Source organism: Eubacterium ventriosum (genome assembly GCF_025150745.1).
GTDB lineage: Bacteria > Bacillota > Clostridia > Lachnospirales > Lachnospiraceae > Eubacterium_G > Eubacterium_G ventriosum.
In genome coordinates, this window is record NZ_CP102282.1 from 288,358 (window position 1) to 502,500 (window position 214,143).

The following is a 214,143-nucleotide window of genomic DNA, read 5'->3' on the forward strand; positions in this document are numbered from 1 at the left end:
ACCTGGTCTTTCCACTGGACTTTCCATATAAAACATATGTAATTGCGTCAAAAATAGTAGTCTTTCCTGCTCCGGTATCTCCCGTAATCAAATAAAGACCTTTATTTCCTAATTTTTCAAAATCTATAGTTTCGCATTCTGCATAAGGTCCGAATGCCGATATTATTAACTTAATTGGTCTCATTATGCATCCTCCCATATCTTCTCAATAAGGTCCATTGCCAACTTCTCCTGTTCCGGTGACATGTCCTGATTGTTTCTGATTACATAAAACTCCTTAAACAACTCTAGTGGTGATTTTAACTCAATATTCTCTATCTCTGTTACAGCATTATTAGTTCTGGTTCTTGTATTATCATAATCAAGTCGCATAATATTAGGATAAATAGTTCTAAGCTTGCCTATTGCCTCCGGGACATCTTCTTCATCAGTTAATGTTATATGATAATAATCCTGAGTATTCATATCCTTATAGAAATCTCTTGCCGAAATCTGGTCGTAAGTTCCCTTAATCTCCTTCATATCTCTAATAGGTTTAAAAGGAATCTTAGTTATTTCAATGTTGCCCTTCTCCTTAAGATCAAAAATAAGTGCTGATTTCTTATGATTAACCTCAGAAAAAGAATACTTAAGAGGGGTTCCTGCATATCGTACAGTTTCCCTGCCAATCGTCTGTGGACCGTGCAAATGTCCTAATCCAACATAATCAAAGTTCTCAAAATAATCCGCTGACACCTGATCAACGCCTCCTATTGACACTTCTTCTGACTCACAAATACTTCCACCTTTAACAAACTGATGTGCCAAAAGAACATTCCTCTCATCCTTATTAATTGAAATACTATTAATAACAATCTCCATAGCCCTATCATAGCTTGAAACATCCTCTTCCTGGAAAAAAGGGCGTACTACGGCCGGCTTAATAAAAGGAAGCATATAAATATTAATTGGTCCACATTCATCCTCCAAAGTAACCTTTTCAACATTACCATTAAAAGGATGACTCATATACACTCCACTGGTACTCATAATCTCAGCACCAAAGCCTATTCTCTCAGGACTGTCATGGTTTCCGCTAATTGCCACAACTTTAACATTCATCTCTGCAAGCCTGCTAATAAACTGATCTAACAGTAACACCGCTTCCGCTGACGGAACTGCCTTATCATAAATATCTCCTGCTATAAGAACACATTGAACTTCCTGTTCCTTAACAATATCAAGTATCTGATTCAATATATACCTTTGATCTTCAATCATAGAAAACTCATTAACTCTCTTTCCTATATGAAGGTCTGCTAAATGTAAAAATCTCAAAACTTAATCCCTCCCTTTCATTTATTCGAACGTTTGTTTGTATAAATATTAGCATATCACTTTTCACAAAGCAAGTATAATTTTCAAAAAATCCTGCAAAACATCCATAACTTATTTTTTGTTTTTTATTGCACTATTTTCTTTTTTTTATTAGTAATTTATGCCTAAAATACTTATTTAATTTATTTATGGAAAATAATACATAACCTATTAAAATTTCAGATTATTTTTATTATAATATAAATTACTAAATATCATAAATAATCAAATGCAAATTCAATAGAAAGGACGGCAAAAGCCTTATAAAAATATGAATATTAGATTTTTTAACGGAACAATTTTAACACTTGAAAATGGAACTGAACTTTCAAGTGGTGAGGTTTGGGTTTTTGACCATTTAATCGGATACGTTGGAAAGCCTCAGGACAATAATATTAAATGGGACAGGGAAATTAACCTTAACGGGAATCTAATTATGCCCGGTTTTAAAGATGCCCACACACATTCAGCAATGACTTTTTTACGTTCTTTTGCTGATGATCTGCCACTTGACAGATGGCTTAACGAGAAGGTTTTTCCAATGGAAGCCAAGCTAAATGACGATCTTATATATGCTTTTTCAAAAATCGCCATAATGGAATACCTTACTTCAGGAATCACCTCAAACTTTGATATGTACATTAGCCCTAATCCGGTTATTCAGGCATCTATTGATTGTGGATTTAGAACTGTAATGACAGGTGGGCTAAATAATTTTACCCAGACAGTTGAAGAAATTGATGAATGCTACAAGAAATACAATGGTTACAATCCACTTATAAGCTACGAACTTGGCTTTCACGCTGAATACACGTGCTCCCGGGAACTTTTAGAAGGTATGGCAAGCATTGCCAAGAAACATCAGGCACCTGTTTTTTGTCATAATTCAGAAACAAAAAAAGAAGTCAAAGAATGTTTGGACCGTTATGGAACAACTCCGACAGTTTTTCTTGACAGACTTGGAATGTTTAACTACGGTGGTGGTGGCTATCACTGCGTCCATATGACTAAGGATGATATTTCTGTTTTTGAAAAACACGGTTTGTCCGTTGTAACTAATCCCGGCTCTAATGCCAAGTTAGCAAGCGGCGTGGCTCCTATTTCAAAATTTATGAAAAAAGGAATTAACATTGCAATTGGCACCGACGGACCTGCCAGCAATAATTGCCTTGATATGTTTAAGGAAATGTTCCTTACAACTTCCCTTGCCAAGCTTAAAGAAAAAGACGCATCAGCAGTTGATGCCAATGAAGTGCTTAAAATGGCTACACTTGGCGGTGCCAGAGCTATGGGACTTAGAAATTGTGACACTTTATCCCGTGGAAAACTTGCCGATTTAATAGTCATTGACTTAAACCAGCCTAATATGCAGCCAATTAACAATATTACAAAAAACCTTGTTTACAGCGGTTCAAAGCAAAACGTTGTTCTCACAATGGTTAATGGAAATATTCTATACGAAAAAGGTGAATTTAATATAGGTGAAGAACCTGAGAAAATATATGAAACTGCAAATAAAATGTTAGCGAAAATAAAATAAAAATTACTATATTTTGATTTTAATACATAAAAAAGATGCTGTGCAAACTACACAACATCTTTTTTATTTTAAAATTTGGATATCAAAATACCCAACTTTTGATTAATTATCTCATTAAAACTTTGCACCAAGTGTTGCTGCCATAACTGCCTTAATTGTGTGCATTCTGTTTTCTGCTTCATCAAAAACTACTGAATTCTTTGATTCAAATACTTCGTCTGTAACTTCCATTTCTGTAAGTCCAAACTTCTCGTGAATCTGTTTTCCAATCTTAGTATTAAGGTCATGGAATGCAGGAAGACAATGCATAAATACAACATTTTCTGCTGAATTCTTAATTAAATCCATTGTTACTCTATATGGAAGAAGGTCATTAATACGCTCTTCCCAAACTTCATCAGGTTCGCCCATTGAAACCCAAACATCAGTGTAAATAGCATTTGCATTCTTTGTTGCAACCATAGGATCTTCTTCGAATTCGATTTTTGCTCCTGTTTCATTAGCTACTTCTCTACATTCTTCAATAAGTTTCTCGTCAGGCCAATACTTCTTTGGTGCACAGGCTACGAAATGCATACCCATTTTTGCACAACCAACCATAAGTGAATTTCCCATATTGTAACGGGCATCGCCCATATATACAAACTTAAGTCCCTTAAGACGTCCGAACTTCTCTCTTAAAGTTAAGAAATCTGCAAGAATCTGTGTTGGATGAAATTCATTTGTAAGTCCATTCCAAACAGGAACTCCTGCGTATTCTGCCAACTGTTCTACAATAGTCTGTTCAAATCCCCTATATTCAATACCGTCAAACATACGGCCCAAAACTCTTGCTGTGTCAGGAATACTTTCCTTCTTTCCAATCTGTGAACCTGTTGGATCCAAATAAGTAACTCCCATTCCAAGATCGTGAGCTGCTACTTCAAAAGAACATCTTGTACGAGTACTTGTCTTTTCAAAAATAATAGCAATATTCTTTCCTTTAAGAACATCTACAAGTTCTCCTGCTTTCTTCTTTGCCTTAAGATTGGCTGCCAAATCAATAAGGGCACTAATCTCTTCCGGTGTAAAATCCAATAATTTCAAAAATGATTTTCCTTCAAAATTCATAACTGTACCTACCTTCTTATTCGTCCTTTTTATTTTTAAGCATTTCAATGTACTCTTTTATATTAATACTCTTTCCGGATTTATTCAACTTTGGAAGAGAATTAAGTGAATGCTTGTTGTAAATATTTATCTTAGCAATGTAAGAATCCATCTTGGCTTCCAATTCAGCTCTCTGGATAGCCCATTTCTCTTTCATTGCAGAATTCTGATTTTTACTCTTTGAAGCTGCACCGGCAGTAAGCTTATCCTTAGCTGCATTACCGGCACTGGAAATCATATCTTTTGTGGCACTTCCGGCATTTGTGATAATTTCTTTTGTAGCTCCACCTGCGTTGGAAATTAACTCTTTAGTTGCATTACCTGCACCTGCAAGTTTCTCCCTAGTAGCTTCTCCCGCACCTGCAAGTTTTTCTTTAGCCGGCTCAACTGCCTCTGCAAATTTTTCTCTTGCCGGTTCAACTGCTTCTGCAATTTTTTCTTTTGCAGCTTCGCTGACATTGGCCCACTTTTCTCTGCTTTCTTCAGTTCTCTCGTCAAGCTTTTCAAGACTTTCCTCAGCTCTGTCTGCCACATTAATTGCAGAATTTCCAACAACATCCTTAATCTGATTTCCAAGATTATTAAGGTCCTCAGCCACCTTGTCAAGCTGTCCCAAACTCTTACGGATACCAATAAGATTCTTAAGAGTAACAACCATATCTATTGCAAAAATAGTAACAAGAATACTTATTATAATAATTCCTGCAATCTTTGGAAGCCTTCTAACCAAAGCAAAAATCGGTGGATGAACAAGCTTCATCACTGCCACAACACCAAGACCCCACATAATACTGAACCTTAAGCAAACATAGCCGCCAATATTAAACTTGTTCTTTGTGTAATCCCACCATCTCATATGGAAAATTTTGTCCAAAACCCAGCCGCCAAAAAGTTCAACAGCTGTACAAATAATAAACCCACCAATGAAAAGCAAAATGAAATTGTCCCTGTATGGAGTAATCGCTGCAATAACTCCCAACATTCCACATCCATAAATAGGACAAACCGGCCCATTCAAGAATCCTCTGTTCTCAACTCTTCTTGCTGTAATGGCAACGAACGCCACCTCAACGCACCAGCCCAGGAAACTATAAATAAAAAATAAAAGTGCTACATAATAAAAATCAAAACTCATAACAACCCTCACATTTAATTTGTCTGTTAGCAAAGTATTATAGCATAAAAACAAAAATGTGTCACTTAAGTAGAAGGGTTGATGGCAGAACTCAACATAACTTATCGTAATTTTTGCAAGCGTACCACAAAAAACGCATTTTCCCAAATTTTGTGGTACGTTTTCAAGTTATGTAAACTAATCACATCACATATTCTTGCTTCAGTCTTCAATTCATCACATATTGACTTTCATTTTAATTATTATGTAAACCACTATGTTACTTATACTTGCTTAATGGCAATAAACGTACCTCAAAAATTCACTATTTTTAAAAATTTGGGGTACGCTATCCGATAATAATATTGTTTTCTTGTTTTATGTAAACCAGTTTGCCCATTATTGTCAAATTTCACTCCCGCAATCCTTTCTCAAGTCTTTTCCCACTACATTTTTTGCTTACCGGATTGCTACGTGCTTCGCACTCCCGCAATCCTTTCTCAAGTCTTTTCCCACTACATTTTTTGCTTACCGGATTGCTACGTGCTTCGCACTCCCGCAATCCTTCCCAAGCATTCGCATATCGTGAAGCTTTCGCTTCACTTTTATGCTCATTCTTGGGGCGTGTCCTAAGTCCAGTCATCCACCTTTGTGCAAGCACAGGTGGATGACTGGACTTGTACACTGTAAGCGAAAAAAAGAGAAGCCACCACTTTATGTTTTCTCTCATAAAGTGACGGCTTCCAATATACAGTTTTAAGATAGACGTACTATTTATAATAAATTTCTTCATTACCAATACGTAGCAATCAATTTCGTTTTAATCTAGAATAAGATTCCACCATACTGTGCAATTACTGTTGCAAAAACAAGTGAAACAATTGTCATTAACTTAATAAGAATGTTGATTGATGGTCCTGATGTATCCTTGAATGGATCACCTACTGTATCACCAACTACGGCTGCCTTGTGTGCTTCGCTTCCTTTACCTCCGGCAAAACCACCTTCGATAAACTTCTTAGCATTATCCCAAGCACCACCGGCATTTGCCATAAATACTGCCATCATAACACCACTTACAAGTGAACCTGCAAGCATACCACCTAAAGCTTCTGCTCCAAGTAAAAATCCAATAACAAGTGGCACAAGAACTGCCATGATACCAGGAACAATCATTTCATGTAATGCTGCTTGTGTTGAAATACCTACACATGATGTATAGTCAGGCTTTTCTGTTCCCTTAAGTATACCTGGTTTTTCTTTGAACTGGCGACGAACTTCTTCAATCATCTTGTTTGCAGCCTTACCAACTGAAGACATTGTCAAAGCTGAGAACATAAATGGAAGCATACCACCAATGAAAAGACCAACTACAACGCTTGCATCTAAAATATTGATACCGTTCTTTGTGATTCCTGCTGTTTCCGCAAAAGAAACAAAAAGTGATAAAGCTGTAAGAGCTGCTGAACCAATAGCAAATCCCTTACCAATAGCTGCTGTAGTATTTCCTACTGCATCTAATTTGTCTGTAATATCTCTAACACTTTCGTCAAGTTCTGACATTTCAGCAATACCGCCGGCATTATCAGCGATTGGGCCGTAAGCATCAACTGCTACTGTCATACCTGTTGTTGAAAGCATACCAACTGCTGCAAGAGCAATACCATACATTCCGCAGAAGTGGAATGCAACTAAGATTCCGATTGCAATAACAACAATAGGGATACATGTTGATTTCATACCAACTGAAAGACCACTAATAATGTTAGTTGCTGAACCTGTCTGTGAGCTTTCAGCGATTTCCTGAACGCTCTTATATTTTTCTGATGTATACATTTCTGTAACTTTACCAATAATAGTACCAACTACAAGACCAGCAATAATTGCGATAAATGCATTAAAGTTACCAAAGAATGTATTACTCAAAATAGCTGAAGCAATAATAACTAATGCTGTTGCTGTATATTCACCTGCATTAAGTGCTTTCTGTGGATCAGAACCGTCTTTTCCTCTAACAAAGAAAGTAGCGATAACTGATGCAACAATACCAACACCTGCAATTACAAGTGGGAATAAAGCTGCCATAAAATGAGATGCACTACCAATATTTGTTGCTACAAGACCAAGTGTAATAGCTGAAACTAAAGCTCCAACATAACTTTCAAATAAGTCAGCACCCATGCCTGCAACATCACCTACATTGTCACCTACATTATCTGCGATAACAGCAGGATTTCTTGGATCATCTTCAGGAATACCTGCTTCTACTTTACCTACAAGGTCAGCTCCAACGTCTGCTGCCTTAGTATAGATACCACCTCCAACTCTTGCAAAAAGAGCGATTGATGAAGCACCAAGGCTAAATCCTGTAAGAATACTTACTGCGTCTGTTGTAACTTCGCCTGTGGCATTAAGAATAATGAAGATAACACTTATTCCAATAATACCAAGACCTACAACGCTAAGACCCATAACAGCACCGCCTGAAAAAGCGATTGATAAAGCTTTGTTCATTCCGCTTTCTTTAGCTGCATTAGCTGTGCGAACGTTAGCCTTTGTAGCTACTGTCATGCCAAAATAACCTGCCAAAGTTGAGAATAATGCTCCAACTAAGAAGCAAACTGCTGTAAGCCAGCTAATTCCAAATCCTAAAACTACAAATAATACTGCTACAAAAATAACCAAAACTTTATATTCTGCAAATAAGAAAGCTCTGGCACCTTCAGCGATAGCTGAAGCGATTTCTTTCATTCTGTCATTTCCGGCTTCGCTCTTGTTAATAGTCATTGCCTTATAAAAAGCAAAAATCAATGCTATAACACCTGCAACCGGAGCTAAATAAATAAAACTGTTCATATTTATTCATTCCCTTTCTTTCTCGATTCTCAATTGTTGATTATTATCAAACTTGAGTACTTCCAAACAATTAAGATAGTATCAATACTTGAATACATTCTAAACAACCAAATCTTTTCATTTAATTGACTTCCCCTTAAGCGTTCAAATTATTTTATAGCAAATGCTTTCAATAATTAATCATCTTCTTAATTGTTAAATAAATAACAAGCAGTTACGTATTCAATACCTTACCACGTTTGAGAAAACTTTTCAACAAATTTTATTTCTATTCCTACAACATTTTTTCACTCAATATAGTGAAATGTTCAAAAACATGCGATAAATAAAGGTTGTGTAGATCATTTACCAGGATTGTACCCGGTAGACAATCACATATTCTTGCTTCTATATACTTATAATCGCTTCGTAATGGCACACTAAAAAAGAGCTGTTGTTCTAACGATTGCTAAAATCATTAGCACACAGCTCCTTTTTTACAACTTCTATTATAAAAACAAATTAATTTATAAAAATATACTAAATTCTATTCTTCTTCTGTAGAAAGTGGAATTCCTCTATGTTCTACAGATGTTGAGAATACTATCTGAGTCTTCGTACTTCCGAATGTCTGAAGCTCTCCAATGAAGTGATCAAGCTCCTCAGTACTCTTAAACATTACCTCAACAAGCATTGCATAGTCTCCTGTAACACAGTTACATTCAATAACATTGTTACAACTTTTAATATAAGGATAGAAATCCTTCTTCTGTCCCGGATTAACCTCAAGGTTTATAAATGCCTTAATATGATAACCCAATTCTGCCGGGTTAACCTTTGCAGTATAACCTGTAATAATTCCTGCCTGTTCTAATCTTTCAATTCTGGCAGATACTGCCGGTGATGATAAAAAGACCTGGCTCGCAATAGTTTTAAGGGGAATACGAGCGTTCTCATGAAGCAACTTAATAATCTGTTCATCTATATGGTCTAATTCATGTCTCATAAGTAGTACTCCTTTCAATATAATATTTTTCAGCATATTTTAATTTTATAAAGTTTTCACCTTATAAACATAAAGATATTATAGCACAGAGTTAAAAAAATTTACAATAATAAATTATTTATACATTATTTTTGTTTTTTCCAACAAAAAACATCTTCAAACCCACAACGTCAGTTCAAAGATGCTTTAATTCAAAGATATTTTCATTCCAAAATATTGTAATTCAAAAAATATTACAATTCAAAAAATTTTAACCTCTTTAGGAATTTCCTAAACTAATTCCTTCTCACTCATTTCAAGTGCGGACGCAATAACTGCATCCATATCATAATACTTATATTCACCAAGTCGGCCACCAAAAATAATATTATCTTCCTTCTGTGCTAACTCTTTATACTGCTCATACAGAGCGCCATTCTTTTCGTCGTTCACAGGATAGTAAGGTTCATCTCCCGGCTTCCATTCAGCACTGTACTCTCTTGAAATAACAGTCTTAGGCAAGTCATTACCTTCTTCATCCTTTCCGAACTCGAACCACTTATGTTCAATAATACGAGTCCAAGGTGTTTCAGAATCAGTATAATTAACTGCTGCATTTCCCTGAAAATTAGGAATATCAAGGATTTCATTTTCAAATCTTACTGAACGGTACTCTAAAGTTCCAAGCTTGTAGTCAAAATATGCATCAATAGCCCCTGTGTAAACTACCTTGGAAGCCATTGCATCATATTCACTCTTGTTATCAAAATAATCAACTCCAAGTTTTACATCAATGCCCTCAAGCATATTTTCAACCATCTTGGTATATCCACCTACCGGAATCCCCTGATAAAGTGCATTAAAATAATTATTATCAAAAGTAAGTCGAACCGGCAATCTCTTAATAATGAAAGAAGGAAGTTTATCGCAAGGTCTTCCCCACTGCTTCATTGTGTAACCCTTAATCAACTTTTCATAAATATCGGTTCCTACCAAAGAAATAGCCTGTTCTTCCAAATTCTTAGGTTCAGTAATTCCAGCCTGTTTCTTCTGCTCCTCAATCTTTGCCTGCGCTTCACTTGGTGTAACAACTCCCCACATCTTGTTGAAAGTATACATATTAAAAGGCAAGCTAAAAAGTTCCCCCTTATAATTTGCTACCGGTGAATTAGTAAATCTGTTAAATTCAGCAAACCGATTAACAAAATTCCAAACTTTCTTATTATTAGTATGGAAAATATGTGCCCCATACTTATGTACATTGATGCCTTCAATCTTCTCCGTGAAAACATTTCCTGCAATATTAGGTCTTTTATCAATAACCAAAACAGACTTTCCCTGAGCCTTGGCCTGATTAGCAAAAACTGCTCCATACAAACCTGCTCCAACTACTAAATAATCGTACATACTACTATTTTGCAATATCCATAATGCCACTCCCAATAATACCTATGAATACCGCCTGCTCCTTTCCCTGCCTAGCCCCAAATGAATCGCATCGTAAGCCAGTCCTTTTCATATTTACTGTAGTTTACTATATAATTCATTTGAAATAGTGTCAAGCCTACTTTCTCAATACAGCCTTAAGTTCTGCCATGGCTCTTTTCCAACCTGTGAAAGGAAGCTTAATAATTCTAAATAAATATCCAAAAGGAACAAGAACCTTATACCTACATATCAATGGATGATACTTCTTAAAACTTTTATAGTCTGGGAAAACTCGTCTAAAAACATATTTAAACTTAGATTTTTTTACATCATCGTCATCTCCAAGCTTATTTGCTACCAAATTATCCACATTTCCATATGTGCCTGCTCCCATAATATAATCAAGCATATTCTTTTCATCTGTTGGAAGACCTTCATACCAATCCGCTTTAGCATCAGATTCATTAACACTAAATACATCAAAACATAGCTTTCTAAACTGCTTTTCAAAATCTGCTATATTTAATTTTCCCAATTCTTTTTCAACATAAGAAAAATCTAACTCTTTATTCTTTCTCAAATACAAATACACATCAAGAATTGTTCTAAGTCCCATTCCGCCGCCTGCATAATGCTTATATGTATGTACCATAAAATAAATATAAAAATCTTCCTCTTTGAATACATATTCCAGGCTATTCTCAGACTTCTTTGTTAACTTATCAAATACATTGTCAAAATAATTATTCCAACTTTCGTAATCATCTTTGTCAAAAAGAGCTCTGTGCATTTCAAAATTATATGCCGGTTTCTTTAAATACTCATCATGATTGCTGGTTCCATATCCTTTAATACTGTACCCTCTATCAACCATGAAGTCATAAATGTCCTTCATATATTTTCTGTCAACCAAAATATCATTATCTGACATCTCTCTTAAGGCAGGATTTGGATAGTATTCCCTAATAATCAAACCTTTCAGTAACAAATACCAAATATTCTTTTCTTCAAAGAATGCAATAATCTCCTCGCGCTCAACATCCATCAAAACATTCTTGTAAACAGCCTGATTCTTTTCCATCTGCCATCTTTGATATATCGGGCTCCTCTTGTCAACATCCGTTCTATCCAAAACTTCTGCCATAAGCGCAGTTAAATTATGTTTCTTGCAAATCTGATATGCTCCCGCCAAATTAGAACAAAATGCCTGGTCCATTTCCTCTCCATTAACATAACTTCTAATAGCATTTATAACATTTATATACTCTTCCAATAGCATTTTCTTCTCCTAATAAAATATTTTTTCAAGCATACATTCTTCCTAAATATCTATTCCGCCAATGCTTTCTGCTCACTCATCACCTTGTCATAATAAGCCTTATATCTATAGATAGTTCTTTCGCTCAATTTTTTTTCTTTTGCAATTTCAGCAATTGACATTCCCGATTCATATAAAACAACAAAATCATTATAAATAGACTGCCACTTATCGTTATGTTTCTGACGTCCGCTTACTTTTCTGGTTCTGTAATATTCCAATTCTTCATTCAGCTTCTGGTTCTCCGCCTCTAATTCCTTAATTCTTTCCAATGCCATTTCTAATGTTTCAATCTTTCTCATAGTAATTTTTCCTTTATCCTTAATACTATGATTTTATTATTTATCATCTTTTTTGTCAATATGATTCTGTCATTTAGGCTATTTTATTCAACAAATTCTCCTAAGAATTTTCAATCGAAAAAACTACAGCCCACGTTTCCGCAAGCTGTAGCCTTTTTAGTTAGATATTATTTTATTGTTTATAATTTTCTATTCAGCTTCCGGTTCAAGTAAGGCCTTCTCGTAAGCTTCAAGAACTATCTTCTGGATATTGTTACGGGTACCTGAGTTGATTGGATGAGCAATGTCTCTGTATTCACCATCTGCTGCTTTTCTGCTAGGCATTGCAATGAATAATCCCTTATCTCCTTCAACTACTTTAATGTCATGTACTACAAATTCATCATCAATAGTAATTGACACAACTGCTTTCATCTTTCCTTCTTTTGTCATTTTTCTAACTCTTACATCTGTAATATTCATAATTATGTCCTTCCTCAATTTCCTGCTTTGAGGTACAGGTGTACCTGTAATACACCTGCGCTTCCTTTCTATTATATTTGCCTAAGTATTTTTATGTACAACCCTTAGATTACTTCTACAAACTATATCTGAAGTTTCTCTCATTAATAATCTGTACTTCGCTATCTTCGCTTCCTAATTTCTCGTTAGGATTAATAGTGCTGTGGCTTTCAACTATACAATTCTCTATTACTGTGTTGTCTCCAATATAAACATCATTAAGAATAATTGAGTTCTTGATTACACAATTGTTTCCAATGTATGCCTGATGGAATACCACGGATCCGTCCACTTCACCGTTAATGATACAACCACTTGAAATTAAGCTGTTTCTTACTTTTGAACCAGGATTATATTTTGCCGGTGGCAAATCAGCCACTTTTGAATATACGTCCGGATACTGTTTAAAGAAGAAATCCCTTACATCCGGTTTAAGAAAATCCATATTACAACTATAATAGTTGTCTATGTTAGAAATATTCTGCCAATAAGAATCAAGATTATAAGCATATATTCTCTTTGTATCTTTGTTTCTGATAATTATGTCGTTTACAAAATCATAATTATCTTCTGCCATACACTGCTCAATTAACTGGATAAGTAATCTTCTTCTGATTACATAAATTCCTGTTGAAATCTTTGAGCTTGTTGTTTCGCCCGGCTTCTCTACAAAATCAACGATTCTGCCGTTAGAATCTGTTGTTACAACACCGTATGCTAAAGCCTTCTCTGTTGAACCGATATCCTTGCAGACAATTGTAATGTCTGCGCCTGTTTCAACATGTCTTTCTAATACTTTGTTGTAATCAAGCTTGTATACTGCATCTGCTGATGCAATAATTGCATATGGTTCATGGCTCTTCTTTAAAAATGCCATATTCTGTGCAATGGCATCTGCAGTTCCCCTATACCAGAATCCATTGTCTGATGTGATAGATGGTGTAAATACAAACAATCCTCCCTGTTTTCTACCAAAATCCCACCATTTAGATGAACTTAAATGTTCATTTAATGACCACGCATTGTACTGTGTTAAAACTGCTACCTTCTGAATATGTGAATTAGACATATTACTTAATGAAAAATCTATAGCTCTATAGCTTCCTGCTATAGGCATTGCTCCAATTGCTCTCTTCTTTGAGAGTTCGCGCATCTTACTGTTATTTCCACCTGCTAAAATTATTCCTATTGCTCTCATTAAATCTCACCTGCCTTAATAATATAGCCACCTGATGGGAGCTTTCCGTCCGGATAATCTGTAATTTCCGTCTTTCCTGATATTGCTACATTCTTTCCAATCTTTACACCATCCGGTATACTTGAACCTTCTCCAATAACAGCAAGTTCACAATTATAAATCTTCTGACTTAACAAGCTGTCTGCATATTCTCCAATGCCGATTTCGCAATCCTGTCCAACTTCAACATTCTCTGCAATAATGGCATTGTAAACCTTAGTTCCTTTTCTAATTATGGTGCCATGCATAATAATGGAATCGTGAACCTCCGCTCCTTCTTCTATCACTACATCCGCACTTATTACCGAGTTATAAACACCGCCGTATATATCACAGCCCTCGCCTACAATACTCTTCTCCACCTCTGCACTGTCTGACAGATACTGTGGTGGTAAAGCATCATTCTTAGTATAAATCTTCCAAAATTCTTCATATAAATTAAATTCAGGCACAATATCAATTAATTCCATATTGGCTTCCCAATATGACTTTAATGTTCCTACATCTTTCCAATATCCTGTATATTCATATGCAAAAATTCTTTTTCCTTCTCTGTGAACATATGGAATAATATGCATGCCAAAGTCACAATTAGGCTGGTCTTTAAGCTTAATCAATGCTTCTCTAAGAACCGGCCAGCTAAATATGTAGATACCCATTGATGCAAGATTACTCTTTGGATGTTCCGGCTTCTCCTGGAACTCTGTAATCTTGTGATCCTCATCTGTAACTACTACACCAAATCTGCTTGCCTCCTCAATTGGAACAGGCATTGCTGCAATTGTAACATCTGCCTTATTAGCCTTATGATAATCAAGCATAACCTCGTAGTCCATCTTATAAATATGGTCACCTGACAAAATAAGTATATAATCAGGATTATATGAATCCATATAGTCTAAGTTCTGGAAAATGGCATTGGCTGTACCTGTATACCATTCAGTGTTCTTACTTTTTTCGTATGGCGGAAGAACCGTAACGCCTCCAATATTACGATCTAAGTCCCATGAAATACCAATTCCAATATGGGAGTTAAGTCTAAGTGGCTGATACTGTGTTAAAACACCTACTGTATCAATGCCTGAGTTAATGCAGTTACTAAGTGGAAAATCAATAATCTTATACTTTCCTCCAAATGCCACTGCAGGTTTTGCAACTTTTGCTGTTAAAACACCGAGACGGCTTCCCTGTCCTCCTGCTAACAGCATTGCAATCATTTCTTTTTTAATCATGTCCCTCACCTCGCTGCGAATAATTGATAAGTTAATTATAGCACTAACCCCCTTTCAATAAAAGAGTTTCAATGAATTTTATTGTGTATTTTTTCTCTAAATTTCTTGTTTTTTCTACATGTGTTATGCAAAATTACCAATTTCTTTATTACTTTTTCGTGTTTTTTATTATTTCATTAATTTTTTTATTATTTTTTCAAAAGAGTTTTTATTTTCCTGTTTTTTTTCTTTTTTCAGTCTTTAAAAATAAATCATTTAAGAGTATACTTAATTAATAAGTAGAAAGGCGTTTTCGTCTTTTAATTTTTTTCTTAAGAAAGGATGAAATAAACAACTATGTACGAACTAGATTTTAATACTCCGGCAAAGATCCATTTTACAGGAATTGGCGGAATTAGTATGAGCGGACTTGCAGAGATTATGCTTTCTAAAGGCTTCACTGTTACAGGCTCTGATTCAAGAGAATCTGAAATAACTAAACACCTTGAATCTCTTGGAGCAACTATTTACTATGGCCAGAAGGCTTCTAATGTGGCTGCCGATACAGAAGTTTTGATATATACTGCTGCAGTTAAGGCTGACAACCCTGAACTTGTAGCTGCTACAGAGATGAATATTCCTCTTTTGACAAGAGCTGAGTTTTTAGGTCAGATTATGAAGAATTACCATACTGCCATCGGTGTTTCAGGAACTCATGGCAAGACTACAACAACTTCAATGCTTTCACAGATTATGCTTGAAGCAAATACCGACCCTACTATTTTGGTTGGTGGAATTATGCCGGCAATTAACGGCAACACACGTATTGGTCATTCAGACAATATGATTACTGAAGCTTGTGAATATACTAACAGCTTCTTATCTTTTGCACCTACTATTGGAATTATTCTTAATGTGGCTGCAGACCACCTTGATTTCTTCAAGGACCTTGATGACATTAGACATAGTTTTAGAAGATATGCAGAACTTATTCCTGAAGGCGGTGCACTTGTTATTAATAGCGATATTGATAACCTTGACTATTTTACTGAAGGGCTTAAGTGCAACGTTATTACTGTAGGCTCTGATCCTGAAAAGAGTATGTATAGCGCCGCTAACATTACTTATGATGAGTTTGCAAGAGGTTCTTATGACCTTGTTGTAAACGGCGAAACTAAGACTCATATCGTTTTGAAGGTTACAGGGGAACACAATATTTACAATTCACTTGCATCTATTGCTGCTGCTCATTTTATGGGTATTGACGATAACAGCATTATTGCTGGTTTACAGCAGTACGGTGGAACTGACAGACGTTTCCAGTACAAAGGCAAATTAGGTGATATTACTGTTATTGATGACTACGCTCATCACCCTGATGAAATTAGAGCAACAATTAAGACGGCTAAACATTATCCACACAAGAAGATGTGGGTTGTTTTCCAGCCACATACATATACAAGAACTAAGGCTTTATTACCAGAGTTCTGCAAAGCTTTATCAGAAGCAGACGCTGTTGTTCTTGCAGATATTTACGCAGCAAGAGAGAAAGATACTCTCGGAATCAGCTCAAAAGATGTTATGAAAGGTATCAAAAAACTTGGTACTGAAGCATATTATTTCCCATCTTTTAGCGAAATCGAAAATTTTTTATTAGAAAATTGTTCAACAGGTGATTTGTTGATAACAATGGGTGCCGGAGATGTAGTAAAAATCGGGGAACATTTGCTAGGTAATTAACTTATTAACATGTCCACAAAATTTCGTTGATAACTCTCAATGATTTTTTGTGGATTTTTTGTTTACATAACTTTGTTATTTTGCAACCTGCCAATTCTCTTATTTTATAAGGGTTTCACTAGTTTTCGACTTTTTATGCCGACTTTTTATTCACATTATCAACATTATTAACATTGCCCGCAAACCCTTTAAAAATGGGCATTTCACCCAATTTGTGATGTTGATTTTTTAATTCTTTATGCTATACTTCTCCTTGCACCACTTCTTTGGGAGTCTTCAAGTCTCACAGAAGTTTTCGGGGATTTGTGTGCATTTTTGTGAGATAATAATTTTACGAAAAGGATTATGAGACAAAATGTGTAAATTGGTTTTAGATAGAGGGAGCATTGCAGAATTTACTTCTGTATCAAATATTTTTATGGATGAATATATGCCTAGGGCCAACGGAGAGTTTATTAAGATTTATCTTCATTTGTTGCGCCTTGTTAACAGCAATAACGACATTGCTGATGAGCTTACAACTGAAAGAATCGCGGACAAGTTTAATATGTTAGAGTCTGACGTTATTCGTGCTCTTAACTATTGGGCTGAACAGAATCTCATTACTTTGTCTTATAACAGCCAGAATGAGATTTCAGGCATTACTTTAGAGTCTATCCTTCGCAACCGTTATATTGTAAAGGGTATTACAAGCACTGAAACTAACCTTTTGGCATCAGCTTCCGGTCAGAGTGAGTCTATTCCTGTTCCGGAAAGCACAGGACATGTTATTCCTGCCAAGCGCAAATATACACCAAGAGAGATTCTTGATTTTGCAGATAATGATACTTTTAATGACGTTCAGCTTTTGGCACAGACTTATCTTGGAAGACCACTTAGCTCTAATGACATTAACAGTATTTTGTATATGATTGACGGACTTTGTTTTGATGCAGATTTTATTGAATATATTATGGATGCCTGCATCAAGGACGGTTTTAACTCTTTATCTTCTATCGAGAAGAGAGCCGTTGAATACGCAAAAAAAGATATAAATTCAATAGAAGAAGCTAAGGCTGACAAAAAGTTCAGGGAAGGCATTTCTAAAAGCATTTATAAGATTTTCGGACAGGCTCCTACCGTTCCTGTAAGAAAAGAGATTGCTTACATTGCAAAATGGACTGATACATACGGTTTTACCGACGAAATTATTATTGAAGCATGCAACCGCACTATGGCTCACATGCACAGCGGAAATCTTTTCAATTATACTGATGGTATTCTTACAAGGTGGTATACTAACAATGTTAAGGATATGAGTGATATTGAAAAGTTAGACAAACTTCATTCTGAGGAAATGTCAAAAACTTTCCAGAAGAATATTCCTTTTGCAAACGCTAAGTTTTCTAAGACTCCTAAGTCTGCACCTAAGAAGCAGACTTTTGACCAGCGTACATATGACTATAAGGATCTTGAAAGAAAGCTTATTGCCAACAGAGACAGCAAGCTTAAGTCTAACAAGTAATAGATATTGTATATTATTGCAGAAATATTTATTAGGGGTTTTTATTAATGCGAACATTTAATTACAAAAAAGGATTGTTTACCTTTAAAATATAAGGTATCTTTATAGTAAGATTGTTGAAAGCAATTCCTATAATTAAATTTGGGGTTTTGAACACTCTAATTATTGTAGATATTTATTTTAAAAATTTTTAAGGATTTAATATGGCTTTAACCAGAGATCAATTTGACGTTATTGCAAACAGTTACAATGACCGTCAATTAAATAATAAAATTAAATTAAACAGACGTATTGAAGAAGTCTACGAAAAAATTCCTCTTATTAAGGATTTAGACGGGCAGATTGGTGTTCTTGCAGGACGTGCCCTTAGACTTTCTCTTTCAGGCAATTCTTCTGCTAAGGACACACTTCGTGAGGACATTGCCCTTATAAGTGAACAAAAGAAAGCAGCTCTTTTAGCCGGAGGTTATTCCGCCGATTACCTGGATGAGATTTTTACATGCCCTAAATGTAAAGATACAGGTTTTATTGACGGAAAACCTTGTGAATGCCTTAAGGCAGAGGTTGTCAGACTGCTTTATTCCCGTTCTGAGCTTAAGGAGATTCTTGAACGCGAAAACTTTGATACTTTTGAATATGATTTGTATTCTGATGACTACATTGATCCCGATACAGGGATTTCCGCAGCAGAAAATATTGACGCTGTTGTGGACCATTGTCATTATTTTATAAATAACTTTGACAAAACCTTTGATAATCTGTTATTCTATGGCAGGGCAGGTACAGGGAAAACTTTTCTCATTAACTGCATTGCAAAGGAATTAATCGAAAAATCCTACTCTGTTATTTATCTTTCAGCAGTACAACTTTTCGATTTGTTGGCAGATTATTCCTTTAAACGTAGCAACACCACTATTTACCGTCAGATTAGTTTTGACGAGTTGCTTCGTTGTGATTTACTTATTATTGATGATTTGGGCACGGAGATGTCTAACTCCTTTACTGAATCATCCCTATTTGATTGTCTTAATGAGAGACTTATACATCAGAAATCTACTATTATTTCTACTAATTTTTCTTTACAGGAATTACAGCAGAAATATGAAGAGCGTATTTTTTCCCGTACAGCGGGTAATTACACTCCTTTAAAGATTTTTGGTGATGATATAAGAATAAAAAAGAAATTTACTATTTAACACACGGAGGAAATTTTGAAATGTCTATCAAAAAATATGTTGAATCTATTCCTGTAGGACCACTTGCAATTGTTGCATTATCAGGAAGTAAGCAGTTAGGCGAAGCAGTTGACGCTTATATTGCTGATTGGAGAAGCCAGAGAATTGAAGCTAAAGAATCACCTATTACTTTCAAGGGTTATACTAAAGATTCTTACCTTCTTGATGTAAAAACACCAAGATTTGGTACAGGTGAAGCTAAATGTACTTTAGGCGAATCTGTTCGTGGTACAGACCTTTACATTATCGATGATGTTACTAACTACAGCATTGAATATACTGTTTGCGGTTGCAAGAATCATATGTCTCCTGATGATCACTTTGCTGACATTAAGAGAGTTATCGCTGCTGCTGCAGGTAAAGCTAGAAAAATTACAGTTATTATGCCTTTCCTTTATGAAGGAAGACAGCACAGACGTACATCCAGAGAATCTATGGACTGTGCAGTAATGCTTCAGGAATTAGTAAACATGGGCGTAGACAATATTCTTACTTTTGACGCTCACGATCCTCGTGTAAACAATGCTATTCCTATTAGTGGTTTTGAATCAATTATGCCAACATACCAGTTTATAAAAAATCTTCTTAGAAATGTTGATGACATTAAGCTTGATGCTGATCATCTTATGGTTATCAGCCCTGACGAAGGTGCTATGGGTAGAGTTGTCTACTACGCTAACGTTCTTGGAATTAATGTAGGTATGTTCTACAAACGTCGTGATTTTACTACTATCGTAGACGGACGTAATCCTATTGTGGCTCATGAATACCTTGGTGATTCAGTTGAAGGTAAGGACGTTCTTATTATTGATGATATGATTTCTTCAGGTGATAGCATGCTTGATGTTGCTAAGCAGCTTAAGAAGAGAAAAGCTAACAGAGTATTTGTTGCTTCTACATTTGGTCTCTTTACTAACGGTCTTGAAAGATTTGATGAAGCTTACGAACAGGGACTTATCTACAGAATCATGACAACTAACTCAATTTACCAGTCTCCAGAGCTTCTCAAGAGAGAATGGTACATCAATGTAGACATTACAAAGTTCACTGCAACATTCATTGACAGACTAAATCATGACGCTTCTATAAGCGATTTATTAAATCCTATAGAAAAAATTAATAAAAAGGTTGCAGAATACAACAAAAGGTAATATAATGTGACATAGAGGGCTTCGACTTATCCCCCCATTTTTTTGTAGAAGCCCCATATACCAAAGGTGCTCGCTAGGTTTCCTAGCGAGCGTTTTTCTTTTGTGGCAAATTTCTACTTATTAGTGGAATTTGGAATCACGCATAGTTTGTGTTGGCAAGAATTTTTTCTGCAATTTCTAGATTTTTGAATTTATTTTGGCGATGTACCCCGCTATAGAATTTTTGTTATTTTTCGGGGTACGAAATCAATAATTCCCCCTCTCATGGTGCAACGTATTGTATATGATTATGGTCTAAATACCCCGGCATATGAATTTTTTTGATTTTCGGGGTACGAAATCAATAATTTCCCTTCTCGCGGTGCAACGTATTGTATATGATTATGGTTTAAATACCCCAATATATGAATTTCTTTGATTTTCGGGGTACGTTTTCTCGATTTTCTCTTTTTATCGCGTAACATACTGTATATGAAAAGTATGAATGTACCCTGATATTTTAAATATTGCTTATTTTGGGGTACACACGTCCAAATCATCGCCCTTTTTATACAACATATAGTTTGTGTTTATGAGAAACGTACCCCGACATTTCAATTCTTCCTCTTTTTGAGGTACGGACACCTTTTTGCTCTGTTTATTCATAAGCTTCTCTGGGAACTTGTAACAGACCTGACACTTTTTTCCTTCCACCACTACAAAAATCCCCGTAGGAATTGGCTCCTGCCAATTTCCTACGGGGGTGAATCAATCTATTTTTCTATATTAAGCTTTACTCCACGCCAAACTTCAACAATTTCTTTGCGTCTGTCCAACGCTGTTCATCTGTGCTGTCATTTAAGACTACGCTTATGCATTCCGTATCGCCATTCTTTGCCACTGACACAAGGCACTTGCCTGCAAGGCCTGTACTTCCTGTTTTCATGCCGACACAGTACTGGTAGTAGAACTGTCCTGACTTGTCCAATAGGGCATTTGTTGATACCCAAGTCTTGTTTAATGTGCCGGACTTTTCAGACTGTGTTCCGCAAATCTTACGAATTGTTTCGTTGTTGTATGCTTCAATTGCAATCTTAGACAAGTCGCTAGCTGATGTGTACTGGTCTGCCGCATCATAGCCATCCGGTGACATAAAATGTGTATTTTCAAGTTCCATGTCACGGACATTCTTATTCATCTCATAAACAAAACGCTCAACACACTGTGCTGCTGTAAAAGTTTTTCCTTCGTTAGCAATATTGTCTTTAAGAATTGCTTCGCCTGCTGCTTTTGCCAAAACATAGGCTGCGTCATTTCCTGATGAAATAAGCAAGCCTTCAAGCAACTCCTGAACTGTTACAACCTGTCCCTGACTAAAACCTGCCTTACTTGAATCTGCTGCAATCATATTAATTTCACTGCCGATTGTTACTATATCAGTAGTTTTCATATTCTGCAAAACAGTCAAAGCTGTCATAAGCTTAGTTGTGCTTGCCGGATACATCTTGGCATCGCTGTTTTTTTCATAATAAATCTCTTTTGAATTAACATTCACAAGAATAGCTGCCTTGGCACTTATAGCCTGGTCAAAACCGCTCTTTCCTGCTGATTCCGTGTATTCGATTGGATGAAGTCCATAATCAGTCCACGGATTTCTTTCGCTAATCTCATAGTTATCGTGGATAAAATCTTTAACAATAACTTCACTCTGGCTTGTCTTTAAATCGCCTACCGGCTTTGCCTTTCCTATTACAAATGCATAATCAATTGCTCCAATCATAAGAAGCACTGCAATAACTGCGCTTAATATGCATCTTCCTGTCTTTCTCATTTAACATCCTCCAATGTAAATATCGCTTCCTTGAAATTAATGTTATTCCATTGTGATTCTGCCGTAACATTATTTCCCTTTTTCCATTTTATATACATTTCCTTCGTGGAACTTCCATCTTTTTCCATCTTTTTCTCAGTTTTATTAGCAATTTCTGCCTTTTCAAAAACCTTAATCAAACGGCCTTCACTAATATTTATTTTCTTTGCAAGCTTAACATTGGTGTTCTTAAAATACTCTAAAGCCTTTGTTTTAACAGATGACTTTTCTTTCTTTGTAAGCTTAATATCATATTGTGATGAAATTTCATTAAGCCATTCCCTCTTGCAAATATCGTCAAGCACAAGGCTTTTGACACCCTGTTCCCAAGTCACATCGCCATCCATTTTTGAGTCCCAGTCTATTTCCTTGCCCTTTGTAAGATAATAAGTTTCGTAAGTCGCCTGGGCTGTATACACATAATACCTTACCTCGTCAAGCATAACCTGACTACCGCCTGCAGTAATAGTAAGAGTAGTGTCTGCCCCGTCAGAACCAGTTGAGTTTTTCGAAGCTGTTCCCTTTAAAACTGTTGAACTCTCGGAACCTGTTTCACTTGTAGCCACCGTGGTTTCCTCCACTGCTTTTTTCTGACCACAACCTACAAGTCCCACCGCAACTGTAAGTCCTGCCAAAATACATATTAACTTTTTTCTCAAAGACAATCACCTCCCCTGACTTGCCACTATATACAATGTATTCCCATTACCTTATCTTTTCAACTATTTTAATCACAGCATATGTGACTGACTCTACAGTTATATATTTTCACAATATATTTCAACTGCTTTAGTCGTAGCTCACATACCTTATTCTATTCTTCATCCTTCAATGTAGACAGTGATTCTACCAGTTTTCTTGCATTTTCTATTACTGTGCCTGTGCCCGGTTTTGGCTCAAAAATAAAATACGGTTCGTCTTTAGGCATAAACTTAAGTCTGCCTTTGTACTCGCGGACAAGAATTGGTATTCTTTCCACATCCACCTCAGCGTCTTTCCACATTGTAAGCTTGATTCTGTTTTTATGACCTGAAATTTCAGTAACATATGCCTGATGTGCTGCATTTTTAAGCAAAACAATCTGGAGAAGGTTTTCAACCTGATTCGGTATGTCTCCGAAACGGTCAAGAAGTTCATCCTGCATATCCTCGTATTCTTCCATTGTCTCTATTCCTGCAATTCGCTTGTAAATATCCATTTTAAGAGCTTCATTTTTAATATATGAAGGTGGAACAAAAGCATCCACTGTCAGGTCTACCTTTGTTTCAAAATCATCCATTGGCTTGTTGCCCTTTAAAGTATTAATGGCATCGTTAAGCATTTTGCAATAAAGGTCGTAACCAACATCCTCCATATGCCCGCTTTGTGCAGCCCCAAGAAGATTTCCGGTACCACGGATTTCAAGGTCTCGCATTGCAATTTTTACACCACTGCCAAGTTCCGTAAAATCCCTTATTGCCCCAAGTCGCTTTTCCGCAACTTCCGTAAGCATCTTGTTTCTGCTATACATCAAAAAAGCATACGATGTACGGTTTGAACGGCCTACACGGCCACGAAGCTGATAAAGCTGGGACAAGCCCATTTTTTCTGCATCGTGTATTATAATGGTATTGGCATTTGGTATGTCAAGACCTGTTTCTATTATTGTAGTTGTTACAAGAACATCAATGTCCCCGTTAACAAAATCATACATTATTTCTTCAAGCTGTCGCTCACTCATCTGTCCGTGTGCGAAGGCAACACTGGCATCAGGCACAAGTGCCTGAACTTTTCCTGCCATTTCAGCTATGTCCTGAACCCTGTTGTACACGTAATAAACCTGACCGCCTCTTGCAAGCTCCCTGTTTATGGCATCCCTTGCAATTTCCTCATTGTACTCCATAACAAAAGTCTGTATTGGCATACGTTCCTGAGGCGGTTCTTCCATTACGCACATATCTCTTATTCCAATAAGGCTCATATGAAGAGTTCTTGGAATCGGAGTTGCTGTAAGAGTCATTACGTCAACATTATTTTTCAATTCTTTAATCTGTTCCTTATGTTTTACGCCAAATCTCTGCTCTTCATCAATAATCAAAAGTCCCAAATCCTTAAATTTAACATCTTTTGAAAGCATACGATGAGTTCCGATAACAACGTCAACATAACCTTTATTCAAATCTTTTATTGTTTTATCAATATTTGATTTTGTTCTAAATCTTGAAAGCATTTCCACTCTGACAGGGAAATCCTTAAATCTCTGCTTAAAAGTTTTGTAGTGCTGCTGGGCCAAAACCGTTGTTGGAACAAGATAAGCCACCTGCTTGTCATCCTGCACTGCCTTAAAAGCCGCACGAATTGCCACTTCTGTCTTGCCAAAACCTACGTCTCCGCAAATCAGTCTGTCCATAATTTTCGTGCTTTCCATGTCTTTTTTTACTTCAGATATGGCATTAAGCTGATCATCTGTCTCCTCAAATGGAAACATTTCCTCGAATTCCTTCTGCCATTCCGTGTCAGGAGAAAACTGATATCCGTTGCTGTTCTCCCTTATTGCATAAAGCTGAACAAGCTCCTTCGCAATATCCGCAACAGCCTTCTTAACCCTGGTCTTTGTTTTTTTCCATTCCTGGCCACCTAATGTGTTAAGTTTAGGCGGTTTCGCCGTGCTGTCAGCATATTTTTGAATCATATCAAGCTGGGTTGCTAACACATAAAGGTTGCTGCCCTTGGCATATTCAATCTTAATGTAGTCCTTTACAATATGGTCTACTTCTATTTTTTCTATTCCACGATAAACACCAAGTCCGTGGTTTTCGTGGACAACATAATCACCAATGTTAAGGTCGGTAAAACTTGAAATATTAGTACCTGAATAGCCATGCTTTCTACGTTTTCTTTTCTTCTTTTCGCCAAAAATATCCGTGTCTGAAATAGCCACAAACTTAATCATAGGATACATAAAACCACTGCGAAGCTGACCTTTTATAATCATAACTTCACCAGGCATAACCTGACGTTCCCCGTCTTCTTCGAAAAATGCGCTAATCTCAAACTCTCTAAGATCCTCCGCCAAACGCTGGCCTCTTGTTTTTGAACCGGTTACAAGAAGAACCGCATATTTTTGCTCTTTATATTTTTTTAAATCCTGAACAAGAATCTCAAACTTGCCATTGTATGGACTTACGTTTCTTGATCCCACTTCCACAAAATCATCCACGCTAAATCCCTGAATCTTCTGGGCAATTGCTGTAAATAGGACTTTTTCGCCACTATCAATCTTGGCAATTATCTGATTTTTATCCCAAATTACATCTGTCTGCCCCGGAAGCACGTAGCCTTTCTGAAGGCGGTTAGCCATACTATCTCCAAACTCCGCATCAACCACGTTAAGTTGCTCCGTTACCCTCTTTGGCTCATCAATAAAAAATATTGGATTTTCAAAATAGTCAAGCAGACTTACCAAATTATCATAAAAATAGTTTACATAACTATCTACTGCTACCTGACTTGGGTTAATATCCATATTTGTAAGAAACTCTTCAACTGTAACTCTAAGTCTGTTAGCCTCTTCCGTCTTAAAATCTTTTCTGAATTTTTCAACATTTTGGTCTAAATCCTGTCGAATCTTCGCCATTCCCGCCTGAATTTCTTTCTTAGTCAGTGAATATTCGCTGGCAGGATAAATTTTTACCGATTCAAGATTCTCAATTGAACGCTGGCTTTCCACCTCAAAACTCTTTATTATGTCAACCTCATCGTCCCAAAAATCAATTCGATAAGGCACCTCATCTGTCAGCGTGTAAATATCAACAATACTTCCTCGCACCGCAAACTGTCCCGGTCCATCAATCTGAACAACCGGCTCGTATCCCATCTGCACAAGCTTGCTCTTTAAGGCATCCATCTGAATTATGCTGCCTTCTGCTATTTCAAGATAATTATTTTTAATTTTTTCAATTGGCATTATCTTGTCCATAAAGGCATCCGGCGTCAAAATTACCGTAAATGGCTTATCTTCAACTATTTTTTGAATAAATTCAAGTCGTTGTTGCAATATAAGATTTCCGTGTACATCCGCACTAAAGAAAATAAAATCCTTTGCAGGATACATTACAACATCGTCCGCAAAGCCCTTTAAATCCTGATACAACTGACTTGCTTTTGTTGCACTAAAAGTAACAATGACTTTCTGCTTGTAGCCATTGCTCAATCCATTAATAAAATGAGCAAGCTGGGATTCCCCACACCCTGTAACCTGACAGGATTTGTGTTCAGACAAGCAGACCTTAACCTGCTCAAACTCATTTAATTGTAATAGTGGATAATCAAAACTTTTCATTTACTACTCCCGGACTTCACTATTTTGATAGATTCTAGTTGAATTTATTCATTGCTATATTTATATCTTCTAATTAAATTTGTTCATTGCTGTGTTTATATCTTCCAAAATCATAACTTCAACTGCTGAGGCTGCATCTTTTATACCCTGCTCAGCCAAAACTCTTTCGCCCTTGCTAAACTTGCCAAGCACATGATTTACAAGATTTCCTTCATTTGCACCTACTCCCACGCGCACCCTCTTAAACTTCTGAGTTCCCGCGTGATTAATAATACTCTTCAAACCATTATGACCGCCTGCGCTGCCCTGGGCTCTAATTCTAATTCTTCCCGTAGCCAAATTAATATCGTCAGAAATAACAATAATGTCATTCTCCGGATCAAGCTTATAGAAATCCATAACTGCTCTCACTGACTCACCGCTAAGATTCATATAAGTCTGTGGCTTCACCAAAATCACTTTCTCGCCACCAATATTTCCAATACCGCATAAAGCCTTATGTCTCTTAGTCTTCACCTCAACACCCATCTGACTTGCCAACTCATCTATAACATCAAAACCAATATTGTGTCTTGTTTTATCATATTCCTTATCAGGATTCCCTAATCCAAAAACTGCATACATAATCGTACCTGCCTTCTATAATTTACAAAATAGTCTTACTCTTAATGATACTATTTTTAGGAGTTTATTTCAACTAACTAAGGGGATTATGTTTGTATTTAATCCTTCTAAAAAAATTACCCCTCCGAAAGCTGACACTTTCCGAGGGATTCTTCTTTTTTTAATATTTACTTTTCATCTCTTGTAACAACACTTATTCCAATACCAATTGCATTAGGTCCAACGTGGCATCCTATACTAAATGACAATGAATCATAATATATATCGTCGATTTCGTTTTCAAATGTATCTTTTACCATCTTGTACCACTGGTCTGCGTCTTCCTGTTTCTGGAATGTTCCTGCTGCTCCAAGTCTTAACTGTTTTCTATCTACATCAGCAAATCTTGTATTAAGGTCTTCTTCAATAGCTTCTAACATCTTAAGTTCAGCTTTCTTCATTCCTCTAACTTTAGTGAATGCATCAAGCTTTTCACCCTGAATTGTAAGTACAGGCTTAATGTTAAGAACTGCTCCTATGGCTGCTCCTGCTGCTGTAACACGTCCTCCTTTTTTAAGGTATTCTAAAGTATCAACAGCAATGTAAATACTTGAATTGTAAGCATTTTCTTCAAGTTTCTTTTTTATTTCTTCTGCTGTCATTCCCTGATTAGCCATCCATTTTGCTTCAAGAACTGACTCTCTCATTGTTACTGAGATTCTGTGATCATCAACAACCTGAACCTTTCCGTCATATTCTTCTGAAAGCTGAATTGCCGCGTGACATGAAGCACTTAATGCGCTTGACATTGGAATGTAAACAACCTGTTCATAGCCTTCCTTCAAAATGCCATCCCACATATCCATTACATCCCCGGGTGATGGCTGTGATGTTGTAACATTCTTTCCTGAAGTCATTGCACCATAATATTCTTCCTGTGTAATGTTCTTTCCTTCGTAAAAAACATCTCCCTCTATGATAACCGGCATTGGAAGAGAATATATTCCAATTTTCTTTCCTTCTTCCGGTGTAATTCCACTATTACTATCAGTCATTACTGCTGTTTTCATATTAGTCTACCCTTTCTCTAATAATTCATATTTAATGTTTTCTCGTTATTTCTTCTATATGATTGTATCTAAAACAGCCCAAATCAACAGGCATATTTTACCCAATATTAACTTTTACAGTATAACATCTGATTGCTAATTAATCAATAAAAGTAAGCATTTAGGGAATTTTTCTTTGATATTAAAAATAATTTTTGCAATTTAATAATTAGTACAAATTAGTTTATAAGAAGAAAAAGACACAGCCTACTAATTACCGTAAACTGTGCCTCTTTTCTTGTTTAAACACTTGGTTTTTTATTTTTTCAAAATATTACGTCAGACTTATTTAGTATAAACACTCATTTCCCACAATGAATATCCATATGGAAGTGCTCTTTCCACACCCTGCATTCTTACATATCTTGCCTTTGTAGCGTCAAATGTTATAGTTTCTTCTCCACCTTTTCCATCTGTTACATTCTTAACTGTTGTCCAGTTTTTGCCATCTGTTGATGTCTGAATCTTGTATGCCTTTCCGTAAGCACCTTCCCAGTTAAGTACTACCTTGTTGATTGTGTAAGCCTTGCCTAAGTCTACTAAAAGCCATGCATCATCCACAAAGTTTGATGACCAACGTGTTCCGTTGTCCCCATCTACTGCATATTTTGCTGCCATTGCATCAGCTTCATTTCCTGATGATGTAGCCTTAGCTGATTTTGCAACGTTTGTACCTGATGGAACTGATGAATCTTCATTATTTGAATCATCTGATACTGAACCTGAAACTTTACCGTAAACTTCCATTTCCCATAATGAATATCCATATGGTAATGCTCTTTCTACACCCTGCATTCTTACATATCTTGCATCTGTAGAATTAAATGCTACCGTTTCTTCTCCACCTTTTCCATTAGTCACGTTTTTAACTGTCTTCCATGTTTTTCCATCTGTTGATGTCTGTATCTTATATGCTTTTCCGTAAGCACCTTCCCAAGTTAAAACAACTTTATTAATTGAGTATGTTTTTCCAAGGTCTACATAAATCCATGCATCGTCTGCAAAATTAGATGACCAACGTGTTCCCTTATCTCCGTCTACTGCGTTTTTGCCACCAAATACATCATTTTCTGAACCTGATGTTACTGTTTTGCAACCTGTAGAAATAATCTTTGTTTCTGATGTGTCAGGTGTTGTTGGCTGCTCAGGTTCTGTTGATGAACCGTCAATCTTGTATTCTGCTGTTGCCACAGGTGAATCAATCATTCCTTTTCTGTAAGCAATCGCTTTTAATGTTGTATTCTTGCTTATCTTAATACTTGGAACGTATAAGTTTGACTTTTCGTTAGGTGTTGAACCGTCTGTTGTATATCTGATTTCCACACCCTTAGTATTACTGCTAATGTTTACATTCAAAGCCTTACTGTATGTTCCTGATGGAATGCTAAATATTGGTGTTTCAACTTTTGCAGCTTCATACACACCCATTTCCCACAATGAATATCCGTATGCTAATGCTCTCTTTACACCTTGCATCTTTACATATCTACATTCAGTTGCATCAAATACAATGCTTTCTTCTCCACCTTTGCCATTGTTGTTTTCATATACTGTTGTCCAGTTGTTTCCATCTTTTGAAACCTGAATCTTGTATTCCTTAGCATATGAAGCTTCCCAGTTAAATGTAACCTTATTAATTGTGTAATTCTTTCCTAAATCAATCTGACAATACTGATTATCTGTAAATTCTGAAGACCATCTTGTTGTTCCGTCGTTATCGACTATCTTACTTCCGTCTACACTTGGATTTTCTGATGATGAAACCTTAACGTTCTTGCCTAATGCAATATTGTCTTTAAGTGAAACATCTGTGCCATTCACAGTGATTGTGCTTGAAGCCATTGCAGATGTAATATATTCATCTTTTACTGCGATAGCTTTAACTGTTGCTGTACTTGATACTGCAAATACTCCATCATAAACCTTTGATGATGTTGTTGGCATTGTTCCGTCTGTTGTATAGTAAATAGTAACTCCAGGTGTTTCTGATGAAATTGTTACATACTGTGTATCATCATATTTTCCTGATGGAACAGATATTTCAGGAGTTGAAGCCTGTACTATGTTAAAGCTCTTATTCTTATATACTTCAAAGTTTACAAGTGCCTTTGCACCAATTGTTGCTGTGCCAATCTTGTTACCGTTAGTTTTAAATGTTACAACCTTTGTGTCGTTAGTAGGATTCCAAACTGTTGCTGTGTATTTACTTGTATCCTTGTTGTAATATACTGCTGCTGAGCAATCTCCTGTTGCAACAATGTCAGTTGTTTTTACGCCTAACTGTTTCATACTGTTAATAAACCAATATGTGTTAGCTGTATCTGTTTTCTGAACCTTTGTATCGTTTGCAAGGAATTTCTCCATTGCAAGACTTGGATTAGTCTGTGAAAGGAATGGCCATGTAATATGTTGCCAACCTGTATCTGCCTGTGGATACTCTTTAAGCATCTTGTCAATTTCTTCCTGACTCTTTCCTTCGTTCTTAGCTGCCTGTACTGCCTTAGCCATTGCTATTGTTGTATCATCTAACAATCCCTGATATATTTCAGCACATCTGCTCTGATTCATTCCGTAATATGTTAAATATTCTGAAATCGGAAGCCACTGAATACCATAAACATATAATGGCTGTCCACCAAAGAATGTTCCATAGAAGTTAATTCCACCGTAGACCTGACCTACTACATTGTATGGCCATTCTTTAATCCAGTTGTCTTTGTCGTAATCGAACCAATACTGTTCCACTGCTTCCATTTCATTTGTAAATCCAAATACTCCTGCATCTCTGTATTCATCATTTTCTGTAAGAACTCCCCAAAGATACATACTTACCCAGCTAAATAATGATTCACTGGCTGATTCCTGATTGTTACCTGAATCATTGTCTGCGTATCCGCCTGCCCATGAATGTCCTTCGTACATATCATAAGCTCTAAATCTACAGTATTCACTATCATTGTCAGAAGGTCCGGCATAATCTCTAATCATCATTTCAATCATACCTTTGTAATCATTATAAAATTCATTATCATATGTAGCTAAAACTGTTGCTGCAAACATGAAGTAACCATATGTAAAATGGTGATCACAAATTGCTGCATTTGCCCCAAACTCGCTCTGTTCATAGTAAAGAGTTCCCCAGTTATTATTATAAATAAAATAACTGATATCATCCTTTCCTTCATAAGTAAACCAGTTAACAAGAATCTTCTTCATTCTCTTTAAGAATGTATCTCTAAGTTCTGTTTCTCCAAGCTGGTCTGCCATAAGAACTCCCATTCCCAAAGGATGAAGGTTCTTGCCTTCCCAATATGCATCACCTGCAGGATTTAAATTCTTTGTTGCATCCTCCAATTCATTTAAGTAACCTAAAACTGCCTCTCCATCAAACTCTGCATTAGTTGGAAGAGCAAATGTTGGAAGAAGTCCTGCAAACTCTGAAACTGTTGTAAATGAAAGTCCTTCAATAGTCTTTAAATCACCTCTTACAGATGAATATGTTGCAAATGCCTTATTATCATCTGTTGAATTTTTCCACTGATGAGGAAGCATACATATAAATGTCTGATCTGTAAATCCATTCCTCTTAAGACTTGTTGTAGTCTTATATGTTGAAGTTACCTTTGCTTTACTGTCATCATAACTGTATGTAACTTTTGTATCTGTAACAAAAGCATATCCATGTCTATAGAATGTTTCAATCTGTGATTTATCTTTCATTGTTCCAATAGACATATAACCGTTAGTTTCAGGGAATGTTACTCTAATATAACTTCCGATTTTCTTAAATGTTGTATTTTCAGGAACAGTTAAACAATAATAACTTTTTGATGTTTTTGTTTTGCTCTTGTTATCACTGTCTGTAATTTCAAGACCGATATGATCTGCTTTCATTGAATCTAGATTTTTTGCCAATATTTCATTTCCGTTACCGTCAAAAATTGATGTAATGGCTAATGATGAAATATAAACTGACTTTGTATCGCCATATTCTGTATAGATGTAAGGTGAACCTTTTACAAATGTACTTGTCATTGCAACATGATTGTCGTCTGCAAGCTGTGCTGTTACTGAATAGTCACCATATCCACTTACCTTATCACAAGCTGTAGCTGTATCAAGGTTTTCAGGCAAAATATAAAAATCAGTTTCAGTTTCAGAATTAACCGATACGTTTACATCAGTACTGCCCATGTCAGGAAGCCAGCCACTTGTTGCTGTCAAAATGCCAAGTCCCTTAGTTGAATATTTCATTTTCATTGGAAGAGTTGACATTAAGTTTCCAAACTTATTAATAAGCATTGACTGCCACCAGTCATTACTTGCTATCGGTGATTTAACATCATCTGTTTTGTAAACAGGTAATTTTGCTTTTTCGTTGTACATTGAATTTGCAAGATATGTTCCCTTACCGTTTGAAACAACATACGAATCAGGAAGGTTTGGAATACTATGGGTTACCTTTCTGTCGCCTGCTTTGTACTTATAAACCTTCATTTCCTTTATGCTAAATCCGCTACCACTTTCAACCCTTGTATATCCATACATTCTTACATAACGTGCATTGGCATATAGTTCAATATTTGCAACTTCATTACCATAACCTTTAAGCTGTCTGTATAAAGTTGTCCAATTACCCCCATCTTTTGAAACCTGAATGTCATACATCTTTCCTGCATCAGATGACCAATCAATTTCAACACGTCCAATATCATAATTTGCTCCAAGGTCAACCATCAACCACTGATTGTCTTTTTCTCCTGATGTCCAATATGAATTGTCATTTCCATCAACTGCATTCTTAGCCAATACAGAAGTCTGGTCAATTACTCCATTATCGTCGTACATCCACCATACATCTCTTAATGATGATGCTGTAGCATTTTTATTTAAGGCAAGATTTTCACCATAATCTACGGGTCTTTTTGTTACCCCGTCTTTACCGTACACTTCAAACTCATACAAAGAATATCCGTAAGCTTCTAAAGCCTTCTTTGTCATATAAACTCGTACATATCTGGCATTTGCTGTTATGTTTAAGTCCTCATTTCCACCTTTGCAATCGGAATTAACATAAACATCACTCCAATTTTCTTCGTCATTTGAAACCTGAATCTTGTATTCCTTGGCATAGGCACCTTCCCAATATAACTTTACGCCTGTTACATCAGTAACTTTTCCCAAGTCAACATAAATCCACTCTGTGTTATCATTCCATGCACTTTCCCATCTTGTACCGGTGGATCCATCTACTGCATAAGCCGGGTCACTATTTCCCACTGAAGAACTTGCATACACCATTCTTCCTGTAGAAATTACATAAGGTGAATCGTCTGCTGCCATAACATTTTGAATCTGCCCTGCCGGCAACATTCCCGTAACCATTGCCGCTGTCAAAAAGGCCGCTGCGGTTTTCTTTGCCACTGCAATCTTCTTACCTTTTCTCATTATTTTCTTACCTCCTAAATAAAAAAAATACAATATATACTTTTACCCCTCTAAAACCTTCCGTACCTGGATTTCTTTAAAGAAATATTCTAGTCCTTTCCAATCTAAAACATTCTCAAAAAATCAAATTACTTTTCTAGAATATTTTAGGAAAACGTTTTTTGCAATATTTCAACAAAGAATAGTTGATTTTAGACGTATTTTTGTATATATTGTATAATTTTTACTTAATTTTACTATTATTTAGCTCGAAAATTCGGCATAATTAAAATTTTATTTCTTTCATATTTTTATAAAAACGATTCATTTTTCTAAAAATAGTTTTATGCTAATACTTTTCCTTCAGGGAATATTGTTCTAAATACTTTTCTTACTAATGGTCCTGCAATAATTAACTGGAATGGTAATGCCATTACAAAATTCTTTGGTATGTTAGTTAACCAGATGAATAATACGTTGCTGAAATCACCCATTCTAATACTTGCTTCAACCGCACCATAAAGTGACATTATAATTACCATTGGAACAACCATTGAACATGAAACTGAAATTACTTTTCTAAGTGTACTGCTATCCGGCTTAACCAAATATTTAAAGGCAAATCCCTTAGCCAATCCTGAAACTACAAACCAATCCATACATGCTGCAAATACATAGGCAATTGGAAATCCTAACCATGCATCCTTAATAACCTGGGCGTTAAATGTTCCTGTGTGTAATGTTACGTTGTAAATGCTCATCCATAAAACCATAGTGAAGCACATAATTACTGTGTAAATAAAACTTTCTCTCTTATTCTGTGGCATAATAAATCCTCCTTTTATTTTTGTGTTCTTTTTCAACAGTGAAATCCATCTGCATTGCTATTCTCAATGAGTTCAGTGTGGAAGACTTTTATTCAAACATAAGAAGTTTCCGTTTAGCTCATTTCACATAATAAAAAGTAGAGATGTAATAGTTGTTAAACTCGTTACCATCTCTACTTTCGTATCTGACTTTCACTGCGTTCTTTTAATTTCCTTAGGTATTCTACAGTAAAATTTTATTTTTCGTAAGTACTTTTTTAAATTTCGGCACTTTAAACAATAATATGTATAAAGCTACTTTAAGGCACACACTATTGCATAAAAAACCTCACGAAATAATGCTGATATTATCTTACATTTCCGCCTTTCATGGCTGCCTTTCTCTGATACATTTTCTTGTCAGCATTTTCAAGAAGAATTTTTAAGTTTAATTCTGATTTTCTCTCAGATTTTCAATTAATTTAAACACTTCCGGATGCTTTTCTTTTAAATGCTCATCAAGAACATGTCTTCTTTCCTTAAATCTTTCTGCCATTTCAGGATGTTCATCCCTGATTCTTCTATGTATTTCTTCTCTATGCTTTTCTAAACGTTCAGCAATAGTTTTTTCATCTTTTCCTGAAATATTAACAATCTCTTTTAGATGTTCTTCAAGATGCTCTAACCACTCGTCCTCGTCAAAAGCATCCATATGTGACCAGCTTCCGTGGAAAAGTTTCTCCATATCTCCTGTTTTCTTTAACTGCTGAATCTGCAAAACAATCTGCTTTTCAATTTGCTCTTCACTTTCAGCTCCGTATGCCCAAACGAACTCCTGAACCTTATTATCTACTCTTTTTCTTGAAGCACTTCTTTCTTCATTTTCTACGCCACCCTCTAAAGGATAAGGTCTTCCAATACCCATATCCTTCAAAGCAATGTGAATAGTTCTTCTAACTCTTCCTTCTTCAATCATATACCCTAGCCCCAGTGTTCGAAGTTGCTCATTAATCTTTGCAATATGTTCAGTAATATAAAATCTAATGCCTTTGTCTTCAAGTGACTTGTACAACATTGCCAGCCTATCTGCTGCAGTTATGTCAATACTTCCAACGCCACCTGCATCAAGAATTACAGCTTTGGTATCCGGTTTTATGCTGTCTTCAATATCGCGTTGCAACACCTGAATATTGCCAAAAAATAAATTACTGCTAAATCTATAAATTACAACTCCTTCAATGGCATGTATTTGTCTTCCCTCGTTCAAATCCCTAAAATGTCTATGCCCCGGCTGTATTCCAAGAAAACATCTTGAAGGTTTTGATGTTCTTATAATCATTTCTGTAAAAGAAAGAATAATACCAATTAAAACACCATTTATTGTTCCAAGTAAAAGTACACCGAGAAAAGCTCCCATAAAAATTAGAAATTCAGTTCTGCTTACCTTCCACAACCTTGCCGCCAAGTCAAACTCCGTTGCACCCATAAGTGCTGAAATAACTATTGCCGTCAAAATAGGAATAGGAAGATATCCGATAAATCCTGTTCCGCAAAGAAGTAACACTATCATAGAAAATCCTGCCACAATGCCTGTAAGCTGAGTTTTTGCCTGATATTGTTCACCCATTGCCGTACGGGAAACTGAACCGTTAATAGGGCAACATCCTGTAAAAGCAGCCATAAAATTACCTAGGGAAAATGCAAAAATCTCCTGATTATCATTTATTCTGTAATTATTTTTTTGAGCAAAACTATTCTCTGCCAACAAAGTTTCAGCCATAATTACTACTGCCACCGACAAACTGATAGTAATAGTCTGCTGAATTGGAATAGCCGAGAAATCAGGAATACTCCACTTTGGAAGTCCCGGCTCTACTGCATTTAAAGTCTTAATTCCCCAATCTCTTATTGGAAGACTTATTGTGAAAATCGTACCCACAAACATTAAAACTACTGCCATTGGAAATTTAGGCATTATCTTCTTCGAGGCAAAAAGTATTACCAGTGCTATCACTCCCATAATTACTGATGGCATATTTATATTAAGCGCAGTCTTATAGATATGTTCGGCTAATTCGAAAAACTCTCCTGTTCCCGATGTGCCTCCCATAACCTTTGGAATCTGCATTAATATGATTGTTGTACAAATACCTGTTATAAAACCACCCATTACCGGTGCTGAAATGTAATTAACCAGCTTTCCGGCTTTCATAAAATAAAAAGCCAACAACCATAAGGCAACAAAAAACGTCATAACAGGAACTGCTGCCATAGCCTTGTCTGAACCAGCCTCTATGTTAAGTGTCAAAAGCGCTGAACCTACAAGAGCTGCAGGAGCCGCGTCCACACCAAATATAAACTGAGGCGATGTAGAAAAAAGTCCAAAAACAAGAATTGGAAATACCGAACCATACAATCCGTAAACTGCAGGCAGACCGGCTATCTGTGCATATCCCATAGAGATAGGAATAGACACCGCCATAATAATAATTCCTGCAATAATGTCCTTTATAAAATTGTCTTTGTTATAATTTCTTAATGTTTGCAATAGTTTTATATTCATTTTTAAACCTTTCTGTGTGCCTATAATTGTCAGATTTTAAGCTTTTGTAATATTTGTTCTTCTGACAAAGCCAAATAAGGATTTTGTATATTATATTACTATTATGTCATTGCCAATTCAATGCTAAATTATTACTTTTATATTGTTAAACACAAAAATAGCCACAGTTTAAACCATGACTATTTTTACCAAAAATTATATAGCTATTTTTTGTTCACAAACATTCTTGTTATTAAAGCCACTATCGGGGAAAGTACTCCTGCTATCGGCCACACAACCCATGAAATATCCCACTTTCCTGTTGGAAATGACCATCCTAAATAGATTGCCACAAAGATTAACCAGTACACTAGCATAACGGCTCCAACAACAGGAGCTTCTTTCTTTTTCTTAACAGTGTAGTCGCCTTCCTGCAATAATACGTCAAAACTTGAATTAACTATGCCTACTCTCACAAAAAGATTGACTGCCACTGCCACGATCAGAAGCAAAATTGAAACTGATATCACTACAATATCATCTTTTGCGTTAATTCCTGCGCAAAGCATTAATGGCACACAGCTTAAAATACATAGAACTACTCCAATTCCAACTGATATTGTAAACTTCCCCGAGAAACCATTCTTCTTTTCTCTGACAATGCCATCAACACCATATTCAGTTTCTATTTCTTCTTTGCCTAGAAATTCATATTTAGAGGATTCCCTTCCGCTTAAAATAAATAGAAATACTGCTACAGCCACCATTACAAGAAGTATTGCCACGCCTATTCCGCTGGCAAAATCCTCTGTAATTCCAATTCTTCTGCTTTCACTTAAACCTATAAGGGCAATCAATGGTGCTGCAGATGCCACACATAAAGATACTCCAAATGCTATGATAGGTGACGTTTTAGTCTTAATTCGTAAAAATTCATCTGCCTCTTCCATAGTAACCTTTCGAAGCTTCTTAGAACTTTCCGTACTTTTAAAACCATCAACGTTTTCCGCTTCTTCAATTTCATCTTTTAATAAGTAATCAGTTGTAACGCCAAAAATTCTTGCCATTTCCAAAATTCTGTTTAAATCAGGCACTGACTGGCCCGTCTCCCTTAATTAAAGATATTGTTGGGTAAAAAAGAAAGGTCAGTCGATTTTGCCGATGAAGCGGTAGTAGATTTCTACTTCCTGCTCACGGCTTCCGTCCTCGCCCTTGACAGCTTCGTGGACGGTTATTTTTTCAATTAGAGTGTTCAGAAGTTCGGCGGTCAGCTCCACAGGGTTGACATACTGTTTCATCAGGGCAATCCACTTTTCAGCATCCGCTGCGGTCTGTACGGCGGCTTCCATCGTTTCGTGAAGCTGTCTTATTTTTGTTTCAAGCTCCTTTTGCTCGTTCTGGTACTTCTCGGACAGCATATTGAAGTTATACTCGGTTATGCGTCCGGCAGACCAGTCCTCATACATTTTAGCAAACAGCCCGTCAACCTCGGCTTTACGCTTCTCTGCCTTTTTCAGCTCCGCAGCCTGCTTTTTCTTCGCAGAGTTTCTTTCCCTGTCGCTGGCATTGAGCAGGCGTTTCAGCAGATTGTCCTCGTCTTTCTGTGCCAGCATAGACCAGTATTGCAGTCTTGCAAGCACATAGGCATACAGTACATCATAGCGGATATAGTGCATGGAACACTGGCGTAATCCCTGCCCGTTCTTGCTGCAATGGTAGTACCCGTATGGGTTCTTATTCTGCTTGTTTTCCCCATAGGCTAAAGACCATCCGCAGTCTGCACATTTTATCAATCCTGCGAAAATCTGTGTCGTACCGTTTCTGCGTTTCCTGCGTCTGCTTGCAATCAGCTCCTGAACTTTTTGGAACACTTCTTCAGAAATGATGGCTTCGTGGGTATTTTCCACACGATACCATTCTTCCTGCGGCTTCCGCACCTTTTTCTTGTTCTTGAATGAAATGTTGCTCTGCTTGTTGTGAATGCTGTGACCGATGTAGGTTTCCTCTTTCAAAATGCTCTTGACCTGTGCTATCGTCCACGCATAGGCTTTTTCTGCGGGCGCACCGGCGTAGATATTGGCGAAAGTCCCGTATCTTTCATAGTTCAGCCAGCCGGGGGTAGGTACTTTTTCCTCCACCAGAATCCGTGTAATGCTGGCGGCTCCACGCCCGTGTACAGCAAGGTCAAAAATCTTCTCTACAATCCAGCGTGTTTCCGGGTCGATCAGAAGATGACCTTTTTTGTCCGGGTCTTTTACATAGCCCAGCGGTGCATAGGCTCCATAGTGTGCGCCATTGGCAAATCTTGTGTGCATGGCAGCCTTGACCTTTTTGCTGGTCTGTCGGGCGTGCATTTCATTCAGGATGTTTAAGAACGGTGCAAGCTCGCTTTCTCCGTTGATGGTGTCCACATTGTCATTGATGGCAATGTAGCGTACTCCCTTGCTGGGGAAATAGATTTCCGTGTACTGACCGGTCAGGATATAGTTTCTTCCCAGACGGGATAAGTCCTTTGTGACAACGCAGTTGATTTTCCCGTCCTCGATGTCATCAATCATCCTTTGGAAACTTGGACGCTCGAAATTTGTCCCACTCCATCCGTCGTCAATGTACTCGTCTACAACGGTCAGCCCATGCTCTGCGGCATACTGTCTAAGCATCATGCGCTGGGTCTGGATACTGCCGCTTTCCCCCTGTAATTCATCGTCACGGCTCAATCTCAAATATAGTGCAGTGTTATAAATCGTTGTATTGTATGGTTGTTTCACGGTTAAAAATCCTCCTTCTAAAAGAAACAACCCACGCTTATACAATACTCGCTGGTACAAGTATATCATAAGCGTGGGCTGATTGACAGTCGTTATTCCGTATTTTTTCAGGAAGCGGCGGCAGCGTGCTGGATCACATCTTCCAGCAGGCTGTCAAGCGGCTTCCCATCCTGTGCGAAATGCTCCGATACCTTGATACGGACTTTCCCCATGACAAAATACTGGGTGCCGTCTTTTTCGGTAAGCAGGGTGCCGCTGCTTTTGTTATTGCTCTCGTTTTTGCTTTTTGCCATAGGCAGTTACCTCCATAAATGAAATATGCCCGACAAGGGAATGTCAGACAGGTGTACAGCCGCAGACTGTCTCCGTGTCAACCAAACCGTGTCAACCGGCAGAAAAGACTTTGAAAACAATCCATAGGCGCTCTATTATTACTTTTTACTTTTTCTTTGATTTCTTGGTTGACATGGTTGACAAAGGAGAGAAATGCCCCAAATATCAGGCTTTTCCCCGTCAACCGGCTGTCAACCAAAGCGTCAACCAAACTGTCAACCGGTGGCTTTTCAGAATGGAAGTTCCATTTGCCGGGCTTCTTCTTCCGTGATTTCCTGAAAACCGTCCCCCTCCGGCGGAGCTTGGTTGACACGCTCCCAGCCTTTTTGAGAACCGTATTTCTTATACCGCTTCGGGCTTTTGTAGGCTACCCAGCCCTGTATGATGCCGCCCGCAATGCCGGTATTCATAATCTCGCAGATTGCCCGTGTCTCCCAGTCTGCCGGGGAATTTAAGTTCCCCAGCGCTTCCTCATAAAGCTGCTTGGAACATACCCTGTCGCCGGTGTAGTCCTCCAAATAGGCGTAGATCATGCCGGCCTGTGTGTCTTCCTGCATAAAGTCCTGCTGGTGGGCGTTCAGGTATCGGTTCATTTCCATGCTGAATGACAGCTTATACTTCCCACTGCGATAAACCGTCATGGCTTCCGCCCACATCTGTTCGATATACGCCCTCGCCGCCGCTTCATCGTCCAGTATGTGAACCTCCGCCCGTTCCGGGTACACCGTCACGGGGAGAAAGCGCCGGTTGCCGGTGCGGTCACGGGGCAAAAAGTCCTGCCGGTTGGTCGTCCCTCCAAATACACATTGCCGCAGCCGGTCTGCCGGATGTGTCTCATACGGCACTTTGTAGGTTTCTTTCTGGCGGCTTAAGAATGACTTGATTTCCTCAATACTCTTGGCGTTGGCTGTGGCAATCATCTCCGACATCTCGATAATCCAATGCCCTTGCAGCTTGCGGTACACATTTTCATCGTCCAGCTTTTTCAAATCGTCTGAAAACCATTCGTCCCTGCCTGCCAGCAGCCGGAAAAAGGTAGATTTCCCGGCTCCCTGACCACCAACCAGACAGAGCATGACCTCAAACTTGCTCCCCGGTCTGAATACCCGCCGGATGGCTCCCATCAGGAACAGTTTCAAGGCTTCATAGGTGTATTCGTCCGTATCGGCTCCCAGAAAGTGATGCAGGGCGTAACGGATGCGCTCTGTGCCGTCCCATTGCAGGCTGTTCAGGTAATCCCTGACTGGATGGTAGCGGTTTTCATTGGCAACAATCTTGATGGCGCTCTGCACCTTTTTCTCGCTGGTAAGCCCGTAATTTTCTTCCAGATACAAAAGCAGGTAGTTCATGTCCATGTCGGTCAGCGTGGTACTGGTGCGCTCCCAGCCCAGCGGCTTCACAATGTCAATCTGCTCCGTCAAAAGGTTCAGGCGCAGCGCCCCGCGAAACAGAGGGTCACGCTGGAACACCGTCAGGCAGTTTCGGATGCTGTTCTTCACGCCGCCTTTCTGCGTCCCCTCTAATGTTTCCCGGATTTCTGCCGGTGTCTGCGCCGGTTCCATTGTGTCCATCGTCCTTTTGACCGCTTCCTGCGTTTCCGGCGGCAAGCTCTGAAATTCGCTGTTCAAGCCGCAACACCTCCTTTCCCTGTGCGGCGATCAATGCCGCTTTTTCTTCTATTTCTCCGTATAACAAAATATCCAAAAGGTATTCTGTGTAGCTTATCCTCTGCAACGCTTCCACAAAAAGAGGATGCCAGATGGCATCCTGCGGCTGTGGGGCGTGTGCTGTTTTCCAATGCTCCAGCAGGCGCAGATAATCGCATAGCACCCGGAAACAATACCGTTCCGTTTCCTGAAATCTCTGCTCCGCTGATTTTTGTCGGGGCTGTGACCTGTTGTGACGCTTCCTATCTGGCGGCGCATTGCCGGATTTCTCATAGGAAACGCCGAAGTCCTCCGCAAGCCTGACCGCAGCTTCCCGTTTCCCCAATCCATGCAGCAAAGCGGCAAAGTCGATCACATCCCCGGAAGCCCCGCAGCCGAAGCAGTAAAAGCGGCTGTCCACTTTCATGCTGGGCGTGCGGTCATTGTGGAATGGACAGCAGACCATGCCGTTTCTCCCCACCCGGATTCCATAGAATGAAGCAGCCTGCCGGGTGGTAACAGACTGTTTCACCGCTTCAAATACATTCAAATGCTCCCTCCATAAAAATACTGGTAGCGGTAAAGCTGCCGGTTATATCATAGCTCCATCTCATGTTTCTTTCTCTGTACTGCCTGTGGCTGCTCCCTCCGGCGCAGTGCGGTATCTACGGCGTTCTGCACCTGCCGTAGCCGTATGACTTCCTCCCGGAGTGGCTTGTGCTGCGGAGACAGTTCGGCATACTCTGTTTTTAACTGTGCGTATTCCTGTTTCCATGCTTTCAGGGCAATGGGTTTTCCGTCCAGTTTTTCTTTCAAAATACGGCGGGCGGCATAAAACAGCCGTAACTCCGCATCGTGGGATGTTTCAAATTTCTCCCTCTGTTTCTTAAACTTGATATTGTTCAATTCCGTATGAACAGGTTTTAGCCGCTGGTAATTCTCGCCCTCCCGTATCAATTCCTGCAATTCCTTTATCCGGGCAGATTTCTTTTTCATGGAGTCGCTTAACGCTTCAAATTCTTCGTTGACAGAGGAAAGACGCTCCTGCAAATCCTCTAATGTGAGCAGCTTGTTTTCCGTCAGATAATTGACGGCTTCGGCAAACTGCTTTAAGTTTCCGGTTCTGGCTTTATTGCTCCATGCCCCTGCGTTGCGCTGGTTGTAATAAGCGATCAACAGGTCGGCAAGGCTCGGTGTCTGCGGTTTGGAAAGTTCTTCTTTTACCTCTGCCATCCAGACAAACAGGGCTTTGATCTTCTTCCTCACATCCTGCATGAGCCGGTTGGTGGCTTTAATCCAGCGGTTCAGTTCCCCTTTCTCGGTGCGGATGCCCTTTGCTTCCATCTGCCGGACATTAGCTCCCTCGTGGACAGTAGGTATCAGGTCAAGCCCCTGCCGCACATAGGAACGGTGGTCGATACGCACATCCAGCCCTTTTTCCTCAAATTTTGTATTAACGGCAGCCGCCCACTGCTCCCGCCAGTGTTCCAGCGTTTCCGGCTCATGCCAGTCTGTTGTATGGACAGCGTTAAACATATAATCGCCGTTTTTATCCCGGATTCGGTTTCCATCTTCATCAAGAAGATATTCCCGACGCTGTTTTTGTCCCCATGTGCCATCCGGGTTCAAAGGGCGCATGGTTGTCATCACATGAAAATGCGGGTTAGGGATGCCGCCGTCCTCTTTCTCCGGGCTGTGAAAAGCAAGGTCGGCAATCATGCCTTTTGTCACAAACTGCTCCTGTACGAACTTCCTCGCCAGCTCCATGTTTTCTTCCAGCGTCAATTCATTCTGCATGGCAATATCAAAGGAATAGGCAAGCTGTGCTTTTGGATGTTTCTCGCAGTTCTCCACAGCATTCCAGAGGGTCGCCCGGTCAAGATATATTTCCGGCGCATGGGGCGGCAGCATGATTTCCGAAGCGATCACGCCGCCCTTTTTGGTGTAGTCGCTGACTTCTCCATAGTAGCTGCTGTAAAGACGCTCCCCGGCTCGATAGGCTGCGCTGGCAATGGCGCTCTGACCGGCGCTGCGCTTGATCTGTGCGATTGAAAAATGATAAAGTGCTATCCTTAGTCACCGCCTTTCTCCTGCCCGGAAATACGGGCGTGGTTCTCTGTGGCAGACCGGATGAAATGCTCCGCCTGCGGCAGATTCAAAATGCTTTCCATGAGGGAATAAAATTCCGCTTCGGATAGCTCCTTTGTCTGTGGTGCAATGCTCTCAATAGCTGCCCCACGGGTAATCAGCCGGTGCGTCCTCTGTTTCCGGGAACCGCTTTCCAGATACGCCTGCCGGTTTTTCAAACGCTGCATTTTCCGTTTTTCCTGTTCCAGCAGGACAGTGGTTTTTTCATATTCCTGCTTCAACTGTTCCAAAGATTTTTCCATGTTCTCACATCCTTTGCTGATAAGATAAAGAAAGACCATCCGCAGACAGTCCGTGTGTCAGTGCTTCTATAAAACCCGATGAAAAGGGAAAACCGCAGAGCGGATTTCTCTTTGCGGCGGGTACACAGGGGATAGCCGCTTTAGCGGCGCAAGGGGGTGTAGCCACCTTGTCGGAGCGAAGCGAACGCAGACCTCGGATTGCTGATTTTATCAGCGGCAGAGGTAAGCTCCGCAGGACGCACGATACATGGTCTTTAGACTATGTATAGAAGTGCGCCCTTAGTTCCTAAGGGATTTTGCCGTTTCCGGCAGTCTTGTCCTTTTTCTTGGAACGCTTGGAAAGATACTTCGGGCAGTCAACCACAACCGCCCGGAAGCTCTGTTTACATTCGTGCTGGCATTTCCGGCACAGTTCGTTGTAAGTGATACGGCTGCGGTCATTTAAGAAGAAAGACCATTCCAACCGCCGCTTGTTACTCATTCTTGCCATAACCGGCTCCTTTCTCCGTTTCTATCTGATGTACGCAGATAGGCTGTTTTGATGTAGCGTCTCGGTATCATTTTTAAGTTTTTTTCCCTCTGTATGCCCCTTTGGAAAGTGCGGCAGTATTGCAAGTCAGGGAATGATACCTCACGCTTATTTGTCGCTTCCCGGTACGGTTTCGGAGCCTTTTGCCATCCATTCAAAGAAAGCAATTTTGCTGACCTTGATAAGTCTGCCCCTGCGGAACGCTGGAAAGCCGGGTGTGTGTACCAGCTCATAGGCGCTCGCTCTTGAAATTCCCATAATCCGCTGAATGTCCGCCACATCCAGAACCAGCGGTAAATCCTCGTAGCTGTTCAATCTCTTTTTATCGTTCATTCTGTTCCTCCCATAAATCAAATAGGTTAAAATGCTTCCTGTTGCCGTTCTCCCCAAAAGCCGTTTTCCTGCCCCATTCCTGCGGTGTTTCCCTGCATTGGTGCGCCGAATGCGTCACTTCTCCTGCCGGTCATATCCCTTTTGGACGGTCATTCACTTGTCAAGGTACTGTGCGGTACGAAATTACCAACCGCAATCATCATAGCGTACTATCCTTGACAAAACAATGATTCTGCGATACCATGAGTGTAACGGATATAACTGAATTATATAATTACCATAAACAAAGGCAGGGGATAGGGATGGAGAATCAGTTTATACGGCATGAGCCATGTTTTGAGAGGATTTTGTTTGTCCTGACGCTGGACAGGAAGAAAATGAAAGAGCGGATTTTGATTGGGGAAGAACAGCAGATCCGCTTCCGTCTGAACGGGAGCCAAAACGCAGAGGTGCTTTGTGATATGACACGCCCACTGGGAACTTTTTTGATAAACTTTGAGCGTGACACGGACAGAGACTGGAACTTATACGGGCTTTCTCCGCTGCGGCAAGCTCTCCACTCCAACCGATGGAAACAGCCGGAGCTGGAGCAGGCGGCAAGCGAATTTCTTTGGGAGAAATATCTTAGCAACGACCCTCTGAAAATGTATGTGGCGTTCCGTATCTGGAACAGCTATCTGCTTGCCAGAGAACCCCGTGACCGTAACGCTGCCTGTGACCGCTTCATGGATAAAATGAGCAGACTGACCGGGGTATTCCAAAACGAAACCATGAGCTTTGACAGGGAGACAGGAAAACCGAAACAATTTCAAGCTGGCAGCCTTTATTTCAAAGGCGCACCGTCAGAAGATACCCGGCTTGACCTCTGGTTCCCGGACAACCGGCGCACAGAAGAATGTGTGTCTGCCTATGCGTCCCTCTACCCGTTGATTACCTATTATCTGAACAGGCTGAATGACTGGGGGCTTTGCTTCCGGCGGTGCAAGGTCTGTGGAAAATATTTTCTGGCAAAGAGCCAGCGGTATGAGCTGTGCAGCGACAAGTGCCGAAAAGCACAGGCGCTTCAAAACAAGCGGGAATTTGACGAGAGGTCAAGAGAAAATAACTATGACCTGCTTTATAAAAATGAATGCCAGAACTGGCGCAACAAAATAAACCGGGTAAAAAATACCGCAGGCTTTCCGGCTGACCGTCTGGAAAAAATACAGGCTTCCTTTTCCGACTTTAAGAAAGAAGCCTTACAGAGAAAAAAGGCTGTAAAAACAGGAACGGCCAGCCCGAAAGAATTTACGGACTGGCTGTATCAGCAGAGTAATGTAATTGTTGAGCTGACCGAGATATGAAAAACTTTCTATCGTCAATTTCGCATTATTGCAATAACAGATTGCTTCTTCCATGAATGGTAATATTATCATCAAACTTTTGGAAGAACTATAAATGTCCGAGGTGCCTTTGATTTCGACAAAAAAACAGGCCGAATTGTTACAAAGCTCGGACATTTCAAAAATTTTTTGAGAAATGGCGAAAAAAGCGGGGCAGCACATGCCGCCCCGCCGATCCCATACGGTTATTCCATCGCCCGCATTTGTTCAATCAGAGATTGTTTTTTCTGTCTGCGGATTGTCCATACAGACAAGATCAGTTCCATTCCGAATAATACCAGAATGAACAATCCCATTTCCAAAACCGGGAATTTGTAAGGTACTACATTTCCACCAAAAGTAGCTATACTTATTTCTCTACTTGCAACAATAGAAATAGGAAATCCGACAATCAGGATTGCCAATGTTGCAAAGAACGCATAACACAGACCCTCGCATATATTCATTTTGCATAACTGTTTTTGTGTCAGACCAATGGAACGCAAAACACTGTTTTCCTGTTTTCTGGACATCTGATTAGAAAGGGTCGTATTGATGAGGTTGATAACACCAAAGAGGAACACCAACCATGAAAGAACCTGCATACTACCAAACGCCGCAGAATTTTGTGATTTTTCAGCCGCAATCGCTGTATCTATTTCATCTAAAGCAAGGTTACTGTGTTCGGCTACAATATTTTTCAGTTCAGCTTTTACAGTTTCAGCTTTTTTCGGATTGCTTACAATGCTCCATGAGTAATCAAAGGTAGTAATTTCCGGGTACAGTTCGTAGAATAAATCTTTTGGAGCAAAGAAAACAGAGCCATCTGTATGAGCGCGTCCATGCCCGAAAATCACAGGCATTTTTGAAGTGGAAAACACTCCCGATATTGTAACAGGGATGGACTGCTTACCATCTATTGAAGAAAATTCAACGGTGGAACCGACGCCCATATCTTCAAAATACGCTACAATCTGGTCGTGAATTACGATACTATGAGAATCTGTCGGCATCGTTCCCTCTGTCAATGCAGCCTCAACCATAGCATAGTTCTGGTCAGTCAGCGTATCACATATTCCTGAATTTTGGTTAGCATCTGTTTTAATGCTGGTATGGAGCGATTGTCTGGCTACGATTATATCCGTAACACCATCAACAGATAAAACTTCCTGCTTTAGTTCCTCGTTTAGCGGATTACCTTTTACTAACATTTCTTCCGATAGATCTTGGAGATATATTTTGTAATCGCTGTCAGGAAAATATAATCTTGCAATTTGTTCTGGTGAGCGCACTAAAACAATGGAAGATACCACCATCAGCAAAATTCCGCCGATACTCAAAGATGCTACAATACTGATTGTCTTTTTTCGGTCACGCTTAAAATTCGCAATTCCCATTGAAACAGGATTGAGCTTGATATTCTTTTTCCGGCTGCGGATGTCCTTTTGCACTGGGGTAAAACGGACGGCTTCAATGGGGGAAATCCCTGCCGCGATTTTCACCGGCTTACGGATGGAAATAGACACCATGATCCAACCGCTTATGAGTGTCAGGGAAACCATAACGGCATAGGAAACAGCGTTAAATCCCTTGGAAAACAGAAGAAAACCGCAGCATACGCCCAGCACTGTACCAATCAAAATTCCGATACTGCCGAGTTTGCGTCCCTCCCGCTTTACAATCCGCTTGATTTGCTTTGGCGTTGCACCAATCGTCCGAAGCTGTCCGTAGCTCCTGATTTTGTCATTGATGGAGATACGGAAGATACTCTGAATCACAATATAGCCGCCGATCAGAACAATAACAATCACACCAAAAATCGGTAAAAAATCAAAGGATTTAGAAGCATAAGCAAAATACTTGTTGTTCATGCTGGGATTAGGAAGCTGATATTCCTCTGCAATCTCTCTGCAATAAGAGGTTATCAGTTCCTCGCCCAACTGATCGCTGTTTTTGAAATGGACATAAGCGCGATACCCAGCCGGATCAAACCCTTTCCATTCTGTCAGGGCAGCTTTGGAAAGAATGATAGCGCAGGTATTCGCTTCTTTTTCATTTACGCTGTCCATAATGCCGGTAACGACATAATCACCATGAAAACTCTCGGTATCTAAGGTCACAGTGTCCCCGATCTTGGCATTGTTTCCATAGGTGGAGAGAAAGTATTCGCTTACGACAACTTCATTTGCTTTTTGGGGTAGATTCCCCTCCAATAGCTTCATTTGGTCGCGCCCAATCTCCATCATTTCTGCGTCATTATATACATAAGAGGCATGATAGCCCTGTTCCGAAAGTTCCTCGCCGAGCATATAGTAGCCGCCTACGCGCTCAAACTCCGGCAGTCCTTTCAGGGTTTCAATGTCGTTTTCCTCTACGCCCAGCCAGACCGCCTCATAAGTATCGACAACCTGATTGCGCTGCATTTGTGTCAGGGAGGTAGACACAATTCCCGTAAAGCAGATCAGAAACGCCGCCAGCGCAACGGCAATCACCACCATCAGATTCCGGCGCTTCTCGCTTTGCAAACTTTTCTTTGCCAGCTTCTTTGTAATGGCGCTGGTATCATTTTCAAAAGGCCATGTCATAGCCTGCCACCTCCTTACTCCACGATCTTGCCGTCCTCAATGCGGACAATCCGATCTGCAAGACGGGCTATGTCGTCATTGTGGGTAATCATCACAACGGTTTGCCGGAACTCCGCACTGGTGCGCTTGATAAGCCCCAGCACCTCGGCGCTGGTCTTGCTGTCAAGGTTGCCGGTCGGCTCGTCGGCCAGTACAATAGCCGGTTTGGTAATCAGGGCGCGGGCAATCGCCACACGCTGCTGCTGGCCGCCGGAAAGATTGTTGGGCATATTTTTCAGTTTATCTTCCAGCCCCAGCAGGTGAACGATCTCGTCCAAAAACTTCTGATCCACCGTGTCCCCGTCCAGCTCCACCGGCAGGACAATGTTCTCATACACATTCAGGATGGGAACAAGGTTATAGTTCTGGAAGATAAAGCCGATGTTGCGGCGGCGGAAGATGGTGAGCTGTTCGTCGTTCATTTTCGACAGCTCTTTGTCCCGGACAATCACATTGCCGGAAGTAGGGGTGTCCAGCCCGCCCATCATGTGAAGCAGGGTGGACTTGCCGCTGCCGGAGGTTCCCACAACGGCCACAAACTCGCCGTCCTCCACAGAGAAGTTCACGCCGTCAAGGGCGCGGGTGATATTCGGCTCTGTACCGTAATACTTTTTCAGGTCGATCGTCTGTAAAATGCTCATAAAATTCAATCCTTTCTTTGTTTGTTGTAAATGTTGAACGCTGCTGCGCCGGTGGCCGCCAACTGTACCAGAATCAGCACAGCGAACAGGCCGAAGCTCTCATAGTAGAACAGTTCATCCCAAAACAGGAGAACATCACAGAGAGCAGTCAAGGCAACCGTCCAGCGGATGTGCCGGGCCAGCCATTGCCGGAACACCAGCACAAGGACAGCGGGCGGGACGATCAGCAGCACCAGATTCAAAATCAATGTCGGGGTCAGTTCCATTGCGTCGCCTCCTCACTTTTGTTGATAAGGGTATTGTAAAACCCAAATGTCCGCGAAATGTTACAGCGGCCAAAAAATTTCATTGAAAATCGGGGTGAAATGTTACAACGCTCGGACATTTCAAAATCAGTCTGCCATTTTGATCCGTTCCACCAACGAATTTCTGCATTGAATTTTTAGACAGATAGCAGAAATTATAATAGGTGTTATTATTAAGCAGACACCGTAAATCAGTAATGGAATAAAAGGAAAAGTATATTGAAAATAAGTTAATCCATTCGCAGACAATATCCGTACTAACAAATAACCCATCAAGGTTCCTGCCACAACCGTAATAATCAAGCATGGAATAATCAGTAAGACACTTTCATGCAGCAGCATTTTCTTTATCTGTTTTTTTGTCATACCGATAGATTCCAATATTCCAAATTCTTTTCTCCTTGTACTGATACGACTAATCAAGGTGTTTGTCAGATTAAAAATGCTAAACATAATGACAAAGGCAGATACCCCATAAACTTGTACGCTGGTATTATGAATCGTATTTGCCGAAGATGCTTTTACCTCTTGTAAGGTTTCCATTACCAAATCAGGGTGTCGGGACAGTATATTATTTAATTTGCTTTCTACTGATTTACCCACTTTTTCATATTCAGGTACGGACAAAGTTAAGGAAGCTGTTAAATCCATATCGCCCCACAACTTTTCTATGGTTTCTTTGGGGAGATAAAAGCCCTCATTCATACTTTTTTCGGAAGTACCGGCAATCAAAATATCTATGCTGTGTTCAGCCCCATCAAACCATCGTAATGTCACTTTTTCTCCTATTGACGGGCAAGCATGATAGACTTCTTTCTGTACGCTTGTTCCTAATATAACCATAGCGTCTTGTTTCACCAATGTTTCGTATGTCCAATCAACAGGAAGCGTTTTCAAAATTTCCTCCTGATTATCAGGCGTAATCGGAATAATGGGAATTTCTAATTGTTCATCGTGATACTCAATAATGGCTGCGGTTCTCTCCGTAGCATAAATCTCTTTAACTTCCGGGATTTGTTGCAATTCTTCCATGAGTTCTTGTGAAAAAGGCGTATTAACTTGATACTCCGAAATACCATACGGTTTCGGGTTGACTAATGTATTGTGGTTAATCGTAATATAATATTCTCCATCTTCCAAATTCCCCATTCTTGCAAAGGAATCTGGATTCCATGATGATATAAAAGTGGCTCCAACCATAAATAAAATCCCGCCGATTGCAAGCGAGGCAATCGTCAGATTGTGTTTTTTTCGATTCTGCTTTTTGCTCAATACGGCTAAAGAATACGGTGAGAGCCGAATATGATTTTTCCTATTCTGCACTCTACTTTCTTTTAGTTCTGGATCGTTTCCAACATATTTTGTTGCTTCAATAGGGGAAATATTTGAAGCTATTTGTGCGGGCTTGTATACGGAAATTTGTACGATGATAATGCCTAATATTATTGCTAAAATACTTGTGGCTATGGCATTGATAATCGTTATTCCATTCGGCTCTAACAAATATGCAAATATGATACCTACTGTAATACCGGCAGGTATTCCGAACAGGCAGAAACGATACCCTTCTTTACGAATCATCCGCTTAATTTGTTTTTCTGTCATGCCAATAGTTTTGAGCTGTCCAATCTGCGATACTTGATTTGATACCGAAAGGTAGAACACACTGTATATGACAATTCCGCTTGAAAATGCAATAAAAAGAGTAGCTAAAAGAACACCTCCCATTCCTGATCCACTAATAAGTGAGGAACAGAATTTGCTATTAAAATAAAGTTGGTTCCTGCTTATGTCTTGGGATAAAGCCAGACGATATACTGTATTCTCAAAATCAATAAGTCCCATTTCCGTGGCACCATTTACACGAATCAAGGCACTATATGGAATATCCGATAATAACACACCCTGTTCTGCATACGCTGGGGAGACATAAAAGTAAAATGTTCCTGTTTCCACATTATCAGTAAAACCAGTAATGATGAAATCCTCTGTTTTACTCCCCGCCGTTGGTAAAGTGATGGTATCTCCTATATTTAGCTGATACCCCAGCTCTAATTGAACATTTTTATCAATTACAATTTCATTGTACTGTTCTGGACAGGTTCCACTGACTAATTCATAGGATTTTATAATTCCAAAACCAGTCGGCATATAAACCGCTTCAAATTTGATCCCATCCATCAGAAAACTATCACTATGCTTATAGGGTACAATATCTTCAAGATCAGGTTCTTTTTTCAGAACTTCTATCTGTTCTGCTGTAAGCCCCCCGATGGTAGCTTGCTGCATTTGATTCAAAATCTTTTGTTCACTAATTTTGCTGCCTTGTTGGAATAAGGAGATTCCCACAATCAAACTAATTGCCAGCGCAATGGTCAAAACATTAAAAAAGCAAAAAATACGATTTGAAGATACATTGCGTTTTGCTAATTTCTTTACAATGGCGCTGGTGTCATTCTCAAAAGGCCATGTCATAGTTGTATCACCTCCATATTTGATAAGGGTATTGTAAAACCCAAATGTCCGTGAAATGTTACAGCGGCCAAAAAATTTCATTGAAAATCGGGGTGAAATGTTACAACGCTCGGACATTTCAAAAAAATTTACGGCGGGCAGCCGGAAATGGCCGTCCGCCGAAACATACTACACGATCTTTTAGATAGATTGATTGTGAAATAATTTCAATCCAATCACCACATCTATCATAAGTTCCACAATGAGAATTATACTAATGGCAAAATTAAAATTACATAGGTTATATAATCCGATATAGATTTCACAAGTAAGAAATACAACTTGCAGACACAAATTTAAGTATGTCACTAAATGCTCGTTAGTTCTATTCCACAATCTAAACAGGAACATTGTAAAAATAGGTTTTCCAGCAAAAGCAAAGAGTACTGACAATATCGGCACCAAAAATATATAGTAAGAATCTACTGCATTGCTGGGGGTTGTACCTACCCATTGAATTGCTATATTATCAGGAACAACGAAAAATAAAACAATAGATAAAATAACATTGATTATTAAGATGATTGTTGTTGCTTTGCAAAAATTGATTTTTTTCATGGTGTTTTCTCCTGTTATAAGTGTGCTTTATTTAGTCGGCAGCATAATGGAAAATTCCGAACCCTTGCCCGGCTCCGAAACCACTTTGATATAGCCGCCCTGTCGCGTTACGATCTCGCGGGCCAGATACAGGCCAATGCCCACGCCCTGCTGTTCGTGTACTTCTTCCTCACGATAGAAGCGCCGGAAGATAGCGGCCTGATTGCTTTCAGAAATTCCTTTGCCAGTGTCGGTCACTTTGATCTCCACATACATTTCCCACAGCACCACCGACACAGCGATTTTCCCGCCTGCCGGGGTGTACTTCACCGCATTGTCCAGCAGGTTAAAGAGGGCTTCGGATGTCCACTTGCTGTCATGGGAAACGGTCAAATCCTCCGGGCAGTCCACAGACACGGCGATTTCCTTTTTCTCCGCTGCATACACGATCCCACTCATGGCCTGCGCCACAGTATCAAAGAGGCGGCCCGATTTCTTATCCAACTGGATCACGCCCGTTTCCAGCCGTGAGGTTTTCACAAGGGCCTGAAAGAGAAAGTCCAGCTTATCCGTCTGGCTGCGGATTCCCCGGATAAAGTCGGTGCGCTCCGCCTCGGTCATGGGCTTTTCCAGCAGGGTGTCCGTCGCCATTTTCAGATTGCTTACCGGCGTTTTCACCTGATGGGAAATATCCGATACAAGGGTCTGTAACTCCTGCCGTTCCTCGTCCACCCGGCGGCGGTTCTCCTGCATGATCTGGTAAAGCCTTGCCAGCCGGTGTCCGATTCTGGCAAGCTGGGTTTCGCTGTCCTCTGGCCGCTGGGGCGCTTCATTCCCGGCGATCATGTGGTCTAAGGTCTGGCACAGGTCAGCGGTAAACTGCGACAGCCGCTTTCCAAACGCCTGCGTCAGTACAAAAATCCCCACAAGGGCGCACAGCAGCAGCGTCCCGCCTGTCAGCAGCACCGCAATCTGTTTTGTCACAAGAAACAGGGCTATGGTGATCCCGGACATGGAGAGGACAAGCTCCATTGCCACCCGGCCAAACAGCCGCTTTACCGAGAGGTTTTGAAACTTCATTTTACCTCGCCTCCCGTCCATTGATAGCCCATACCGTAAACGGTCTTGATGTATGGCACACCTCCGTCGGCTTCAATCTTGCTGCGAATCCGGCTGATGGAGGTTGTCAGGGTGTGTTCGTCCACAAACCTCTCGTCTATATCCCACAGCTTTTCCAAAAGCTGCCCACGGGTCAGCACTTGCCGGGGATTTTTGCGGAACAGGTTCAGCATTTTGTACTCCATCGGGGATAGGGTCAGGGGCTTGCCGTTTAAGGAAGCCGTCTGCTCCGAGAAGTCCAGAAACAGCCGCCCGTCGTCGTAAATGTCCTTGGCCGGTTTGTGGTGTTCCAGCATGGCGAACATGGCTTTGATTTTCCGCTGCAAGGCCCCGATCACAAAGGGCTTTGTGATGTAGTCCACCGCGCCCACCTCATAGCCCCGTATCTGGTCGCTCTCCTGATCGTTGGCGGTTAGGAAAATCACGATGGTGTCCGAGTGCTGGGGCTTTATCAGCTTGCACAGCTCAAAACCGTTCCCGTCCGGCAGGTTGATGTCCAGCAGCACTAAATCAAATTCCCGCTGGCGGATGGCGTCGGCGGCGGTTCTGGCATTTAGGGCAGAAGTCACGCCGTAGCCGTCTGCGGTCAGGTTGTAGGCCAACATCTTATTCAAAAAACTGTCGTCCTCGACAATTAAAATCTGCTCCATATTCTCACTTCCTTTGCTTTTTGCAGATAGTATAACAGGCAAATGTCCGAGAATTGTTACAAGGACAAATATATTTATCATTTTACAGCTTTTTTATGTGTACTGCAATTTTATAAAAGAAAGGACAGCAGTATCATCAAATTGCTGTCCTTGCGGTTTATTATAGCTGGTAGTGTATAAGCGTGGGTTCATCATATTTGGTGTGGTATCTTTAACTATGGGAAACTCCACTTTCCCATTTTGAAACCGACTGTCTTGAAACTGACAATTTCTCAGCCAACTCTTCCTGACTCCAACCGTTCTTTTTTCTTTCTTCTGATATTTTTTCTGCTAAAATCATATTCTACTTTCCTTTCTGTTCGAACATCCTGATTTTACCATAAATATCCGGTTACTGGCTATAAAGTCGCCTTGGAAATTTGTCAACTGATGGTTGCAACTGTGCAAAGAAGCCCTTTATATGGGCTTTTTGCTATAAATCATGTCTTTTTCGTGTATCTGCATTCTTACCACAATACGCTCTTTCAATATATTCTTTTTTGACTTTCCACTTTACATATATTATTATTTTATACAGAAAAAATATTCAAAAGAGGTACATATATGCAGAATGACAAAAATTTCTTAGGCACGGCTCCTATTGGAAAGCTACTTCTAAAGCTGTCTATTCCAACGGTAATCGCCCAGCTTATTAATATGCTTTATAATGTTGTAGACAGAATTTATATAGGACATATTCCGGGGGAAGGCAGTCTTGCTCTTACCGGAGTCGGCGTGTGCATGCCGATTATTATGATTGTTACTGCTTTTGCAGCACTTATCAGTTCCGGTGGTGCGCCAAGAGCTTCTATTTGTATGGGAAAACAAGATAATAAATCCGCAGAACAAATATTGGGAAACTGCTTTTCTTTACAGATTGTTGTTTCTATTGTTCTTACGGTGGTTTTGCTGATTTGGAATAAAGATTTGTTAATGGCTTTTGGTGCCAGTAAAAATACACTTGGATACGCAACGGACTATATGCGTATTTACGCTTTAGGTACATTGTTCGTTCAGTTAACTCTGGGCATGAATGCTTTTATTACTGCTCAGGGATTTACAACAACTTCAATGGTTTCCGTTCTTATCGGTGCCATTTGTAATATTACTTTAGACCCTGTATTCATTTTTGTTTTTAATATGGGCGTAAAAGGTGCAGCCCTTGCAACTGTGCTGTCACAGGCAATTTCAACCATATGGGTAGTTGTTTTTCTTAGTGGCAAAAAAACACAGCTTCATCTGCGAAAAAAATATATGGGCTTGAAACCTAAAATTTTTCTTCCATGTGTTGCACTGGGACTTGCAACTTTTATTATGCAGGCAAGCGAAAGCGTTGTAACCGTCTGCTTTAACTCATCTCTCCTTCATTACGGTGGAGATATTGCCGTTGGTGCCATGACTATTTTAACCAGCGTTATGCAGTTTGCCATGTTGCCACTTCAGGGAATCGCCCAAGGCTCACAGCCTATTGCCAGCTATAATTACGGTGCAAAAAATGCAGACAGAGTAAAGAAAACTTTCCGTCTGCTTGTAATTACATGCTTAACATATTCCACATTGCTTTGGGCTGCAGTACAGATTATTCCAAAAGTATTCGTAAGTATTTTTACTTCCGACGCAAAACTGGTTGCCTTTACTGCACCAATGTTAAAAATATATTTGGGTGGTTTATTCCTTTTCGGAATTCAAATTGCCTGTCAGATAACATTTACGTCCCTTGGCAAAGCAGTCAACTCTATTATTGTTGCTGTTGTGCGTAAGTTCGTACTGTTACTTCCGCTTATTTATATTATGCCTCACGTTGTGTCTAATCCAACTATTGGCGTATATATGGCAGAGCCGATTGCAGATATTATTGCTGTGCTGTTTACATCTGTTTTATTTACATTCCAGTTTAAAAAAGCACTTGCACAAATTAGAAATTCTAATGAAATGTAACGAAGAATGTGATATTCTTATTAAATTTACAAACCGAGATGATCCTTATTACTATTGCATTAAAGATGAAATCTTTAATGCAATATATCACAGCAAATATCAGCACTGCAATTAAATAGAATCTGACCGGTCGATATATACTTTTCCATGACTACACCTCAGCCTCTACAATCACAAGCTCACTCTTTATACCATTGAGCTCAATGTAATTGTCTGCTTCGGCATCTGAAAAGTCATCAACCTTTTTGCCCTGTCTCTCATAATAAATATGAGTTGCTATTCCCTTTTTTGTGCTTCTAAATCTATAATCTGCAGGAATTGTAAGTCTTGATGTTGCTGACAACTGATTAATCTCAAGGGCACCCTCATGTGATAAAACACTGATCTGCATATCAAGATTTGAATCTATCTCAATTTCACTTTTATTTCCCTGAAGGGTAACTTCGCTAATTCTGCCATTTACCTCAATATGTCCATTTTCTATATCAGTAATATTCAGTGTCCTTGCATTAACTGATAATTCGATTTTTCCAATATATTTTACTGGAATAAAAATAGTAATGACCAAACTCTCCTTTGCATCTGCTTCACTGGCTTCATTAAATCTGTTAAGCTCAATATCGATTCGGTTTTTTATATCATCAATCTTTACTTTATAATCTGCCGGAAGATTCTTATAGACATTTGAAAACATTGTGACTTCAATTTTTTCTCCATGATATGCCTTTAAATCTACAGCATATGCTCCACCAAGCTTGATATCAAAATTCTTCTTACCGTCAATATCGTATTCAGTACGACTTTCATAGATGTAATCAGACTGCTTTTTCTCTGATTTCTCATTCGAAAGTAATTCATCTACTGATATCTGGAAGAGATCTGCTATTGCCATCAGATTTGCAATATCCGGTGTTCCTGTTCCATTTTCCCACTTAGTAATGGCTTGTCTTGATACACCGATTTTCTCAGCCATCTTCTCCTGTGAAAGTCCAGCCTGTTTTCTGTAATGTTTAATTTGTTCTTCTAAAGTCATTTTTCTACCTCCGTTTTCGGTTTGCTTTACTTCCTTCACAGATTAGTAAATTAACCTTTACCAAACAAGAAACATTAGTTGTCATTTCACTATTTTTCTGCTACTTTCCGTAGCAACGCCCTAAAATAAAGGTTTTTACAACGAAAACTAAATTTATCCAATCGCCAAATTCCGATTTATCAAACCCTTTTTATTTCTGCTGAAACATCTTAAAATGCTTCAACGCCTCCACAATTGCACTTTCTTATAACTCCAATGAATCCATGTTTAGTAAGAAGTCATACACGTTCATCATCAAAATGCCATCGTCATTATAAAATGGTTTTGGTGTATCCAAAGTGATTACAATTTTCTTAAATGAATCATTGATTTTCAAAAATGGGCGAATCTCTTGTGCCATTTTTTCTTCCGTTCGTAACATATATGCGGACTGAATATAATACTTTTTAGAGCCTTTATTACAAATAAAGTCAACCTCCAACTGTTTCTTTACCGGTTTTCCTTCCTCGTCCTTTGTATAACCAAGGAAGTGATTGTGGTTGACCTGCACCTTTCCGTCTTGGTAACGAAATGCCGTCGTCAGTGTAAATGCATGCTTTCAGACTCGCCAAAAGCCTGAAATTTCACAGTCCCTTCCTATGCCTATTATTCCAAAAACAAGTGTCTAATTTCCAAGCAAATGAAACAATAGTCCAATCAAAAAACATACTACGATTGCAACAATTGCAGCTACAATCATTTTCAGTACATTTTGATATGGTCGTTTTCCGATTTCTCGCTGCTTCTGTATTTCGTCCAATCTTTTTCCTTCAGAAAAGGCTACAATCTCTTTGTAAGTCTGAATATCGTTGTCCTTTTTCACTTTTTCCACTTTCAAAGCCCAGTACATCGTAATTACAAAAAGAATTCCAAATGGAATAAATGCAAGCCGTTCCAACCAAAAGAATAACGGGACTGCCGATAAAAGGGTAATTACCAGATGCACAGTGAAAATGTTACCATAATAGTTAAACTTCTTAATTTCTTGTTCATTGATTTTTTCTTTCATATTTTCAATATCTCCTTTGATTAAATTATCAATGGAGGTCTTGAATACTTCACTCAAAAGAACCAAGCTATTTACATCCGGATAACTTTTCTCATTCTCCCAATTTGAAATCGTTTGTCGAGAAACATATATGTGCTCGGCTAATTGGTCTTGTGATAATTGGAGTTCCGAACGATATTTTTTAATTTGATTTCCGAGTTCCATTCAATTTACCTCCTTGCATTTGTATCTTAATCAAATACAGATATTGGCGCTATCAAAAGGCTTTGACAATCGGCTTTTGAGCTTTGTCAAAATCTTTTGACACACTAGAAATGCTATTGAAAGAGCTGTAAACTTCCGATTTATCAAACTCCTTTTATTTCTGCTGAATCATCTTAAAATGCTTCAACGCCTCCACAATTGCACTTTCTTTATCTTCTGGGCACTGTGGCTACCTGTCATATTCTCTTCCTCCATTCCTATTTTCTCTATCTTAGTCAGTCCGACAAGCAAGAAGTTTACAGTTCTATACCTACATCATATTCATTATCTATTTATCATTCAGATAAAACATTAAATAACCTTGGTACTCTATCTTCTAAATAATTGATTACCTTTGCATTACTTTTGTCCAAATCAACTTCAACAACAAATCCACCACACTCGTTTGTTTTCATCAATTCACATCGTCCCACAGAGTTATAAACATATGCTAAAGGTATTTCTTCTTCATAATGTGAACATCCCAAAATATACACTTCATTTTCAATGGCTCTAGCTTTTGCTAATGTTGTCCACTGTTCAAGTTGTAAATCATGATACATTCCTGTTCCAATAATATTTATAAGCATAATCGGATCTTCTAAAGACATTATCCTTGCTACTTCTGGAAAATGAATCTCATAACAAATCAGGACGCCTATTTTTCCAAATTTGGTATTAACACAAGTGATTTTTTCACCGTGTTGTTTCCCCTTTTCTTTTTCACCCTTAGTTAAAATGCATTTTGTATATTCATCAACAATCTTACCGTTATCAATAACAAGCACTTTATGTTGACCATTATTACGCAAATCTTTAAAACCTGTAATGATATATTTCTGTTCATTCTTTATAATTTTAAGAGCTTCAGTCAATGTATTACTATCCAAAAATCCTTCTGGGAAAACATATAAATCTACATCATTTTGAGAAAGAATTTTTCTTAGTTCATATATACTATTACCTTTGTAGGGAACAGCCAATAATACCTTCAACTTCATAATTACACCTCTTCACTAAATTCAAACTTAACACGTAATTTAATTAAATACTCTTTCTCCCCCTAGATACTACACTGACAAACTTTGTTAATTTAAGAAGTTTTTTTCAATTGAGTCTAACGATATCCTTGTTCTTTTTTTATTTGTTCTTCAAGTTCTTTAGCAATTTGCATTTTTTCTGCTTTCTCAATTGGAATTGCAATAATAACTGCATAAACAATTCCTATAATCAATGAAACTAGTAAAAAAATATTACATAAAACAAAGCTGTAACGAGGTTCCATATGAAATATGACGATAATGGTTGGTAATATCATCAGACTCAATAGCGCAGAAGTAAACACATGTGCTCTGTGCCAAACCTCAGGATAATCCTCCGTTTGTGGAATTCTAATACCAAAAATACTGTTGGGACTTGTAAATGGCATAACTATTGCGCTAATAATCATTATAACTAGATAAATAATACATCCATAAGATGGTTTGTGTAAAAAGACTTCTTTTATGATGGTTTCATTTGACCAAAATATAAAGCTACAAACGATTCTCCTTTTTCAACGTGACCACCGGGGAATGTCAAGCCTCCCCAATTTTCATCTATCTTATCTTGTACAAGTACATTTCCTTTGTCATCATATACCATGCACATATTATAGCATACAAAACAAGGCTGATGAAATACTTTTTACTTTGCCGGGAAGTTATAAATTGCGGCGTAAAACCCACACGCTTGCGTGTGGGATGAAAGCTGCTTTTTCTGTGCAAAACTATATTTCTACTACTTGACATTAACATAGAGTAAACATATTATCTATGTATAATAGTGCAAAGTTCAAAATGAAAGTGAGTATTTTAGAGATGCGTTAGAAGCACAGTATTTGGAGGGGGTAATCATGGCACGACCAAAAAGTAATAATGTACAGATTAACATTTCCATTCCTTCCGAGTGGAAAGAACAGCTTGAAAACCTTGCCCGTATCTATTCTGTCGAAGAAGGAACTACTATTACCTTCCTTGACCTGATGCGCAGGGGGATTCAGGAAAAATATCAGTTAGGAGAAACAGACGATGAGCGAGGAACAATATCATAAACTTTCTGACAGGCATATCCTAGTTGTAGAAACTGATATGCCTTATCCTGATGTTCTGAAAGTCGTGGCTCTTTCTGATAAAATCCGCAAAGCTGGCAACGAGCTTGTTAGTCTTATGAGAAAGAATTACGACCAGCTCATGCGTACCAAGAAATATCGTAAACTACTAAAACTGTACGGCAATACTGAGGATAAGGACAAACTTAAAGCTCTCGCTAATCAGCTCAATGATATGCAGAAATCTTATAATGTTACATGGGATTTTTGCAGGACATCTATGATTCCTATAGGCAAGAAATACAGTATAGATGCGGTGTTTGCTCTCACAAAAGCCGAAGACATATGGCGAGGTATGGAAAAATGTCTTTATGATAACGGTAAGATTACACATTTCTCAAAATACGGAGAATTACCATGTATCAGAGCAAAACAGATAAATCGTGGTATTCCGATGTTTGTTGAGGATGGTAAACTTCGATTCAAACTTAGAAAGATGCAATTCGGGATTCATGTCAACGACAGGTTTCAGTCTGATGAAGTTAACGCCGTTTTGTCTTATCTTGAGAATCCTGACAAGATGGATGCTGATGCTGTCAATACGCTTATAGAAGAAGCCTGTTGTATAGATACTTACAGACCTTGCTATGCTACTCTTGTTCCAAGATTGATAAGAGGTAAGTACAGAGTATATCTGCATCTGACAATAGAAAGCAAAGCTAAGCCTAAATATGATAGATTCGGCAATCCAAGACATAAATACGGTAAAGGCATGATAGGTGCTGATATAGGAACGCAGACAGTTGCCTATACTTCTGATACTGAAGTCGGACTGAAGAACCTTTCAGAGCGTGGCAACAGCATACAGACTTCTGAACGCAAGGAACGCTTATATTATCGTGCTATGGACAGGAGTAGACGGGCAACCAATCCACAGAATTACAATCCTGACGGCACGATCAAGAAAGGTAAAAAGACTTGGAAATATTCTAATCACTACAAGAAGCTGAAAGCCAAACACGCTGAATTATGCCGTATAAATGCAGTAAATAGACAGCTTGCAATAAACGAAGATGCTAACTATCTGCGAAGTCTTGGAGATACATTCGTCACAGAACCTAAAAATGCAAGCAAGCTGATGAAACGGGCTAAGAAGACTACTGTTAATAGCAAAGGCAAATTTAATAAGAAAAAGCGCTTTGGCAAATCTATAAAGAATCGTTGCCCGTCTGGATTTCAAACTACTGTTGAAAAGAAATTCAAAGTCACAGGCGGCGCATATATAGAAGTTTCGAATAATTATAGGGCAAGCCAGTACGACCACACGGCAGATGACTACATTAAGAAAAAGCTGTCTGATAGGCTCTACAGACTTCGAGACGGAACATTGGTACAAAGAGATTGGTATTCATCATTTTTGCTCTATTGTTACGACTACAGAACGCAGGATATAGACAAAGATAAATGTATTACAGATTTCGGCAGGTGCTATGACAAAGAAAAAGCCCTAATCGCATGGATTAAGGCTAATCATATCAAAATACTAAACAGTGGAATTAAAGTAGCTTAACAACTAAATGTTAGGGAGATTGATTGTACTTCCTTGTCGTAAGACAGAAATTTACCGCTAATGTGGTCGTAGGACTGCTTGGTAATGAAAGCTCTGATTCAAACAGGTTTACACTTGTAACTCCAAAGCCTGAAAATGGTGTACGATTACAAGCTACACTTGGCAATCAGAACCCCACGGGCTTGCCCGTGAGAGCAGTCAGGCTAGTATAATACATGTGGCGAAAACCATACGCCATTACAGTCATAATTTATTATTAGTATTAGGAGAAATTGCAATGAATACTCCCAAAAAGAAAAAGAACCGAATATATACCATGCTATCCGGCATAACCTTTCTGGTTTTTCTTGGCTGTGCTGCATATCTTATTTTTTATCTTGGAATACAGCCATACTACTTAAAGCAACAAAGCAAAAAGATAAATGCTGCTTACTATAATTCTTCGGAATTTGATTCCGGAAATAAAAATTCCGACGGTCTGCTATTGAAATTTTCCCAGCTTTTAAAGGCAAACAAAGATACAAAGGGCTGGCTCAGAATTCCGGGAACCAATATTGATTATCCTGTCGTTCAGGGAGAAAAAAACTCCGATTTTTATCTGCACCATAATTTAAAAGGAGACACGGATAAAAATGGCTGCCTATATATTGATGCCAATTGTAATGTAGAGACTCCTACAAAAAACATTGTAATCCATGGCCACAATATGGAATCTACTCGAATGATGTTTTTTCAACTTCCAAAATATAAAGATATAGAATTTTACAAAAAGCATCCTATCCTCATATTTGACTCCATCTATGATGAATCCAAATGGAAAATCATTTCGTTTATGAGAGTCTCAGGAACTTATTCCCATAACGACGGTTTTGATTATATGCAAGGTGAATTTAATGATAATGAGGAATTTCTAGACTTTCTTCATCAAGTAGAAATGCGTTCTCTCTATCAGTGTCCTGTGACCGTAAATGAAAAAGACTCATTACTTATGCTCTCAACCTGTACCTATGAAATTGACAACTGCCGTTCTGTTGTTGTTGCCAGAAAACTTCGAAAAGGGGAATCAGAAGATGTGAACACCTCAAAAGCTTATCTGAAAAATGATGTGTTATATCCTGATGATTGGTATTCTAAATATGGTGGAAAAATGCCTGTCGCTAACTCCTTCACAGAAGCCATATCTGAACACACTCTTGATTGGTATGATGGAAAACGGAAGCATTAAAAAAGAGTTCGCTTGCGAACTCTTTTTACCTTAAAGTTTTAACATTTTTTTAGTGCATTTTGACCGAGTTTGTAACGTTTTTTCACTTAAATTTTATTCCTTGTCGGTCAAAAAAAGAAAGGATACATATCAATGCCATCCTTTCTTCCATATTTTTTATTATTTTTCTGCTTTTCTTTTTTTGTTCATAACAATACTCAATACCAACATTGAAATACCTAATATGCCAACAACAATTGCAGAAATAATTCTCTCACCTGTTTTAGGTGCATTTTCCGGTGGGTTTGTAATCACTGTTACTGTTTCTTTTGGAGTTGTTGGTTTCTCTAAAATTACTGTCGGTGCTGCTGTCGTCGTCACTGCTGATGTTGTTACCGCTTCGTATGTATTCGAAAAGACTACGTCATCTGTTTTTTCCGTAGCTCCATTTTCCACTGCATATATTACAGACTTCAAACCACCATTTCCATCATTTTCAATGGAGACTGTTACCGTGTAAACAGCACTATCATAAGTAAAATGTTCTACATTACCCGCTTCCTGAGAAATGAAATAATTATATCTTCCCGGTTTTGTATAAGTCATGGGACCAATTTCTACTTTGCCATTATCCTTAATCGTAACCTCTTTTACATCTGGCATAGGGTTTGTTTCATTTTCAGATTTAATTACCACTTTATACTCAATACCTGAAGGTACCGAATCCCCTAGTGTCTTAATCTCTACCGGAATAGAAGCGGTACAATATACCTTTTCTTCTGCATATGCCTGTGTCTGGAACAGCAGAAGTGTAACGAAACATGGAAGTAGCAGCAATATACCAAACTGTTTCATCTTGTTTTTCATATTATAGTACCTCCATCTTTACTTGTTTTTTTATTTATCCAACCGTCCAAACAAGACAACTCGTTCATTCGTTCCTGCTTCAGCGCAGGTTGATATTCCGATAATCTTATCATCATGATTCAGAGGAATATCACGATACTGAACTGCTTCGTCCTTAATATATTTCAAAAGGGTATCTAAATTGTCTTTACCTTGTACGGTCGGATTATAAATTTTGTTATTAAATTCCTGAGTCTCTACACACGCAAACAATGTAATCTTATATGTATCATCTAACAAAAACAATGCTCCTGTCTTGTGCTCCTGAAAATAATCATCATTTTTAAATTCAACAACATCTCCAAACATAGCACCATATTCCATATGATGACCATAAATAATTGAATAACTGTCAGTAAAATCACAAGCATTTCGATAATCTAAAAAGATAGAACCTGAAAAGGAAAATTTACCAAATACATCTTTGTTCAAATATTCCTGATTATCTTTTCCCTGAACAACAGGATAACTAATATGGGTATCAAAAATTGTAATCCACCCAACCACATCCTTGTTCAACTTCATAAGTTCTCCTAGCGTAATGCTATTCGGCCCATCCCCAGTAGGCTGGTATTTAAGCAAATCATTGGATGAAAATGCCCCACGATATATCATTATGGTATTCCATAACGAATAACCACCATATAACAGCATAATCAGAACCAACACCATGGCTATAAAACTAAGTATTTTATTTCCAACCCTTGCACATTTTACTGCTATCCCCACCTTGATATCCTTTCCATATCACGCAATTACTTGTTTCACGTGTAAAAACTCTCACAAACTTATTCTAATTTTTAGTATTCTGCTCTTTTCTTACGGAATAATACAAATGCTACAGCACCTGCTAAAACAACCATAAGTGCATATGGTCCGTAACTTGAAGCAAAACCTGTTGCGGAACCGGTCCTGTCATTGGTAAATGCAACTTCCTGTGTCTGTAATGAAGTTCCAGCATCAATGGTACCTGTTGCTGTTTTAATATTTCCACTTCCACCGGCCTTATTAGTACCATTCAATTTTGTCTCAAATGTTGTTTTATAGTCGTCTGCTTCTAGCTCTTTAATTGTATAGGTATCATTTTCAGTTAAACCATAAATTTTCACTGTATCTCCATGTTTCAGTTCAATTCTTGCAGCGGTACCTTTTTTAATTGCCGGTTGTCCTTCTAAATTATACCATTCGCCTTCTGCACCGTTAATTGTAATTTCAAAGATAAACTTTTTATCTCTTTCACCATAGTTACCAGTTACTGTCTTACTAATAACTAAATCGTTTACTGTTCCGTCTGGCTTTGGAACTGGGTTCTCTGTATCCGGCTTATTAACACCATATGTATTTACAAAAGCTCCACTCTTTACAAGTTGCCCATCTTCTTGGTACAAGACTAAAGATGCACTTGCAATATAAAAATTGGTTCCATCTGTAGCAACAGTAACATCTAAATATCTCTCTCCGACATCATATTTAATGCCTTCATAGGTCCCCTCTTTCTGCTTTACTTTATAACGGTAAGTTCCGATACCTTCCGTTGTAAATTTATCTGCAACTAAGGTAAATGTAAGTTTTTTACTAATAGATGTCTCAGTTAAATCTTCTGCTGCCGGTGCTAATTCAATTGTTCCTGGTTTTACAGCACCTGCTGGCGCATTTTTAAACGGTGGCTTTAAATCCTTACCACCATTTGTTGCTTTTGCCTGTTCTGCTGTTAAATTAGTAACCTCAAATTCAAATGTTGTATTTGGAGCATATACATCTGCTCTCTTATACAAATTTACATCAAGTGAAGCGCTTGTTACAGGTTCTGCTGCATTCACTGTTTTCATAGTTCCCGGCAATAATGTAATTGCCATTGCCACCGTCATAACACCTGCTGCTATGCGGCTAAAGATTTTTTTTTTTTTCAAATTCATAGTAAACATCCTTTCTTTTATTATTTTTTTGTTTTTCGAATTCATAATAAACATCCTTTCTTTTATTATTTTTTTTACATATTCTATAGGAAGTACCAAAATACTACCTTTATCACAGAGATACATATGGATTATATTTCTCTGTCAGATTCATTGATATTGTTTCTCCAATCTGCCCTCCGTAATACACAATAAATTACAAATCAGCGCTTCAATTACAATTCATTTTTTCTTATAATTGTAATCACTTTTCCCTTAATCTCTTCCATTTCTACTGCGCCGAAATATCGACTGTCCTTTGCTCCCTCACGGTAATCACACAAGATAAAATATTGATTTTCTCTGAGCGTAACCGGATATGATACATTATTATCATACATAGGTGTCGAATAATATATATCATTTTCTGCAAGCAACGAACCATTAACTTTTACTTCTGCTTCATTGGTGATTTCTACCGTATCGCCATCTTTTGCAATGATTCTCCCAGTATACGAAACACCATCTTTTTCAAAAATCACCACATCTCTAATGCTAAAGTTATTCTCCAAGCGATAGAAAAGCATCAAATCTCCTGCATTGATTTTCGGTGACATATCTTTATTTTTCATTGGTGTAATCCCAAAAATCACACCAAATATAATATACACCAATGCCGCCAGAAAAACCAGTCTTTCAAAGAATATGATAATTTCTTCTTTTTGAAACAGTTTCTTTCTTTTGTTTTTAATTACCTCTTCGGGATCATCTATGTCCTCTGCCTCTTTGGCGGTTCCTTTGGCATCATAAACATTCTGATATTCTTCCTGCAATTCATCCAGCTTTCGCCAAACGTCTTTTTCATCTATCCCCCCGAACATTTTTTTTCGGAACTTAAGATTTTTTAACAAGTTCGAAATATCCTTCATGTTCTTTGATGCCATAAGATTCCCTTCCCGAAAATTATTTTTTACAGTTATTCTCTTCAGCCTAACTTTCTAAATTTTCCTTTTTTTCCTGCCACAAAACAAGCTACTGCCAATAATGCACAACCAAGTAAAATGATAAATGGCTTTGCTCTATTGTTCAAACCGGTAGGAGTCAGGTCACGTGTGTTGGTACATGTAGTCGATTTGTCCTCAGAAATTACTACTTTCTTAATTTCTGAATTCCACGTTGTAACATATCCTTCTGATGAATAATCATCTTCCGAAACGCTGGCAGTACAGCCATCCGGTACTACAAATTCAATGCTTTCATTATGTTTCAGACTGAAACTATATGTAGAACCATTTGACGTTACCTTTCTATCATTCGGGAAGGTGTCATCATTATAACTTACCGCCGCTTCACTCAATGTCAACGTGAATTTAAATGACTTATCCCGTTCACCAAATTTGCCTTCTACTTTCTTTGTAACTTTAATCGTACGTGTCGGCTTATAAATATTGGTGATTGTCGCTGAATTTGACTGACTTCCTTTATAATTAATTCCGCTTGCACCAATTGAATACTCAAATTGTTGTTTTGCATTTACTGGCAAATTATTAATTGTTTCATTAATGCTGTCAGTAATCTGAACCAATGCATATCTATTGTTATCTTTACCATTGAATGTTCTGTCAACCTTTTCAACAACTGTATATCGGTCACCATCCTGTAAGCCTAACTCTGAAGCTTGAATCGTTCCACTTGCGAAAAGCCCTCCGGCATCATTCGCATTCACTTTTTCGATTTCTTTAAAATCACTCAGTGTTACTAATTTCTTCTGATTTCCATTTACTTTCGCTAATTCAACGGTCACCTTGTAATCCTTCGGAAGATTTTTTGCTTCCACACCCTGCACAATCTTTGTGACCGTTATAATATTTTTTACATACACAAGAACTAATGTATCATGATTAAATTCTACAGTCATCTGCCCTTTATTATTATAATAGAAGTCCTTATCGTTCATTTTTGCATTTGTTAAAGTATAGTCGGACAGATTGTAAGTTGTACCGTCTTTCTCAAAACTACTAGGAACAACTACCTTTCCACCAGGAACCGTTTTCCCCTCTATTGTATGCTCTGTTACTGTGTTTAGATTGCCATTTACACCATATTCCTGAAGTTTATATGTTATGGAATAACTTTTCCTCATTTCAAAGGAAACATTATCCAAAAGGTTTCCTACGGTAAGGTTTCCACCATTGTTGATTTCACTATGTGTTTTTCCGCCACCCTCTGCAGAAACAAAGAAGAAACGTGTTAAATGATCCTTATCTGTATTCGGTACTTTATACTGTCCTCTATGGCGTTCCCAATGCCCTGCTGCAACAGACTCACTACGAACTTTCCATACTCTTGCCACAATTCCACTCCCGAGATTGATTTCTGTTCCCTCATCATATTCTGATTTGGAATTCTTCAACTGATTATCATTATCCATTGTTTTCAGTTTTTTGATAAAGGTATCTGATATACCATTGTTTGGATTCAACTGCTCTGAAGTCATATATTGCCTTGCATCTTTTGCCGCCATTGCCACGACATACATCGTATTTTGATTCCAACGTCCTGCATGATCCAAATCCCAATAACACTCTGATGAAGGTGTTGTCAGAATATCTTGATACAACGCCCCGATATTCTCACAATTCAATTCAGCAAACTGATCACCATGGGTCCCATCTTTATACATTTCCTCATAAGTTACGGAAAACTGACCTTCCTGGTACTCTTTATTTACTTTCAGATTTCTACCATTAACAATTTCAATATCATGACCAACCTTGGTACCGCCATTAATACTTTGCCAGCCTGGTCCTGTTGTTTTCCAATACAGCCCCGGATATCCATTCGGATATTGCTGTTCATCCCCATTCGCGTTAAATGGGAACGACGCTCCTGATTTTCCCGGTGTGCACATAATCGGATTTTCAAAGTCACCATTCTGTACATTATTATAGTAGTTTACTCTATATACCAATGACCAATCGTCTTTTCCATCTTCACTGACACGGTAATACATACCACCACCTGCATCACGAGAAACATCAAGTTTCTTTCCACCATTATACAATACCTGCATGTCATCTCTCTTCTCTGGTATATCCTGCCAGTCGTTTACGCCATCACTGCTTCTCTGCCATTTATATTTAATATTTTGGGGATCCTTCACACCCAGACAACCATCCTCTTCAATAGTGTCTACAATGGAAAGGCTATGTGCTTTTGTAATGTTAATTTTAATTTTAATTTCAAATTTAGGATCTTTCTTACCAAGATCACTTACATTGTTTGTTGTACCATAAATCTGACATCCAATCCATGTGCTAACAGAATCTTTATTTCCCAAATCCTTAATTTTATACTGAACAGTGGCTGCTTTCTGCCCACAGAATTCTAAAACATCACTATTATAATCATTTGCCCCCCACTTGTTATTATTTTTAACAAGGTTTGCATCTTTCGAATTTCCAGACCAACGTACTTTATCTTTCTCGTTATTTTCATCTTCTCCAAAATCAATATGTATATCTCTTGGATTAACGTAGAAATAGATGTAATTATTTTTGCCTGGTTCATAAACGACTTCATAAGTGTCATTTGTGGCTAATACATCTCCCTGCACCAAATCTGCATTTAATATTGTATAATCTTTTTCCGATCCATCCGCATACTTCATATGAGCCGCTTTTTCCGTTTCGGTTTTATCATATAGTTTATCGACCAGATAAATTCCGTACTTTTTCCCTTGAACATCTTTCCAATATTCCTGTAAATTCGTTTCCTTACCCCATGCTTCAAACTCCCAGATAGATAGTCCCCATGAGCTATTAGCAGCTTTCGATGACTCTATCCGAATGTAAGATGCATTTTTTTCACTGTCCAGTTTAAAGCTATATCCAACTCTGGCACTGGAACTAAGATTGCCTGCTGACCCTGGATTTTTCCATCCGGTTACAGTCTTTATTGTCTCCCATGACTTTCCATCCTTCGATGTTTTAATTGTAAAGTCCTCCGGATACGCACGTTCAAATTTTAAGTCTACACTGTGTAACGCATATTCTTTTCCAAGGTTAATCTGATACCACTGCGCATCTCCACTGATAGATCCCCATCTGGAGTCATCTTTTCCGTCAATCGCCCATGCAACTTCATTCTCGTTACTTGAACTTGCTGTTGCTGTTTTATTTACTGCCACATCTTTCACATCTGCCGGCAGTTTATCGCCTTTTACAACAAACTCCCAAATAGACAATCCCCAACCTTTATTTTTAAGACTTGTCGCATTAATTCTGATATATCTTGCCTTTCCATGATAAGAAATATTAGAATTCCATTGGTATTTTGCATTCGGATCTGCATTCTCGGAAGGTGTCCAGCCCTTTACAGTTTCTGTAGTCGTCCATGATTTTCTGTCTCTGGAAACCTGAATTTCAAAATCCTTTGGATAGGCACGTTCAAACTTCAACATAACCTGATTGATTTCATAAATCCCCTCAAGATCTATCTCAAACCAGTTTTCATTCTGATTTGCACGACCTCCCCATCTGGAATCATCATAACCATCTACCGCTTCTTCCGGAAAGTACCTTTTATAATTATCCTTATCATTGACATCATCACTACGGTTACCACTGGTTCTGACCGGCTTATCCAATGCGATATTGGACTTATCTACCTGTCGTGTTAATTCGAAACAATCAATATTGATATACTCGTTATATTTATTGCCCGTTGTTTGGCGTCCGGCAATATATATTGTATTCTCACCTTTTGGCAATGTAATGTCCATCTCTACGGTCTTTACTACATTCCACTCTCCTGTAGACGGAGCGGAAAGTTGTTTCCATTCTCCCTTTCCTATCTTTACAAATATATCTCCATCATATTTGGTTCCATATTTAACAGCAAGCTTATATTTACCTGCATGCTGTGCATAAACATTATACCCCAGGTACTCATGTTCCTCACCTGTCAGAGTATTCCAAATAGTTGCATATTTATTTTCAGAATAAATGCCACCACCATCATCTTTTATTTTATACTGCTTATCGTCACTTTTGTTTCCGGATACATGATACTCTTCTGCTTCATGTATTCCTTCTGCTAAAGGAGAAGAAATATCAAAATAGTCTAAATTAATCTGCTGCCAGTAATCTCCTGTTCCTGCATACCATATATTACTTGCACCTGTTATATCTATGGTATTTTCTCCACGTTTTAATTCAATAACAGTGCTAACCTCTCTTACATCATTCCAATCTGCCGTTTGGTTTGCTGTAACAGATTTCCATGATCCTCCATTCAATCTGACATCAATATTCGTAGGTTTGCTGCCATCACCTGCATTATTTCTATACGCATATCCTATGGTCAACAAATATTTTCCCGGTCTTTCAGCGTATAATTTCTGTGTCAGATAGGAACGAATATCCTTTCCTTCATCATCCAGAGGATAGGAATTTAAGTTGCCAACATATCCACTTCCCGAAAACTTTTTATTCCAATCATTATCTGCATTGATATCAACTTTAGCCGGATTCTTTGCACCGCCTTGTGTATATGAATCAGCATGTTCTGCTTCATGTCTGCCTTCTGCCGGCACTTCTATTGCCACAAGGTCAAAATAATCCAGATTGACCCACTGCCAATTATTGGTATCACCATACCACACATTGCGCGCACCTGTAACATCAATCTTATTATTACCCTTCTTTAAATTAATTTCTTTACTAACGACACTAACAGTATTCCAAGAATCTGTTAAAGGAACACCATCTATATGAATCCACTCTCCATCGTTAACTCTGACGTCAATTTCTGTCGGCTTACTTTTATCATCGCCCATACCATTAATCCCAGCAGTATATCCGATTTTGATTTCATATCTTCCAGCAGACGGACAATTTACATTTGTCGTAATGTAGGAAGGTTCATCATTCGGCCATGTATTCATGTCGGAAACCCAACCACTATTCGAAAAATTTTCATTGCCACTGTTTTTCTTTGGTTCACTTCCTGAGCCGTGCACAGTATCGCAATTTTCTGCCTCAAATCTTCCCAGACCGCTTGGTTCCGGAAGAACTGCTCTAACAGCTTTTTTCAAAGGCGTATCCACAATTTTTTTCACAGGATTTTCAGCACGTCCCAATTCTGCTGTTACATCTTTGGTGCTTTCTTCCCACACTGTTGCATCTTCCTCTGCAAGGGTTGCATCTTCTTTTGCAGGCGTTGCATCTTCTTTTGCAGGCGTTACATCTTCTTTTGCAGGCGTTGCATCTTCTTTTGCAGGCGTTGCATCTTCTTTTGTATCAGTTGTCTCTTCAGAAATCGCAGTTGTTTCTTGAATTGTATCATCTGCCAATGTAGATAATGACATATTGCTCATCCCCGACACGAAAACAACGAGTGCTAGCATAACTGCAAAACATTTCTTTATGCTCCTGCTCATATCTTATTCCCCTTTCTTTTTATATCGTTAACCAAAAGCACCATTTATCATTTTATCTGTGTTATAGTTTCTGTATTATACTATTTTATAATTCCGTCCAATGGTATAATTGCATGTTTGTATTATACTACGTTTTCTCTTGAAGTTCAATTATCTATTGCTTTATCCATCTTTTTCTAGACACATAAAATATCCTGCCCATACAACACCTTCTTCGCAAAGTTTACTAATGTGCTTTTCAATAAATTCGATGACTGGATATACGTTATATTTTGGATTGTGAAGAAATCCTAAAGGGATGATTTTTAAAAGGTTTCAATTGTGTCAGATTAACATTCTTAATTTCTTCCATTTTCAAATGCTCCTTTCAAAAAAATAAGGATTGCTCATTTTCATTGCTGAAAACGAGTAATCCTTTGTCTTAATTACTACGAAGTAAATATTTGTTTTTTCTTTAATTGTGAACGTTACTACCGTGTGTTCCCAATCACCACATCTAATACTACAGAAACGTCAACTCCATTGGAAAGTGTCTTTTTTCTCCTATTTGAGCCATTTTTATCAAACCTAAAAAAGCTCTCAAAGTGCCTAAAATCAAGGATTCTTACATATCGACCCGATGTAGTGCAACCACGCACTCTACATGTGTGGTCCCCAAGTAAAGAACACATATTAGTAGGGGCGTCACAGGATAAAGAACAAACATTTTTTACTTCTAGTTCTTCCAGATTACTCATATCCAGTCCTCCTAGTTAAATGTTTATTTTATTTACATGTTACCTCAACATCGCTCATTCCTTTCAGAACAAATGTTAGTTTATATGGTTCTATTGTACCATCATCGAGCACCGTGCCTACTATAACTTTTTTTACAATGCTCTCAAAAACAACTCTGTCAAATTCATCAAATACTTTTGCATCTTTTATATTATTACGAATTTCACACATTCGGTTTTTAATAGTTTTTTGATTCAAATTATTATCTGTTAGCATTCTCTTTTCATTTTTTAACTTTGAAATATTGTATGACAACTCTTCATATTTTTTATTGTAGGCTTCTTCATTAATTTTATCATCCAACATCATATCGGTCAATTTATTACGTTTATCCTCTTGCTTTGCCAACGATTTATCTATGCGTTTTAACTTATTTACACAGTCATCACTGTTTAAAGATTCTTCAATAGTTGCCAACAAATTGTCTAATACATCATCAAAATTATCTGCCATTAAACTCATCATCTCTAAAAAAGAATTTTCTATTATTGACTCATCAATTGCCCTACTATGCTCACACGCTGCTATTCCATTTCTTATTTGATTTGAACATTTCCATACTGGTTTTAATGTACTTCTTGATTGATGATGTATTCTTCTTGTATAAATTTCTCCACAAAAACCACATTCGCACATACTACTGAGAGCATACATTTTATTATTTCTTATACGTATTACAGGGTCATTATTTACCGCACTTCTGTATCTACCTTTTCTTATTTCCTGTGCTCTATCCCAAACCTCTCTTGATACTATAGGCTCATGATGATTCTCAATATAAAATTTGTCTTCTTCACCTCTGTTTTCCAGACGTCTTTTTGAGATTGGATCAACAGTATATGTCTTTCCTAATAACAAATCTCCTTTATACTTTTCATTTTTTATTATTCCTATTACACCACTATCAGTCCATTTACAAACTCCTTTTTTATTCAATCTACATTGTCTTTTTAGTTCTTTGGCAATTGATATTCCTCCCATACCTGACAAATATAAATCAAATATAAGCCGCACTGTTTCAGCTTCCTCTTCATTAACTGTAATAGACTTGTCTTCTTTATGATAATCATATCCAAGGCAACCATTAAATCCCATTAATTCTCCACGCCTCATCTTCATCTTGACTCCCATTTTTACATTAGCCGATAAGGATTCCACCTCATTCTGAGCAAGCGTTGATAATAAAGCTAATTGCATCTCGCTTTCCATCGTTGAAGTATTTATATTTTCTTTTTCAAAAATAACTGTGACGCCTTTACTTTTAAGCATTCTAACATATTGTATGGTATCAACTAAATTTCTTGAAAATCTTGATATTGATTTTGTAAGTATAATATCTATTTTTCCATTCATACAATCGTTAATCATTCTCAAAAAATCATCTCGCTTTTTTGTTTTAGTTCCTGTAATTCCCTCATCAGCATAAATGCCAACTAAAATCCATTCTTTACTTTGAGATATTTTTTCTTGATAATATTGCTTTTGTGACGTAAAACTATTTAGCTGTTCTTCATCATCTGTGCTTACCCTAACATAAGCCGCCACTCTTTTCCTATTAAATTCAAGTGCGTTTCCTTCAAATTTTCTATCTCTAATAACAGGTTCATCACTCGCTTTAATAACCTTGACATCCATTTTTGTGACCTCCTTTTTGTAATTTTCTTAAGTATATATATAAACTTAAATATGAACAAACCTACAGAAAAGCCAACATAAAATGTCGGCTCTTCTTTAAAAACTTACTATGTCATACTCATTCATCAGTTTTCTCTTAATTCTTGAATATTCATCCATTGAAATGTATTCTTTTCTCATTATCCATCCTAAAACAGCCAGTTTTTTTGTTAACTCTAGTTCTTTTGATTTTTCATTATGTTGAATCTCCATTACATATCAACTCCAAGCTGTTTTATTATCGCGTCATTCACTTTTTTCATGACTTCTGATGTTTCTGGAATATGCCCAACTTTACTTATTATTTTCTTTTTTGCCACAACTGTAATTTGTTCTACTAACAATAATGATTCTTCTTCAAAGTATCCTTTCACATCCTTTGGTGTAACCAATATGTGTGTTATAATTTTTTTCTTTGGTACTCTGCTTGTGCAAGGACAAACTGATAATGTATTTGAATATTTATTATTTTTATTATTGCTTACTACTACACACGGACGAACACCTGACTGTATCGAAGTTTTCGGATGTTGACCTAAATCCACATATATAACATCTCCTCTAATAATTTGCTTCATGCCTTTTCTCCTATCTTGAGCTGTAAATTTAATTTTCCTTCGTCAACTGTTATTATCTGCCCTCCTGCCTGAATAACTTTTCCTATTTTCTGATAGGCATCTTCTATATTTTGTGAAATTGCTGCCATATTGCATACTAAAATTCCGTCTGCTTTTTCGTTTTGTATTTCTCTTACCATTTTATTAAAGTGCGTATTTACAACACTGCATCCCATAATGTTTTTGTGCATAATTTTAATAATTCTCAAGTTATGTGCTTTAGCATATTCACTAATGTAATTAAGCTGTTTTTCTTCTTTCCAATCCACATTTTTATCTGTTGCATTCGCCACAGATAAGTATGCAATCACATTTATACTTTTCTTTCTTTTACTCATTGTTTCCTCCTATTAATTTGGTATTTCCTTTATCATTTGTACAAACTGCTGACTGAAATAAGTCCTCATTTCCGGTGAGAGTTTTCTTAATTCTTCATCAACAGATATGTTTCCCTGTTTATTTTGTATAGCAAGAATTGTATTTGCATCCGTATCTAATTCCGTTACCAATGCATATAACAAATCTATGCTAATTCTTCTGGTTCCCTCTTCCACTTGCGTAATGTGAGAAACACTTTTTCCAACAGCTTCGCTAAGCTCATCTATTGTCATATTCTTATCTCTTCTTAACTGTCGGATAATAGAGCCGACGTTCCAACCTTCATATTTCACTTTACCTTCTCCTCTATGTACTAATCCGCTTCCTGCTCTGTCGGACAGGCAACTACTCGCCTGCCCGATGAGTCATAAACAATAACCTCTGAGGGATAGATTACTTTCTGATATTCCTTAACATTCATAATCGTAATTGACTGCTGCAAAACATCCCTCATCAAAAAGATAAACTCCTACTTCGTTTTCTTTCATTACTGAAAGAAATGCTTCTTTTTCAATAGGATCATCACTTATGTCATTTAATGTTCTTAACACAATAAGGTTAATATTCTTATTTGCCATTTCATCTAAAAACTGATTAATAGTTTTTCTTTGAACTCCTGTTTCACCACTTGCATCTAAAAACCAGTAATTCACATTTAGGAGTCTTTTCTTACATTCATATCCGATGCGTTTTGTAACATCAATTACTGTATTAAAATCCTTCTGTGATTTGATAAATATCACTCCATTTGCAACTTCTTTTCCATCAAAAATTTTCCACATAAATCTATATACCTACTTTCATATTATTTGACTAATCAATGTGCACGTTTCTTAATCACAATTAAACTTTACAACTTTTAAATTCTTATTTTTATGAGGTTTCATACGTAGTAACTACGTATCATATGCGTAGTTTATATATTTTCCAGAATTCCTTTTAATATTTTCATTGCTAATTCTTTCTTTTCTTCTGGAACGTCAGTTAATAATTCACTACTCTTCCTTCCTATTATTAGATAATCTAATGTTGTATCCAAAATAGATGCCATTTCTACAAAGGTCTCTATGGTTGTGCTATGATTTCCCAATTCTATTCCACTGTAGGTTCTATGGGATATATTTAGCTCTTCGGCAAAGCTCTCCTGTGTATAACCTTTTGCCTTTCTTAATTCTTTGATTCTTTTTCCGCTTTCTTTTACGTTATAGTTCATTATTTCTTTCTCCTTTCCTGGCAGATACCAGTTCAGGTAGAAAAAAACTAATTACTAATCATTTATCTGAAGTTCAGTTACGTACAAAAAAAGACGCAAAGAGAAAGTCAGTTAATAAACTGATATCTTTCCCCTGCGTCTCTGGTGCTCCTACGGTCACATATATATGTTTAACCGCATGCCCTTATCAGGTGGGCCTTATTATTCAATTTTATATATATATTTGTCCATGTAAAGAACATTTTTTTAAATATTTTTCAGTACATTTTTTAAATCTTAGAACTCTTCCACAACGATTACATTTAATTGCAATAGATAATTCGCCAGATGAATAATCAAATAATCTCTTTTTGCATTTCACACAACGTATCTGAATCATATTCTTCAATCACTAACACCTCCATTTTAGAGGTTATAATCATACAACAACTTATCATACCACAACCTCTCATTAGAATGTCAGTCAAAAGGGAACGTCAAACTGAACATTTATACTGTTTAGCTGATTACTAGTAGCGATACAATACATTATACAAACATTTGTTCGATTAGTCAATGTGATCTTTACTATTAATATAATCAAATTAAATCCGTTAAGCGTTACGTTAAATAAAAATCGTTAAACAAATCAAATTAAATGCGTTTTTAAGCAAACTTATTCCAAAACATAAAGTTTTGTAATATCAGCAACTAGATTATCGTCTAAATCCGTTTTATCCACACATATATACTCTATCCAACTTATATCATTCTCAAGACTGATATAATATGTTCTTTCCATTTCCTTCACTTCCCATTTTTCTGGACCAATGAGAGTTTTCCATTGCTCTCGTTTGAGATATTTTCTTACTTTAGTTACTTAATTCATAAGCACCTCCGACTAACATAACTATACACAACTATAATTAGCATTACTATGTAGTTGGTCGAGGTTATTATCTCATGGATGTTAAAGTGATGTAAGACACTCTTTTATTGAGCGCTTACATTTTATGGTCGATTTTTGTAAAAATAAGACCCCACAACAATATTTTAATATTGCTATAAGGTCTTATCGTTCACTAATATTAAACTATACATTGCAAAATCATTCTCAATTATCAACACATACTATTTTCCAGAATAAGTACTGATTTAAAAACATTATCGCTCCATGTGCTACTGAGCCATCCATTATATTTTTCTGCTATTTGCTGAACGCTTTTAATCCCCAAACCATGAAATTCTTTATTCTGTTTTGTTGTTTTCAATACACTGTCTTCCTCCACTATCATTGAAGTATATGAGTTTTCTATTTTTATTACGCTGAAGCTGCCATCATTTTGCATAAACATCTGTATTCGTATCTTTTTCATATCACTTTTAGCAGCAGCTTCATACGAATTTGACAAAAGATTACTAAGCATTGCAACTAAATCAATTTCATCAACATACTCTATATTAAAACCTCGTTCAACAAAAATGTCACATTCTATATTTTCCTTTGATGATTTTTCCTTATAGTCACTCAATATGGTATTAAGAATTGTATTGCCGCTATATTCTATCATTTCAGCTTTTTCATATTTATCAAACAACTTACTTAACATATTCATTGCATCGTCTTTTTTGTCTTTTTTCAGAAGACTATAAACTGTTTTTATATGATGATTAGTATCATGTAATAATGTAATATATCTGTCATTAGCCACATTTACTTTTTTGTAACTTTCCAGTTCCATTTTCTGTTCCATAACAGTTCTACGATTTTTCTCTTTTTCAACTAAAATTTTGGCATACCTATTATAGCCATAAAATATTGCTGCATTTCCGATTAACATACAAAAGAAAAAGATTATTAACACACTTTTTGCTAAACTATTCTCCGTAAAATCAATACGACAGAATACTACAGAAAACATTATACCTAAACACGATAACGGCGTAAGTATATACAGACAAAAAGTTTTTCCGTCCATCATCTCTGATTCTTTTGAGGAAAATTGCTTAATAATTTCAAAAACAATAAAAGTCACCATTTTTACAATAATGGTTAACACAAATGCTGATGGTTCATTTACCATACTACTCTCAATAAGTTCTTTAGATGTGATATTTAAAACCGCTACGATGATTAATTCTGTTCCAAGTATAACAATTGTTCCAATCAATGTTCCAAACAATTTCTTAAAGACGTTACCGTTAAAAGCTACAATTGCTAATACAAAATAAACTACCGGTACACATATCAGATTCAATATTGTATTATCAATACTGTTTATTGCAAAAATGATTAATGCAAACACTAAAATTATAAATATATTATTTCTGCTTTTTCTTGGCTTGTTTTTCAAAAAATTATTGTAAAAACCAAATAGCATCCAAATTTCAAATATACACACCATTAAACGAAACATTAATATAATAATATCTTTCATACACCGTCCTATCTATATTTTCTTTCAAAATATAATGTCATCTTTTCTTTTAATTCTTTGCTTCTTGATCTTGATACAGAAAGTATTTCATCTGTAACCATCTGTATTTCGTCTTTGTTTTGTTTTTTTATATGTTTTAGATTAACAATATAGCTATTATGTGCATATGCAAAATGATAGTCTTTAAGAACTTCATAAATTTTGTCTATGCTATATTTACAGGAATATATTTTTTCTTCAGTATCCTTTTCACTATATGTATGTATTTTTGTTCCTCTTCTAGCAATACAAACGTATACAATTTCATGCGGTTGTACTTGCAAATAGTGTTTGCCATCATAACATACTAATGCAGGTTCATCATTATTCGCCTTGATGTGCTCAAATATTTCTTTAAACTCCATAAGCATTTTACTTTTTGAATATTCCTTTAATAAAAACCTAAATGGCGCTACCTTGATATTCTCTGGAGATGGTTTATATATTCCCGAACAAAATACTAGCGTAGTATTTTTATACCTTTTCCTCAATTCTATAGAAACTTTATTCCCATCCATTTCTTTCATTTGAATGTCTAAGATGACTAAATCTAAATCATACCTATTATCCATATCAAAAAGAAATTCTTCACCTGATAAATATTCAAATATGTTTACTTCATTCAATAAATTTAATTCTCTGATAATTTCTTTTACAAATTCTATAAATCCTTTGTCATCATCACATATGGCCATATTATACATCGTTCCGCCCCCCCCCCTCAATCAATTTGTTGCCTTTTTCATTTTTTCTTCAATCTTTCCTACTAAAACTGCTATTATTACTATACTGTGTGCAAATAATATAATTAAAGAATAAGTATATTGTCTATATATCACAAATACTGACATCAAGCAACATTCAATTATCCATATACAGATAGTTTTTCTCGTATATACTTTCTTTTCTTTTAGGGTAAGAGGCTTGTTTATATTCTGTACTGGAGCCATAAGCAATATAACACTCAAAACAATCATTTCAATTCCAATATACACAAGTTTACTATATATGGATATATTGCTAATTACCAGTAACATTAAAATCACAATTAAATTTGATATTATTGCACAGTGCCAAAACTTATCTGCATGCCATCCTCCGGCATAACTTCTTAATGGAATTGTCATTATTAGAAACCCCCATATTTCTAGCCATCTGCTTGTAATCAAACAAAGTATTATTACAATAGCTATATTTATGCCTCTTTCTAAAATTAGCGTGTACCCATACTGGTACACGCCAATTTCATCTTGTTTTATTCTTCCAGAATCTATTTGGCAATCAATAATATGACCTACTATTTTTTCAACCATATTTATTTTACCTTTTTGTATTTATTTGCAGTTTCTGGAAATTTCGGTTCATGAACAATCCATCCGCAAGCTGTATTTGCACTTTGAATTACCATTAATAGCGCCATACAATTTGCAATTATTCCTAACTTTGAATAAATTTTCTTAAACATTTTTTCCTCCTTTGTTTTTCATAAATTTAACGTTTTTGCTAACATTCGTCAACATAAGTGACAATTTTTGCATATTTTTGGTCTTTTTTTGTATTAAAAATATTCTTTTCTTTTTAAATTGTCATGGCATTCCCATTTTTCTCTGTTAGATAAACCGTAAAATGTAACTAAGATAATATGTTTTTTAGTCATCTATGTTCAAGGCCAAGGAAACAGGACTTAACCATTCATCTCATTTACCATCTAAACACTCTACCATATATTGTGTTATTCTACCTATAAAGGTAAATCTATTGTTATTCATTCCTTGAATAGCAAAATTCCTTCTGATATTACACAAAATAGCACAATCCCTAACTCAATAATATTAAACTCATTCAACTTATATATATTTGTAAAGTTTCCCAATAATTGATTTAAGGCAAAAGAAACAATTATAATACATTCTATAATAAAGTGATTGCATTGACCCAATTTGCCCTGCTTTCTTTTTTTTAAAAAATTAGCTACCACATAGCAAATAAGGCACGTTAATAAAATCTTAAAAATTGTCATTTTGATAGTGGAGATAAAACTAGATCCAATACCAACAGAGAAACAAAGTATTATATAATTTATTTTTTTATTTTGCATACACTGTAAATCCATAATAAAATCCCCACCTACTCTTTTTTAGTTCAACCTGTATACCTTTTTTGCCTTGCATTACGCAATCCCATAATGCTGACACGAACGGTCCAAGAAAATACCATGCACCAATAAAGCCCACTGCCCATCCTACTAATCTTCCAGCTGGACCACATATTGAACCTATTTTTGCCGTAAGTCTTGCAACTTTTGCGCTAAGTTTCGCCTTTAATATCTTATATCCTAAATATAATAATACTGTCGCTGTAGGATTAAATCCTATTGCATAAACTACTATTTTAGCCAATGTTTTTAGAGAAATATACAAGTATCCACTAGGATCTATATTATTTATTGGATCACTATTGCAATATATATATAAGTTATCTTTAAAAATACTTTCCATCTCTATTCCAAGCATATTTATATCATCTGCATTGATAAATCTACCCACTTCTGGGTCATAATATCTGCTCTGCAGGTAATAAAGATTTGTATCACTTTGACTGTCATTACAACTTCCATCATAATAGTAGCTTCTATACAATACATGATTCAATTCAAACGGTACTTCATATCCTTCATAACAGAAACTTGCCCCACTATCAGTAATGACATTTCCCCATGCATCATAAGTATATACAGCTATTTCTGCTCCTCTGGCATCAAGCAGACCTATTACATCTCCCTGAAGATTTTTTTCATAATAAATTCTAGTAGTCTTAAGGATTGAATCTGTTTCACTTATCTGGCTGTACTCAAATCCTACTACGCTGTCATTTGCATCATACATATACCAGAGGTCATACTTCTTACCAGTCTGCTTATATGTAACAGTTTCCCTAAGCAGTTTAGAATCATCCCATTCGTATACGGATGTTGTTTTTGCCGTATCCTTGTAAGTTCTAAAGCCATCTTCATTATATTTATAGGATATTTTATTTCTATTTTCAAGTGTTGCTTCTTTAAGTTGTCTTCCTCTGTACCAACTAAATGATATTCCATTATAATACTCTTTCGGATTGCCACTGCTGTCATATGTAATTGTATTTCCACAATACTTGGTAAGCTGATCTGGCCAATCTCCGTTCTTGTATGTATAAGTCTTAATCTCATCATCAAGTTCTACCGGATGATCTGCATCACTGATATCATATGTATGCTTTGCTTCCACATTTCCCGTAGTAGTATATCCATACTCATACGCCCTTGAAGTATCATAATCATATTCCCACGTAAGCCTTCCGTGTGCATCATATTCATATGCATATGTTAATGTCCCGTCAATTTTTATTTTGGTAATGTTTCCTGCTTTATCATATGTATAATCAATGTTTTTATCTTCGCCATATTTTTCTATATCAAAAGTTCTGTGCGTCGGGCTGTCTTCCACGGAAGAATATTTTACAATATTCTTTTTATATGTGTTTGAATATAAACTCGTTATATCTGATTTTCCGTCATTAGACAACACTCCATTTATAACGTCATCATTATACAAGGTTACCTTGCTCTCAATCTTTTCATTGTCTGAAGCATCCGTCTCTACTTTGGATACCCTTGTTTTCTCTTCATCTGTTAATGATTTATATGTATACCTGCTTTCAAGGGTACTTTTATTATTATCTTCGTCGATATCCTGCGTAACCTCTTTTATAAATCCGTCACTTCTTGTAATCTTTGTGGAATTATCCGTATACTCATAACTGTATGCTGACTGCTTATCCTCTGTATTATCTGTTAGGGTAATTATCTTCCCCTCAGCATTAATTGAGGTCACATATGACGGTTTTGTTTCATCATCATAAAACACTTCTACCTGTTCTGCGACAGCGTTTTTGTTATCCTCCGCAACCTTATATTCCGTAGTTACGGTTTTTACTTTCTGTCTGTCAGCACCACTTCCGTAGTATGTTATCTGTTCATCCTGTGACTTTATCTTAGCCCCTGAATCTGTTTCTGATACAGATTCGTCTGACTTTTCTTCTTCTAAGTTATTGACAGTGCTGTTATACTCATATGATACTAAAGTTTTATCGCCAACCTGCAGATTTGTAATTTTATTATCTGAATTATATTCCATTGTATATTTTGTCTGCTGGTCGCAAATGAATTCTACATTTCCATGTTCATCATATGTGTATGTGATACAAATCGTCTGTGTATCATTATCATCATACTGTTCAATAATCGCTGTATTGTTCCCGTCAGCATCATAAAAATATTTCAGCCGTTTATTTAACTTGGTATTACCATAGTCATTATATATGCTTTTTATATCACCTCTGTAAATGTTCACAATATATGTAACTGTAACGTCATTTTCTGTTTCTGAATATTCCCTGTCGTATAGTCCTTTATGGACCTGTGCTGCCGATGCTGCTGATTTATCGGTTCCTTTAATACGAGGGTTGTCCGTTTTTCTCGGATTATTATCTCCTGCATCATCCTTGTCTCTTAATCCGTCAAAGTCGGAATCATACAGCCACGGATCCGTACCTTTCTGATACTCTTTCACATCCGTCCATCCGTCACTGTCACTGTCCTCTCCTGATTCATTCGCCACAGCCGGATCTGTTCCCAGCGTAAACACTTCATATCCATCTGGCAGTCCATCGCCATCACTATCCTGCTCATACTTTGGATTTTCTTTCGTACTGTCCTTTGTTTCTGTATTCCAAAAAGTTTTAAAATCCCAGATTTCATATCCGTCTTCCAACCCATCACCATCTGTATCAACCGTGGTCTGCTCATATGTTGTAGTTGTCACTTCCTCCCCAGTATCATTTTTTTGTGTTTCCGATTTCTTCTCGAAAGTCACAATATTACTCAATACGTTCACATCATCCGTGGTATCTAGCTGCGTTCCTTTCTGGTCTACTGCCATTACACGTATGTCAGCAACAGATTCAATATCATCTGTTCCTACCTCATATGTCTTTTCTGTGGTCTTTCCTACATATTCAAATTTATTTTCTGTTCTCTTATATACTCTGTATAATGTTGCAGCCTGTTTAGAATCCTCCCATGAAACATCTATCTTCTTTGATTCTTCATTATACTCTGCGCCTATTTCAAAACTTCCGTCATACGTTGCATCGATTTCTTCAGGACTATTATAGGACACAATAAACACAGGAGCTCCACTCTGGCTCTTTACTCCCCAGAACTCCATGTATTTTGATTTTTCTTCAGTTCTCAACTCCACACCCTCCATGGCATCCGCCTCTTCTTCTGCCACCATGGTACAGTACTTTGTAAAATCGATCTGATATGGAAGCTTCTCCGTACCGATTACTGCCTGTGAGAGCACTTCGCTGTCTGATGCCGGTTCATTGCTCCACTTTAACGTACCCAGGTTCCAGTTCTCAGTTACTTCATGCATATCCACAGTCATATCTCCGCCGACCTGTTGTGCCACATTAAAATACGCATAGGCATAATTTACCTGTTTTCCCTGTAAAAGTTTATTTAACTTGTTAAACTTTATGTATGTCTTGTAGTAGTCACCTGCACCACTTCTTCCCACAACAAATCTGTTTACGGCATTTGGATACTGGCATGTATCCCCCGATCCTGGTGAAAGTTCTATAACAAACGAAATACCAAGAGGATTTTCGTTATTGGCATATGTTACCCACTCTACAGTAGGATCTAATGTTACCGGATATGCAGTATCCATATCATTCATATAACTTTCAGGTAATTCATATGTTACTGTCCATAAGTTTCCACTATTTTTTATTTTTGTTTTAATATCATAATTTGTATTTGTTCCTGTGCTATCATTTAAATATGCTGCCGGAATAACTGCAACTTCTTTCTTTGTTTTGTTGTCATACAAGCCTATGATGTTTGTTTTCTTATCCAGTTTCATATGCATACCGTCTAATGTATATGAAAAACTATATAATAGTTCATCAGTCTTATTATTTATAATTACATTTTCTTTTACACCATTATCCAAGGACACATACTGATATGTTACATCGTCTTCTACATACTCAACCTTATCTTTTGATGCTTTTACAACATTATCTGATGTTGTCTCTTTCTTATTTTCTGTGTCATCCTTTTCTGATTTTTCTTTGCTTACTTTTTTGTCATCTATCTCTGGCACAAATGCTAATGAATGCGCCCCATTTTCCATCAGTATTGGAGACTCTTCCGCTAATTTTTCTGGAAAATACTGCTTGCTGTTTCCTTTCGCGTTTACATAAGCATAATCCTCTGTATGAAAGCTTTCAGACATAGCCTCGCCAGTATAATAAGATGCTTTTTTATTATCTGTTTCTATTAAATTAGAATCATACTCCTGCAATTCACCATTTTCATCTTCATAACGGATAGGACTACTATAATATGCTGCAACGACTGAGCCATCTGCTGCTTCATAAGTATCATAATACTTTGTTTCCTTTAGTTTTCTCCCTTTATATGTCCCATCTGCAATCTGCTGTGCAACCTCGTCTGGCGACAACGCCTGCTCTTTCTGTGTCTTTTCTGTTGTCTTTCCCTTTTCATTTTTAGCCTTTGTACTCTCTGCCATAGTGGATATTCCACTTCCGGTTCCGACTGTAGCAATAACCAAAAGCATTGCTATAACCCTTTTCATCCCTTTTTTAACTTTCAATTTTTCTTTCCTCCTATAGTTTGTTTTGCAATTTATATTGCCTGAAAAATATTAGCATTTCTTTTGGATTTTGTACCACAAACGGAAATTTTTGCATTTTTTCGGTCGATTTTTGCATTTTTTAACAAAAAAAACTACTTTTATCTCTCAAAATCTATTTCAATTTTCAATTATCTAAAATGCAAAACTTCATCTCTCCTTGTGTTCTCATAATCTTTCTTACTTTGAAATTTATCTGTAGCTTTTACCTTTTCTTCCTTGTATGTTTCAACAATCTCTCCATATAATCTTTCTCTAAACTCCTTTGTTATCGGAAAACATATGTCCTGATATACTGCTTTTCCTTCCTTATCCGTCTGTTTTGTTTTGTAAGAAGGCATTGCCACAAATACATCGTTTTTGCCATGAATAACTGATACATTATTGATTACGAAACTGTCATCAAGATATATTCTTGCCAATCCTTTTATATTGCTTCCTTCTCTCTCATACGGCGTCACCTTAACAGCAAATGATGGCATTTCCGGCTCTTTTGTTACCTCTCTGTTTTCATTTCCTGCGTTTTTATATCCATCAAGTATTGTATCGTATAATTCTGTTCTAAACTCTCTTGTTATTGGATTACATATATCTTTATAAATATAGTTATTTTTTTCATCCACTTCACTGCTTCTGTACCTTGGCATGGATACGAACAGATTGCCTTCACTGTTTTCAAGGATTGCAATGTTTGTCACTTTAAATGACTCTCCAAATACTACTGTCGCAAATCCTCTTAAATTTCCTTTATTTTTTCTTACCTTGTTTACTTTTACTGTATATTTCATCTTTTACTCCTTTTCCGCATAAATTTCGATTATGCTATGTTTAAAAATTTCTTGTTACTAAAACAGGGACAGCTATCTGCCATCCCTGTTACTTTCATTAGGATATTCACTCATATCCTGTGTTTTACTGTCTTTGTTTACGGTATACGTGTTCTTCGCATTCTCTGATACTTTCAAATTTGTCTGTTCTGACACACATATCTCTTCATCAATGTTCTTTTCCAAATCAAGCATTGCGTTTAATTCTGCCTGCCTCTTTTGCTTGTCACTTAATTCTTTCTCATAGGCAAAAGGCTTCTCATACTCGCTCTTTGAGGACTCCATGTCTCTCTTATACTGTTCAATCTTCTTTTTGAGAAATTCTTCTTTTTCATTTAAGTTATTAAACAGGTTGTCAAGCTTTATCATATTCCCCACAGGGCTTGTTGACATTTCAGCCTTATACTCTGTCTTTCCACGAAGTATCATATAATTAATACCCATATAGTTCTTTTCTACTAAAAGGGTGAAACCTCTAAAACTTCCAATCTCATAAGTATCTCCGCTTTTGCTCTTGCTTACTGCTTCAAGCAATGCAGTACCGCCTTCGCTTCGCTCATCATATGTAATCTTACCTATGGTTATGGCAAATCCGTCACCTTTTAAAAGTTCCTTATCTCTTGCTTCAATGTCATACTTTACACACTTAAGTTTTTCTTCTACCGCCTTAATCAGTTTCGGATACTTAATCATAAAATTATCCTGAAAAGTATATCTCTGGCTGTCGTAATTAGACTTTAACAGCTTTAATCTCTGCAATTCATTATCAAGTTCCATCTTTTCCTTTATCAGCGGATTACCTGTTGCAACTGCCTTTATCTCTGCATAAGACAATGTTGCCTCATCTATGTCTTCACATGTTCTTGATACTGCCTTGCTTGTCATTACCTGACTTATGAATCTCTGTTTGTTTTCCACAAGTGACCAGGAGTATGCATCAAAAGTTTCCTTTGTAACATATCTGTATACTGCAACTTCTTCATTCAAATTGCCCTGTCTTATTCCTCGTCCCTCTCTCTGTTCAATACTTGACGGTTTCCATGGGCAGTCTATATGATGCATTGCTACAAGATGTGTCTGAACATTTACTCCCGTACCACATTTGTCTGTTGAGCCTATAAGTACCTTCTTTTTACCTGTTCTCATTTCCTTAAATAAGATATCTCTTTGTGCATCTGTTTTTGCATCATGGATAAATGCTATTTCATTTTCAGGTATTCCTTTTTTTACAAGTTCAGACTTTACGTAATTGTATACATCAAACTCTTTTCCTCCGGGTGTTCCAATATCTGAAAAAACAAGCTGACAGCCTATTTTTCCTTCACTGTTCGCCCTGTCATATTCGTAGAACACATTTTGTACTACCTTATTAAGTTTTCCGTCAGGATTGTTGGGAGCATCCTTATCAAGAAGTCTTGCATCCGTTCCAAGCAATCTTGCTTCGTGAGTTATCTTTAAAAAGTTATCAACACTTGAATCTACGCCACCATTTCTAATACGCTCTGCCCTTACCACAAAATCTTCCATTACCTGTTTGACATACCAATCAGGCTCTGATTCCACAATGATGTACTTTCCATCTCTTAATTTAGGAACATCAAGCTCTAACATATCCTGTGTCTGTACATCAGCAACCTGTTTAAATATGTTCATAAGCTCCGGCAGATTGGTAAACTTATTAAATCTGCTTTTCATACGAAAACCGCTTCCTTCAACCGTAAGTTCAAGTGTTGTTGTAATCTCACCGAAGTTTGCTGCCCATGAATCAAAATGATATATTCCCTTTTCTTCCAATGTATCCTTCTGCAGATAGCTTTGCATTACATACATTTCACACATTGTATTGCTTATAGGTGTTCCCGTGGCAAATACAATTCCTCTTCCCGGATTTATCTCATTTATATACTGACATTTAAGCTGCATGTCTGTTGCTTTCTTTGCTCCCGAACTGCTTATGCCTGATACATTATTTATCTTTGAAAATATGGCAAGGTTTTTGTAATTATGTGCTTCATCCACCATAAGGCAATCAATGCCTAATTCTTCAAATGTTATCAGGTCATCTTTTCTCTGCTCATCTGTAAGAGTCTTTAACTGCTCTTTTAGTCTTTTTTTCTGGGCTTCCATTTGTTTTACAGTCCATCTTTCGCCGTTCTTTTCTTTTGTCTCATCTATGGCATAAGAAATCTGTTCTATTTGCTCATTTAACATTCTTTCCTTTCTCTCTTTTGAGATTGGAATTTTTTCAAACTGGGAATGGGACATAATAATGCAGTCATAGTCTCCTGTGGCTATCCTTGATATAAACTGCTGTCTCCTGCTTTTTTCAAAATCACGTTCTGTTGCAACCAGTATGTTTGCAGACGGATACAAACGTAGAAATTCAGATGCTGTCTGATTTATTAATGCTTTAGGAACAATCATTGCTGTTTTGTTTGCAAGACCTAATCTTTTCTGTTCCATACACGCTGCCATCATTTCAAATGATTTTCCTGCTCCAACACAATGGGCAAGCAATGTATTTCCTCCAAACAATATTCTTGCTACTGCATTTTTCTGATGAGTTCTTAATTCAATCTCAGGATTCATTCCCGGAAAAGTCAGGCTTGAACCGTCATATTCGCGAAGTCTTGTATTATTAAATGTCTGATTATAATAATCCACATATTTCTTTCTTCTTTCCGGTTCTGCAAATATCCATTCCTTAAATTTCTCCTTAATCAGATTTTGTTTCTCCCTTGCAAGCATTGTTTCATTTTTATTTACAACATAATGATATTTACCGTCACCGTCATCCACCCTGTCTTTTACAGTTACGGTCTTCAAATTAAGACTTGCTTCGAAAATAGAATAAGCATCCATGCGGCTTGTTCCATATGTTTTGGAAGCTGCCACAGAATGCTTATCCATTGATTTATTTTCTATAAACCATTCCATACTGTATTTATTCAGATGAACCATTATTCCTGATGAATAATAAGCACTTCTTATTGCTTTTGCACGTCTCGGTGTTCCTAGAAGTTCATAAACAAATTTCTCATAATCCTGTTCTTCAATCCATGTTGTACCTATCCTTACATCTATTTCAGATGCATCCAAATCTTTAGGCTGAACCTTTTTAAGTTCTTCTGCATTTATTCTAAATATTTCAGGAGTTTCTTCAGCATACTTTTCTGCCAATGTAAGCTTACTTCTTACGTTTCCTGACAAATATTCGTCTGCCGTCTCCCACCCCTCATCCATATTGTTTTCATTATATCTTGAGGGATTTAAAAAGATTAGTCCTCTTAGTTCTTCTATTAGTTTTTGTCTCTCTGCATCATCTGACCTATTCTCATCTGAAAAATTGTTATTTTTATCTTCGTCATATCCATTTATGTCAGGTGTATATATACTAAGCATAAACGGAATGTTTACCTCTCCAAATTCACTGATTGAAATATTAAGGGCTTCCACTGCAGTTTCAACTCTGTCTATCGTCACCTCCGGTTTAATTGTCTGTTTATAAAACATGTCAGCCTTTGTAACCTCACCGTCTTCATCCACGTTTTCAAGAGAACACAGAAGAGGATAGTCAGCATCATCACGAAATGCCCTGTTATTTGCCTTTGATGTAATCGCACCGTATTTATTTATGAACTCATCATACTTATCATTTAATATCTCCTGACAGTTTTTTAATTCTTCCTCACTGCATCCTTTAGTCTGTATGTCAATAAGATTTCTTGTAAGTTTTCTTATCTCATCAAGTACTTTTATTCTTTCCTCAGCTGTCCTTGGATACTCCTTTAAATACATCTGGGAGTTTTGTCTGAAATACAACTTACCGTCTAAAAAAGTATATGTAAAATTTCTGACATCCGGATTTGCCTCAATTATCTCCTCATTTTCTTCCGGTTCTTCAATTTCAAAGTCTGTTACAGTTGCATCAAGTTTTCCTATTGCACTGCTTAAGCTTTCATAGATATTGAAATTTTCTTTATGATTTACACATATGGTATATCTGCTCTTATCTCCAAATCTTCCTGTATCATACTCCATTGTCCCAAGCATCATATCAGGGTGCTCCACAAAATATGAATTAACCGGTATGCCATCTTTCGTATATCCAAGATGTACCCAGTCTGGTTCAATGTCTATCTGTCGTTCCCTTTTTTTAAAAAACAAAATGTCTGATGTTACTTCCGTTCCTGCATTTTCTTTAAATGCCGTATTGGGAAGTCTTATTGCACCGATTAATTCTGCCCTCTGTGCAAGGTATCTTCTTACATTGGGGTTTGCTTTGTCCATTGTACCCTTCGTTGTAATAAATGCCGCTATTCCTCCCGGTCTTATCTGGTCTAACGCCTTTGCCAAAAAATAATCATGTACACGAAAGTTTAACTTATTGTACTTTGGATCATATACTTTATAATCTCCAAAGGGTACATTACCGACTGCAGCATCAAAAAAGTTATCCGGAAACTTTGTATCTTCAAATCCTGCAATTGTGATGCTTGCGTTCTGATATAACTGTTTTGCTATTCTTCCTGTAACATCGTCCATTTCCACACCGTAAAGTTTACAGTTTTGCATTGCATCAGGCATACTGCCGAAAAAGTTTCCAATGCCCATAGACGGTTCAAGAATGTTTCCCTTTGTTACTCCAAAGTTTGCAAGTGCCTGATTAATGCACATGGCAATGTCAGGAGAAGTGTAAAAAGCATTATTAACACTTGCTCTTGCATTTTCATATTCTGCCGGGGTAAGAAGTTCTTTTAATTCTTTATACTCCCTTCTCCATAAATCATTCTTTTCGTCAAACACTTCCGGGATTCCACCCCATCCTGCATACTGTGAAAGTATTTTCTGCTCATCATCTGTTGCATTTCTTTCTTCTTTTTCAATCTGCTTTAATGTTTTTATTGCTTCAACATTCCACTGATACCTTGTTTTAGAACCTCCTGTTTCAATTCTCCACAGATTGTAATGAAAGTCTTTCTTTTCAATGTCTCGTTCCATGTCAGATATAGGCTTTTTACCCATTTCAAACACTTCATCCGGAATGTCATACTCACCGATTATTTCTTCCTCAACAGTATTCCAGCTTACATATCCTTCTTTTTCTCCTTCAGCATCTCTCCACTGGAATCTCATTCCCTGAGGCTTAAAAGTATCATATCCGTGTAAACCATAGCCATCAATTGGCCAGCCTGCACCTCCAAGACCAAATTCCTTTTTTATAAGTTTTGCCCTTTCTGATGGGCTGTCCACTGTCTGATAAATTTTATATACTCTTTCCTTTCCTCCCACAAATCCGGTTCCTCTTAAGAGAACTGAAACAATGTAATCATGAGGAACTACACGTTCTTTTTTCGGTTCCATATAGGTATATTTTTTTCTTTGATTTGGCAAAGGCTTTTTACTGTCTGCAACTGTTATTTCTTTAGTATTATCATCAAATAAAAAGGAAGCCTGCTCAAAGCCTGCTTCCCTTGATACTCCAAATGAATTAATTTCATCCAGCTCTTTATTTAATTCTTCATTTATCTGTCCGTCAGAATTTTCAGATTCATTTTCTAGTGAAATCTGTACACTATCTGATTTAGAACCACTTCCTCTGCCATCATCTTTGCCTGATTCCTTAGTTTCCACATTTCCATTGTTGAAGTAGGATTCTGAGGTTTGTGTTTCTTTAAGTAATCCGTCATCAGTGTGTCCATCAGGCTGTTTGCCTCCGTGTCCACTTCCTTCATCTTCTCTGCCAGTCTTCCCAGACGATACAGTGTGTTGTATCTGTTCCTCTCGTTTTCCTTCAGATACTCTGCTGCCATCATTCCGTACTTTCCTATCTGTGTCATGCTTATTTCCTGCTCCTGTGGCAATTCCAGATTCGGATACAGCATTCCGTCTGCTCCCTCGTGATAAGTTATTCTCTTTTCTTTCATTTGTGACGCTCCTTTCTTTTTCTATTCGTCTTACTCTGTAATTAAACTCTTTAAGAACACTACAGGATACGTCACATACAAGGGAACCAAAGCGGTAAATATCATCTTCATCAGATATATTTATTATAAAACTCATGTCCTGTTCTTCAGCGGACATGTCAAATCCACATCTTGTACCTACTGCATATAAAACGCTTTCATATAACATTTCTTCAACAGTAAGCCCTTGCGTTTCATTATCTCCACCATTAATCACACCACCTGTAATCCGGTTAAGTTCAGAAATCCCTGCTTCGGATTTCTCTTTCATTATAGATCGTATGTTCTCCTTTGTATAGTTCTTTAAGAGATTCTCTAAATTTTTTCTGTCATCATTTAAATAAGGCTCAATCTTTCCCTCTTCTGTCAGTTCGTCCACCAGACTTTTTAGATTATCACCATTCAAATCCCATGTTAGTTTTACGTTCTTTCCTCCTGTATCAGATACATCAAAAATATATCGCATATGTGGTTTTAAAATCTTTGATGGAAATATTGCAATTCCCCTGCTTCCTCTTTTTACATATCTGCCTACCTTTTTCCATGAATCATAATCTCCTACCAGAGTTGCATTTGGTCGCTGTGCATACACCATAAGTATGTTGTCAAACTCATATCTGTAAATTCTTCCTGTTATTCTTAAAAAGTTTTTCCAGTTGTCTGCACTGGATACAATGTCATGAATATACTCGTCATACAGTCTTTGTACTTTATAATCAGCACTCATTTTCAATCACCCCTTTCAAGGCATCTCTTATATCCTTTCCGTCAATTTCATCACCAAGATAGTCCCATCCGTCAGCTGTCTCTCTGGCAAACAGTTCAATGCGTGGCACATCCCCGCAAAGCTCTACTATACGTTTTCTTATTTCATCAGGCTTTTTGCTATGTGTCATTACTCTTGCATCACATATCTGACTTACAGCTTTTGAAACACGTTTAGGATGTCCTTTGGTTCCGATTAGACACACTTCTGAATTAGACCTTGTCCAAAATCCTAGCCCCATAAAATAAGTATCTTTTTTCTTATTTCTCTTTACCCAGTTAAAGCCACAGGTTTTATATGTAAATCCCCAGCTCTCCATTACGGAAATTCCCTCTTTAAGACATGGAAACGTAATCCATAAAAATAAAACACAGTCATCATCTGCAATATTAGCCACCGGAAGTGAACGTATGTCATCAATATTCATTGTATGATAATGATTTTCTGCACTTCTTCCCTGACCTTTTTTTGAATACACACGATACTGCCAAGGAGGATCAGCATAAATCACTTTATATTTTTTACCCATGCTACGCACCTTCTTTCGATTCTAAAAGTTTCAAATATACATTGTATTCTTCTGTATCAAGATTTACACAAAATTCTTCTTCACCTTTTTTCATATTTCTGTTTATCTTTTTTATCAGTCTTAACATTACAAAATTTTCTTTTGACATTTTCATACTTTCCTCAAAGTCAATGTTTGAATCTTCATTAATAATTTTCTGCTGTTTTACTATATGTTCGGAAATCTTACTTCGTAATTTATGAGCCTTATTTAAAGATACTTTAATTTGATTGCTGTCTCCTTTGCTTTTATTCCATTCCTTATGAAGTTCGCTTATCAAAAACTCCATGTTTTTAATATATGTTTCTCTCATTTGTCCTCCTGTTCCAAAAGAAGCAAAACAATTTATGCTCTGCTTCCTTAATAATTTTAATTTTTCTTCTTTTTATCCGGTCTTCCTATCATAACCAGACCACCATTATGGTAATCCTGCATAACAACTCCCGTTGCCTCATCCACAGCTTCCACCATTTTTCCGTCTCCTACATAAATTCCTACATGACTTATATTTTTATATCTTCCGTTATTGGAATAACTGTAGAATATAAGGTCTCCCGGCTTTAGGTTTTCTTCTTTCACAGTACAGTCATTATCACTGCACCACTTAGCCTCTGATGCTGCCGTATTTGAACCGTCTGTCATTACAGATATGCCGGCACTGTTCCATGCATAATATGCCAAAGATGAACAGTCAAAATGTGTCCCTGAATTTCTAAGTGGCTGACTGTACGGATAACCTACTTTTGACAATGCAAAACTCACTGATGTTTTTGCTTTTTCATCAGTTATCTTGTTTAAAATCTCATTAATCTCATTCTGCGTAAGCAATGACTTTTTATTCCCTCCGGTTTGTGTTCCCGTACTGCCACTGGTAATACCCAGTGAAGACAGATTTTCAGGACTCATCAGGGAATTAAGCATACTTATTTCATCATCACTCATTCCATACTCTGTTTCCATTTGATGATATGTTTTTAAAGTAACATTTACATAAAGAACTTTTTTCTTTTCTTTCTTACCACTTTCATTTTTAATCTTTTCTTCTCCCGTTGATGTGGTGTATGAACACATATCATCAAACACTGTTTTAAGATTTGCCTTCGCTGTATCATTCATAACCGTTGCAGTATTTCCTACACCGTATTTAACCATATATACACTCATGACATCATAGTAATTGGATGGCGCGGATGATGTTCCCTCATAATCCACGTATACGATTTTTCCAATATCACAGTCCTTATGTTCGGTAACCATAGTATTGATGTCTCTGTTAAACTCAGCAACATACTGGCTTGTGACTGTCATAACGGTATCTCCATTCTCTAATGGTGGAAAGAATATAGAAAATGGAGAGTTATATATAACCGCTATAACTACGGCTACCAACGCTGTGGCAATGGCAACTATGGAAAACAGAAGTAAAACAATTGGAAGTAAAACAGCACCAATCTTTATCATAACTGTCTTCATTATGTCAGATACACCAGACTTCTGATTTTCACTGTTTAACGATGTTGTCATTCCTGTACTTCTTAATTTTTCCACAAAAAAAGCAACCTTTCTGCTTTTGGAAGCTGAATGACTGCCTCTATCACTACTGCTGTTTGATTTACCGGATTTTACTTTATTTCCTCCTGTTGTATCTTTCTTTACACTATTTTCCCTCTTGCGTATTTGCTTTTCCTTTGCATAACTGTCTTCTTTGTGTGTCTGACTGTGTATTTTTCTATTTTCACTTTTCTGCTTTTCTCTTACATTTTTTTCAGACTGCTCTTTTACACGTTTTCGCTTTGCTTTCTCTCTTATAATTTTAGTTGTCTTACTTGCAGTTTTTCTAATGGGAGTTGTAACAACTGCCGCAGTAACCAGTGCATTTTCTACTTCCTCACTGCCTTCCATTTGGTCTAGCGTGGTTTTTACTCCCGTTCTTACTGCCATATCTGTTCCTTGTCTTAGGACTTTCTTTTTATCTTTAATGACTTTTCTTTTATCTGTATCATTTCTACGGAAATTTGGCATATCACGGCTATGGATATGCCTTTCCTTTTTCTCTTTCCTCTTTTCCATTTTTCCTCCTGCATAAAGAAAGCCACTACAAAGTTTTTAGCTTTGTAATGGCTTAACAATTTTTAAGTGATGTTATATATTTTTTTAATTCATAGGTTTTCTTATAAAATACAACAATTGCGATTTTCTATCTTTTGATGATTTTCTGTTATTTCATGAAACTTAAATATTGACAAGATTACCATATTTCTGTTCTGCGTTCAAACAAAATATCATACATTAAACCTGGGTTCCCCTTATATTAACTGCAATGACTAACAAGTATCAATTATTGTACTTATAGGCCAAATTATTAAGTTCATCAATCAATTTTTGATTATTAATTTTTCTTGCTAAAGGCATATAAATTTCAATAGTTTCTTTCGCTTTTGCTACTTTTTTATTTTCATCAATGTAATCTATTGTTCGCATATTGTGAAGTCTTTCAGCAAGTTTAATCAAAATCACTTCATTTGATTCTTGATTATCAATTCGTTTAACTATATTCCATATGTCGTATGGCAATTCATTTTCTAAATTGGCATCATTCCCTTTGGTCGACACATCACAAAACATGCCTGCTAAAATAATATCTTGTTCCGCCCCTAATTCAGCTAACAAGATTGAAACATTTATAGGATGCGTAACATACTCCTCACCCGAATATCTTTTTTTGTCTTTATAAGCATTGCATGCTACTTTAAAAACCTCTGATAATTTTTTGGGGGCAAAAGCAATACTATTTTTATCCATTGTTTCTTCCAGTAGTTCAAGCAATTCCTCTTTGCTCATACCAATTTTTGTAGTTTGCAAAAAAATATGATTCATATAACTACCTCCTATACAATCAATTTCTAATTTCATTGTTTTAAGGAGTGATGGTGGAAATCCAAATTCTCTATTGAACGACTTAGAAAAAGCACTATGTGACTGCCATCCATATTTTATTGCAACGTCAATTATACGCATCCCCAACAAAATATCTTCACATGCCCTAATAAGTCTACGTCGGCAAACATACTCCATAACGGTTTCATTCGTATATCGCTTAAACATACGAATAAAATGATACTCAGAATACCCAGCTATCTCTGCCAATCTTTTTATATTTAATGATTCTTCTAAATGTTCTTCAATATATTTTAGTACGTGATTCATAACCATCACCTCTCAACTCCACGTGGTAGTTATATATTAAATCATTTCTTTCGCTTTAACTGTTCCCAAATTGCTGATTCTTCTAACAAAATTACATATAATCTCACCATCAACTGCAAATTTTTACATCACTTTATATTCTCGATAATTTTGAATTTGTCTCTTCGGCAAATTGAAAACTTCGAGTGATTATATATAGCCTCTTTTCTTTGCCTCAGCTATCAATTTAGGCTGAATTAATGGATATGTCCAATTATCAACCAAATCATCTACAATAATAATTTTTTCTATTTCACTATTTATATTTCCAAAAGAAGTAATATCAGCAATAAAAAGCATTCCAAACGTTTCATCATCTATATTTTCATTCACTCTTGTCTTGCCTTTCACTGAATACACGCATATTGGCTTTATTTCAAAATTAACAGCTCCCGTTTCTTCTTGCAATTCTCTCTTTGCTGTTTCTAAAATAGGTTCATCTGCTTCTCTGTGTCCACCTGGAACTTCATAGGTATCTCTCTCCCAATGTTTACAAAAAACCCACTTCCCGTCAAATTTTGAAATAATGACCGCAAATTTTAATAAATTATCATTAATACTATCATAAAACTGTACTTCAACCAAACTACATATACCTCCGTAGAATTCAAAAAATCTATCAACACATAAAAAATCTATTGCGATTTATATCACTCAATTCAGGCTCTTTTTTTAGTATATCGTTTGCCAAATCAAATTTTTCTTCTTTACAGAAAACATATCTATAACTTTGTTGCACTTGTAAAGCGTTATAAAAAATAACATTTTCTTCGTCTATTTTACAAAAATGCTTATGAAGAACTCCATCCGTTGAGAAGTAGTCCCTATCACGTAAAACAAGTATCAATCGTGAATTTATTGGAAATGCAATTTCTATTCCCCGGCTTCCATATCCCATTTGTCCACAATGTCCATATCGTACCACCGGATTATCCGAAGTATAAAATGGCATCCCGGTTTCATTAATTAACACCATCCAATATTTATCCCTAAATACTAATGCTAACTTTGTAATATTTTCTTCATCCAATATCATCTGTGCATGAAGCAATTTCTTCTGATTTTCGTCATTCCATTCTAGTCTAATATTATTTAATAATTCTCTTTCTTCTTCCGATTTAGCCATTTTTTTCATTAGTAGTAATGGCATTCTTTCATACGTTTCAATGATTACTTGCCTAAATTCCTTTGTTCTCACTTGTTGCAATGCAAGATATAACGAAATTTTATCCATTTGTTCATCGTTAAGAATTTCCATTTCTAACAATCGTACAGGATTTGCCATCATATAAGTTGATGTAATTTGTGCAACAGAATCAAACAAAAAAGTTTCTACATTTTCTGCAAAAAATGCTCAATATGTTGAGTGTCAATCTCTTGCATCAACTTTTCCATCTCAGGATCTATCTTAAAATTGGGATCTTTTTCTTCTGCTTTTTTTCTCAACTGCTCAAAATCTACATCGTAAAAATATCTTTCCGATGCATAATCTTCAACATTTCCCGGTCTAATTTGAATTTTTTCTTTATCAAAAATATTAAAACGATATGTTTTTCCCTTTTGTTTTGCAAATGTATGCAAATATCTCTGTGGAACATAATGTTCATTTTTTACTTTTTGTTGTACCATATCACCAACTCCTCCACCGTTTATACTGTAATAGTACCTAAACAATAAAGTATCTTTAGCTTATTACTCTTCATTTTTTTGTATTGTTATTCCTTTACCTCAAAGGTCTTTTATACAATTATTTTTTATATCAATACATCTCATATTCATCACTGAATCCATATACGTTGTCATTCCACCGGATGTTCTGTTTTGAAGAAAATTGTAAATCAACGGACTACTTGTAATTTGTAATTCTTTTTCATATAACTCGTCAATCGCTTCGCTATCTACAGGTATCAAAAAAATCCTTGTTGTATCTAAACACCCAAACGAATCAATTGATATAATTGAACTATTAACGCTTCCCCATATTAATCTATCAAACTGTTTTACCGTGCTCCAATGTTTTAATATTCTTCGGCGTAATGTTTGCTTTCTGGTAATTCCTATATAGATTCTTTTATATTCACCTAATACAAGCATATATATTCCTGGTTTTTTCATATCTTCGTGATTTAGAGAATAGTATTCTTTAAACTCACTTCCATCTGTCAACAAAAATTCATTTAGTTTTTCTTCAAAATTTTTGCCCACATACTTATAATACTCCATATTCATATCAAAATTTTTTAAAGCCTGTTCTCTATGTTTTTCGCACCATTCATCTGTATATGTTAATCCTTTTTTGTCTAATGCTAAATCATATCTTGGCACTTTTCCTTCATCAATATCCGACTTATTTATTTCGTATGCTTTTGGATTATTTTTAAAATAAAATGACGTTCGCTTATCTATAACCGCATAATTTTCCCTCGTTAGTTTATTATATTTACTGTTATTTACCAAATAATCGAAATGGATTACAGGTTCTGAATTTTCATAAATTATTTTTCCCATTACTCCTCCTTTACCCAATACAATTTATTGGTTTGTTAAAATAGAATCACATATTTATCTGATACAATTTTAACATAGGTTATTCCTTTTATCTACTCACTTAACTATTGATACTTTCCTTATTTGCTATTCTTTCATGGATATTTGTATTATACAATTTATAAAGCTCTGTGTCTTTGCTGATAGTATTATCAAACGGAATAATCACGTTTCCACACTTAATAAGTCCCATGCCTGACGGTGCATTGCTTACAAATTCAAGCTGTGACTCTGATACACCTACCACTTCCGCTATTTTTTCTGCATCTGTGTTTGCCTGTTTTAATATTGCCACAAACTCACTGTTTGCAAGCATAGTCGTTGCAGTATAGTTCTGCAAAAGGTCAATAACATTCTGTGTTATGCCTGTGCATAGTCCACCCTGCTTTCTTACCTTTTTCCATAGCTGCTGTAAATACTTTGCACTGTACTCTGAATTTAAGAGAACATGAAATTCGTCTATGTAAAGCCATGTTGCCCTGCCTTTTTGTCCGTTCTCAACAATTCTCTGCTGAATTGCTTCCATCATAATAAGCATAGATACCGGGGCAAGGTCCTGTCCTAAGTCTCTTATTCCATAAACAGTAAATCTGTTATTCATATCCACGTTTGTCTGATTATTAAAAATGTTTAAGGAACCTTTTACAAAGATTTCAAGAGAAAGGGCAATATCCTTAGCTATCTTTCTTTCATCTGCATCTGTCTGGTTTAATAGTCTTTCATAAAAATCAGACATTACCGGAATATACTTTTCTCTGCTTCTTGCGATATCCAAATACATCTCTGTTAAGCACCTGTCAATAATAGAACGCTGCTGCGGTGTAAGCGGTTTATTAAGACACTGTTCACACAAGCCAAACATAAATGAACATTTTTCCCTAATCCATCCTTTTGAGTCTCTGGCATCCAGATTCCACACGTCCATATCAAGAGGATTTACATAGTTATCCGTATACGTTGATAAATTAACAACTGTTCCTCCGTACGTCTTTGCAATGTCAAAGTATTCATGCATCGGATCAATTACGATTACATCATCTTCTCCTTTTAAAAAAACACTTCCCATTTCCATTTTGCTGAAAAAGGATTTTCCTGAACCGGGAACACCAAATACAAACCCGTTTCCATTTATAAGCTTCTTTCTGTTTCCAACATTGATATTCTTTGACACCTGATTGATACCGTAATAATTGCCGCCTTCGTCATTTAATTCCTGCACGTTAAATGGAACTAAACCTGCAAGTGAATTGGTAAGCATTGTTCTCATTGTTTCAATCTGTCTTACACCAATTGGAAGTATGGTATTTAATGCTTCCCTCTGCATAAACTGATTTGTGTCGATTGTAACTCCATTACCTTTTCCAATTGTCACAATTGTTTCACAGGCACTTTCCAGTTCTTCCTTACTGTCTGCCATAACGATTATATTAACGGAAGTATAAAACATGCTCTCATCATTTTCCCTTACGTTGTTCATCATGTCTTCAATGTCTTTTTTCTCCATCCTCTTTGCATAAGAAATCTCTGTTGAAAAATCATTGTTTCTGTTTCTTACCTGTTGCTGTTTTATAATATCTGATTCTACTCCCAGATACTTTTTCTGTAAAACCCTAATGGTCATATCTTTTGGAACCGGAACAACATCTATGCTTGTTATCATATGTACCGGAAGCATTGTGATTGTATTAAGAAGTTCTTCTGACAAACTCTTTGGATATTTTTTGAAAAATAATGCCCGGCAAAACTTGTTTTCTGTCTCAAAATAATCCTGATGAAACTTAATCATTCCATTGCACAAATCATTTCTGAAATCTCTTCCCACACGTTTTGCTTCCCTTATGTCAAAATCAAACTCATCTTCTTTTCCAATGTTGTAAAAATCATGCAGCACATGGAGTCTTTCATTTCCTGTTAACGCTTTAATACCTGTTCCAAGTTCATTAAATGCTTTTCTTATATTTACCTCAATGGTTGCAAACTGTGCCCCTGCTTCTTCAAATTTTTTTCTCTCAACAGTTACGGTCAGATATCTTTCCTGCTCTATTCCCTGTCTTCCTTCCTTTATCTTCTCCTCTATGATTTTGTTATATATTTTTCTGAAATCATCAAAACCGTCATTTAAGTATGGAAGAAGTATGTACTTTCTCAAATCCTGCATGTCTTTATTTTTATTATTGATTGTAATCTTAAAAGAACAGTCAAAAGAATTTAAGAATTTACAGTATCTCTGCAGTATTTCTTCCTGCTCGTCATAAGTTGCAGTTGTATAATTAATATCCATAAACTTGTATGTTTTTGAATATTTATTCTGCTGTACCTTAAAGATTCCGCTTTCAGATACTTCCATTATTTCTATTGTTTCCTGTATGGATTTAGGACTTTTGTAAAGCGGTTCAGATGCTTTCTTTAATTTCTTAAACCCATCCGTAAATAATCCCATGTTATTTCCTCCTTATAAAAATTTACAGCCATAGGCAATGCCTATGGCTGCAATTACTGACACGATGCTTACTGCAAGCACCACAATCATTTTCTTTTTTGTTTTGTTAAACTCTGATTTATTATCCGTTTCCGTCTTTCTTTTTTCTTCCTCAATCTGTGCTGCGATTTTCTTTAACTCCTCTGCATTTTCCGTAGACTTATAAAGTAACGGTTTTGCTTTAAACATAAACTGTATTCTTTTTTTCATTACCTGCATAAAGCTCATTCCGTTGTATGTATAAAATCCGCTTAAAGCTATTGGAGCCACCACCGGAATGGCTATATATGCTGACAACGTAAGACCTACTTTTTTATATGTAAGGAATACTATTATTCCACCCACCAGCACACTTAGAATTGAAGCTATAAGCTGTTTTGCTGTAAGTCCTAACACAACCGATTCCTGAAATTTATCTATATCTTTATTTATTTCCACTGACATTTATTTCACCTGCCCTTTTTCATGTTCTTTATCTCTGTTACGCTCAAAGTTTTTTTCATATTCAGCCATCTGTTTGGGGCATAACTCTCGTAGTTTATCCACATTGAAAACATAAAGCGGATACTCGCAAAAACCGCTTTTTAATGTAATTCCCGTGAAATCTCCTAAATCATTTTCTTCCAAAAACTTTTCCATCTCCGGCATGTTATTTGTATCAACATATCCGCAGTATTTAGGTACTTCCACTAAATTAACAGTTATGTTTCCATAAGGTTCCGGATATTCACCCTCTGTATTTACCAGTTCAAGATAAATATTGCCATTGTCTGTATACTGGCTCATTGAAAGTTCTACATTTACATCTCCCCATTTAGATTCATAATTCATCTTTTTGTTCATCTTCTCTCCTCCTAACTTTTATAATCCTAATGCCCTGCTTGTAAGATTTTGTGCACCCTTTACCGTTCCTACTGTAAGTGCGATTGTAAATGTCATTTCACACAGATATATAAGTGTCTGAGTCCAGTCAGCATATTCTCCCGTAAATGACGGAAGTCCTGCACTTATTAGTGCATTGCACACTACTATAGCCAGTGCCATTGTCACAGCCTCAAACACAATTGATAAAAAGTACTTTGCATATGAAACCGCCGTATGGCTTACCATTCTGTTTCCACTGACTGTTGAAAATGCAATTGCTCCAAAAGGTACTAAAATCAGTATCTTTAGGAATCTGAAATACACTGTATATATCAGGAAAAATCCACACACTATGATGACAATGGAAAGTATTGATGCAAGTATCAGCATTACCAGACTTGAACCAAAGCCAAGATTTTTTATAATCTCAGCCTGTCCGCTGTCTATGGTAAGCTCTGCCATTTCTCCTGCTCCGACAAGTTTTACCAGATTGCCTGCGGAGGTAAAAAATGCTTTCATTATTGTTACATTGTTTGCTACAAGCCATTCTGCTATTCCTATTCTCATAAGCATACGAAGAATAACTTCAAACCTCATGTCCTCTTTTACATCCACACTCTCCGAGCAAAAACCAATAACAAAGAACAGTACAACCAGCGAAGAACCGACACCTACAAAAATTGGTTCCAGATTCTGTATTACTCCCCACGGACCCCCGCTTTTGAAACTGACCGGTGACTGTCCTAAGAGAGCAAATACAAGTGATATCTGATTGTTCCAGAATCCAAAGACCATCTCAAGCAAATCAAGTATCTGCTGTCCCAGATTAAAAATATCCAACTTTCATCACCTCTTTTCTTCCGTTTTTAGATTCTAAAATCCAAGAATTCCAAGAACTGATGATATTCCTGCCATCATTATTCCTGCTACAATTCCTTTAAGGGCAGAATTCATTGTGGACGAATCCTGTTGCTGATATGCCTGTGCAAACTCCATTACGTTTTTAGCAAGAATTATTACACCGATTGCTCCGATAATTGCCAGTATCAATGTTTTAAGATTATCAAGCGGTTTTGTTACAGAGCTTGTATCCGTTGCTAATACATTTGTACATTCAATCGTTGTCATCATTAATGCTCCAGATAATGCCGGAATCACATTGTTTTTAATTTTTGCACCAACTGTCTCTTTCTTATCTTTCATTTTCTTAACTAAATCTCTTATCATAATCTCTTACTCCTTTTCTAACTTCTAAATTTGTTTCTCATTTCTTCCACCGATGTCTCAGGATAAAAATATTCAAGAATCCTTTTAACCGGAATTCCTTCTTTCATTGCTGCCTTTGCTTCTTCCTTTTGTTCCTTTGAAAAGTTCCAGTTAAGTATTCGGTTTGTAACTGTGTCATCTTTTAATGCTTTTCTTTTTACCGTGTTTTTTTCACCACCTGAAGCATCATCATCCTGATACTCAAGTTCATATGCCATTTCCTTTTCTGCAGGACTTTTTTTCTCGTTACTTTGAGCTTTACTTAATCTCTTTTCAATTCCGTCATTACCAAGCAGCATGAATTGTTCCAGTGTCATTTCATCTATGTACACGTTTTCACCTTTTTCCTTTAGCTTTTCAAAATATGCCAATGACTGTTTATTAAGGATTTCAAAAGGAGGACCGACAAAAGTCGAATCCTCCTTAGGTGTGTGTATATAAGGTTTTCCTTTACCGTCAGCAGTCTGTTCAAACGCAGGATGCTTAAACGGTATAAATTTATTATCCACAATGGGATCAAATCCTCTGATAAATATAAGACACTTTTTATTGTCAAATTTTCTTGCCTCATCAGGTGTCATAAGTTCTCTTCCAAGCACATCATAGTTTCTTGAGCTGCTTCCCTGACGTCCTCTTGTTTCTCCGCTTGACCTCTTATCAATGGTTCCCTTTCCAAGAAGCTCTGATATATACTTATGGGTACTCTGCTCATTACCTCCAAGATAAATAAGCGTGTCGCAGTTTCCTGGAATTGTTTCCCACGTTTCCTTAAACAATGCTTTAATCTGTGCAAGGTTCTGTATGATGATTACAGAACTTATTTCCCTGCTTCGCATTGTTGACAGTAATGAACAATAGTCATCCGGCAGAGCAACGTTTGCAAATTCATCCAACATAAAAGTAACATGTATAGGTAATCTTCCACCGAAATTGAAATCCGCCTGATAGTATAGTTCCTGAAATATCTGTGTATACAGCATTCCTATAATAAAGTTGTAGGATTTATCCGAATCAGGAATAACACAAAACAGTGCAGTCTTGGTTTCACAATCTCCATTTACTCCGATGCCAATATCAGCAAGATTCATTTCATCTCTTGAAAGAATCCTTAGTACCTTCTTATTTTCAAGAAAAGCAAGTCTTGAATTCGCACTGATAATAATGGAGCGGACAGTATCTCCTGCCCCTCTCATACATTTGTTGTACTGCTTTACGGCAGGATGATTTGAACCAAGCGGGCTTGTCTCTTCCAAAGCTTTCATTATGGCATCAAGCTGTGATGGCTTACCCTTTTCCTTTACCTCAGCTTTTCCCATAAGTTTAAGTACTGTTTCAAAGTTTCTTCTTTTAGGTGGAACCTCAAGCCACACATAATAAAACAACGCCTGAAGGAACATTCCCTCGGCTTTTTCCCAGAACGGATCAGCTGATGTTGCCCCTTTAGGCGTTGTATTTGCAATTAGGTTTGTTATAAGTTTTATTACATCTGTTTCTTCTCTTATATAGGAAAAAGGATTATAACAGTCAGACTGATCCATATCTATAAGATTAATGACCTTTATGTTATATCCGTTATTTTTCAGCATCTCTCCCGTGCTTCTTAATATCTATAGCAATAGGTAAGGATTTGATATTATCTCCACCTTTTCCCCTGCTCTACACCGTACGTGAGACTTTCGCCTCATACGGCGTGCCATCATACATTTGCAAATTATTTATTGTCTAAACCTTTTGGTAATCATAATTTTGCCTTATATAATTAACTTTTTTCCATTGTTCTTCATTCAACTTAAATTTTCTTAATAAACCTTGGGCTTCAACCATCTTTCTCGTAAATATTGCCTTGTACACATCTGAATTTATAAAGATTATATTTCCGTGATTATTAGTTCCCCTCTTTTTTAAAGGTTTCTTTCTAATGCACTTCATATGGCTAACATCTAACTTCTTACCCGTTATGTAACAATTTCCTTGCTGAATGACATATGCTGATAAACTATTGTCATTAAATTCTATTGTTTCTGTTGGGTCTCTCATTTTAGCTATGGCTTCAAATTCTCTTTGTGTAATAAGCATTAAATTCTTGTGTATTTTCTCTCGACCTTTTGAAGTATAATTACTTATTTCCTGAGAGAAATTCATAGGACTCCTATGGTGAACTCCCGTTAATGGGAGTAAACACATATCTCCTATGGTTACAATTTTTGTTTCTTTCTGAATACCCATTGTTTGTTTTTGAAAATTAATGTCTGTTTCCTTAAATGGAATTGTTTTGCTAATGTCTCTAAGACGTATTCTTATGGTTGGTAAGAGAGCGTAATTCACATCCGTTAAATTGTTGTAAATATTTGTTGCTATGCAATAATAATTTTGTATTCCTCTAATGGCTGAATTATAGTTTTTAATTGCCACTGTTGGGTTGTCTTTTCGAATGTTAATTATTTTGGCTTTTAGATTGCTTTTTGCATTCTTAATTGCCTTGTCACTCATATCAGTCTTTGCTATATAACCATATCTGGTCTTCCCCTTTGGAACGACTTTTATTTTAAAACCTAAATATGTTGATGAGTTTTTCTTAAGATTTATGACTTTTGGTTTTTCTTCACTTATGTCCAATTTCAATCTTGTTTTTAAGAAATCCACTGTTGCGTGATACCATCTCTGTGCTTCGTTATAACTTCCACACATTATTTTGAAATCATCTGCATATCTTATTAGAAATCCATCTTTCAGATTGGTGTATTTCTTCGCATATGTTCGAAATGCTTCAACATTAGACATTCTGTTTGGTTTGAATGTTTCCCATTGATTACTTATCCACCAATCTAATTCATTTAAGACTATTAGGGATAGTAGTGGACTTATTATTCCACCTTGTGGTGTACCTTTTGTCGGTATTCCTTCTCCCTTTATTTCTGACTTAAGTATCTTACTTATGATACTTATTAAACGCTTGTCTCTTATTCCAAGTGTCCATATCTGTTTCAAAAGTTTTCCGTGGTCGACATTGTCGAAAAACCCTTTTATGTCAACATCAACACAGTAGTAATGCTTGTACATATTTATCATACTAACTGTTCTACTAATTGCGTGATGTGTGTCTCTGTTTGGTCTAAAACCATATGAATGGTTGTGAAACTTAGGTTCACAGATTGGTTCAAGGACCTGCAATATGCACTGCTGAACCAATCTGTCCCATATACACGGAATACCCAATGGTCTTTTCTTGTCACTTCCTGGTTTTGGAATGTACACTCTTCTGACAGACTTAGGTTTGTAGTCAGCTAACATCTCTCTCACTGTATTAATCACAGTTTCATCTGTTAGTTCTTTAATATCGTCTATTGTCTTTCCATCAGTTCCCTTGGTATTACTACCTTTATTACTCTTTAGGTTTCTATATGCTAACCTGATATTTTCTTCTGAACCAATAATCTCCAGTAACTTATAAAAGTTGTTACCGTTTTTACTTGCTGAATACAATGAATCATATACTCTTTGCATATCATAATATTCGTTGTATCTCAATTTGGTTTTCTTTAGCATGGTCTGTAACCTCCTATCTGGGAGTGATTACATCTCTTAGTCTTACTCGAACCCATACCATTCGACTTTAATTTGCTTAACTGTATGACTAGAGGTCTTCCCTCCACCGCTTATTATCACGGTTTCTTCGGTACTATACCTCCGCTTTCACTGACATAATCTCACTTATATCACTATTGTGATTTTCCCGTTTGATACGTTTCGTAGAAAGTAGATTCTCCACGCTGTCAGCTTCCAACGTTCCAAACACACTATCTTTACATCTATCCTTAGGTTCCTTCTATGAGCCTGTTACCTTGACACTGCCTGTAACAATGTATGGACTTTCATAAAGGCGGAGTCTTACTCGCCCACAGTAACGACACTATTTGTGTCACTATGCATTTCTACATAGTCCCGATATAGACCCGTACATTCGAAGTTTCGTCAGAAGAGCTTAACTCTCTTCATTCTCACCATAGATAGTTTATAGACCCCCGGCATATAGGATACACATCTCACCTCTGAAATGCTTTCGACATCTAATCTGTTTCGGTATCTCTCTGCCGACTTCACCGAGCTTCTTACACTTTAGTTTCTACTAACTTAGGTGCAAGTCGGAGGATTAGGGTTGCCTTTCAGGACGTTACTCCATCATTCGACATATCGTGTGTTTAGTTCTCCGATTTACTACTATTTTTTTTATTCAATTATTAGTTACAATCGTGCCATAGCTTTTCACTATGGAACGTTTCGCACCGCCTTTCGGATCAGTAACAATGAATGAACACTTATCAGGCATCTGCATAAGGTTTGGTTTTACTTCATAAAAAGTTTTTCCTGCACCGGAGCCACCGATAATAAGAACATTGTTATTAAGTTTTGTTTTTCTCGTATCAAGACTCATTCTTACATTCTGACTTAATATTCTGTTACAATGTTCATCCTTATCCTTAATTATTTTGTTTACCTGATTTATATCGGCAAACTTTGCAGTTCCGTATTCCTTGCCGGGCATCAGATTTCTTCTGCTTGTATAGTACATAAGTATTGCCATGCCATATGTAAGTACTGCGACGGTAACTGCCTTAACTGTTGCTTTCCCTTCATAATAGTTTTGAAAAGGCTCTGCAAACACATGATTTAATGATTCCATAAATTCATTAAAGTCCATACCCTGACTCCAGGCACCGTTTATCAGATATCCTAAATATGCTGCCAAAACTGCACCAATAAAAAGAAGAACAAAGGAAGTCTTTTTCTTCTTTTCTGTCATTATCTTCTGCTCCTTCCATGCTCTTCTGTTTTTAATGTAACTTCTTTATCAGGTTTCTTCTTTTCATATTTCTTTCTTACAGCAGCTTCCACACTGTCATAATGTTTAGAATATAATTCACTTCCCCTTATTGTCTGTACTACTCTGTTACTTCCGTCATAAAGTTTATATTCCTTTTCCATATCTAAAAATGTAAGCATTGTTTTTCCGTTATGTATTTCCATTATGTTTTCTTTTCTTATCCACACATAACGAACTTTTTCTCCCCATGTTCCTGGAACTCTTGTTTTAACAGCTGCCTGACTTTCCTCATCTATCAGTGTTTTTGATATTGTAATGTCTGAAAGATTATTGTTTTTTGACATGGACACTGCCTGTATTCTCTCTGCAATACTACGATAACTGTTAATTCTTTTTGTAAAGGCATCTTTATCCATTGCTGCCTTATAACTATTATCCGTATCTGACTTTTCCAGTGCCCCCATAGTAACAAGTTTTCCAATTATTTCTTTTGCATCATCACTTCCTATATCAAACTTATCTTTTATGGTATCATCCGATACATCATTTTTTTCAACGGCATAAAGACCTATTTTTTCAATCAGCTCCTGTATTGCCTCTCCTGCTTTTTCTTCCTCCTGTGTATGAAACTTACCGTTTTCTTCTTTCTGCTTTTGAAAGTAGTCAATAAGTTTATTCTTTCCCTCACTGTCACTCTTTTTTACATAGTCATCAAATGTGCTTATATGTCCTGATTTCATTTTCTGCAGCATAACATTAATTCTTGGTGTTGCTTCCGAATGAAAAATTATTTCAGTCTGTCCCTTATTGATATTGGGCATTGTGGAATACAGTATTCCATACTTTTTTGCAAGTTTTTTAACTTTTTTCATTTCACTGTTGTCAAACTGTAAAACCTGCAGGTCCCCTCCTCTCATCAAAAGCTTTCTCATTGAAGTTCTTCCAAGATTTTTTTCATAATCAAGCATTCCTTTTATTACATTTAGAACTTTTTTCATTGCTTCTATGCCGTCACTTCCAACTTTCATTGCTATCTCAATACCGTCATAAGCTACTCTTATAATCTGTACTGCTTCTGCTATTTCATCTGCCATATTTTTCACCTGCCTTCGTATTCTTTTACTTTATCCAAATTTCCGTTTTCAATTTCATATCTGTTAATGTCTACTCCGCATGCATTTAAAACGCTGCAAAGACTGTGAAGCATTTCTTCTTTTTCAATTCTCAACATTTCAAGAGATGCTATAAGACTTTCTGCCATCTCCACCCATAAAGGCTTTTTTTCTGCAATGGCAAGATATCTTTTCTTTATGGTTTCAAAATCCCTATCCTTGCTTTTTATCTCCTCAATCAGATTGCCGGTAATTTCTCTGTCTCCTGTGCTCATTCCATATTCCAGCACAAACACCATTTCTTCTTCCGACATTCCTTCCAGTCTTTTCTTAATCCATTCCGCCATTTCTCTCATTGATAACATATCTGCCTCCTATCCCTGCAGACCGTTTTCCAGCTCTGCAATCTCAATTATTTCTTTCATTCTTTCAGCAGGCACTCTGCTGTTTATGATGTCCTCCAATTGATTTTCAGTAAGACCTTTTTCAATGGCAATTTTTATCTGGACAAGCTGGTTTCTGTCTAATTCTCCATCAATTACAAGTTTTACAAGATTTCTCCTGCTTTTTGTTTTGATACCAAGTCTTGAAAAAATGCCTACCAGACCATGATTGTTTACTGATGTTTTTCTTTCAATGTCATTACTGTTAATTCTTACAACTGCACTTTTATTGCCTGCATATGGCATATTTGCTGACTTAAAAGAGAAATAATTATCGGCATCATTTCTTACATTATTAAAGGTTTCTTTATCCTGCTCATATTTCTTCTGCAATTTCTTTACCTTTTCTTTTAAAGCTTCATTCTCTGTTTTTAATTCCCCTGCTTCTTTTCTTTTTTCTGCAGCCTGCGAATAAGCTCTGTTTATCTCATCCTGTTTCTGTGACAGCAGTTCATCTTTTTCCTGATTTTCTTTAAGTATTCTTTCAAGCTCTTTCTGTTCTTTTTTATCCTGTGTAAGATTATTTAATACATCAGTAATTTCATCAAACTTTTTATCCGTGTTCCCAATGGATAACACCACCTCTTCAATATAATCCGTAAGTTTCTTTACATACTCAGGCTCCATTTCTGCCTCGTCTGCCAGGCTGTCAGTTTTCTGTAAAATATCATCATACTGTTTCTTCATTGCTATTGCCTTTTCGCCACTTGACAGTATTCTTTCCACATCTTCAATGGGAACTCCCTGTCTGTAAAAATCAAGTCCCATTTTTAGTTTAGCAACATCAACTCCTTCTGCCGTAAGTACTTTAATTGCTCTGTCATCATAATCAAAACGTAAACACTCCGAATAGATTCGCATTCTGTCTATGTCCATCTTCTTATCTGCATATTTTGCTATCTGTTCTCTTGTAAGACCATAATCTGCATCATAATTTATCAGTTCCATTACTTCTTTGCTTAATCCTTTTTTCTTAAATCCCTGCACAATCATATTTTTATCTCTTGTAATATCACTGCTCATTTATTACCTCCTGTTAAAAATAATAAAACAGCCTACTTTTGTGGCTGCTTGTCTTTTTCTTTTATTTGTTTTTCTTCTCTAACTTCTTCGATGCTTCTTCCAGATTTTTCATTTTCTTCTCTGATAATTTCATCCGAAATTTTTAATTGCTTTTTTACATCTTTAAGTATGCTTCGTAATTCTGCATACTTATTTTTATAATGTTCTTTTAAACTTCTTATCTCTTCTACGGTATATCCCTGATTTTTTATTTCATCAGAAAGCAGAATGTACTGTTCATGTTCTTCCTTAAAAAAGTCATCTCCTCTTATGTAACAGTTTTCACTCTCACTTAATTCATCAATCTTTTCTAAGGCTTTAAAAAGTTTTTCAGATGCTTTTTCACCACGGCGTACTCTGCTTATTTCCCTGTTAATACTTTTTCTTTTATCATCAAGTACCTGCCATCTGTCGTTTAATTCTCCTATATCTTTAATTCCATACTTTGATAAAAATGTATATTGTGCATGCAACTTATGCATCTTTTTTATGTCATCACGATATTTCCATGCCTGTGAATAAGATCTCTTTTTCAGTTTTCCTGTCCTGTACAGCTTTGCAAAGTATTTTTTCTGAAGTCCTGTAAGCTTAGCTCTCTTATATCTTGTAAATTTACAATACACTATCTTTGGCTGGCTTCTTTCTTTCTGTGGCTTATAATCTGCAATACTTTCTTCTCTTATTCTCTCTGTAATTCTTTCTTTTGTGTATTCACTGCCCCAGGCATCAATTCTCATATATCGTTTCATTCCCGGCATCATCACTGCCATATGTTTTCCCTGTTTTATGGTATATCCTTTTTCTTCCATCAAGCCTAAAAAACTGTCATAAGTTGAAGCCTGAACAATACATGAATCCACGTCTCTCATAACCATGTCTTTCCATATAAACTTACCGTCCCGATACGGGTTCCAGTCTTTATATCTTTCATTTATACCTTTTCCGTCAGCACTTATGTCTATGGTTGAAAGACCATATTCCTCACACAACCTGTTAGTAAGTGGCTGTATATACTTTGCCCAGTCACCTTTTTCGTATCTGTACTTTTTACCATTTACCATGTTCACGCTGTTAAATATAATATGCCCGTGCTTATGGTCTGTGTTATTATGTACGGAAAATACAACTTCATATTCATTTCCTATATATTCCTTTGCAAACCTTTGTGTTATTTCAAAGGCAGTATCATCATCCACTTCTCCTTCCTCAAAAGATATAATGAAATGATATGCCTGTCTTTTATCTGTTTTTCCAAATTTCACTTTTGTGCTTTTCATCCTGTCATATGCAAAGTCAGGCTGACAGTTAATACCACCCACCAATCTTCCGCCATCTGTCTTTTCAGATGCCTTAATATAATCAATTGCAGCTTTTAAATGCTTTCCGTGATAACCTGTGCCACAGTCACCTATATTAAGAACCTTTGTTACTGCCAATCTTTTTTTCCACTTCTCTAACTGAAAGAATCAGCTTTCTCATATATGACCTTAAACTTTCCATGTCATCACGTTTATAAAATCCTGCATTATTTTTTCTTGCTATCTGGTTTATGTTATTTCCTATGTGATTTACTTCATTAATCAGTTCTGAAAGCATCTGCCTTATCTCAGGATAATCTTCCGGTTTCTGGCTTAAAAGGAAACGCATATAATCTGAATCAGTCATACCATACATTTTTGCAAATTTTCTCAACGTCTTTGCTTCGGTTTCAGTAAATCGAAAATGCTTTACTACCTTATGTCTGTTATCTGCCATTTACATTACCTTCTTTCCTAGCGAGCAATAGCCACCCAATTAATTCTTCTTGTTTTGAAAATAATACACATCCATCTGCCACCTGTAGTCTCACCTCCTCTTATCCGTATTTTGTTAAACATCAATAAACCCTCGTCCCCATAAACGACCTGTCAGTCGCAAGATACGCATTTGGTGATACAAATGCCATTCTTGTTAGGGGAACAGCCCCTAAAACCCCTGATATATCTAATATTCTTCTTTCCCCCTGAAAAAGTGAGGGGGATTTTTAAAAGTTACTAAACTTTTTGACAGGGGTCCCCCGAATTTTTACCACGGAAATTTTTTATCTTATTTTTCTACTTTTTATTTTTGCCATGGAAATCCCCCCGAAATTTTGAAAGTCACTAAACTTTTCCGAGGTACTACCTGCACTTTTTCGGGGGGATTATATTTTTGCTTTTTACTGCTTTTATCCAATCGTTGTAATCTTTAAAATCCTTTGGTGGTGGAAGTTCACTGACTTCATATCCCTGCTTCTCATACTTATCTTTCAAAGCTTTAGACGCTTTTCTGCCCGGCTCATCATTATCAAGACATAATCTGATAAACTTTATTCCCGGATGTTCTTTAAGAAATGTCTCAAGCGGAGCATCCGCAACCATTCCCAGTGCGATTTTATTTGTTTCATAATCATCGTAAATATCACAATAACTTAACAAGTCTATTGCTCCCTCAAACACTTCCAGTTCATCTGAATTATCATTTGCTACATTAAAACCATATGTCTTGTCATTACCCTTTACGTCGCACTTAAATGCATGACCATTTTTATCAAAAACACCTCTCATACTTGCGAATCTTGTGGCTCCATTTTTATCATTTCCTTTAAAAACTATATTGTGGTAATCTCTTGATTCATAAATCAGTTTATGACTTACAAAGTAGTCAATGCATTTCCTGCTAATCATTCTTTTATTTTGCAGATACGAATAAAGATAATTAAAACTGTCTGATTCTTTAGGAAGAACAAATTCTTTTTCTTCTGTGTCTATACTTGATTTATCTACACAATGTTTCAGACTGTTATTTCTTTCACTGTCATCTGTTTTCTTATATCCTGCAAAATCAAGTAACCAAAAGACCGCTTCTTTAACATCCATTCCTGCAAACACTCGTAAGAAGTCTATCTGGGAGCCACCATTACTTCCCTTTTCACTTTGTCTCGACCAACGATACCAGTTAGTCCGATTGTAAATCCTTATGGAATCCATTTCCTTTAAGGTATAGTACTTTCCAATCTTTTTTACCGTGTAACCAAGAAATGAAGCCACGGAACATAAATCAACAGATTTTGCTATGTCTAATTCTTCCTCTGTAAATCTGTTATTCATTTGCATCACCTGCTCTTTTCTTTTTCAGCTACCATTGCACTGTCATTAAATTTAAGATTATTGTAATCCTGCTCAAAGACTGTTCTTCTATGCAACATAATCCCCTTTTCTCTCATGCTGAAATATTGTGCTTCATCACCACCAACAATTATGTGATCAAGTAATGGTATCTCCATTAAATCAGTAAGTTTTATAAGTCTGTCCGTAATTTCAATATCTTCCTTGGACGGTTTTAACGATCCTGAAGGATGATTATGAATCAATAACATATGCGCTGCATTTGAAAGAATGCTGGCTTTAAATATTTCTCTTGGACTTACAATAGACTGATTAAGGGAACCCATACTTGCCATAGTACAGTTAATGGGTGTATTATCACTTTTTAAGTTAACTACACACAAAACTTCCCTGTCCATTTCACACAGATATTTTCCAAGCACCTGAACTGCTGCTTCCGGATTTGAAATCTTTATGTCAGATAGAATTGGAGCTTCTTTTACAAGCCTTACAGACACCACGTTTAATTTAAAATCATCGTTTATCTTCATGTTCTTTATCCTCCCACTCCATCTGAATGACAAACTCTCCATCAATTGAATCTACAATTTCAGTCAATTCATCGAGCTTTTCAATCTTAATTTCAATCTCCATAATCTCACCTACAATGATTTATCCTGAATATCATAGCTAATTGATTCAGCTACTGATTTTCCGTCTAATCTCTTATTTGGTGCGTTTGTTGCAATGGTAAGCTCTCTTTTATTTCTGTCATAGTGATATACTTCATTGGATAATCTGTCTTCCAAATCCACCTGATTCATATTGATGTCAATTACCATCTCCTGTAATTCATCGGCACTATGTCCGTTTGATGATATTGCAATTACTTCATGAGTTGATGAAGGGATGATATAAATATCTGAATGTAAAATGGATGCTAATTTATCAAGATTTTCCGGAAAGAGAATTTCTGCTGCTCCATTAATTTTTCTCCTGTTTGTCATAACATACATTTTCGTTTGACTGTTATCCTCAACAACTTCACTAATTGTGTCGTCAATTTCTTTTCTTTCCTCTTCATATTCATCCCCTGCAATTTCTTCAAACAGCATCTCACTTATTACATCCTGCATATCCTGGATGCTTACCGGTAGAAGTTCAGGAGTATTCTTCATTGCCACTTCATATAGTTGTTCTTCATTCATTCCCATCTGACTGGCTACATCATTTGTTATTACCACTGAACTCATGCCACTTTTATCATTGCTTATAACTGCTTTATAAATAATTGACAAATCTAAGTAATCTCTGTGCGGAATGTTCTTAAGATATTCCTCATTCTGAGCTGTATTAACCAAAGTTACAACAACGCGATCTTTAAATGTTTCAACAGCAATATCTTTGTTTTTAATAGCCTCCGGAAGATTCTTATAACCATCTAACATAAGTTCTGCAGCACAATTCATTACATAATCCAAGTTATCTCTATGCTTGTACATCTCATAAAATTCACCTACATAAATAGTTGGTGAACCTTTATACTTACTCTTGCCATCCCCTGGTAATAAATTAATTGCATCCTTCTCGCAATTAACTTTAAATACCTTGTGTTCCACGACTCTATGCTCTTTAAATTCATCCGGCATATAATCTAAAAGTTTCTCTTTAAATACTTCTTTAAAAATTTCGTAATTCATCATTCACTATTTCCTCCTTAAACTAAAAAAGAAGATGCAGTCATACAGCTTACATCTTCCTTGTTTTTTTTCTTTATCTAATTTTTATTTTTTCTTCATAATCCCCGTTAATATCTGGATTCATAACTACACCACCATTAGGCTCTTTAGTTTTTTCTATATTTCTTTCTGAAAATGCCCTTACAGTTTCTTTGCCTATCCAGCTATTCTCATCTGACTTTATTTTATCCATAATTATTAACATTTCATCAGTGGGGATTTCACTAATATTCATATCAAATATCTTTTTCATTTTTTCAGTACTTCTTTTGCTTCCCGTTTCATAAATAAAACGTTTGACATTAAACTCTTTTGCAATATAATCACATATTTCATCACTGTTAATACAGCTTTCTTTTTTATTTACTTCATCTTCAGAAAATGTTTTGTGCAAAAGCGATAAAACTTAATATCGAATCGGTAATACAAATTATTATAGCAGTTACCAAAAGACCAATCCCAATAAAGATAATACCCCAACCTGATATTTTGCAAAAAACCTTGTCATCACTTGGAGTCACCTTGTCATAATGGTAACTATGAAGCAAAGTGATTTTTTCCTTTTTCCACAACAGATAACCTAAATATATAAAAAATGGGTGTCTCGCCTATATGTAATCTTTATTTGCCTTGTTTGTATTTATATCCGACTAAGAAAAAGCTGTCATTAGTTGCTACAAATATAATCAATGAGGTGGCAAATTACCACCTCAACCAATTCTTCACTATTTCGTTTTCTTACTCTTTTTCTTTGACCAAATAGAATACTTTCTCTTGCCATTTACAGTTATATAAGTTCTTATCCTTACATAATACTTTTTCTTTGCCTTAAGTTTCTTAATTGTCTTAGAAGTTATCTTTGCTTTCTTTATGGTTATCTTCTTTGCTTTCTTGAATTTACTCGAAGTTGAGTATTGAATTTGATAACCATTTACACCACTAACTTTCTTCCACATAATCTTAAGAGATTTTTTCTTGGATACAACTTTCTTTATAGAAGTTTTCTTTTTATTTACTGCTTTTGTTGTACTCCCTTTTGCTATATCTGTAGATGCTCCTCTTGGTTTCGTTACTTTTTCTGTTGTTTTATCTGTCAGTATTTCATTCAGTGTCGTTGTCGCATCAACTAATGCAGTGGTTGTTTCTTCAATTGTATCGACCGTAACATAACATAATGCTGATGCATAATCTGCTGTTGCCGTAATTATTGCAGTTCCTGCTGAACATGCAACTAGATTTCCTTCACTATCCACACTTACCACACTTGAATCTGATGAATTCCACGAAACCGTTCTATCTGAAGAACCTTCTGTTGTTATATTAGCTTGAATGCTCTTTTGTTCTCCTTCTTTCATTATTATGTTATTTTCTGACAACTCAATATCGTATGCATAAACAATCATTTTGGCATCATCAATTATTTGTTTTTCATTAGTGCTTTCATCTACCACATACATTCCTACATCTGAGCCTCTCAGTGTAAATTCAACAGATTTACTGCTCAAGTCAAAATCTTCTTTATAAACACAGTCTTCTATTGTTGATTCATCGTCAGAAAAATTGTATACAGCAACTGAAACTGTATCATCGCCTAAAATCTTTACAGATGCAACATTATCAAATACATATAGAAGCAGATTATTCCTTTCCTCTTGTTTATATATATACCCATACTCACTATTTTCAGAGATTTTGTCAGTTAAATCTGGTTTCCAAATCACATCTCCATCCGAATCATAGAATACTGCTTCGGCTTTTCCCTTTACTTCTATGACTTTTATACTATCATCTTCTGATTTACTCATTGACAATTTATTTGCCACAATTCTAGAATATGCTGATATGTTTGTTCCTAAACCGGTAATACTCGTATATTTTTTAATTTTTCCGTTATCACTAACATAAATATCAAATGTTGACTTTTTACTTCGATTCTTGTTTATGTAAATATTCTTTCCCGTTGTTTTTATTGCTACCTGTATATATTGATTTCCATCAATGACAGACAGTTCAGATTCAGGATTGTTCGATACTCCATAATTACTTATTATCAATTCGTCACTACCTGATGGATCATTAATAAATATTGGATTAGAAGATGTTTTCTTTGTTAATGAAATGGTATATATATCATTTCCACTTCCACCTTCCATAACACTTCCTGTATCATTGTCAAACAGTCTATCATCTCCCATATATCCATACAGGCTATCTGTTCCATCTCCTCCATAAATATAATTGGACACATTTCGGTCAAGCAGCCAATTTGATGGTGCTTTTAATACATCCAAGCCAGTCGTTCCAAGAAGGACCCTGCTTGTTTTAAATATACTTGTAATCCCAGATACACTTTCTATTGCTGATACATCTTTACTCCACTTTGACGTAGTTGATGTCTTTTCAACAATATCATTTAATTTAAAAGTGTCTGTATCTTTGTCATATGTTATAAATGACATTGCATGGTGTGAACCTGCCAGAGCAAGAAACATATCATTCTGTTCTGTTGTGCAGAATATATTTGATGTTTTATATTGAACCATTGGATAATATCCTTTATTGCTTGCCTGAATCCAATCTGCAACAAATGTCGATGTCCCTGTCCTTTGAATTTTACTAACTAACCCGGAAAATGCCTTTTCAAATTTTTTACTTTCACCTTCTTTCGCATATTGAACTAAAAAGTCAAATATAAATGACGAACTGCTCATTCCTTCTTCATCCGTATAATTGACAAAATTGAACGTGTCTGTTCCTGCAAAGCTTCCTGCTGAAACATTTGCCCTATCCGTAAAAGCTATGTCAACGATATGTCCTACTGCACCATCTATACAATATGCTTTTGCACCTGTCTCAATTGATACGTATGCAGCAAGTGCTCCACCTAATGAATGCCCTGTAATAGTAACATCTGCTCCTTCTTCATCTGCAATCTTCTTTATTTGCTTATAAAAATTTAATGCATCATCAAACTGTTCGGATAATGAATCAAACAGTGCAAATTCAAAATCTGTTGTTGTCCAATCATCAGATTTATTGCTAATTGCTGTTCCTTTTAATTTAGACCTAATATAATTTTCTATTATGTCTGTATGTAGCCCTTCACTTCCTCTATATGAAATAATATAATTTCCATCAGGATTTTTTAAGCACATACCATAAAATCCTGTACTGTTATTATGATTCATGGAATTTACTATTGTATAGTTTCCAATGACATCCGCATAGAATTTCGTATAAGTAACATTCTCATTACTCCATATTAAATCCTTCCATGACTTATTTACTTCAGTAGTACTTTTAATTTCATTATGCTTTTCATTTTCAACAAATTCTTTTACTGTTTTACCTATGTATGAATCGACAGTACTATATCCTAATTTTGCTAAAGCTGTGTATGTTACTACTGATGAATTTGAATATTTTGATAAGATTTCATACTTTTTAACAGGTTTATTAAGTTCACTTACTGTACCATCGCTACATACCGTCCCTGCATAGGAATAGAGATTAGAAGATGAAAGATTCAAATGCAAAGCGGGACGAACGGCATAATTATTGCCGTAACCTACAACATAACCATACCCATAGACATAACCGTCGCAATCGACACTAGCTACATTATTCGCATCATGGCCCGGCGACCGCAGCCACCAACCGCAGTTGCCCCGATAGTCTAATGATTTACTTGAGTCTGTTCCCATCGCCTTGCAATAGGTACTGCTTTTGCTTCTTCTTGCTTTATCACTCTCCCTGTAATCGGAATCAAATCCATAAGATGTGGCACTGTCTGTATATACTTCTGATTCTGACAGCAGGAAAATCTTATCATTGGTGTTGTTTCCACCATTTGTTCCATATTTAATACTATCATCATTGATGACGGCGGTTGTTTTGATTGCCCTCTGCTCCGAAGAACCAAATGCTGTGTCAAGAAAATTTTTACCGGTGTAATCTGTTCCACAGTCATTGGAAGATGCACTATAACCGTTGAGCCAGCTTCGGATGGTAGCGGTCTCCCACGTTACACTTGTATAGGATGTATTATACCTCTGGTCATCCAGTCCTTTATCTGCCAGCAAAAAGGCGTCATTTCCATTAACACTCAGTACACGCCACTTGATTGGCTCATATTTGAAGTAATGGTATGTGGTGGAATCCGACCAGTTATAAAATCTGCTTAATCTATATGTGCATGTCGCATCGGACATCTGAATCCTGCGGTATTTGTTGCCGCTGATGGTGATATCTCCATTGGCACTCCATCCTGCTGCGCTTTCTAACTGATTGTACAGACTGTCGGATATGATGGTATCACCATCCTGCAACAGGTTACTATCCAGCGCCGTGTATTTTCCCGATGGTATCACCTCAGCCTGTGGATAACTACCAAACCACACGCAGTCCCATACGGTATCGCCATTGCTATTCTTTGATGGGTTCTGTAATGTGTGGGTGGCTGCCGATACGGTACTGCTTATACCATAGATCGGCAGCATGGTTACTGCCAGTGACAGTGCAAGCATCACTGATGTTAGTTTCTTAAAATGTTTCTTCATTGAATGGTTCTCCCTTAACGTTATTAATCATATGAGCTACATCTCTCGGATAGTGTAACAATATGTCGTAAAATAAAAAATAAGAATGCAGGTTTTCCAGCATTTGATATATGTCATTATTTCTACATTCTTATTTTACAATATATAACAAACAAGGCAAATAAAGGTTACATATGGGCAAAACTCCCATATGTTCCACATATAAATTTAATCCAACTATAAATTCTAATTTGTTTATATAATTATACCATACCTATTCTACCAATTCTACTGCAAACACTACAAATCTATAATCGTCGCCCCTGCTGTTATCACACGTTGAAAGTGTCAGTATTTTTTCTCCATACTTCGGTGTAATATCAATATCATAAATGCTATACTGCTTTGCTTTGTTAATGAATGTATCATAATCTGACTCATCCTGTGCCATTACAAACTTCCAATATGGAAAATCATTCTTATTTACACTAATAACAGAAAAAATCTTATATTTCTTTTTGTCTTTTGTTGTAAATAAGATATTTTTATGCTTCTTGTAAAAATTCTCATCTCTGAGCTGTATCAAAGCACCAAACATCTTCCCGCCATTTATGTTGTGACCATAGATAATCAGATTATCTGACTTTTCTAAATCACAATATGCTGACAAATAAGGAGTACCATAAAAGCTGTAGTTTTTATCTATATCATGATTAAGATAAAAATCCGGATTATCTTTTGACTGCATTACTGGATAACTTATCGTTGTATCAGGAATTTCCAAATATCCGATAACGTCTTGGTTTCTTTTTCTCAGCTTATCAACTATATTATTATCATTCATTGTCTGAGCTTCATTTTGAATATTGACAAACTGCTTTTCTTCTGCATAATCTTCCTTTAACTGATTTACAGCCATTCCGGTAAATATAACCAGAATGGCTGCAACAAATAAGAACAGAACTACATAAACACATGATCTCTTACTGTTCATTATCCTTCTTCTTTCCATGATTGATTCTCACACATGAGTAGGTTGTTAGAGTACCAATTCCAAACAGTAATGCTAAAGCATACAAAAGAATATTTCTTTTGTTTCCTGTCTGTGGTGTATCCGGCACTTCCGGAATACGTTCATCCACTACCTTTAATTTTTGTACCTTTCCGGTATCCTTAACTGTAATCTTTACATCTTCTGCCTTCTTATAATGCTCTGGTGCTTTCTGTTCCACAAACGTATATGTTTCACCGGCTTTTAAGATTCCATCAAGCAGTACAACTTTTTTTGTTGTGGTAAATTCATATACTTTCTTACCATTACTGTCTAATACTTTATACTTAGCACCCGGAAGTAGCATTTTAGTATCGGATGCTATCTTTGAAAACTCTATCTTCGTTGTATCATCCTTCATTGATACTTTCTGGATTTCCCCTGTATCAGAAACAGTAAACTCCACATTGTCAGCAGTTACAAATCCGTCTGCAGGTCTTTTCTCAGTAAATACATATGTCTTTCCTACAGCATACTTACCTTCAACTATGTGTTTATACTTTGTTGAAGTCCACTGTTCCATCACTTCACCAGTTTCTTTATCTGTTACTTCAAGCTCACAACCCGGAACTTCTTTCTCCCCAGTGATGTTTGTTTTTGAAAATTCTACCTTTGTGGTGTCATCATACATTACAACCTTGTTTGGATTAGTTTCTATATACTCATCTCCATTTTTTACAAACACCTGTGTACTATACTGAGCTTCATCTACTCTTAACTTAAGCATAAATGAAATATCCGTTGCAGTAGTATATCCGTCAGCAGGCTTTGTTTCTGATAAAACATATTCTTTATCATGAAGAAGTCCCTTAACTTTTATGCTCATATCATCATCCATATTAGCATCAAAGTTAACATATCCCATTTCAGATAATTTCTCATTGATTCTGATTGAATCCTTATCTCCTGTAATCCAGCTTACAATTTTATTTCCATCTGTATCTGAAATTTTCAAATGACAGTCCGGGATTTCTACACTGCTTGCAATCATTAACTTATCCACTTCAACTTCTGTCTGCTCGTCACTGACTATTGCCTTTGCATAAACTGTTGCCGTTTCCTGATTTTCATATTCAAGATGTACAAATGTCGGTTCTTCTGATATGTAGTAACTGTCTGAAACACTTTCTTCCAAGAAGTAATAGTCTCCTGAATTGAGAGGTGCCTCCACTTCTCCGTAACCTTCACTCATTACCGGCACTGAAAATGGAATTTTCGCTGTTCCATCAGCTCCCGTTGTAACTGTTGTAATCTTTGAATCAGCTTCAAGTATTACATTTCCATCCATGTCATATATGTTGTCCTTTGTGTAAAAACCAAACCTTGTATTTGGGACAGGCTTACATGTCTTTGAATCCTGCTTTAGTACAGTAATGTCGGTTGATACTAAATCGTTCTTAACTTCTAATACTCCATCAGTTGTATTTTCCGTAATGTCTAATACATAATCATCATCCTGACTTTTCCATACAAAGTTCAAATCCCATGTGTTCATCTTTGGCAAAACATATCCATAGACAGTCTGTTTCTCTTTGATTTCATATGCTCCCAGTGGTACATTAAGTGTTACGTCTCCGTTTTCATCTACGTCTACTTTGCATATTCCATTACAGTCTGATGTAAACTCTGCACCCTGTCCGGTAGCAATTGTTGCTACCAAATCACCTGCAGCAAACCATGTTGTTCCCTGTCCGTCCTGTGTCACAATGTCCTCTTTGGCATAAAGCTCAAATACTACATTTCCAAGTCTTACATCTTCATACTGAAACGGATTTTTAATTACAGAAAGTGGCATAATGTCAGGTAATTTGCTTGCCACTTCAGGCACTTGTGCCACTGATTCACTTTTAAATCCTGATACACTAGGACCTGTCTTTTTAACCGTAAACTTTCCATAGGTTTCATCATTGTAATATTCATACTCTGCGTACAAATATTTATTTCCGTCTGCATCAACCATTGTTTTATATAATTTACTGTTAATCTCAACATTGATAAAGTTCTTGTCATTCTTAAAGCCTTCCGGTCCGTTTACTTCATAAACCCTGTATGTACCTGACTTTAATTTTTCATAAGTAATGATTTCTCCTGATTCGTCTGAAACAAATTTATCCATCGTTACAATTTTATTTCCATTATTATATGACTGCTTTACAAGAGTTTCCGTGCCATCTGCATTTACCTTATAAATCTGATAAGTTGTATTTGCTTTAAGCACAGTCTGCTTTGTCTGAGAGTCCTTCTTTACAATCTTTAGATACGCTGTAAACTCAGGGTTATTTAAAAGATACTTATATGTCTCTCCGTCTTTTTTCACATCTACTAAAAAGTCTGGAGCAAACTCTGTATCTTTGTCACCACTAATCTGATGAACAATATATGTTCCGTATGGTAATTCTTTTGTAATTGCAAAACCCTCTTTATCTGTTTTAATCAAATCTCTTTCTGTTGCTTTTGCCTTATCATATGAACCGCTCGAAGCAAGGAATACCTGAAACTGTGCATTTACTTCTTTTTCCACAATACCTGCACTTCCATCACCTTTACCTTTAATGATTGATATTTTTCCCTTTATAACATCTTCACCTAATTCAAGTTTAGACTTTGCACTGTTATACTCTGCAGTATATGCCTGTCCGTTTTCATTTACTGTATACACTTTTTCATTTTTAAGATAACCTGTCGGCGGTGTTATTTCTTTAATGAAATAATCTTTTCCACATCTTACATAATCTGTTTCAAACTGATTATCTGCATCTGTTGTATACTTTTTCATTAACTTTGTACACGCCTTGTCTTCATACATACCATAAACTGCACCTGCTAAAGTAGCATCTCCCTGAGTTGCTTTTCCCGTTTCATTATCAATCTTTACAGCAGTTAATTTTACTTTCTTATAATTGTTAACTATATCAAACTTATACGCTTTTTCATATTCACCATATTTCCCTGATGAAGTATCCGGCCAGGAACCATTTTCCTTTGTCCAGCTCTTATCAGACTTTATAGTAATTGTAACTCCTTCGGAAATGCTTCCCTGTGCAATAATGTTTGCATTTCCTGTATCCAATTCTTTAATAACATACTTGTTACTTATTGCCTTCATCTGCTTTTCTAAATCTGCTTTGATTAATTTCTCTGCTCCGTCTTTTGACAAATCACCGGCATATTTATATCCTTCATCATCCAGTTTATCTTTAATTTCCTTTTTTGCAGTATCTGACATATCTTTCAAATCATCAGCTTTACAATAATAGTAATTCTCAGACTGAATCTGATAATCAAACTTGTATGTAATTTTACCGTTTGAATCAGTCAATGTCTCAATTTCAAATCTGCTCTGGTCTTCATCCACTTCATCGCCTTCAGGATCTCCCCATCCGTTAAATCTGAACGAATACAGTTCCTTAATGTTCTTGGCAGTTAATAAGAATTTAACTTTTGGAAGTGCATTATTATCTTCATCCTTTTTTGTAAGTGTAATACGTTGTCTGTATCTCATTTTGTCATTCAATGGATAAAACTTATAATCTTCTTCTACCTCTGTGCTATTAATCTCCATCAACACCTGTCGGGAAGATGCAGATGATGTCCATTTTAAAATGGAGCACATTACAACATGGTCTACATTAAAAATCTGATTATAGATTTCATTTACTGTTTTGTCATTATAATATCCAGTGTTTTTCCTAACCTGTTTAATAACATCTTTAAACTGGCTTTCACTTGTTCTTCCTTCTTCTGCGCTCCAGATTAAACACTGAGCATAAACCCACGCCTTATTTGCTTTATTTTTTGTAAAAGCATACCAGTGTCCAATTTTTGCCTTAGCGGCAGTTTTTGCGTTAGTACTGTCGCTTGATATTTCGCTAGTTGATGACACATATACATCTCCGGTATGACATGCTTTTCCTAAATCCAGGCAAAACACAGGTTTTTTATTTACCAATGTTTTTAGCCACGTTCCGCTTTCACTTTTGTCACCAATATTGACAGTTCCTAACTGTCCTATATTAACTAATGAAGCAGTACCGGTTGCTGCCTTTATCTGTGTCTGTGGCAGTACCGTAACGGACATGATAACTGCAAGCATCATTGCCACGAATCTCTTTATTCTATTCATTGTTTAAATCTCCTTTCAAAAGAAAAAGACCGCCTAAAAAGACGATCTTTTATCAATTTATATTCTGTTTTTATTCTCTATCTAAAATTTTCAGCACAGGCTCCAGGCTTTCCGTGTTATTGTTTAACACTATTTCATCTACATCTACCATACTGAATACTGCCGCCCAACAACCTTTATATGAAGCTATTGCACCGTAACGATAATCAGGATGCACCATGTTGTGGTAATGTCCCTGACTGGTCTTCCATGATTTCATTGCCTGTTTTGGTGAACTGCTTCCGCTAAATATATTTTCACCACTGATGATGCATACTCCATATCCTTTGGTTCCTACATTTCCCCACAACATCCATTCTTCATAACCATACTTATTCTTTAAAATATTTTTGGCAGTTGAATCAAGTTTTTTGTGTGAAAATTCATCCACTATGTCTTTTGCCCTGACTTTACATATCTCATATAGTACATCAGACCATTCCAGCTTTACAACATTTGCTTTCTTTCTGTAGTCGTTTTGTAGCATAAAGGCTTGCTGGTCACAATACTTGTGATATCCGTTTACTCCTGAGGCATAACACCCCTTCTTAATTAACTTATCGTTTTTGGTATAATAAAGTTCACTCTTTTCTGTATATGTAAGAGATTTTGAAAATTTTCCATATATTTTCTTTCCTTTTTTCTTCTTATATGCTCTTACCTTAAGCTTTACTTTTTCTCCTTCACACATATCCGTAATCTTAAAAGAAGTATTCTTCGTAGTTAATATCTTATTCCATTTCTTGGCGTAATAGTCATATCTGTAAATTTGGTACCCCTTTACACCTTTAATCTTTTTCCAACTGATTTTTCTGTAGCATCCGTCATAGTACTTTTTCTTGGAATAAAAATAAGAGCCCTCCTTTACTTTACTCTTTTTTACACCTGAGACTTTCTTAACGGTTGCTGCCTGCACTGTAAATGTATTTACATTCATTTGTGGAATTGTTATTGATAACAATCCTATTACTATGATTAATTTTATCTTCTTCATTGTGCCTTCCCTTCCGTAAGAGGGACAGGCTATCCGTGTTATACCATATCCGCTCCTACTGATGCGAATTTATTAAGTTACAACACGGGATGAAGAACTGGTTCATCCCGTATTCTGTTCATTTCTACCTCCTTGATTATACAATAATATGCTTATTCTTTCATTTATTTTTTCCTGCCAATAAAGAACACGGCAAGAAACATTTTCAGAACTGTACCGCAAATGATAAACAGTATTTTAATAATTTCAAGTAATAACTGACATATAGTTATTAAAACTTTTGCAAGTATCTTTATTGCTCCTATACTATATTCTTTTATTCCGTATAAAATATTTCCTGCCATATTGCCTCCTATTCTCCCCACATCTCTGCAAGTCCTAACAATGTGTCATCTGCACTAAATTCGTCTTTATGTTCAGTTTCATTCTGATTTGAACTTCTTACAAGATTTCCGGTAAAACTGCCTAGTACTGATAACATTTGCTTATTTACCTCACTCAAAATTTCATTTTTGATGTCTTCTTTCATTTTCTGAATATCTGACTTGGTAATAAAATTTTCTTCTCTTTTCTCCCTATCGTCATTTGTTATAAAATCATTTTCTAATGCATTAATGTAATATTCTACTGCATCAGCTATAAACTGGTTTTGCGATTTGTAAACTGATTTGTCTAAATCTGCCAATATCTGATGTATCTTAATGTGAGTGGGATTTCTCCTGCTAAGTCTTAAAGTATGATAAAAACCGTCGTCATTTTTTGCCATTTATTTTTCTCCTCTCTGCTTTGCCTTAGAAAGAATAAATGCCTTTGCCAGATATTCAAATCCTTTTGCGTTAGCCTTAATATCTTCTATGTAACTAATATTTTTTCCAGTATTTTCTCCATATGTTTTCATTACTGTTGCTCCACCGCCAACAAATGTTATTGGAGTGATATTAATGTTGATATTAAATTCTCTTAATGTGTTAAATACCTTATTTGCAAATCTTCTCATTTCATCTTCAACAACTTTTGCATATTTTTCTTCCATGTTGCATACACCGGTTTTCATTATGTACTCAAGTTCAGATTCATCAATCTCACAATTAAATTTTGCAACACACTCCTTATTTATTGCGTGCATACAGGTTATTAATCCCATAGGTCTTGTGTCACACTCTGAAAGTTCAGGTTTCATGTCTTTAATAGTCATTAAATCCATTGTCCATGAACCAATATCTACCACAATATGCTTTCTGTCATACTCAAACATTCTGTCTGCTACTGCCGCATAACATTGTGGAAAAACTGATACTTTTACAATATTTACTCTGTATGTCTGTTTTTCAAATTTAAACGTTACTTCTCTTTTTCTTGACAGATACTTAATAAAGTCTTCCTTTTCAGCACCAAACCTTGTCAGTGGAAGTCCCACCGATAAAAAGATATCTGCATGATTCTTTCCCTTGATTTTCAACTCTTTAGCTATAGCAGCTAAGGTTAAAAGATAAAAGCTATCATCTGTGACCTTAGTATCTTTTACTTCAAGTCTTTTTCCGCCTACCGAATAATAATTTCCTTCATATTGAAGAACATTGTCAAAGATTCCCGGTTCATTGGCGATTCTGTTTACTGCCGTCGTAAAAACTGTATTTACTGTCTTTATATTTGACCAACCGTGGTCTATTGCAATGATTTCTATTTTATTCTCCATCTTTCTGTGCCTCCTTGATTTTTTAGTCATCTATGTATCCTTCTTTCTTTATTCTCCTAACAAATCTTTCATACAAGGAAAGCAATATAAACTGTCTTTTCCATAAGGACATCCTATACATTTGCTATCCTTTGGCTTGTATGCGTTACAATTTGTACTATTTTTTGAACCACATTTCTTATTATTGATACATCTGTTATCATTTCCCCAGAAATATTTACATTTCATACAGCTATGAAGTTCTTTTACTAACTGTTCCTTATTATCGGCTTCGCTTTTTATTTCATCTTTCTTAAAAGCTTTTGTGTTAATTCCCAACTGTTTAGGCTCCTTTCTCTTTAGATTCATAGTATTCTTATGGGTATTAACTATGTATGTGTACTTCGCTTATCTCTAAGCCCCCATCGCCCGTACACCTGGGAATTACAAACAAGCCGCTTTTGCGTTCACGACGCTTCTAAATAGAAACTATCTCCTCTGCTGCCATTTCGAGGATAAGGAGCTTCTTTCACTCCTTTGTGGTTTATTATCCTTCCGCTACATTTAATCTGTCCTGCCTGCTCCGCCTTCTTTTCTCAATCCCTCGGTTCTCGTCGCAATGCTGTGAATGATTATCCGGACAGGTGCACCGGAATTTTACTCCTTACATCAATTCTTTCATGTAAGATATGAAACTTGTTGTTTCATAAATTTGTAATTGTTATTCAGTTTTCAATTTACAACTGCGATGTTTTATCGCATGTCATAATGATAAGTTATTTTCTAAATTGTTTAAATTGACTGACATGGTAAATAATTTGCAATACTTACCATGACATGGTGATTTATCGCTTGGACAATTTGATATCAATCTCATTCTGTTCTATATACCATTCTTCAACTAATTTTTTTATTAACCCTATCTTTTGCTTTTCTGTAAAATTTTCAGGGAAAAATTCTTCCAACAAATCTGCTGGTATTTTTATTTTTTCTTTTTGATTTGGCTTTTCTTCCTCCAATATGCAATAAATATTATCCATATCCAAATTTCCGCTTTGACTTGACATTTTCATTCTATGAGCCTGTGTTAATGACGGAGTGCATTGCTCTAAATCCATTACCGCATATAATTCATATTGTTCAGTTTCTTTTAAATAAGATAACTCTACTGCAACTGTAAAGGCTATTCTTTCAGCATCTACCATTTCTAATATTTGTGGTATTAAATGTGTTAACCTAATATATCGTTGTATTTGTCTTTCACTTTCACCTATTTGCATCGCTAATTCTTTTCTTGATGAATATGAATTTGTTGTTTTTTCACTGTTTCGAAATACTAATTCTTCATTATCTTTTTTTTCAATTTCTATTCCATAAGTTTTTACATCCCTATTTTTTAACCTCTGGTCAACTTGACCAGAAGTTAAATCACTTCTTTGTCCCTGTCGGCTCATTGCTTCTAATTTCATTTTTAGTGCAAAGGCTTTTTCACTTAACTTAATCTTTTCTCTCTGCATCAGGTTTATATCTACCATTGCAATTATTGCCTGTTCATCATTCATTTCTCTGATGACAACCGGAATTTTCTCTATTCCTAACTCTTCACATACCATTTTTCTTCTATGCCCTGATATAAGTTCATACCCCTCTCCATTAGGATTAGGTCTTGCAAGTAATGGCACTATTACACCTTCCTTATCAATACTATTCATCAATTCAATAAAATCTTTATCAAAATTTACTGAAAAGGGATGATTTTTAAAAGGTTTCAATTGTGTCAGATTAACATTCTTAATTTCTTCCATTTTCAAATTCTCCTTTCAAAAAAATAAGGATTACTCATTTTCATTACTGAAAACGAGTAATCCTTTGTCTTAATTACTACGAAGTAAATATTTGTTTTTTCTTTAATTGTGAACGTTACTACCGTGTGTTCCCAGTCACCACATCTAATACTACAGAAACGTCAACTCCATTGGAAAGTGTCTTTTTTCTCCTATTTGAGCCATCTTTATCAAACCTAAAAAAGCTCTCAAAGTGCCTAAAATCAAGGATTTTTAGATATCTTTCCTGTGTAGTTTTACCACGCTCTCCACATGTGTTGTCTGACCAAACATATCACAAGGTGTGACCTCTTTTAACTTATAACCATTTTCACTAAGCCACTTCACATCTCTTGCAAGCGTTGCGCTGTCACAGCTTACGTAAACCACTCTTTCAGGATTCATTTCCACTATTGTTTCCAGAAGCTTATGATCACAACCCTTTCTCGGTGGGTCAACAACAATAACATCCGGCTTACATTCCTCGTCATCTTTGTGATTTTCAAAATATTCCGTTACTACATCCTCTGCTGCTCCAACAAAGAATTCCGCATTATTTATTCCATTAATTTTTGCATTTATTTTTGCATCAGCAATTGCTTCCGGTACTATTTCAACACCCAAAACCTGCTTTGCCTTCTTTGCAAGAAATAGTGATATGCTGCCGATTCCACAATACAAATCCCATACCATTTCATTGCCTGTTAAATCTGCATATTCTAAAGCTTTATTGTACAATTTCTCTGTCTGAACAGGATTGACCTGGAAAAATGACAACGGAGAAATTCTAAATTTCACATCTCCAATATAATCCTCAATATATCCGGGGCCATATAAGTTAATCACCTTGTCCCCAAGAATCACATTGCTTTTCTTAGTATTAATGTTAAGAGAAATGCTATACATTCCTTCAAGTTTACATAACTCTTCAACCAGTTTTTCTTTGTTTGGAAGATTCTTGCCATTTATAATTACGCAAACCATTATCTGCTTTGTTTTTGCACCAATTCTAATAAGTACGTGTCGAACCAGGCCCTTGTGAGTTACTTCATTATAAGGTGCAATTCTATATTTAGTCATAAATGCCTTTACGGTATCCATGACTTCTTTGTTTACATCACGGCCATCAATTTTTAAGCCAAGGTCGCAACTGTCTATATTTATAATAGAATGAGTTCTTCCTGCATAAAAACCTGAAATAATATTTCCTTCCTTATCCATTCCAACTGGAAATTGAGACTTATTTCTATAGTTAAAAGGCTCATCCATTCCCATTACATCATTCATTACGAAGTCGCTCTGACCACCGATTCGCACAAGGTTGTTGTACACTTTATTCTTCTTAAATCTAAGCTGCTCCTTGTAATTAATGCACTGAATTTGGCATCCGCCACACTGTCTTGCCACACTGCATCTTGGCGAAACCCTATCTTTAGAAGGCTCTTTTATTTCCATTAATCTGGCAAACCCGAAATTCTTGTTAGCCTTCATAACCTTTACTGTAACTTTGTCGCCGATTACTCCGTCTTTAACAAAAAGAGTATAGCCATCAACTTTGCCTATACCCTCTCCGTTTACGCCTAAATCTTCAATTGTTAAATCTAAAATATCATTTTTCTTAATCATGAAAATTCCTTTAAATAATTATCTGTATATTTTTTCGCATATTTATGCTAATTATTGCGTATTTGTATTATTATCTATTTATTTATTACTTTAATTCGCTTGTCTTTCTAACATTAGTTTCAAGCAATCTGTTGTATCCTAACCACTGGTCTGATGACGCAGAACTGTTACTGTTTAAAAGTTCTGTCATTGTCTCAATCTTTGCATCTGCATTGTCTGCAAGATTAAGTGCCATTGCCTCAATAAGAGCCGGTTTTTTAGGTGAACCATATTCAAGCTCTCCGTGATGTGCAAGAATACAATGCTTCAATTCATTCTTTAACTTAGTTGGAAAATCAGGAATTGAATCCATAATCTTTCCAAGCATTTCTGAACCCATAACAATGTGTCCAAGTAACTGGCCTGCATCTGTGTAATCATTCATTGGAAAGTCTGAAAGTTCATAAACCTTTCCAATATCGTGACAAATAGCTGATGTCATAAGTAAATCTCTATTTAAAATAGGATACTGCTTTGCAAAAAAGTCACACATTTTTGCAACAGATAATGTATGTTCAAGCAAGCCGCCAATAAAACCGTGATGCACGCTTTTGGCTGCTGAATGCTTCTTAAATGCTTCCGCAAATTCTGTATTGTCAATAAATAGTTTTGTTAAAACCTGTTTATAATAAGGGTTATTAACACCGGCGATGAATTTTGTTAATTCCATCATCATTTCGTCAATGTTTTTGTTAGTACATGGTAAATAATTAGTCGGGTCAACGTCTGTTTCGCTAATCTTTCTTGCACGCTTAATACTAAGCTGTGTCTGACCGTTAAATACTGTTACATCACCATTTACTTCAACATAATCAAGTGCATCAAACTCATCTATCCCCATTGAGTGCGGATCCCATATCTTGGCGTCCAAGGAACCTGTTTTGTCCTGAAGAATAACATTCTCGTATTCTTTTCCTGTTTTAGTCATTGCAGTAGTTCTCTGTCTGCACAAATATATTTCCTGAATTCTTTCGCCCTCTCTTAATGTTTCTATATATCTCATCTTTTCCTCCAAATGTTAAGATTTTCTTTACCTGACAGTCAATCTTTATTATAATTGATTATGTACCTAAATACAAGAATTGGAGGCTTTATCATGAACGAAAAAGTTCTTAAAACCCTTGAATACTATAAAATAATAAAAATGTTAGAAAATCAGGCAGGTTCTGAGCTTGGCAAGAAGCTTTGCCACGCACTTGTTCCATCTGCCGATATTCATGAAATAAAAGAAAATCAGAAACAGACAGGTGATGCCTTATCACGAATCTGGCAGAAAGGAAGCCTTTCTTTCTCAGGTATTCACAATATTGGCGAATCCATTAAAAGATTAGAGATTGGAAGTACTCTTGGCACCGGAGAATTACTTAGAATTGACTCCCTTTTAAAAGTTGCCTTAAGAGTTAAAACTTTCTCCCGCCGTGATGATGAGGCTGAAAGAGATAGTCTTGATGATATGTTTGAGGCTATTGAACCTTTAACTAATTTGAAGAATGACATTGAAAGATGTATTATTTCAGAGGATGAAATAGCTGACGATGCATCTGCTAATCTAAAAAATATAAGAAGACAGATGAAGATTACCAACGACCGTGTTCACAGCCAGTTGTCATCTCTCATTAATTCCCAGTCAGGTCACACTTATCTTCAGGATGCCCTTATTACAATGAGGGATGGACGTTATTGTGTACCTGTTAAGCAGGAATACCGTGGCAATGTTAACGGTATTATTCACGACCAGTCTTCAACAGGTTCTACTTTGTTTATTGAACCTGCTGCTGTTGTTGAACTTAACAATAAACTCCGCGAGTTAGAAGGCAAGGAAGCTGATGAAATCCAGATTATTCTTGCAAACCTTAGTATGGCTTGTGCTGAACATATTTACGAATTAAAAACAGACATGAAAATATTACCTAAGCTTGACTTTATTTTCGCTAAGGCTTCTCTTGCAAAAGAAATGAAAGCTTCAATGCCTGAGTTTAATGATCAAAGACAGATTAATATTAAGAAGGGACGCCACCCTCTTTTGGATCCTAAAAAGGTTGTGCCTATAGACATTCATCTTGGAAAAGACTTTAACCTTTTGATTGTTACAGGTCCTAACACCGGTGGTAAAACAGTTTCACTTAAAACTGTAGGACTTTTAACGCTTATGGGCCAGGCGGGACTTCATATTCCGGCTTTTGAGGGCAGCAAACTTGCAGTTTTCAAAGAAGTTTTTGCTGACATTGGCGACGAACAGAGTATTGAACAAAGTTTAAGTACTTTTTCAGCCCATATGGTTAATACTGTTAATATACTTAATCAGGCAGATCAGGATTCACTGGTACTTTTCGATGAACTTGGTGCAGGAACGGATCCTGTGGAAGGTGCAGCCCTTGGCATTTCAATTCTTACTTTCCTTAAAAACATCGGTTCAAGAATTATGGCAACAACACATTACAGTGAATTAAAATTATTTGCCTTATCAACTGAGGGAGTTCAAAACGCAAGTTGCGAGTTTGACGTAGAAACACTCAGACCAACTTACAGACTTCTTATTGGTGTTCCCGGAAAGAGTAATGCTTTTGCTATTTCAAGCAAGTTAGGTCTTCCTGACTACATTATTGAAGATGCTAAGTCTCACATCGATTCAGATAATGAGCAGTTTGAGGATGTTTTGTCCGAAATAGAAAGACAGCGAATCCAGATTGAAAAAGATCAGGAAACTATTGCAGTTTACAAGTCTCAGATTAAATCACTTAAACGTGATTATGAACTTAAGACAGAAAAGCTTAATGAACAGCGTGACAAAATCCTTAACAAGGCACGCGAAGAAGCTGTTGATATTCTTAAGGAAGCTAAGGAAACAGCCGACGAAGCTATCAAAACTATTAATAAATATGGAAAATCCGGCAATACCCGCGAAATGGAAAAATCCAGAAGTAATGTTGGAGCAAAGCTTAAAAAGAACCAGGTAGGCTCATCAATTAAAGCTGCCAAACCAAAAAAGGCTTACAAGCCTTCCGACTTTAAGCTTGGCACAGGTGTAAAAGTTTTGAGCATGAATCTTAACGGTACTGTTGCTTCATTGCCTAATGCAGCCGGTAATCTTACAGTAAAAATGGGTATACTAAACTCTAAGGTTAATATTCGTGACCTTGAAATTATTGACGAACCTGATATTAAGGCACCAGGCTTAACCCGTGGTTCAACAGGCAAGATTAAAATGAACAAGTCTATGAATATTAAAACTGAAATTAATTTAATTGGAAAAACAGTTGACGAAGCTATTTCTCAACTTGATAAATACTTAGATGATGCTTACATTGCACATTTGCCACAGGTATATGTTATTCACGGCAAAGGCACCGGAGCTCTTAGAAATGCAGTTCAAAACCATCTTAAGAAATGTAGTTATGTAAAATCCTACAGAACAGGTGAACATGGCGAAGGTGGTGCAGGTGCAACAGTTGTAGAATTTAAATAGATTTTTTTAACAGGAGGATTTAAAATGGCAAACAAACAGAAAATCTTAATAGTTGACGATGATGAAAACATTGCAAACCTTATATCTTTATATTTAACTAAGGAATGCTACGAAACACGTATTGAACATGATGGCCAGTCGGCTCTTGATGCGTTTAAAGAATATGCTCCAAATCTTATTTTGTTGGATATTATGCTTCCGGGACTTGATGGTTACGAAGTATGTCGTGAAATAAGAAGAGAATCAAAGGTTCCTATTATTATGCTTTCTGCCAAAACAGAAGTTTTTGACAAGGTTTTAGGTCTTGAACTTGGTGCAGATGACTATATTATTAAACCTTTTGACTCAAAGGAACTTGTTGCCCGTGTTAAGGCAGTTCTCAGACGTTACACTGAAGCTCCGGCTCCTGTCGAAAAGAAGCCTGATGAAAAACGTGTTGAATACAAGGACCTTATTATTAATCTTTCAAACTACGAAGTTATTTACAAGGGCAAACCTGTTGAAATGACTCCAAGAGAGATTGAATTATTGTACTTCCTTGCTTCATCACCTAATCAAGTATTTACAAGAGAGCAACTTCTTGACCATATCTGGGGTTATGAATATGCCGGAGATACAAGAACTGTAGACGTTCACATTAAACGTATTCGTGAAAAAATTGCTGACACGGATCAGTGGTCAATTGGTACAGTTTGGAGTGTAGGATATAGATTCGAGGTACATAACTAAATATGAAAGAGTGTAGGATATAGATTCGAGGTACATAACTAAATATGAAAAATTCTATTTTAACTAAATTTTTTACAGGGTATTTTTCTTTTGCAATATTAGGTTTTTTGTTAATTTCTTATTGGTCAAATAACTTGATTTATAATCATCTTCTGACCAATAACATTAACACCCTTTACAAATATGCCTCTGTAATAGGAAGTAATGCTGTGGACTGCGTGGACAACTCACTTGATGATTTAGACAATCCTAAGCAGTTTTTAAATGATTTTAACAACGTACTAGACTGTGACATACTTATTCTTGATAGTAACCGCAAACCATTTTATTACACAGGCACAACAAGTAATCTTTCAAAAGATTCTTCTAATATTTTGATTGAAAAATTCAAGCCTGATGATTACAAGAATACGCATTACAAGATTGGCAAATTTTATAATATTTTTAAAACCGACACTTTAAGTGTTGTCTACGAAGTTAAAAATAATAATAAGACTTATGGATATATTGTGGCGCATATGCCTACTTCCATTATAAAAAAAAGTTGCTATGATGTAACACTTATTTTCTACGTTACTTACGCAATTATACTGGCTCTTTCACTTATTATATTCTTTAACTTTATGTGGTTTATTTATTTGCCACTTAAGCAGATTAGACTGGCAGCAATGGAATATGCCAAAGGTAATTTTGAATACGAAGGACTTAAGGTTAACAATGACGATGAAATCGGTGACGTGGCGCACTCACTTCAATATATGTCTAAGCAGTTAAACAACTCACGAGCTTATCAAAAGGAATTTATTTCTAATATTTCCCATGATTTCCGCTCTCCTTTAACTTCTATAAAGGGCTATATTGAAGCTATAATGGATGGAACAATTCCACCGGAAGATTACAACAAATATCTTTCAATTGTTTTATCTGAGGCTAACCGTCTTGAAAAGCTTACTTCAGGATTGCGTGACCTTAACCGTTGGAACAGCACCGGTCCTGAACTTATTTTTGAAGACTTTAATATGGAATCAGTTATCGCTTCAACAGTTGATACTTTCCAGGGCAGTTGCGAGAAGAAGAATATTGAATTGGTTATTCAGTTTCCACCAAAGCATTGCAATGTATACGCTGACAAAGGCAAAATCGAACAGGTTCTTTACAACCTACTTGATAACGCCATTAAGTTCAGTAATCCGGGTTCAAAGATTATAATCAAGCTTTATAACAAAGGTGAAAAACAATATTGTTCCGTTAAGGATTTTGGTATGGGAATCCCACAGGACAGCATCGACAAAATCTGGCAGCGATTCTACAAGACCGACCTTTCCCGTGGTCGTGACAAAACAGGCTCCGGAATCGGACTTGCCATCGTAAAAGAAATTATTATGGGACACAACGAAACAATCGATGTAATCAGCACCGAAGGCGTTGGAACAGAGTTTGTATTCTCGTTAAAGAAATCGAAAAGATAAAGGAGGTTATCTTAGTTTGATTTCTCATTAAAAGAATATGACTTTATAATAATTGTTAATCAATATAAATACTTCATTAGTTATAAGATGGATTGATTTTTATCACTATTGAATTTGTATGGGTTCAGCACTAATTAGTTTGATATGACATACTAATTAGTGTTTGAGCCCTTTTTTTATGTCCTGTACCCCAATATAGCAGTTTTGTCGTTTTTCGGGGTACGTTTTCTATTTTTCCGCATGTAATTGTGCAACACACTGTATCTGTAAGTTGTAAATGTACCCCGACATAGCAGTTTTGTCATTTTTCGGGGTACGTTTTCTATTTTTCCGCATGTAATTGTGCAACACACTGTATCTGTAAGTTGTAAATGTACCCCAACATAGCAGTTTTGTCATTTTTCGGGGTACGTTTTCTAATTTTCCGCGTGTAATTGTGCCACACACTGTATCTGTAAATTGTAAATGTACCCCAACATATAATTTTTCTTAATTTTTGGGGTACAGCGCCCTAAATTTCCAGTTCGTTTATGCAACATACTGTATAAGTAAGTCTAAAATGTACCCCAACATATTAATTTTCTTGTTTTTCGGGGTACACCTATAATATTTTCCTTAAATGCTCATTGTTTATATACACTATGGAACATATTTCTTATTAGACAATTCGTTTTTCTCTTATAATCCCTACCATTTCTACAAAAAAGCCCCATCTTCTCTAAAAAATTCTCCCACAATTTCAGCCTATAAAAACCCCGGCTACGTTTCCGTAGCCGGGGCTAATTCTCACTCTTCCACACTCATATAATATTCAATTCTCCGCCGCATCCTTAGATCTATCGTTTAAATCTTATCGTTCTCAATTATAACCTTGCAACTCTAACTTATAACTTCATAACCTTGCAACTCTATCTTATAACTTTATAACCTCGCAACTCTAACTTATAACTTCATAGCCTTGCAACTCTCCACTACAACCTTATAAAGTTATACTTAAGTCCTAACTTATCCGCCATTAGCTTCTCTCTTGTATGGCATGAGAAGATGATTACCTGTTCCATATTTTCTGCCATAAATCTCATAGTATTACCCATTCGCTTGTTATCATACATTGCAAAGGCATCATCAAGAAGTATAGGTTTCTTGTCCTTTTCAAATATAATATCTGCTGCCGCAAGTCTAAGTGCCATATATATCTGCTCTATTGTGCCCTTGCTAAGTCGTGTAGCAGCTATGAGAGCGTGCTTACTGTTTACAGATATGTTAAGTTTGTCATCTATTGAAAGATTGTCATATTTGCCGTTTGTAATTTGTGAAATATAATAAGATGCTCTCTCATTTAATCTCTTACCGAAACTATTTCTGATTTCATCTGCTATATCTTCAATATTACTCTTGGCATCCTCAATAGCCTGTATTTCAACTTTTGCTTTCTTAATCTTGTTAAATCGCTCCTCAAGTTCATCAATCTTCTTCTGAAGCTCAATGTCCTTTTCCTGCTTCTGTTCAAGAATCCACTGAGACTTTGAAATTGCCTCGTTGATTTCACGTTCCTTCGCTTCCAAGTCCTTTAACTCGTCACTATAATCCTGCATATCAACGCTTTTTTCTTCCTCGGCTTTAATAAACTCCTGAGTATCCTTTAAAGCTTCTTTCTTATTGTTAAGCTGACGTTCAACATAAACCCTTTCGTGCTTTGCCGCGTCCAGCTTATCCATTACAAGCTTAATCTCCTTTAAGGCATCCAACTTCTTCTGACGCTTCTTCTTATTAAATCCATACTTAAAGATTGCAAGTATAAGAAAAACAAAAGCCGCACCAAGGCATATGCCCGGCTTAACCCAAAACTGCTTTAAATCCATCATCTGGTAATTTCCCATAATAAAACCTGCAGCGCCACCAATACATCCCATCATAAGGATAATAAACAAAACAGGCATATTACTTCTGTTAGTAACTTTTTCAAGAAGATATTCCATAGTCTCTCTTCCGTCAATGCCCTTGTCAGCAAGCTCCTGTTCAAGCTGCTTCTGGTGATTTTCAATCTGTTCAAGAGAAGCTGAAAACTTCTCACTGTCAGCAGTCAAAGTAATTGCCTCCTGATAAAGATTCTCCTTACGCTCATTAAGTTTATTTAAGGCTTCAAGTCGTTTTGCATCAAGAGCTGACAATTCCTTCTTCTTATTAGAAAGATTAAATAATGACTGCTTTTTCTGCTCTATTGAAGCAATTATTGTATGCTGTTCGCCCTGAGAAATCTCCAAATCCTCTTTGGCATTCTTAATAGCCTTCTCAACAACATCCTCTTCGGCAATTCGGCTTTCAATCATTATATTTTTCTTCTGCTTATCTAAATCTGCAAATGCTGATTTAATATCAATCTCCATAGACTTTGTTGTGCCAAGATTTGCCGCATAATTCTTAAGAATAACTTCAAGTTCCTTATCTGTAACGCTGCCAAGCTGGCTTATACTTATAGTGTTATAATAACAACTTTCATCAAGCCCTGCGAAAAGATTTTCAATCTCCTCTGTTTTAAGCTCAATACCCTCATCTTCATTAATAACCTTAAAAGACTTATTAAGCTTATTAAAATTTCTCTCAATACGATAAGTTACACCATCGCTTTCGATTCGCATCATACCGTGATAATTAGCCGGATTCTCCCATGGCTCATACTTAGTGTAAAGGTCCTTACCACTTGCCTTTCCACGCTGTTTTTCTATTCCAAAGAGCATTCCTCTTATAAAAGTATGAAGAGTAGTCTTTCCCGCTTCATTCTCACCGTATACAATATTAAGTCCCGGTTCAAGAGTTACCATTTTATGATTAAATTTTCCAAAATTAGTTAATCGTATGTCCTTTATAATCATGCCCTGTCCTCCATGGCATCCATCAATGCCTTTGTTCCATAGTAAAGGGTTTTACGCTGCAAAGGTGTAAGACTCTCCCTGTCAAGAAATTTCTTTATGTACATTCCAAGAATATTGTCCTTATTTTCAGCGTACAATTCTTCAAAATCATAATCAGGAACCGTATTGTCGATAACACTTACAACATTTCCAACACCTTCAATATCTGAAACATCAATGTCAAAATCAGGATCTCTGTAACCGCTAAAAGTAATCTTGTACATATCATCCTGTCCCTGCTCCTTAATCATGTCAATCAGTCTATGTCTTATTTCCAAATTAGTAGCTGTTGGAGTTACCGTGAAATCAAGTTCCCTGTAAATTCTCTTTGCAAAAGGCACAAATTCAAGTTCAAGACCTCTCTTTGAAATCTCACCATAAATATAGCCTCTAGGTCCAATATCATTCATATCAATAGGTTCAAGAGAACCACTGTATGCCATCTTCATCTTTTCATCTATTTCAGGCTTATGAATATGTCCCATTGCCACGTAGTCAAAACCTGACATTGCAAGCTTCTTTCTATTAATAGGAATATGCTTTTCGTCACCGCCATGAGCCACCAGAATATTAATCATATCCGGTCTGTCCACAATAACATGGTCATACATTGCGTCCTTAATTTCAGTCTGGTGATAACTTAGTCCATACACACATGTATTAAGCTCAGGAATCTCCACACTTTCAATATTCTTGTCACCTAAGAAAATAACATTCTCACTCCATTTGAAACCGTCATAAAAAGAGCCTTTTTTAATGGCATCATGATTTCCCGCGCACAAAACAACCTTTGTGTCAGGAATAGTCGAAAACAAATAATCAACTTCCTTAAGTTCACGAAGCAATGGCTGTCTGTGAAACATATCCCCTGCAATAATAAGCAAATCTACCGGGTCTATTTTTATTTTTTTAATTAAACGTTCTAAAGTATTCCAAATTTCATCTCCACGGTTAGCCGCCCAAGGTCTTTTGCTCTCCGGAGTGGCTCCAAGATGAATGTCACCAGTATGTATAAATCGCATAGTTCCTCCCGAATTTTTTACTATCTTTAAGTATAACATTAAAAATTTTTCGCGTAAAGATAAAGAAAAAAGTCAAAACACCCTTTTCTAATAAGCATTTTGACCTTTTCTGATATTTTTAATTATAATTCTCTTCAAAAACCCATATCTTATGTCCACGGTTATCCGTTACAAGTCCATATGTAGCTTTTGCCGCATTAGTTGCAGCGTTCTTGTCGCTGTAAATCCCCTGAAGCTTTCCATATCCGTAAACATAATAATTATTTTCTTTCTTGCTCTCAAAAGTAGCATTAACCTTAGAACTACTGTCAAAAGTTACCTTGCCAATCTTTTCAACTGAAAGCTGCTTAGTTCCATCAAGTGCATTAGTAAATGCCAAAGCTAATTCCTTTTGCTTTACATCATCCACATAATAACTTGTTTTTGCAACAGGTTTCTTAGTCTCAGTATTATCCAAAAGCTGGTCATCTGAAATCTGGCTCTTGCCATTGTACCGCTTAATATTAATAATATTGTCTGTTATTTCAACACCTGTAATATAAATCTTATTCTGTGAATATGACTTAACTTCTTTATAATTCTTATCAACAATTACCAACTTGCTAACAGGTACAAAACTCTTCTTTGGCACATCACTCTGAGAACCTATTCCATAAATCAGGTTCGTTCCCGTGTAACCATATACGGTAATAATATTGTCAGCTCCCGCCTCAATAGTCTTCTTTTCACCATTCTTTAAGTTAACAATTGTAATGCTTTCCGTATCATAAGCCTTACCACTTGTATTGTAAGCCAACATACTTCCGTCGCTGTTAATTGCAAAACTTCCGTCTTCCACATTTTCTACCAACGCTCCCCACTCCTTAGTTTTAAGGTTTGCATAGTAAATAGTGTTGTTCATCATAATATAAAGAGTTCCGTCGCCTACGTAACAAAGCTGTGACAACTGCTTCTCCAAGTTGTAAGCAGGCACTTTGCAAGGTACAAAAGCCGCCTCTTTGGAACTGTTAGACTCATAATTATATCTTAAAATAGAAATTCCGTTTTCGCCTACATGCTCCTTAGCCTTGCTATAGCCATAAATCATATAGTCAACATTGCCCTTGTCATCCACGGTAATTACCCTTGCCTTAGTATTGTTAAGCTGTTCAGCATTCTTGGCATTAAGATTGTAAACCTGTTTGATTTTTCTTTCATTCAAATCCATTACGTAAACATCGCCGTTAACCTGAAACGCCATAAACTGCTGATTTGAACTTTCAACAAAATCAGCCTTTGTTTCTTTCTGAATGCCTAAGTCAATAAAACTTCCGCCTACGTTATTCTTGTCTGCTGTCCAAATCTGATTTACTTCCCTGTCATATGCCAAAACATAAATTCTTCCTGCACAACTCCATATTGTAATTGTTTCAGAAACATTATATTTCTCTTTAACCTTCTCAGCATTAGTTGTTCTAATCTGATAATTCATTGTATAAGTTCCGGCTTCCCCGGTGTCCTTTATGCAAAACTCTTTTGCTGTTATTGTTATATCAGATATAAGCTCAGGCTTAAGTGAAGTCCAAATAAGGCTATTGTAACTTGACTTAATAGTAGTCTGACCAAGGTTATCATTAGGAAGACTACTATCAGGCTCAATATACTGAGCAAGCTTTGAAGCTCCCTCGCCCTTTAAAGCGGTCTGTGCAAAATTCTTCGCAAACTTAATCTGTTCAGTAACAAACTCCTTATCCGTAACCATTACTCTTGCGTAATAATTAATCTGCTCATACTTATCTGTTTTGATAATTATTTCCCAGAAATACTCTGTTCCCTGTTCCATAATGGCACTGGCCTGATAATTCAAAGTAATCTTGCCGTCCTTCTGTTTCCAGCCAGCAAGGGTTCCATTATCTATCAAACGGTTGTCCTCAGTACTCTTCATTTCGTAAGAAATCTCTGAAACCTTATTGCCATTAGTTGATATTGTAATTGGAACCGTTCTGTCTGTATTAACAGGGACAATAACATCACGCATATGTTCTTCTTCCATATCCATTGTGTAGCCGTTAAGACTTCCAACCTTCTGACTTCCATAATATAAATCAATCCCCGGCAACTTACCATTATATGTAGACGTTGCCTGACCGCTATTGCTCTGCTTGTTATTCTTAGACTGCTTCTTGTTAAAATTTATTCCTATAACCACTGCAATTGCAAAAATCAGCACAATTGCAACAACTGCTATAACTTTCTTTTTCATTTCATCACCCATTCAATCCTTGTATAAAACTTTTTGACCTTTAATTTATTGATTACCGGATTGCTACGTGCTTCGCACTCCCGCAATCCTCCCCCAGCATTCGCATATCGTGTAGCTTGCGCTACACTTTTATGCTCATGTTGGGGGCGTGTCTCAAGGTCATCACCCCACTCTTGTGCAAGCACAAGTGGGCTGCTGACTTTGATCCACTGTAATCAACATCATAGCACAAAAAAATGTCTGTGGCACTATTTTTTTGTACCACAGACAATTTTATTTTTTATTTTGTTTTCTTCTTTGGTGTAGCTTTCTTTTTTCTTGTTTTTGGAAATTCGAAAACTACTGATTCGTATGGTCTAAGTGGAATTTCCAATCTGTATGGTCTTCCATCGCACTCGCCTTTCTTGGCTCTGTAGCTTACAACCTGTTTCTCACCTGTTTCTGTTGTAACCAATCTCTTGTAAGTTCCGGCTTTTGGAACTCCTACAATATAATCAGGTCTTTCCATTGGTGTAAAGTTACACACGAAACCGATAGAGTTCTTATAATCAGCTTCTGTTGTCTTTCTTATGAAACTGAAAATACTTCTTTCGCTGTCATTGGCATTAATCCACTCAAAAGCTCCATAGCCCTTTGTTTCAGTGTAAAGTGCCGGATATTCCTTATATAAGTGAAGTAATTTCTTTACATATTCCTGCATGTCCTTATGTTCAGGTTCATCAAGCAGATACCAGTCAAGGCTTCTAGCCTCTGACCATTCCTGTAACTGAGCAAATTCCTGTCCCATAAATAACAGCTTTCTGCCCGGATGTCCCAACATAAAAGTATATGCTGTCTTTAAGTTTTTAAATTTATCCTGTGGATAACCCGGCATCTTATTAATCATTGAACATTTCAAATGAACAACTTCATCGTGAGATAATACTAAAATAAAATTCTCGCTAAATGCATAAGTTAATCCGAAAGTCATCTTATTATGATTACCCTTCTTAAACAAAGGATCAAGCTTAGTATACTCTAAGAAATCATGCATCCAGCCCATATTCCACTTGTAAGAAAATCCAAGGCCACCTTCCTTAGGTGACATAGTAACCTTAGGCCATGCTGTGGATTCTTCAGCAATAATATATGCTCTTGGATTTCTGTAATTCATAACACTACTTAAATGTTTAAAGAACTCAATAGCTTCCAAGTTCTCATTACCGCCATACTTATTAGGAACCCACTGTCCGTCTTCTCTTCCGTAATCCAAATATAACATAGAAGCAACTGCGTCAACTCGAAGTCCGTCTATGTGATATTTTTCAACCCAGAATAATGCGTTTGCAATAAGAAAATTAACAACTTCTGTCTTAGAATAATCGAAAACCTTAGTGCCCCAGTCAGGATGTTCTCCCAATCTTGGATCTGCATATTCATAAAGTGGTGTTCCGTCAAACATTGCAAGTCCGTGAGCATCTTTTGGGAAGTGGGCAGGTACCCAGTCCAAAATAACCCCGATTCCTGCTTTATGGAAAGCATCTACCAAATACATAAAATCCTGAGGTGTTCCATATCTTGATGTAGGTGCATAATATCCCACAACCTGATATCCCCATGAACCATCAAAAGGATGTTCCAATATACCCATAAGTTCTACATGAGTATATCCCATATCCTTAACATATGCTACAAGTTCTTTAGCCATACGCTTGTAATCATAGAATCCGTCTTCATCATCAGGACCTTTAAAATCCTTTTTCCATGAACCCGGATGAACCTCATAGATTGACATTGGAAGTTCATAGTGATTCTCCTTTGCCTTCTCTGATATCCATTTAGCATCTTTCCATTTGTAATTATCAATATTTGCTACCCTTGAAGCATTTCCGGGTCTTTTCTCAGCCCAAAAACCATAAGGATCAGCCTTGTACAATGTATCCCCACTTTGTGTAGAAATAACATACTTGTACATTGCGCCTTCTTCAACCTCCGGTATGAAAAGTTCCCAGATGCCTGAATCATTTTCCATCTTCATGTTATGGTTAAATCCCAACCAGTCATTAAAATCACCTATAACGGCTACGTTAACTGCATGGGGTGCCCAAACTGCGAAATATGTTCCTTTTACACCATCAATTGTTGTAACATGTGCACCCAGTTTCTCATATATTTCATAATGAGTACCTTTTCCAAACAAATAACAGTCATCTTTTGTTATGACATTCTTGTTTCCCATATGGTCTCCTCCCTGTTTTAATTATTTATTTTCTGTTGTAATTAATCAGGCAGCCTTTTAATATAATGTCACGTTCGTCGTCAGTCATTTCGCCAAGCTTTAATGTAAATGGTTTAACATTCTTGTCATCATCTACAACGTAAGCCTGTACGTCTGTAGCTTTGTTCTTAACAGCTTCAACTATTTCCGGTACAAAAATATAGTCACCGTTCTTAAATGGTAATTCTTCTGATTCATAAATGAATGGAAGCATACCCCAGTTAATAAGGTTTGAACGATATCTCTTTGTTGCATATTCACAGGCAATATTAGCCCATCCGCCTAATACCTTCTGACATGAAGCAGCCTGTTCTCTTGCTGAACCGTCACCCGGTTTTACTGCAAAAATAGTGCTTCCGATACCTACTGTATCATTGTCAATCTTGTACTGAGGAAGATTGCTCTTTAACGCTTCAAATACTCCTCCAACTTCCGGAAGTGCATCTACAGGATTCTGTCCTGCTTCTCTTGCTTTTTCCGCTTTCTGTACTTCTTTAGCCTTTCCTACATATTCAGGGTCCTTTCTTGAAAGTGCAAACTCTGCAAGTCCAAGTGGGTTAGAACGATAAGATGATGTTTCACCTGATGGTATTAATTCATCTGTTGTTGTAACCGGATCATGAATCTCTGAAACAACTTTAAGAAGAAGATTGTCTGTAAGTGCAACCATTTCCGGCCAGTCTTTGATGTTTGGTCCAAACTGGATTTCTGTATCAGGATCTGCTATTCCGTGTGAGTCAAATACTCTGTTTTCATAAATACTCTTGTCAAAATGATACTTACGTCCCTTAAACTCAACATCAACATCTGTAGCTGCTGTAAGATAACCCTTGTTAGCTGCTGTTGCTGCAATAGATCTGGCATCCATAAGTGCAACTGAAGAAATCTGTCCATTCTGTAACTTACTTCCTTCTCTGTTAGGGAAGTTACGTGTTGAATGTCTGATACTGAAGGCATTGTTAGCCGGTGTATCACCTGCACCGAAACAAGGTCCACAGAATGCTGTCTTCATAACACCGCCGGTAGCCATAATATCTGCTGCGCATCCGTTTTTGATTAATTCCATATATACTGGCATAGAAGCAGGATATACACTAAGTGTAAATTCGTCAGCTCCAATGCTATGTCCCTTTAATATATCTGCTGCTGCACAAATGTTTTCAAATCCACCACCTGCACAACCTGCAATGATTCCCTGGTCAACATAAAGTTTTCCATCACGAATCTTGTTTGTAAGTTTATAATCAACCTGTCCATCTAATGAAACTAAAGCTTTCTTTTCAACATCGTGGAGAATATCTTCCAAGTTAGCATTTAATTCTTCAATAGTATATGTGTTACTTGGATGGAATGGCATTGCAATCATAGGTTTAATCTTAGATAAATCAACATAAACAATTCCATCATAGTATGTAACTTCGCCAGGATTTAATTCTTTATACTCATCTACTCTTCCATGGATGTCATAGAATTCCTTAATCTTCTCATCTGTACGCCAAATAGATGAAAGACAAGTTGTTTCTGTTGTCATAACGTCAACACCGATTCTGAAATCTGCGCTTAAGTTAGAAACACCAGGTCCTACAAATTCCATAACTTTATTCTTAACATAACCCTTGTCAAATACTTCTCCGATAATTGCAAGTGCAACGTCCTGAGGTCCTACACCCTTAGCAGGTTCTCCTGTCATGTAGATACCGATTACTTCAGGCATATTAATGTCATATGTCTGTGAAAGTAACTGCTTAACCAATTCAGGTCCGCCTTCACCCATAGCCATAGTACCAAGAGCACCATAACGTGTATGTGAATCAGAACCAAGAATCATCTTTCCGCCACCTGCTAACATCTCTCTGGCAAACTGATGAATAACTGCCTGGTGAGGTGGTACATAAATTCCGCCATATTTCTTGGCACATGTAAGTCCAAACATATGGTCATCTTCGTTAATTGTTCCACCAACAGCACATAAACTGTTATGGCAGTTTGTAAGCACATAAGGAATTGGGAATTTCTCTAATCCTGAAGCTCTTGCTGTCTGAATGATTCCAACAAATGTAATATCATGGGATGTAAGCTTATCAAACTTAATCTGAAGCTTGTCCATGTTGCCTGATGTGTTGTGTTCGTTCAAAATACCATATGCCATAGTATTCTTTGCAGCATCTTCTTTTGTAAGGTATTTATCCCCTAACTTGTTCTTTAGTAATTCTTCTGAGCCTGCACCTGTTTCTACAACTTCTGTGCCACCAATAAGGTATGCTCCGCCTTTACTTAATGTTATCATTTTTGCCTCCTATGTTTTCGTAACTTATCAGGTTAAATGCGTACCCTTCGGGGTTATATTCCATTTCTTACTGATAACTACTAGTATACATTTTTTTGCCCTTCAAATCAAGTAATACACCCATACAATAAGTCGACAATCCGGCTGGTTTGTCTGATTTTTAACCTTTCGCATTTATTGAACATTGTTATAGACCTTTAGGGGAAGATGATAGTAATGAGGACAAAAAATAAGCTGTGCTTTAATATTAAAGCACAGCTTGTTTTATTATTAAGTTGTTTATTTTTTATTCAAAAAAATCTGACCAATCTTTTATTCCGTTTACATCAATTACATCTGTTAATCCAGGCTTTTCACCACCGAGATCACTACTTGTAGTTATTACATCATTTGTGTCAAATTCTATTATATCCATCTCTGGGCTTATATATCTTCTTTCCATTATTTTGATATCTCCTCTCCCTTAATGTACTTGTTAATGATGGCCTGCTGTTCAGGACTATAACCACTAAACTTATCGCTAGCCTGTACCTTCTCAGCAACGTACTTAATTGACTTAGCATTGTTTTCAGTAACTTCTGCATAAACAGTCTTTGAATCACCATTTGAATAATTAATAGTTGCATATCCTACAGCAATAAATTTTCTACCATAGTTTTCTTTCTGGATTTTGATAATTGAACCACAGAACTTTCCTGTCTCTGTCTTTGTTCCATCATTAAACCATCCAACATTTGCAATATCGAGAACAGTATAAGTACTATCCTTTGTAAGTGTGTTTCCATTAGTTCTGTACAAATCTAATGTTGTAATAAGTGTACCTGTTGTTACTGTTTTTGAATTTAAGATTTCATCTGCAGCAATTCCATTTCCTGATTTAACAGTTGTCTGGAATCTTAAACCTGTTGGAGCTGCTAATCTAATACTTGCTCCCGGTGTCATTGTTACATTTAATTCAATGCTCTTTAAAGTCATATTTTCATTTACTGTGAGTTCTGTTCCTGGAGCATAAGCTTCTTTCTTAGTAACATTGTAGTAACCCTGACCTTCTGTTGGTACAGAAATTACTTCGCCTTCTTTGCACTGTCTTTCTTCTCCATCAATTGAAACTGTGTATTTTGTTGATCCAGGTGCTTCAAGAACTTCAACTCCTGTTTGAACACCTTCAGGAACTTCATTGTATGTTGTAAGTTTCTTAGATTCAAAGACCATAGTTGTTGCATCTGCTGCTGAACCTAAATAAATATCAAAGTTACCATTGTTTGTACTCTGAGTAGCTTCAAATACATATGTAATCTTTACCTTATTTCCAGCTGCAATACTTGCCTCATATCCTGAATTTGCATCTACGAAATCCCAAATATTAACTCTCTGGAAAACCATTTTAATTTTCTTTGCTGCTGTTGATGATACAACAACTTCTGCAACGTACTTCTTTCCCTTAACATATTTTACAGGTGCACTGTTATATTCATTCTGCCAATAATCTCCACCCGCATAGGCTGGAACTTCTTTAGTTTGGTTTGATTCATTAACTAAAACTTCTCCATCTTTGTATGCTTCCTCTTTTGCTACTTTAAAATAAATTGTAATCGATTCTGTACCATTGTAATCTGTTACCACTAATGTATGATAACCACTGGTCAAATCACTTGCCTTTACTCTGCAAAAAGCTCCCTCTTCAACATCTTTAGACACTCCGTCAAATGTTACAGATTTAAACTTAGCTGCTAATGAAAATGCGATATAATAATTATCACCTTCCAATTGTGGCTTTACTGGCACTTTGTCGGCCTTTCCATCAGCTATATAATATGATACTGTTTCTGAGTTTAAAGCCAATGTCCATTTTGAATCTTCAATAGTTGATGGGTCAAAAGGCTTTGTAGATGAACCTGTTGTTGTTTCTTCCTCTTGTCCTGGAACCGTAACGTCAATCGTTGTAATATCTGATTCTCCTGCTGCATTAACTGCACTTACACCAAATTTATATGTCTTTCCTGCTTCAAGCCCTAACTCTTCAATAGTAACTATACCACCGTTGGTAATATCTTTTTTATATGTTCCATCTAAATAAAATTTGTAGCTTGTTGCTGTTGCCACATTAGCAAATGCTATTGTATAATCTGTTTTTAAATTATTAATATTAGCAACTAAACCAGTTGGTGCTGAAGGTTTCTGCAATTCTGTTGTTCCCTCAACTTTTTCTATCTTTAACGTTGCTGTTGCAGATACTTCCTTTGCTTCTGCTGTTTTCGTAGCTACTGTTGTTGCTGTAACTACAATATCGTAACTTCCTACTTCTAAGTTAGTCACTTCTGTCAATGGAATATTCATACCATTAGCATTTTGTCCTGCTACTTTTAACTGATTTCCGTTAAGTGATGCTGTAATAGTAGCTGCATCTACAGCAATTCCCCATGCAAAATGAATCCTAGCACTATCAAAAATTCCCTGACAAGCAAACCCTGTCCATTCTCCACTATCTTTTACTGTTGCTGAATATTGTTTTCCATCAACTGTTGCTGATGGATCTGCCTTTACCTCCCTAGGATTGTACACCGTAATTGATGTTACAATCATCGCAATAGTACATATTATTGCGAGTATTCCTTGTTTCCTTTTTGAAATATTCATGTTTTTTCTCCTTTCATCCAAGATCTTGTCGAATCCCTTCGATTATTTATCCCTTATCAGACAATTCTACCAAATTAAAATGTTTTTTTCAACTACCCATGGGTTATGTTGTACACTTTTTATTCATTTCCCATAAATCAACCTGCTCTTTATGCATTTCTCTTATGCTTTTTGCACATTTTGTCTGCTTCTTTTTGTGCATTTTATACAATTATTTAGTGTTATAATGTTTTCACTATAAAACCGTTTTTATTCTTCTTGTAATTTTGCACAATTTCATCATTTTTTCTCTGTTATATGCCAAACATTAAGGTTCCCCTCTAAAGGAGTAAAGAAAAAGCCCACTGGAACAATATCTCCAGCAGACCTTTTTTCAATTGTTATATGCTATGCTTTGACTAACCAATCATAATAGACTGTTTGCTTTTTACATTTATTTGTTTTTTTTAGGAATCTTCTTAAACTGAATATATTTAACTTTGATTCCTGCTAGTACTTCTTCAAGTTTTAAGTTGTATACACCCTTGTCAAGTTTAACCTTGCAAAGCTTCTGTGTAATCCAGTTGCCGTCTGTTCCATTAGTCTGGATTACTACCATTGTTGTGCCGTTGGCATTAACGTTTACTGTTGACTGTGATAAGTTGGACTTGTCAAATGAGATGTTAACAATAATTGTATATTCCCCTTCGTCTTCAACTTCCAATGTTGCTTCTGCTCCGCTATTGAACATTACCTTATTGTCTTTTTCAATGTTAAATACTTCATACTTGGCCTGATCATTTGGAACTGAATCGTAATGTTTTGCAACGTCTGTATCAACTAACTCTCTTTCAATAACAGGCGCTGAAAGAATGAAGTTGCAGATGTTGATTGCAGCTCGCTGAAGTTCTCCGATTGTAAGTCTTCCCTCTTTAATTGATTCCTCTGTGTTGTCGTTGTTTGAGTTAACTTCTGAGCCGTTATTGTTTACAACCATATATACGTCGTTCTGTGAGCGAACCATATCTCTTGTATCCTGATTTGATTCTTCGCCACCTTCTACAACGTCGTTCATCTTGGCCCACCAGTCAGTCATTACGATACCATCGTATCCCCATTCATTTCTAAGGATTGTTGTACAAAGGTCGTAATTTGAAGCTGCCCAGTGTCCGTTAATAGGATTGTAAGCTGTCATTAATGTTTTAACTGTGCCGGCTTTTACTGCCATTTCAAACGATTTGAGATAAATCTGTCTGATTGCTCTTTCTGAGCAAACTGCGTCAATCTTAAATCTATGTGATTCCTGACCATTTAATGCGAAATGCTTAATTGTTCCCCAAGCACCACCGTCTTTAATACCGCCCGTTGATGCAACTGACATTGTTCCTGAAAGGTATGGATCTTCTGAATAGTATTCAAAGTTACGTCCGTTTAAAGGATGTCTGTGAATGTTTACTCCGGGTCCAAGTAATGTATCTACCTGATTTCCGTATAATTCCTGACCTTCCATTGTGTAAAGTTCTCTTACAAGTTTAGGATTCCATGATGCTGAAAGTGCTGTTCCAATAGGAAGCTGTGTAGCTTTTCCTTCCATTCTAAGTCCACTAGGGCCATCAGCACAACATGCTGCAGGGATTCCGTAAGCAAACAATGTATCACTTAATCCACCAAAAGCTGAAGCTGTTCCTTTTGTAACTCTAGGGTTACTCATTCCTTCACCTCTTACAATCTGTGCTAATTCTGCAACTGTAAGCTGTGCAACGAACTCTTCAATAGTGTTTTTACCTGCTTTTACATCCTGTAATGTAATTCCTACATCGCCTGTAATTTTCATGTCTTTTGGAAGATTGTCTTCAATTCTCTTAGCCATATCAACTGTAGGCTTTTGTGATGGTACATATGTAATTTCGTATGTTCCATCTTCTTTTCTCTTGCCCGGCTTCATTAATGTAAGATTTTCATCGTTAGGGCAGGCAGCTTCTGAAAGCTGTTCTGTTACTTTAAGTTCTTCAACTTTATATGTATAAGCTAGTTTATTATTTTTTACGCTGTTACCTACGTAGAAGTTGTAATCTCCTGCTTCTAATACGTAGCATGACTTGTTGCCTGTAACGCCTGAGTCATCATATGATGCAATTCCGTTAATATCGAAAGCAATCTTTAATGTCTGGCTCTGACCCTGTGCAAGATTTTCTGTTTTCTCGTATGCACAAAGCTGTCTTGCAGGCTGTCCCAAAGCTCCCTGTGGTGCTTCGTAATATACCTGAACAACTTCTTTTCCTGAGAACTTATCACCTGTGTTAGTTACCTTAACTTCTAATGTGATTTTTTCATCATCTGCATCTGCTGATACTGTTTCAATATCAAATGTTGTGTATGAAAGTCCGAAACCAAATTCAAATTGAACTTTTTCAGGTGCAAATGTTTCAAAATAACGATATCCTACATAAATGTCTTCTTTGTAAAGATTTGTAAGTTCGTTGCCAAAGTTGTCATTAGCAGGATAGTCTTCAATATCATAAGCTACTGTGTCAGGTAATTTACCGCTTGGTGTAGCCTTGCCTGAAAGTGCGTCAGCTACTGCGTTTCCACCTTCCATACCGCCCTGCCATACAATAATTACTGATTTGATGTGTCCCTTAAACTGTTCTTCATCAATCCACTTAAGGTCGATAATATTTGAAACGTTAAGAACTACACAAACATCTTCGAAAGCTTCTGTTATGTTCTTAAGGTTTTCTTTTTCTTCATCTGTAAGAAGATAGCTTCCTACCCAGTTGGCGTTGTCCTTATCTTCTCCTGCTGTACGTCCGATAATGTATACAGCCTTGTTAGTTGATTCTGCTTGTTTCTTTGCATAATCTGCTGTGATTTCCATATCTTTCTGGAACCATGGCTCGCATGCCCAGCCACCGCCACCGTTATCAAATGGATGGTCTTTTAACCATTCCTTATAGTCTTCAACTATAGTCTTGTTAAAGTTAAGGTTGCTGTTTTCAAATCCGTCCAAAATATTTGTTGTGTATTCAACGTTTACAGCTCCTCCTGAACCTGTTCCGCTTCTGTAGTACTCAATCATTGGTCTTCCAAAAACTGAAACCTTATCCTGTTCTGTTAATGGGAGTGTGTTGTTTTCATTCTTTAATAATACTATTCCCTCGACTGCCGCTTCGCGACTTTTGTCAGCAAACCCCTCAACAGGTACCCCCCTTAAATTGTTGTCCATTGGTTTCTCCTCCTCTTATTCTCATATAGCCTATTTTTTTCATTTTTCATATTTTATACTAAAAATCACTATATCATATAATTTTTGCAATTGCTAGATTTTATGGGAGGAAAAACGTTTTTATTAAGGGCGCTTTTGTCCCCCCTTTTGTGCAATTTTTTTAGGCTTTTTGCCCCATAAAAAAGCACATCTTTGCTTGTAAAAATTTTTTTGGTTGGTTTTTTTTATGTATTTTTACTATTTATTTATGGCTATTTTTGTTAATTTTGTTTTTTGTACTTTATTGCTTTAAAGCGTTATATGTTGTAAAATTATATTACTATACTTGAATGACAGAAAGGAATGAAACAATGGGAAAATATTTTCAGGAAGAAATTGAAACTGCCTCTCGTGAAAAGATTGAACAGATTCAAACAGACGGACTTTTAGACGTGGTAAAAAGAGTATACGAGAATGTACCTTTTTACAGAAAAAAAATGGTAGAAAAAGGTGTAACACCTGACGATATAAAATCTTTAAAAGATATTTCTAAGTTGCCTTTTTTAACGAAAGACGATTTAAGAGATGCTTATCCATACGGCTTATTAGCAGTACCTCTTAAAAATTGTGTACGTATTCACTCAACTTCAGGTACAACAGGTAAGCGTGTAGTAGATTTTTATACTAAGAAAGATATTGATATGTGGGAAGATGGATGTGCCAGAGCCCTTGTGGCTGCCGGTGGAACAGATGAAGATGTAGTTCACGTAGCTTATGGATATGGTCTTTTCACAGGTGGCTTCGGACTAAACGGTGGTTCACAGAAGGTTGGTTCTTTAACACTTCCTATGTCATCAGGTAACACTGACAGACAGCTTCAGTTTATGACTGATTTGGGTTCAACTATTCTTTGTTGTACACCTAGTTACGCTTCTTATTTGGCCGAATCTATTGAAGAACGGGGAATTAAGGATCAGATCAAATTAAAAGCCGGTATTTTTGGTGCAGAGGCTTGGTCAGAAGATATGAGAGCTGATATTGAAAACAGGCTTGGCATTAAGGCTTATGATATTTATGGACTTACTGAAATTGAAGGTCCGGGTGTTGCTTTTGAATGTGAGGAACAGAATGGTATGCATATTTGCGAAGACTATTTTATTCCGGAAATTGTTGATCCTGACACACTTGAACCTGTTCCTGACGGACAGATTGGTGAATTAGTATTTACAAGTTTTGCTAAAGAAGCATTTCCACTTATCAGATACCGTACAAAAGACATTACTTATATTACAAGAGAGAAGTGTAAATGCGGACGTACTCACGCACGTATTCACAGACTTATGGGACGTTCAGACGACATGCTTATTATTAAAGGTGTTAATGTTTATCCTTCACAGATTGAGGAAGTTCTTATTAAACAGGGCATGCCTGCCAACTACCAGCTTATTGTTGACCGTGTAAACAATAGCGATACTATGGAAGTTCTGGTTGAGATGACACCTGAAATGTTCTCTGATACAGTTAGCTCAATTGAGTCTAAGGAGAAAGATATTGTTACCGCTCTTAAGAGTATGCTTGGCATTTATGCTAAGGTTAAATTAGTTGAACCAAAATCAATTACACGTTCAGAAGGAAAAGCAGTTCGTGTTATAGATAAACGTAAAATTTAGGAGGTTTTTATATGTATATTCATCAGATTTCAGTGTTCATTGAAAACAAACCGGGTAATATTGCAAACTTTACCAATTTTCTTGCCGAACACAAAATAGATATGCGTGCATTCCAGATTGCCGATTCAAGCGATTTCGGAATCATTCGTATTATTGTAGACGATCCTTTTAATACTCTTACTCTGTTAAGAGACAACGATTGGATTTGTAACCTTACACACGTTATTGGCGTTAAGCTTCCGGATGAGCCGGGCTCAATGGCTAAGGCAATGAACGTTATTGCTTCTAACGGCTACAGCGTTGATTACGTTTACGCCTTTCTTGCAAGAGGCACAGATGATGCCCTTATGGTATTCCGTGTCAAGGACGAGGATACAGACAAAGTTGCCGCATTGCTAGTAAGGAGTGGAATGAAAACAGTGGACCAGGAAGACTTGGCTAAGATGTAGGAATGGAAACACTTCTTATAGACATTCTCTTTATCATCTATCATATACTTTTTGGGTATGGGGGAATGATGAAGAGAATGTCTATAAGCACGCGGCTGTCGCAGCATGCGTCAGCCGCTACAAATAAAAAAGAAGAGCCATCTTTTCATGCAAGCATGAAGATGGGCTCTTCTTTTTTATTTGTAGTGCAGGCACACGTTGCTTGTGTGCTTCGCGATTATTCTACTGTGTATGGCATTAATGCGATATTTCTAGCTCTCTTGATAGCTGTTGTAAGAGCTCTCTGATGTCTAGCACAGTTTCCTGTGATTCTTCTAGGAAGAATTTTTCCTCTTTCAGATACGTATCTCTTTAATGTAGCTACATCTTTATAATCGATTGCCTTGTTTTCGTTAGCACAAAATGCACAAACTTTTTTTCTTCTACGACCGCCTCTTCTTCTCATTGGAGAATCTGGTCTTTCACTCTTATTATATGGCATAACTTGACCTCCTATTTTCGTTAATGAGATTCTATTCGAATCTGTTAAAAGTTAAATGGTAACCCTGAATCATCTACACTGTCAGGAATGTTCATAAAACCGTCTCCTGCAGGTGCTGTTGGCTGTGATGCAACCGGCTGCTGTGGCTGATAGTTGTTACTATCTGCTGTAGCTTTGCTTTCTGCAAATTCCTGGTTTTCAACAACTACTTCTGTTGTGTAAACTGTCTTACCATCTTTGTCCTGATAACTGCCTGTCTGAATACGACCTTCGGCAACTATCTTAGTTCCCTGATGGAAATATTTTTCAGCAAATTCACCGCTTCTACCAAATGCTACACATCTGATAAAGTCAGCGCTCTGATCTCCATCTCTCTTAAATCTACGATCTACTGCTAATGTGTATCTCGCAATAGCCAACTGATTATCTCCTGATGTTGAATATCTAACTTCAGGATCACGAGTCAAACGACCCATAAGAATAACTTTATTCATATTATACCTCTCTAATGTATCAAACTATGCTTCTACTGCAACAGTCATAAATCTGATAACATTTTCCATAATACGAAGCTGGCTTTCTAACTCGCTAGGAAAATCTGTGTTTTCAGTGTCAATATCGATGAAGTAATAGAATGCTTCTGACATCTTCTGGATTTCGTAAGCTAATTTCTTCTTACCAGCTTCTTCGATCTTTGTAATTGTACCACCGAACTTTTCGATAAGTGCTTTTACCTTTTCTACTTCAGCTGTTCTTCCTTCATCATCAAGTTTTGCACTAACAACAACTGTTAATTCATATTTGTTCATGCTTCTACCTCCTTTTGGTCTCTGGCCTTTTCATTTGAAAAAGCAAGGATCATAACGATTACTCGTTATGCGTAATTAATATATATCACGAATTACTATAATATCAAAAAAAGCCCCTGTGTTCAAGGACTTTTTTTCATTTTGTGAATTTTTTTCCGAAATCTTTTGGTTTTAAACAAAGCTTTCGTTTTTTTATTTACTGCAAAATCTTCTTTACGCTTTTTTCGAAAGTTTTTCTTGGAACCATTACTATACGACCGCAGCCTTTACATTTCAACTTAAAATCTGCACCCGTTCTTATAATTTCCCATTCATTAGTTCCACAAGGATGCCCTTTTTTTAATGTTACTACTGTTCCAATATTATATTCCATTAGTCTACCACTCTTCCTATTCCAACTATATGCGAAATATTATTGTAGTTAATAGTCTGTCCACCTTTTTCTACCACTTTGCCTGCACCTGCATACATAGATACATGATAGATATTTAAAGTTCTTCCCGGTGTGCTGTATTTTACTGCCGCATTGTAATCTCCGTAAAAAATTAAATCACCCGGTTTCATATCATCTATGTCAATAAAACCATAATATACTATTTGATTTTTTTCTTTTAAATAATCAAACAGGCTTGCTGCTGTCTTTGCATAAGAACCACTTCCAAGTTTCTTGTTGTAGTGCTTGTATGATTTATAGCCTTTCCAAACCAAAGCTGAACAATCATAGTATCCTTTTCTCATTCTTTTTGGCTGACTATATTTCCAATGATTAACTATGTACATAGCCCTATTTACAATCTTGTACATACCTTTTGCATATACTTCGATTCTATAAGACTTGTGAATATTTCCGATTTTTACATCAACATATGTAACTCCTGAATTTACACCTTTAACGATACCATCGCCTGAAACTGTGGCAACGCTTTCATTTCTGCTTGTAAATTCAGGAACTGTACCTGTGTCGCCCAAAATAGGAAACTGTACTTTTTCACCTTTTTTTATAACTGCCTTTAAATTATTAACTGTTGGATTAACAACTGTATACTTTATGTTGAATACTTTTCCATCTACATTTGCTGTAATTGTACCCGTTCCCGGTTTTGTGCCTAAAACTGCCGCTTTCTTTTCATAAGTTGTTAAAGTGGCACATTTTTTGTTTGAATTAGTCCAAGTAATAGTACTATGTTCTCCTAAACCTTTAAAAGAAATATACTGCTGTCTTTCATTGCCTAATGCTGTTCCATAAACAATTAACTTCTGAACTTCCGTTTCAGGGTTTGAAACATAAATTGTATTTGTATATGTAACAACATTTTTGTTTTTGTATGTAACCTTTGCTGTAATGTTAACTTTGCCTTCATTTACTGCTTTCAAAGTAGCTTTAAGCTTGCTTCCACTTACTGCTGAAAGTTTTGAAACAACATCGCTATTCCCAACACTCCACTTGCATGACTTAACATTACTTTCGTCTATTCCATCTACCATAACAGTAAAATTCTGACCTTTTGCCTGGCTTACAAAACCGTTAACCTTTGTTCCGTCAGCGTTAACTTTTTTAATACTGATTCCGTTAGAATCATACAATCTGTTATTTATATCACTTGACAAAACATTTATTGTACATTTGCTATATCCCTGTGAGGATTTCGCTGTTATTTCCGCTTTACCCGGATTTAACGCCTCAACAGTACCTTCTTTATTGACTTTTGCTATTGAGTCATTTGAAGACATATATGAAATTTTATTAACTGACTTTGCTACAACCATACCTGTCTGGCCTTCTGTTAATGTTGTAGGATATTTCGTTATGACAACATTCTTAGAAGTATCAGGAACTGTAACCTTGCAAGTCATTGTTCTTGATTTACAAGTTGCAGTAATTGTTGCAGCTCCATAATTTACAGCTCTAATTCTACCTTTTTTTGAAACAGTAACTGCAAATTTATTAGATGTTCTCCATTTAACTTTCGTTCTCGCTGAAACATTTTTAACTTTTATTTTTTTTCTTTTGCCCTTTTCTAATGTTACTGTACTTTTAGAAATCGTAGGTGTTGCTCCATAAGCCAATTCACTTTTTAATTGAAGTCCTGAAATAATAGCTGCCATCACGATTATTATTCCAATTGTTCTCTTTAAAAATTTCATCTTTTCCTTCTTTCATTCTTTATCTGTCACATTATTTTGCTGTTTTAAAGTTCTTCTTTCTCCATTTTCCGTAAGTTGTACCGTTTGAAGTCTTTACATAACCTCTAACTCTTACGTAATATTTTTTATTTGCCTTTAACTTTTTAAATTTATAGCTAATTTTCTTAGTTGTCTTTGTTACTGCCTTCTTGAATTTTGAAGATCTAGACAACTGAAGCTGATATCCTGATACTTTTGCAATCTTTTTATAAATTACCTTGGCACTCTTCTTAGTTTTTACGATCTTTGTTATCCTTGTATTTCCAACGCTAACTTTCTGTGCTGTAGGTTTCTGAGTTTTTGTTACCTTTGCAGTTGTAGTTGGTGTTGGTGCAACTGTAGTTGTCTTTGCTGTTGTTGTAGTTGTTTCTACTGCTGCTGATGTTGTTGTCTCTGCTGTTGCAGGTGTAGTTGTTTCTACTGCCACTGGTGTTGTTGTCTCTGCTGTTGCAACTGTAGTTGTTTCTACTGCCACTGGTGTTGTTGTCTCTGCTGTTGCAGGTGTAGTTGTTTCTGCCGCTGCAGGTGTAGTTGTTTCTACTGTTGCAGGTGTAGTTGTTTCTGCCACTGCCGATGTAGTTGTCTCAGTTTCTTTAACAATTTTAATCTGTCCGTCTGCTATTTCAATATTTAACTGATCCTTTACAACATCCTGACCTTCTGTATTCACCAATCCATAAGAAATTGTATATCTACCTTCCTTATCAAAAACGACTCTAATAGTTCTGTCTAAATCATTACCTGCAATAGTCATTTCCTTATTAAATCCGCTAATGTCGTACCACTCTCCGCCATCTTTGTATTCAATAGATGATACCTGATTATCGCCTGTTACTGAAACAGTTCTTACAACCTGCTTTCCAACAATGCCTGATGCCCAGAACTCTAGCTTAAATTCCTTAGCTGTTCCTAATGTGTATGCACCTTCTACGCCATCTTTCTTCACATAAATAGCTGCGCCAAAATTGTCATCGCCTGTGTTATCACCACCGTCTGCCCATGCAGGTATAATCATAACCACAAGCATTGCCATAATTGTCACAATACTTATTAACTTCTTGTTCATTAAATATCTCCTTCCGAACTTCTCTGTTTTTTCGCACGTTACTTTGATTATAACATATTCCTGAAGATATATTACATATTTATTACAAATTTTTCGATATTTTTTTGTTTTTACATTTTATCCCCATGCAGCCGAAAAATTTTCATGCAAACACGTTGAGAGTTCTTATTTTGCTCCGCCGCCTATTGTAAAACAAAAATCAAAACTCGCCTACGGCTCAAACAGTTGATTTTTGCTTTACGCTATGCTCGCAAAATTGCGAATCTCTGCCTATTGTTTGCTTTGAGAATTTTTCGGCTACATAGGAAAAATGTGCGAAAAAAATCTCAGGAACATTCCTGAGATTTTTGAGAGGCGAGTACCAGATTTGAACTGGTGATAGCGGTGTTGCAGACCGATGCCTTACCACTTGGCTAACTCGCCATATATATAGAACTCTTACATTATAGCAAGGGTTCTTTTTATCGTCAAGACTCATCTTTTCAGATAAGCTGACGGAAGTGACTCCAAGGGGATTTGAACCCCTGTTACCGCCGTGAAAGGGCGGTGTCTTAACCGCTTGACCATGGAGCCATAAGTGGATTGTTTAATCCACTTGCTAAACAGCTTTTATAATGTATCAAATACCTTTTGTTTTGTCAATAACTTTTTTAAACTTTTTTCAAAAAATTTTAAGCACCTTATTTTAGCCATAAAACTCTTTAATTATTATTGTTATCTAAAACAAGCTATTTACTATATTTTGTATTAAGTTGTTATCATAAATCATGCTTAACACTCCGTTGTCTGCTATTGCCTTGCAAACTGTCTGTCCCCAGGATGTTGAGCTGAAGATCGTAACTACCATACACAATAACCATATGATTAATATTGCCTGTGCAAAACCGATTAATGCTCCACCTGCCATATTAAATGTATGAATAACCGGAAGTTTTGTTACTATGTTTAACACTTCCACTAATGTTTTCATTAATATAGATATAACCATAAATAGCAAAATATATACCACTGCGTTTAAAACAACATCTGTTAAATATGCCACAACATATTCCTTAAATGTATTTACTGCCAATGAATCATAACTGCTTTGATTATTATTTTTCGTTAATGATTCTTTTAGTCCATTAGGTAATGGAAGTTCATTAATGATTTTCTCTTGATTATTGATTCCTGTTTCCGTCATGTTTTCTGTAGATGTTGCTATATGTTCACTTACATAGCTTTGTATATTTTGGTTTATTGAGTCATAAACCGGTGTATTTTTTATTACCTCTTTTGCAACAGGTGTTAAAATATTCACCAGTATAAGTGCTATAAAAATCGAGCCGAAAGAAAATGCCGTCTTTACAAGTCCTCTCTTCATTCCTATAGCAATCATTACCACAACAAAAACCGTTACCCCTGTCAGTATTATATTGCCCATTTCATTCCTCCGTTATTTCAATCGAATCTTCTGTATTTTTGAGTTAGTCATTAACAAATAAGTTTTGGAATCGTCATATGGCATTAACCCATAAATCTGTCCCTTAAAATTAGTCTGAAATTTTTTCACACCTTTTATTGATAATATTTCGCATCGCATATCACTATACATTAAAATATTATCTCCGGCAAATGTAACATTTTCAAAATCCATATCCACTGTAGAATTTAATATTTGGGATCCACTTGAATTGTATACTTCAATTCTGTAAGGTCTGTCCGTGCTGGCATTTTTAAATACCAATCCTACATATTTGTCATTATAAAATACTTTCTGTATTTCTTCTTTTATTTTTATATCCTTTTTGGTAATATCCTTGTTACCAACCTTATATATAGAAACTATATCTTCGCCTATTGCCACTACCTGACTGTTTGAAACATAACTGATTGTAGGAACAATCGTTTCACCATATTCGCTAAACTCTTTCACCATTCGGTTTTCTATGTTTTTCCCTGAATTAGAAAAATCATAAAACTGTATCTTGTTTTCAAAAGAGCCATTTTTCACGGTAAGGTACGAAACTGCCATTCTTTCCCCATCATCTGACATTGAGAAATTAATCGGATATCCATTTTCATCAATAATAGACTTGTGAGATACCAACTGTTTTCCCTCTTTATCGTACACCTCAATATAGTTAGATGTTTTGTCCTCAAGCAACGCAGCAACAACTCCCTGCTTTGCCACCTCTAATTTCACAATAGGATAGCTTACGGAAACCTGTCCCTGACGACCTTTATCGTTGTATATGAAAATATCATTGGTGTTCTTATCCGCTATCGCCACATAGTCGTCACATACATCAATAATAGGTTGCTTCATTTCATATGCTTCTTCCCAAACAGTTTCTTTGTCCTTAATATAGGCTATTCCATCATAGCTGTACTTAATAACATAGTCACCAAAAGGAATATATTTACTGCTCGCTCCGCCTTTAATATTAGTGGATTCAATTACCTTGTAGGTGGTGTATTTGTGATATTTTTTGTAAAAGAACAACGCTCCAACAATAATCAAAATCACAGCTACTATTATTCCAAGCTTTGCAGCCCTTTTCTCAAGCACCTTTTTGGTATTTTTCATATATGTAGAATTTTGACCTTCTTTTTTCAGTCTTCTGAATTTTCTAATGTATTTATTTGCCACGATTTCACTTCCTTTGTTAAATCTATTAAAGATTATACAATATCTGCTGAATAATGACACCATTTTTTTGTTAAGGCAATAATATTTTTTGTCCTTCCTTGATTGTGTAATCATCGTCAATGTTATTTCTGTCTTTTATTTCATCTACCATTTCACTTGTTCCATAATAACTCATACTAATATCATACAATGTCTGTCCCGGTTTAACTGTATGGTATTGTCCTGAATAAGCACTAGAAATGCTTTTTGTTTTATTATTTACCGTTTCACTACCTGAAGGCTTATTACTGTTAGTATTATTACTATCATTTGTAGTATTGGTAATACTATTGTTGCTGCTGTTATTATCCTGATTAGTTCCCGCTGTCTGTTTTGAAACAACCTCTCCGTTATCATTTTTTTTCTGAGTAACATTGCTACCATTGGTAGCTATTGCTTTCTTGCTTTCCAATCCTGCTACGGTTGTGGCACTCTGTTTTGTTGTTTCGGTGTATGCACTTAAAATTTTATTAACAGCCTGAGCCTCTCTTTCTCTACTAATTCCTGCCAAAGTACTTTTAATATTTTTTAATTCTCCATAATTATTAAGCATTACAACTGTTGATAATAATAAAGCTACAATTAAAAGACCACTTACACCATATGCAATCCTTCCCTGTCGTATCGGCTCTCCAGTTTCTTCCACTGTATTATTACTACTTTTGCTATTTTTAAACCATTGACTCTTTTCTTTATTTTTTAAATCTTTTTTGTTTAAATTATTATCCTGTTTACTTTCTTCTTTTGAAATTTTTATAGTTTTACCGTTTGCCTCCTCCGCTTTTAATTCTATGTTCTCCAATTTATTCTTAGATGATTTCTTATCTTTTTTATCCTCGCCTCCTATCTTGTCATCCACGCTAATATTTTTTATTTCATTGTTAGCTATCCCACTGTTTGTTGCACTGTTTTTTAAGTTTTTAACATATTTTTTCATTTTCTCATTTTTCTCATAATAGATATAGTAGCCCTGCTGCTTTCCAAGACCTGACTGTTCATAGCTATAAAAGCCTTCTTCATTTTCTGCCCTGTCTTTCACAAAACATACTTTGTCATTTCCGGCAAAGTTATCAAGATGAATCTTTCTTATTCCATTCATATCCTCAGTTACCCTGTAAGGAACCGAAACATACCAGCCAACAATATTTAACTGTTCAAAAAACTGCTTTATATCTTTGTAAATTCCGGACCAGATATCATCATTAAAAATAATACTGTTTTCTATTACATCACGAACTTCCACCATTCCTTTTACAAAAATATAAACATTTCCTTTTGCCCTTTTTACATCTCCCAGTAATACCCCATATTTAACATTATCCTCACCTGAAGGACTCTTCTTTAAATATGTCATTACATAATCTTCTATGTATATTTTCTTGTTTGAACTGTTATTTCCTATTTGATGAATATTTTTCGGAATTCTGACCTCATCCTGCTCTTCATGCTCCTCTCCACTATATACCACTTCTATCATGATACCTCTCCTTTCTTTGTTTTACGAAAGAGATAATACCATAGTGGTGCTGTATTAATTTGTCAAAAACTCTACCCTGTATGCATAAACTTTGTGACAATAAAAGTGCCGATTAAACACCGACACTTCTATTTATACAAAAAAAAAATTATTATTCTACAATCTGACCTAAAACCTTACCAATCGCATCATTTATAATCAGGTCTGCCCTTGAATCCTTTGGCGTGGAACTCTTGTTTATAAGAACAAGCTTGTTTCCTCTATAATAATCTATAAGCCCTGCTGCCGGATAAACCGCAAGAGAAGTTCCTCCTATTATAAGTACATCTGCATTGGAAATGGCTTCGATAGACTTTCTTATTGTATTCTGATCAAGTCCTTCTTCATACAAAACCACATCAGGCTTAATAATTCCTCCACAGCTACACTTAGGTACTCCTTTCTGCGCCATTATCTCTTTAAGTCCGTAAAACTTGCCACAGGATTCACAATAGTTTCTATGAACAGAGCCATGAAGTTCATAAACAGTTTCACTTCCTGCTGCCTGATGCAAGCCATCAATATTCTGCGTAACTACAGCCTTTAGTTTTCCTTTCTTTTCTAATTTTGCCAAAGCTTTGTGGGCTGCATTCGGTTTTGCATCAGGAAATAACATTTTATTATGATAAAATCTATAAAACTCTTCCGGATTTCTTCTATAAAAAGTATGGCTTAAAATTGTTTCCGGTGGATAATCATATTCCTGATTGTATAATCCGTCCACACTTCTAAAATCCGGAACACCACTTTCTGTGGAAACTCCTGCTCCTCCAAAAAATACAATATTGTCACTTCCATCAATAATCTCTTTTAACTTTTGAATTTTTTCGTCCATAACAGCCTCCTTAAGCACTTGATTACACGGACTATTCCGTAATTTACACTAAGACTATTATACCACTACGAACTTTATCACTCCACTATAAAGTCTATATCTGCTACAGTTATTTGATCTCCCACATTAATTTCTTTAGGTTTATGAGGTTCAAGTTTTTGCCCGTTAACGTAAGTTCCGTTAGTAGAATTAAGATCCTCAACATAATAGTTAGACATTTCTTCCGATAGTCTTAAATGAACCCTGCTTACTACAGGACTGTCCACTATATAATCGCTGCTTAACTTACTCTTTCCTAATATACACGGATAACCCTTTGGTTCGATTTTCATACTTCCCTGATTACTAATTTCTTTTAGGGTTATTCTATTTATTACTCCTGATGATGTTAATAACATTGTAGCTTCTTCATAATCTCCGTCATAATTATCATCATAACCTTTCTCATAGTTGTCTCTGTAATTATCTGTCTCCTCGCCTATTGTTGCCATTTGATAATCTGAGTAATTGTACAGTGGTCCTTCTGTAGCCTGTCCTGAAATTTCTTTTAAACCACTCTCTTTTTTATTAATTTCCGAAGGATTTTCCAGTTCTGCTTCCAGTTCATCTTCATCCTCATATTTATTTTTCCCTTTTAATCTTTCCATTATTTTTTTAAAAAGACTTTTCTTTTTTTCTTCATATGGTTTTGTTACTACATTCTTTTCCGTATTAATAACAATATTCTCAACTCCTTTAACAAGCTCTTCCTGGTCTTTCTTTTTATATGTACTTTCCTTTGCTTCTTTGTAGTTTTCAACAGCACAATTATACAAATCCTGCACAGTATAACTGTCGCTAATTGTAATCTGCTGTATTCCATAAGCCATAAGAACTGCAGGCTTATTGTTATGGTCAATACATTCTAATATGCTGTCAAAAATATTTCTCATATTCTGCTGCACATCTTCATACTCATTTGGGCAATAACAAAAACCATATTCTCCCGATTTCTTATTTATGTACACATAATTAATGTCAAACAAAAAATCATTTAAATCCATCAGGTATTCTTTTGTGCTTTTAGATAACTTTTTAATGTCCTTTATTAAATTATATAAGTCTTTTCCTGACATCTTTTTCCGCGAAAACATCGCTTTTACAGTAATGTACTCTGTTACGTTATAGTACAATTGTTTTTCTCCATCTATAACTCTAAGACCTATTGGGATTACATTTTCTATATTATTATTTTTAAGCATTTTAAATTTATAATCATTTTCATCAATTTCAATCCCTTTTATTATCATAAAATTTTTGTTTCCATCTTTTTTGTTAACAACTTCCATTAATTATCACTGCCCCCCTTTTGTATGTTATCTCTAATTGCAGAAGTAATTCCGAAAATTTTTCGACTCATTCTTTTTTCCACATTTATTTCATAACTGTTATTTCCCTTATTAATGAATTCTTCCATCCACTTAATGTTGCTTATGGATGTATATTGTAGTGTTATCTTATACTGATTTGTGCTTTCACCGCACTTTGCACTTACTTTTGTAATAAACAATGGTATTGACTGAAACTTCTTTTCAACATTACTTTCAAAATCTTTAAATTCCATTTCTGCATATGTGCATCCGGCTCCATAAGCATAGCTTTTCATTTTTACAATATCGTGTAAAAACATAGAAAAATAAATTAACAGTAACACCATTAGCATTACAATAGGAAACACAATTGCTGTTTCAATAGTTATTTCTCCCTTTAGTTTATTGCCTTTCATTTTTCCCCCTTTATTGTGTAGATATAAATGTTACTAATGCTCCTGCCAACACAAAGGGCATAAAGGCAACGGTACTTTTAAATGTTGTTTTCTTTAGAATTATTGTCACTAGTGAGAAGATACTACATAGCAGAAAACTCCAAAAAATTATAACAAAGCATTTTTCTCCGCCTATAATCAAACCTATTGCAAGAAAAACAAGACTGTCACCGTATCCTATTTTCTCCCTTGTAACCACGCTGATTATTAGAAATATCCCCCCAATAATTGCTCCCTCAATAAGGGATTTTCCACTTATATCCCTAAATATTGTATGCAACATAATTGCGGCCACTATATTTAAAATGCATAACCAACCACAAACATTTCTTTTCTTTATATCTGTAAATGTGCATATGCACAAAAAAATCATTATCCAAATCCAATACATTTTATCCCCCATTACAACTGCTGCATGGTTTTCTGTTATCCACTTCCTTAATATCAATTTCTATAATATTTCTTGTTATTCCACTACATTGGAGATTTGTGTGATATCTGTTTCCATCTGCTGTAATAAATACTGTTGTGGTATCACTTATTTTCTTATTTCCACAAAACTCACAAGGTGTGTATTTTTCTCCCTGTTCATTTCTTGCTTCACCAACCTTACCATACTCTGTTCCCGTAATATAAAGTATTAAATGACTACATTCTTTTGTGCTGTGATATACATTCCCATACTTAGTTATGTAAACCAGTTCATAATCTTTAGTCATATCCGTGCCTGTCCAGTCTTTAACCTTTGCTCTTTGAGTTATGGTTATGGTTTTACTTAAAACAGGTAACTTATAATCATATGTATAAACCATGTCAATATAATCATCTTTTATTAAATTACTTTCAGGCAAAGTGTCTTTCATTTCACTTATATTCTCTTTAAATTTGTCCTTATATTCTTTTAATTTCTCGCTATAATCGGTAATTTCATCTACTTGTTTTATGTAAAACATTTGCTTTGCCATATTTTCTGCCAAACGGTTCATTTTAATCTGTGTTGAAAGTTGCTTGTCAACAGCAGTTATGAAACCGGCTAGAAATACCACAACAAACATAAATAAAGTTAATGAAATTGTTGCCTCTATAGTAATTGCAGCCTTTGCTGTACATTTAATTATAATTTTTATCTTTGTATCTTTTGTCTCCACATTTTTCCGTTCTCCTTCTTTTATTTTTATGAAAGGATGTTTTCTTTTCGTCTTATTGGGTGCTTTTTATAAAAAGGGGTTATTAAAAAATAGCTTTTGTACTTGGAGAGAAACATCATCTTATTTTTTATTTGACCATAACATATTAGCTACGAAAACATCCTTTCCGTTATTGAAACATATCTTTAACCACATCTATGTTTCATTCCTACTTCACTGAATACTTTACAACACATACGTACTCTCCATAGGCTTAAATTCCTGACTAACGAATCAGTACATCCTTTTATTTTCTATCCTTTTAAATTTGATAATCTTTTTTCTATTCTTGTAATCATAGTTTCATTCTTTATAATATTTGCAGTTTTTCTACACGCTACTCCTGTTCTTGCATTAAATTTTAAGCTGTTCTGACTTTTTAATCTTTGATTTTCTAATTTGGAATTAGCTAATTTTTGTTCCTTATATTTACGAATTAATGCCTTTTCCAATCTTCTTTTTCTTTTCTTTAGTATTTCTATTTTTCTAATTTGTTTTAAATTATTTTCATCAGTTAGTTGTTTTGTCATAATACTTATCTCCTAATAAGAATCATAATAAGCCATACTATATTTATAGGCATTATTTTCCTCTGTCAGATTATTTACTACTATTGGAATAGCAGTAAACAATGGTGCAGTTTCATAAGTAGCTTTCAGCTTAAAACCCGTCAGACTTTTACTCATTAAGAATTCACTGTTATACCTTTTCTGTATATTTATCTGTATCAAATCCATTATTCTATATAGACTGTCCCCTGTATTCTGTACTGCTATTAGTATTTGGCAATACTCTTTGTAACTTAGTCCTTTTGAATCTTCTTTTTTGCCACCATTTGTTATGTTGCCTATGGAAGTTCTCCAGCCTCCCTTTGATTTTGTCAAAGCAACCTTACCTTCCGATAACAATATTTTCATGTCATTAACTGCCTCCGCCATCGACCATGCACTAATTAGCACTCCCTTTGCCACCGGCTCTAAGAAAGGCAAGCCTGTTACAATTGCCACAGATGCTGCTATTGCTGACACCTGTTCCATTTTTTCTTTATCTGTAATGAGATAAGCCATATTTATCCCTGTTTTTGCCGAAACAATTTTCTCCACTACAGATGCAAGATTCTCCTTATCACTGTCTTTTCCTGAAATAATATATTCCAGCTCATACTTTAATACTGTATTTTTTTCCGGATTATTGTAGTTACCAAACTTTAATCCTGCATATAGTGCATTAACACATTTATTTTTTATTTCTTTTGACAAACTATTATTTTTTTTGCCTTTCAAAGTTGATGGCAGATTAGAACCGGATAAAGTATTTTTTGATACATTTTCCGGGTTTTCTAAAACCTGTGACAATACTCCACTATCAATAAAATCTTTTAAATTTTCAAATATTGAATAATTATCTCTATCTTCTTCTGTACTTTCCAGTGTAATTAAAGACTCCATTTTGCTTATAACTTTCCCCATGTTGCTTATGGACTTTTTAACTTTGCTTATATTGCCTGAATCTAATTTTTTAATTTTCAAAACGTTAAGCTCTTTGTCCCTCTTTATCTCATCCCTTACTTTTGCTAAAATTTCCAAATTAGTATCCATGTAATCTTTTGCATCAGATGTATAGCTATTCTTTTTCAAAAACTGTTCTTTTTTTCTTTCGTACACTTCTATCTTGGAAATAGCACTGTCCACATCCTTCGATTTTATTTCGATTGATGCCATCAGCTCTCTATACTCTTTCAAAACTTTCTTTCCCTCTTTTTTATTAAAATCAGATTGAAGTTTTTCTATTTTCTGACTAACCGAATCATACTTATTACTTAAATCTTTTGTTTCTTTTAAACCTGTAACTATGCTATTAATATTTTCTACAAGTTCCTGCAATTCCCCCTTATTGACATCGACTACAATATTCATGTCACACTTATTTTTATTTTGGTCATTACAGTTTTCGTATGTTTCACATTCTTTCACAAGTCTTTCAACAGTTTCCATTACACCTGCATATTTTATATACGATTTAATTTGATTTGAGAAATATTGTCCTCCTTTTTTCGTTAAATACTCCTTTCCGGTTACTTCTAAATTAACCAGATTTGTTCCTAAAAAATTTAGGCCCGGCTCATTTAAATCTGCCATATTTATATTATCCTGTATGTTCTTTTTTATTACCGACTCAACAGTCTGCTTTTCCCATACAAGTAATATTCCATAATCTTCATAAACCTGTCTTCCATATCCTGCCAGTGCTGACTCTGCACTCATATATGTATAGCTTTTTATCTGCGCCTGTACTGCACTGATTCTTGCACTTTCACCAATTACATTAACAAGCAACATCACACTTATAAGTATCATGCTTAAATAGATGGTTATACTTCCTTTTACTTTCATTTTTTACTTTCCATAAAACTTTTCGTAAAATTTATTACCTTAAAAAGTTTGTTTTTCCCCCACTTTAAAACTTTTTAATCTGAGTTTTTATTGTTGTATAAACTCCGTCAGCTATTCCACTTATCTGTGATTTAAATACTAAGGCAAGTCCTACAAGTACCAGAATTATCAGCACTATCTCTATAACGCCCATTGCCTTCTGTTTTCCTAAAATAATTCTTGCTTTTGTCTTCAAAATTTCCAACATTTCTATACCCCCTGTTTTAACTTGTTATAATTGTTTATTTTCACATTTCTATTTTATTTTTATATTTAATTTTCATATTGTTTTTATACTGTGTTTTCACTTCTTCACATATTTATTGACATTAATGCCGGTACCATTAGAATAACCAGTGCCACTATTAACATAACCGTCATTGGTCCTAACAGTTTAGTTGATATTTCGCTGCCTCTTTTTAAAGCAGTATTCTTTCTCTCAACCAGTGCCCTATTTAACTCATTTTCAAGGGCAAAAGATAACTCTCCTGTTCCTCTGCGTATGTTTTGTTCAATAATATTTGCCAACTTTATATAATTGTGCAACCCACATCTTTCTCCATATTGATTTATTGCATTAATTTCTGACACTCCGCTTTTCATTTTTACCGTTGCCATTTTCAACTCTTCATAAGCATAATGATACTCTTTTGGATTTTTCTTTTTCTCATCCTCATATTGCCTTACAATTCTTTCAATTGAGCTCTTTATTGAAAGTCCTGCATTGCTATATAATAGAATTTTGCTTAGGATTTCAGGGTAATCAAATTGAAGTTGTATATTTCGTTTTTTCACTTCACTCTTTAAATCCCTATCCTTTAAGAAAAATACTGCCACACACATAATAAATGCTACTATTGGAATATATTTTCCTATTTTTGATGCACTTTTATAATAACTAATCTTTTCACCTGATATATTTTCCGGCAAAAAAATCTTCTTTTGCTCACTATCCTGACTGTTTATGTATTCCTGAACTGCTTCCTGAATATCTCCCTTGTAATTTCTTGGAAATACATTTACGGCAAATGTGTAGCTTAATGTTAGTTCATTTAATTCCATATTTGCCGTAAGGTTAACAATTGTACCTTCCTGTGAAACATCAGACATAATCTGTCCATCATAATTCAAAACCCTACTATCACTTATATCCCATGTTACCGAAATATCGGTGTCTGGTATTTCACGAATCAAATTCAATGGCTTATCAATATGGTTAGCACTTTTGTTCTTGTCCAAAACAAGCTTAACTAACTTATTTCTACTATTCTCCATTAGTTTTAAGGATTCATCTTTTGACAATTGTCTTTGGTCTACTTCAACATTAATTTTTTCAACATTATCTCCATTCTTTGCAAAAAAACTATAACTGGTAATACTTTGCCCGTCTCTATCCAATGTTTTTATTTGCCCTTTATTGTCCTTATTTTCAGAAAAACTTATTGCCATTCCAAATATCAGAAACAAAATAAACATTCCAAGGCACGAAGCTATTTTATTTACACGATACATATAAATCTCTTTTTTTATGTTTTCCTGTACATTTAACTTTTTTATTAAAGATTCCGTATATGTATTTTTATGTAAAAGTCCTTTAGGTATTCTGTCAGCAATAAACATCGACATTCCGTACAATGGGCTAAGTTTATCTTTCTTAAACTTTTTTCTTAAGGTTCGTCTATACCTGACTGTTAATATATAAAATATTAAAATCAAACCAAGTAGAACTGTATAAACCTTCAATGTCATCCCCCTCTCTTAATCACTGTGTTTACCGTGTCAAACGATCTTATCCTATACTTGCACAATTTCTGCAATCTTATATGCTTACCTTTACTATTTTTTCGCTCCATAAGTATGCAAGCAGATAAACTATTAGACATACCGTCATAACTATATTTCCCATTATGGATTTGTACATTATATCCAGAAAACCGGGGGAAGCCATACTTATATATCCGATTAAAAGCAACGGAATCACAGTCATAATACGCTGCTCCAGTTTCTTGTCGTTTATGGCAACATTAATTTCTTCCTTTACTGATTCCTTAAGAACAATATTTTCTATAACTCTTTTTATTACATTGTTCATGTTACCGCCTGATTTTTGTGCTATGGAAAAAGTATTATAAAACATATGAGCACTTTCTAAATCAGTTCTCTCCGCAAAATCTTTAAAAACTATCTCTATTGGTGTATTAAGTTTAAGTCTTGAAGTCATTAATCTTAACTCTGAACATATTAATCCATCATATCCATAAATATTAACCATCTCACGATAGCTTTCTTTTAATCCGTTCTCAACGGAATATCCTGTAACAATTCCATCCTTTAAGGCTACAAGCATTTCTTTATACTGATGTTCAAATTCTGCCTTTGCCCTGTCTTTGTATTTCGTTGAATATTGCCTGTATATTGGTATTACTAATGGCAGAATTATAATTCCCGCCTTAAAACTTCCATAAAACATTCTTCCCATTAAAATCACCAACAGACCTATTATTATCAGACTTACAGTCTTCTTTTTTCCTGACATACAATAATTCATATTCCCCCTTAACGGACAATTATCTTAAGCCAACCCTTTTCTTTCCAACTTTTGCTTATTAATTAGTGGATTTTCAGTTCTTTCCAATTGTCCCACAACTTTATTTTTGTCAGATTCAGGTTCTTCCTTAAAAACATACAACCTGTTTAGTTCTATCTGACCATTTCTTATCCCAACCACTTCATTAATTTCCAATACTTTTCTTGTTTTGTCTCTCATTCTTCCTAAATGAATAACTATATCTATTGCTGTTGCAATCTGTGCTCTTATGGCCGCCAATGGCATATCAATTCCCATAAGAACCATTGTTTCCAATCTTGTCATCATATCTGATGGAGAATTTCCATGTCCTGTTGACATAGAACCATCATGTCCTGTATTCATTGCCTGAAGCATGTCCAAAGTCTCCCCACCTCTTACCTCGCCAACGATTATTCTATCCGGACGGACTCGTAATGATGCTTTAATTAAATCCCTTATGGAAATAACATTCTCCCCCTGACTGTTTGCCTGTCTTGTTTCCATTCGGACAATATTATCAACAGAATCAAGTTTTAGTTCTGCTGAATCTTCAATTGTGACTATTCTTTCGTCTTTAGGAATAAAATTAGATAACACATTTAGAAATGTTGTTTTACCGGATCCTGTCCCCCCACTTACAAAAATATTATAGCCTGCCATAACTGCCATTTTTAAAAAATCAGCAGCCTCTTTTGAAATTGTCCCCCAACTAATCATATCGTCGATTGTAATTCCTCTTTTTGAAAATTTACGTATTGTAACTATAGGTCCTTCAAGAGCAATTGGTGGCAATATTACATTAACTCTGGAACCGTCTTCAAGTCGTGTATCCACAATGGGATTTGACTCATTTACCCTACGGTTAGTCTTTGCCACAATCTGTTGGATAATATCATTTAACCTGTTTTCAGATTCAAACCTTTCATCTATTTTGTTTATACGTCCCTTTTTTTCAACAAAAATATTGTTAGGTCCATTTATCATTATTTCTGTAATATCAGGTTCTTCCAGCAACTCCTCTATTATGCCTAACCCTCTAATTGAGGAATATATTTTTTTATGTATTATTTGTCTTTTCTTAATTGACATATATCTGTAATCCTGATTTTTTTCAATTACACTGTCTATGATTTCGTGCAATTCACTGTCATCAGGTTCTCTTGACATATCAACTCTTTCAATTACCAAACCTCTTAACTGTTCTATTTCTGACTTGTTCATTATAATCCCCCCAATACCTGTCTTATGTAATCTCCGGGTTCTCCCCACAAATAACATTCTTTATATTCATCCAGGCTGCTCCATTGCCTTATTTGTGGCACTTGCAGCATTTCCGTTCTGTCTAATATTTCCTCATAACCTGTTCTTAAAAGATACTCTTCCCATTCCTTCTTCTTGCACTGATTCATCCAGTCATTAGAAACCGGCACAAATATTCTATTGCAACTTTCAAGCAAAATCATTGGATTGTTAAGTACCTGACCGAACTCAATAATAATCTTGTCATATTCTGTTAATTCTGCAATGTTCTGTATAAATTGAAGCCACTGCCCTGTATCAATATTTCTTAAATCACAGGAATATACCAACGGCGGTATGTAATCAAATCCCTCCGCCGAATAGGTTACTGCCTTAAGTTTAACGGCCATTGATTCCGGGGATTGCTTGTAGAAATACATTAAATCTGACAGATTCGCTCCAAAATCCGTATCAAACATTCTATCCATTCCTGAATATTCCTGCATATTTATGTAAAGAACTGTATAATCTGCTCCTAAAGTCTGTGCCATAGCCCACGCAACTGCAGTCTTTCCCACATTGCCTACAGGCGAATATATACCGATTATTTCCGACTTGTTCTTTGTAACAGGTACAAAAATACTGTCCTTTGTTATATCAATGTAGTAATCTATAACCTGGTGGATAACATTTTCCATTGACTGATATTTATAGATGGTTCTGTATTCAGAAAAAGAAGACGAAACCTCCTCACCTGCCAATATTACAATCTTCTCCCTGTTAACCTTCTCAATCTCATGGCACATTACATCTGAAGCTACCAATAATAATTGTGGCTCCCGACTTTCCAAATATTGTAATAATGACTCCTGTTTCGTAAATACCTGAATCTCAAAAGGCATTCCTTTCTTCTCTTCTATATACTCCAAAAAAGATTCCGTATAATTCTCGTCATTATCAAAAACAGCTAAACTACCCTTCTTCAATAGTTTTTCCCCCCTTACTTATTACATCTTTAACATGTGCAACGCTCTCGCCTCTGTTTCTTCCTATTGGGTAAACCAGTTCTTTGCACATATGTCAAATTTTCTTTGTTTTTGTTGTTCTGTGTTTTGTTTTTGAATATACGCATATTATATATACTGATTTTGTCAAAGTCTATACGCTTTTTACACAAAAAGTTTTTATTCATTTCTTAATATAATTTAGACAAAAAACATATTTTGAATATGTTATATATTTATTAATATTGTCCTATGACATCACTTATTATTCCTATGGAAAATTTGCCATTTTCAATAGTCACTTATACAGCCTTCATTTTTTATGCATTTTTTTTATTGACATTTGCGTATAATATGTATATACTTTGACGTAGTATTGAATACTACATAACGTTGAGTAGTCATTTTTTAAGAAAGGAAGAACTTTTTATGAAGCAAAGAATTAAATTAGCTGACAGACAGCTTCCTAATTATTCTAAAGGTGAAGAAATTTTTAATATGGTTTCCCATATCGTTGGTGCGGCTTTAGGTATTGCAGCTCTTGTGCTTTGCATTATTGTTTCGGCCAAGCATCACAGTGGAATCGGCGTTGTTTCCAGTTGCATTTATGGGGTAACTTTAATTGTTTTATATACAATGTCCAGTGTTTATCATGGTTTAAGACCGGGAATGGGTAAGAAGGTTATGCAGGTTCTTGACCACTGCACCATTTATTTTCTTATTGCAGGAAGTTACACACCAATACTTCTTGTTCCAATGAGAGCCAAATATCCCGTTTTGGCATGGTCTTTATTTGGCTTAGTTTGGGGTTGTGCAATTATTGCCTGTACCCTTACTGCAATTGACTTAAAGAAATACAGCGTATTTTCTATGATTTGCTACCTTGCCATGGGATGGGTTATTATTATTTTCATAAAACCTACCATTGAAGTTATGGGCACAGGTGGCGTTATCTTACTTGTTGCCGGAGGCATTGCCTACACTGTAGGCTCTATTCTTTACGGACTTGGAAGCAGTCATAAATGGATGCATTCTATTTTCCATTTGTTTATTCTTGCAGGAAGTATATTACATTTTTTTGCAATAATACTTTATGCCCTTTAATGATGTTTTCACACATTGGAAATATCAATTAATAGATTTTCCAAAGGATTTTCTTGTTAATTGAAAAAGCACTAAGATTTAGGTTTCATTCAACCCTTTATTCTTAGTGCTTTTTTTGTTAAGACTAAATCACTTTTAATCTTAATAATATCTTTTTCTTTTTTGTCTTCTTCTATATATTTCATTAAGCAGCAATACCATTATTATATCCTTAAGCCACTGGTCATCAGGATACTTAATGCATTCCTTGCCATTACAGGATGCCTCTTCTTTTTTAATATTTTCAAAAATACGATTAACAATCCTTAGGATTCCCATTTTGTCAGGATATTCGTCAAACATCATACTTCCTGCAAACTCCTGATAATCACATTCCTTCTCTACCATCTCCTGAATGGTCATAAAAGTTAGAGGGTACATTTCTTTAACATATTCAATGTCTCTATCTTCCGCCATTCCCCATTGTCCGTAATACATTCCCGTAACTGCATTTCCCTGAACATAAAAAGGTATATATTTATAATCCATATACTATCCTAAACTAATCAAAAACCTTATCAGTCTAGTATATTCAGCAAAAATAGAATTGTTTACTAAAGCTTTATTTTAATCTCTTTGCCTGATTTCTCATATGGAATATATTCCACACCTGCTGCTGCCATCATTCTCTTTGACGCCTTTACAGAAGATGTATCTCCATATTTATCATCGCCATATATAACCTTCTTAATGCCACACTGAATAATGGCCTTGGCGCACTCATTACAAGGAAACAAAGTTACATAAATCTTTGCTCCTTCAAGACTGCCGCCTCTATAATTCAAAATGGCATTTAATTCGCTGTGAGTTGTGTAAAAATATTTATTGTCATATGGATCGTCGCTTTCTCTATTCCATGGAAATTCATCATCGCTACAACCTACCGGAAGCCCGTTATAGCCCATTGACAAAATTTTGTTATCGTCACTTACTATGCATGCTCCCACCTGAGTATTTGGATCCTTTGACCTTAGTGCCGCCAAAGATGCAACTCCCATAAAATACTCATCCCATGAAATGTAATCCTTTCTCTTACTACTAGCCATTTCTTTCTCCTTTTAATTTCTTGTCAAAAGTGAAATGCTACTATTTATTTGCCACGGAAAAATTTCTATTGCAAACACGTTAATTTTATTATTTTGTACCGAAGATTCTATCTCCTGCATCTCCAAGTCCCGGAACGATGTACTTGTGTTCATTTAATTTTTCATCTAATGCACCAATGTACATATTTACGTCAGGATGTGCTTCTTCCATTGCTTTTACGCCTTCAGGTGCTGCAATAATGCACATTAATGTAATGTTCTTTACACCTTTTTCTTTAAGCATCTGAATTGCTGCAATTGCAGAACCACCTGTTGCAAGCATTGGATCTACTACGAATACGTTTCTCTTGTCACAATCTTCAGGTAATTTACAGTAGTACTCGTGAGGCAATGCTGTAACAGGATCTCTGTAAAGTCCAATGTGTCCTACTTTTGCTGATGGAATCATTGCAAGCATTCCATCTACCATACCAAGACCTGCTCTAAGAATAGGTACGATTGCTAACTTCTTTCCGCCTAATTCTTTAACTGTTGTCTTGCATATCGGTGTTTCGATTTCCTGGTTAGCTAATTCTAAGTTTCTTGTTGCTTCATATGTGATAAGCATTGCAATTTCGCTGATTAACTGTCTAAAATCTTTTGTTCCTGTTTCTTTTCTTCTAATAATTCCAATCTTGTGCTGGATCAATGGATGATCCATTATAAATGTCTTTCCCATTTGTTTTCCTCCGTGCTTTTTTATGTATTTTTTTAGTTTTTGTATTTACTTTCCTTAAGCTTGTTAGCTAATTTCTGAATTATGTTGTCTAATGTTTCATACATCTTGGCATAATCCGCTAACTCACCACCATCTGGATTAACTATGCTTCCTGCCTCGTTAATATACTCTGTTAATGTATAAACATTAACTGCCTCTGCATAGTCATCATATACTGCCTGCTTCCTTGACTCATCTAATACCAGTACCAATACGTCTTGTCCAAAATCTTCCGGTTCAAGTTGTATTGAAGTACGGTTAATGTCCAATCCCTTTGAGGCTGCGATTGCTACAGTTTTAGGATTCATTGGCTCCGGGAAAAGAACTGCAAGTCCTCTTGAATCAATATTTACCTGTTCTAATGGCAAATAATGTTTTAGCAAAGTTGCTGCAAGTGGTCCCGGTGACGTATCCATATCCGTAACAAACAAAATTTTTGAAAATTCTAGCATTTTACCTCCGAACTGCTATACATCAATGATGTTATAACCTGCTGCCTTAGTAAGCCTGTTCATGATTGCCTGTCCCACATTCTTCTCTGAAAATGCTTCACCAAAAATAAATTCTGTATCCACTTTGTCAAAGTCTCTTAATGCCTTGAACAAATGATTGGCAACTGTTTCCGGCTTTTCTAAATCTCCCAGTGATACTACCTTAATGCTCTTGTTTAGTCTTCCCTGGTACATATGCAAATGCTGGTCTGCTGTTATAATTCCTGTAATCTTACCTTCATCTGCTTTTTCATTTGCAAGTTCGATGATTTTTTCTGCCACCTTTACTTCATCGCCCTTATAAATCGTATAATCTGCCGATGGTGCATAATGTCTGTATTTCATTCCCGGAGCTTTTGGTTTAAACTCCTTAGTTGGTTTTGTAAAAATAGTTCTGTCCTCTGTTGCATCGGGAACAATCTCTTTTACCATTTCGTATGTAATAAATCCTGGTCTTAAAATCATTGGTGGATTAACTGTTACGTCAATGATAGTTGATTCAAGTCCCATTCCTACCATTCCGCCATCAATAATCATATCAATACGACCGTCCATGTCATCTATTACATGTTCCCCTAAAGTCGGGCTTGGTTTTCCTGAAAGGTTAGCACTTGGTGCCGCAATACTAACACCAGCCGCCTTAATAAGTGCCTGTGCAATAGGGTGATTAGGATATCTGACTGCAACTGTGTCCAAGCCTCCTGTTGTACCCTTTGGTACCAGATTACTTTTATTAAATATAAGTGTCATAGGTCCCGGCCAAAAGGCATCCATTAATTTCTCAGCCACCGGTGGTATCTCTTCAACCAACGGTTTAAGCATTTCCAAATCTGCTATGTGGGCAATTAACGGATTGTCTGATGGGCGTCCCTTTGCAGCATAAATCTTTGCTGCCGCTTCTTCATTTAATGCATCTGCTCCCAGTCCGTAAACAGTTTCTGTAGGAAAAGCAACCAGACCACCCTGTCTTATAATCTCTCCTGCCTGGTTAATTGTATCCATATCTATATTGTCTACACTGGTTTTTTTTATTATAGTTTTCATCTTACGCCTCATCTAATTTTTATCTTGTCTATTTTATCATATATTACCCCATTTTACAAATTATATTAACTATTACCATTACCTATTTTTCTCCAAAATATTCTTTAATTCCGGTACATATTATTTCCGCCAGTTTCTTCTGATATTCCTCCTTTGAAAGACTTTCCTCCTCACTTGGGTTGCTTAAAAAACCACACTCTATTATTGTTCCCGGACATTTAGAATTTATAAGCATATAATAACTGTTGTTAGGCTTTGCCGCCTTTTCTTTTTCTGTATTAATTTTTTTGTTCAAATGATTTTGAAGTATTAATCCAAGCTTTTTACTTTTTTCTGATTTTTCATAGAAAAAGCTTTGGGCACCTTTTACATTTGGGTTTGTAAAGCTGTTTTGATGAATGCTTATCATAATGCTATTACTGTTTATTTGGTATGTATTATTTATTATGCTACATCTTTTGTTTAAATCTCCAACCTTGGAAAACTTTCCTCCCTCATTTAGAATCTCATCTTTATTTCTTGTCATTACCACATCAAATCCGTTATCTTCCAAAACTTTCTTAAGGCATTTAGAAATGGCAAGGTTTACGTCTTTTTCCTTTGTGCCATTAACGCCCACTTTTCCCGGATCATCTCCCCCATGTCCCGGGTCAATTACAACAACTTTGCCATTTTTAGTTTTAACATTTTTATTTTCTTTTTCCATTTCAACTGTAGCTACCTTATCCATGTTGCAGGCTATTATTGTCATTGACACGAGAAGAACCACGGACATTACCATATTGATTTTTATTTTATTTTTAAGCATAAACATTCCAATTTTTTTCTACAATATATGAATTTCTAAGCATAAAAAGAACGCAGAACTATTTAAACTTCCATCTAAATTATTCTGCGTTTCTAATATGATTTTTATTCTATTATGATTTAATTTAAAATCTTATTTTAATTCTGTAAAGGCATTTGCAAGTTCTGCAAACTCTTCTAAAGTCAATGCCTCACCTCTTATAGTTTCCGGTTTTCCTATTTTTTCTATGGCCTTAACTATCTGTTCCTTAGAAAAACTAAGCTCCGGTGAATTTTTCAATCCGTTAACTAATGTTTTTCTTCTCTGATTAAAAGAAGCTCTTATGATTTTAAACATTAATTTTTCATCTGCCACATTAACTGTAGGTTCTTTATGTCTTGTTAGCTTTATTACCGCTGAATCAACATTTGGTCTTGGCATAAAACATGTTGCTGACACATTAAGAATAACCTTTGCAGTGGCATAGTACTGAACTGCCAATGACAATGCCCCATAATCCTTTGAACCCGGTCCTGTCTGCATTCTGTCCGCCACTTCTTTTTGAACCATTATTGTAATGCTGTCAATTGGCACACCACTCTCAAACAATCCCATAATAATAGGTGTTGTTATGTAATATGGCAAATTGGCAACAACCTTAATTGGTTTACCATTATTCTTTTCCTCTGCTAAAGATTTTATGTCAACCTTTAGCACGTCCTGATTTATAACTTCCACATTATCATATTCTGACAATGTATCTTCCAAAATAGGAATTAACATCTTATCAATTTCCACAGCCACAACCTGTCTTGCAGCTTCACAAAGATACTGTGTCATCGTTCCTATTCCCGGGCCGATTTCCAAAACGAAATCATCTTTTGTTATTTCAGCTCCTCTGATAATACTTTCCAATACATTTGAGTCAATTAAAAAGTTCTGTCCGAATTTTTTTTGGAAAGCAAAGCTATATTTATTTATTATTTCCTTTGTTGCACTTGGTGTTCCAAGATATGCCATTAATCAAACCTCTTTCTGCCTATTCCATAAAGGTCTTTTGCATTATTTGAAGTAATATCAATAACTTCTGCAGGGCTAATGTTCTTAATCTCTGCTATTTTATTTACAACGTAAGGCAGATTAAAGGAATCATTTCTCTTTCCTCTGTTTGGTTCCGGTGTTAAATAAGGACAGTCTGTTTCTATTACCATTCTATCCATTGGCATATATTCTACAACTTCCCTTAATTTCTTAGCATTTTTAAATGTTACTACACCACCGATTCCCAGATAAAATCCCATATCAAGGAATTTTTCTGCCATTTCCTTTGTGTAAGAAAAACAATGAATTACTCCACCGATTTCATCAGCCTTGTTAGCCTTCATAACTTCATATGTGTCATTTGCCGCATCACGGCTGTGAATAATAATCGGTAATTCAGCCTCTCTTGCAATATCCATTTGCTTTTCAAACCATTCTATCTGCTGCTCTTTATTATCATTCCAATGATAATCCAAGCCTATTTCGCCTACTGCAACGATTTTAGGCTTGTAAATGCTTTTCTTAAGCCACTGATAATCTTCTTCCGTAAGTTCTGAAACTTCATCCGGATGAACGCCTAATGCTCCATAAACATATGGAAAACGTCTCACAAGACCTATTGTGCTTTTACATGATGACATACTTGCGCCTACGTTTACGATATATTCTACACCTCTGTTTTGCATTCTCTCTAATAACTTTTCTCTGTCATCATCGAATGCTTCATCGTCATAATGTGCATGTGTATCAAAAATCATATTTCCTCCGATTTAGCAGATTTCGCTTCCACTAACAATATCTTTATCAACTGTTACAACTGAAAGGTTTCCTTCGTCATCACCTGCTGCCAAAATCATTCCCTGTGATTCCACTCCGCAAAGCTTACATGGTTTTAAGTTAGTAATAACGGCAACTTTCTTTCCTACCATTTCTTCAGGTTTATAGTATTTTGCAATACCTGAAACAATCTGTCTTGTTTCTGCTCCAATCTTAATCTGCGAAACTAGAAGTTTCTTAGCCTTTGGAACAGGTTCACACTTAATTACTTCACCTACCTGAATCTGAACCTTATCAAAATCATCTATTGTAATTTCAGGTTTCTTTTCAACTTCAGGATATTTTTCCTCTGCTTTTTCAGCCTTCTGAGCTGCCTTAATTTCTTCTACCTTTTCCATAACATCCTTAATATCCATTCTTGCAAATAAGATTTCCGGTTTTTCTGTTACTTTGTTGTCTGATGGGTATTTGCCAAATTCTGTCATGTCTTCAAAAGCTCTTGGCTGTGCATTAATCTGAGCCAGAATCTTCTTTGATGTTTCAGGCATAAATGGCTCTAATAGGCTTGCGCCAATTGTAATACCTTCAATTAAGTTATAAAGTACTGTGGCAAGTCTGTCCTGCTTATCTTCTTCCTTAGCAAGTGCCCAAGGCATTGTTTCATCAATGTACTTATTACATCTCTTAAATAATGTGAAGATTTCTGTAATTGCATCTGCAACTCTTAACTTATCCATCTTTTCAGCTGCCTTAACAGGTGTATCCAAAATAACCTTCTTAAAGTCATCGTCAACTTCTTCGTCAACTCCCTTGTTGCTTACAACTCCGTCAAAATACTTATTTGACATTGAAATTGTTCTGTTAACAAGATTTCCTAATGTATTAGCAAGGTCTGAGTTCATTCTCTCAACCATTAATTCCCAAGTAATAGTTCCATCGTTTTCAAATGGCATTTCATGAAGCACGAAATATCTTACGGCATCAACACCAAAAAGATTTGCCAAGTCATCCGCATAAATAACGTTACCCTTTGACTTACTCATTTTTCCGTCACCCTGTAATAACCAAGGATGTCCGAAAATCTGCTTTGGAAGTGGAACATCTAAAGCCATAAGCATAATTGGCCAATAAATAGTATGGAATCTTAAAATATCCTTTCCAATAAGGTGAAGGTCGGCCGGCCAATACTTATCATATAAAGGATCATTGTTTCCATCAACATCATATCCCAAACCTGTAATGTAGTTGGATAATGCATCAATCCATACATAAACAACGTGCTTTGGATCAAAGTCTACAGGAATTCCCCATTTAAATGATGTTCTTGATACACATAAATCCTGCAATCCCGGAAGAAGGAAGTTGTTCATCATTTCATTCTTTCTTGATTCAGGCTGAATAAATTCAGGATGTGTGTTAATATGTTCAATTAATCTGTCTGCGTATTTACTCATTCTAAAGAAATATGCTTCTTCCTTTGCAGGTGTTACTTCTCTGCCACAGTCAGGACACTTTCCATCTACTAACTGTGATTCTGTAAAGAAAGATTCACAAGGTGTACAGTACATTCCTTCATAATGTCCCTTATAAATATCTCCCTGATCATATAGTTTCTTAAAAATCTTCTGAACCTGTTTTTCATGGTCTGGATCAGTTGTTCTAATGAATTTATCATATGATGTATTCATTAAATCCCAGATTTCCTTAATAACACCGGAAACATTATCTACAAATTCCTTTGGTGTAATTCCTGCTTCCGCAGCCTTTAATTCTATTTTCTGACCGTGTTCGTCAGTTCCTGTCTGGAATCTTACATCATATCCCTGCTGTCTTTTAAATCTTACAATACTGTCAGCCAAAATTGCTTCATAAGTATTACCAATATGAGGCTTTCCTGATGTGTAAGCAATGGCTGTTGTTAAATAATACGTTTTACTCATTTTCCTGCCAATTTCCTTTCCAAAATAAGAATTTCAAATACAATAAACGCCCTCATCATAAAGACGAGAGCGTAAACTTCGTGGTACCACTTTACTTTATCGGAATAGTATTCTTAATAATTACAAAACACATTCCAACCTTATTTACACTATAACGGGTGTTCCCGTCACCGGCTTATGTAGCACTCACCGATGCCATTCGGGGGCCATCTTCACCTTACTCTTCACTGCCTGTTCTCACCATTTCAGACTCTCTGTATGCTATCTTTAAGGATACTCTTCCCTTCACTATGTTTACCATCTGCTAACAATTCTATTATTTAATGGCAAATTTGTCAATTTTAATTTTAATTACACAGCTTATCTGTTAACAATATATATCAATATTATAGGACTTTAATTTTGACATTATGGTGCCTTCTACACTTTCTTCCATAATTAATCCGGTAAACTCGTCTATGCCGGCATATTTGTAATTGCCATCCTTAGAAAGTTTCTCTCTTTCCATAAGCATATAACACTCATTACTTACTTCCATTACAGACTTCTTTGTTAATGCATCTTCCGTATCATATGTATAGACTCTGTTTCTGTTGACATCTATTCCAACCACTCCCATAAATGCCTTATCAAACTGATAGTTAGAGATATTTCTGTTAGTTATTGTTCCAACGAAACCATCTCTGCCCCTGTTTAATTTTCCACCAAGGAAAATAAGTTTAGTCTTGGTATCCTTCTCATAAAGCATTATAAGTATGGCATCAATCATATTTGTAACAACTGTAACCGGTCTGTCTGCCTCAACTATAAGTTTTACCAGTTCAATATTTATGGTTGAAATATCAAGAAAAATAACATCGCCGTCCTGAATTATTTCATAAGCCCTTTTTGCTATTACACGCTTCTCTTCTACGTTCTTACCTATTCTCTGTGAAACATATCTGTCATGACTGTTTGTCCTGACTCTTACTGCCCCACCGTAAGTCTTCTTTAACATTCCGTCTTTTTCTAAATGAGCTAAGTCTTTTCTAATACTATCCTCTGTTACTCCAAATTTTTTACTTAAATTTTTTACTCTTACTGAACCTTCTCTGTTTACTATTTCAACAATTGTATTTTGTCGTTCTCTTGCAAGCATAACTTCCCCCTTCTTCGTACATTAATCTATACTTTATATTCTTAATATTTTCAGGGTTTTGTCAAGGGTTACATAACTTTTTGTATAAAACTACTTATTTTTCGAAAAAAATAGAAAGGAAAAGAGCAATTACACCAAAGATTTCTCCCTGTTATAATTGCTCTCCGTTAACAAACCAAAAATATGCATTTATTTATTGATTTATGACTATCCTAAAATTTCTAAAACTTCTTCCTCTGTTACACATGCCATAACTTTATCAGCTAATGCCTTACATTCATCCATTGTGCAATCGGAAATAGTCTTTCTTGTCTTTAATACACTTGTAGCACTTACACTAAATTCATCTAAACCAAATGCTAAAAGAAGTGGGATAAGTTTTGAATCTGCTGCTGCTTCTCCACACATACCTACCATAATTCCCTCTTTCTTACCACATTCGATAATACGCTTAATTGCTCTAAGTACTGCCGGATTATATGTTGAATAAAGATATGCAACCTTTGCATTTCCTCTATCTACTGCCATTGTGTATCCTGTAAGATCGTTTGTACCGATACTAAAGAAAGCTGCTTCTTTTGCAAGAACATCTGCCACCATGCAGGCTGCAGGTGTTTCCATCATTACACCAACTTCAATGTTCTTATTGTAAGCTACGCCTTCCTTATCTAATTCAGCCATAATTTCTTTAATCATAGCCTTAACCTGTCTTAATTCATCAACACCTGTTACAAGTGGAACCATAATCTTAATCTTTCCAAATGCACTGGCTCTAAGCAAAGCTTTTAACTGAATCTCATAAATATCTTTTCTCTGTAAGCAATAACGAATAGCTCTAAAACCAAGGAATGGGTTGTCTTCATGTTCCAATCCAAGATATGGAACATCCTTGTCACCACCGATATCAAGTGTTCTGATGATAACCGGTTTTCCTTTCATCTTTTCTGCTACTTCCTTATATGCTTCAAACTGTTCTTCTTCTGTAGGCATAGAATCTCTATCCATAAATAAAAATTCTGTTCTGAAAAGTCCAATACCTTCGCCATCACATTCAACAGCCTTGTTAGCATCTGCAGGTTTTCCAATATTACATACTAATTCAACTTTTACGCCATCCTTAGTCTGTGAAGGCTTGCCTGCATATTCTTTTAACAATGCCTTTTCATTCTGATAATCGCTGTACATCTTTTTGAACTTTTCAACTGTTTCATCATCAGGATTTAAAATAGCTTCTCCACTTGTTCCGTCAAGAACTACCTTATCTCCATTCTTAGCAATACTGCAAATATTTTCAATACTTAATACTGCAGGTACTTCCATTGCTCTTGCAAGAATAGCTGAATGAGATGTTCTTCCACCTACTTCCGTAAGAATACCTTCGATGTTCTCCGGATTAATTCCTGCTGTCATAGAAGGTGTTAAATCTCTTGCTACGATAACTGTTCCTGCGGGTACCTGTGAAATATCAACATCTTCTATTCCCAATAAAATCTTAAGCATTCTTGTCTTAATATCTCTAAAGTCTGTTGCTCTCTGCTGAAGTAATTCATCAGGAATCTGTGAAAACATTTCTGCTGTCTGTTCTAATACCTGCTCTACAGCCATTTCTGCTGTAATCTTTTCACTAATAACCAAAGCTGAAATCTGTTCTTCAATCATTGGATCCTGAAGCATCTGGATATGACCTCTTAAAATATCAGCATCCTTCTTTCCTACAGTAATATCCATTTTTTCAGCCATAACATTTGTATCTGCCACAAACTTTTCAATGGCATTCTGTAATCTTTCAATTTCAGCTCCGGTTTCTTCAACTCTCTTAGTTTCAATATTAATTTCATGTTCTTCAATTAAAACTACTGTTCCGATACCAATTCCTTCAGATCCTGCTATACCCTTGTACATATCTCTTACCTCTTATAAATTATTCACCAAAGTTCTGGCTTGCAAGTTCTTCAACCTTAGCCATTGCTGCTTCTTCATCTTCTCCGTCACATTCAAATGTAATTTCTGCACCTGTCTTAATACAAGCTGAAATAATGTTGATAAGACTCTTAGCGTTGATTCTCTTATCGCCGAATACGATTGTTACGTCACATACGAATTTTCCCATTTCCTTTGCTACAACACCTGCTGGTCTCATGTGTAATCCTTCTGAATTTTCGATTGTTAAAGTCTTTGATAACATTTTTTAATCCTCCTAAATAATAAAATTTTTAATATTTTCTATAATGCTTCAAGCAGTGAAACTATTTCTTCAGGTTTCTTAGCCTCAACAAGTTTCTCGCGAAAGTCATCATAAATAACTTTTCTAAACAGTGATGCCAAAATCTCCAAATGTCTGTTTCCTGCTGCAGGTGATGGAACGCCAATCATAAATATAATGCTGACTTCTTCCTTTCCATCCCAAACAATTGGTTTCTTAAGATGTGCAAAAGCCAAGGTTTCGTACTTTACGCCTTCTGACTTTGCATGAGGTGTTGCAACTGAAAATCCTACTGCTGTTCCTGACACTTTTTCTCTCTGTAGCACATCTGCCACATATGTTTCCTTATCAATCAGTCTGTCATTCTGTTCCATGACATCTGCCATCTTTCTAATAACTTCTTCTGAACTGTCTGCCTCTAAATCAAACATAACAAAATCGTTATCAATAAGTTTTTCAGCCAAAACCTTGCCTCCTTTTCTTAAATTACCACTTTCCTGTGTTTTCATTCTATATTGTTATAAATTTTTTTTCAATTTCTCCAAAAAAAGAAAATTGCACTAAACTTAGTGCAATTTCCATCAAGCCTTTTAATTATAAAGGTTGTATCGTTTTTATATTTTTACTCCCAAGACAATTCTTCTTTTAGAATTTTCTCCATTTCTCTAATATCCGATGATTTTCTTATTCTAGCAATCTTATCACCAGATCCCAAAAGTCTTGCAAAATCATGGAAGAATGCCTTAGTGCTTCCAATATTGTCGAAATTAATTGCCAATACAAATATTGTATCAACCATCTTTCCCCCCCAATTAATAGGATGTGCCAGTCGTACAACAAATACCTTAGGCTTTATAACATTATCAGGAGTTCCGTGTGGTATTGCCACGCCGTTACCTATTGCCGTAGGTTCAATCTTCTCTCTTTTCATTACGTCATCAAAGAAATCTTTGTTAACATAACCTCCGTTATAAAGCTTTTTGCATGCTTCCTTTAAGATTTTTTCTTTATCTAATTTTTCATTAACAAAGAGAATATTGTCAATATCTATTAACGAATAAAATCCCTGTTTCTGAAGCTCCGGATGTGAAATTATTTCAAAGCACTTACTCTTTATGTTTTTCTCATCCTCTGCACTTATAATCGGTGATATATGAACCACCTTGTCTTCATATTCAAAAGAAGAAATCGTAGATAAAACTATGTCACAATCATACTGGTCAATAGTGTCCATTAATTCTGATGACAAAATCGCCACAATCTTTATTTCTTCTATTCTGCTTTCAATCTTTCTGGCAACAATTGTTGATGCAGCAATTCCGCTTGTTCCAAGAATAACAGCCCTGATTGTTTTTACATTTCTGTGAAGTGCCCCACCTACAAACAAGGCAAGAAACGATATTTCATGATCTGTTGGTATTGCTCCACAATATTTTTCATAAAACCTTGTTAACGTAAAACATGTTGCAAATATTCCTGAATACATCTCTCTTATGTCGCCAAGGAATGGGTTTGTCGCCTCAATTCCGTACCTAGTTCTTATAAGTGATGACGGAACAAAATTCTCCATACTTATTTTTAACAATTCATTAGATGTTAGATCAATATTTAAAATCTCTGACAGATACTCAAGCATTTCACCTGATATTTTTTTAGCTTTTTCTTCTTTGTCACTGCTTATGGCCTTGTACAAATCAGTATTGCTCTGAACTGACGCTGACGCCAGAAGAATCTCTATATACTGCTTCTCATATTCGTTAAGATTACACTTGCTTAAACTGCAAAACTTCTCAACAACCTTGTCCACAATGTCAGAATATTTAATGTTCTCATCTTCCGGAATTATGTCTTCCGTAATAACATTTCCCATTCTTACCCTGAATAACTGTATGCAAAGATAGTCAGCCAACATTTTAAATGAATAATCCGTATACGCAATTCCATAGGTTTCTTCAATATAATGAATTACCTCAACAGATTTTTCAAAATTATCCTGACCGAAATTATTAATCCAAAGTTCCTGGTCTTCCACGCTTATTCTGTTATCAGACGCTTCCCGTATAACTTTATTTCCAATACTGTACTTGCAATAACTCTTCATTGCACGCCTGATTGAAAATTCATCACCGGTAATAAACACGCCGTGACCTGCAACTCTGTTAATTCGAATATTGTACTTACTGAATTCCTTAAAAATAGAATTAATATCGTCACTAATAACTTTCTTACTTACATTTAATTCTTCTGAAAAAAGTGACAATGTGTAAGTATCCCAACCACTTAAGAGAATGTACATAATATAGCTCATTCTCTGCTCTTTAGACATAACAATCTTCTTATCTCTCTTTAAGTCGGCTACCTGCTTAATCTGCTGGTCAGTAAAATCAGCTACAAAACCAATTCCCGGCTTTCTCTCCAAAATCATACTATGTTCATTACAAAAATCTGATACTTCCTTAATATACGTTTTTACACTTCGCTCAGAAACACCAAGATATATTGCAAGAGTTTTTGATGTTATTGGTGTTCGATTATTCTCTATTAACTTGTCTACAATCTGAAGTCCTCTTTCTGATAACATCCGGCGTACCTCTCTATCTTTTTAAGCAAAAGATACCATCACTGACATATTTCCCTCTAATGTACATTCTTCCATAAGTGATGGGATAATAAAATGATCTCCCTTGCTTATTTCTCTTCCATTAACTTTTCCGTTACCTTCAATAACACTTACATTCATAAAGTTCTTGTCCATTTTAAATGTGTACTTTCCGTCTACATCCCATTTCTCCAGTGTATAATATGGACATTTAACTAAACGTGTACTTGTCATTCCGTCAAAGTTTTTAACTACTCTTTCCTGTTTAAAATCTTCATGAGGAGCTACTATACAATCAATACTCTGCTGAACATGAAGCTCTCTTGGCTTGCCATTCTGAAGTCTGTCATAATCGTAAACTCTGTATGTTACATCACTACTCTGCTGTGTTTCAATTAAAAGTGTTCCACCTTTAATTGCATGAAGACATCCCGGATTAATCTGGAAAAAGTCACCTTTCTTAATTGGAACTTCTCTGATTAATTCATTCCATCTTGCATTATGAATCATATCTGCCAATTCTTCTTTATCCTTAGCATTATGACCAATAACAATAGTAGCATTCTCTTTACAGTCAAGAATGTACCAGCACTCTGTCTTTCCAAGAGCACCGTTTTCATGTTCTGCTGCATATTCATTGTTTGGATGAACCTGTATGCTAAGATCATCCTCAGCTCCTAAAATCTTTATTAATAAAGGGAAAACATCCCCTTCCATATTTCCAAATAATTCTCTATGATTTTCCCAGCACCATGAAAGAGTCTTTCCTGCAAACTCCCCATTCATTACTGTACAATCACCATTTTTGTGAGCACTAATTCCCCAGCATTCGCCTGCATTGTCACCTGCTTCTTTGTATCCAAAGTCAGAAAGTAATTTTCCGCCCCAAATAGCATCTTTAAATACCGGTTTTAACATTAATACATCCATTTCAATACCTTACCCTTTCAGTCTTTTTTTCTTTTGTATTTTTTAATTTGTTATTATTCTACTGTACTTATTTTTTCGTACATTCCTTTTAATTGTACCATATTTTTTTTAAATATCATACATTTACATCAAAAATAATATTCTAGTATAAAGTAATATTTTCCGGATTACAGCTTATGAACTTAAAAAATCAGTCAAACGCTTCTTTTTTCTTAAAGAAAAAGTATTTAAGATACACAGTTGCTCTTTTAACACTTACCTGTATTCTTTTATTTTCCTATTATTTAAAAAATAATAATTATTCTAATTTAGATCAAAAACACTCTGGCAACGCTAACAATGATTTTCAAACCTATGCCCAAAATCTTTTTGATGAACAACTTCTTTCTGATTCGTTAAGTATGCATTTTTATATAAAAACGCCGGATAAAAACATTCGGAATTCTCCTGTTACCTTAGGGGACTTTTCTTATGATTCCATGGTAAAAAGCCAGCAATACTACATTAATCAAATTAACCTCTTAAAGGATTTTAACTATAAAAAACTGTCCCAAAAAGAACAGCTTACCTATGATGTTTTATTGGATTATTTTAGGAATCAACTTGATTACGGAGATCTTTGCCTTTGCAATCCGGTTCTAAGTCCCACCACAGGCATTCAGGCACAGCTTCCAATTCTCTTTGCCGAGTACACCTTTGCTGACAAAAAAGATATTGATAATTATCTTACTCTTGTCTCACAAATAAATGATTTTTTTAACCAAATATGTGAATTTCAAATATTAAAAGCAAAGAACAACAGCTTTTTAGGTTCTGAAACCTGTAATCTTGTTATTAAACAATGTACTTCATTTCTAGCAGAAAACAAACCTAAGGACAATCTTTTCCATACTTCATTTGTCAGCAAAATTTCAAAATGTAAATTTCTTTCCGACAGTGAAAAAAATAATTATATAAATAAAAATTTAGACCTGATTAATTCAAGTGTTTTTCCGGGATATAACAAAATTATATCCTCTCTTAAAGACTTGCAGAAAAGTGGTTATTGCAAAAATAACAAGGGCATCTGTCATTTAAAAAACGGCAAAAGCTATTATGAATTTCTTGTAAAAAATTATACCGGAAGTAGCAAATCTGTTCTTGAATTAAAATCAGATATTCAGTCACGGTTAATGAAGGATATGCGAACTATGTATTCCATACTTACCGTTAATCCTGAACTTGAAAATATGTTTTACAGCGAAGAACATAATTCCAAAAGTCCCCAAGCTATTTTAAAAGAACTTAATTCCAAATACACTGATGATTTTCCTAATATTGGAAACATTAATTACACTGTTAAATACGTAGACGAAAATCTTCAGGATTATTTAAGCCCTGCTTTTTTTCTGACTCCTGCAATTGATGATACAAACAATAATGTTATTTATATTAATGAAAGTGATGCTTTCAGCAAACAGGATATTTACACCACCCTTGCCCATGAGGGGATTCCGGGACATATGTACCAATCGGCTTTTTTTCTCCAAACCAATCCCCTTCCCGTCAGACACATTTTAAGCTATGGTGGTTATACGGAAGGTTGGGCTACGTATGTTGAATTTCTGTCCTATTCCTACGAATATTCCGACCAAAGACTGGCCAAAGCCCTAAGTTGTAGTGCCTCCTATTCCCTGGCACTTTACTCTCTTTGCGATATTGGCATTAATTATGAAGGCTGGTCTTTTAAGGAAACAAAAGATTTTTTGAAAAATTATAATATTACCGGAGATGATATTTGCAAAAATATTTATCAGACTGTAATCAATGAACCTGCAAACTATTTGCAATATTACGTAGGCTACCTTGAAATAACAGCGTTAAAAGAAAAAGTTCAAAAACAACTTGGAACTGACTTTAATTTAAAAGATTTTCATAAAAGTTTTCTAACAATCGGACCTGCAGACTTTAAAACCGTTGAAAAATGGATATACACCTTTTACTGATAAGGATAACATTGTAAGAGTTGGAAACAGTTCACAATCCGCGTAATCCATTTTTTAATAATGTTTAATAAATTTTTTATTTTACAAAAATCCCGAAATCAAAGTTATGTCTGATTTCGGGGTTTTCTTTTACTACAACAATCCTGCTAATATTACACTTGCAACTGTACCTGTTAACGTTGAAATTAATGCTCCTGATAAAGTCCATCTTGTTTTCGTCACTTTTGCCGCCATAAAATATACTGACATAGTATAAAATACAGTTTCAGTACTACTCATCATTAAAGATACTACGTTTCCTATGTACGAATCAGGTCCATACTCCTTAAATATATCAAGAACCATTCCGGTTGCCGCTGAGGATGAGAATATTTTTACTATGGTTACCGGCATTAACTGCCCCGGAAATCCTATGGGATCAGTAAACTTTCCAAGCACATTGCCTAAATCCGTCATAAAACCTGATTCTCTCAAAACTCCCACTGCCACCATAAGTCCTATTAGCGTTGGCATAACTTTTATTACCGTTGTAAAACCGTCCTTTGCACCATTTACGAAATCATCATAAACATTTTTCTTTTTTATCATGCCATAACCCACAATAAACAGCATTATTGCAGGAATAATCATTGAAGATACTGTTACTATTATCGACATAGCAACCTCTTTAATATTTATTACTCTATTTTATGATATAAAAAAGATACCTATTACTTATCCTAAACCAAAAAGAATCCCCACATCATTTCGACATGGAGATTCCTATTATCTCATATTAATTATCTATTTGTTTTTCCGATTTTTTCTCTCTGCTCGTAATTTTCTACTAACTTACTTGTTGTAGGAACATCAGATGCTGTCTTATTTCCACTCATAAATACAGGTTTCAATACGATAGGCGTTACAATTGTTGTAACAATAACAACAATAATAACCGGTGCAACAACTGCTGAACTCATAAGTCCGGCTTCAATACCCTTGTTTGCAACGATTAAGGCAACTTCACCTCTTGAAATCATACCTACACCAATTCTTATACATTGATAATTCTTATAACCACAAACCTTTGCACCAAGTCCACAACCGATAATCTTTGTTACAACAGCAATAACAGTTAACAATACTGCAAATACTGCAACTGTCCATCCCATAGACATAACTGCATCACCGTCCACCTTAAGACCAATGCTTGCAAAGAAAATAGGGCTTAAGAACATATAACCAATTACATCAAACTTAGATGCAATAAATTGGTCTTCCTGTGTCATTGAAATAATTACACCTGCGAAGAATGCACCTGTAATATCTGCTACACCAAAGAAATACTCTGCTGCAAATGACATTAATAAACAAATAACAAATGCCATAATTGCGTGTCTGTGCATTCCTTTTCCGTCTCTCTGTCTCCACCATTTGAAGAACTTATAAACAATATATCCAAAAATAGCAACAAATACAAAGAACAATGCTATCTTTAATAATACTAACCATAATGGTGCTGAATCACCTGCTGTAGCCTTTCCACCACCAAGACTTGTTACAATTGTAAGAACGATAATACCTAAAATATCATCAATAATGGCTGCTCCAAGAATGGCATTTCCTGATGCTGTTTTCAGTTTTCCCATTTCCTGCAATGTCTCAACTGTGATACTAACTGATGTTGCAGTTAAAACTACACCTACAAACACTGCCTGAATAAATAATGAACTATCAGGGCTTGCCTCAATCCAACCTTCTTCTAAGAACCAATATGTAAATGCTCCACCACCTATAAGTGGTGCAATAACACCTAACACTGCAATAATAAATGATGCTTTTCCACATTTTTTAAGTTCGTTAATGTCTGTTTCAAGACCGGCACAAAACATAAGAACGATAACACCAATTTCAGACAAATGTTCAATAAAATCTGTCTGGTGTAAAGCCAAATTTTCTAAATGATGTCCTCCAATAACTACACCTGATAACAAATTTCCTAATACTGCAGGTCCAAGTAAAAGTCCTGCAAGTAAGGCACCTACTACCTGTGGCATTTTGTATCTTTTAGTAAGTAAGCCTAGAAATTTAGTACTCATTAGAATAAGTGCTAATTGCCACAAATATCCGTACTCTTCCATTGTTTTTTCCTCCTTAAACTATGTCGGTACAACACACACCGACAGTCTGACTTTTAACTGTCAGACTCTTTCTTTTATTATAAAAATATTTTTTCAAACCTGATTCATAATAGCACCATACCCGACCAAATTCAACTTATTTTTTTATTTTTAACACTTATTTAACTTTACTAATTTAAGTTGTCTTTTTTATTATACATACCATATTTCTCTTTCATTCTGCTAAGCTTATTAAAGAGTGGTTTTGCAAGAAGCAGAAGAAAAACAACTGTTGCAATTCCATGTACTATATTAAAAGGTATTCCCATGGCATAGGTTGACATAAAACTGCTAATTTTAGGCCTATCCGTGTACATAAAAACTGTTGCCGTATCAAGTATTAGCCCATACACAACAAAAGTCATTATAAATCCATATACGCAAAGTACCACTTTGTTGTAGGCTAAGTACTTTCTTTTTTGAAAAACTATTGCAGAAATGAATCCGATAATTCCGAAGGCGAACATTTGCCATGGCGTCCATGGTCCCTGACCGAAGAAAAAATCTGACACAAAAGCCGTTAAAGCACCACATAAAAAACCTGCTTGTTTTCCCAACATAATTCCCGTAATAATTATTATTGCCACGCATGGTTTAAACTGAGGCAACATAAAAAATATTACTCTGCCCAATGTTGCAATACTAGTCATTACCGCCAACACAACAACTTCTCTTGTTTTAGGTTTTCTTTTCTCAAAAGACCACATAAAAAGAAATATGGAAATTACAATAATAAGAATTGCCGCTAAATAATATTCTCTGCCTTTAAAAAGCATACTACATCCTCCTTGTTGACTGCATTTTCTATACTTCTTCCTGCCATTTTATTAACCGATGTGGTATAAAATTTGTTTTTTGTAAAAAATTTTCTAACGTTATTAACACCAATAAGGTTTCCCTGGGCAAACAATCCACATCTGTCAGCATATTGTCCACAAAAATCCAAATCATGACTTACCATAACAATTGTCTTGCCCCGATTTTTCAAATCCATCATTAACCTGCCAAGGCTTTCCTTATATATTCCGTCAATTGCCTTTGTAGGCTCATCCAGTAACAGAATATCAGGATTTTTTGCCAAAACCTTTGCCAAAGCAACTTTCTGCTGTTGCCCTCCACTTATATCATATGGATGCTGTTTAAGCACATTGATTAATTCCATTTTTTCGATTAAGTTGCTGCTAACCCCAATTAGTTCATCTTCCACAGTTTCTTCTTTAAACAAAGTCTGCACATTCTGTGGCAAAGCTGACACTGTTCCGTTAATTTTAATCTTTCCTCTATAAGCTTTTCTAATTCCGCTTATTATGCCCATAGTTGTAGTTTTTCCTGTTCCATTTCCGCCAAGAATAGCAAAAATTTCACCTTTTTTTATTTCAAAATTTAATCCCTTTATAATATCAGGACTGGCTTTTTCATATCTGAACCAAACATTTTTGCACTTAATTGCATAATCATTTTTAACTATTACTTTCTTATTTATATCTTCACTTATATTTCTTTTGATATTTTCATTTATTTCTTTATCTAAACCTTTTTCTATATCTTCAACATTTTTGCTTCCGTTTTTAACCAATCTTTCAAGCCATCTTCTTCCGTCTGAAATGGATATTGGCGTCTTTTCATCTGCTCCTTCCATTCCTGACTCATAATAAATTCTTGTTGCCATAGGCATAAGCTTTAGCACATCTTCATCTATATTATGTTCCAATATTCTATATGGCTCTCCGCAATATTGTATCTTTCCACTATCCATTACAATAACTTTATTTCCGTAAGCCAAAACATTGTCAAGCCTGTGTTCTGACAAAATTACAGTTATTCCAAGTTCATCATTTATCTTTTTTAATGTTCCTAAAAAGTTCTCTGCTGCAATAGGATCAAGCTGTGCCGTAGGTTCGTCCAAAATCAATATTTCCGGTCCCATTACCATAGTTGCTGCCAGATTAAGTAACTGTTTCTGACCTCCTGAAAGCTGATTTACCGAATTATAATACAAATCCGTTATTCCAAAATATTCAGCCATTTCCGTTACTCTTAACTGTATTTCGTCTGTGGAATACCCAAGGCTCTCCAAACCAAAAGCCAATTCATGCCAAACTTTGTCCGTTACTATCTGATGTTCGGGATTTTGCATAACGAAGCCTATTTTCTCAGCCTGTTGTCTTTCACTTAATTTTTCCAATTTCTCATTTTCAAAAATAATGTCACCTAAAGTTTTCCCATAAGGCTTAATTATAGGTTTTAAACATCTTAAAAGAGTACTTTTTCCGCAGCCTGATTTTCCGCACAGCACAACAAAATCTCCCTTTTCTATATTAAAAGAGAGATTTTCTATTGCCGGTTTTTCCTGCTTATTATAAAAAAAAGTTAAATCTTTGATTTTAATCTGTTCCATCTTAATGTCTCCCAAATATTTATCAAAACAGGTGTTAAACATAATAGTCCAAAAATTACATATGCCATTACATCATTCTTAATCCTTATTGTCGGATAATAATAAGTTATTATTATTTCATTATGCAATGCCACAATTGTTGCTATCGTCAGCACTATGCTCCACAATAAAATAATTCCATCTCTTACCGTAAACCTATAATTGTTGTAGCTTGTCCTTTTTCCTGTTCCGTATCCTCTTGCCCTCATTGAATCTGCCGTATCCACTGAGTTTTCCAAAGACCATGTTGTTATAATTGAAAAAATCTTTGCTTCTTCCTTAAACTTGTCTTTAAGATTTTTTATTTTTGCTTTTATTGTTTTGCCTTTATCCTGCCTTTTAACTCCATTTAATGCCTGATTGGCTTCCAAAGTATCTTTTCCATGCTCTGTCATCTTAGGAATAAACCTTAAAATCATAGTCAACAAAGTTGCTATTACAGGCATTGTCTTCCCAAGAACTGCCAATATTTTATCTGTTGTTATGATTATGTTAAAGCTCCCAAACCACATAATCATTGCACATATTATTCCTGCTGTTGCAAACCCATATACTATTGACTCTAATGTAACCGGATTTCCCGTAAATAAATAGAACAAAAGAGTGCTTCCTCTATGAGAAAATAGAGGGTTTATAACTGCAGAAGTCAAAAATACCACCATTACCCCACAAAAAAATTTTAGATTCCATTCTTTTTTTAAAAAAATGTAGTATATCAACGCTACAATAAAGGAAATAATTATTAATCCAATCTGCATTTGAAACATTGTTATACCCAGTACACAAATATAAAATACTATATTGACTAAAGGATGAAATCTTGAAAATTCATCATTCACCTTCCAAATCCTTTCCTAATTTGCATGTATAATTCCACTTAATTATATCGCCATCTTCAACATCATACTTGCTACAGCTTTTTCCCGGATAAACTCCGTTTACCTCATACATCCATCCTGACTGCTCACCACATGAAAATTCATAAATATTATTTATGCCTTCTACATACACGCTATCGCCCGCAAATGATGCCTCCATTAAAATATTGTCTTTTTTTAATTCTCTCTTTAAAACATCATAAACTGTTTCTCCGTCATAATAGGACACAGTTCTCTCTTTTAAAATTACACCATCCTTTGGCACATAATCCTTTATGGACTTATCAAGCATATCCTCATTGTCCCATATAGTCGAACAATCTACAGATATGGTACACTTTCCCGCACTTTTTTTGCCTGTTGTATCATCCTTACTGTTTCCACAACCACATAGCAAAATACATATGCTTATAATTAAAACTAATAATTTTCCGGTAATTTTATTTTTCATTTTCTGCTTTCCTTTTTCCTATTATATAAACAATAATTGCAATAACCATAACAACTGCTGCAATAACGCCTATTACTATCTTGGTTCTGTTAGATTGATTCTTCTTTCCATTTATATCATTAATCTTAGCTTCTTTTTCTCCGACTTTTGCATCATCACTTGTATTATTTTTTGAATTTTTAACTGTTGTTTCTGATTCTTCTTTTTTATTTGATTTTTTTACTTTTTTATTTGATTTTTTTACTTTTTTGTTTGTTTTTGATTTACTGTTTTTTGTTGATTTAGTTTTTGTGTTCTTGTTAGACTTTTTATTTGAACTGCTGCTTTTTTTATTATTTTTTACTGAAGTAGTTTCTTCTTTATCCTTATCACTTACAGTGCTTTTTGAGGTATTTTTTTTGGTACTCTTTTTTGTTGTTTTCTTTACGGTTTTAATTGTTTTAGTTTTGGAAGCGGCAGTCTTCTTTTTTTCAAGAACTTTTTTGGATACTTTTTGATATGAAATTCCGTCTGCCATATCATAAAATCCATTCATTATAGTCAAACTTCTATAATATGCTGTCAAAGCACAAAAACCCTGTTCAGTTGCCATATGATTGTAACCACCGTTTTTAGTATGTGAAAACTTTCCATTACTATAATAATCTAAAAGCCCGTTAAGTACTGTATTTCCATTCTTTACAAAACGCGAATCTTCTATATTAATGTTAAGAGCTGATATTGCCATCAAAACCTGGGCTGTGCTTTCGCAGTTGCTAATGCCTTCTGCTGAATATCCTCCATCATTGTTTTGTTGCCTGCTTAAAAACTTTAATGCCTTATCAACTGATTTTTTTACACTTTTATCACTGCCTGTATAATAAAAAGACAACGCCTGCACTGCCATGGCTGTAATGTCGCACTCAGACTTGTCTGCCATGCTCCAACCACCGTCACTGTTTTGATTTTTAATGATATACTCTATTAATTTCTTTACTGTAGTAACTTCCCCTGTATAATTTTTGTCAGGCTTTGGAATTTTGTAATTACTGCTGTGAATGGCAATTAAAGCATATATTGAGCCGTTAATTCCCTGCTTGTTTACATTGTCAAACTCAGCCAATGGCTTTAACAAATTATACCCACCAAAATTTGTTGGATTTTCGTCTATTGAAGCCAACGCAATAACAACTCTTGAATATTCCGTATATTTTCTTGTGGACAAAACACCATCTTTTGCCTTTACTTCTTTTAAAAGATTTTCTTTGTATTTAGAAATATAATCTTTTGTAACTGCTCCATATCTGGCAAGACCTATAATATTCCACTCTCCATCTATTGAGCCATATATCGGCTCCTTAACCTGTTCCTGCTGACTGTACGCAATTGTATACAGATATTCATCTATCTTAGCTTTGCTTATGCTTTCTCCTGCTGAAACATTTATGGTTATTACAATTGCCATTAACATTGCCAAAACCATACAAAGTACTTTTTCTGCCTTTTTAATTCCTACATTACTTTTTCCGTCCATTAATTTCTCCATATGTTCTATCAAAATTTATTCAACTTGATTTTTAGTATACCCTTTACATATGATAATTTCAAATATTATATTAATTATTCCTTATTCTTCCTTTACACTTAATCTTGCACCATATCACACCCACCAATGTGCTTATTGTTGTGGCAATAATTGCCGGTCCAACAATTGCTGCAGGATTGGCACTTCCATACTGGCTTCGATACGCAATAATATTAACCGGAATTAACTGTAGAGACGAAATATTTACAACCAAAAAAGTACACATTTCATCTGTTGCCACATAGGCCGGCAAATTACCACCCTTTTGTTCCACAGGCTTTGCTGACAATTCTTCCATTGCTTTCAAACCTGCCGGAGTTGCTGCCCAGCCCAGGCCTAATATATTTGCAATAATATTTGTTGTTATACTTGCCAGTGCGGGATGATTCTTTGGAATATTGGGAAAAAGCCAACTTACAACCGGATCTAATCCCTTTTCCGCTTTTCTAATTAAGCCGGATGTTCTTGCAACTTCCATAAAGCCCATCCACATACTCATTATACCCACCATAGTAATACATAATTTTACAGCTTCCGTTGCAGATCCAATTGCCCCGCTTCCTACTTTTTCTATATTTCCAGTTATAAAACCATAAATTACACCTATGACAATCATAAAAAACCATATATAATTTAACATTTTTCTACTCTTATTTATTATTTTTATATATTATTCTTTATTATTTTGTCCTATTACTTTTAGTCATTTTTATATGAAATATTTACAGTTTTGATATTTTTTATCAGTTATTTATAACGTTATTATTCATACATTTTAACTTTTTCGTCTATTATTCCCATATAATTAACTAGTTTTTTGTAAAAAAACCTCTTAAACTTTGTTAAATATTTAACGTATTTTTCTCTTGACTAATTTCCAAACAGGATATAATATGTAAGCCGAATGAAGGATTAAACAAATCCCATTCAAGTAATCACATTTCTGTTTTAGGAGGTATTTATTATGAAAACAGTAACAGTTAACTTGAATTCAATTGAAAAAGTAAAGTCCTTCGTAAAGGATTTAAACAAGTTTGAGAATGATTTTGACTTAGTTTCAGGCCGTTTCGCTATTGATGCAAAATCAATAATGGGTATTTTTGCACTTGACCTTTCTAAGCCTTTACAGCTTAACATTCATTCACAGTACCAGGGAGATGCAATCGCTGCAGCTCTTAGCGACTACACTTGCTAAAGAGCCTATAGGTTCAACCTGTATTACAAAAGGACAGTTATTCAATAGAAAATTTATATAAATAATAAAAACTTAAACAATTGGATTCAGAGGCTTTTTTACAAAAGCCAATAATGAAGAAGGAAGCGCATCATCTGGTGTGCTTTCTTTTTTATATTGTATACTAGGAAATAGTGGGACTGAAAACAATAGGCAGATTTTTGAAATTTTGCGAGCATAGTGTAAGCCAAAAATCAACTGTCTGAGCCGTAGGCGAGTTTTGATTTTTGGACTTACGATAAACGGCGGAGCAAAATAAGAAAATCAACGTGTTTTCAGACCACTATTTCCTGTTATACAACAAAGAAGCACATCAAGTGATGCGCTTCTTACTTCTACTTTATTAATTGGTTATATATGTCTCTTTTGGAAACTCCTCTGTCTTTTGCAACAAGTTTCATGGCTGACTTTTTGTCGTTCCCCTGACTTATATAGTATTCCATATGTTCTTCTATTGTCATTGATTCCCATTTTTGTTTGTTTTCTTCCTGTATTTCTTCCTGAGATTTTCCCTCTATCACAAGAACATACTCTCCTCTAGGTTCTTTTTCATTGTATTTCTCTATTGCCTGGTCTATTGTTGTTTTGTCAGCTTCCTCATATTTCTTGGTTAACTCTCTACATAATGTAAGTTGTCTGTTTCCAAGTGTTTCCCTTAATTCTTTTAAGGTTCTTGCCAGCCTGTGAGGTGCCTCATATATTATAATTGTTCTTGTTTCATTTTTTAATTCTTCAAGAACTGCTACTTTTTCTTTTTTATCTTTTGGTAAAAAAGCTTCAAAACAAAATCTTCTTGTTTTCTGACCTGACATTGTAAGCGCTGTAATACATGCCGCAGGGCCTGGCAATGATGTTACCTGTATGCCTGCTTCAAAGCACTGTCTCACAACTTCTTCCCCCGGATCAGATATTCCCGGCGTTCCCGCATCAGTTATAATGGCAATGTTTTTGCCTTCCTTCATCATTTCTACCAACTGTTTTGCCTTATCATATTTGTTAAACTCATGATAGCTTGTCATTGGTGTTTTTATATCAAAATGATTAAGCAATTTTATGCTGTTTCTTGTATCTTCTGCCCCAATCAAATCTACTTCATTTAAAGTTCTTACAACTCTATATGTAATATCTTCAAGATTTCCTATTGGTGTGGCGCATAAATATAATTTTCCTGCCATTTCTACCTCTATTCTGCAAAATGCTAAAATCCATATATTCTGTGTATTTCCTTAGTATAAACTCCCGGTTCATCGTACACAATAAGTGGCGGTTCCACTACCATCATTGACTTTCCGCCTCTTACCCCTTCTATTAGAAGCATGTTTGCATCTCTGTCCGCAAAAGGATGTATCATTCTAAGTCTTTTAGGCTCAATTCTATATTCCTTCATAAGACTAATAATTTCAGCCAACCTTCTAGGTCTGTGAACCATATAAAATCTTCCCTTAGGCTTTAGTAACTTAGCTGACTCTCTTATTACATCTTCAAGATTGCATTTAATTTCATGCCTTGCAATTGCCTTAGGCTCATCGGGATTTTTTACACCATGATTTTCAGTCATATATGGTGGATTAGTTGTTACAACATTAAAACTTGCTGCCCCAAAAATCTTAGAAGCTTCTTTTATATCTCCGTCAACTATTTTAATTCTGTCCTGAAGGTTGTTAAGCATAACGCTTCTTCTTGCCATTTCAGCACTTTCAGGCTGAATTTCCAATGCTTCAAAGTCCTGTCCTTCTGTTTTTGCTTCAAGTAATATTGGAATAATTCCAGTACCTGTTCCAAGATCTAAAGCTCTTTCACCTTTTCCTACCTTAGCAAAACCTGTTAACAGAACGGCATCCATTCCAAAACAGAATCTCTCTCTGTTCTGAATTATTTTATATCCATTTCTCTCCAAATCTACAATTTGTTCACCTGATTGCAACTTTACTTCCAATTATAATCTCTGCCTTTACAATTAATCTAATTTGGACTCTTCCTTATCTTCAAGTCCCTTTAATGCCTTTAATTCCTCTGAAGCAAGATTAAACTTCTTCTTCTTTGGCTTAAACTTTAACTCGTCAATGGCATATTCTTTAATTTCTCTTTCGTCATCAACTTCAACTACTATTTTAACCTTCTGTCTAAGAACATTTACGCTTACAACTTCACCCTTAAAGCCATCAAAAGTCTTAACTTTTTCTCCAATGTCAGGTAAATTAGAATTTAATTCCTCGTATGCTTCCTGCTCATTCTTAAGACAACACATTAATCTTCCACAAATACCTGAAATCTTTGTTGGATTAAGTGAAAGACTCTGTTCCTTTGCCATCTTAATTGACACAGGAATAAATTCTGACAAATAAGTATTACAGCAAAGTGGTCTGCCACAAATGCCTATTCCTCCAAGCATTTTTGTTTCATCTCTAACGCCAACCTGTCTAAGTTCAATTCTTGTCTTAAATACTGAAGCCAAATCCTTTACAAGTTCTCTAAAGTCAATTCGTCCATCTGCCGTAAAATAAAATAAAACTTTATTATTATCAAAAGTATATTCTGTTTCAATAAGTTTCATTTCCAAACCATGTTTTGCAATTTTTTCTTTGCAGATTTTAAATGCTTTCTTTTCTTTCTCATTATTTTCAATTGCTTTTTTATCATCCTCTTCAGTTGCAATACGTATAACGGACTTTAATGGCATAATAACCTTATCATCCGCTACTTCTCTTATTCCCTGAACAACTGAACCATATTCAATTCCCCTTGCAGTTTCAACTATAACATGGTCTCCTACCTTTACCTGAAAATCTGCGGGGCTAAAATTGTATATTTTTCCTGCCTGTCTAAATCTAACGCCTATAACTTTAATCATTTCTGTCTCCTTGTTCTAACTGTTATCCAATCTATGTTTATTTTCCTGAAGTTTTTTCCTTAATGGAAAGTAATAATATTTCTATAGTGGAATCAAAATTAACATTTGACTTAATTCTGCTTTCTGCCAGATCTATTGCCTTAAGAATGTCATTAATATCATCAAATGAATATGTCTGACTCATTTTTTCTATTGTCATATACTCATCCTGAAAAATAATCTGGTCTTCTTCCTTAGTTGCCTTATAGACAAGTATATCCCTAAACCAAATTCGCATTAAGCTAAAGTATTCATCAATCTGCTTTTTAAAAGTTCCTGTTTTCTTAATTGCCTCCCCAATAATATCCATTCCGCCTTTTTCCAAAGACATAAACATTCCAACAACATACTGTTTTAATTCTTTAAATTCTTCAGATGTTGCAAGTTTAATCGCCTTGCCCGGATTTCCATTAGAAAATGTTGCTGCAACTCTTGCTTCATAATCCCCTACACCATACTGTGATGTTAATTGATTCTTTATTATATCTTCCTTTACAGGTCTGATATTTAACATAACACAACGCGATAAAATAGTTTGAAGAAAAGTATCCGCATTTGTAGTTAACAAGATTATAATGGCATATTCAGGTGGTTCTTCAATTGTTTTTAACAATGCATTCTGTGCCTGCACTGTCATCTTTTCACTTTCCGGAACAATATATATCTTATATGGACTGCTATATGGCTTAATGTCAATATCATCATTTATCTGCTCTCTTATTTCATCAACACCAATACCTGATTTTTCGTAGGTAATATACTTAATATCCGGCTGGTTTTTTGAATCCGTCTGCTTACATGACTTGCACTGTCCGCATGCTGTTCCCGGAACGGTAATTCTTTCACCATCTTCATTAATGGCTTTATTAGAATTGTTTCTCTCACACTGCAAAGCCTTGGCAAAATGAATTGCAAGATTCATCTTACCCGATCCTTCTTCCCCATTTATAATGTAGGCGTGAGAAATTTTTCCCATTCTAATAGCATTTTCAAAATGTCTTAATATATGATTTTGTCCCAGAATTCTTTCTGATTCCATCTTCACTCCTAAAAATTAATCTATGGTCATACTAATTTATAATAACATAAATAAATAAAAAAGGCTATGCTTTAGCCATTTCCAGATAAAACATAACCTTAAAAATAATATAATACTTATTTATTTTATTCTTACTTTATTTTTTTTACTATTTCCTGCTCTATTTCTTTTATACACTGATTTAAGTTATTGTTCTCAAACCTTTTCTTTATACCGGCTTTCTCTATTTTTTCTTCTGAGAAATCTTCCTCATCAGCCAGAAATCTTCTGCATAACTCCTTGTACTTTGGCTCACTTTGATTTCTTTCCCTGTTAACAGCCCTTGCCAATCTTTCACCTGTTTCAACCTGTATATATAACGGCACCACAACATCTTCACCATAAAAATCAATCATCTGCTCATATGATTCCAAAGTACCAATATACAAATAATCTCCGTTATTTAAATCTATCTGGCCGTCATCAACTGTAAAATAACTCCATATTCCATACACAGTATTATAATCTCTGCACTCAATAACCTTTTTAGCCTTTTTCAATTCTTCAAGCTTATTTTGGTCAACAAAAAAATATTCCACCCCATTTTTTTCATTAACCCTCATAGGTCTTGTTGTATAACCTACAACAGTTTTTAAATTTAATTGTTTATTTTCTTTTAAGCTTTGGAAAATAGTATCTTTTCCGCTGCAGCTTTTTCCTAACACAAAAAATATCTTTGACATTATTCCTCCAATTTATTTTACAACTTCAATAGTTTTATTTGAATTATCTTTTAAACCGCTAATATTCATATTTGCTTCCAAATACACTTTAATCTGTTCCAATAATTCTTCTGTAATCACTTCACCAGGAACAACCAATGGGATTCCCGGCGGATAAAGAAAAACAAATTCACCTGAAATGCAATCCTTTGAATCAAACAGATTAACTGTATTTTTTTCTTTCAAATCTGTTTCGTATATTGAATACATTCTTTTATTTTTCAGTAACTCTACAGAAATATTTTCATTCTGCTTTTCTTCCAAGGACTTATCTATTTCCTTTAAAGCCTCTGCCAATCTTTCAAGTTCTTTATAATCATCGCATATAGTAGTTATCCCAAGCACATACTTTAGTGAATCCATTTCAACTTCAATATTATACTTGTATCTGAGAATATCCCCTAACTGCTTACCTGTTATTCCACTATTATTTACATTAATAATAAGCTTCGTTACATCTACATCAAAAACATTATTTTGATTTTTTAATTCTTCACATGGTATTGAAATATACTTACACTTATTAACATTTTTTCTGATTTTGTTAATAACATTCAACAATTCATCATATCTTTGTTGACCTTTTTTCTGAATTTCCCTAATACACTTGTCAATGCTACACATTAGCACATATGAAGGACTACTTGTTTCATATATAGACAACATTTCCTGCACTTTTCCTGCATCAATTCTATCGCCCTTTAAATGAAACAAAGCTGTCTGTGTCATTGCCGGCAAAGTCTTATGTGTGCTTTCGATAACTAAATCAGCTCCCAACTTATAAGCCGGAACCGGAAGTTTCTCACTTATTCCAAAATGGGCTCCGTGGGCTTCATCCACAATTAAGACTGTATTATATTTATGGACTACTCTTGCAATTTCCTCTATATCAGATACGATTCCATCATAAGTAGGGGATGTAAGAACAACCGCCTTTACATCTCTATTTTTTTTCAAAATATTTTCTATTTCGCCTTTATTATAACCACCATTTATTCCGTACTTAGCTATATAAGACGGATATACATATTCCACGTCTAAATTACGTAACTTGGCACAATTATAAACTGCCTTGTGACAATTTCTTCCTATGATAATTTTATCTCCTATATTAGTAACTGCACTAATAGCAGCTAAAATTCCACATGAACTTCCATTTACCAAAAACCAAGTTCTGTCCGTCTCAAAAAAATCGGATGCATTTTTCATTGCATCCAATATTATCCCTTTAGGATTGTGTAAATTATCAAATCCATCTATTTCCGTAATATCCACTTTATATGGATCAATTCCATCAAAAAGCCTTTCATTTCTTTTATGCCCCGGCATATGTAATGGATATCTTCCATTTTTACTATATTCAATTAATTCATTGTAAAAACTCTTCTTCTGACAATTGTAGTCTTCATTATTATCTTTATAATTATTTCTACTATTATCTTTATAATTATTTCTACTATTATTGTTATAATTTTTATAACTATTACTTTCCATTACATACTCCCACTAACTATTCGCCAAAGTTAAAAAATGAAATCTGCTTATTTGTATAGTCTCCTCTATTAAATCCTTCAAGAAATACCTCAAGTGAAACAAATTTTTTAATTCCCTTATCACTTATAAAAGGAATATCTATATTAAATATTACATTATTTTTTGTTTCATTATCTTCTCTATTCATAAGCTTCTCAACAACAGTAATTGGAACAGAAAACTCTGCGGTGCATTCCATAAAATTAAGTTCAAAATTAGCTTCAAACTGATTTTCACTTCTATATACACTGTCAATATAAGCTCTATTTATCTCAGATTTGGTAGCTTCCTCTATTACCGGTTTAGTCCACCCATTCTTTCCTAAAATCATTACAGGATAAACATTATTAATAATTCCTATTGCACCTTCAGGAATTATATTCTCCTCGTCTATCTCACGCTCGTAACCCTCCAACAATTCCTGCTTTGTTATGTTATTAATTATATTCTCGCTTAAACCTGACACAAAAGAATCTATCTTTTTCAAAATAGGCTGCATCACTCCTATTCTCTCCAAAGATACCATAAAAATATTGTGCGCCCAGGCATACTCCTGCGCCTCTCTTGAAAAAGCAGTAGCGCTGAAATAACAACCGGTGTAATTATATCTATCGCATATATTTCCCATCTCTCCCTGTATTGCGTAGTTAGTTTCAGAAATATCTGCAATAATTCCTCCAAAATCGCGTACATGCATTAACTCAACCTTATTTTTTGCATAATACTTATACTGAAATATTATTCTTAAAGGAAATATAAAAGCTGTTGGAAGATTTAACTTTCCATAAGAATTAATACCATGGGAACTACTTCTCCCCGGTATATTCTGCTCTACAATATTAATATAATTGCTGTCCTGTAATAATTTTTTAACCTTTTCTTCGAATATTATTTCTCTTGCCTGATGCTCTTTCATTTAATTTATCCTCTTGTAATCTTGTTTTAATTATTTTACTTTTAATTATTTCTATGTGTGCTAGTGCTATAAATTTGTTTTGTAGTTAATTCTATTTATTCCTCCACTCACTGGGTGATATACATATATTTATATTACTATTTTTTATATTAGTAAGCAATTATTTATGGCAAAAAAAAACTAATGGAAAATCCATTAGTAAATAAAAATAATGCCCAGTTCCGGAATCGAACCAGAGACACGAGGATTTTCAGTCCTCTGCTCTACCAACTGAGCTAACTGGGCATTGAGTTGCGGGAATAGGATTTGAACCTATGACCTCCGGGTTATGAGCCCGGCGAGCTTCCAGACTGCTCCACCCCGCGATATTTAATTAAAAAGTAATGGGCAGAGAAGGATTCGAACCTTCGAAGGCAGTGCCAGCAGATTTACAGTCTGTCCCCTTTGGCCACTCGGGAATCTGCCCATTAAAGCCGATGAACGGACTCGAACCGTTAACCTGCTGATTACAAATCAGCTGCTCTGCCAATTGAGCCACATCGGCGTATTCATTTTTATCATTTATACTGTAAGAAGTATAAATGGGACCTACAGGGCTCGAACCTGTGACCCCCTGCTTGTAAGGCAGATGCTCTCCCAGCTGAGCTAAGATCCCAAGAAAAAAATAAAGAGGTTGAGAAAGCTAGCTTGATATGCTTTCGACCTCCTCTGTATAAATTATATATTATACTGATAGCGACCCGGATGGGGTTCGAACCCACGACCTCCGCCGTGACAGGGCGGCGCTCTAACCAGCTGAGCCACCGGGCCATCAAGAGTATTATAACATACTCAGTACTAAATTACAAGTACTTTTTTGATTATACACTCAAAACCACACACTGAAATCCTTCATCCGGGGAGATAACTCCTCTTTCCTTCCTTCATGGATAAGCCCTCGACCTATTAGTATCAGTCAGCTCCATGTGTTACCACACTTCCACCTCTGACCTATCAACCTCGTCGTCTTCAAGGGGTCTTAATTCTTGCGAATGGGATATCTCATCTTGAGGGGGGCTTCACGCTTAGATGCCTTCAGCGTTTATCCCTTCCCGACTTGGCTACCCTGCCATGCACTTGGTAGTGCAACAGGTACACCAGAGGTCAGTCCATCCCGGTCCTCTCGTACTAAGGACAGCTCCTCTCAAATATCCTACGCCCACGCCGGATAGGGACCGAACTGTCTCACGACGTTCTGAACCCAGCTCGCGTACCGCTTTAATGGGCGAACAGCCCAACCCTTGGGACCTACTACAGCCCCAGGATGCGATGAGCCGACATCGAGGTGCCAAACCACTCCGTCGATGTGAACTCTTGGGAGTGATAAGCCTGTTATCCCCAGGGTAGCTTTTATCCGTTGAGCGATGGCAATCCCACTTTATACCACCGGATCACTAAGTCCTACTTTCGTACCTGCTCCACCCGTCGGTGTCACAGTCAAGCTCCCTTCTGCCTTTGCACTCTTCGAATGGTTTCCGACCATTCTGAGGGAACCTTTGAGCGCCTCCGATACCCTTTCGGAGGCGACCGCCCCAGTCAAACTCCCCACCTGACATTGTCCACCAGCCGGATCACGGCTGCATGTTAGAAACCCAATACTGCAAGGGTGGTATCCCAAGGGCGACTCCACACAAACTGGCGTTCATGTCTCCTAGTCTCCCACCTATCCTGTACATGCAATATCGAATCCCAGTATCAAGCTAGAGTAAAGCTCCATGGGGTCTTTCCGTCCTGGCGCAGGTAACCAGCATCTTCACTGGTACTTCAATTTCACCGGATGCATTGTCGAGACAGTGCCCAAATCATTACGCCTTTCGTGCGGGTCGGAACTTACCCGACAAGGAATTTCGCTACCTTAGGACCGTTATAGTTACGGCCGCCGTTTACTGGGGCTTAAGTTCAAGGCTTCGACTCATGTCTAACCTCTCCCCTTAACCTTCCAGCACCGGGCAGGCGTCAGCCCATATACATCACCTTACGGTTTCGCATAGACCTGTGTTTTTGCTAAACAGTTGCTTGGGCCAATTCTCTGCGGCCTACCTTCGTAGGCACCCCTTATCCCGAAGTTACGGGGCCATTTTGCCGAGTTCCTTAACAATGCTTCTTCCGTCGGCCTTAGGATTCTCTCCTCATCCACCTGTGTCGGTTTACGGTACGGGTACAATGTACACAATAGCGGCTTTTCCTGACAGCCAGCTCAC

The 214,143-nt window shown here is 36.0% G+C and carries 177 protein-coding genes, 8 tRNA genes, 1 rRNA gene, 1 pseudogene and 1 other annotated feature (2 of these 188 cut by a window edge); of the genes and pseudogenes, 19 read left to right on the forward strand and 168 right to left on the reverse strand.

Features of this window, described 5'->3' with window-relative positions; translation table 11 throughout:
- Positions 1–184 carry the beginning of an AAA family ATPase gene (locus tag NQ558_RS01245; protein WP_005362489.1) on the reverse strand. Its footprint begins 2,621 nt before the window's first position, so the window shows 184 of its 2,805 coding nt (coding positions 1–184); its start codon is at positions 182–184; its stop codon lies off the left edge, out of view.
- Positions 184–1,317 (reverse strand): exonuclease SbcCD subunit D, encoded by a 1,134-nt coding sequence (locus NQ558_RS01250; protein WP_040446953.1) that lies wholly within the window; start codon positions 1,315–1,317, stop codon positions 184–186. The genes NQ558_RS01245 and NQ558_RS01250 overlap by 1 nt, the downstream gene beginning before the upstream one ends.
- Before the next feature lie 310 nt (positions 1,318–1,627).
- On the opposite strand from NQ558_RS01250, the gene NQ558_RS01255 reads away from it, so the two are divergent.
- The gene (locus NQ558_RS01255) at positions 1,628–2,896 is read left to right on the forward strand and encodes an amidohydrolase (RefSeq protein ID WP_005362487.1); all 1,269 of its coding nucleotides are present in this window, start codon (positions 1,628–1,630) and stop codon (positions 2,894–2,896) included.
- 114 nt (positions 2,897–3,010) lie between these two features.
- Here the strand turns inward: NQ558_RS01255 and argF are convergent, their stop codons facing one another.
- From argF to NQ558_RS01310, 11 genes are all read right to left on the reverse strand, one after another.
- On the reverse strand, positions 3,011–4,006 hold the full coding sequence (gene argF, locus NQ558_RS01260) for an ornithine carbamoyltransferase (RefSeq protein WP_005362486.1): 996 nt from the start codon (positions 4,004–4,006) through the stop codon (positions 3,011–3,013).
- 16 nt (positions 4,007–4,022) lie between these two features.
- On the reverse strand, positions 4,023–5,180 hold the full coding sequence (locus tag NQ558_RS01265; RefSeq protein ID WP_005362484.1) for a putative ABC transporter permease: 1,158 nt from the start codon (positions 5,178–5,180) through the stop codon (positions 4,023–4,025).
- Between the two features lie 391 nt (positions 5,181–5,571).
- The gene (locus tag NQ558_RS01270; RefSeq protein ID WP_259907604.1) at positions 5,572–5,802 is read right to left on the reverse strand and encodes a hypothetical protein; all 231 of its coding nucleotides are present in this window, start codon (positions 5,800–5,802) and stop codon (positions 5,572–5,574) included.
- A 182-nt stretch (positions 5,803–5,984) separates the two neighbouring features.
- Positions 5,985–8,015 (reverse strand): sodium-translocating pyrophosphatase, encoded by a 2,031-nt coding sequence (locus NQ558_RS01275; RefSeq protein WP_005362479.1) that lies wholly within the window; start codon positions 8,013–8,015, stop codon positions 5,985–5,987.
- Positions 8,016–8,541: 526 nt separating this feature from the next.
- The gene (locus NQ558_RS01280) at positions 8,542–9,000 is read right to left on the reverse strand and encodes an Lrp/AsnC family transcriptional regulator (protein WP_040446949.1); all 459 of its coding nucleotides are present in this window, start codon (positions 8,998–9,000) and stop codon (positions 8,542–8,544) included.
- A gap of 270 nt (positions 9,001–9,270) precedes the next feature.
- Positions 9,271–10,386, reverse strand: a complete 1,116-nt coding sequence (glf, locus tag NQ558_RS01285) for a UDP-galactopyranose mutase (protein ID WP_005362476.1) — start codon at positions 10,384–10,386, stop codon at positions 9,271–9,273.
- Between the two features lie 157 nt (positions 10,387–10,543).
- Complete coding sequence (locus tag NQ558_RS01290; protein WP_005362469.1) at positions 10,544–11,686, reverse strand: nucleotidyltransferase domain-containing protein; 1,143 nt, start codon at positions 11,684–11,686, stop codon at positions 10,544–10,546.
- A 50-nt stretch (positions 11,687–11,736) separates the two neighbouring features.
- On the reverse strand, positions 11,737–12,027 hold the full coding sequence (locus NQ558_RS01295) for a helix-turn-helix domain-containing protein (RefSeq protein ID WP_005362467.1): 291 nt from the start codon (positions 12,025–12,027) through the stop codon (positions 11,737–11,739).
- A 189-nt stretch (positions 12,028–12,216) separates the two neighbouring features.
- Complete coding sequence (spoVG, locus tag NQ558_RS01300; RefSeq protein ID WP_005362466.1) at positions 12,217–12,489, reverse strand: septation regulator SpoVG; 273 nt, start codon at positions 12,487–12,489, stop codon at positions 12,217–12,219.
- Positions 12,490–12,604: 115 nt separating this feature from the next.
- Positions 12,605–13,726, reverse strand: a complete 1,122-nt coding sequence (gene glgD / locus NQ558_RS01305) for a glucose-1-phosphate adenylyltransferase subunit GlgD (RefSeq protein WP_005362464.1) — start codon at positions 13,724–13,726, stop codon at positions 12,605–12,607.
- Positions 13,726–14,997, reverse strand: a complete 1,272-nt coding sequence (locus NQ558_RS01310) for a glucose-1-phosphate adenylyltransferase (protein ID WP_005362462.1) — start codon at positions 14,995–14,997, stop codon at positions 13,726–13,728. Before NQ558_RS01310 ends, glgD begins: the two co-directional genes overlap by 1 nt.
- A 336-nt stretch (positions 14,998–15,333) precedes the next feature.
- Between NQ558_RS01310 and murC the strand changes: the two genes are divergently transcribed.
- The 4 genes from murC (at position 15,334) to NQ558_RS01330 (ending at position 20,606) form a co-directional block, all read left to right on the forward strand.
- A complete protein-coding gene (gene murC, locus NQ558_RS01315) occupies positions 15,334–16,716 on the forward strand; it encodes a UDP-N-acetylmuramate--L-alanine ligase (RefSeq protein ID WP_005362460.1) in 1,383 nt (460 codons plus the stop codon).
- A gap of 355 nt (positions 16,717–17,071) precedes the next feature.
- The gene (locus NQ558_RS01320; protein WP_005362459.1) at positions 17,072–18,220 is read left to right on the forward strand and encodes a DnaD domain protein; all 1,149 of its coding nucleotides are present in this window, start codon (positions 17,072–17,074) and stop codon (positions 18,218–18,220) included.
- A 203-nt stretch (positions 18,221–18,423) separates the two neighbouring features.
- Complete coding sequence (locus NQ558_RS01325) at positions 18,424–19,416, forward strand: ATP-binding protein (RefSeq protein WP_005362457.1); 993 nt, start codon at positions 18,424–18,426, stop codon at positions 19,414–19,416.
- Between the two features lie 20 nt (positions 19,417–19,436).
- Complete coding sequence (locus NQ558_RS01330; protein WP_005362455.1) at positions 19,437–20,606, forward strand: ribose-phosphate pyrophosphokinase; 1,170 nt, start codon at positions 19,437–19,439, stop codon at positions 20,604–20,606.
- A 772-nt stretch (positions 20,607–21,378) separates the two neighbouring features.
- Here NQ558_RS01330 and NQ558_RS01335 read toward each other — a convergent pair.
- From NQ558_RS01335 to NQ558_RS01415, 17 genes are all read right to left on the reverse strand, one after another.
- Positions 21,379–22,416, reverse strand: a complete 1,038-nt coding sequence (locus NQ558_RS01335; RefSeq protein ID WP_005362454.1) for a D-alanyl-D-alanine carboxypeptidase family protein — start codon at positions 22,414–22,416, stop codon at positions 21,379–21,381.
- On the reverse strand, positions 22,413–23,114 hold the full coding sequence (locus tag NQ558_RS01340; RefSeq protein WP_259907608.1) for an LptM family lipoprotein: 702 nt from the start codon (positions 23,112–23,114) through the stop codon (positions 22,413–22,415). The genes NQ558_RS01335 and NQ558_RS01340 overlap by 4 nt, the downstream gene beginning before the upstream one ends.
- Positions 23,115–23,269: 155 nt before the next feature.
- Complete coding sequence (mfd, locus tag NQ558_RS01345) at positions 23,270–26,776, reverse strand: transcription-repair coupling factor (protein ID WP_005362449.1); 3,507 nt, start codon at positions 26,774–26,776, stop codon at positions 23,270–23,272.
- Positions 26,777–26,845: 69 nt separating this feature from the next.
- A complete protein-coding gene (gene pth / locus NQ558_RS01350; RefSeq protein WP_005362447.1) occupies positions 26,846–27,400 on the reverse strand; it encodes an aminoacyl-tRNA hydrolase in 555 nt (184 codons plus the stop codon).
- A 167-nt stretch (positions 27,401–27,567) separates the two neighbouring features.
- The gene (locus tag NQ558_RS01355) at positions 27,568–28,449 is read right to left on the reverse strand and encodes a DegV family protein (protein WP_005362445.1); all 882 of its coding nucleotides are present in this window, start codon (positions 28,447–28,449) and stop codon (positions 27,568–27,570) included.
- Between the two features lie 324 nt (positions 28,450–28,773).
- Positions 28,774–33,936, reverse strand: coding sequence for a discoidin domain-containing protein (locus tag NQ558_RS01360; RefSeq protein WP_005362444.1), 5,163 nt, complete (start codon positions 33,934–33,936; stop codon positions 28,774–28,776).
- A 323-nt stretch (positions 33,937–34,259) separates the two neighbouring features.
- Positions 34,260–34,742 carry a DUF2798 domain-containing protein gene (locus tag NQ558_RS01365; RefSeq protein ID WP_005362443.1) on the reverse strand — a complete coding sequence of 161 codons (483 nt, stop codon included), beginning with the start codon at positions 34,740–34,742 and terminating at the stop codon, positions 34,260–34,262.
- 427 nt (positions 34,743–35,169) lie between these two features.
- Positions 35,170–37,284 carry a SulP family inorganic anion transporter gene (locus NQ558_RS01370; protein ID WP_005362441.1) on the reverse strand — a complete coding sequence of 705 codons (2,115 nt, stop codon included), beginning with the start codon at positions 37,282–37,284 and terminating at the stop codon, positions 35,170–35,172.
- A 203-nt stretch (positions 37,285–37,487) separates the two neighbouring features.
- Positions 37,488–38,357, reverse strand: coding sequence for a hypothetical protein (locus tag NQ558_RS01375; protein ID WP_050750976.1), 870 nt, complete (start codon positions 38,355–38,357; stop codon positions 37,488–37,490).
- 51 nt (positions 38,358–38,408) lie between these two features.
- On the reverse strand, positions 38,409–40,100 hold the full coding sequence (locus NQ558_RS01380) for a recombinase family protein (RefSeq protein WP_005362438.1): 1,692 nt from the start codon (positions 40,098–40,100) through the stop codon (positions 38,409–38,411).
- Between the two features lie 38 nt (positions 40,101–40,138).
- Positions 40,139–40,324: a hypothetical protein gene (locus NQ558_RS01385; protein ID WP_005362436.1), complete on the reverse strand. Its 186-nt coding sequence runs from the start codon at positions 40,322–40,324 to the stop codon at positions 40,139–40,141.
- Between the two features lie 270 nt (positions 40,325–40,594).
- Positions 40,595–41,935 carry a virulence-associated E family protein gene (locus NQ558_RS01390; RefSeq protein ID WP_009321442.1) on the reverse strand — a complete coding sequence of 447 codons (1,341 nt, stop codon included), beginning with the start codon at positions 41,933–41,935 and terminating at the stop codon, positions 40,595–40,597.
- On the reverse strand, positions 41,820–42,560 hold the full coding sequence (locus NQ558_RS01395) for a CHC2 zinc finger domain-containing protein (RefSeq protein WP_014079457.1): 741 nt from the start codon (positions 42,558–42,560) through the stop codon (positions 41,820–41,822). The genes NQ558_RS01390 and NQ558_RS01395 overlap by 116 nt, the downstream gene beginning before the upstream one ends.
- Positions 42,561–42,607: 47 nt before the next feature.
- A complete protein-coding gene (gene mobQ / locus NQ558_RS01400; RefSeq protein ID WP_074104019.1) occupies positions 42,608–44,080 on the reverse strand; it encodes a MobQ family relaxase in 1,473 nt (490 codons plus the stop codon).
- A 2-nt stretch (positions 44,081–44,082) separates the two neighbouring features.
- Entirely contained in the window at positions 44,083–44,400 is a 318-nt protein-coding gene (locus NQ558_RS01405) for a DUF3847 domain-containing protein (protein ID WP_008816380.1), read from the reverse strand.
- A 286-nt stretch (positions 44,401–44,686) separates the two neighbouring features.
- Positions 44,687–44,890 (reverse strand): hypothetical protein, encoded by a 204-nt coding sequence (locus NQ558_RS01410; protein ID WP_004614949.1) that lies wholly within the window; start codon positions 44,888–44,890, stop codon positions 44,687–44,689.
- A gap of 147 nt (positions 44,891–45,037) precedes the next feature.
- Complete coding sequence (locus NQ558_RS01415) at positions 45,038–45,262, reverse strand: helix-turn-helix domain-containing protein (protein WP_005362423.1); 225 nt, start codon at positions 45,260–45,262, stop codon at positions 45,038–45,040.
- Positions 45,263–45,564: 302 nt separating this feature from the next.
- Here NQ558_RS01415 and NQ558_RS01420 point away from each other — a divergent pair, with 302 nt between their 5' ends.
- A complete protein-coding gene (locus tag NQ558_RS01420) occupies positions 45,565–46,605 on the forward strand; it encodes a DUF6076 domain-containing protein (protein WP_008816376.1) in 1,041 nt (346 codons plus the stop codon).
- Positions 46,606–46,829: 224 nt separating this feature from the next.
- On the opposite strand, the gene NQ558_RS01425 is transcribed toward NQ558_RS01420, so the two are convergent.
- From NQ558_RS01425 to NQ558_RS01460, 8 genes are all read right to left on the reverse strand, one after another.
- Entirely contained in the window at positions 46,830–49,208 is a 2,379-nt protein-coding gene (locus NQ558_RS01425; protein WP_005362413.1) for an ABC transporter permease, read from the reverse strand.
- Positions 49,209–49,222: 14 nt separating this feature from the next.
- Positions 49,223–49,888 carry an ABC transporter ATP-binding protein gene (locus tag NQ558_RS01430; RefSeq protein ID WP_005362411.1) on the reverse strand — a complete coding sequence of 222 codons (666 nt, stop codon included), beginning with the start codon at positions 49,886–49,888 and terminating at the stop codon, positions 49,223–49,225.
- A 5-nt stretch (positions 49,889–49,893) separates the two neighbouring features.
- Complete coding sequence (locus NQ558_RS01435; RefSeq protein ID WP_005362410.1) at positions 49,894–50,154, reverse strand: hypothetical protein; 261 nt, start codon at positions 50,152–50,154, stop codon at positions 49,894–49,896.
- A 126-nt stretch (positions 50,155–50,280) separates the two neighbouring features.
- Entirely contained in the window at positions 50,281–52,668 is a 2,388-nt protein-coding gene (locus NQ558_RS01440) for an ABC transporter permease (RefSeq protein WP_040446938.1), read from the reverse strand.
- Between the two features lie 180 nt (positions 52,669–52,848).
- Positions 52,849–53,265 (reverse strand): hypothetical protein, encoded by a 417-nt coding sequence (locus tag NQ558_RS01445; RefSeq protein ID WP_005362406.1) that lies wholly within the window; start codon positions 53,263–53,265, stop codon positions 52,849–52,851.
- 27 nt (positions 53,266–53,292) lie between these two features.
- On the reverse strand, positions 53,293–54,324 hold the full coding sequence (locus NQ558_RS01450) for a sensor histidine kinase (RefSeq protein WP_005362401.1): 1,032 nt from the start codon (positions 54,322–54,324) through the stop codon (positions 53,293–53,295).
- The gene (locus tag NQ558_RS01455; protein ID WP_177676591.1) at positions 54,321–55,013 is read right to left on the reverse strand and encodes a response regulator transcription factor; all 693 of its coding nucleotides are present in this window, start codon (positions 55,011–55,013) and stop codon (positions 54,321–54,323) included. Before NQ558_RS01455 ends, NQ558_RS01450 begins: the two co-directional genes overlap by 4 nt.
- A 211-nt stretch (positions 55,014–55,224) precedes the next feature.
- Positions 55,225–55,353, reverse strand: a complete 129-nt coding sequence (locus NQ558_RS01460) for a helix-turn-helix transcriptional regulator (RefSeq protein WP_005361627.1) — start codon at positions 55,351–55,353, stop codon at positions 55,225–55,227.
- Between the two features lie 263 nt (positions 55,354–55,616).
- Between NQ558_RS01460 and NQ558_RS01465 the strand changes: the two genes are divergently transcribed.
- Entirely contained in the window at positions 55,617–56,990 is a 1,374-nt protein-coding gene (locus NQ558_RS01465; protein ID WP_005361628.1) for an MATE family efflux transporter, read from the forward strand.
- The gene (locus tag NQ558_RS01470) at positions 56,980–57,105 is read left to right on the forward strand and encodes a DUF3877 family protein (protein ID WP_156774973.1); all 126 of its coding nucleotides are present in this window, start codon (positions 56,980–56,982) and stop codon (positions 57,103–57,105) included. The genes NQ558_RS01465 and NQ558_RS01470 overlap by 11 nt, the downstream gene beginning before the upstream one ends.
- Before the next feature lie 36 nt (positions 57,106–57,141).
- Here NQ558_RS01470 and NQ558_RS01475 read toward each other — a convergent pair whose 3' ends face one another.
- The 6 genes from NQ558_RS01475 to NQ558_RS01500 all read right to left on the reverse strand — a co-directional run bounded on the left by NQ558_RS01475 (position 57,142) and on the right by NQ558_RS01500 (position 60,964).
- The gene (locus NQ558_RS01475) at positions 57,142–58,023 is read right to left on the reverse strand and encodes a helix-turn-helix domain-containing protein (RefSeq protein ID WP_005361630.1); all 882 of its coding nucleotides are present in this window, start codon (positions 58,021–58,023) and stop codon (positions 57,142–57,144) included.
- 244 nt (positions 58,024–58,267) lie between these two features.
- Complete coding sequence (locus NQ558_RS01480; protein WP_181991167.1) at positions 58,268–58,423, reverse strand: hypothetical protein; 156 nt, start codon at positions 58,421–58,423, stop codon at positions 58,268–58,270.
- A gap of 264 nt (positions 58,424–58,687) precedes the next feature.
- Positions 58,688–59,275, reverse strand: a complete 588-nt coding sequence (locus tag NQ558_RS01485) for a helix-turn-helix domain-containing protein (RefSeq protein WP_005361633.1) — start codon at positions 59,273–59,275, stop codon at positions 58,688–58,690.
- A 335-nt stretch (positions 59,276–59,610) separates the two neighbouring features.
- Entirely contained in the window at positions 59,611–60,315 is a 705-nt protein-coding gene (locus tag NQ558_RS01490; RefSeq protein WP_005361635.1) for a carbon-nitrogen hydrolase family protein, read from the reverse strand.
- Positions 60,316–60,431: 116 nt separating this feature from the next.
- On the reverse strand, positions 60,432–60,743 hold the full coding sequence (locus NQ558_RS01495; protein WP_195557890.1) for an SdpI family protein: 312 nt from the start codon (positions 60,741–60,743) through the stop codon (positions 60,432–60,434).
- A gap of 74 nt (positions 60,744–60,817) precedes the next feature.
- Entirely contained in the window at positions 60,818–60,964 is a 147-nt protein-coding gene (locus NQ558_RS01500; RefSeq protein WP_198006741.1) for an NUDIX domain-containing protein, read from the reverse strand.
- A 244-nt stretch (positions 60,965–61,208) separates the two neighbouring features.
- Between NQ558_RS01500 and NQ558_RS01505 the strand changes: the two genes are divergently transcribed.
- The 3 genes from NQ558_RS01505 (at position 61,209) to srtB (NQ558_RS01515) (ending at position 64,198) form a co-directional block, all read left to right on the forward strand.
- Entirely contained in the window at positions 61,209–61,406 is a 198-nt protein-coding gene (locus tag NQ558_RS01505) for a hypothetical protein (RefSeq protein WP_005361642.1), read from the forward strand.
- A complete protein-coding gene (locus NQ558_RS01510; protein WP_005361644.1) occupies positions 61,384–62,973 on the forward strand; it encodes a hypothetical protein in 1,590 nt (529 codons plus the stop codon). The genes NQ558_RS01505 and NQ558_RS01510 overlap by 23 nt, the downstream gene beginning before the upstream one ends.
- 277 nt (positions 62,974–63,250) lie before the next feature.
- Complete coding sequence (gene srtB / locus NQ558_RS01515) at positions 63,251–64,198, forward strand: class B sortase (protein ID WP_005361646.1); 948 nt, start codon at positions 63,251–63,253, stop codon at positions 64,196–64,198.
- Between the two features lie 159 nt (positions 64,199–64,357).
- Here srtB (NQ558_RS01515) and NQ558_RS01520 read toward each other — a convergent pair whose 3' ends face one another.
- The 56 genes and pseudogenes from NQ558_RS01520 to NQ558_RS01800 form a co-directional block, all read right to left on the reverse strand.
- The gene (locus tag NQ558_RS01520; protein ID WP_005361647.1) at positions 64,358–65,044 is read right to left on the reverse strand and encodes a Spy0128 family protein; all 687 of its coding nucleotides are present in this window, start codon (positions 65,042–65,044) and stop codon (positions 64,358–64,360) included.
- 30 nt (positions 65,045–65,074) lie between these two features.
- Positions 65,075–65,812, reverse strand: coding sequence for a class B sortase (srtB, locus tag NQ558_RS01525; RefSeq protein WP_040446781.1), 738 nt, complete (start codon positions 65,810–65,812; stop codon positions 65,075–65,077).
- A 71-nt stretch (positions 65,813–65,883) separates the two neighbouring features.
- Complete coding sequence (locus tag NQ558_RS01530) at positions 65,884–66,999, reverse strand: DUF7601 domain-containing protein (RefSeq protein ID WP_156774974.1); 1,116 nt, start codon at positions 66,997–66,999, stop codon at positions 65,884–65,886.
- 215 nt (positions 67,000–67,214) lie between these two features.
- Entirely contained in the window at positions 67,215–67,922 is a 708-nt protein-coding gene (gene lepB / locus NQ558_RS01535) for a signal peptidase I (RefSeq protein ID WP_005361653.1), read from the reverse strand.
- Positions 67,923–67,963: 41 nt separating this feature from the next.
- Complete coding sequence (locus tag NQ558_RS01540) at positions 67,964–73,348, reverse strand: discoidin domain-containing protein (protein ID WP_040446783.1); 5,385 nt, start codon at positions 73,346–73,348, stop codon at positions 67,964–67,966.
- A gap of 837 nt (positions 73,349–74,185) precedes the next feature.
- Positions 74,186–75,832, reverse strand: a complete 1,647-nt coding sequence (locus NQ558_RS01545; protein ID WP_005363033.1) for a recombinase family protein — start codon at positions 75,830–75,832, stop codon at positions 74,186–74,188.
- A 96-nt stretch (positions 75,833–75,928) separates the two neighbouring features.
- Positions 75,929–76,084, reverse strand: coding sequence for a hypothetical protein (locus NQ558_RS01550; protein WP_005363035.1), 156 nt, complete (start codon positions 76,082–76,084; stop codon positions 75,929–75,931).
- A complete protein-coding gene (locus tag NQ558_RS01555) occupies positions 76,084–76,449 on the reverse strand; it encodes a type II toxin-antitoxin system PemK/MazF family toxin (RefSeq protein ID WP_005363038.1) in 366 nt (121 codons plus the stop codon). Before NQ558_RS01555 ends, NQ558_RS01550 begins: the two co-directional genes overlap by 1 nt.
- The gene (locus tag NQ558_RS01560) at positions 76,446–76,826 is read right to left on the reverse strand and encodes a recombinase family protein (protein WP_005363040.1); all 381 of its coding nucleotides are present in this window, start codon (positions 76,824–76,826) and stop codon (positions 76,446–76,448) included. The genes NQ558_RS01555 and NQ558_RS01560 overlap by 4 nt, the downstream gene beginning before the upstream one ends.
- Positions 76,827–76,838: 12 nt before the next feature.
- The gene (locus NQ558_RS01565) at positions 76,839–77,159 is read right to left on the reverse strand and encodes a helix-turn-helix domain-containing protein (RefSeq protein ID WP_040447147.1); all 321 of its coding nucleotides are present in this window, start codon (positions 77,157–77,159) and stop codon (positions 76,839–76,841) included.
- A gap of 117 nt (positions 77,160–77,276) precedes the next feature.
- Positions 77,277–77,648, reverse strand: coding sequence for a hypothetical protein (locus NQ558_RS01570; protein ID WP_005363044.1), 372 nt, complete (start codon positions 77,646–77,648; stop codon positions 77,277–77,279).
- 134 nt (positions 77,649–77,782) lie between these two features.
- Positions 77,783–78,079, reverse strand: a complete 297-nt coding sequence (locus NQ558_RS01575) for a helix-turn-helix domain-containing protein (RefSeq protein ID WP_005363046.1) — start codon at positions 78,077–78,079, stop codon at positions 77,783–77,785.
- Between the two features lie 655 nt (positions 78,080–78,734).
- A complete protein-coding gene (locus tag NQ558_RS01580) occupies positions 78,735–78,860 on the reverse strand; it encodes a hypothetical protein (RefSeq protein ID WP_005363048.1) in 126 nt (41 codons plus the stop codon).
- Between the two features lie 319 nt (positions 78,861–79,179).
- On the reverse strand, positions 79,180–80,496 hold the full coding sequence (locus tag NQ558_RS01585) for a sensor histidine kinase (protein WP_005363051.1): 1,317 nt from the start codon (positions 80,494–80,496) through the stop codon (positions 79,180–79,182).
- An 8-nt stretch (positions 80,497–80,504) separates the two neighbouring features.
- Positions 80,505–81,239 (reverse strand): LytR/AlgR family response regulator transcription factor, encoded by a 735-nt coding sequence (locus tag NQ558_RS01590; RefSeq protein ID WP_005363053.1) that lies wholly within the window; start codon positions 81,237–81,239, stop codon positions 80,505–80,507.
- Positions 81,240–81,260: 21 nt separating this feature from the next.
- Positions 81,261–81,848 (reverse strand): accessory gene regulator B family protein, encoded by a 588-nt coding sequence (locus tag NQ558_RS01595; RefSeq protein ID WP_005363055.1) that lies wholly within the window; start codon positions 81,846–81,848, stop codon positions 81,261–81,263.
- Positions 81,849–81,850: 2 nt separating this feature from the next.
- The gene (locus NQ558_RS01600) at positions 81,851–82,000 is read right to left on the reverse strand and encodes a cyclic lactone autoinducer peptide (protein ID WP_005363057.1); all 150 of its coding nucleotides are present in this window, start codon (positions 81,998–82,000) and stop codon (positions 81,851–81,853) included.
- Between the two features lie 622 nt (positions 82,001–82,622).
- Positions 82,623–87,260, reverse strand: coding sequence for an RHS repeat-associated core domain-containing protein (locus tag NQ558_RS01605; protein WP_050750982.1), 4,638 nt, complete (start codon positions 87,258–87,260; stop codon positions 82,623–82,625).
- A gap of 170 nt (positions 87,261–87,430) precedes the next feature.
- Entirely contained in the window at positions 87,431–88,087 is a 657-nt protein-coding gene (locus NQ558_RS01610) for a SpoVG family protein (RefSeq protein WP_005363064.1), read from the reverse strand.
- 72 nt (positions 88,088–88,159) lie between these two features.
- Positions 88,160–94,819, reverse strand: coding sequence for a helicase-related protein (locus NQ558_RS13135; RefSeq protein WP_005363066.1), 6,660 nt, complete (start codon positions 94,817–94,819; stop codon positions 88,160–88,162).
- On the reverse strand, positions 94,809–95,387 hold the full coding sequence (locus NQ558_RS01625) for an MT-A70 family methyltransferase (RefSeq protein ID WP_005363068.1): 579 nt from the start codon (positions 95,385–95,387) through the stop codon (positions 94,809–94,811). The genes NQ558_RS13135 and NQ558_RS01625 overlap by 11 nt, the downstream gene beginning before the upstream one ends.
- A 1-nt stretch (position 95,388) precedes the next feature.
- Complete coding sequence (locus NQ558_RS01630; RefSeq protein ID WP_005363070.1) at positions 95,389–95,739, reverse strand: hypothetical protein; 351 nt, start codon at positions 95,737–95,739, stop codon at positions 95,389–95,391.
- Between the two features lie 56 nt (positions 95,740–95,795).
- Entirely contained in the window at positions 95,796–97,496 is a 1,701-nt protein-coding gene (locus NQ558_RS01635; protein WP_005363071.1) for a C40 family peptidase, read from the reverse strand.
- A 264-nt stretch (positions 97,497–97,760) separates the two neighbouring features.
- On the reverse strand, positions 97,761–98,633 hold the full coding sequence (locus NQ558_RS01640; RefSeq protein ID WP_158561116.1) for a helix-turn-helix transcriptional regulator: 873 nt from the start codon (positions 98,631–98,633) through the stop codon (positions 97,761–97,763).
- Between the two features lie 189 nt (positions 98,634–98,822).
- The gene (locus tag NQ558_RS01645; RefSeq protein ID WP_040447152.1) at positions 98,823–99,257 is read right to left on the reverse strand and encodes an NUDIX hydrolase; all 435 of its coding nucleotides are present in this window, start codon (positions 99,255–99,257) and stop codon (positions 98,823–98,825) included.
- Positions 99,258–99,291: 34 nt separating this feature from the next.
- Complete coding sequence (locus NQ558_RS01650; RefSeq protein ID WP_005363078.1) at positions 99,292–99,960, reverse strand: DUF4238 domain-containing protein; 669 nt, start codon at positions 99,958–99,960, stop codon at positions 99,292–99,294.
- Between the two features lie 44 nt (positions 99,961–100,004).
- A complete protein-coding gene (locus tag NQ558_RS01655; RefSeq protein WP_005363080.1) occupies positions 100,005–100,301 on the reverse strand; it encodes a DUF4238 domain-containing protein in 297 nt (98 codons plus the stop codon).
- Between the two features lie 99 nt (positions 100,302–100,400).
- Positions 100,401–101,180, reverse strand: a complete 780-nt coding sequence (locus tag NQ558_RS01660) for a hypothetical protein (protein ID WP_005363082.1) — start codon at positions 101,178–101,180, stop codon at positions 100,401–100,403.
- 100 nt (positions 101,181–101,280) lie between these two features.
- Entirely contained in the window at positions 101,281–103,659 is a 2,379-nt protein-coding gene (locus NQ558_RS01665) for a VirB4-like conjugal transfer ATPase, CD1110 family (RefSeq protein ID WP_005363084.1), read from the reverse strand.
- 12 nt (positions 103,660–103,671) lie between these two features.
- A complete protein-coding gene (locus tag NQ558_RS01670) occupies positions 103,672–104,142 on the reverse strand; it encodes a PrgI family protein (RefSeq protein ID WP_005363087.1) in 471 nt (156 codons plus the stop codon).
- Positions 104,143–104,541 carry a DUF4313 domain-containing protein gene (locus tag NQ558_RS01675; protein WP_005363089.1) on the reverse strand — a complete coding sequence of 133 codons (399 nt, stop codon included), beginning with the start codon at positions 104,539–104,541 and terminating at the stop codon, positions 104,143–104,145.
- A gap of 18 nt (positions 104,542–104,559) precedes the next feature.
- Positions 104,560–105,402, reverse strand: a complete 843-nt coding sequence (locus NQ558_RS01680; RefSeq protein WP_021952019.1) for a VirB6/TrbL-like conjugal transfer protein, CD1112 family — start codon at positions 105,400–105,402, stop codon at positions 104,560–104,562.
- Between the two features lie 33 nt (positions 105,403–105,435).
- The gene (locus NQ558_RS01685; protein ID WP_005362042.1) at positions 105,436–105,789 is read right to left on the reverse strand and encodes a hypothetical protein; all 354 of its coding nucleotides are present in this window, start codon (positions 105,787–105,789) and stop codon (positions 105,436–105,438) included.
- 17 nt (positions 105,790–105,806) lie between these two features.
- A pseudogene (locus NQ558_RS01690) lies at positions 105,807–107,435 on the reverse strand (VirD4-like conjugal transfer protein, CD1115 family); the annotation flags it as partial.
- Positions 107,436–107,550: 115 nt separating this feature from the next.
- A complete protein-coding gene (gene ltrA, locus NQ558_RS01695) occupies positions 107,551–109,374 on the reverse strand; it encodes a group II intron reverse transcriptase/maturase (RefSeq protein WP_005359293.1) in 1,824 nt (607 codons plus the stop codon).
- Positions 109,375–110,059: 685 nt separating this feature from the next.
- Positions 110,060–110,629, reverse strand: a complete 570-nt coding sequence (locus NQ558_RS01700) for a type IV secretory system conjugative DNA transfer family protein (protein WP_005362039.1) — start codon at positions 110,627–110,629, stop codon at positions 110,060–110,062.
- On the reverse strand, positions 110,629–111,744 hold the full coding sequence (locus tag NQ558_RS01705) for a PcfB family protein (protein ID WP_005362037.1): 1,116 nt from the start codon (positions 111,742–111,744) through the stop codon (positions 110,629–110,631). Before NQ558_RS01705 ends, NQ558_RS01700 begins: the two co-directional genes overlap by 1 nt.
- 5 nt (positions 111,745–111,749) lie before the next feature.
- On the reverse strand, positions 111,750–112,127 hold the full coding sequence (locus tag NQ558_RS01710) for a hypothetical protein (protein ID WP_040446893.1): 378 nt from the start codon (positions 112,125–112,127) through the stop codon (positions 111,750–111,752).
- A 9-nt stretch (positions 112,128–112,136) separates the two neighbouring features.
- Positions 112,137–113,228 carry a hypothetical protein gene (locus NQ558_RS01715; protein ID WP_005362031.1) on the reverse strand — a complete coding sequence of 364 codons (1,092 nt, stop codon included), beginning with the start codon at positions 113,226–113,228 and terminating at the stop codon, positions 112,137–112,139.
- A gap of 32 nt (positions 113,229–113,260) precedes the next feature.
- Positions 113,261–114,703 (reverse strand): relaxase/mobilization nuclease domain-containing protein, encoded by a 1,443-nt coding sequence (locus tag NQ558_RS01720; RefSeq protein ID WP_156774981.1) that lies wholly within the window; start codon positions 114,701–114,703, stop codon positions 113,261–113,263.
- Positions 114,681–115,022 carry a plasmid mobilization protein gene (locus tag NQ558_RS01725; RefSeq protein WP_005362027.1) on the reverse strand — a complete coding sequence of 114 codons (342 nt, stop codon included), beginning with the start codon at positions 115,020–115,022 and terminating at the stop codon, positions 114,681–114,683. Before NQ558_RS01725 ends, NQ558_RS01720 begins: the two co-directional genes overlap by 23 nt.
- 404 nt (positions 115,023–115,426) lie before the next feature.
- The gene (locus NQ558_RS01730) at positions 115,427–116,395 is read right to left on the reverse strand and encodes a DUF3991 and TOPRIM domain-containing protein (protein ID WP_040446892.1); all 969 of its coding nucleotides are present in this window, start codon (positions 116,393–116,395) and stop codon (positions 115,427–115,429) included.
- 5 nt (positions 116,396–116,400) lie between these two features.
- On the reverse strand, positions 116,401–116,943 hold the full coding sequence (locus NQ558_RS01735) for a JAB domain-containing protein (protein WP_005362023.1): 543 nt from the start codon (positions 116,941–116,943) through the stop codon (positions 116,401–116,403).
- Between the two features lie 111 nt (positions 116,944–117,054).
- Positions 117,055–118,095, reverse strand: a complete 1,041-nt coding sequence (locus NQ558_RS01740) for a DUF5688 family protein (protein ID WP_005362019.1) — start codon at positions 118,093–118,095, stop codon at positions 117,055–117,057.
- 70 nt (positions 118,096–118,165) lie between these two features.
- Positions 118,166–118,525: a hypothetical protein gene (locus tag NQ558_RS01745; RefSeq protein WP_040446891.1), complete on the reverse strand. Its 360-nt coding sequence runs from the start codon at positions 118,523–118,525 to the stop codon at positions 118,166–118,168.
- A 331-nt stretch (positions 118,526–118,856) separates the two neighbouring features.
- On the reverse strand, positions 118,857–122,690 hold the full coding sequence (locus tag NQ558_RS01750) for a DUF6273 domain-containing protein (protein ID WP_005362015.1): 3,834 nt from the start codon (positions 122,688–122,690) through the stop codon (positions 118,857–118,859).
- A gap of 253 nt (positions 122,691–122,943) precedes the next feature.
- Complete coding sequence (locus tag NQ558_RS01755) at positions 122,944–123,663, reverse strand: class B sortase (RefSeq protein ID WP_005362013.1); 720 nt, start codon at positions 123,661–123,663, stop codon at positions 122,944–122,946.
- Complete coding sequence (locus NQ558_RS01760; RefSeq protein ID WP_005362009.1) at positions 123,653–127,843, reverse strand: MSCRAMM family protein; 4,191 nt, start codon at positions 127,841–127,843, stop codon at positions 123,653–123,655. Before NQ558_RS01760 ends, NQ558_RS01755 begins: the two co-directional genes overlap by 11 nt.
- Before the next feature lie 70 nt (positions 127,844–127,913).
- Positions 127,914–128,876 carry a CAP domain-containing protein gene (locus tag NQ558_RS01765; RefSeq protein ID WP_005362008.1) on the reverse strand — a complete coding sequence of 321 codons (963 nt, stop codon included), beginning with the start codon at positions 128,874–128,876 and terminating at the stop codon, positions 127,914–127,916.
- Between the two features lie 164 nt (positions 128,877–129,040).
- Positions 129,041–129,220: a hypothetical protein gene (locus NQ558_RS01770; RefSeq protein ID WP_005362006.1), complete on the reverse strand. Its 180-nt coding sequence runs from the start codon at positions 129,218–129,220 to the stop codon at positions 129,041–129,043.
- A gap of 8 nt (positions 129,221–129,228) precedes the next feature.
- Entirely contained in the window at positions 129,229–129,642 is a 414-nt protein-coding gene (locus tag NQ558_RS01775) for a hypothetical protein (protein WP_005362003.1), read from the reverse strand.
- Positions 129,643–130,572, reverse strand: coding sequence for a ParM/StbA family protein (locus NQ558_RS01780; protein WP_005362001.1), 930 nt, complete (start codon positions 130,570–130,572; stop codon positions 129,643–129,645).
- Between the two features lie 48 nt (positions 130,573–130,620).
- Positions 130,621–130,920 (reverse strand): hypothetical protein, encoded by a 300-nt coding sequence (locus tag NQ558_RS01785; protein WP_005361999.1) that lies wholly within the window; start codon positions 130,918–130,920, stop codon positions 130,621–130,623.
- A gap of 476 nt (positions 130,921–131,396) precedes the next feature.
- Entirely contained in the window at positions 131,397–132,356 is a 960-nt protein-coding gene (locus NQ558_RS01790) for a ParB/RepB/Spo0J family partition protein (RefSeq protein WP_005361997.1), read from the reverse strand.
- A 252-nt stretch (positions 132,357–132,608) separates the two neighbouring features.
- Positions 132,609–134,000, reverse strand: coding sequence for a 23S rRNA (uracil(1939)-C(5))-methyltransferase RlmD (gene rlmD, locus NQ558_RS01795; RefSeq protein WP_005361995.1), 1,392 nt, complete (start codon positions 133,998–134,000; stop codon positions 132,609–132,611).
- Between the two features lie 85 nt (positions 134,001–134,085).
- On the reverse strand, positions 134,086–135,042 hold the full coding sequence (locus tag NQ558_RS01800; protein ID WP_005361993.1) for a 3'-5' exoribonuclease YhaM family protein: 957 nt from the start codon (positions 135,040–135,042) through the stop codon (positions 134,086–134,088).
- Between the two features lie 93 nt (positions 135,043–135,135).
- Here NQ558_RS01800 and NQ558_RS01805 point away from each other — a divergent pair, with 93 nt between their 5' ends.
- From NQ558_RS01805 to NQ558_RS01815, 3 genes are all read left to right on the forward strand, one after another.
- A complete protein-coding gene (locus NQ558_RS01805; protein ID WP_040446889.1) occupies positions 135,136–137,505 on the forward strand; it encodes an endonuclease MutS2 in 2,370 nt (789 codons plus the stop codon).
- Positions 137,506–137,529: 24 nt separating this feature from the next.
- Entirely contained in the window at positions 137,530–138,234 is a 705-nt protein-coding gene (locus tag NQ558_RS01810) for a response regulator transcription factor (protein WP_040446888.1), read from the forward strand.
- A 209-nt stretch (positions 138,235–138,443) separates the two neighbouring features.
- Entirely contained in the window at positions 138,444–139,703 is a 1,260-nt protein-coding gene (locus tag NQ558_RS01815) for a sensor histidine kinase (protein WP_050750971.1), read from the forward strand.
- A 971-nt stretch (positions 139,704–140,674) separates the two neighbouring features.
- Here NQ558_RS01815 and NQ558_RS01820 read toward each other — a convergent pair.
- The 8 genes from NQ558_RS01820 to NQ558_RS01855 all read right to left on the reverse strand — a co-directional run bounded on the left by NQ558_RS01820 (position 140,675) and on the right by NQ558_RS01855 (position 156,265).
- Positions 140,675–142,576 (reverse strand): ATP-binding protein, encoded by a 1,902-nt coding sequence (locus NQ558_RS01820; protein WP_005361984.1) that lies wholly within the window; start codon positions 142,574–142,576, stop codon positions 140,675–140,677.
- A complete protein-coding gene (locus NQ558_RS01825) occupies positions 142,573–143,637 on the reverse strand; it encodes a metallophosphoesterase family protein (RefSeq protein WP_040446887.1) in 1,065 nt (354 codons plus the stop codon). The genes NQ558_RS01820 and NQ558_RS01825 overlap by 4 nt, the downstream gene beginning before the upstream one ends.
- Before the next feature lie 118 nt (positions 143,638–143,755).
- On the reverse strand, positions 143,756–145,879 hold the full coding sequence (locus NQ558_RS01830) for a hypothetical protein (RefSeq protein ID WP_156774980.1): 2,124 nt from the start codon (positions 145,877–145,879) through the stop codon (positions 143,756–143,758).
- A 280-nt stretch (positions 145,880–146,159) separates the two neighbouring features.
- Positions 146,160–148,097 carry a 1,4-alpha-glucan branching protein GlgB gene (gene glgB, locus NQ558_RS01835; RefSeq protein ID WP_005361976.1) on the reverse strand — a complete coding sequence of 646 codons (1,938 nt, stop codon included), beginning with the start codon at positions 148,095–148,097 and terminating at the stop codon, positions 146,160–146,162.
- Between the two features lie 25 nt (positions 148,098–148,122).
- Positions 148,123–150,423 carry a hydratase gene (locus NQ558_RS01840; protein ID WP_005361974.1) on the reverse strand — a complete coding sequence of 767 codons (2,301 nt, stop codon included), beginning with the start codon at positions 150,421–150,423 and terminating at the stop codon, positions 148,123–148,125.
- Between the two features lie 286 nt (positions 150,424–150,709).
- Complete coding sequence (locus NQ558_RS01845; RefSeq protein WP_005361973.1) at positions 150,710–150,865, reverse strand: hypothetical protein; 156 nt, start codon at positions 150,863–150,865, stop codon at positions 150,710–150,712.
- A complete protein-coding gene (locus NQ558_RS01850; protein ID WP_005361970.1) occupies positions 150,865–153,060 on the reverse strand; it encodes a hypothetical protein in 2,196 nt (731 codons plus the stop codon). Before NQ558_RS01850 ends, NQ558_RS01845 begins: the two co-directional genes overlap by 1 nt.
- Before the next feature lie 433 nt (positions 153,061–153,493).
- Positions 153,494–156,265: a glycoside hydrolase family 3 protein gene (locus NQ558_RS01855; protein ID WP_005361966.1), complete on the reverse strand. Its 2,772-nt coding sequence runs from the start codon at positions 156,263–156,265 to the stop codon at positions 153,494–153,496.
- Between the two features lie 350 nt (positions 156,266–156,615).
- Here NQ558_RS01855 and NQ558_RS01860 point away from each other — a divergent pair, with 350 nt between their 5' ends.
- Both NQ558_RS01860 and NQ558_RS01865 read left to right on the forward strand, forming a co-directional pair.
- Positions 156,616–157,914, forward strand: coding sequence for a phenylacetate--CoA ligase family protein (locus NQ558_RS01860; protein WP_040446885.1), 1,299 nt, complete (start codon positions 156,616–156,618; stop codon positions 157,912–157,914).
- Positions 157,915–157,925: 11 nt separating this feature from the next.
- Positions 157,926–158,363, forward strand: a complete 438-nt coding sequence (locus NQ558_RS01865) for a hypothetical protein (RefSeq protein WP_005361962.1) — start codon at positions 157,926–157,928, stop codon at positions 158,361–158,363.
- Between the two features lie 217 nt (positions 158,364–158,580).
- Here the strand turns inward: NQ558_RS01865 and rpsR are convergent, their stop codons facing one another.
- The 23 genes from rpsR to NQ558_RS01980 all read right to left on the reverse strand — a co-directional run bounded on the left by rpsR (position 158,581) and on the right by NQ558_RS01980 (position 178,142).
- Positions 158,581–158,844 carry a 30S ribosomal protein S18 gene (rpsR, locus tag NQ558_RS01870; RefSeq protein WP_040446884.1) on the reverse strand — a complete coding sequence of 88 codons (264 nt, stop codon included), beginning with the start codon at positions 158,842–158,844 and terminating at the stop codon, positions 158,581–158,583.
- A gap of 44 nt (positions 158,845–158,888) precedes the next feature.
- The gene (locus tag NQ558_RS01875; RefSeq protein WP_005361959.1) at positions 158,889–159,338 is read right to left on the reverse strand and encodes a single-stranded DNA-binding protein; all 450 of its coding nucleotides are present in this window, start codon (positions 159,336–159,338) and stop codon (positions 158,889–158,891) included.
- 24 nt (positions 159,339–159,362) lie between these two features.
- Entirely contained in the window at positions 159,363–159,653 is a 291-nt protein-coding gene (rpsF, locus tag NQ558_RS01880; RefSeq protein ID WP_005361958.1) for a 30S ribosomal protein S6, read from the reverse strand.
- Positions 159,654–159,849: 196 nt separating this feature from the next.
- Positions 159,850–160,026 (reverse strand): DUF951 domain-containing protein, encoded by a 177-nt coding sequence (locus NQ558_RS01885; RefSeq protein ID WP_005361957.1) that lies wholly within the window; start codon positions 160,024–160,026, stop codon positions 159,850–159,852.
- Positions 160,026–161,798 (reverse strand): Ig-like domain-containing protein, encoded by a 1,773-nt coding sequence (locus tag NQ558_RS01890; protein WP_005361956.1) that lies wholly within the window; start codon positions 161,796–161,798, stop codon positions 160,026–160,028. The genes NQ558_RS01885 and NQ558_RS01890 overlap by 1 nt, the downstream gene beginning before the upstream one ends.
- Positions 161,799–161,829: 31 nt before the next feature.
- The gene (locus NQ558_RS01895; protein WP_005361955.1) at positions 161,830–162,903 is read right to left on the reverse strand and encodes a hypothetical protein; all 1,074 of its coding nucleotides are present in this window, start codon (positions 162,901–162,903) and stop codon (positions 161,830–161,832) included.
- Between the two features lie 352 nt (positions 162,904–163,255).
- Positions 163,256–163,326: transfer RNA gene (locus NQ558_RS01900), tRNA-Cys, on the reverse strand.
- 78 nt (positions 163,327–163,404) lie between these two features.
- Positions 163,405–163,476, reverse strand: a tRNA-Glu gene (locus tag NQ558_RS01905).
- A gap of 145 nt (positions 163,477–163,621) precedes the next feature.
- Complete coding sequence (locus NQ558_RS01910) at positions 163,622–164,326, reverse strand: CvpA family protein (RefSeq protein ID WP_005361953.1); 705 nt, start codon at positions 164,324–164,326, stop codon at positions 163,622–163,624.
- A 12-nt stretch (positions 164,327–164,338) separates the two neighbouring features.
- Entirely contained in the window at positions 164,339–165,535 is a 1,197-nt protein-coding gene (locus NQ558_RS01915; RefSeq protein WP_040446883.1) for a DUF5711 family protein, read from the reverse strand.
- A 70-nt stretch (positions 165,536–165,605) separates the two neighbouring features.
- The gene (locus tag NQ558_RS01920) at positions 165,606–167,051 is read right to left on the reverse strand and encodes a LysM peptidoglycan-binding domain-containing protein (protein WP_005361949.1); all 1,446 of its coding nucleotides are present in this window, start codon (positions 167,049–167,051) and stop codon (positions 165,606–165,608) included.
- Between the two features lie 151 nt (positions 167,052–167,202).
- Positions 167,203–167,925: an NAD-dependent protein deacylase gene (locus NQ558_RS01925; RefSeq protein WP_005361842.1), complete on the reverse strand. Its 723-nt coding sequence runs from the start codon at positions 167,923–167,925 to the stop codon at positions 167,203–167,205.
- A 77-nt stretch (positions 167,926–168,002) separates the two neighbouring features.
- Positions 168,003–169,253: a DUF6382 domain-containing protein gene (locus NQ558_RS01930; protein WP_005361844.1), complete on the reverse strand. Its 1,251-nt coding sequence runs from the start codon at positions 169,251–169,253 to the stop codon at positions 168,003–168,005.
- On the reverse strand, positions 169,253–169,690 hold the full coding sequence (locus tag NQ558_RS01935; protein ID WP_005361846.1) for a TadE family protein: 438 nt from the start codon (positions 169,688–169,690) through the stop codon (positions 169,253–169,255). Before NQ558_RS01935 ends, NQ558_RS01930 begins: the two co-directional genes overlap by 1 nt.
- A gap of 10 nt (positions 169,691–169,700) precedes the next feature.
- Complete coding sequence (locus tag NQ558_RS01940; protein ID WP_040446856.1) at positions 169,701–170,120, reverse strand: prepilin peptidase; 420 nt, start codon at positions 170,118–170,120, stop codon at positions 169,701–169,703.
- A gap of 1 nt (position 170,121) precedes the next feature.
- Positions 170,122–170,877, reverse strand: a complete 756-nt coding sequence (locus tag NQ558_RS01945) for a hypothetical protein (protein WP_050750968.1) — start codon at positions 170,875–170,877, stop codon at positions 170,122–170,124.
- A gap of 293 nt (positions 170,878–171,170) precedes the next feature.
- Positions 171,171–171,446 (reverse strand): hypothetical protein, encoded by a 276-nt coding sequence (locus NQ558_RS01950; protein ID WP_005361854.1) that lies wholly within the window; start codon positions 171,444–171,446, stop codon positions 171,171–171,173.
- Between the two features lie 12 nt (positions 171,447–171,458).
- Positions 171,459–173,309 (reverse strand): DUF5702 domain-containing protein, encoded by a 1,851-nt coding sequence (locus NQ558_RS01955; protein ID WP_005361859.1) that lies wholly within the window; start codon positions 173,307–173,309, stop codon positions 171,459–171,461.
- A gap of 64 nt (positions 173,310–173,373) precedes the next feature.
- Positions 173,374–173,556: a Flp1 family type IVb pilin gene (locus NQ558_RS01960; protein ID WP_005361860.1), complete on the reverse strand. Its 183-nt coding sequence runs from the start codon at positions 173,554–173,556 to the stop codon at positions 173,374–173,376.
- 104 nt (positions 173,557–173,660) lie between these two features.
- Positions 173,661–175,091: a hypothetical protein gene (locus tag NQ558_RS01965; protein WP_156774978.1), complete on the reverse strand. Its 1,431-nt coding sequence runs from the start codon at positions 175,089–175,091 to the stop codon at positions 173,661–173,663.
- A gap of 76 nt (positions 175,092–175,167) precedes the next feature.
- Positions 175,168–175,896, reverse strand: a complete 729-nt coding sequence (locus NQ558_RS01970) for a type II secretion system F family protein (RefSeq protein ID WP_040446858.1) — start codon at positions 175,894–175,896, stop codon at positions 175,168–175,170.
- A 24-nt stretch (positions 175,897–175,920) separates the two neighbouring features.
- Positions 175,921–177,138, reverse strand: a complete 1,218-nt coding sequence (locus tag NQ558_RS01975; protein WP_005361865.1) for a TadA family conjugal transfer-associated ATPase — start codon at positions 177,136–177,138, stop codon at positions 175,921–175,923.
- Positions 177,138–178,142 carry a P-loop NTPase family protein gene (locus NQ558_RS01980; protein WP_040446860.1) on the reverse strand — a complete coding sequence of 335 codons (1,005 nt, stop codon included), beginning with the start codon at positions 178,140–178,142 and terminating at the stop codon, positions 177,138–177,140. Before NQ558_RS01980 ends, NQ558_RS01975 begins: the two co-directional genes overlap by 1 nt.
- 447 nt (positions 178,143–178,589) lie before the next feature.
- Between NQ558_RS01980 and trhA the strand changes: the two genes are divergently transcribed.
- Complete coding sequence (trhA, locus tag NQ558_RS01985) at positions 178,590–179,264, forward strand: PAQR family membrane homeostasis protein TrhA (RefSeq protein WP_005361872.1); 675 nt, start codon at positions 178,590–178,592, stop codon at positions 179,262–179,264.
- Positions 179,265–179,405: 141 nt separating this feature from the next.
- Here the strand turns inward: trhA and NQ558_RS01990 are convergent, their stop codons facing one another.
- The 15 genes from NQ558_RS01990 to manA form a co-directional block, all read right to left on the reverse strand.
- On the reverse strand, positions 179,406–179,792 hold the full coding sequence (locus NQ558_RS01990) for a hypothetical protein (protein WP_005361873.1): 387 nt from the start codon (positions 179,790–179,792) through the stop codon (positions 179,406–179,408).
- Positions 179,793–179,857: 65 nt separating this feature from the next.
- Positions 179,858–180,349 (reverse strand): deoxycytidylate deaminase, encoded by a 492-nt coding sequence (locus tag NQ558_RS01995; protein ID WP_005361874.1) that lies wholly within the window; start codon positions 180,347–180,349, stop codon positions 179,858–179,860.
- Between the two features lie 88 nt (positions 180,350–180,437).
- Positions 180,438–181,067 carry a uracil phosphoribosyltransferase gene (gene upp, locus NQ558_RS02000; protein ID WP_005361875.1) on the reverse strand — a complete coding sequence of 210 codons (630 nt, stop codon included), beginning with the start codon at positions 181,065–181,067 and terminating at the stop codon, positions 180,438–180,440.
- 32 nt (positions 181,068–181,099) lie between these two features.
- Positions 181,100–181,558, reverse strand: a complete 459-nt coding sequence (locus NQ558_RS02005; protein WP_005361876.1) for an arsenate reductase/protein-tyrosine-phosphatase family protein — start codon at positions 181,556–181,558, stop codon at positions 181,100–181,102.
- Positions 181,559–181,573: 15 nt separating this feature from the next.
- A complete protein-coding gene (locus NQ558_RS02010) occupies positions 181,574–182,641 on the reverse strand; it encodes an L-threonylcarbamoyladenylate synthase (RefSeq protein WP_040446863.1) in 1,068 nt (355 codons plus the stop codon).
- An 82-nt stretch (positions 182,642–182,723) separates the two neighbouring features.
- Positions 182,724–183,449 carry an N-acetylmuramoyl-L-alanine amidase family protein gene (locus NQ558_RS02015; RefSeq protein WP_040446865.1) on the reverse strand — a complete coding sequence of 242 codons (726 nt, stop codon included), beginning with the start codon at positions 183,447–183,449 and terminating at the stop codon, positions 182,724–182,726.
- A 132-nt stretch (positions 183,450–183,581) separates the two neighbouring features.
- Positions 183,582–184,448: a 16S rRNA (adenine(1518)-N(6)/adenine(1519)-N(6))-dimethyltransferase RsmA gene (rsmA, locus tag NQ558_RS02020; RefSeq protein WP_005361883.1), complete on the reverse strand. Its 867-nt coding sequence runs from the start codon at positions 184,446–184,448 to the stop codon at positions 183,582–183,584.
- Complete coding sequence (locus NQ558_RS02025; RefSeq protein WP_005361885.1) at positions 184,448–185,227, reverse strand: TatD family hydrolase; 780 nt, start codon at positions 185,225–185,227, stop codon at positions 184,448–184,450. Before NQ558_RS02025 ends, rsmA begins: the two co-directional genes overlap by 1 nt.
- A 12-nt stretch (positions 185,228–185,239) precedes the next feature.
- On the reverse strand, positions 185,240–187,186 hold the full coding sequence (gene metG, locus NQ558_RS02030; RefSeq protein WP_005361887.1) for a methionine--tRNA ligase: 1,947 nt from the start codon (positions 187,184–187,186) through the stop codon (positions 185,240–185,242).
- A gap of 56 nt (positions 187,187–187,242) precedes the next feature.
- Positions 187,243–187,484, reverse strand: a binding site (T-box leader).
- A gap of 69 nt (positions 187,485–187,553) precedes the next feature.
- Positions 187,554–188,324: a DeoR/GlpR family DNA-binding transcription regulator gene (locus tag NQ558_RS02035; protein ID WP_005361893.1), complete on the reverse strand. Its 771-nt coding sequence runs from the start codon at positions 188,322–188,324 to the stop codon at positions 187,554–187,556.
- Between the two features lie 207 nt (positions 188,325–188,531).
- Positions 188,532–190,226 carry a phosphoenolpyruvate--protein phosphotransferase gene (gene ptsP / locus NQ558_RS02040; RefSeq protein WP_005361900.1) on the reverse strand — a complete coding sequence of 565 codons (1,695 nt, stop codon included), beginning with the start codon at positions 190,224–190,226 and terminating at the stop codon, positions 188,532–188,534.
- Between the two features lie 19 nt (positions 190,227–190,245).
- Positions 190,246–190,509, reverse strand: coding sequence for an HPr family phosphocarrier protein (locus NQ558_RS02045; RefSeq protein WP_005361902.1), 264 nt, complete (start codon positions 190,507–190,509; stop codon positions 190,246–190,248).
- Positions 190,510–190,547: 38 nt separating this feature from the next.
- On the reverse strand, positions 190,548–191,036 hold the full coding sequence (locus tag NQ558_RS02050; protein ID WP_005361904.1) for a PTS sugar transporter subunit IIA: 489 nt from the start codon (positions 191,034–191,036) through the stop codon (positions 190,548–190,550).
- 113 nt (positions 191,037–191,149) lie between these two features.
- On the reverse strand, positions 191,150–193,108 hold the full coding sequence (locus NQ558_RS02055; RefSeq protein ID WP_005361907.1) for a BglG family transcription antiterminator: 1,959 nt from the start codon (positions 193,106–193,108) through the stop codon (positions 191,150–191,152).
- A gap of 21 nt (positions 193,109–193,129) precedes the next feature.
- The gene (manA, locus tag NQ558_RS02060) at positions 193,130–194,056 is read right to left on the reverse strand and encodes a mannose-6-phosphate isomerase, class I (protein WP_005361909.1); all 927 of its coding nucleotides are present in this window, start codon (positions 194,054–194,056) and stop codon (positions 193,130–193,132) included.
- A 176-nt stretch (positions 194,057–194,232) separates the two neighbouring features.
- Between manA and NQ558_RS02065 the strand changes: the two genes are divergently transcribed.
- Positions 194,233–196,041, forward strand: a complete 1,809-nt coding sequence (locus NQ558_RS02065) for a DUF885 domain-containing protein (RefSeq protein WP_005361911.1) — start codon at positions 194,233–194,235, stop codon at positions 196,039–196,041.
- A gap of 132 nt (positions 196,042–196,173) precedes the next feature.
- Here the strand turns inward: NQ558_RS02065 and NQ558_RS02070 are convergent, their stop codons facing one another.
- From NQ558_RS02070 to NQ558_RS02105, 8 genes are all read right to left on the reverse strand, one after another.
- A complete protein-coding gene (locus tag NQ558_RS02070) occupies positions 196,174–196,698 on the reverse strand; it encodes a spore maturation protein (RefSeq protein WP_040446867.1) in 525 nt (174 codons plus the stop codon).
- Positions 196,699–196,820: 122 nt separating this feature from the next.
- Positions 196,821–198,161 (reverse strand): cation:proton antiporter, encoded by a 1,341-nt coding sequence (locus NQ558_RS02075; RefSeq protein WP_005361915.1) that lies wholly within the window; start codon positions 198,159–198,161, stop codon positions 196,821–196,823.
- 170 nt (positions 198,162–198,331) lie between these two features.
- Positions 198,332–198,976 (reverse strand): ECF transporter S component, encoded by a 645-nt coding sequence (locus tag NQ558_RS02080; protein ID WP_005361916.1) that lies wholly within the window; start codon positions 198,974–198,976, stop codon positions 198,332–198,334.
- Positions 198,946–200,598: an ABC transporter ATP-binding protein gene (locus tag NQ558_RS02085; RefSeq protein ID WP_005361918.1), complete on the reverse strand. Its 1,653-nt coding sequence runs from the start codon at positions 200,596–200,598 to the stop codon at positions 198,946–198,948. Before NQ558_RS02085 ends, NQ558_RS02080 begins: the two co-directional genes overlap by 31 nt.
- Complete coding sequence (locus tag NQ558_RS02090; RefSeq protein ID WP_050750969.1) at positions 200,571–201,236, reverse strand: energy-coupling factor transporter transmembrane component T; 666 nt, start codon at positions 201,234–201,236, stop codon at positions 200,571–200,573. The genes NQ558_RS02085 and NQ558_RS02090 overlap by 28 nt, the downstream gene beginning before the upstream one ends.
- A 232-nt stretch (positions 201,237–201,468) precedes the next feature.
- Complete coding sequence (locus tag NQ558_RS02095) at positions 201,469–201,966, reverse strand: DUF4430 domain-containing protein (RefSeq protein WP_005361922.1); 498 nt, start codon at positions 201,964–201,966, stop codon at positions 201,469–201,471.
- Complete coding sequence (locus NQ558_RS02100) at positions 201,956–203,491, reverse strand: prenyltransferase/squalene oxidase repeat-containing protein (RefSeq protein ID WP_005361924.1); 1,536 nt, start codon at positions 203,489–203,491, stop codon at positions 201,956–201,958. Before NQ558_RS02100 ends, NQ558_RS02095 begins: the two co-directional genes overlap by 11 nt.
- 70 nt (positions 203,492–203,561) lie before the next feature.
- Positions 203,562–204,170, reverse strand: coding sequence for a nucleoside recognition domain-containing protein (locus NQ558_RS02105; RefSeq protein WP_005361926.1), 609 nt, complete (start codon positions 204,168–204,170; stop codon positions 203,562–203,564).
- A gap of 324 nt (positions 204,171–204,494) precedes the next feature.
- Between NQ558_RS02105 and NQ558_RS02110 the strand changes: the two genes are divergently transcribed.
- Entirely contained in the window at positions 204,495–204,725 is a 231-nt protein-coding gene (locus NQ558_RS02110; protein ID WP_005361928.1) for an HPr family phosphocarrier protein, read from the forward strand.
- Positions 204,726–205,099: 374 nt separating this feature from the next.
- On the opposite strand, the gene rsmI is transcribed toward NQ558_RS02110, so the two are convergent.
- The 14 genes from rsmI to NQ558_RS02180 form a co-directional block, all read right to left on the reverse strand.
- Positions 205,100–205,939: a 16S rRNA (cytidine(1402)-2'-O)-methyltransferase gene (rsmI, locus tag NQ558_RS02115; RefSeq protein ID WP_005361930.1), complete on the reverse strand. Its 840-nt coding sequence runs from the start codon at positions 205,937–205,939 to the stop codon at positions 205,100–205,102.
- A 23-nt stretch (positions 205,940–205,962) separates the two neighbouring features.
- Positions 205,963–206,700, reverse strand: a complete 738-nt coding sequence (locus tag NQ558_RS02120; protein WP_040446875.1) for a tRNA1(Val) (adenine(37)-N6)-methyltransferase — start codon at positions 206,698–206,700, stop codon at positions 205,963–205,965.
- A gap of 21 nt (positions 206,701–206,721) precedes the next feature.
- The gene (locus tag NQ558_RS02125) at positions 206,722–207,615 is read right to left on the reverse strand and encodes a PSP1 domain-containing protein (RefSeq protein WP_005361934.1); all 894 of its coding nucleotides are present in this window, start codon (positions 207,613–207,615) and stop codon (positions 206,722–206,724) included.
- A gap of 37 nt (positions 207,616–207,652) precedes the next feature.
- Positions 207,653–208,693, reverse strand: a complete 1,041-nt coding sequence (locus tag NQ558_RS02130) for a DNA polymerase III subunit (RefSeq protein WP_005361937.1) — start codon at positions 208,691–208,693, stop codon at positions 207,653–207,655.
- 131 nt (positions 208,694–208,824) lie between these two features.
- On the reverse strand, positions 208,825–209,415 hold the full coding sequence (locus tag NQ558_RS02135) for a nucleoside/nucleotide kinase family protein (RefSeq protein ID WP_005361938.1): 591 nt from the start codon (positions 209,413–209,415) through the stop codon (positions 208,825–208,827).
- A gap of 12 nt (positions 209,416–209,427) precedes the next feature.
- Positions 209,428–210,948: an aminotransferase class I/II-fold pyridoxal phosphate-dependent enzyme gene (locus tag NQ558_RS02140; RefSeq protein ID WP_050750970.1), complete on the reverse strand. Its 1,521-nt coding sequence runs from the start codon at positions 210,946–210,948 to the stop codon at positions 209,428–209,430.
- Positions 210,949–210,964: 16 nt separating this feature from the next.
- Positions 210,965–211,903 carry a hypothetical protein gene (locus NQ558_RS02145; RefSeq protein ID WP_005361940.1) on the reverse strand — a complete coding sequence of 313 codons (939 nt, stop codon included), beginning with the start codon at positions 211,901–211,903 and terminating at the stop codon, positions 210,965–210,967.
- A gap of 212 nt (positions 211,904–212,115) precedes the next feature.
- A tRNA-Phe gene (locus NQ558_RS02150) sits at positions 212,116–212,188 on the reverse strand.
- A 6-nt stretch (positions 212,189–212,194) separates the two neighbouring features.
- Positions 212,195–212,268 (reverse strand) — tRNA-Met (locus NQ558_RS02155).
- A gap of 19 nt (positions 212,269–212,287) precedes the next feature.
- Positions 212,288–212,369: transfer RNA gene (locus NQ558_RS02160), tRNA-Tyr, on the reverse strand.
- Between the two features lie 5 nt (positions 212,370–212,374).
- Positions 212,375–212,447, reverse strand: a tRNA-Thr gene (locus NQ558_RS02165).
- Positions 212,448–212,485: 38 nt separating this feature from the next.
- Positions 212,486–212,558: transfer RNA gene (locus NQ558_RS02170), tRNA-Val, on the reverse strand.
- An 81-nt stretch (positions 212,559–212,639) separates the two neighbouring features.
- Positions 212,640–212,713: transfer RNA gene (locus tag NQ558_RS02175), tRNA-Asp, on the reverse strand.
- 115 nt (positions 212,714–212,828) lie between these two features.
- Positions 212,829–214,143: ribosomal RNA gene (locus tag NQ558_RS02180) — 23S ribosomal RNA — on the reverse strand; it runs 1,576 nt beyond the window's last position.

Coding starts and splice junctions, on each gene's coding strand:
- NQ558_RS01255 (WP_005362487.1), top strand. CDS start 1,628: ATGAATATTAGATTTTTTAACGGAACAATTTTAACACTTGAAAATGGA.
- argF (WP_005362486.1), bottom strand. CDS start 4,006: ATGAATTTTGAAGGAAAATCATTTTTGAAATTATTGGATTTTACACCG.
- NQ558_RS01265 (WP_005362484.1), bottom strand. CDS start 5,180: ATGAGTTTTGATTTTTATTATGTAGCACTTTTATTTTTTATTTATAGT.
- NQ558_RS01270 (WP_259907604.1), bottom strand. CDS start 5,802: ATGACTGGACTTAGGACACGCCCCAAGAATGAGCATAAAAGTGAAGCG.
- NQ558_RS01275 (WP_005362479.1), bottom strand. CDS start 8,015: ATGAACAGTTTTATTTATTTAGCTCCGGTTGCAGGTGTTATAGCATTG.
- NQ558_RS01280 (WP_040446949.1), bottom strand. CDS start 9,000: ATGAGACATGAATTAGACCATATAGATGAACAGATTATTAAGTTGCTT.
- glf (WP_005362476.1), bottom strand. CDS start 10,386: ATGTACGATTATTTAGTAGTTGGAGCAGGTTTGTATGGAGCAGTTTTT.
- NQ558_RS01290 (WP_005362469.1), bottom strand. CDS start 11,686: ATGCTATTGGAAGAGTATATAAATGTTATAAATGCTATTAGAAGTTAT.
- NQ558_RS01295 (WP_005362467.1), bottom strand. CDS start 12,027: ATGAGAAAGATTGAAACATTAGAAATGGCATTGGAAAGAATTAAGGAA.
- spoVG (WP_005362466.1), bottom strand. CDS start 12,489: ATGAATATTACAGATGTAAGAGTTAGAAAAATGACAAAAGAAGGAAAG.
- glgD (WP_005362464.1), bottom strand. CDS start 13,726: ATGAGAGCAATAGGAATAATTTTAGCAGGTGGAAATAACAGTAAGATG.
- NQ558_RS01310 (WP_005362462.1), bottom strand. CDS start 14,997: ATGATTAAAAAAGAAATGATTGCAATGCTGTTAGCAGGAGGACAGGGA.
- murC (WP_005362460.1), top strand. CDS start 15,334: ATGTACGAACTAGATTTTAATACTCCGGCAAAGATCCATTTTACAGGA.
- NQ558_RS01320 (WP_005362459.1), top strand. CDS start 17,072: ATGTGTAAATTGGTTTTAGATAGAGGGAGCATTGCAGAATTTACTTCT.
- NQ558_RS01325 (WP_005362457.1), top strand. CDS start 18,424: ATGGCTTTAACCAGAGATCAATTTGACGTTATTGCAAACAGTTACAAT.
- NQ558_RS01330 (WP_005362455.1), top strand. CDS start 19,437: ATGTCTATCAAAAAATATGTTGAATCTATTCCTGTAGGACCACTTGCA.
- NQ558_RS01335 (WP_005362454.1), bottom strand. CDS start 22,416: ATGAGAAAGACAGGAAGATGCATATTAAGCGCAGTTATTGCAGTGCTT.
- mfd (WP_005362449.1), bottom strand. CDS start 26,776: ATGAAAAGTTTTGATTATCCACTATTACAATTAAATGAGTTTGAGCAG.
- pth (WP_005362447.1), bottom strand. CDS start 27,400: ATGTATGCAGTTTTTGGATTAGGGAATCCTGATAAGGAATATGATAAA.
- NQ558_RS01355 (WP_005362445.1), bottom strand. CDS start 28,449: ATGAAAACAGCAGTAATGACTGATAGTAATAGTGGAATTACACCGGAA.
- NQ558_RS01360 (WP_005362444.1), bottom strand. CDS start 33,936: ATGAGAAAAGGTAAGAAGATTGCAGTGGCAAAGAAAACCGCAGCGGCC.
- NQ558_RS01365 (WP_005362443.1), bottom strand. CDS start 34,742: ATGCCACAGAATAAGAGAGAAAGTTTTATTTACACAGTAATTATGTGC.
- NQ558_RS01370 (WP_005362441.1), bottom strand. CDS start 37,284: ATGAATATAAAACTATTGCAAACATTAAGAAATTATAACAAAGACAAT.
- NQ558_RS01380 (WP_005362438.1), bottom strand. CDS start 40,100: ATGATATACTTGTACCAGCGAGTATTGTATAAGCGTGGGTTGTTTCTT.
- NQ558_RS01385 (WP_005362436.1), bottom strand. CDS start 40,324: ATGGCAAAAAGCAAAAACGAGAGCAATAACAAAAGCAGCGGCACCCTG.
- NQ558_RS01390 (WP_009321442.1), bottom strand. CDS start 41,935: ATGGACACAATGGAACCGGCGCAGACACCGGCAGAAATCCGGGAAACA.
- NQ558_RS01405 (WP_008816380.1), bottom strand. CDS start 44,400: ATGGAAAAATCTTTGGAACAGTTGAAGCAGGAATATGAAAAAACCACT.
- NQ558_RS01410 (WP_004614949.1), bottom strand. CDS start 44,890: ATGGCAAGAATGAGTAACAAGCGGCGGTTGGAATGGTCTTTCTTCTTA.
- NQ558_RS01415 (WP_005362423.1), bottom strand. CDS start 45,262: ATGAACGATAAAAAGAGATTGAACAGCTACGAGGATTTACCGCTGGTT.
- NQ558_RS01420 (WP_008816376.1), top strand. CDS start 45,565: ATGGAGAATCAGTTTATACGGCATGAGCCATGTTTTGAGAGGATTTTG.
- NQ558_RS01425 (WP_005362413.1), bottom strand. CDS start 49,208: ATGACATGGCCTTTTGAAAATGATACCAGCGCCATTACAAAGAAGCTG.
- NQ558_RS01430 (WP_005362411.1), bottom strand. CDS start 49,888: ATGAGCATTTTACAGACGATCGACCTGAAAAAGTATTACGGTACAGAG.
- NQ558_RS01435 (WP_005362410.1), bottom strand. CDS start 50,154: ATGGAACTGACCCCGACATTGATTTTGAATCTGGTGCTGCTGATCGTC.
- NQ558_RS01440 (WP_040446938.1), bottom strand. CDS start 52,668: ATGACATGGCCTTTTGAGAATGACACCAGCGCCATTGTAAAGAAATTA.
- NQ558_RS01445 (WP_005362406.1), bottom strand. CDS start 53,265: ATGAAAAAAATCAATTTTTGCAAAGCAACAACAATCATCTTAATAATC.
- NQ558_RS01450 (WP_005362401.1), bottom strand. CDS start 54,324: ATGAAGTTTCAAAACCTCTCGGTAAAGCGGCTGTTTGGCCGGGTGGCA.
- NQ558_RS01455 (WP_177676591.1), bottom strand. CDS start 55,013: ATGGAGCAGATTTTAATTGTCGAGGACGACAGTTTTTTGAATAAGATG.
- NQ558_RS01460 (WP_005361627.1), bottom strand. CDS start 55,353: ATGATTTTAGCAGAAAAAATATCAGAAGAAAGAAAAAAGAACGGTTGG.
- NQ558_RS01465 (WP_005361628.1), top strand. CDS start 55,617: ATGCAGAATGACAAAAATTTCTTAGGCACGGCTCCTATTGGAAAGCTA.
- NQ558_RS01470 (WP_156774973.1), top strand. CDS start 56,980: ATGAAATGTAACGAAGAATGTGATATTCTTATTAAATTTACAAACCGA.
- NQ558_RS01475 (WP_005361630.1), bottom strand. CDS start 58,023: ATGACTTTAGAAGAACAAATTAAACATTACAGAAAACAGGCTGGACTT.
- NQ558_RS01480 (WP_181991167.1), bottom strand. CDS start 58,423: ATGGCACAAGAGATTCGCCCATTTTTGAAAATCAATGATTCATTTAAG.
- NQ558_RS01485 (WP_005361633.1), bottom strand. CDS start 59,275: ATGGAACTCGGAAATCAAATTAAAAAATATCGTTCGGAACTCCAATTA.
- NQ558_RS01490 (WP_005361635.1), bottom strand. CDS start 60,315: ATGAAGTTGAAGGTATTATTGGCTGTTCCCTACAAAGGTAATAGTATA.
- NQ558_RS01495 (WP_195557890.1), bottom strand. CDS start 60,743: ATGCCATTTACAAGTCCCAACAGTATTTTTGGTATTAGAATTCCACAA.
- NQ558_RS01500 (WP_198006741.1), bottom strand. CDS start 60,964: ATGTGCATGGTATATGATGACAAAGGAAATGTACTTGTACAAGATAAG.
- NQ558_RS01505 (WP_005361642.1), top strand. CDS start 61,209: ATGGCACGACCAAAAAGTAATAATGTACAGATTAACATTTCCATTCCT.
- NQ558_RS01510 (WP_005361644.1), top strand. CDS start 61,384: ATGAGCGAGGAACAATATCATAAACTTTCTGACAGGCATATCCTAGTT.
- srtB (WP_005361646.1), top strand. CDS start 63,251: ATGAATACTCCCAAAAAGAAAAAGAACCGAATATATACCATGCTATCC.
- NQ558_RS01520 (WP_005361647.1), bottom strand. CDS start 65,044: ATGAAAAACAAGATGAAACAGTTTGGTATATTGCTGCTACTTCCATGT.
- NQ558_RS01530 (WP_156774974.1), bottom strand. CDS start 66,999: ATGAATTTGAAAAAAAAAAAAATCTTTAGCCGCATAGCAGCAGGTGTT.
- lepB (WP_005361653.1), bottom strand. CDS start 67,922: ATGGCATCAAAGAACATGAAGGATATTTCGAACTTGTTAAAAAATCTT.
- NQ558_RS01540 (WP_040446783.1), bottom strand. CDS start 73,348: ATGTCATTATCTACATTGGCAGATGATACAATTCAAGAAACAACTGCG.
- NQ558_RS01545 (WP_005363033.1), bottom strand. CDS start 75,832: ATGGATGTCAAGGTTATTAAAGCGAGTGATGAACCTGTTATTAGAGAT.
- NQ558_RS01550 (WP_005363035.1), bottom strand. CDS start 76,084: ATGGAGATTCAACATAATGAAAAATCAAAAGAACTAGAGTTAACAAAA.
- NQ558_RS01555 (WP_005363038.1), bottom strand. CDS start 76,449: ATGAAGCAAATTATTAGAGGAGATGTTATATATGTGGATTTAGGTCAA.
- NQ558_RS01560 (WP_005363040.1), bottom strand. CDS start 76,826: ATGAGTAAAAGAAAGAAAAGTATAAATGTGATTGCATACTTATCTGTG.
- NQ558_RS01570 (WP_005363044.1), bottom strand. CDS start 77,648: ATGTGGAAAATTTTTGATGGAAAAGAAGTTGCAAATGGAGTGATATTT.
- NQ558_RS01575 (WP_005363046.1), bottom strand. CDS start 78,079: ATGAACTATAACGTAAAAGAAAGCGGAAAAAGAATCAAAGAATTAAGA.
- NQ558_RS01580 (WP_005363048.1), bottom strand. CDS start 78,860: ATGGAAAGAACATATTATATCAGTCTTGAGAATGATATAAGTTGGATA.
- NQ558_RS01585 (WP_005363051.1), bottom strand. CDS start 80,496: ATGAAAGATATTATTATATTAATGTTTCGTTTAATGGTGTGTATATTT.
- NQ558_RS01590 (WP_005363053.1), bottom strand. CDS start 81,239: ATGTATAATATGGCCATATGTGATGATGACAAAGGATTTATAGAATTT.
- NQ558_RS01595 (WP_005363055.1), bottom strand. CDS start 81,848: ATGGTTGAAAAAATAGTAGGTCATATTATTGATTGCCAAATAGATTCT.
- NQ558_RS01600 (WP_005363057.1), bottom strand. CDS start 82,000: ATGTTTAAGAAAATTTATTCAAAGTTAGGAATAATTGCAAATTGTATG.
- NQ558_RS01610 (WP_005363064.1), bottom strand. CDS start 88,087: ATGAAATATACAGTAAAAGTAAACAAGGTAAGAAAAAATAAAGGAAAT.
- NQ558_RS13135 (WP_005363066.1), bottom strand. CDS start 94,819: ATGAGTGCTGATTATAAAGTACAAAGACTGTATGACGAGTATATTCAT.
- NQ558_RS01625 (WP_005363068.1), bottom strand. CDS start 95,387: ATGGGTAAAAAATATAAAGTGATTTATGCTGATCCTCCTTGGCAGTAT.
- NQ558_RS01630 (WP_005363070.1), bottom strand. CDS start 95,739: ATGAGAGAAACATATATTAAAAACATGGAGTTTTTGATAAGCGAACTT.
- NQ558_RS01635 (WP_005363071.1), bottom strand. CDS start 97,496: ATGGAAAAGAGGAAAGAGAAAAAGGAAAGGCATATCCATAGCCGTGAT.
- NQ558_RS01640 (WP_158561116.1), bottom strand. CDS start 98,633: ATGAATCACGTACTAAAATATATTGAAGAACATTTAGAAGAATCATTA.
- NQ558_RS01650 (WP_005363078.1), bottom strand. CDS start 99,960: ATGATGGCAAATCCTGTACGATTGTTAGAAATGGAAATTCTTAACGAT.
- NQ558_RS01655 (WP_005363080.1), bottom strand. CDS start 100,301: ATGGTACAACAAAAAGTAAAAAATGAACATTATGTTCCACAGAGATAT.
- NQ558_RS01660 (WP_005363082.1), bottom strand. CDS start 101,180: ATGGGAAAAATAATTTATGAAAATTCAGAACCTGTAATCCATTTCGAT.
- NQ558_RS01665 (WP_005363084.1), bottom strand. CDS start 103,659: ATGGGATTATTTACGGATGGGTTTAAGAAATTAAAGAAAGCATCTGAA.
- NQ558_RS01670 (WP_005363087.1), bottom strand. CDS start 104,142: ATGTCAGTGGAAATAAATAAAGATATAGATAAATTTCAGGAATCGGTT.
- NQ558_RS01675 (WP_005363089.1), bottom strand. CDS start 104,541: ATGAACAAAAAGATGAATTATGAATCTAAATGGGGAGATGTAAATGTA.
- NQ558_RS01685 (WP_005362042.1), bottom strand. CDS start 105,789: ATGATAAGAGATTTAGTTAAGAAAATGAAAGATAAGAAAGAGACAGTT.
- ltrA (WP_005359293.1), bottom strand. CDS start 109,374: ATGCTAAAGAAAACCAAATTGAGATACAACGAATATTATGATATGCAA.
- NQ558_RS01700 (WP_005362039.1), bottom strand. CDS start 110,629: ATGACAGAAAAGAAGAAAAAGACTTCCTTTGTTCTTCTTTTTATTGGT.
- NQ558_RS01705 (WP_005362037.1), bottom strand. CDS start 111,744: ATGGCAGATGAAATAGCAGAAGCAGTACAGATTATAAGAGTAGCTTAT.
- NQ558_RS01710 (WP_040446893.1), bottom strand. CDS start 112,127: ATGTTATCAATGAGAGAAATGGCGGAATGGATTAAGAAAAGACTGGAA.
- NQ558_RS01715 (WP_005362031.1), bottom strand. CDS start 113,228: ATGAGCAGTGATATTACAAGAGATAAAAATATGATTGTGCAGGGATTT.
- NQ558_RS01725 (WP_005362027.1), bottom strand. CDS start 115,022: ATGGCAGATAACAGACATAAGGTAGTAAAGCATTTTCGATTTACTGAA.
- NQ558_RS01730 (WP_040446892.1), bottom strand. CDS start 116,395: ATGAATAACAGATTTACAGAGGAAGAATTAGACATAGCAAAATCTGTT.
- NQ558_RS01735 (WP_005362023.1), bottom strand. CDS start 116,943: ATGAAGATAAACGATGATTTTAAATTAAACGTGGTGTCTGTAAGGCTT.
- NQ558_RS01740 (WP_005362019.1), bottom strand. CDS start 118,095: ATGATGAATTACGAAATTTTTAAAGAAGTATTTAAAGAGAAACTTTTA.
- NQ558_RS01750 (WP_005362015.1), bottom strand. CDS start 122,690: ATGAAGAAACATTTTAAGAAACTAACATCAGTGATGCTTGCACTGTCA.
- NQ558_RS01755 (WP_005362013.1), bottom strand. CDS start 123,663: ATGAACAGTAAGAGATCATGTGTTTATGTAGTTCTGTTCTTATTTGTT.
- NQ558_RS01760 (WP_005362009.1), bottom strand. CDS start 127,843: ATGAATAGAATAAAGAGATTCGTGGCAATGATGCTTGCAGTTATCATG.
- NQ558_RS01765 (WP_005362008.1), bottom strand. CDS start 128,876: ATGAAGAAGATAAAATTAATCATAGTAATAGGATTGTTATCAATAACA.
- NQ558_RS01770 (WP_005362006.1), bottom strand. CDS start 129,220: ATGGCAGGAAATATTTTATACGGAATAAAAGAATATAGTATAGGAGCA.
- NQ558_RS01775 (WP_005362003.1), bottom strand. CDS start 129,642: ATGGCAAAAAATGACGACGGTTTTTATCATACTTTAAGACTTAGCAGG.
- NQ558_RS01780 (WP_005362001.1), bottom strand. CDS start 130,572: ATGGAGAATAAAATAGAAATCATTGCAATAGACCACGGTTGGTCAAAT.
- NQ558_RS01785 (WP_005361999.1), bottom strand. CDS start 130,920: ATGAATCTAAAGAGAAAGGAGCCTAAACAGTTGGGAATTAACACAAAA.
- NQ558_RS01790 (WP_005361997.1), bottom strand. CDS start 132,356: ATGGAAGAAATTAAGAATGTTAATCTGACACAATTGAAACCTTTTAAA.
- rlmD (WP_005361995.1), bottom strand. CDS start 134,000: ATGATTAAGAAAAATGATATTTTAGATTTAACAATTGAAGATTTAGGC.
- NQ558_RS01800 (WP_005361993.1), bottom strand. CDS start 135,042: ATGAGATATATAGAAACATTAAGAGAGGGCGAAAGAATTCAGGAAATA.
- NQ558_RS01805 (WP_040446889.1), top strand. CDS start 135,136: ATGAACGAAAAAGTTCTTAAAACCCTTGAATACTATAAAATAATAAAA.
- NQ558_RS01810 (WP_040446888.1), top strand. CDS start 137,530: ATGGCAAACAAACAGAAAATCTTAATAGTTGACGATGATGAAAACATT.
- NQ558_RS01820 (WP_005361984.1), bottom strand. CDS start 142,576: ATGATTATAAAGGACATACGATTAACTAATTTTGGAAAATTTAATCAT.
- NQ558_RS01825 (WP_040446887.1), bottom strand. CDS start 143,637: ATGCGATTTATACATACTGGTGACATTCATCTTGGAGCCACTCCGGAG.
- NQ558_RS01830 (WP_156774980.1), bottom strand. CDS start 145,879: ATGAAAAAGAAAGTTATAGCAGTTGTTGCAATTGTGCTGATTTTTGCA.
- glgB (WP_005361976.1), bottom strand. CDS start 148,097: ATGGGAAACAAGAATGTCATAACAAAAGATGACTGTTATTTGTTTGGA.
- NQ558_RS01840 (WP_005361974.1), bottom strand. CDS start 150,423: ATGATAACATTAAGTAAAGGCGGAGCATACCTTATTGGTGGCACAGAA.
- NQ558_RS01845 (WP_005361973.1), bottom strand. CDS start 150,865: ATGGAAAGAAGATATATAAGCCCAGAGATGGATATAATAGAATTTGAC.
- NQ558_RS01850 (WP_005361970.1), bottom strand. CDS start 153,060: ATGAATATTTCAAAAAGGAAACAAGGAATACTCGCAATAATATGTACT.
- NQ558_RS01855 (WP_005361966.1), bottom strand. CDS start 156,265: ATGGACAACAATTTAAGGGGGGTACCTGTTGAGGGGTTTGCTGACAAA.
- NQ558_RS01860 (WP_040446885.1), top strand. CDS start 156,616: ATGGGAAAATATTTTCAGGAAGAAATTGAAACTGCCTCTCGTGAAAAG.
- NQ558_RS01865 (WP_005361962.1), top strand. CDS start 157,926: ATGTATATTCATCAGATTTCAGTGTTCATTGAAAACAAACCGGGTAAT.
- rpsR (WP_040446884.1), bottom strand. CDS start 158,844: ATGCCATATAATAAGAGTGAAAGACCAGATTCTCCAATGAGAAGAAGA.
- NQ558_RS01875 (WP_005361959.1), bottom strand. CDS start 159,338: ATGAATAAAGTTATTCTTATGGGTCGTTTGACTCGTGATCCTGAAGTT.
- rpsF (WP_005361958.1), bottom strand. CDS start 159,653: ATGAACAAATATGAATTAACAGTTGTTGTTAGTGCAAAACTTGATGAT.
- NQ558_RS01885 (WP_005361957.1), bottom strand. CDS start 160,026: ATGGAATATAATATTGGAACAGTAGTAACATTAAAAAAAGGGCATCCT.
- NQ558_RS01890 (WP_005361956.1), bottom strand. CDS start 161,798: ATGAAATTTTTAAAGAGAACAATTGGAATAATAATCGTGATGGCAGCT.
- NQ558_RS01895 (WP_005361955.1), bottom strand. CDS start 162,903: ATGAACAAGAAGTTAATAAGTATTGTGACAATTATGGCAATGCTTGTG.
- NQ558_RS01910 (WP_005361953.1), bottom strand. CDS start 164,326: ATGGGCAATATAATACTGACAGGGGTAACGGTTTTTGTTGTGGTAATG.
- NQ558_RS01920 (WP_005361949.1), bottom strand. CDS start 167,051: ATGATAGAAGTGGTATATAGTGGAGAGGAGCATGAAGAGCAGGATGAG.
- NQ558_RS01925 (WP_005361842.1), bottom strand. CDS start 167,925: ATGGACGAAAAAATTCAAAAGTTAAAAGAGATTATTGATGGAAGTGAC.
- NQ558_RS01930 (WP_005361844.1), bottom strand. CDS start 169,253: ATGGAAGTTGTTAACAAAAAAGATGGAAACAAAAATTTTATGATAATA.
- NQ558_RS01935 (WP_005361846.1), bottom strand. CDS start 169,690: ATGAAAGGCAATAAACTAAAGGGAGAAATAACTATTGAAACAGCAATT.
- NQ558_RS01940 (WP_040446856.1), bottom strand. CDS start 170,120: ATGTATTGGATTTGGATAATGATTTTTTTGTGCATATGCACATTTACA.
- NQ558_RS01950 (WP_005361854.1), bottom strand. CDS start 171,446: ATGACAAAACAACTAACTGATGAAAATAATTTAAAACAAATTAGAAAA.
- NQ558_RS01955 (WP_005361859.1), bottom strand. CDS start 173,309: ATGAAAGTAAAAGGAAGTATAACCATCTATTTAAGCATGATACTTATA.
- NQ558_RS01960 (WP_005361860.1), bottom strand. CDS start 173,556: ATGTTGGAAATTTTGAAGACAAAAGCAAGAATTATTTTAGGAAAACAG.
- NQ558_RS01970 (WP_040446858.1), bottom strand. CDS start 175,896: ATGAATTATTGTATGTCAGGAAAAAAGAAGACTGTAAGTCTGATAATA.
- NQ558_RS01975 (WP_005361865.1), bottom strand. CDS start 177,138: ATGAACAAGTCAGAAATAGAACAGTTAAGAGGTTTGGTAATTGAAAGA.
- trhA (WP_005361872.1), top strand. CDS start 178,590: ATGAAGCAAAGAATTAAATTAGCTGACAGACAGCTTCCTAATTATTCT.
- NQ558_RS01990 (WP_005361873.1), bottom strand. CDS start 179,792: ATGGATTATAAATATATACCTTTTTATGTTCAGGGAAATGCAGTTACG.
- NQ558_RS01995 (WP_005361874.1), bottom strand. CDS start 180,349: ATGGCTAGTAGTAAGAGAAAGGATTACATTTCATGGGATGAGTATTTT.
- upp (WP_005361875.1), bottom strand. CDS start 181,067: ATGGGAAAGACATTTATAATGGATCATCCATTGATCCAGCACAAGATT.
- NQ558_RS02005 (WP_005361876.1), bottom strand. CDS start 181,558: ATGCTAGAATTTTCAAAAATTTTGTTTGTTACGGATATGGATACGTCA.
- NQ558_RS02010 (WP_040446863.1), bottom strand. CDS start 182,641: ATGAAAACTATAATAAAAAAAACCAGTGTAGACAATATAGATATGGAT.
- NQ558_RS02015 (WP_040446865.1), bottom strand. CDS start 183,449: ATGCTTAAAAATAAAATAAAAATCAATATGGTAATGTCCGTGGTTCTT.
- rsmA (WP_005361883.1), bottom strand. CDS start 184,448: ATGGCATATCTTGGAACACCAAGTGCAACAAAGGAAATAATAAATAAA.
- NQ558_RS02025 (WP_005361885.1), bottom strand. CDS start 185,227: ATGATTTTTGATACACATGCACATTATGACGATGAAGCATTCGATGAT.
- metG (WP_005361887.1), bottom strand. CDS start 187,186: ATGAGTAAAACGTATTATTTAACAACAGCCATTGCTTACACATCAGGA.
- NQ558_RS02035 (WP_005361893.1), bottom strand. CDS start 188,324: ATGCTTGCAAGAGAACGACAAAATACAATTGTTGAAATAGTAAACAGA.
- ptsP (WP_005361900.1), bottom strand. CDS start 190,226: ATGTACAAGGGTATAGCAGGATCTGAAGGAATTGGTATCGGAACAGTA.
- NQ558_RS02045 (WP_005361902.1), bottom strand. CDS start 190,509: ATGTTATCAAAGACTTTAACAATCGAAAATTCAGAAGGATTACACATG.
- NQ558_RS02050 (WP_005361904.1), bottom strand. CDS start 191,036: ATGAAAACACAGGAAAGTGGTAATTTAAGAAAAGGAGGCAAGGTTTTG.
- NQ558_RS02055 (WP_005361907.1), bottom strand. CDS start 193,108: ATGTTATCAGAAAGAGGACTTCAGATTGTAGACAAGTTAATAGAGAAT.
- manA (WP_005361909.1), bottom strand. CDS start 194,056: ATGGATGTATTAATGTTAAAACCGGTATTTAAAGATGCTATTTGGGGC.
- NQ558_RS02065 (WP_005361911.1), top strand. CDS start 194,233: ATGAACTTAAAAAATCAGTCAAACGCTTCTTTTTTCTTAAAGAAAAAG.
- NQ558_RS02070 (WP_040446867.1), bottom strand. CDS start 196,698: ATGTCGATAATAGTAACAGTATCTTCAATGATTATTCCTGCAATAATG.
- NQ558_RS02075 (WP_005361915.1), bottom strand. CDS start 198,161: ATGGAAGAGTACGGATATTTGTGGCAATTAGCACTTATTCTAATGAGT.
- NQ558_RS02080 (WP_005361916.1), bottom strand. CDS start 198,976: ATGCTTTTTAAAGGCAGAGAATATTATTTAGCGGCAATTCTTATTATT.
- NQ558_RS02085 (WP_005361918.1), bottom strand. CDS start 200,598: ATGGAACAGATTAAAATCAAAGATTTAACTTTTTTTTATAATAAGCAG.
- NQ558_RS02095 (WP_005361922.1), bottom strand. CDS start 201,966: ATGAAAAATAAAATTACCGGAAAATTATTAGTTTTAATTATAAGCATA.
- NQ558_RS02100 (WP_005361924.1), bottom strand. CDS start 203,491: ATGGAGAAATTAATGGACGGAAAAAGTAATGTAGGAATTAAAAAGGCA.
- NQ558_RS02105 (WP_005361926.1), bottom strand. CDS start 204,170: ATGTTAAATTATATATGGTTTTTTATGATTGTCATAGGTGTAATTTAT.
- NQ558_RS02110 (WP_005361928.1), top strand. CDS start 204,495: ATGAAAACAGTAACAGTTAACTTGAATTCAATTGAAAAAGTAAAGTCC.
- rsmI (WP_005361930.1), bottom strand. CDS start 205,939: ATGGCAGGAAAATTATATTTATGCGCCACACCAATAGGAAATCTTGAA.
- NQ558_RS02125 (WP_005361934.1), bottom strand. CDS start 207,615: ATGATTAAAGTTATAGGCGTTAGATTTAGACAGGCAGGAAAAATATAC.
- NQ558_RS02130 (WP_005361937.1), bottom strand. CDS start 208,693: ATGGAATCAGAAAGAATTCTGGGACAAAATCATATATTAAGACATTTT.
- NQ558_RS02135 (WP_005361938.1), bottom strand. CDS start 209,415: ATGTCAAAGATATTTTTTGTGTTAGGAAAAAGCTGCAGCGGAAAAGAT.
- NQ558_RS02140 (WP_050750970.1), bottom strand. CDS start 210,948: ATGGAAAGTAATAGTTATAAAAATTATAACAATAATAGTAGAAATAAT.
- NQ558_RS02145 (WP_005361940.1), bottom strand. CDS start 211,903: ATGAAAGAGCATCAGGCAAGAGAAATAATATTCGAAGAAAAGGTTAAA.